Origin of the sequence: Actinomadura luteofluorescens (assembly GCF_013409365.1) — a bacterium.
Lineage (GTDB): Bacteria > Actinomycetota > Actinomycetes > Streptosporangiales > Streptosporangiaceae > Spirillospora > Spirillospora luteofluorescens.
The window spans coordinates 3513295-3743980 of sequence record NZ_JACCBA010000001.1; the positions used below are offsets into that span (position 1 = coordinate 3513295).

The 230686-nt window shown below is 72.1% G+C and carries 200 protein-coding genes, 1 tRNA gene, 1 pseudogene and 1 riboswitch (2 of these 203 running past the window's edge); of the genes and pseudogenes, 84 read left to right on the forward strand and 118 right to left on the reverse strand.

Annotated features, from left to right (window positions below; all coding sequences use genetic code 11):
• The 3 genes from BJY14_RS16220 to BJY14_RS16230 all read left to right on the forward strand — a co-directional run.
• On the forward strand, positions 1-292 hold the 3' portion of the coding sequence (locus BJY14_RS16220) for a Scr1 family TA system antitoxin-like transcriptional regulator (RefSeq protein ID WP_179844373.1). 80 nt of this gene lie to the left of the window's left edge; the window shows 292 of its 372 coding nt (coding positions 81-372); its start codon lies off the left edge, out of view; it ends in the stop codon at positions 290-292.
• Positions 283-471 (forward strand): DUF397 domain-containing protein, encoded by a 189-nt coding sequence (locus BJY14_RS16225; protein WP_179844374.1) that lies wholly within the window; start codon positions 283-285, stop codon positions 469-471. Before BJY14_RS16220 ends, BJY14_RS16225 begins: the two co-directional genes overlap by 10 nt.
• Before the next feature lie 63 nt (positions 472-534).
• Entirely contained in the window at positions 535-723 is a 189-nt protein-coding gene (locus BJY14_RS16230) for a DUF397 domain-containing protein (protein ID WP_179844375.1), read from the forward strand.
• A 153-nt stretch (positions 724-876) separates the two neighbouring features.
• Here BJY14_RS16230 and BJY14_RS16235 read toward each other — a convergent pair whose 3' ends face one another.
• From BJY14_RS16235 to glf, 11 genes are all read right to left on the reverse strand, one after another.
• Positions 877-1887, reverse strand: a complete 1011-nt coding sequence (locus tag BJY14_RS16235; RefSeq protein WP_179844376.1) for a DMT family transporter — start codon at positions 1885-1887, stop codon at positions 877-879.
• Between the two features lie 342 nt (positions 1888-2229).
• Positions 2230-2694, reverse strand: coding sequence for a DUF4304 domain-containing protein (locus BJY14_RS16240; RefSeq protein WP_179844377.1), 465 nt, complete (start codon positions 2692-2694; stop codon positions 2230-2232).
• Positions 2695-2755: 61 nt separating this feature from the next.
• On the reverse strand, positions 2756-3268 hold the full coding sequence (locus BJY14_RS16245) for a hypothetical protein (RefSeq protein ID WP_179844378.1): 513 nt from the start codon (positions 3266-3268) through the stop codon (positions 2756-2758).
• Positions 3269-3346: 78 nt separating this feature from the next.
• Positions 3347-5380, reverse strand: coding sequence for a hypothetical protein (locus BJY14_RS16250; protein ID WP_179844379.1), 2034 nt, complete (start codon positions 5378-5380; stop codon positions 3347-3349).
• A gap of 244 nt (positions 5381-5624) precedes the next feature.
• Positions 5625-6515 carry a class I SAM-dependent methyltransferase gene (locus BJY14_RS16255; RefSeq protein WP_179844380.1) on the reverse strand — a complete coding sequence of 297 codons (891 nt, stop codon included), beginning with the start codon at positions 6513-6515 and terminating at the stop codon, positions 5625-5627.
• A 49-nt stretch (positions 6516-6564) separates the two neighbouring features.
• Positions 6565-7653: a class I SAM-dependent methyltransferase gene (locus BJY14_RS16260; protein ID WP_218905418.1), complete on the reverse strand. Its 1089-nt coding sequence runs from the start codon at positions 7651-7653 to the stop codon at positions 6565-6567.
• On the reverse strand, positions 7643-10318 hold the full coding sequence (locus BJY14_RS16265; RefSeq protein WP_179844381.1) for an HAD family hydrolase: 2676 nt from the start codon (positions 10316-10318) through the stop codon (positions 7643-7645). The genes BJY14_RS16260 and BJY14_RS16265 overlap by 11 nt, the downstream gene beginning before the upstream one ends.
• 63 nt (positions 10319-10381) lie before the next feature.
• Positions 10382-11200: an ABC transporter ATP-binding protein gene (locus tag BJY14_RS16270; RefSeq protein WP_246395947.1), complete on the reverse strand. Its 819-nt coding sequence runs from the start codon at positions 11198-11200 to the stop codon at positions 10382-10384.
• Between the two features lie 3 nt (positions 11201-11203).
• A complete protein-coding gene (locus BJY14_RS16275) occupies positions 11204-12073 on the reverse strand; it encodes an ABC transporter permease (protein WP_179844382.1) in 870 nt (289 codons plus the stop codon).
• Positions 12070-14118: a glycosyltransferase gene (locus BJY14_RS16280; protein ID WP_312879257.1), complete on the reverse strand. Its 2049-nt coding sequence runs from the start codon at positions 14116-14118 to the stop codon at positions 12070-12072. The genes BJY14_RS16275 and BJY14_RS16280 overlap by 4 nt, the downstream gene beginning before the upstream one ends.
• Entirely contained in the window at positions 14115-15284 is a 1170-nt protein-coding gene (gene glf / locus BJY14_RS16285) for a UDP-galactopyranose mutase (RefSeq protein WP_179844383.1), read from the reverse strand. Before glf ends, BJY14_RS16280 begins: the two co-directional genes overlap by 4 nt.
• Positions 15285-15420: 136 nt before the next feature.
• On the opposite strand from glf, the gene BJY14_RS16290 reads away from it, so the two are divergent.
• Genes BJY14_RS16290 through BJY14_RS16305 form a run of 4 tightly spaced genes read left to right on the forward strand, consistent with a single transcriptional unit; the run spans position 15421 to position 20489 of the window.
• Positions 15421-16746, forward strand: coding sequence for a hypothetical protein (locus BJY14_RS16290; protein ID WP_179844384.1), 1326 nt, complete (start codon positions 15421-15423; stop codon positions 16744-16746).
• Between the two features lie 8 nt (positions 16747-16754).
• The gene (locus BJY14_RS16295) at positions 16755-17972 is read left to right on the forward strand and encodes a hypothetical protein (protein WP_179844385.1); all 1218 of its coding nucleotides are present in this window, start codon (positions 16755-16757) and stop codon (positions 17970-17972) included.
• Positions 17969-18967, forward strand: coding sequence for a glycosyltransferase (locus tag BJY14_RS16300; RefSeq protein WP_179844386.1), 999 nt, complete (start codon positions 17969-17971; stop codon positions 18965-18967). The genes BJY14_RS16295 and BJY14_RS16300 overlap by 4 nt, the downstream gene beginning before the upstream one ends.
• Complete coding sequence (locus BJY14_RS16305) at positions 18951-20489, forward strand: glycosyltransferase family 39 protein (protein ID WP_179844387.1); 1539 nt, start codon at positions 18951-18953, stop codon at positions 20487-20489. The genes BJY14_RS16300 and BJY14_RS16305 overlap by 17 nt, the downstream gene beginning before the upstream one ends.
• Here BJY14_RS16305 and BJY14_RS16310 read toward each other — a convergent pair.
• Positions 20471-21955 (reverse strand): family 43 glycosylhydrolase, encoded by a 1485-nt coding sequence (locus tag BJY14_RS16310; RefSeq protein WP_179844388.1) that lies wholly within the window; start codon positions 21953-21955, stop codon positions 20471-20473. The genes BJY14_RS16305 and BJY14_RS16310 overlap by 19 nt on opposite strands.
• A gap of 181 nt (positions 21956-22136) precedes the next feature.
• Here BJY14_RS16310 and BJY14_RS16315 point away from each other — a divergent pair, with 181 nt between their 5' ends.
• Together BJY14_RS16315 and BJY14_RS16320 are read left to right on the forward strand one after the other, a co-directional pair.
• The gene (locus BJY14_RS16315) at positions 22137-23630 is read left to right on the forward strand and encodes a sulfatase family protein (protein ID WP_179844389.1); all 1494 of its coding nucleotides are present in this window, start codon (positions 22137-22139) and stop codon (positions 23628-23630) included.
• 105 nt (positions 23631-23735) lie between these two features.
• A complete protein-coding gene (locus BJY14_RS16320) occupies positions 23736-27215 on the forward strand; it encodes a WD40/YVTN/BNR-like repeat-containing protein (RefSeq protein ID WP_179844390.1) in 3480 nt (1159 codons plus the stop codon).
• Between the two features lie 51 nt (positions 27216-27266).
• Here BJY14_RS16320 and BJY14_RS16325 read toward each other — a convergent pair whose 3' ends face one another.
• Entirely contained in the window at positions 27267-28235 is a 969-nt protein-coding gene (locus BJY14_RS16325; RefSeq protein ID WP_179844391.1) for a glycosyltransferase, read from the reverse strand.
• A gap of 186 nt (positions 28236-28421) precedes the next feature.
• Complete coding sequence (locus tag BJY14_RS16330) at positions 28422-29855, reverse strand: LCP family protein (protein ID WP_179844392.1); 1434 nt, start codon at positions 29853-29855, stop codon at positions 28422-28424.
• Positions 29856-29997: 142 nt separating this feature from the next.
• Here BJY14_RS16330 and BJY14_RS16335 point away from each other — a divergent pair, with 142 nt between their 5' ends.
• Positions 29998-31425 (forward strand): DUF1266 domain-containing protein, encoded by a 1428-nt coding sequence (locus BJY14_RS16335; RefSeq protein ID WP_179844393.1) that lies wholly within the window; start codon positions 29998-30000, stop codon positions 31423-31425.
• 192 nt (positions 31426-31617) lie between these two features.
• The gene (locus tag BJY14_RS16340; protein WP_179844394.1) at positions 31618-32439 is read left to right on the forward strand and encodes a hypothetical protein; all 822 of its coding nucleotides are present in this window, start codon (positions 31618-31620) and stop codon (positions 32437-32439) included.
• Between the two features lie 103 nt (positions 32440-32542).
• On the opposite strand, the gene BJY14_RS16345 is transcribed toward BJY14_RS16340, so the two are convergent.
• The 9 genes from BJY14_RS16345 to BJY14_RS16380 all read right to left on the reverse strand — a co-directional run bounded on the left by BJY14_RS16345 (position 32543) and on the right by BJY14_RS16380 (position 37319).
• Entirely contained in the window at positions 32543-32851 is a 309-nt protein-coding gene (locus BJY14_RS16345; protein WP_179844395.1) for a DUF1416 domain-containing protein, read from the reverse strand.
• Between the two features lie 28 nt (positions 32852-32879).
• Entirely contained in the window at positions 32880-33719 is an 840-nt protein-coding gene (locus BJY14_RS16350; protein ID WP_179844396.1) for a sulfurtransferase, read from the reverse strand.
• A complete protein-coding gene (locus tag BJY14_RS16355; protein WP_179844397.1) occupies positions 33716-34153 on the reverse strand; it encodes a DUF4395 domain-containing protein in 438 nt (145 codons plus the stop codon). The genes BJY14_RS16350 and BJY14_RS16355 overlap by 4 nt, the downstream gene beginning before the upstream one ends.
• A gap of 77 nt (positions 34154-34230) precedes the next feature.
• Entirely contained in the window at positions 34231-34296 is a 66-nt protein-coding gene (locus BJY14_RS47700; protein WP_353819285.1) for a putative leader peptide, read from the reverse strand.
• A gap of 129 nt (positions 34297-34425) precedes the next feature.
• Positions 34426-34713, reverse strand: coding sequence for a TlpA family protein disulfide reductase (locus BJY14_RS16360; protein ID WP_307809103.1), 288 nt, complete (start codon positions 34711-34713; stop codon positions 34426-34428).
• 236 nt (positions 34714-34949) lie between these two features.
• Positions 34950-35684 (reverse strand): zf-HC2 domain-containing protein, encoded by a 735-nt coding sequence (locus BJY14_RS45235; protein ID WP_179844399.1) that lies wholly within the window; start codon positions 35682-35684, stop codon positions 34950-34952.
• Positions 35681-36196, reverse strand: a complete 516-nt coding sequence (locus tag BJY14_RS16370) for a sigma-70 family RNA polymerase sigma factor (protein ID WP_179844400.1) — start codon at positions 36194-36196, stop codon at positions 35681-35683. Before BJY14_RS16370 ends, BJY14_RS45235 begins: the two co-directional genes overlap by 4 nt.
• A gap of 46 nt (positions 36197-36242) precedes the next feature.
• Complete coding sequence (locus tag BJY14_RS16375) at positions 36243-36953, reverse strand: LmeA family phospholipid-binding protein (RefSeq protein ID WP_179844401.1); 711 nt, start codon at positions 36951-36953, stop codon at positions 36243-36245.
• 111 nt (positions 36954-37064) lie between these two features.
• Positions 37065-37319: a MoaD/ThiS family protein gene (locus tag BJY14_RS16380; protein WP_179844402.1), complete on the reverse strand. Its 255-nt coding sequence runs from the start codon at positions 37317-37319 to the stop codon at positions 37065-37067.
• Between the two features lie 221 nt (positions 37320-37540).
• Between BJY14_RS16380 and BJY14_RS16385 the strand changes: the two genes are divergently transcribed.
• Entirely contained in the window at positions 37541-38257 is a 717-nt protein-coding gene (locus BJY14_RS16385; protein ID WP_179844403.1) for a winged helix-turn-helix transcriptional regulator, read from the forward strand.
• Here BJY14_RS16385 and BJY14_RS16390 read toward each other — a convergent pair.
• Positions 38194-39396 carry an MFS transporter gene (locus tag BJY14_RS16390; protein WP_179844404.1) on the reverse strand — a complete coding sequence of 401 codons (1203 nt, stop codon included), beginning with the start codon at positions 39394-39396 and terminating at the stop codon, positions 38194-38196. The two genes, BJY14_RS16385 and BJY14_RS16390, sit on opposite strands and share 64 nt — an antisense overlap.
• Positions 39397-39429: 33 nt before the next feature.
• Between BJY14_RS16390 and BJY14_RS16395 the strand changes: the two genes are divergently transcribed.
• On the forward strand, positions 39430-40476 hold the full coding sequence (locus BJY14_RS16395) for a LacI family DNA-binding transcriptional regulator (protein WP_179844405.1): 1047 nt from the start codon (positions 39430-39432) through the stop codon (positions 40474-40476).
• Between the two features lie 11 nt (positions 40477-40487).
• On the opposite strand, the gene BJY14_RS16400 is transcribed toward BJY14_RS16395, so the two are convergent.
• Positions 40488-41294: a hypothetical protein gene (locus tag BJY14_RS16400; RefSeq protein WP_179844406.1), complete on the reverse strand. Its 807-nt coding sequence runs from the start codon at positions 41292-41294 to the stop codon at positions 40488-40490.
• A gap of 185 nt (positions 41295-41479) precedes the next feature.
• Here BJY14_RS16400 and BJY14_RS16405 point away from each other — a divergent pair, with 185 nt between their 5' ends.
• On the forward strand, positions 41480-41962 hold the full coding sequence (locus BJY14_RS16405; RefSeq protein ID WP_179844407.1) for a winged helix DNA-binding protein: 483 nt from the start codon (positions 41480-41482) through the stop codon (positions 41960-41962).
• 375 nt (positions 41963-42337) lie between these two features.
• On the opposite strand, the gene BJY14_RS16415 is transcribed toward BJY14_RS16405, so the two are convergent.
• The 6 genes from BJY14_RS16415 to mshD form a co-directional block, all read right to left on the reverse strand.
• On the reverse strand, positions 42338-43924 hold the full coding sequence (locus tag BJY14_RS16415; protein WP_179844408.1) for a phospholipase C: 1587 nt from the start codon (positions 43922-43924) through the stop codon (positions 42338-42340).
• Between the two features lie 208 nt (positions 43925-44132).
• The gene (gene pstB, locus BJY14_RS16420; protein ID WP_179832263.1) at positions 44133-44909 is read right to left on the reverse strand and encodes a phosphate ABC transporter ATP-binding protein PstB; all 777 of its coding nucleotides are present in this window, start codon (positions 44907-44909) and stop codon (positions 44133-44135) included.
• A gap of 60 nt (positions 44910-44969) precedes the next feature.
• On the reverse strand, positions 44970-45875 hold the full coding sequence (pstA, locus tag BJY14_RS16425) for a phosphate ABC transporter permease PstA (RefSeq protein ID WP_312879258.1): 906 nt from the start codon (positions 45873-45875) through the stop codon (positions 44970-44972).
• A complete protein-coding gene (gene pstC, locus BJY14_RS16430) occupies positions 45872-46852 on the reverse strand; it encodes a phosphate ABC transporter permease subunit PstC (RefSeq protein ID WP_258940754.1) in 981 nt (326 codons plus the stop codon). Before pstC ends, pstA begins: the two co-directional genes overlap by 4 nt.
• 93 nt (positions 46853-46945) lie before the next feature.
• Positions 46946-48049, reverse strand: coding sequence for a phosphate ABC transporter substrate-binding protein PstS (gene pstS, locus BJY14_RS16435; RefSeq protein WP_179844410.1), 1104 nt, complete (start codon positions 48047-48049; stop codon positions 46946-46948).
• Positions 48050-48444: 395 nt separating this feature from the next.
• Complete coding sequence (gene mshD / locus BJY14_RS16440; RefSeq protein WP_376770005.1) at positions 48445-49323, reverse strand: mycothiol synthase; 879 nt, start codon at positions 49321-49323, stop codon at positions 48445-48447.
• Between the two features lie 323 nt (positions 49324-49646).
• Between mshD and BJY14_RS16445 the strand changes: the two genes are divergently transcribed.
• Complete coding sequence (locus tag BJY14_RS16445; protein WP_312879259.1) at positions 49647-51269, forward strand: bifunctional metallophosphatase/5'-nucleotidase; 1623 nt, start codon at positions 49647-49649, stop codon at positions 51267-51269.
• A 119-nt stretch (positions 51270-51388) separates the two neighbouring features.
• Here the strand turns inward: BJY14_RS16445 and BJY14_RS16450 are convergent, their stop codons facing one another.
• From BJY14_RS16450 to BJY14_RS47705, 6 genes are all read right to left on the reverse strand, one after another.
• Positions 51389-52549 (reverse strand): inorganic phosphate transporter, encoded by a 1161-nt coding sequence (locus BJY14_RS16450; protein WP_446678446.1) that lies wholly within the window; start codon positions 52547-52549, stop codon positions 51389-51391.
• On the reverse strand, positions 52546-53163 hold the full coding sequence (locus BJY14_RS16455; protein ID WP_179844413.1) for a DUF47 domain-containing protein: 618 nt from the start codon (positions 53161-53163) through the stop codon (positions 52546-52548). Before BJY14_RS16455 ends, BJY14_RS16450 begins: the two co-directional genes overlap by 4 nt.
• A gap of 322 nt (positions 53164-53485) precedes the next feature.
• Positions 53486-53677 (reverse strand): hypothetical protein, encoded by a 192-nt coding sequence (locus BJY14_RS16460; protein WP_218907727.1) that lies wholly within the window; start codon positions 53675-53677, stop codon positions 53486-53488.
• Positions 53678-53911: 234 nt separating this feature from the next.
• Positions 53912-58036 (reverse strand): AAA family ATPase, encoded by a 4125-nt coding sequence (locus BJY14_RS16465; RefSeq protein WP_179844414.1) that lies wholly within the window; start codon positions 58034-58036, stop codon positions 53912-53914.
• A 125-nt stretch (positions 58037-58161) separates the two neighbouring features.
• Positions 58162-58683, reverse strand: coding sequence for a gamma carbonic anhydrase family protein (locus BJY14_RS16470; protein WP_179844415.1), 522 nt, complete (start codon positions 58681-58683; stop codon positions 58162-58164).
• A gap of 362 nt (positions 58684-59045) precedes the next feature.
• Positions 59046-60125, reverse strand: coding sequence for a pentapeptide repeat-containing protein (locus tag BJY14_RS47705; RefSeq protein WP_376770045.1), 1080 nt, complete (start codon positions 60123-60125; stop codon positions 59046-59048).
• A gap of 46 nt (positions 60126-60171) precedes the next feature.
• Between BJY14_RS47705 and def the strand changes: the two genes are divergently transcribed.
• The 4 genes from def to BJY14_RS16495 all read left to right on the forward strand — a co-directional run bounded on the left by def (position 60172) and on the right by BJY14_RS16495 (position 64455).
• A complete protein-coding gene (gene def, locus BJY14_RS16480; protein ID WP_312879260.1) occupies positions 60172-60699 on the forward strand; it encodes a peptide deformylase in 528 nt (175 codons plus the stop codon).
• Between the two features lie 143 nt (positions 60700-60842).
• Entirely contained in the window at positions 60843-61571 is a 729-nt protein-coding gene (locus BJY14_RS16485) for a response regulator transcription factor (protein ID WP_258940761.1), read from the forward strand.
• Positions 61571-63097, forward strand: a complete 1527-nt coding sequence (locus BJY14_RS16490) for a sensor histidine kinase (RefSeq protein WP_179844419.1) — start codon at positions 61571-61573, stop codon at positions 63095-63097. Before BJY14_RS16485 ends, BJY14_RS16490 begins: the two co-directional genes overlap by 1 nt.
• A 488-nt stretch (positions 63098-63585) precedes the next feature.
• Complete coding sequence (locus tag BJY14_RS16495; protein WP_179844420.1) at positions 63586-64455, forward strand: S1C family serine protease; 870 nt, start codon at positions 63586-63588, stop codon at positions 64453-64455.
• A gap of 154 nt (positions 64456-64609) precedes the next feature.
• Here the strand turns inward: BJY14_RS16495 and BJY14_RS16500 are convergent, their stop codons facing one another.
• Positions 64610-65452 (reverse strand): oxygenase MpaB family protein, encoded by an 843-nt coding sequence (locus tag BJY14_RS16500; RefSeq protein ID WP_179844421.1) that lies wholly within the window; start codon positions 65450-65452, stop codon positions 64610-64612.
• 109 nt (positions 65453-65561) lie between these two features.
• Here BJY14_RS16500 and arfB point away from each other — a divergent pair, with 109 nt between their 5' ends.
• A complete protein-coding gene (arfB, locus tag BJY14_RS16505) occupies positions 65562-65987 on the forward strand; it encodes an alternative ribosome rescue aminoacyl-tRNA hydrolase ArfB (RefSeq protein ID WP_179844422.1) in 426 nt (141 codons plus the stop codon).
• A 37-nt stretch (positions 65988-66024) separates the two neighbouring features.
• Positions 66025-66513 (forward strand): isochorismatase family protein, encoded by a 489-nt coding sequence (locus BJY14_RS16510; RefSeq protein WP_179844423.1) that lies wholly within the window; start codon positions 66025-66027, stop codon positions 66511-66513.
• Between the two features lie 107 nt (positions 66514-66620).
• On the opposite strand, the gene BJY14_RS16515 is transcribed toward BJY14_RS16510, so the two are convergent.
• The 6 genes from BJY14_RS16515 to BJY14_RS16540 form a co-directional block, all read right to left on the reverse strand.
• Positions 66621-68438, reverse strand: coding sequence for a M4 family metallopeptidase (locus BJY14_RS16515; protein WP_218905421.1), 1818 nt, complete (start codon positions 68436-68438; stop codon positions 66621-66623).
• Between the two features lie 222 nt (positions 68439-68660).
• On the reverse strand, positions 68661-71462 hold the full coding sequence (locus BJY14_RS16520) for an AAA family ATPase (protein WP_179844424.1): 2802 nt from the start codon (positions 71460-71462) through the stop codon (positions 68661-68663).
• A gap of 81 nt (positions 71463-71543) precedes the next feature.
• A complete protein-coding gene (locus BJY14_RS16525) occupies positions 71544-72269 on the reverse strand; it encodes a L,D-transpeptidase family protein (protein ID WP_179844425.1) in 726 nt (241 codons plus the stop codon).
• A gap of 112 nt (positions 72270-72381) precedes the next feature.
• Positions 72382-72882: a hypothetical protein gene (locus BJY14_RS16530; RefSeq protein WP_179844426.1), complete on the reverse strand. Its 501-nt coding sequence runs from the start codon at positions 72880-72882 to the stop codon at positions 72382-72384.
• Between the two features lie 114 nt (positions 72883-72996).
• On the reverse strand, positions 72997-73809 hold the full coding sequence (locus BJY14_RS16535) for a crotonase/enoyl-CoA hydratase family protein (protein ID WP_179844427.1): 813 nt from the start codon (positions 73807-73809) through the stop codon (positions 72997-72999).
• Positions 73810-73817: 8 nt separating this feature from the next.
• Positions 73818-74591, reverse strand: coding sequence for an SDR family oxidoreductase (locus BJY14_RS16540; RefSeq protein WP_179844428.1), 774 nt, complete (start codon positions 74589-74591; stop codon positions 73818-73820).
• 161 nt (positions 74592-74752) lie between these two features.
• On the opposite strand from BJY14_RS16540, the gene BJY14_RS16545 reads away from it, so the two are divergent.
• Positions 74753-75601 carry an SDR family oxidoreductase gene (locus BJY14_RS16545; protein WP_179844429.1) on the forward strand — a complete coding sequence of 283 codons (849 nt, stop codon included), beginning with the start codon at positions 74753-74755 and terminating at the stop codon, positions 75599-75601.
• 19 nt (positions 75602-75620) lie between these two features.
• Here BJY14_RS16545 and BJY14_RS16550 read toward each other — a convergent pair whose 3' ends face one another.
• The gene (locus BJY14_RS16550) at positions 75621-77012 is read right to left on the reverse strand and encodes a glycoside hydrolase family 1 protein (protein ID WP_179844430.1); all 1392 of its coding nucleotides are present in this window, start codon (positions 77010-77012) and stop codon (positions 75621-75623) included.
• Between the two features lie 627 nt (positions 77013-77639).
• On the opposite strand from BJY14_RS16550, the gene BJY14_RS16555 reads away from it, so the two are divergent.
• A complete protein-coding gene (locus BJY14_RS16555) occupies positions 77640-78170 on the forward strand; it encodes a C40 family peptidase (protein ID WP_312879261.1) in 531 nt (176 codons plus the stop codon).
• A gap of 149 nt (positions 78171-78319) precedes the next feature.
• Here the strand turns inward: BJY14_RS16555 and BJY14_RS16560 are convergent, their stop codons facing one another.
• On the reverse strand, positions 78320-79006 hold the full coding sequence (locus tag BJY14_RS16560) for a dienelactone hydrolase family protein (protein WP_179844431.1): 687 nt from the start codon (positions 79004-79006) through the stop codon (positions 78320-78322).
• A 1-nt stretch (position 79007) separates the two neighbouring features.
• Positions 79008-79406 carry a PaaI family thioesterase gene (locus BJY14_RS16565; RefSeq protein ID WP_179844432.1) on the reverse strand — a complete coding sequence of 133 codons (399 nt, stop codon included), beginning with the start codon at positions 79404-79406 and terminating at the stop codon, positions 79008-79010.
• 24 nt (positions 79407-79430) lie between these two features.
• Between BJY14_RS16565 and BJY14_RS16570 the strand changes: the two genes are divergently transcribed.
• Positions 79431-80717: a cytochrome P450 gene (locus BJY14_RS16570; RefSeq protein WP_179844433.1), complete on the forward strand. Its 1287-nt coding sequence runs from the start codon at positions 79431-79433 to the stop codon at positions 80715-80717.
• A gap of 44 nt (positions 80718-80761) precedes the next feature.
• Positions 80762-80834, forward strand: a tRNA-Lys gene (locus BJY14_RS16575).
• Positions 80835-81436: 602 nt separating this feature from the next.
• Here BJY14_RS16575 and BJY14_RS16580 read toward each other — a convergent pair.
• Positions 81437-82201: a DUF4097 family beta strand repeat-containing protein gene (locus tag BJY14_RS16580; protein ID WP_179844434.1), complete on the reverse strand. Its 765-nt coding sequence runs from the start codon at positions 82199-82201 to the stop codon at positions 81437-81439.
• Positions 82202-82260: 59 nt separating this feature from the next.
• On the opposite strand from BJY14_RS16580, the gene BJY14_RS16585 reads away from it, so the two are divergent.
• The 3 genes from BJY14_RS16585 (at position 82261) to BJY14_RS16595 (ending at position 85960) form a co-directional block, all read left to right on the forward strand.
• Positions 82261-82887 (forward strand): TetR/AcrR family transcriptional regulator, encoded by a 627-nt coding sequence (locus BJY14_RS16585; RefSeq protein WP_179844435.1) that lies wholly within the window; start codon positions 82261-82263, stop codon positions 82885-82887.
• A 32-nt stretch (positions 82888-82919) separates the two neighbouring features.
• Positions 82920-85118, forward strand: a complete 2199-nt coding sequence (locus tag BJY14_RS16590; RefSeq protein WP_179844436.1) for an MMPL family transporter — start codon at positions 82920-82922, stop codon at positions 85116-85118.
• Between the two features lie 404 nt (positions 85119-85522).
• Positions 85523-85960 carry a nuclear transport factor 2 family protein gene (locus BJY14_RS16595; RefSeq protein ID WP_149261698.1) on the forward strand — a complete coding sequence of 146 codons (438 nt, stop codon included), beginning with the start codon at positions 85523-85525 and terminating at the stop codon, positions 85958-85960.
• Between the two features lie 35 nt (positions 85961-85995).
• Here BJY14_RS16595 and BJY14_RS16600 read toward each other — a convergent pair whose 3' ends face one another.
• Together BJY14_RS16600 and BJY14_RS16605 are read right to left on the reverse strand one after the other, a co-directional pair.
• Positions 85996-86655: a site-specific integrase gene (locus BJY14_RS16600; protein WP_179844437.1), complete on the reverse strand. Its 660-nt coding sequence runs from the start codon at positions 86653-86655 to the stop codon at positions 85996-85998.
• A 57-nt stretch (positions 86656-86712) separates the two neighbouring features.
• Positions 86713-87837 (reverse strand): glycoside hydrolase family 76 protein, encoded by a 1125-nt coding sequence (locus tag BJY14_RS16605; RefSeq protein ID WP_179844438.1) that lies wholly within the window; start codon positions 87835-87837, stop codon positions 86713-86715.
• Between the two features lie 281 nt (positions 87838-88118).
• Here BJY14_RS16605 and BJY14_RS16610 point away from each other — a divergent pair, with 281 nt between their 5' ends.
• Positions 88119-88871, forward strand: a complete 753-nt coding sequence (locus tag BJY14_RS16610; protein WP_179844439.1) for a DeoR/GlpR family DNA-binding transcription regulator — start codon at positions 88119-88121, stop codon at positions 88869-88871.
• A gap of 355 nt (positions 88872-89226) precedes the next feature.
• On the opposite strand, the gene BJY14_RS16615 is transcribed toward BJY14_RS16610, so the two are convergent.
• Positions 89227-90159 carry a LysR family transcriptional regulator gene (locus BJY14_RS16615; protein WP_218905423.1) on the reverse strand — a complete coding sequence of 311 codons (933 nt, stop codon included), beginning with the start codon at positions 90157-90159 and terminating at the stop codon, positions 89227-89229.
• 129 nt (positions 90160-90288) lie between these two features.
• Here BJY14_RS16615 and BJY14_RS16620 point away from each other — a divergent pair, with 129 nt between their 5' ends.
• Both BJY14_RS16620 and BJY14_RS16625 read left to right on the forward strand, forming a co-directional pair.
• Positions 90289-91128, forward strand: coding sequence for an NAD(P)H-binding protein (locus tag BJY14_RS16620; RefSeq protein ID WP_179844440.1), 840 nt, complete (start codon positions 90289-90291; stop codon positions 91126-91128).
• On the forward strand, positions 91125-91751 hold the full coding sequence (locus BJY14_RS16625) for an anthrone oxygenase family protein (protein WP_179844441.1): 627 nt from the start codon (positions 91125-91127) through the stop codon (positions 91749-91751). Before BJY14_RS16620 ends, BJY14_RS16625 begins: the two co-directional genes overlap by 4 nt.
• A 583-nt stretch (positions 91752-92334) precedes the next feature.
• On the opposite strand, the gene BJY14_RS47710 is transcribed toward BJY14_RS16625, so the two are convergent.
• Positions 92335-92721: a hypothetical protein gene (locus BJY14_RS47710; protein ID WP_376770006.1), complete on the reverse strand. Its 387-nt coding sequence runs from the start codon at positions 92719-92721 to the stop codon at positions 92335-92337.
• A gap of 495 nt (positions 92722-93216) precedes the next feature.
• Between BJY14_RS47710 and BJY14_RS16630 the strand changes: the two genes are divergently transcribed.
• The 5 genes from BJY14_RS16630 to BJY14_RS16650 all read left to right on the forward strand — a co-directional run bounded on the left by BJY14_RS16630 (position 93217) and on the right by BJY14_RS16650 (position 97052).
• Positions 93217-94968 (forward strand): sensor histidine kinase, encoded by a 1752-nt coding sequence (locus BJY14_RS16630; RefSeq protein WP_179844442.1) that lies wholly within the window; start codon positions 93217-93219, stop codon positions 94966-94968.
• 27 nt (positions 94969-94995) lie between these two features.
• Positions 94996-95430, forward strand: coding sequence for a roadblock/LC7 domain-containing protein (locus tag BJY14_RS16635; RefSeq protein WP_179844443.1), 435 nt, complete (start codon positions 94996-94998; stop codon positions 95428-95430).
• The gene (locus BJY14_RS16640) at positions 95427-95792 is read left to right on the forward strand and encodes a DUF742 domain-containing protein (protein ID WP_179844444.1); all 366 of its coding nucleotides are present in this window, start codon (positions 95427-95429) and stop codon (positions 95790-95792) included. The genes BJY14_RS16635 and BJY14_RS16640 overlap by 4 nt, the downstream gene beginning before the upstream one ends.
• On the forward strand, positions 95773-96354 hold the full coding sequence (locus tag BJY14_RS16645) for a GTP-binding protein (protein WP_179844445.1): 582 nt from the start codon (positions 95773-95775) through the stop codon (positions 96352-96354). Before BJY14_RS16640 ends, BJY14_RS16645 begins: the two co-directional genes overlap by 20 nt.
• Positions 96355-96467: 113 nt before the next feature.
• A complete protein-coding gene (locus BJY14_RS16650) occupies positions 96468-97052 on the forward strand; it encodes a GAF domain-containing protein (RefSeq protein ID WP_258945439.1) in 585 nt (194 codons plus the stop codon).
• Between the two features lie 112 nt (positions 97053-97164).
• Here the strand turns inward: BJY14_RS16650 and BJY14_RS16655 are convergent, their stop codons facing one another.
• Both BJY14_RS16655 and BJY14_RS47230 read right to left on the reverse strand, forming a co-directional pair.
• Positions 97165-98646, reverse strand: a complete 1482-nt coding sequence (locus BJY14_RS16655) for an acyl-CoA dehydrogenase family protein (RefSeq protein ID WP_179844447.1) — start codon at positions 98644-98646, stop codon at positions 97165-97167.
• Between the two features lie 814 nt (positions 98647-99460).
• A complete protein-coding gene (locus BJY14_RS47230) occupies positions 99461-100204 on the reverse strand; it encodes an AraC family transcriptional regulator (protein ID WP_218905425.1) in 744 nt (247 codons plus the stop codon).
• A 63-nt stretch (positions 100205-100267) separates the two neighbouring features.
• Here BJY14_RS47230 and BJY14_RS16670 point away from each other — a divergent pair, with 63 nt between their 5' ends.
• The gene (locus tag BJY14_RS16670; RefSeq protein ID WP_179844448.1) at positions 100268-100837 is read left to right on the forward strand and encodes a TIGR03086 family metal-binding protein; all 570 of its coding nucleotides are present in this window, start codon (positions 100268-100270) and stop codon (positions 100835-100837) included.
• Positions 100838-101111: 274 nt separating this feature from the next.
• Here BJY14_RS16670 and BJY14_RS16675 read toward each other — a convergent pair whose 3' ends face one another.
• Both BJY14_RS16675 and BJY14_RS16680 read right to left on the reverse strand, forming a co-directional pair.
• Positions 101112-101585, reverse strand: a complete 474-nt coding sequence (locus BJY14_RS16675; protein WP_179844449.1) for a MarR family winged helix-turn-helix transcriptional regulator — start codon at positions 101583-101585, stop codon at positions 101112-101114.
• Between the two features lie 392 nt (positions 101586-101977).
• A complete protein-coding gene (locus BJY14_RS16680) occupies positions 101978-102175 on the reverse strand; it encodes a hypothetical protein (RefSeq protein WP_179844450.1) in 198 nt (65 codons plus the stop codon).
• A gap of 483 nt (positions 102176-102658) precedes the next feature.
• Between BJY14_RS16680 and BJY14_RS16685 the strand changes: the two genes are divergently transcribed.
• The 3 genes from BJY14_RS16685 to BJY14_RS16695 all read left to right on the forward strand — a co-directional run bounded on the left by BJY14_RS16685 (position 102659) and on the right by BJY14_RS16695 (position 106586).
• Positions 102659-103453: an ABC transporter ATP-binding protein gene (locus tag BJY14_RS16685; RefSeq protein WP_312879263.1), complete on the forward strand. Its 795-nt coding sequence runs from the start codon at positions 102659-102661 to the stop codon at positions 103451-103453.
• A complete protein-coding gene (locus BJY14_RS45245; RefSeq protein ID WP_179844452.1) occupies positions 103440-105893 on the forward strand; it encodes an FtsX-like permease family protein in 2454 nt (817 codons plus the stop codon). Before BJY14_RS16685 ends, BJY14_RS45245 begins: the two co-directional genes overlap by 14 nt.
• Before the next feature lie 132 nt (positions 105894-106025).
• Positions 106026-106586, forward strand: coding sequence for a dihydrofolate reductase family protein (locus BJY14_RS16695; RefSeq protein WP_179844453.1), 561 nt, complete (start codon positions 106026-106028; stop codon positions 106584-106586).
• 47 nt (positions 106587-106633) lie between these two features.
• Here BJY14_RS16695 and BJY14_RS16700 read toward each other — a convergent pair whose 3' ends face one another.
• Entirely contained in the window at positions 106634-107635 is a 1002-nt protein-coding gene (locus tag BJY14_RS16700; RefSeq protein ID WP_179844454.1) for an RNA polymerase subunit sigma-70, read from the reverse strand.
• 454 nt (positions 107636-108089) lie between these two features.
• Between BJY14_RS16700 and BJY14_RS16705 the strand changes: the two genes are divergently transcribed.
• Positions 108090-109124 carry a sulfotransferase family protein gene (locus tag BJY14_RS16705; RefSeq protein ID WP_179844455.1) on the forward strand — a complete coding sequence of 345 codons (1035 nt, stop codon included), beginning with the start codon at positions 108090-108092 and terminating at the stop codon, positions 109122-109124.
• Positions 109125-109184: 60 nt separating this feature from the next.
• Here BJY14_RS16705 and BJY14_RS16710 read toward each other — a convergent pair whose 3' ends face one another.
• Positions 109185-110402: an NAD(P)/FAD-dependent oxidoreductase gene (locus BJY14_RS16710; protein ID WP_179844456.1), complete on the reverse strand. Its 1218-nt coding sequence runs from the start codon at positions 110400-110402 to the stop codon at positions 109185-109187.
• Positions 110403-110526: 124 nt separating this feature from the next.
• Positions 110527-110910, reverse strand: coding sequence for a DUF5997 family protein (locus BJY14_RS16715; RefSeq protein ID WP_179844457.1), 384 nt, complete (start codon positions 110908-110910; stop codon positions 110527-110529).
• A 54-nt stretch (positions 110911-110964) separates the two neighbouring features.
• On the opposite strand from BJY14_RS16715, the gene BJY14_RS16720 reads away from it, so the two are divergent.
• On the forward strand, positions 110965-111651 hold the full coding sequence (locus BJY14_RS16720) for a LysR family transcriptional regulator substrate-binding protein (RefSeq protein WP_312879266.1): 687 nt from the start codon (positions 110965-110967) through the stop codon (positions 111649-111651).
• Positions 111652-111840: 189 nt separating this feature from the next.
• Here the strand turns inward: BJY14_RS16720 and BJY14_RS16725 are convergent, their stop codons facing one another.
• Positions 111841-112041: a hypothetical protein gene (locus BJY14_RS16725; RefSeq protein ID WP_179841656.1), complete on the reverse strand. Its 201-nt coding sequence runs from the start codon at positions 112039-112041 to the stop codon at positions 111841-111843.
• Positions 112042-112157: 116 nt separating this feature from the next.
• On the opposite strand from BJY14_RS16725, the gene BJY14_RS16730 reads away from it, so the two are divergent.
• Positions 112158-112358, forward strand: a complete 201-nt coding sequence (locus BJY14_RS16730; RefSeq protein WP_179844458.1) for a hypothetical protein — start codon at positions 112158-112160, stop codon at positions 112356-112358.
• 66 nt (positions 112359-112424) lie between these two features.
• Here BJY14_RS16730 and BJY14_RS16735 read toward each other — a convergent pair whose 3' ends face one another.
• From BJY14_RS16735 to BJY14_RS16745, 3 genes are all read right to left on the reverse strand, one after another.
• Positions 112425-113030, reverse strand: coding sequence for a DedA family protein (locus BJY14_RS16735; RefSeq protein ID WP_218905427.1), 606 nt, complete (start codon positions 113028-113030; stop codon positions 112425-112427).
• A gap of 202 nt (positions 113031-113232) precedes the next feature.
• A complete protein-coding gene (locus BJY14_RS16740; RefSeq protein ID WP_246395949.1) occupies positions 113233-114381 on the reverse strand; it encodes a serine hydrolase domain-containing protein in 1149 nt (382 codons plus the stop codon).
• 132 nt (positions 114382-114513) lie between these two features.
• The gene (locus BJY14_RS16745; protein ID WP_179844460.1) at positions 114514-114813 is read right to left on the reverse strand and encodes a hypothetical protein; all 300 of its coding nucleotides are present in this window, start codon (positions 114811-114813) and stop codon (positions 114514-114516) included.
• 228 nt (positions 114814-115041) lie between these two features.
• Here BJY14_RS16745 and BJY14_RS16750 point away from each other — a divergent pair, with 228 nt between their 5' ends.
• Positions 115042-115293 carry a DUF4873 domain-containing protein gene (locus BJY14_RS16750; protein WP_179844461.1) on the forward strand — a complete coding sequence of 84 codons (252 nt, stop codon included), beginning with the start codon at positions 115042-115044 and terminating at the stop codon, positions 115291-115293.
• Positions 115294-115380: 87 nt separating this feature from the next.
• A complete protein-coding gene (locus BJY14_RS16755) occupies positions 115381-116280 on the forward strand; it encodes a hypothetical protein (protein WP_179844462.1) in 900 nt (299 codons plus the stop codon).
• Between the two features lie 27 nt (positions 116281-116307).
• Here the strand turns inward: BJY14_RS16755 and BJY14_RS16760 are convergent, their stop codons facing one another.
• The 5 genes from BJY14_RS16760 to BJY14_RS16780 form a co-directional block, all read right to left on the reverse strand.
• Positions 116308-117993 carry a SulP family inorganic anion transporter gene (locus BJY14_RS16760; RefSeq protein WP_179844463.1) on the reverse strand — a complete coding sequence of 562 codons (1686 nt, stop codon included), beginning with the start codon at positions 117991-117993 and terminating at the stop codon, positions 116308-116310.
• A gap of 11 nt (positions 117994-118004) precedes the next feature.
• On the reverse strand, positions 118005-118682 hold the full coding sequence (locus tag BJY14_RS16765; protein ID WP_179844464.1) for a GAP family protein: 678 nt from the start codon (positions 118680-118682) through the stop codon (positions 118005-118007).
• Between the two features lie 11 nt (positions 118683-118693).
• A complete protein-coding gene (locus tag BJY14_RS16770) occupies positions 118694-120127 on the reverse strand; it encodes a DUF1254 domain-containing protein (RefSeq protein ID WP_218905428.1) in 1434 nt (477 codons plus the stop codon).
• 15 nt (positions 120128-120142) lie between these two features.
• Complete coding sequence (locus BJY14_RS16775; RefSeq protein ID WP_218905429.1) at positions 120143-121588, reverse strand: DUF1254 domain-containing protein; 1446 nt, start codon at positions 121586-121588, stop codon at positions 120143-120145.
• A 309-nt stretch (positions 121589-121897) separates the two neighbouring features.
• Positions 121898-122212: a WD40 repeat domain-containing protein gene (locus tag BJY14_RS16780; RefSeq protein ID WP_179844465.1), complete on the reverse strand. Its 315-nt coding sequence runs from the start codon at positions 122210-122212 to the stop codon at positions 121898-121900.
• 341 nt (positions 122213-122553) lie between these two features.
• Here BJY14_RS16780 and BJY14_RS16785 point away from each other — a divergent pair, with 341 nt between their 5' ends.
• Entirely contained in the window at positions 122554-123159 is a 606-nt protein-coding gene (locus tag BJY14_RS16785; RefSeq protein ID WP_179844466.1) for a hypothetical protein, read from the forward strand.
• Here BJY14_RS16785 and BJY14_RS16790 read toward each other — a convergent pair.
• Positions 123099-124382 carry a serine/threonine-protein kinase gene (locus BJY14_RS16790; RefSeq protein WP_179844467.1) on the reverse strand — a complete coding sequence of 428 codons (1284 nt, stop codon included), beginning with the start codon at positions 124380-124382 and terminating at the stop codon, positions 123099-123101. The two genes, BJY14_RS16785 and BJY14_RS16790, sit on opposite strands and share 61 nt — an antisense overlap.
• Before the next feature lie 418 nt (positions 124383-124800).
• Between BJY14_RS16790 and BJY14_RS16795 the strand changes: the two genes are divergently transcribed.
• On the forward strand, positions 124801-125958 hold the full coding sequence (locus BJY14_RS16795) for a serine/threonine-protein kinase (RefSeq protein ID WP_179844468.1): 1158 nt from the start codon (positions 124801-124803) through the stop codon (positions 125956-125958).
• 75 nt (positions 125959-126033) lie between these two features.
• On the opposite strand, the gene BJY14_RS16800 is transcribed toward BJY14_RS16795, so the two are convergent.
• Positions 126034-127185: an epoxide hydrolase family protein gene (locus BJY14_RS16800; protein WP_179844469.1), complete on the reverse strand. Its 1152-nt coding sequence runs from the start codon at positions 127183-127185 to the stop codon at positions 126034-126036.
• Positions 127186-127247: 62 nt separating this feature from the next.
• Here BJY14_RS16800 and BJY14_RS16805 point away from each other — a divergent pair, with 62 nt between their 5' ends.
• A complete protein-coding gene (locus BJY14_RS16805; RefSeq protein WP_179844470.1) occupies positions 127248-128288 on the forward strand; it encodes a helix-turn-helix transcriptional regulator in 1041 nt (346 codons plus the stop codon).
• Positions 128289-128942: 654 nt separating this feature from the next.
• The gene (locus tag BJY14_RS16810; protein WP_218905430.1) at positions 128943-130079 is read left to right on the forward strand and encodes a serine hydrolase domain-containing protein; all 1137 of its coding nucleotides are present in this window, start codon (positions 128943-128945) and stop codon (positions 130077-130079) included.
• 4 nt (positions 130080-130083) lie between these two features.
• Here BJY14_RS16810 and BJY14_RS16815 read toward each other — a convergent pair whose 3' ends face one another.
• Positions 130084-130827, reverse strand: a complete 744-nt coding sequence (locus tag BJY14_RS16815) for an SDR family oxidoreductase (RefSeq protein ID WP_179844471.1) — start codon at positions 130825-130827, stop codon at positions 130084-130086.
• An 80-nt stretch (positions 130828-130907) separates the two neighbouring features.
• On the opposite strand from BJY14_RS16815, the gene BJY14_RS16820 reads away from it, so the two are divergent.
• The 3 genes from BJY14_RS16820 to BJY14_RS16830 all read left to right on the forward strand — a co-directional run bounded on the left by BJY14_RS16820 (position 130908) and on the right by BJY14_RS16830 (position 133565).
• Positions 130908-131381 (forward strand): RrF2 family transcriptional regulator, encoded by a 474-nt coding sequence (locus BJY14_RS16820; RefSeq protein WP_179844472.1) that lies wholly within the window; start codon positions 130908-130910, stop codon positions 131379-131381.
• A gap of 91 nt (positions 131382-131472) precedes the next feature.
• A complete protein-coding gene (locus BJY14_RS16825) occupies positions 131473-132756 on the forward strand; it encodes a VWA domain-containing protein (RefSeq protein ID WP_218905431.1) in 1284 nt (427 codons plus the stop codon).
• 2 nt (positions 132757-132758) lie between these two features.
• A complete protein-coding gene (locus BJY14_RS16830) occupies positions 132759-133565 on the forward strand; it encodes a peptidase (protein WP_179844473.1) in 807 nt (268 codons plus the stop codon).
• Between the two features lie 14 nt (positions 133566-133579).
• Here BJY14_RS16830 and BJY14_RS16835 read toward each other — a convergent pair whose 3' ends face one another.
• Positions 133580-134338: a DUF6928 family protein gene (locus BJY14_RS16835; protein ID WP_179844474.1), complete on the reverse strand. Its 759-nt coding sequence runs from the start codon at positions 134336-134338 to the stop codon at positions 133580-133582.
• 136 nt (positions 134339-134474) lie between these two features.
• On the opposite strand from BJY14_RS16835, the gene BJY14_RS16840 reads away from it, so the two are divergent.
• From BJY14_RS16840 to BJY14_RS16855, 4 genes are all read left to right on the forward strand, one after another.
• A complete protein-coding gene (locus BJY14_RS16840) occupies positions 134475-135422 on the forward strand; it encodes an NADP-dependent oxidoreductase (protein WP_179844475.1) in 948 nt (315 codons plus the stop codon).
• 17 nt (positions 135423-135439) lie between these two features.
• Entirely contained in the window at positions 135440-135916 is a 477-nt protein-coding gene (locus BJY14_RS16845; RefSeq protein WP_179844476.1) for an ester cyclase, read from the forward strand.
• On the forward strand, positions 135913-136605 hold the full coding sequence (locus BJY14_RS16850; RefSeq protein WP_179844477.1) for an alpha/beta fold hydrolase: 693 nt from the start codon (positions 135913-135915) through the stop codon (positions 136603-136605). The genes BJY14_RS16845 and BJY14_RS16850 overlap by 4 nt, the downstream gene beginning before the upstream one ends.
• An 88-nt stretch (positions 136606-136693) precedes the next feature.
• On the forward strand, positions 136694-137332 hold the full coding sequence (locus tag BJY14_RS16855; RefSeq protein ID WP_179844478.1) for a TetR/AcrR family transcriptional regulator: 639 nt from the start codon (positions 136694-136696) through the stop codon (positions 137330-137332).
• 76 nt (positions 137333-137408) lie between these two features.
• Here the strand turns inward: BJY14_RS16855 and BJY14_RS16860 are convergent, their stop codons facing one another.
• The 4 genes from BJY14_RS16860 to blaOXA all read right to left on the reverse strand — a co-directional run bounded on the left by BJY14_RS16860 (position 137409) and on the right by blaOXA (position 142481).
• Positions 137409-139763 (reverse strand): arylsulfatase, encoded by a 2355-nt coding sequence (locus BJY14_RS16860; RefSeq protein WP_179844479.1) that lies wholly within the window; start codon positions 139761-139763, stop codon positions 137409-137411.
• Between the two features lie 134 nt (positions 139764-139897).
• Entirely contained in the window at positions 139898-140422 is a 525-nt protein-coding gene (locus tag BJY14_RS16865) for an isoprenylcysteine carboxyl methyltransferase family protein (protein ID WP_179844480.1), read from the reverse strand.
• A gap of 4 nt (positions 140423-140426) precedes the next feature.
• A complete protein-coding gene (locus BJY14_RS16870; RefSeq protein WP_179844481.1) occupies positions 140427-141488 on the reverse strand; it encodes a type III polyketide synthase in 1062 nt (353 codons plus the stop codon).
• 102 nt (positions 141489-141590) lie between these two features.
• Positions 141591-142481, reverse strand: a complete 891-nt coding sequence (gene blaOXA, locus BJY14_RS16875) for a class D beta-lactamase (protein ID WP_179844482.1) — start codon at positions 142479-142481, stop codon at positions 141591-141593.
• 251 nt (positions 142482-142732) lie between these two features.
• Between blaOXA and BJY14_RS44450 the strand changes: the two genes are divergently transcribed.
• The 3 genes from BJY14_RS44450 (at position 142733) to BJY14_RS16890 (ending at position 147311) form a co-directional block, all read left to right on the forward strand.
• Positions 142733-144280, forward strand: a complete 1548-nt coding sequence (locus BJY14_RS44450) for a serine/threonine-protein kinase (protein ID WP_218905432.1) — start codon at positions 142733-142735, stop codon at positions 144278-144280.
• 144 nt (positions 144281-144424) lie between these two features.
• Complete coding sequence (locus BJY14_RS16885; protein WP_179844483.1) at positions 144425-144571, forward strand: hypothetical protein; 147 nt, start codon at positions 144425-144427, stop codon at positions 144569-144571.
• On the forward strand, positions 144552-147311 hold the full coding sequence (locus BJY14_RS16890; protein WP_179844484.1) for a hypothetical protein: 2760 nt from the start codon (positions 144552-144554) through the stop codon (positions 147309-147311). Before BJY14_RS16885 ends, BJY14_RS16890 begins: the two co-directional genes overlap by 20 nt.
• Before the next feature lie 159 nt (positions 147312-147470).
• Here BJY14_RS16890 and BJY14_RS16895 read toward each other — a convergent pair whose 3' ends face one another.
• The 3 genes from BJY14_RS16895 to BJY14_RS16905 form a co-directional block, all read right to left on the reverse strand.
• A complete protein-coding gene (locus tag BJY14_RS16895) occupies positions 147471-148601 on the reverse strand; it encodes a TolB-like translocation protein (RefSeq protein WP_179844485.1) in 1131 nt (376 codons plus the stop codon).
• 373 nt (positions 148602-148974) lie between these two features.
• On the reverse strand, positions 148975-151194 hold the full coding sequence (locus tag BJY14_RS16900) for a DUF4132 domain-containing protein (protein ID WP_179844486.1): 2220 nt from the start codon (positions 151192-151194) through the stop codon (positions 148975-148977).
• A 51-nt stretch (positions 151195-151245) separates the two neighbouring features.
• Positions 151246-151827, reverse strand: coding sequence for a TetR/AcrR family transcriptional regulator (locus tag BJY14_RS16905; RefSeq protein ID WP_179844487.1), 582 nt, complete (start codon positions 151825-151827; stop codon positions 151246-151248).
• 284 nt (positions 151828-152111) lie between these two features.
• On the opposite strand from BJY14_RS16905, the gene BJY14_RS16910 reads away from it, so the two are divergent.
• Positions 152112-152450, forward strand: coding sequence for a hypothetical protein (locus BJY14_RS16910; RefSeq protein ID WP_179844488.1), 339 nt, complete (start codon positions 152112-152114; stop codon positions 152448-152450).
• Here the strand turns inward: BJY14_RS16910 and BJY14_RS16915 are convergent.
• The 6 genes from BJY14_RS16915 to BJY14_RS16940 form a co-directional block, all read right to left on the reverse strand.
• Complete coding sequence (locus tag BJY14_RS16915) at positions 152437-154383, reverse strand: hypothetical protein (protein ID WP_179844489.1); 1947 nt, start codon at positions 154381-154383, stop codon at positions 152437-152439. The two genes, BJY14_RS16910 and BJY14_RS16915, sit on opposite strands and share 14 nt — an antisense overlap.
• 223 nt (positions 154384-154606) lie before the next feature.
• Positions 154607-156919 carry an AAA family ATPase gene (locus BJY14_RS16920; protein WP_179844490.1) on the reverse strand — a complete coding sequence of 771 codons (2313 nt, stop codon included), beginning with the start codon at positions 156917-156919 and terminating at the stop codon, positions 154607-154609.
• Positions 156920-156956: 37 nt separating this feature from the next.
• Positions 156957-158495 carry a hypothetical protein gene (locus BJY14_RS16925; protein WP_179844491.1) on the reverse strand — a complete coding sequence of 513 codons (1539 nt, stop codon included), beginning with the start codon at positions 158493-158495 and terminating at the stop codon, positions 156957-156959.
• Positions 158473-161940: a DEAD/DEAH box helicase gene (locus tag BJY14_RS16930; protein WP_179844492.1), complete on the reverse strand. Its 3468-nt coding sequence runs from the start codon at positions 161938-161940 to the stop codon at positions 158473-158475. Before BJY14_RS16930 ends, BJY14_RS16925 begins: the two co-directional genes overlap by 23 nt.
• Positions 161937-163286, reverse strand: coding sequence for a protein kinase domain-containing protein (locus BJY14_RS16935; RefSeq protein ID WP_179844493.1), 1350 nt, complete (start codon positions 163284-163286; stop codon positions 161937-161939). Before BJY14_RS16935 ends, BJY14_RS16930 begins: the two co-directional genes overlap by 4 nt.
• A 22-nt stretch (positions 163287-163308) precedes the next feature.
• Positions 163309-163986: a vWA domain-containing protein gene (locus BJY14_RS16940; RefSeq protein WP_179844494.1), complete on the reverse strand. Its 678-nt coding sequence runs from the start codon at positions 163984-163986 to the stop codon at positions 163309-163311.
• A gap of 288 nt (positions 163987-164274) precedes the next feature.
• Between BJY14_RS16940 and BJY14_RS16945 the strand changes: the two genes are divergently transcribed.
• The 4 genes from BJY14_RS16945 to BJY14_RS16960 all read left to right on the forward strand — a co-directional run bounded on the left by BJY14_RS16945 (position 164275) and on the right by BJY14_RS16960 (position 168779).
• Complete coding sequence (locus tag BJY14_RS16945; protein WP_179844495.1) at positions 164275-166683, forward strand: molybdopterin oxidoreductase family protein; 2409 nt, start codon at positions 164275-164277, stop codon at positions 166681-166683.
• The gene (locus tag BJY14_RS16950) at positions 166680-167165 is read left to right on the forward strand and encodes a hypothetical protein (RefSeq protein ID WP_179844496.1); all 486 of its coding nucleotides are present in this window, start codon (positions 166680-166682) and stop codon (positions 167163-167165) included. The genes BJY14_RS16945 and BJY14_RS16950 overlap by 4 nt, the downstream gene beginning before the upstream one ends.
• 89 nt (positions 167166-167254) lie before the next feature.
• A complete protein-coding gene (locus BJY14_RS16955) occupies positions 167255-168202 on the forward strand; it encodes a LysR family transcriptional regulator (protein ID WP_179844497.1) in 948 nt (315 codons plus the stop codon).
• A gap of 34 nt (positions 168203-168236) precedes the next feature.
• Positions 168237-168779, forward strand: coding sequence for a DapH/DapD/GlmU-related protein (locus BJY14_RS16960; protein ID WP_179844498.1), 543 nt, complete (start codon positions 168237-168239; stop codon positions 168777-168779).
• A 9-nt stretch (positions 168780-168788) separates the two neighbouring features.
• On the opposite strand, the gene BJY14_RS16965 is transcribed toward BJY14_RS16960, so the two are convergent.
• The 3 genes from BJY14_RS16965 to BJY14_RS16975 form a co-directional block, all read right to left on the reverse strand.
• The gene (locus tag BJY14_RS16965) at positions 168789-173687 is read right to left on the reverse strand and encodes a DNA repair ATPase (RefSeq protein ID WP_179849444.1); all 4899 of its coding nucleotides are present in this window, start codon (positions 173685-173687) and stop codon (positions 168789-168791) included.
• Between the two features lie 72 nt (positions 173688-173759).
• Entirely contained in the window at positions 173760-175790 is a 2031-nt protein-coding gene (locus BJY14_RS16970) for a flotillin family protein (protein ID WP_179844499.1), read from the reverse strand.
• Positions 175791-175830: 40 nt separating this feature from the next.
• Positions 175831-176490 carry a hypothetical protein gene (locus tag BJY14_RS16975; RefSeq protein WP_179844500.1) on the reverse strand — a complete coding sequence of 220 codons (660 nt, stop codon included), beginning with the start codon at positions 176488-176490 and terminating at the stop codon, positions 175831-175833.
• A gap of 486 nt (positions 176491-176976) precedes the next feature.
• Between BJY14_RS16975 and BJY14_RS16980 the strand changes: the two genes are divergently transcribed.
• The gene (locus BJY14_RS16980; RefSeq protein WP_179844501.1) at positions 176977-178104 is read left to right on the forward strand and encodes a sporulation protein; all 1128 of its coding nucleotides are present in this window, start codon (positions 176977-176979) and stop codon (positions 178102-178104) included.
• A 72-nt stretch (positions 178105-178176) separates the two neighbouring features.
• Entirely contained in the window at positions 178177-178632 is a 456-nt protein-coding gene (locus BJY14_RS16985) for a tellurite resistance TerB family protein (RefSeq protein WP_179844502.1), read from the forward strand.
• Between the two features lie 13 nt (positions 178633-178645).
• On the opposite strand, the gene BJY14_RS16990 is transcribed toward BJY14_RS16985, so the two are convergent.
• The 3 genes from BJY14_RS16990 to BJY14_RS17000 are packed head-to-tail and all read right to left on the reverse strand — an operon-like array spanning position 178646 to position 180821.
• On the reverse strand, positions 178646-179536 hold the full coding sequence (locus BJY14_RS16990) for a M56 family metallopeptidase (RefSeq protein ID WP_179844503.1): 891 nt from the start codon (positions 179534-179536) through the stop codon (positions 178646-178648).
• Positions 179533-179895 (reverse strand): BlaI/MecI/CopY family transcriptional regulator, encoded by a 363-nt coding sequence (locus BJY14_RS16995; protein WP_179844504.1) that lies wholly within the window; start codon positions 179893-179895, stop codon positions 179533-179535. Before BJY14_RS16995 ends, BJY14_RS16990 begins: the two co-directional genes overlap by 4 nt.
• 5 nt (positions 179896-179900) lie before the next feature.
• Positions 179901-180821: a cation diffusion facilitator family transporter gene (locus BJY14_RS17000; protein WP_179844505.1), complete on the reverse strand. Its 921-nt coding sequence runs from the start codon at positions 180819-180821 to the stop codon at positions 179901-179903.
• Between the two features lie 198 nt (positions 180822-181019).
• Between BJY14_RS17000 and BJY14_RS17005 the strand changes: the two genes are divergently transcribed.
• Positions 181020-182435 (forward strand): dihydrolipoyl dehydrogenase family protein, encoded by a 1416-nt coding sequence (locus BJY14_RS17005; RefSeq protein WP_179844506.1) that lies wholly within the window; start codon positions 181020-181022, stop codon positions 182433-182435.
• 32 nt (positions 182436-182467) lie between these two features.
• Here BJY14_RS17005 and BJY14_RS17010 read toward each other — a convergent pair whose 3' ends face one another.
• Both BJY14_RS17010 and BJY14_RS17015 read right to left on the reverse strand, forming a co-directional pair.
• A complete protein-coding gene (locus BJY14_RS17010; RefSeq protein ID WP_179844507.1) occupies positions 182468-183148 on the reverse strand; it encodes an ABC transporter ATP-binding protein in 681 nt (226 codons plus the stop codon).
• Positions 183145-184200, reverse strand: a complete 1056-nt coding sequence (locus tag BJY14_RS17015; protein WP_179849445.1) for an FtsX-like permease family protein — start codon at positions 184198-184200, stop codon at positions 183145-183147. The genes BJY14_RS17010 and BJY14_RS17015 overlap by 4 nt, the downstream gene beginning before the upstream one ends.
• Positions 184201-184373: 173 nt before the next feature.
• Here BJY14_RS17015 and BJY14_RS17020 point away from each other — a divergent pair, with 173 nt between their 5' ends.
• Together BJY14_RS17020 and BJY14_RS17025 are read left to right on the forward strand one after the other, a co-directional pair.
• On the forward strand, positions 184374-185579 hold the full coding sequence (locus BJY14_RS17020) for a sensor histidine kinase (RefSeq protein WP_179844508.1): 1206 nt from the start codon (positions 184374-184376) through the stop codon (positions 185577-185579).
• Entirely contained in the window at positions 185576-186214 is a 639-nt protein-coding gene (locus tag BJY14_RS17025) for a response regulator (RefSeq protein WP_179844509.1), read from the forward strand. The genes BJY14_RS17020 and BJY14_RS17025 overlap by 4 nt, the downstream gene beginning before the upstream one ends.
• Before the next feature lie 55 nt (positions 186215-186269).
• Here BJY14_RS17025 and BJY14_RS17030 read toward each other — a convergent pair whose 3' ends face one another.
• From BJY14_RS17030 to BJY14_RS17055, 6 genes are all read right to left on the reverse strand, one after another.
• A complete protein-coding gene (locus BJY14_RS17030; protein ID WP_179844510.1) occupies positions 186270-186896 on the reverse strand; it encodes a DUF305 domain-containing protein in 627 nt (208 codons plus the stop codon).
• Between the two features lie 76 nt (positions 186897-186972).
• Positions 186973-187458, reverse strand: coding sequence for a DUF6153 family protein (locus BJY14_RS17035; RefSeq protein WP_179844511.1), 486 nt, complete (start codon positions 187456-187458; stop codon positions 186973-186975).
• Between the two features lie 98 nt (positions 187459-187556).
• Positions 187557-188609 carry an NlpC/P60 family protein gene (locus BJY14_RS17040; protein ID WP_179844512.1) on the reverse strand — a complete coding sequence of 351 codons (1053 nt, stop codon included), beginning with the start codon at positions 188607-188609 and terminating at the stop codon, positions 187557-187559.
• 3 nt (positions 188610-188612) lie between these two features.
• Positions 188613-188758: riboswitch (cyclic di-AMP (ydaO/yuaA leader) on the reverse strand.
• Between the two features lie 105 nt (positions 188759-188863).
• Positions 188864-189808 carry a M56 family metallopeptidase gene (locus BJY14_RS45250; protein ID WP_179844513.1) on the reverse strand — a complete coding sequence of 315 codons (945 nt, stop codon included), beginning with the start codon at positions 189806-189808 and terminating at the stop codon, positions 188864-188866.
• Entirely contained in the window at positions 189805-190182 is a 378-nt protein-coding gene (locus tag BJY14_RS17050) for a BlaI/MecI/CopY family transcriptional regulator (RefSeq protein WP_179844514.1), read from the reverse strand. Before BJY14_RS17050 ends, BJY14_RS45250 begins: the two co-directional genes overlap by 4 nt.
• Positions 190183-190186: 4 nt before the next feature.
• Positions 190187-192379 carry an MMPL family transporter gene (locus BJY14_RS17055; RefSeq protein WP_179844515.1) on the reverse strand — a complete coding sequence of 731 codons (2193 nt, stop codon included), beginning with the start codon at positions 192377-192379 and terminating at the stop codon, positions 190187-190189.
• 165 nt (positions 192380-192544) lie between these two features.
• Here BJY14_RS17055 and BJY14_RS17060 point away from each other — a divergent pair, with 165 nt between their 5' ends.
• Both BJY14_RS17060 and BJY14_RS17065 read left to right on the forward strand, forming a co-directional pair.
• Positions 192545-193759: a sensor histidine kinase gene (locus tag BJY14_RS17060; protein WP_179844516.1), complete on the forward strand. Its 1215-nt coding sequence runs from the start codon at positions 192545-192547 to the stop codon at positions 193757-193759.
• Complete coding sequence (locus BJY14_RS17065; RefSeq protein WP_179844517.1) at positions 193756-194439, forward strand: response regulator transcription factor; 684 nt, start codon at positions 193756-193758, stop codon at positions 194437-194439. The genes BJY14_RS17060 and BJY14_RS17065 overlap by 4 nt, the downstream gene beginning before the upstream one ends.
• A gap of 27 nt (positions 194440-194466) precedes the next feature.
• Here the strand turns inward: BJY14_RS17065 and BJY14_RS17070 are convergent, their stop codons facing one another.
• Positions 194467-195060, reverse strand: a complete 594-nt coding sequence (locus BJY14_RS17070) for a TetR/AcrR family transcriptional regulator (protein ID WP_179844518.1) — start codon at positions 195058-195060, stop codon at positions 194467-194469.
• A gap of 104 nt (positions 195061-195164) precedes the next feature.
• Here BJY14_RS17070 and BJY14_RS17075 point away from each other — a divergent pair, with 104 nt between their 5' ends.
• Positions 195165-195461, forward strand: coding sequence for a hypothetical protein (locus BJY14_RS17075; RefSeq protein ID WP_179844519.1), 297 nt, complete (start codon positions 195165-195167; stop codon positions 195459-195461).
• Here BJY14_RS17075 and BJY14_RS17080 read toward each other — a convergent pair.
• The 4 genes from BJY14_RS17080 to sigK all read right to left on the reverse strand — a co-directional run bounded on the left by BJY14_RS17080 (position 195401) and on the right by sigK (position 197925).
• Positions 195401-195880, reverse strand: a complete 480-nt coding sequence (locus BJY14_RS17080; RefSeq protein WP_179844520.1) for a nitroreductase family deazaflavin-dependent oxidoreductase — start codon at positions 195878-195880, stop codon at positions 195401-195403. The two genes, BJY14_RS17075 and BJY14_RS17080, sit on opposite strands and share 61 nt — an antisense overlap.
• Before the next feature lie 44 nt (positions 195881-195924).
• Positions 195925-196518, reverse strand: a complete 594-nt coding sequence (locus BJY14_RS17085; RefSeq protein ID WP_179844521.1) for a TetR/AcrR family transcriptional regulator — start codon at positions 196516-196518, stop codon at positions 195925-195927.
• Between the two features lie 97 nt (positions 196519-196615).
• Complete coding sequence (locus BJY14_RS17090; protein ID WP_179844522.1) at positions 196616-197338, reverse strand: anti-sigma factor; 723 nt, start codon at positions 197336-197338, stop codon at positions 196616-196618.
• Entirely contained in the window at positions 197335-197925 is a 591-nt protein-coding gene (gene sigK, locus BJY14_RS17095; protein WP_179844523.1) for an ECF RNA polymerase sigma factor SigK, read from the reverse strand. The genes BJY14_RS17090 and sigK overlap by 4 nt, the downstream gene beginning before the upstream one ends.
• A gap of 99 nt (positions 197926-198024) precedes the next feature.
• On the opposite strand from sigK, the gene BJY14_RS17100 reads away from it, so the two are divergent.
• Both BJY14_RS17100 and BJY14_RS17105 read left to right on the forward strand, forming a co-directional pair.
• Positions 198025-199566 (forward strand): molybdopterin-dependent oxidoreductase, encoded by a 1542-nt coding sequence (locus tag BJY14_RS17100; RefSeq protein ID WP_312879267.1) that lies wholly within the window; start codon positions 198025-198027, stop codon positions 199564-199566.
• Positions 199567-199645: 79 nt separating this feature from the next.
• Positions 199646-200275 (forward strand): fasciclin domain-containing protein, encoded by a 630-nt coding sequence (locus BJY14_RS17105; RefSeq protein WP_179844525.1) that lies wholly within the window; start codon positions 199646-199648, stop codon positions 200273-200275.
• A gap of 163 nt (positions 200276-200438) precedes the next feature.
• On the opposite strand, the gene BJY14_RS17110 is transcribed toward BJY14_RS17105, so the two are convergent.
• Complete coding sequence (locus tag BJY14_RS17110) at positions 200439-200891, reverse strand: STAS domain-containing protein (protein ID WP_179844526.1); 453 nt, start codon at positions 200889-200891, stop codon at positions 200439-200441.
• A gap of 251 nt (positions 200892-201142) precedes the next feature.
• On the opposite strand from BJY14_RS17110, the gene BJY14_RS17115 reads away from it, so the two are divergent.
• The gene (locus BJY14_RS17115) at positions 201143-202849 is read left to right on the forward strand and encodes a PP2C family protein-serine/threonine phosphatase (protein WP_179844527.1); all 1707 of its coding nucleotides are present in this window, start codon (positions 201143-201145) and stop codon (positions 202847-202849) included.
• Positions 202846-203991, forward strand: coding sequence for a cobalamin B12-binding domain-containing protein (locus tag BJY14_RS17120; RefSeq protein WP_312879269.1), 1146 nt, complete (start codon positions 202846-202848; stop codon positions 203989-203991). The genes BJY14_RS17115 and BJY14_RS17120 overlap by 4 nt, the downstream gene beginning before the upstream one ends.
• A gap of 13 nt (positions 203992-204004) precedes the next feature.
• Here the strand turns inward: BJY14_RS17120 and BJY14_RS17125 are convergent.
• A pseudogene (locus tag BJY14_RS17125) lies at positions 204005-204283 on the reverse strand (zinc ribbon domain-containing protein); the annotation flags it as partial.
• Between the two features lie 98 nt (positions 204284-204381).
• On the opposite strand from BJY14_RS17125, the gene BJY14_RS17130 reads away from it, so the two are divergent.
• Positions 204382-204762: an STAS domain-containing protein gene (locus BJY14_RS17130; protein WP_179844529.1), complete on the forward strand. Its 381-nt coding sequence runs from the start codon at positions 204382-204384 to the stop codon at positions 204760-204762.
• Here BJY14_RS17130 and BJY14_RS17135 read toward each other — a convergent pair.
• On the reverse strand, positions 204744-205760 hold the full coding sequence (locus BJY14_RS17135) for an ArsR/SmtB family transcription factor (protein WP_179844530.1): 1017 nt from the start codon (positions 205758-205760) through the stop codon (positions 204744-204746). The genes BJY14_RS17130 and BJY14_RS17135 overlap by 19 nt on opposite strands.
• 59 nt (positions 205761-205819) lie before the next feature.
• Between BJY14_RS17135 and BJY14_RS17140 the strand changes: the two genes are divergently transcribed.
• The 3 genes from BJY14_RS17140 to BJY14_RS17150 all read left to right on the forward strand — a co-directional run bounded on the left by BJY14_RS17140 (position 205820) and on the right by BJY14_RS17150 (position 214141).
• Positions 205820-207049: an MFS transporter gene (locus BJY14_RS17140; RefSeq protein ID WP_179844531.1), complete on the forward strand. Its 1230-nt coding sequence runs from the start codon at positions 205820-205822 to the stop codon at positions 207047-207049.
• A 2-nt stretch (positions 207050-207051) separates the two neighbouring features.
• Positions 207052-208452, forward strand: a complete 1401-nt coding sequence (locus BJY14_RS17145; RefSeq protein WP_246396810.1) for a B12-binding domain-containing radical SAM protein — start codon at positions 207052-207054, stop codon at positions 208450-208452.
• 172 nt (positions 208453-208624) lie between these two features.
• Positions 208625-214141 carry an ATP-binding protein gene (locus BJY14_RS17150; RefSeq protein WP_179844533.1) on the forward strand — a complete coding sequence of 1839 codons (5517 nt, stop codon included), beginning with the start codon at positions 208625-208627 and terminating at the stop codon, positions 214139-214141.
• A gap of 44 nt (positions 214142-214185) precedes the next feature.
• Here BJY14_RS17150 and BJY14_RS17155 read toward each other — a convergent pair whose 3' ends face one another.
• The 6 genes from BJY14_RS17155 to BJY14_RS45255 all read right to left on the reverse strand — a co-directional run bounded on the left by BJY14_RS17155 (position 214186) and on the right by BJY14_RS45255 (position 220427).
• Positions 214186-216852, reverse strand: coding sequence for a class III lanthionine synthetase LanKC N-terminal domain-containing protein (locus BJY14_RS17155; RefSeq protein WP_179844534.1), 2667 nt, complete (start codon positions 216850-216852; stop codon positions 214186-214188).
• The gene (locus tag BJY14_RS17160) at positions 216831-217112 is read right to left on the reverse strand and encodes a hypothetical protein (protein WP_179844535.1); all 282 of its coding nucleotides are present in this window, start codon (positions 217110-217112) and stop codon (positions 216831-216833) included. The genes BJY14_RS17155 and BJY14_RS17160 overlap by 22 nt, the downstream gene beginning before the upstream one ends.
• Positions 217113-217138: 26 nt before the next feature.
• Positions 217139-217531, reverse strand: a complete 393-nt coding sequence (locus BJY14_RS17165; protein WP_179844536.1) for a hypothetical protein — start codon at positions 217529-217531, stop codon at positions 217139-217141.
• Between the two features lie 17 nt (positions 217532-217548).
• Entirely contained in the window at positions 217549-219186 is a 1638-nt protein-coding gene (locus BJY14_RS17170; RefSeq protein ID WP_179844537.1) for a B12-binding domain-containing radical SAM protein, read from the reverse strand.
• 375 nt (positions 219187-219561) lie between these two features.
• Positions 219562-219903, reverse strand: coding sequence for a HEAT repeat domain-containing protein (locus tag BJY14_RS17175; RefSeq protein WP_179844538.1), 342 nt, complete (start codon positions 219901-219903; stop codon positions 219562-219564).
• Between the two features lie 80 nt (positions 219904-219983).
• On the reverse strand, positions 219984-220427 hold the full coding sequence (locus BJY14_RS45255; RefSeq protein ID WP_179844539.1) for a MarR family winged helix-turn-helix transcriptional regulator: 444 nt from the start codon (positions 220425-220427) through the stop codon (positions 219984-219986).
• A gap of 51 nt (positions 220428-220478) precedes the next feature.
• Between BJY14_RS45255 and BJY14_RS17185 the strand changes: the two genes are divergently transcribed.
• The 4 genes from BJY14_RS17185 (at position 220479) to BJY14_RS17200 (ending at position 225619) form a co-directional block, all read left to right on the forward strand.
• Entirely contained in the window at positions 220479-221624 is a 1146-nt protein-coding gene (locus tag BJY14_RS17185; RefSeq protein WP_179844540.1) for a substrate-binding domain-containing protein, read from the forward strand.
• Positions 221625-221715: 91 nt separating this feature from the next.
• Positions 221716-223122, forward strand: a complete 1407-nt coding sequence (locus BJY14_RS17190) for an APC family permease (RefSeq protein WP_179844541.1) — start codon at positions 221716-221718, stop codon at positions 223120-223122.
• Positions 223119-224129 (forward strand): acetamidase/formamidase family protein, encoded by a 1011-nt coding sequence (locus tag BJY14_RS17195; RefSeq protein WP_312879271.1) that lies wholly within the window; start codon positions 223119-223121, stop codon positions 224127-224129. Before BJY14_RS17190 ends, BJY14_RS17195 begins: the two co-directional genes overlap by 4 nt.
• A gap of 140 nt (positions 224130-224269) precedes the next feature.
• On the forward strand, positions 224270-225619 hold the full coding sequence (locus BJY14_RS17200) for a hypothetical protein (RefSeq protein WP_179844542.1): 1350 nt from the start codon (positions 224270-224272) through the stop codon (positions 225617-225619).
• 60 nt (positions 225620-225679) lie between these two features.
• Here the strand turns inward: BJY14_RS17200 and dacB are convergent, their stop codons facing one another.
• The 5 genes from dacB to BJY14_RS17225 all read right to left on the reverse strand — a co-directional run.
• The gene (gene dacB, locus BJY14_RS17205) at positions 225680-227239 is read right to left on the reverse strand and encodes a D-alanyl-D-alanine carboxypeptidase/D-alanyl-D-alanine endopeptidase (protein WP_179844543.1); all 1560 of its coding nucleotides are present in this window, start codon (positions 227237-227239) and stop codon (positions 225680-225682) included.
• 55 nt (positions 227240-227294) lie between these two features.
• Complete coding sequence (locus BJY14_RS17210) at positions 227295-227981, reverse strand: spherulation-specific family 4 protein (RefSeq protein WP_179844544.1); 687 nt, start codon at positions 227979-227981, stop codon at positions 227295-227297.
• Between the two features lie 159 nt (positions 227982-228140).
• Positions 228141-229028 carry an NAD-dependent epimerase/dehydratase family protein gene (locus BJY14_RS17215; protein ID WP_179844545.1) on the reverse strand — a complete coding sequence of 296 codons (888 nt, stop codon included), beginning with the start codon at positions 229026-229028 and terminating at the stop codon, positions 228141-228143.
• On the reverse strand, positions 229025-229759 hold the full coding sequence (locus BJY14_RS17220) for a nucleotidyltransferase family protein (protein ID WP_179844546.1): 735 nt from the start codon (positions 229757-229759) through the stop codon (positions 229025-229027). The genes BJY14_RS17215 and BJY14_RS17220 overlap by 4 nt, the downstream gene beginning before the upstream one ends.
• Before the next feature lie 15 nt (positions 229760-229774).
• Positions 229775-230686, reverse strand: the 3' portion of a protein-coding gene (locus tag BJY14_RS17225; protein WP_179844547.1) for a GDP-mannose 4,6-dehydratase. The gene runs 84 nt beyond the window's last position; only the last 912 of its 996 coding nucleotides appear in the window; its start codon lies off the right edge, out of view — the gene reads right to left on this strand; the stop codon is at positions 229775-229777.

The following is a 230686-nucleotide window of genomic DNA, read 5'->3' on the forward strand; positions in this document are numbered from 1 at the left end:
GAAGGAGCAGCTGGAGCACCTGATAGCACTCAGTTTATTGCCCAACGTCACAGTTCAAGTAGTCTTGACAAGCGGCGAGCACAACGGAAACTCGGGTTCATTCGTGATCGCCACGATGGCTGACCGCAGCGAGGTCGCCTATGTCGAGACAGCGATACGCCCCATCACCACGGACAACCCCGAGGACCTCTCCGAACTGGCGCGGACCCTGGTCGACCTCCGCGCGCGGACGCTCACAGGTGACATGTCCTGCGAACTGATCAGGAAGGTGGTCCAAGAGAAATGGACCTGACGAACATCAAGTGGCGCAAGAGCAGCTACAGCACGTCCAACGGCGGCAACTGCGTCGAGCTGGCGGACGCGGCCGGCGCGGTGGCGGTGCGGGACAGCAAGGACCCGGACGGACCCATCCTCCTACTCACCCGCACAGTCCTACGCACCGCCGTGAACTCCACGCCCACAGCCCGCTGATCCACCCCATCTCGTCACGGCATACGCCTCACGCGACCTGATCAGAAAGGTCATTCAGGAGAGATGGACCTGACGAACGCCAACTGGCGCAAGAGCAGTTACACCGGCTTCAACGGAGGCAACTGCGTCGAGCTGGCGGACGCGGCCGGCGCGGTCGCGGTGCGGGACAGCAAGGATCCGGACGGGCCCGTCCTCCTGCTCACCCGCGCGGCCCTGCGCGCCGCCGTGATCACCAAACCCACGCCCCGCTGACCACCCCTTGGCCCTCGGCAACACCGACTCTCGGTGGCCGGCATCGGGCGCTGTGGCTGGAACGCAAAAGGGAACCCGGTGGACCGGGTCCCCTCTCCTTGCGGGTGCGCGATGGCGCCTCGACGTTCAACGTCGCGGCGCCGCCGCCTGGGATCACTCCCTGCTCAGCACCTTCCGTTGCGTCTTCTCAGTGGGATCGGCAGCCTGAGCCGCCGCCGAGTCCACCTTGACCGCGTAGGTCGACGCGATTGCGACGATCGCGAACGCCGTCCACTGGGAGGCGTCCGGGATGAGCGTCGGCACCTGGATGAACAGCGAGACCAACGGGGCCACGAGCATGGCCACGATCGGCTGCACCGCAGGGGCGGTCGCTGCCCAGGCGCCCATGTCCGAGCGGCTGATGTACTTGGACGCGCGGGTCTGCATGACGGCGGCGAGCGCCGTCGCCAGCAGCCCTGCCATCGCCATCGCCACGATCTCGGTGTAGCCCCACTTCCAGTCCCCGATCGGTGCGCCGAGGTAGCCGGAGAGCGGGATGCACACCGGGAGGACGACGATCAGGCAGATGACGTTCGCCTGAGCGACGCACTGGTCGCGCTTCTCCCCCATCAACTTCGCCTGGTTCGGCAGGTCGAACGGGTGGGTCGCCGCGGCGAACGCCGCGACGAGCCCGAGGAGATTCACGTTTCCGGGCTCCGCCAGGACATTGGTCGCCTGGAGCACCCCGAGGATGACGATGACGCGAAGCCAACGCCCCATGATCGAGGTCAGGGCGGCCCCTGCGAGAAGGCTGCCCAAGGTGGTGATGGAGGAGTAGGTGCCCGCGCCGATCGCGGCGAACGCGAGCGGTCCTCCGATCTTCATGAGCGAAGAGGTCACGGAATGCCGCAGCATTCCCTTCCTCTGGGTCGGTGTCAGCCGACGCGGGTCGAGTCCCCCGAGTCCCTCCCGCAGCATCGCGAAGACGATGAGGAAGCCCCCTCCGAAGAGGGTCATCCCCACCGTTCCCTGGATGGAGGGCAGGGGACGGGTGAACACGAAGCCCGCACCGACGATCGCGAGCGAACCCAGCATGAAGGTCCGCCCCTTAGCGGGGTCCCTGAGCTGGGACCAATATGTCAATCTCATTTGGTTTCTGCTCCCGGCTTGGCCGGGACGGTCCATGGCCGATCAGGCCATGGATCATTCCCGTGGAGATCCATGGCCTGTCTGGCCACGTTTCCCAGAACTGTCCCCGGAAGATCAAGATCGGCAACCGCCGATCCCGGGAAGCACCGCACCATCCCAGCGCCGCCCGGACGCCCCGCGCCCTCGACCACGAGGAGCGTCAGGAAGTGGACGGGGGTCGGCCTCGCGGCGGCCGGCGGGTTTCAGGGGTGGAACCCAGCGGGGCGGTCGCCGGAGCCTCTGGGGAGGGCGTGGCGGCTCGACGCCGAGTGGAACCGCAAGGGCGATCCTCTCGGCCACGCCGACATCGGCGTCACCGCCACGGTCAGGGGCGTCTCACTAACACTTTGCGAGCAATTTATCCCTGATTTCGCTATGAATGAAAACCTGATCGCTAACGCTCGCGTGCAGCAGAGACTTCAGATCCTGAATGCTCTCAATTGAATTGATCGCCTGCGCTACCGGAGATACAACCCTCTCGACGAGATCCACACGAAGGTCGCCCTCTTCACGCGCCTCCGCGACTTCCCCAGATAGGAGGTCGAGACCTTCACGAGAAATGGAGGCGAGTGCGTCCACTCTGAACCTGACAAGACACTTAGACTCAGGGAGCCATCCAGCTCTGACCTTGACCGCCGGAGCGAATCCGATATTCACATAGCAGGACCCACCCCAACTGGACTGCTGGACGCTGACGACGCAGTAGAGATCGCCGGACACCCTGTACCAGTTTGCCGACTTTTTTCGAAACCCCAGTGGCTTGAAGACCTCGCTGAGAGCCTCCAGGAGGATCGAGTCAACCATCAGCCAGACCTCTCAAACGGCAAGTTGGCCAGCCGGATCTCGCTTCGCGGCACGGCCTGCCTCAGTCGTCAGAATATGCAAGAAAGGCAACCGCAACGGAATCACCGACGCCGACCATTGCGCAGTCGTAGGTGTGGCCCGTGAGCGGATTCGCGCCGAAATCGCCGCTGAAGTCTCCGTATTCCCAGGCCCACTTGGGATATTCGACGTTGCTCCACCAGCGGGCATCGGCGCCCACAAGGTCGACCACCTTCCTGGCGATCGATTCGGCCTCCTGCTGCGACAGCGAAGCACGGGACTCGAGATAAGCGAAGTCCGTGGTCAGCAGCATCTGAAGGAAGGGCACCAGTCGCATCGGAGGCACGTCTACGAGGAACAATTCCGAACTAAGTTCGGCCACCGTGGAAGGGCGTTTCGGTTCTGCGTCCTGATAGGGACCGCGATCGAAGTCAGGAGAAAAAATGATCGGATACACCAGGTCCGCGGGATCGACCGCACCGCCACCTTTCACCTCGATGCGCAGGTAAAGGCGCACATCTGCGTCCCGCATCAGCGGTGCGAGCAGTTCCCGCATGCGCGGTTCCGGCTCCACGGTGGGTGTCACCATCCCAGTCGTCGGTTCAGCATCAGAGCAGCATGGTGATGCGCGTCGTCAGGGGGTGGACGGGGGGTTGGCCTTGTGGCGGCCGTTGGGTTTCAGGGGTGGGACCTTGCGGGTCGGGCGGGGGGCGGTGCCTCTGGGGAGGGCGTGGCGGGCCTTGGGGAGGCGCGGCGGCTCGGGAGGTTCGGGGGGCTTCGGGGGCTCGGGCTTGGCGGGTTCGGGTTGCTCTGGGGTCTGCTGCTGTTCGCGGAGGTACTCCTCGAACTCCATGGAGTGGGCGGTCGGCAGCGTGATGATGCCCGGGTTGGCGTCCACCAGGAGGGTGCGGCGGCCCGTGGCGCCCGAGTGGGTGAAGACCATGGCCGTGGGCGGGAGCTCCTGGAGTTGCAGGGGCTCGATGAGGAGTTCGCGGAAGCGCTGCTTGTCGGGACGCGGCCGGGCGACCGTGCGGCCCCAGGCCGTCGCGGAGCTGATGCCCTCCACCAGGACGGAGTCGTCGGCGGCGGGGGCGGGCAGCGGCGTCCAGACGGGGTCGGTGAGGCCGTCGCCGTGGGGGCGGGCGTAGGCGACCGTGCTGGCGTAGGTCTCGCCCGCGACGTCGAACAGGGTCTCGGCGGCCGAGTCGGTGATCTCGGCGACGAGCAGGGGCTGGCCGGCGCCGATGTGCTCGGCGGCGACGCGGGCGTCCTCCGGGTTGCCGAGGCGCATGAAGCCGACGGCGGCGTGGCCGCGGCGGCCGAGGCGCTCGCGGACGTGGCCGGGGATCGACCGGTACATCAGGACGAGGCCGGTGCCGGTGGCCTCGCAGGCGTCGATGAGGCGGTCCAGGACGTCCCCCCGCAGCTTCTCGGCGCCGCAGAGGAAGAGGGTGTGGTCCCAGCGGCCGCCGGGCGGGGACTCCCGGATCCGGTGCGTGAGGGCGGTCGTCACGTAGGTGCCGAGGATGCGGTTGGTCAGGACGCCGGCGCGCCGGTCCATCGACACCACGTGCAGTCGCGACGGCGGCAGGCGGACGGGTTCGGTGGCGAGCTTCTCCAGCTTGCGGAGCTGCGCCTCCAGGGCCCACGCGCGGCGGACGACGATGCGGTCGGTGGCGTCGCGGCCGAAGAGTGTCGCGATGCGCTCGTGCTGCTCGTCGGTGAGCAGGCCCTTGCGCAGGTCGTCGCGGGGGTCGCCGACCTGGGCGAGGACGCGCAGGGCGGCGGTGATCCTGGGGATCGTGGTGTCCGGGCCGAGGACCTCGATGAGGCGTTCCAGGATCGAGTTGTCGAACGACAGGTCGCGGGTGCCGCCCTCTTCCTCGCCCGCGCTGACGACCAGGGACAGCACGTCGGCGAGCGCCTCGGGGTTGAGACCGCGGGTGGCGTCCAGGCGCGGCAGGTCGGCGGGCAGGACCCAGACGAGGGGGTCGTCGCCGCGGTTCGACGCGAGCCGGAGGAGGTCGTGCGCGACCGCGCCTTCGGACAGGTCGATGACGGTCAGCCGCGCGCCCACCGCGAGTCTCGCCGCGCCCATCGTCGTGACGGCCGCGGACCACCCGGCGAGCGTGCCGCCCACGACGTCCACCCGGTCGACGCCGGGCGGGACGGCCACCGGGTACCACTCGCGCTGGCTCTCGTACGCCGACTGGCGGCGCTCCCACTCGGCCCGCTTCTTGGCGTAGGCCTCGTCGGCCTTGCGGCGGGACCGCTCGCGTGCGGCCCGGTCGCGCGCCTCCGCGTCCCGTTCGTGGGCGATCCGTTCGCGGACGCCTCGCTCGTCCCGCCAGAGGGCGCCGCCGGTGATGGCCAGGACGACGCCGCACGCCAGCAGAGCCACGGCGGCGAACGCCCACGGGATGACCCCGGCGGCGCCGCACACGAGGAACAGGCCGACGAACACCAGCGTGCCGCCGAACGCGATGCGCAGCGGCTTGCCGGCCATGTCCTCGCCGGGGCGCCGGGCGGGCGGCGGCAGCGGCGGCCGCGCGGGCTCCTCAGGCCGGTCGGGGGGCGGCCCCGGGTCGGGGTGCATCTGCGCGTAGCGCCAGCCCACGTAGACGCGGTCGGCCTGTGTGAGCCGCGCCATCGCGGACCCGCTCGCCATGTCCGTCACGTCGAGAGACCCCTGGGAGTCGCGGGAATGTGGGGAACGCCTGGGGGTGGCCGGTTCGGTTGCTTACGGTCGGTTTCCTACACAGCACAGGGTAAAGAGCTTCCCGCGTTCCCGCGCCACGTTCAATGGAAGACCCCCGCGGACGACCCGTCGCGCTCGTCAAATCGGTCACCAGGTCAGCCCGCGGGAAAGATCGGACACGCCGCCGCGCGCGGATGGCCGGATCCGGCCACGCTCAGCCGGCGGGCGGCGCCTTCACCGGCAGGAACGTCTCCAGCTCCATCGTGGGATGCGGGTACTTCCACTTCACCCCGTCGAACGGGACGTACATCCCCTCCGGCGTGTCGGCCAGGAAGTAGTTCCCGTTCCACTGGTTGGGCGCGGTCACCGGCGAGCCCTCGGGGTACCGGGAGCCCAGCGCCTCGTACTTCACGTCGACGCCGAACATGGCGTAGACGGCCGCGTCCACGAAGTTGAAGTAGCCGATCTCGCCGCGCAGGTGGGTGTCCTGGAGGGCGACGCCGTGGATCCGGTCGCGGGCGAAGTACAGGGAGCTCAGGTCCTTGACGACCTGGTTGAAGTCGTGCGCCCCGTCGTGGTGGATCAGCGCGCGGGTCCCCGTGTCCGCGCGCAGCACCCGCGCGACGTAGGTCGGCAGGTCGCCGTGGAACATGCGGACGCGGGTCATGGCGCGGGGGAAGACGCGGCGCACCCGCTCCCGGGCGAACTGGAGGAACACCGGGTTGACGTCGACGAGGTCGAGTTCCAGCCCCATCGGCTCGACGCACCCGGCGAGCACGGTCGCCGAACCGCCCATGAAGACGCCGACGTCCACGAGGCGGGTCACCGTGCCGTGCTCGCGTTCGACGCAGCTGAAGACGTCGTAGTAGTGCTGGGCGCTGCACTGGTCCTCGTACGCGAGGTTCACGTCCTTGGCCCGGGTCGCGATGCGGTCGAAGACCGAGTTGTGTCCCTTGAACACGGTGAGGTCGGCGTGGTGCCCGCTCAGGATGGGGATGCCGAGCCTCTCGTGGAGGTTCTCGGCGTCCTCCAGGGCGGGGTCGGGTTCGAGGAACGTCCCCCAGGTCTTCTCGTGCATCGCCACGCTCGCGACGTAGTCCGTCATCGTTGACTCCCTCTCCTGAAGTGTCGTGCGTGCGGAGATGACGCCGAGGTCATCGCGCCCGGCCGGGGGGCGTCCTGCGCAGGCGGGCGGAGAGCGCTCGCCCGAGATGCGACATCGCCTCCCCCAGTTCGGGGTCCGGCGCCGCCGGCCGGGCCGGGACCTCGCGGTGCTCCTGGGACTCCCGGCGCCGCGCCGCCAGCTCGGCGGTGGAGCGGTCGAGTTCGGATCGCAGGCGGGCGATCTCCTGCTGCTGGGCGTTGACGGTCTCGGTCAGCCGGGTGGCGTCGTCGGTGCGGGCCGCCGCCTCGTACTGGAGTTGCAGGACGCGGGTGTAGAGGGCGACGCGGTTGTTCTCCATCGCGGCGAGCAGGCGCGAGGACGTGTAGGGCGCCAAAGCCTCGAAGACGGCGTCCGTGGCGGGCGCGCCCGTCCTGGCGAGGACGCCGAAGCCGAACACCGCCGGGACGATCTGGAAGCGCCAGTCGCCGGCCTCGTCCAGCGCGTCCTCGACGGCCGTGAGGACGCCGTTGCGCGGTCCCCCTGCCCCTTCGGCGACGGTGTAGGCGCCGTCGCCGACGAACCCCGCCGGGGTGAGGTCGTCGTGCCACACCGTCGGGCCGTCGGACGTGGACGGGTGCGCGTCCTCCGGCGGGACCGGCGACGGCTGGTAGTAGAAGTCGCGGCGCCCGCACGGCCACAGCACGTCGTGCAGGACGACGACCGCGTCCGGGGCGTTCGCCATGATCCAGGCGAGTTCCTCGCGGACGACGGCGTAGTTGTGGTCGCCGTCGAGGATGTAGAGGTCCGCCACCGGCAGCTCGGGCAGGACGGCCGGGGACAGGCCCTCCACGAGGTTCAGGCGGGGGTCGCCGTCCAGGACGGCGCGCAGCTCGTCGGCGGGCGCGGGCTCGACGCAGTGGACGGTCGCGCCGAGGTCGGCGTACACCGCGCTGACCTGCCCCGACTCGACGCCGACCTCGACGACGACACCGACGTCGCGGCAGCGGAAGATCGTCTCGAACAGCTCGCGGAACACCGCCATCGAGTGCAGCAGCAGCGGCTGCTCCCGGGCGGTGCGGGCCTGCTCGTGCGGGTCGTCCGGGGACCCGGTCACGGCCGCCCCGAAGTCACGTGTCACCGAGCTTCCTCCTGGCCACTCGTCCGGCTCCGGCGGCGATCCCTCGGACGCCGGCGCTCCGGTACTCCTCGCGGACTCGATCGGTGAGCCGCGCGGCCCGGGCGGCCCGCTCGGCCCTGCGGTCGACCGGCATGCGCGGCGCCATGCCGGTCGCCGACTGGGGCAGCATCGCGAACGCGATCGTGACCTGCCCGGACGACACCGCCGGCACCCCGGCGCGGCGGGCCAGCGGGAGCCACACGGCCGCGTAGGAGGTGTCGAACTCCATCAGGTTGCCGCCGAGGTAGCGGCAGTCGGCGTAGTGCAGGCCGACGAAGTCCTCCGGCTTGTCCCAGCGCAGCACCTGCTCGCGCCGCCGCCCGCCGGCGATGACCCGGGCCTCGATCCAGTCGACCCGCACGATGGCGGGACGGCCGGGGATCGCGAGCGAGATGTCGATCGTGTCGTGGTGCTCGAACGACAGCCGGCAGAACGACAGGCCGTTGTGGTTGATCCGGACGCGGCGCCGGATGGGGTCGTGCCACCGGTCGTCGGCCGTCCGGTACCGCAGCCGGGTCTCGTGCTTCTCGCCGGAGGGGTCGAACGCCTCCGCGTCGATGGCGCCGTCGGCGACGGCCCTCGCCATGGCGCCGAGCCCGGTGTCGGACGCGGCGATCAGGGCGGGCCAGAACGAGTCGCGCATGTGCAGGTCGCCGAGGTCGCCCGGCGACAGGTACGGGACGGCCGCCTTGAGGTCGGCGGGCAGCAGGGTGGTGACGAGGGACGAGCCGAAGTTGTCCTCGTGGGTCCAGTTCCCGAAGACGGCGGCCTCGTCGGGGGTGGGCGACTCCAGCGCGGCCACCAGGATGCGCGCCAGCCGGCTCCGCGCCGCCGGCGGGCGGGCGAGGTCCGGCCAGGCGCCGTCGGAGGCGGCGGCGTACCTGTTCCACATCTGCTGGAACGCCAGGACGCCGTCCTGGACGGTCCTGCGCTCGGCGTTCTGGGACGGCGAGTCGGCGGTCGGGCCGAGGACGGGCGCGCCGTCCTCGGTGTAGCCGATGAGGGAGCCGCACAGCGCGTTGACGCACTGCTCCACGATCTCGGGGCTGCGGGTGATGGTCGCGGCGATGCTCGCGGGGTGGCCGCACTGGGTCAGGTAGCCCTCGGCGCGCAGCCCGGCCATGGCGACCCGCTCGGCCCTGCCGTCGGTGGCCAGGTAGAGCCCGGCGGGCCTGACGTCGATGCGGGCGATCTCCAGGGCGCGGGCGAGCTGGCGCTGGATCGTCCCGCCCCAGCCGAGGTCGACGAGCGTCAGATCGCCGGCGGCGATCGCCTCCTCGTCGAGCGCGCCCGCGTCCCGCAGCGACTTGATCAGGCGTTCGCGGGCGGCGGTGACGGTCACCGCGAGCCGGTTGCACAGGTGCGGCGTCTCGGTCAGCGCGCGGGCGACCCGTTCGGCGATGTCGCCGTTGTCGATGACGGTGTCCAGCTCGGTCGCGAGGCCGGGCACGTCGCCGGGTCGCAGTTCCAGGACCGACAGGGCCTGCCGGACGGTCAGTCGGTACCCGGTGCGGACGAAGGCGTGCACCGCGGCGGTGTCGTGGGGGTCGAGCCCGGCGAGCGAGGTCGTGAACCGCGACAGCCACACCGGGGCGGCGCGCACGTCCCAGCCGCGCGCCTTCGCCGCCTCGTTGATCAGCCGGGAGAGCAGCTCGCCCTCGCGCATCGGGCACCACAGCCGGCGGGTGCCGGTCTCGTGCGCCCGCCACGCCGCCCATTCGGCGAAGCCGGTCAGCACGGGGCCGAGGACGCCCGCGCCGTACCGCCACGCGACGTCCAGCGCGGACGTGGTGAACGGGACGCCGGAGTGCACCGCCTTGGCGCGCAGGCTGGTGAGGCCGAAGTCGCCGTGCCGGTCGTCGAGGTCGGGGGCGTGGTCGCCGAACGGCTCGACGGGTTCCTTCTCGCGTCCCAGCACGTCGAGGTAGGGGTCGTCGAGCCTGCGGTAGTGCACGGTGCGGATGCCGAGCTTGCCGGGCACCTCGTGGTCGGCGATCTCGTGGTCGCCGATGTGCACGATCTGCTCCGGGCCGCGGCCGAGGTCGCGCAGCACGATCTCCCAGAGGCCGGAAGCCTTGCCGGTGCCGTGCTGGTTCGAGCGGAAGACGCGCACGCCGTCCAGGGGCCCGAGTTCCGGCCGGTCCAGGAGCAGGGACAGCTGGTCCTCGGTGAAATAGGTGTCGGACACCAGGACGACCTGGAGGTCCCGTTCGCGCGCCGCCCTGACGACCGCGGCGACGTCCAGGTCCACGACGGTCAGTTCGCGCTCCAGCCGGACCTCGGCCTCGACCAGTTCCTCCAGGGTCGCGTCGCCGAAGATCCCGTCCGGCATCGCGCGCCAGATGTCGAAGAGCGACACCTCGGTGCCGAGGGCGTCGCGGCCGCGGCGGGCGGAGTCCTCGGCGGCGATCCGCATGCGGCGCAGGGTCGCGTCCGTCACCCAGGACGGGCAGAGGCCCGCCTCCCGCATCCGTGGGCCGAGCAGGCCGAACACGTCGGTGGGGCGGGGCACCCGGCGCCACAGCACCGTGTCGAAGACGTCGAGGGACAGGACGGCGCACGCCCGGTCGGCGATGACGCGATGGACGTCGTCGAGCAACGGGCTGCCGGTCTGCTGCTTGGTCAACGCCGCACCTCTCCCCTGGTCCTGCACCGGCGTGCGCGGCCCCCGGCCGCGGCTCGGGACACCCTATCCACCGAGATCTCCGATTCCCCCGGAAACTCCCGGTGCTGCGGCCGTTCCGGCCTGCGCGGCGGCGCGGCGGGCGGCGCGGTCCTCGCGAACCAGCCGGCCGGCCTCCTCCGTCGGCCCGTCGAAGATCACGCGGCCCTGCCGCATGGTGACGCCGCGGTCGCAGAGCCCGACGAGCATCCTGATGTCGTGCGCGACGACGACCATGGTCCGGCCCTCGCCGCGCAGCTCGCGGATGCGGTCCAGGCACTTGTCCCGGAACGGCGGGTCGCCGACGGCCAGCACCTCGTCGATGAGGAAGACGTCCGGCTCGGTGTGCGCCGCGATCGAGAAGGCCAGCCGCATGAACATGCCGGAGGAGTAGAACTTCACCTGGTCGTCAAGGAAGCGCCCGACGCCGGAGAAATCGGCGATCGCGTCGAACTTGCGGGCGATCTCGGCCTTGCGCATGCCGAGGATCGCGCCGTTGAGGAACACGTTCTCGCGGCCCGTCAGCTCGGGGTGCAGGCCGGCGCCGACGTCGATCAGCCCGGCGACGCGGCCCCGGACGAGGACCGACCCGGCGTCGGGGCTCATCACCCCGGAGATCAGCTTGAGCAGGGTGCTCTTGCCGGACCCGTTCAGCCCCATGAGCGCGACGGTCTCGCCCTGGCCGATGGTGAGGCTGACCTCGTCGAGCGCCCGGAACCGGTCCGACAGGCGCTGCCCGCGCAGCGCGCGGACGCTCATCTCCTTGATCGAACGCGCGTGCCGCAGCGTGAAGTTCTTCGTGACGCGGTCGATGACGATCGCCGGGGCCGGGTGCGGGGAGGTCAACGGCTACATCTCCTGCGCGAAGCGCGCCTGCATGAGGGAGAACGCCGCGTGCCCGGCGACGAACACCAGCACGCTGACGGCCAGGGAGATGCCGGCGTGGGCGTAGAGGTGGGGCGGGAACGCGAAGTCGCCGCCGGTCCCGGGGTGCCAGAAGGCCCGCTGGAACAGGGAGACGGCGCTGACGAGCGGGTTGGCGAGGTAGAGGTCCAGCACCCAGCCGGGCGCGTGCGTCTGGACGTGGGTCCACGGATAGATCATCGGCACCGACCAGGTGATGACGATCATGGAGATGTCGACGACCTGCTCCAGGTCGCGGAAGAACACGTTCACGGCCGCGCAGAACAGCCCGAGCCCGAAGCCGAGGACGATGACGATCGCGAACCCGCACGCGGCCGCGGCCAGCTCCGCGGGGGCCGGCCGCCACCCGGCGGCGACGGCCCCGCCCAGCAGGATCATCAGCCCGGGCAGGAAGTGGACGAGCGAGACCAGCACCGACGCGGTCGGGAAGAGCTCGCGCGGCAGGAACACCTTGCGGACGAGCGCGGCGTTGCCCGTCACCGAGCGGGTCGTCGAGTGCAGCGTCTCGGTGAACAGGTTGATCAGGACCATGCCCGAGAACAGGTAGACCGGGAAGTTCTCGACCCGGTCGTCCATGCCGAGGAAGACGCCGATGACGTAGAAGTAGACGGCGAAGTGCACCGCCGGCCGCACGTAGGACCAGCCGAGGCCGAGCAGCGAGCCCTTGTAGCGGGCCCTGAGCTCGCGGCGCACCAGCAGCCGCAGCAGGTACGTCTCGCGGAACGTCCGCCGCAGGCCGCCGTCCCCTCCCGGCGCCCGCAGCCCCTCGTCCACCCGGAACGGCGCGACGGTCATCCGGACCCGCCCCCGCCGGGGCCGCCCCCGTCCGGGCCGGCCGCGGCGTCGAACGTCGCCCGCCAGGCCTCGGCGGAGGCGAGGTCGGCCATCGCGGCCCGGTAGCGGCGGCTCAGCTCCGGCCACTCGCGGCCGAGCCGGGCGTGCAGCAGCGACGTGCGCCGCAGCAGCGCCCGGAAGCGCTCCGGGTCGCGCTGGTACCAGGCCACCCGGGTGCCGTCGGCGGAGGAGACGAGCGCGCTGTCGACCTGCGACAGCAGGCTCCAGTGCCGGTCGATGTGCGGGACGACGGCCTGCGGGTTGCCGCGCGAGCCGGGTTCGACCGGGCGGAGCTGCCTGACGGTGCCGAGCATCGCGCTCGCGAGCACGTTCACGGTGCCGCGCGGCGGCTTGAACCCGCGCCCGCGCTTCGGCGGCCTGGCGCGCCGGACCTGCGGGAACTCCTCGTGGCTCGCGCGGTTCTGCGCGTCGGGGAAGTCGGCGCGGAACGCGAGGATCTCCGGCAGCTTCGAGACGATCCCCGCGTGCATGTGCTCGGGCCCGCTCAGCACGTCCTCGATCGCCGACAGCATCAGCTCGGCGGTGGAGTACTGCATGGCCAGCGCGTGCTTCACCGAGATGATGAAGCTCTCCTTGAGCAGGTTGCCGCCGCGCTCGTACGGGGAGTGCATGAGGGCGGTGACCAGGCGGTTGCGCTCGTGGAAGTACGCCTGCCAGTCGATGCCGTCGTCCTTGTCCTGCCAGGGGACGTGCCACGCGGCCATGCCCGGCAGCGTCACGGTCGGGAAGCCCGCCTCGCCGGCGCGGACGCAGTACTCGGCGTCGTCCCACTTGATGAACATCGGCATGGACAGCCCGACCTTGCGAACGACGTCGGTGGGGATGAGGCACATCCACCAGCCGTTGTAGTCGACGTCCACGCGCCGGTGCAGCCACTTCGTCCTGAGCAGGCTCCCGGAGCTGGTCCGCGCGCGGGGGCTCGGGTCGGGGGCCTTGGCGAAGTCGTGCTCGCGCTTGGTGTGCGCGGCCTCCTCCCACCACCAGCGGTACCGTCCGATGGTCTCGCCGTAGGCGTGCAGTTGCGAGCGGACGAACAGGTTGAACATGTGGCCGCCCACGATCGTCGGCGTCCGGGCGAAGTCCGCGAACGCGACGGCGCGCAGGACGCCCTCGGTCTCGGTGACCACGTCGTCGTCCAGGAGCAGAACGTAGTCGCTGGTCCCGGCCTTGAGGGTCTCGTCCATCGCCCGGGAGAAGCCGCCGGACCCGCCGAGGTTGCCCTGCTCGATGACGCGCAGCTTCGGTCCGAGCAGTGCGGCGGCGCGCTCGAAGCCCTCGTCGTCGCGGACGCGCTGGTTGCCCTGGTCGACGACGTAGACGGCGTCCACCACGTCGAGCGCCTCCGGAGCGCCGCCGAGCGCGACGAGCTGGTCTACGCAGAAGCCCGGGCGGTTGTACGTGGTGATGCCCAGGCTGACCCGGCCCTGCCGGACGGGCCCGGTGGCGCTCGTGTCGGCGCACCAGTCGGCGCGCTCCAGAACGGCGTTGCTCTCCCCGGCGAGCACGTCCATCCAGTACCAGCCGCCGTCGATGAACGGGCGCAGCGTCAGCCGGAACGTCTCCTCGCGGGACGTCTCGGAGTCGACGCGGACGGAGTCGACCCGCTGGACGTGGCCCTTCGCGCTGGACCGGTAGACGATGACGGTGGCCTGGCCGCGCACCCGGACCCGCAGCACGACCTCCTCCACCGACGTCCAGCGGCGCCAGTAGCTGGCCGGGAAGGCGTTGAAGTAGGTCGCGAACGAGACCCGGCGCCCGACCGGCACGACCACGCTGCGCCGGCCGGCGCCCTCGGCCGCGTCCGCCGGGGCCGCGGCCTCGGCGGCCGTCTCGGCGGCGAGGGCCTCCGCCCCGCGGGCGATCTCCCCCTCGACGTACAGCTTGAGGACGTCCAGGTCGCGGTCGACGGGCATCACGACGCGCTGCAGGACCCGCATCCCGGGGGCGGCGCCTGTCTTCCCGGACGTCTCGGCGTTTTCGGTCACTCGTCCATACCTCCGCTAGTGAGACGCGAGCCCTCGCCGAAATGGGGACGCAGCCTGTTGTCGACCATGGTGAGCGCGCTGGCGATGGCCATGTGCATGTCGAGGTACTTGTAGGTGCCGAGCCGCCCGCCGAAGAGCACGCCGTCCTCGCGCCTGGCCAGCTCACGGTAGGCGAGCAGCCGGGCCCGGTCGGCGGCGGTGTTGACGGGATAGTACGGCTCGTCGCCGCGCGCGGCGGCCCGCGAGTACTCCCGCATGATGACCGTCCGGTCGGACGGGTAGCCCGCGCGCTCGGGGTGGAAGTGCCGGAACTCGTGGATCCGGGTGTAGGGGACGTCCTCGTCGGCGTAGTTCATGACCGGGGTGCCCTGGAAGTCGCCGGTCGGCACGACCTCGGTCTCGAAGTCCAGCGTCCGCCAGCCGAGCTCGCCCTCGGCGTAGTCGAAGTAGCGGTCCAGCGGGCCGGTGTAGACGACGGGCACGTTGCCGGCGAGGTCGTCCCGCAGGTCGAAGAAGTCGGTGTTCAGCCGGACCTCGATGTTGGGGTGGTCGGCCATCCGCTCCAGCCAGGCGGTGTAGCCGTCGACCGGGAGCCCCTCGTGCGTGTCGTCGAAGTACCGGTTGTCGAAGGTGTAGCGCACCGGCAGCCGGGTGATGATCTCCGCGGGGAGGTCGCGGGGGTCGGTCCGCCACTGCTTGGCGGTGTAGCCACGGATGAACGCCTCGTACAGCGGGCGCCCGATCAGCGAGATCGCCTGCTCCTCCAGGTTGGCCGGACGGCGGATCTCGGCGGCCTGCCCGGCGATGAGCGCGCGCGCCTCGTCGGGGGTGAAGACGCGGCCGAAGTACGCGCAGATCGTGCCGAGGTTGATCGGCATCGGGTAGACCCGGCCCTTGTAGGTGGAGTACACGCGGTGCCGGTAGCCGGTGAAGGCGGTGAACCGGTTCGCGTACTCCCACACCCGCTCGTTGGAGGTGTGGAACAGGTGCGCGCCGTAGCGGTGCACCTCGATGCCCGTCTCCGGCTCCGCCTCGCTGTAGGCGTTCCCGCCGATGTGGTCGCGGCGGTCGAGGACGAGCACGCGCAGGCCGAGCCCGGCCGCGCACCGTTCGGCGACCGTGAGGCCGAAGAACCCGGCACCGGCCACCACGAGATCAACGTTCACTGGAGGGTGTCCATCCGACTCGTGCGGGGAGCGAAGGACCTGGCCGCACGGGGGCGCCGGCCGAATCCCTTGGTACGGAATGCGGCTAAGATACCCGGCGTTCGTTCGGTACCGGCGCAGGAAGCCAAGGATCGCGGTGGCCCCACCCACTCCCGGCAGTGCGGCGCACAGCCCGCGCCCCTCCGTCTTCCTGCACGTCGGGGCCGCCAAGAGCGGCACGACGTTCCTCCAGCACGTGCTGTGGCACAACCGCGACCGGCTGCGCGCGCACGGCGTCCTCTACCCGGGCCGGGACCAGGCCGCGCACGTCCGCGCCGCGTTCGACCTGCGGCGGACGTTCTTCCGCGAGGCGTCCGATCCCGCGACGCGGGGCGCGTGGCGCGACCTCGTCGCCGAGGCCCGCGACTGGCCCGGCACCGTGATCATCTCGCAGGAGCTGTTCGCGCCCGCGCGGCCGCGGTGGATCCGCCAGGCCGTCGCCGACCTCGATTTCGCCGATGTTCACGTGGTCTTCACCGCGCGCGACCTCGGCCGGCAGATCCCGGCGCACTGGCAGGAGGACGTCAAGAACCGCTTCACGACCTCGTTCACCGAGTTCGTGACGTCGCTGCGGCGGCAGGACTGGCGCGCCTACGAGAGCGCGCGGCTGTTCTGGGGGCTTCAGGATCCCGTCGCGGTGCTCGGCCGCTGGGGCGAGAACCTGCCCCCGGAGCGGGTCCACGTCGTCACGCTTCCCAGGCCCGGCGCGCCCCGCGACCTGCTCTGGCGGCGTTTCTGCGCGGCCACCGGCCTCGCCCCGGACGACTACGACCTGTCCCGGAGTTTCGCCAACCCGTCCCTCGGGCTCGGCGAGACGCAGTTCCTGCTGCACCTCAACGAGACGCTCGGCGACCGCGTCGGCTGGCACGCCTACAACGAGGACGTCAAGCTCCACCTCGCGCAGCAGGTGCTGGCCGGGCGCCCGTACCCGGTCAGGATCGAACTGCCGCGCGAGCACGTCCCGTGGGCCACCGAACGGGCCGTCGAGACCGTCGAGGCGCTGCGCGCGGCGCGCTACGACGTGGTGGGCGACCTGTACGAGCTGATGCCGTCGGCCGCGTCCGGGCCCGCTCTCGGAACCGCGCCCGCGCCGCCGGCCGACGAGGCCCGCTGGGCGGAGATGGCGGACGCGGGCGTCGACGCGATCGCGGCGCTGCTGCTGCGCGCCCGGGAGAGCCGGGAGCGGACCGAGGCGGTGCCCGGCGCCGGTCACCCCGTCCGCGACCAGATCGACATGCTGCGCGAGGAATCGGCCGGCCTGCTCGAAACGACGGAACGGCTCGTCCAGGAGGCCGCCCCGTTCGTCGAGCGGGCCAAGCGCACGGCGCGGGAGCGCTACCCGGCGGCGCTCCGGTTGCGCGGCGCCTACCGCAGGATCCAGGGCGGGACGGAACGGCCCGACGCCGAGACGAGAACGAGGTGAGCGCCCGCATGGGGGACCCGGGTAAGTCCGTCTATCTGCACGTCGGGGCACCGACGGCCGAGGCGGCCTTCCTGCACCGAGCGCTGTGGAGCAACCGGCGGCGGCTGGGCGACGCCGGTGTCTGCTACCCGGTCACCGGACCGCAGGAGCACTTCGCGGCCGTGATGGACCTGCGCGAGATGAGCTGGGGCGGCCATCGGGACCCCGCCTGGGACGGCGCGTGGGACCGCGTCGTGCGGCGCGCCCGCGACTGGGACGGCCCCACCGTCGTCTTCTCCCAGCCTCTGCTGGGCGGAGCGACCGAACAGCAGGTCGAGCGGGCGGTCTCGGCGCTGGAGCCGGCCGAGGTGCACGTGGTCCTCGCCACCCGCGACCTGGGCTGGCAGCTGATCCTCGACTGGCAGGAGCAGATCCGCCACGCGCACACCATCACGTTCGAGCGGTTCGTCGACGATCTCGTCGCGCTCGGCATCGACGCGCCGGAACCCTACGGGCAGATGTTCTGGGGCCTGCACGACCCGGTGCGGGTGCTGCGGACCTGGGGGTCGGCGGTGCCGCGGGAGCGCGTCCACGTCCTCACGCTGCCGCCGCCCGGCGGGCGCGCCGGCGTGATGTGGGACAGGTTCCGGACGCTGGCCGGCATCGCGGACGGGGTGTGCGACCTCGGCGGCATCCCGGGGGACGAGCCGCTGTCGGCGGTCGAGGCGGAGCTGCTCCGCCGCCTGAACGAGAGGATGGGCCCGGCGCTGGGCGGCGACTACGAGCGCCTGGTCCACGACCACCTCCTCGGGCACGGGCTCGCCAGGCAAGGAGGATCGGCGCGCCTCGCCGGAGAGCCGGCCGGCACGGTCCGCACCGGGATGGGGCTGCCCGCCCGGCACGCCGACTGGGCGGCGCGCCGGACCCGCGAGCTGGCCGAGTCGCTGCGCGCCTCCGGCTACGACGTGGCCGGTGACCTGGACGAGCTGACCACGTCCCGGGCCCCGGAGGCCGCGATGCTTCCCGGCGACGTCCCGGAGGAGCTGGTCGCGACCGCGTCCGTCGGGGTGGTGGCGCACCTGCTGGAGGAGCTGTCGCTGGCGCGCGAGCGCGTCGGGCTCGCCCACCTGCACAGCGAGATGACGGGCGTGAAGGAGAACCTGGAGCGGCTCATGGAGTCCGCCGCCTCGCCGTCGCCGGCGTTGCAGCGCGCCGCGCGCCGGGCGACGGGCAGGCGCAACCCGTGAACCGGGGCCCGGAGAGCCGCGGCGGGCCGTCCGTCACCGCGGTCGTCGTCACCTACGACCGGCGCGACCTGCTCGACGAGGCCCTGACCGCGCTCGGCGCCCAGACGCGCCCCCCGGACCGGATCACCGTGGTCGACAACGCGTCCGCCGACGGCACCGCCGCGATGGTCGCCGAGCGGTTCCCGGGCGCCGACCTGCTCGCCCTGCCCCGCAACATCGGCGGGGCCGGCGGGTTCAGCGCCGGGATGGCCCGGGCGATGGGCGGCGGGGCCGATCTGCTCTGGCTGCTGGACGACGACACCGTGCCCGAGCCGGAGGCCCTCCAAGCCCTGCTGGACGCGCGGCAGAGGGCCGCGACCGAGGAGGACGGTCCACCCGTGCTCGTGGCGAGCCGCGTCGTCTGGACCGACGGCCGGGACCACCCGATGAACACCCCCCGTCCCAAGCCGCGGGCGACGGCCGCCGAGTCGCGGCTCGCGCGCGCGGCGGGCTGCGTGCCGATCCGGTCCGCCTCCTTCGTGTCGGCGCTGGTGGACGCGGAGGCGGTGCGCGAGCGCGGGCTGCCGGTCGCCGACTACTTCCTCTGGAACGACGACTTCGAGTTCACGACGCGGCTGCTGCGCGGGCGCCGCGGGCTGCTCTGCCCCGGCAGCGTCGTGGTCCACAAGACCCGGGAGTTCGGCGGGGCGGACGCGGATCCGGGCGACCGCTTCTTCTACGAGGTGCGCAACAAGATCTGGCTGTTCACGGGGAGCCGCGGGCTCGCACCGCCGGAGCGGGCGCTGTACGCGGGGTCGACGGTGCGGCGATGGGCGCGCACGTTCGCCGGGTCCTCCGACCGCGCGGTGCTGCGCCGCGCCCTGGCCCGCGGCGTCAGGGACGGCCTGCTCACCCGCCCGAGGCCGACCGCCGCGATCCTGCGGGAGACCGGCGCCCTGGGAGAGACCGACATCTCGTTACCTCACGACGGCCGCCGCCATGATCGCGACGGGTGACCGGCCGCGGGACGGCTCGGCGCGCGTCACCCGCCTGCTCGCCGGGCCGGCGGCCCCCATCGGCTGCGCCGCGCTGACGCTCGCCGTGGCGCTCGCCGGCATCGGCACCCCGTCGCTGTGGCTGGACGAGGCCGCCACGATCAGCATGACGACCCGGTCGTACGGCGACATGCTGCGCGTCTTCCCGCACCTGGACCTCGTCCACGCCCTCTACTACATGATCATGAAGCCGTGGGTGGCGGCGTTCGGGACGGACGCGCTCGCGCTGCGGCTGCCCGGCGCGCTCGCCATGGCGGCGGCCGCGGCCGGCGTCGCCGTCATCGGCCGGCGGTGCCTCGGCCCGGCGGCCGGGCTCGCGGCCGGGCTGGCGTGGGCCGCCGGGCCGCAGACCAGCCGGTGGGCGCAGGAGGCGCGCTCCTACGCCATGACCGCGGCGGTCGCCGTGCTCGCGACCTACCTGCTCGTGCGGGCTCTCGACCGGGACGAGCAGCGCCGGTGGCCGTGGTTCGCGGGCTACGCCCCCGCGGTCGCGGTTCTGGGGTGCCTGCATCTGGACGGAGCCCTGCTGCTCGCGGCGCACGGCGTGACCGTCCTGCTGACCCGTCCCAAGGCCGGGGTGTGGCTGCGCTGGCTGGCGTCCGCCTCGGTGGCCGCCGCCCCGCTCGTGGTGCTGGCGGTCGCGGCGCAGGACCAGAAGCGCCAGGTGAAATGGCTCCCCCGGCCCTCGTGGGACGTCGCGTGGGCGCAGCTCCAGTTCCTGACCGGGGACCGCGCGCTCGTCGCGCCGGTCATGGCGCTCGCTCTGCTCGGCGTGGTGACGAGCGTGCTGGGACGCGCATCGCGCCCGCACCCCACGGCCTCACTGCCCGCCGTCGCGCTTTCGTGGGCGCTCGTGCCAACGGTGCTGCTGCTCCTCGTCTCCAACGTGACGGACCCGGTCTTCTACTACCGGTACACGACCTACTGCCTGCCCGCGGTCGCGCTGCTCGCCGGCGCCGGCGTGGCCGGACTGCTCACCGTCACCCGCCGCCCCGCCGCTCGCACCGTCCTGGTGTGCGCCGCCGCAGCGGCACTCGCCGTCCCGTCCCTCCCGGCCCACGACTACATCCGCCGCCAGGACAGCCGCCCCGACGACATGCGTGCGGCCGCCGACGTCGTCCGCGCGCACGCCCGGCCCGGGGACGCCGTCGTCTACCTCGCCGGGAGCGCCCGTTGGAGCGCCGCCACCTATCCGGGCGCGTTCGGACGGCTGCGCGACGCCGGCATGCGCACGGACCCGGTGACCGCCGCCAACCTCAAGGGCCGCGACCTGCTCCCCCGCGAGCTGCCGCCGAGGCTCGCCCGGGCGGACCGGGTGTGGGTGATGGACCACCGGTCACTCGACCCGCACGGCCCGGTCATCGAACGGCGGGAGCGGGCGGTGCAGTCCGCCGGGCCCTGGCGGAAGGCCGGGACGTGGACCTACAGGGGCGGCTGGCTCGCCCTGTTCGAGCGGACGGGCCCCTACCGCAGTTCCAGGTAGTCGACCTGCCCCTGCCCGTCCAGGCGGCGCAGCCCGACCGTGTTCCAGCCCGCGGCCAGCTCCACCGTCGCCGTGACGGACGCCCAGCCGGCGCCCGCCGTGGCGCGCAGCCGGACGGACGTCGCGGCGTAGCCGTTCACCGACATCTCCAGGTCGGAGTCGCGCCCGGAGCGGTTGGCGTACCGGGTCAGGACCGAGTAGCTCCCGGCGGTGGGCGCGAACACGGGAACCTCGACGCGGCAGTCGTCGCGCGCGAAGGGGCCGACCGCCGCACCGCCGGACGCGTTGGGCCGCGCCAGCGCCGAGACGCAGCCGTTCAGCCGTCCCCGCTCCGCCTCGTACCGGACGGGGACGCCCCGGACGGCGGGCCGCGCGCCGTCCCAGCCGAGGCGGGCGACGTACATGCCGCGGGTCACCCTGGAGCCGCCGCGGTAGTCGAGGATGCCGTGGAAGACGAGGTAGTCGCCGGTGCCGTCGCCGAACACGTCCGCACTGCCCGGCCCCTCGACCTTCCCGCCGTACAGGCCGGTGGACTGGACGGGGCCGCCCTTGACGTACGGCCCTTCGAGCGACGAGGCCACCGCGTAGCGCGTCTGGTAGTTCGACTTGAAGTACCAGCCCGCCGAGTACAGCAGCACGTACTTCCCGCCGCGCCGGACCAGGTCGGGCGCCTCGACCAGGACGGGCTCGTCCGCCGACCGGCCCAGGATCTGCTTCGCCGGGCCGGCCGTGCGCAGCCCGTCCGGGCTCAGCTTGACCAGGTGAATCGCGGCCGTCTTCTGGTCGTCGGTCTTGTAGAGCAGGTAGCGGGCGCCGTCCCGCTCGATGTAGGACGCGGGGTCGATCGCGCCGCCGAGGTCCAGCGGGCAGACCAGCGGCCCGCCCTCCTGCGGGACGAACGGGCCCGCGGGCGAGGACGCGGTCGCGACCCCGACGCACTGCTCGTCGCCGTCCTTGCGCCGCGCGGAGAAGTACAGCACGTAGGTGCCCGATCCCCCGCGCGGCGCGACGACTTCGGGGGCCCAGGTCCAGCCCCCGGCGGCCCACGCCGGGAGGCGGGCAAGGCCGTCGCCGGGCGAGGTCTTCCAGGGGCCCGTCGGCGACGGGGCCGTCGCGACGGGCATCATCGCGTCCGCGTTGTTGGTGCCGTAGGCGAAGTACGTCCCCGCCACCTTGATCACGGTGGGGTCGGCGAAGGACCCGTCGATCACCGGTTCGGCGGGCGAGTAGCCGGGCGGGTCGATCGCCCCCGGGGTGCCCGCCGGGCTCGGCTGCGGCGCCCCCGCGGACGCGCCGGGGCCGGTCCGGGCGGGGCCGCCCTGCGGGCGGGCGCCCGGTTCGCCGGGCGGCGGGGCCACGGTCACGGCCAGCCAGACGACCAGCGCGACCAGGGCGCTGATCGCGGCCCCCGCGACCAGCGGCAGCAGCGGTGCGAGCGCCCGCGGGTCCCGGTTCGTCCACCTCATGGCACCCCGCATCATGCCAACAACCGAGGCGGGAGGGCCAACGGCCGCCGCATGCGCGACCGGCGTCCGGATCGTTACGCTTGCCCGGCCGTCTCATCACCGACACGCTCTTCACCGACGCGCTCATCACGGACGCGCTCTTCACGGAAGGGACACGCTCATCACGGAGGGGACCCGGGGGTTGATCCGACATCGGCGGCTGGCGGCCGTGCTGTGCCTGCTCGGCGTCCTCGGAGCGACCGGCTGCCTCTTCCAGCCGGTGGAGCGTTCCGCGCCGAAGGCGACGAAGATCCCGAAGAAGCCGAACATCGTGTTCGTCCTGACCGACGACCTGTCCTGGAACCTCGTCGCGCACATGCCGCAGGTGGTGCAGATGCAGCGGGACGGGCTCACCTTCGACGACTTCATCATGGCCGACTCGCTCTGCTGCACCTCGCGCGCCACGATCTTCACCGGCCGGTACCCGCACAACACCGGGGTCCGCACGAACTTCCCACCGGACGGCGGCTACGAGGTCTTCAAGGACAAGGGCGGCGAGCAGGCGTCGTTCGCCCCGTCCCTGCAGAAGGCCGGCTACCGGACGGCGCTGCTCGGCAAGTACATGAACGGCTACCAGCCCAACGACACCCAGGGCGACACGAAGCCGTACGTCCCGCCGGGATGGAACGAATGGCACGTCAGCGGCAACGGCTACCCCGAGTACAACTACAACCTGAACGAGAACGGCCGGCTCGTCCACTACGGCGCCCGGCCGCAGGACTACCTGACCGACGTCCTGGCGAACAAGGGCGTCGAGTTCGTCCAGCGGTCCGGGAAGACCGGGCGGCCGTTCTTCATGGAGATCGCGACGTTCGCGCCGCACGGGCCGTTCGTCCCGGCGCCGCGCCACGCCGGGCTGTTCGGCGGCCTGACGGCGCCCCGCCCGCCGTCGTTCAACGAGGCCGACATCCGCGACAAGCCGTCCTGGCTGCGGTCGCATCCGCTGCTGCGCAGGCCGGGGATCGGCCGCATCGACCAGGGCTTCCGCGACCGGGTGCGGATGGTCCAGTCGGTCGACGAGATGATCGGCCGTATCCGGTCGGCGCTGAAGGAGCGCGGCCTCGACCGCGACACCTACCTGGTGTTCGGCTCCGACAACGGCTTCCACCTGGGCGAGCACAGGCTGGCCGGCGGGAAGATGACCGCGTTCGACACCGACATCCGGGTGCCCTACATCGTCGTCGGGCCGGGGGTCCCCTCGGGGCGCAAGGTCCGCGAGATCGCGCAGAACACCGACCTGGCCCCGACGTTCCAGGAACTGGCGGGCGTGCGCCCGCCGGCGACGACCGACGGCCGGTCGCTCGTCCCCTTCCTGCGCGGCGCCTCCCCGGCGGGCTGGCGCGAGTCGGCGCTGGTCGAGCACGTCAAGCCGCCGCCGTCCCCGCTGGACCCCGACCGGCAGGACTCCGCGCCCGGATCGCCGACCACCTACAACGCGATCCGCACCGGCGACATGCTGTACGTGGAGTACACGGGCGGGGAGACCGAGTACTACGACCGGGTCCGCGATCCGCACGAGCTGAACAACATCGCCGCCGGGCTGCCGGAGCAGCGGCGGCGCCACCTGTCCGACCTCCTGTACGCGCTGACCCACTGCACGGGGTCCGGCTGCACGCCCGCAGGCCGGAGCCGGTGACGGAATTCCGTCCTTTATGCGCCGCTATCATCGCTGACGACTGTGGACGCGCCAGGGCGATGTGCAGGGTGACACGTGCAGAGTGACCGGAAGCTGGGAGAGGGCGTGACTCCAACCGGAAAGCCGGATGACGACCACGAGGGTGAGCGTCCCGAACCCGGGCAGACGCCTCCCCCGCCGCGCTGGATGGACGACCAGGGCTCGTCCGGTCCGCTGCTGCTCCCCGCGGACGATCCGGAGGACGACCCCGAGGACGACCTCGAAGAGGATCCCGAGGGCGACGACTTCCCCGAGGACTCCCCCGAGGACGACCCGGAAGGGGACATGGCGGACCGCACCGTCGTGGACCCCAACGTCAACCAGACGATGATCCTGCCGAAGAGGCAGAAGCCCGCTGCCGGCCGCTCCGCGGAGAGCGCCGCGGAGAACGGCGGCGCGGGCGCGGAGGCCGGCTCGCCGGCCCTGCCCGCTCCCGTCGCGGACGCTCCGGCCACGTCCACCGACATCCCCGCGCAGCCCTCCCCGTACGGGCGGGAGTCGGCGGACGTGACGAGGACGGAGATCCCCCTCCCGCCGCCCTCCTCCTACGAGGAGGACATGGCGGACGTGACGAGGATCGAGTCACCCACCCAGCCGCCTCCCACCTACGGGCAGGACACGGGGGACGTGACGAGGACCGAATTCCCCACCCAGCCGTCCCCTTCCTACGGGCAGGACACCGGGGAAGTGACGAAGAGCGGGTTCCCCACCCAGCCGCCCCCCTCCTACGGGCAGGACACGGGGGACGTGACGAGGATCGAATCCCCCACCCAGCCGCCCCCCTCCTTCGAGCAGGACGCGGCGGACGTGACGTGGATCGAGGCCCCCGGCCAGCAGCCTCCTCCTTACGAGCAGGACATGGCGGACGTCACCCGCATCGAGAAGCTGCCGCCCCCGCCGCCCGCACCCCCGCAGGCCCCTCACCAGCAGGCGGCCCATCAGCAGCCCGCGCCTCCGTCCCCCTCGCAGACTCCCCCGGCCCCCGAGCCGTTCCCGTGGGCGCAGGAGATCCCCGGTGCCCCCGCGCGTCCGGCCCCCGAGCCGTTCCCGTGGGCGCAGGAGATCCCGGGCGCGCAGGCTCCCCCGGCCCCGCAGGGCCCTCCGGCGGCGGAGCCGTTCCCGTGGGCGCAGCAGGTCCCCGGGACGCCGCCTCCCGGGCCGGAGGCCGTCCACCCGATCGCGCCCCCTCCGGCGATCGACGAGCCGTGGCGGACCGGAGGGCCGAGCGGTCCGAAGGGTCCCCGCAGGAGCATCAAGAAGCCGCTGCTCATCGGCGCGGGCGGGCTCGCCGCCGTGGCACTGGTCGCCGCGGGCGTGCTCGTGGTCCCCGGCCTGATCGGCAGCGACGACGATGGCGGCGGCGCGGGCGCCAAGCTCGCGGGCGCGCTGTTCCCGGTGGACGCCGCGGCCCGCACCGACGGCCGCGACCAGCAGGTCACCGGCGTCGCGGCGCGCGGCTCGACGGTGGTCGCGGTCGGCGGCGAGACCGACCCGCAGAACTCCCGCGGCCTGTTCCTCGTCTCCTCCGACGGCGGCCGCACCTTCACGTCGGTCGACCAGCAGGACACCGACGGCGGCCTCGCGCCGCCCGGCGGGGTCCCCGAGGCGGTCGGCGCGTCGCGCCGCGGCTGGGTGGCCGTCGGCAGCCGGGCCGGCGGCGGTGGCGCCGTGTGGCTGAGCAAGGACGGCAAGGAGTGGCGCCGCCAGCCCGACGCCGTCGGCGACGTCTTCGGACCGCACGACCGGGTGACCCGGATCGTCGGCACCGGCGGCGGGTTCCTCGCCGTCGGCGAGAACTCCCCGAAGGGCGACTTCAGCGACGCGCGTCCGGCGGTGTGGCTGTCGAGCGACGGGCGCCGGTGGGAGGCACGGGTCGGCGACCAGATCGGCCTCCAGGTCCAGAACGGCGGGTTCTCCCTGGTCGAGGCCGCGGCGAACGGCGATGTGATCCTGCTGGAGGGGCTCATCACGCCCGACTCCAAGAAGCCGGGCCCCTACCGGAAGGTGTGGCGCTCCGACGACGCGGGCCGGACGTGGTCGACGTCGGACGTGCCGGCGCCGAAGGGCAGCCGCGGCCTGATGATCGGCGGTGGCGGCGGGTCGGGCTTCCTGGCGATGCGCGAGATGTCGGCGTCCGGGAAGCTGTTCGGCCAGGCCTTCACGTCCAGGGACGGCAGGTCGTGGACCAGGACCGGCAAGCTCGAACCGGCCGGCTACCAGCGCACGAACGGGATCGTCTCCGACGGCCGGGGCTTCACGGCCGTCACCGTCCGGGGCACCGACGTGCTGCTCGCGCGCACCGCGGACGGCGCCGCCTGGAAGGCGGCCGGCTCAGCCGAGTCGAAGGCGGGACGGGAGGTGCTGGGCGCCGCGGCCGCGGGCGGCCAGACGGTGCTGGTCGGCCGCGAGCCCGGCGGCGGCGACCTGGACCCGATGCTCGGCGTGTGGGACGCGAACGGCGCCGCGGTCCCCGTCGATCTGGCGAAGATCCCCGGCGCGATCCGGCCCGACCACGCGGTGCGGGCGGTGGCCGCCACGAACGGCCTCACGGTCGCGGTGGGCAGTGCGAGCGGTGACGCCGCCGTCTGGTCGTCGCAGGACGGCGCGTCCTGGAAGGCCGCGCAGGGGCTCGGCGCCGCGTTCACCCGGCCCGGCCCGCAGCAGCTGGACGACGTCGCCGCCGGCGGCGCCGGATGGCTGGCGGTCGGCTACGACCAGTCCGCGCCGCGCCGCCCCCTTGTCGTCACCTCCAAGGACGGCGCGACATGGCAGGCGGCCGACGGCGCTCCCGCGTTCGCGGCGAACAGCCAGGGCGCGCCCGTCACGGCCGCCGCGGCGGCCGGCTCCGCCGGTTACGTCGTCGTCGGCACGCAGGGCTACTCGGTCGCGACCTGGTACTCACCCGACCTGAAGAACTGGGCGCGGGGCGCGGGCGCGGATCCGAAGATGATGGCGGGCACCAAGGCCGCGAGCCGCTGGATGCTGGACGTCACGTCCGGGTCGTTCGGGTACGCCGCCGTCGGCGGCAGCCGGGACGGCAAGGGCAACCACCCGTCGGTGTGGCTGTCGCCGGACGGCCAGCGGTGGACGCTCCAGGAGCTCCAGCTCCCCGGGTCCGGGGTGACCGAGGGCCACCTGACCCATGTCGCCGCCAAGGGGAACACCCTCGTGGCCACCGGAGTCGCGGCCACCCCCAAGGGCCTCGACTGGCTCGGCTACGTGTCCGCCGACGCCGGCAGGACGTGGCGTCCCCTGGCGTCGCCGAGCGGCGACACGACCGTCAGCGTCACCGCGCTGGCCGCGACCCCGAAGGGCTTCGCGGCGACCGGCACCACCGGGCGCGCGGGCGCGACCGACGTGGTGTCGTGGACGTCCGCGGACGGCTCGTCCTGGCAGGCCTCCACGCCCGGCGGCACCGGCCTCGGCGGCGTCGGCGACCAGGAGATCACCGGCCTCGCCGCCTTCGGGAACACGCTGCTCGGGGTGGGCCGCAGCGCCGACTCGGGCGGCGCCCAGCCCGTCCTGTGGAGCCGGCCCGTGCCGTGACCCGGCCCGTCCGGTGACCCGGCCCGTGCGGTGAGACCGCGCGCCGCCCCGCTACTTCTCCGGTTGCGGCGGGGCGGCGTCCAGGTCGGGGAGCCCCTGGTGACCGCCGCCCGCCGGGCGCGCGTGGCGCGGGATGTAGGGGACGGCGAGGCGGGGGCCTTCGCCGGCCCTGTCGCGCAGGCGGTTGCGGCGGGCGCCGTAGGGGGCGACGACCGCGCGGTAGAAGGGTTTGCGGATCAGGGTGGGGACGAGCCGGTAGCCGCCGCGCACCATGACGTTGCGCCAGTACTGGGGCTGGGAGATGAAGCCCTCGCGGAGCATCTCGCGCTGGAGCCGCAGTTCGGAGCGCAGCAGGTCGCGTCCGCCGCGGCGCTCGTAGGCGCCGGCGCCGACGCGGTAGTAGACGAGCGGCTCGGCCACGTTCACGATCCGCGCACCGCCCGCGATCATGCGGGCGAACAGCCAGTAGTCCTCCATCAGGGGGAGGTCGCCGTAGCCGCCGGCGGCGACGACGGCGCTGCGCCGGTAGACGACCGTGGGGTGGTTGAACGGGTCGTGCAGGCGGGAGTAGCGCGCGATGTCGGCGGGGTCGCTCGGCGGGATGCGGCGGCCGACGATGTCGGTGATGTCGGTGCCGAACTCCAGCAGGCCCGCGCCGACGAGGTCGGCGCCCGCGCGGACCAGCGGGACCTGCGTCTGGAAGCGGTGCGGCATCGAGTAGTCGTCGGCGTCCATGCGGGCGACGATGTCGTGGCGGGCGGCGTGCAGCCCGGCGTCGAGGGCGGGGCCGAGGCCGCGGTTGCGCTCCAGGTGGACGAACGCGACCTCGACCGGGCTGATCCTCACGAGCTCGCCCAGGACGGACGCGAGCGCGGGCGGGACGGGCCCGTCCTGGACGAGGACGACCTGGTCCGGGCGGAGGGTCTGGAGGTGGACGGCGCTGCGGAAGGCGTCCCGGACATGCTCCTCACGATCACCGCCGTAGACGGTCATCAGCAGGGTGAAGGGTTCGGGCTGCATGCATCCGTTCCGGGGGGAGCGTGGCGGCCGAGGAGCACCGTGCGGGGCCGGGTCGAGCGCCTGGTCGGGGGCCTGGTCGGGGGGAGGGTGGGAGGCGCCGTCCTAGGTGGGACGCTTTGAACCGTTTGATGGTTTGCGCGGGACAAGATACCGGTGAGGGACCGTCAGATCACGTGCGGTGCGGAATCAGGTCCGCGCGCAGACCGCGCGGTCGGCGCGGATCTCCCCCGCGATCTTCGGGACCATCGGGCCCAGCCCCCGCAGGGCGGCCCCGTCCCTGCCGACGATCAGGTAGACGTAGCCGGGCCTGGCGGACGCCCACGGCCGCGCCTGGTGGCCGGGCACCGCGATCGCCACGCGCGCGGCCTGCCGCTCGGCGCCCGCCCCGTAGAGGATCTGCGTGTGGGGGAAGGTCTTCTTGGCGGTGCCGACCTTGACGACCTGGAAGCCGCGCTCGGCGAGCTGGTCGGCCGTCCGCTGCGCGAGGCCGCCGGTGCCGGAGGCGTTGTAGACGCCGAGCCTGACCTGCGCGGGCGGGACGGGCTGGACCTTGTTCTGCGCGGGGACGGGCTCCGGCTGCGGGAGCTTGTTGTCCTCCCGGATGGCCCGGAACAGCGGCTCGGCGGCGGCCTGGGCGAACTGGACGCGGTTCTTGTCCTGCGGGAACGCCTCCACCGGGACGGTGACGAAGCGGACCTTCCCGGCGCTCATCCCGCCCAGGGACCCGGCGAGCTTCTGCATCACCGAGAGCGTGAGCCCGCTGTCGGCCTTGATGGACTTGGTGGCGGCCGAGAGGAAGGCGTAGGTGCGGCCGGGGTCGGAGAGCATCCCCTTGTCGGTGGCCTTCTTGACGACCGAGGCCATGAACGCCTGCTGCCGCTTGATCCGGTCGAGGTCGGAGCCGTCGCCGAGGACGTAGCGGGTGCGGACGTAGCCGAGGGCCTGGTCGCCGTGGACGGTCTGGCGGCCGGCCCGCAGGTGCAGTTCGGCCTTGGGGTCGTCGATCCGCCGGGGGACGCAGATCTCCACGCCGCCGAGCGCGTCCACGACCCGCTTGAACCCGGCGAAGTCGACCTCGACGTAGTGGTCGATGTGGATCTTGGTCAGCGACTCGATCGTCCGCCAGGTGCAGGCCGGGCCTCCGTTGGAGAACGCCGCGTTGATCATCCCGAACTGGGCCGGGACGGTCGTGCCGTTCCGGCGCTTGCACGGCGGCATCTGCACCATCGAGTCGCGCGGGAAGCTGACGCCGATGGCGCTCTGCCCGCCGGGCGAGATGTGCAGCAGGATCGTGGTGTCGGAGCGCTGCCCGGCCTCGGTGCCGTAGCGGGCGTTCTCCCCGGCGCGGCTATCGGAGCCCATCATCAGGATGTTCAGCGAGTTGTTCAGCTTGGGCGGCCGGTGCTCGCCGAGCTTGCCGTCGACGTTCTCGCGGTCGATCTGGCCGTCGAGCCGCCGCCAGAACCCGTAGGCGGTGAGGCTGCCCGCCACCAGCACGAGCGACAGGCCGATCGACACCCAGCCGAGCATGCGCCACAGGCGCCCCCGCACCGGCGGCTCCGGTGGCGTCGGGGCGCTGTCCGCGTAGTACACGGGCGGGGGCGCGACGGCTCGCTGCATCCGGAACATTTCAGCACAGATTGGACATGCGCCACGGGCGTCACGAGAAAGAGCCAGGCCCGCGGCGGCGGCCCGCGCCGCCCCCGCGAACCCGGCACAGAGTAGATGATCTACCCGTAAGGGATGCTGTACGGTCCTGCCCATGGAAGAGGCCGGTCAGCTCGACGCGCTTGAGCGGGCCGTCGAAGGGACGCTCGCCGAGGGGTCGTTCGAGTTCGACGACGAGGAGGCGGTGCTCCGCATCGAGGGGTCCCTCATCCTCACGACCGGCTGGTTCCTCGGCCTCGGCGCGGGCGGCGTGTCGCTGCTCCTGACCGGCGCCGTCCTGTCGCTGACCGGTCTGCAGGACCAGGCGCGGTGGGCGCTGGCCCCCGGCGCCGTCCTGCTCGCCCTGGTGGCCGGGTTCGTCCTGCTGCTGCGCTTCACCCCGCTGGCCGCCCTCTGGTCGGATCTCGAACTGCGGTTCGCCGAGCAGGCGGTGGTCCACCGGCGGACGCGGATCCCGTTCGGCGACCTGCGCCCCGAGCACCTGGTGTGGAAGAACGGCCGGTTCTTCCGGCGCCTCTACGTCCGGCACCCGGCGCTGCGCAAGCAGCTCGCCGGGTTCTTCGGCAGCGAGGAGCGGCAGGCCGAGGAGTTCCAGCGGCGGCTCTGGGAGCTGATCTCCACGCCCGACCTGAACGGCGTCCTCACCCACGGCAGCGACCTCACCCCCGTCCAGCGCTGGATCATCGCGGCCGGCGCCCCCTACGGCGCCGTCAACGGGTTCCGGGTGGACCGGCTCGGCGCCGCGCCCGGCGCGTCCGCCGCGGCCGCCGACCGCCGCGCCGCGCAGGACCTGCTCCAGGACCCCTGGGGCGCCTACGACCTGGAGCAGCTCCTCGGCGCCGTCAACTGGCTCGTCCAGGACGGGCACCGCGCCGACTTCACGCAGGACGCCCACCTCGCCGGCCGGTCCCCCGAGGCGCGGCGGGAGTACGAGTCGCTGCTGCGCGAGGTCGACGGCCTCATCGCCGGCGACCGGCTGGAGCCCCCGTTCGTCGAGCGGCTGATCGAGCTGGTCCGGGTCCGGTACGGGGACGAGGGCGGCTCGTACGCGCGGCTCGTCCCGCCGCTGCTGCGCGACGAGCCGGGCGCGGACGCGAGTGAGGAGGGCGCCGAGCTGGCCCTGTTCCTCCACCAGCTCTTCAACGACCGCAGCCACGCCGCGGAGGAGCTGCACCGGCTGAAGGCCCTCGCCGACCCGGCGCTGCGCGCCAACGTGGGACGGTTCCTGATCTGGGACTACGGGCGCGCGCTCATGCTCTACCGGTGGGGCCACATCGTCGGCTGGCTGACCGAGGAGTACTGCTGGGACCGGATGCTCCCGCTCGCGCTCGACATCCAGCGGCGGTACACGTCCTGGCAGGACATGGCGACCTGCTACCTGCAGGGACGGCTGCTCTGGTCGGGCGGGGGCGGCAAGGCGCAGGCCGAGTACGAGCGGCTCGTCGAGGAGCTCGCCGCCGAGCCCCGCAGCCCGTGGAACCTCGTCCCCTGGGACCTGGACCTCACGCGCGACTGGGCCTAGTCCGGGAATCGAGGCGGGCCGCAACCCGACGGCGGCGTGATCTATCTCTCACGCGCCGGAAGCCCCGCCGTGGAACGGCTGTACGGATGCGGTCATCTGTATATGGGAAATCAGCCGTGAAATCACCATTCACCACCCATAGTCTGGTCCGACCTCAGTCGGCACCCCGCACGTGAAACGCCCGGAGCGACCATGAACCCCCCACCTTGGCCCGGCCAGCAGCCCGGTCGGCCGGGATTCCCGCCGCCCGCCGCGCCGGCCGGCCCGCCCCCGATGCCCGGCGGGCCCGGATTCCCGCCCCCGTACCCGCCGCCGCGGCGCGGCGGCGGCAGCACGCTCGTGTGGCTGCTCGTCGTCGGCGCGGTGCTGGTCGTGGCCGTCGCGGGGACGTTCGCCGTCCTCGTCTTCAGCGGCGATGACGACGACCCGGTCCGGCCGGTGTCGATGCCGTCCACGACGCGCCTGCCGTCCTACGGGTCCACGACGGAGCCGACGACCGAGCCCTCCCCCTCGTACTCCAGCGGCGGCGCGGTCGACCCGTCCGGCGTCCTCAAGCGGACGATCACGACGGCGAAGGGCAACATGTTCACGCAGGCCGGGACGCGGACCGAGTCGTGCACCACTCGCGCGAACTCCGTGCTGCTGCCCGCGCTGCGCCGGCACCCGTGCGTCGGGAGCATGTACTCGGCCGTCTACGCCAGCCCGTCCAAGCAGATCATCACCTCGGTCTCGATCCTGAGGTTCGCCACCTCCACGGACGCGTCCCTCGTCAAGGGCTACACGAACCAGGAGGGCTGGCCGAAGCTGCTGACCCCGTCGGACGCCAGCGGGCTCCCGCAGCCGAAGGCCGACCCCGCGTACTGGACGCGGACCTGGGCGCAGGGGTCCACGGTCATCTACGCCCAGTCGTACTGGTCCAACGGGGGCCCGACGGGCGACCGCACGGGCAGCGTCTTCGCCACCGCCGGCGAACTCGGCGTCGAGGTCACCAACACGCTGACGTTCAGCAACTGACCGGAAGACCGGCGACCGGCCGGAAGACAACGCCGGCCGCTCCGGACACGGCGAACCCCGCCGCCCCCGAGGGGGACGGCGGGGTTCGCGGACCCGGCCCGGGTCAGATCGTGACTTCGAGACCGGCGACCTCGCCGGTCTTCGCGGTGACGCCGGTGTCGACGCTCACACCGCCGGCCGCCAGGACGCGGACCGTCCAGTCGCCGTCGGCGGCGAAGAAGCGGAACACGCCCTCCTCGCCCGTCACCACTTCGGCGGTGAACTCGCCGGACGAGTCGAGCAGGCGGGCGTAGGCGCTCGACACCGGGGCGCCGTCACGGGTGACGGTCCCCTGGATGACGGCCTCGTTGTTCAGGTCGACGGTCGCCGGAAGGTGCGCCGTCTGCTCGGGCGCTGCGCAGCCCTGGGTCATGGTTCCTCCAAGTGTGGTGCTGCGGGACTTACTTGCCTGCGCCGAGCTCGATCGGCACGCCGACGAGCGAGCCGTACTCGGTCCACGAACCGTCGTAGTTCTTCACGTTCTCCAGGCCCAGCAGCTCGCGCAGCGCGAACCACGTGTGCGAGGAGCGCTCGCCGATGCGGCAGTAGGCGATGGTGTCCTTGCCCAGGTCGACCCCGGCCTCGGTGTAGAGGGCGCGGAGCTCCTCGTCGGACTTGAACGTGCCGTCGTCGTTGGCCGCCTTCGACCACGGGATGCTGGCCGCGGTCGGCACGTGCCCGGCGCGCTGCGACTGCTCCTGCGGCAGGTGCGCCGGGGCGAGCAGCTTGCCGCTGAACTCGTCCGGCGAGCGGACGTCGATCAGGTTCTGCTTGCCGATCGCGTCCACGACCTCGTCGCGGAAGGCGCGGATCGACAGGTCCTGGTCCTTGGCCGTGTACTCGGTCGCGGGACGCGTCGGGACGTCGGTGACCAGCTCGCGGGAGTCCAGCTCCCACTTCTTGCGGCCGCCGTCGAGGAGCTTCACCCTGTCGTGGCCGTACAGCTTGAAGTACCAGTACGCGTACGCGGCGAACCAGTTGTTGTTGCCGCCGTACAGGATGACGAGGTCGTCGTTCGCGATGCCCTTGCTCGACAGCAGCTGCTCGAAGCCGGTCCTGTCGACGAAGTCGCGGCGGACCGGGTCCTGCAGCTCGGTCTTCCAGTCGATCTTCACGGCGCCACGGATGTGGCCCTTGTCGTAGGCGGACACGTCCTCGTCGACCTCGACGAGCACGAGCCCGGGGTCGTCAAGGTGGGCCTCGACCCAGTCGGTGTCCACCAGGACGTCTGAGCGGCTCATGCGGGAACCTTCCCTTCGGAGCGGACTTTCGCGGTGATGCGGCGGAAGAGCGGATACATCTCGCAGCCGAGGCAGAACCCGAACGCCGCGTTCAGGAACGCCGCCGCCAGCGCGAGGGCGGTGGCACCGATGCCGAGCCAGGTGGTCCCCGTCGCGTACCCGGCCGTGCCCAGGAGGGCGAAGGCGAACCCGACACCCTGCGCGAAGCGGGGCGCGGCCTCGTCCTCCAGTTCCCTGGGCGGAGCGAGACGGGGACGGATGAGCACTTTGAACACCAGTCCGTACGGGGCGTACCGAAGGCCGAGGGAGGTCGCGATGGCGAACACGACGGCCTGAGCGGCGAGCAGTGCCCAGCTTCCGGTCACCAGCACCACGACGAGGACGACGGTGGTGACATAGGCGCCGAAGCGCGGCCCACGCGGATCGACCTGCATCGGGGTGCTCCTGGCGGAGTGGAAGCGTGCGTACGAGCTAGAAGGAGAAATGCTCGGGGGCGGACGGGCTCGATGCCTCAGGCCATGCGACAGAGCGAGGCGGCCACGCGGCAGAAATCGACCGCGCGGCGCTTCGTGAGCATCTGCTCTGTCCAGTAACGCACGGACACGATGTTAAGCCGACAATCCACGGGCTGTCACATCCGTCTCGCCTTGCGAGACAGTGACATTCGTCTTAGCGCAGGTCATGAGGCTGCTGCTCATGTAGTGGCTCATGTGATGGCCTCCCCCAGAGCGGCGATGACATCGGGTTTGCGGGGCGCGCCGGCGGCGCGCCGGACGACGCGGCCGGCGGCGTCCAGCACGAGGACGGTCGGCGTCCGCACCACGTTCAGCCGCCGGACGAGGTCGAGATGCGCCTCCGCGTCGAGTTCGACATGGGCGACGCCCTCCACCATCTGGCTCACCTCGCCGAGGACACGGCGGGTGGCCCGGCACGGCGCGCAGAACGCGCTGGAGAACTGCAGCAGCGTGGCCTTCTCGCCGAGCTCGGCGCCCATGTCGTCCGGGCCGACGGTCTCGCCCACCTGCTCGCCCTCCTCCCGCCGGGCGCGCAGCACACCGTCGCGGCGCCGCCTCACCAGGCCGAACGCCGTGGCGGCGAGGAGGACGCCCGCTGCGGTCAGTGCTCCGATCATCCCCAGTGACAACCCCCGGGGCCTGCGCGTTCTTCCCGCGGCCCACCACTTTCCCGCCACTTTCCTCCCGCGTCCTCCCGCCTGCCCGGCGGCCCCGGTCAGGTGGGGATCGTGAGGAGGGGCCGCCCGTCCAGGCCGACGACCTCGAACGAGAACAGCTGGCCGCGCGGGAACATCGTGGACCCGCGGTACTCACCGTAACCCTCGTCGTACGGGACGTACCAGCTGCCGAGCGCGTCCCGGCGGCCGTCCCGCGCGATCACCAGCAGCCGGCAGTGCGACCCCTTCGGGACCCCGGCCAGGTGCAGCTCCACCTCGGTCCCCCACGCCTTCCGGCGGAGCACCACGTAGCCCTTGACCGCGCTCCTCGGGTCGCTCGCGGTGATCCGCTCGCCCGCGACCACCGGCGCGGCCGAGGTGGACGCCGGTGGGGACGGCGGCGGCCCGGCGCCGGGGCCGTCCGTCCGCGAGGGGAACAGCAGGCCGCCGAACAGGCCCCCGACGACCAGCAGCAGGCATGCGGCGGCGGCCGGCGGCGCCCATCCGGCGCGCCCTCCGGACAGGCGCCCCAGCGGTCCGAACCGTCCCCTCCGCCGTTCGGCGGCCCTGGCCAGCAGCTCGTCCAGCAGCTCTGGCGGCGGCCCGGCGACCCGTTCGAGCTGCGCCTCGTCGACCCGTCCGAGCAGCGCGGGCAGCCCGGCCATCCCGGCGAGCTCGTCCCGGCACGCGGGGCAGCCCTCCAGATGGGCCTCCAGCCGGCTCCGCTCACCGGGATCGAGCGCGCCGAGCACGTAGGACCCGAGCGCCGTACGCGCCTCCGTGCAGTCGGTCATGGCGCCAGCCCCCGCTCCTCCAGCGCGAGTCTGAGCGCCCGCAGCGCGTAGTAGGTGCGGGACTTCACCGTGCCGGGCGGGATGCCCAGCGTCTTCGACGCCTCCGCGACCGAGCGTCCCCGGTAGAAGGTCTCGACCAGCACGGCCCGGTGCGGCGGGCTGAGACCCGCCAGCGCCTCGGCGACCGTCCAGGACTCCAGCGCCCGGTCGATGTCGTCGGAGCCGTCGGCGGTCATCAGGACGTGCTCGTCGATGCCCGTCTCCGGCGGCCGGGCCCGCCTGGCGCGGTGCGCGTCCACGACGAGGTTCCGCGCGACCGTGAACAGCCACGGCCGTACGGGCCGCCCCGCCAGCGCCTCCGGATGCTTCCAAGCGCGCAGCAGCGTCTCCTGCACCACGTCCTCTGCCTGGGTTCGGTCTCCACCGGTCAGCCGCAGGACATAGCCGAGGAGGGCGCCCCCGTGCTCGCTGTACAGGGCGCGGAGCAGCCCCTCGTCGGCGGTCGGTCCCACACCACTGTCACGTACGCTTCCCCGGACCGGTTCACAGGTTCCGGGATTACTTCGGCGCGGTCGCCTGGAGATCGTTCAGCCGGACGTTCTCGGCGGTCGCCGCCACGCGCAGCCCGTCCGGCGTGGGCTGGATCTTGCTGATCCGCGACCCGACGGGCAGGTCGGAGACGGGCACCACCCACGTGAGCCTCTGCCTCACCAGCGCCAGCGGGATCTGCGCGGCGCCGTTGGACCCCACCGACACGGGCGTGATCGCGATGCCCTTGGCGGTCGGCTTGACCTCCACGACCGCGGTGCCGTTCAGGGAGAGGCCGAGGAGGTTGCCGGTCAGGTCCACCGACAGGTCGTCGCCCTTGGGCCCGATCCGCTTGACCTCCTTGGGCGCCTGCTTCTGGATCACGTCGTAGGGGACGACGGCCGAGGCGGTCGCGGTTCGCGCGGTCACGTTGGCGGCGCTGCCCTTGGTGACCTCCGACAGCGGCGCGTCGACGCCCCGCATGTCGACCTTGACGCCGGTGACGGTCACGCCCTGCTGCGTCCAGTCGCCGATGCCCACCTCGATGTGCTTGTACTCGCCGCCGACCGCCTGCGTCAGGAACGGGATGCCGTGGATCGTGACGTCCGGCCGCTCCTGCAGGTTGTACTGCGCGGCCACCTGCTCGCCGATCTTGTCCTCAGCGACCCGGACCCCCAGCCGGTCCGCGGCGACCAGCCCCGCGGCCACGAGGATCAGCAGGACCAGCAGTACTTTCCGCATGTCTCTCCTTAGGCTGCGGCATGCGTTCGCCACACGATAGTGAACAAACCGCCCACAAAGGGTCGCCCAGGAGAATGACCTCTCAGGCCAGAAAATCACCCGGCTGTGAGATCAGCCACCCGCGAAGGGCGGCAAGACCTCCACGACACCGCCCTCCGGCAGCGCCACGGACGCGTGCGGCCTCGTCCCGACCGGATCCCCGTCGACCAGGAACGAGCTCCGCCCGACGACCCGGGCGAACTCGTCGCCGCGCCCCTCACCGGCCGCGGCCACCGCGTCCGCCAGCGTCGCCGCGTCGTACGGCTCCTCATGCGTCCCCGCCGCGGCCTTGGCGGCCGCCCAGTACCGCATCGTTCCCTTGGCCATGGTTACAGACTCTCATCTCCCGCTGACACGGTCCGGCCAGGTCGAGACATGGCCGCCGGAGGCACCTCGGTTATGCTCAGGGGTGAGGGATCCGGGCGACGAGGCCATGGAGTTCATCCGAAAGGCCCTGCATGGCCGCCTCGTCTTCGAGTCCCGGCCGTGCGCCGGTCTTGGGGATGAGCCGCCTGGGTCCTACGTCTTTTGGAGACGGGAGGCGGCACTTGAGCAGCTTGCTCTTGCTGACCAACGCGTTGGAGCCCTCCGACGAGGTTCTGCCGGCGCTGGGACTTCTGCTGCACTCCGTGCGCGTCGCGCCCGCCGAGGGGTCCGCGCTCATCGACGCTCCACCTGCCGACGTCGTCCTGGTGGACGCCCGCCGCGACCTGGTCCAGGCCAAGGGCCTGTGCCGCCTCCTGCGCACCACCGGACTCGACTGCCCGCTGCTCGCGATCGTCACCGAGGGAGGCCTCGCCGCCCTGAGCTCCGAATGGGGCCTGGACGACGTGCTGCTCCAGACCGCCGGCCCCGCCGAGGTCGAGGCGCGCCTCCGCCTGGCCGTCGGACGGGCCGCGGCGGGCGCGGAGGCCGACGACGTCCCGGGAGAGATCCGCAGCGGCGACCTCACGATCGACGAGGCCACCTACACCGCCCGGCTCCGCGGCCGCGTCCTCGACCTGACGTTCAAGGAGTTCGAGCTGCTGAAGTACCTGGCCCAGCACCCGGGCCGCGTCTTCACCCGGGCCCAGCTCCTCCAGGAGGTCTGGGGCTACGACTACTTCGGCGGCACCCGCACCGTCGACGTCCACGTCCGCCGCCTCCGCGCCAAGCTCGGCGCCGAGTACGAGTCCCTGATCGGCACCGTCCGCAACGTCGGCTACCGCTTCGTCCCCGACCACCGCCCGGGTGACGCCGAGGAGAAGACGCCCGCCCGCGCCTGAGCGCCGCGCTCTCCTCCGGCGAACCCGCTGAGACGGAGCAGCACCGGAGCCAGGACGAACAGGACGACCGCGAGCGCGGCGACCGCGACCATGGCCCCGCGCAGCCCCACGGCGTCCGCCCAGAGCCCGACATAGACGGGCCCGGCGAGGAACCCGAGGTAGGACACGGTCGTGACGACCGACGTCGCGCGGCCCCGGTAGTCGTCCTCGACGTTCCGCGCGACCAGGCGGAGCAGTGTCGGGAACAGCACGGCGGTCCCGGCGGCGGCGACCGCGAGCCCGATCGCGGCGACCGCCAGCGTGGACGCGACCGAGATGACGAAGGCCCCGCCCGCGGCCCCAGCCGCCCCCGCGAGAAGGGCTCCGCGGACGGCCCTCACCCCACCCGTTGAGAACCGCGTGACAGCGACCGTCCCCGCGAACACGGCGGGCGCGACGGCACTGAGCCCGCCCGAGCGCAACTCGTCGTCGACGAAAACCGCGCTCCAGCTCTGATGCGCGTTCTCGCTGGCGAACGCGAGCGCCCCCAGCACCCCGACGAGCACCAAGGGGACGATCCGGCGCCGCCCCAACGGCGCCACCGCCTCACGCCGACCGACGAAGCCCCCGGGGGACGCCCACAGACACACCCCGGCGGCCAGACAACCCACACCTGCCACCACGAAGGGCACCACGAACGGCAGCGATGACGCCGCCCCACTGGCGAGGCTCGCGAGAACCACCAGACCGGAGAAGACGCCATGGGCCCGGGTGATGACGGCCTTCCCGGCGTCCCTCTCGGCCCGTCCGGCGATCGCGTTGATGCCCACGTCGGCCGCCCCGCTGGAAGCGCCCACCACGGCGAGCCCTAGGCACAGGCCGGCCAGGTTCACGGCGGCGAACGCCACGACGACTCCGGCCCCGCCCAGCGCCATGATGGCCGCGCCCGCCACTCCCGGCCCCCACCGATCCAGCGCCCGCCCCATCAGCAGCATCGCCGGGAGGGCACCCGCCCCCACGAACAGCAGCGCGAGGCCGAGCGCGCCGTCCCCGATCCCCGCCCGCTCCTGGACCCGAGGCACGCCGGCGCCCCACACCCCCCAGAACACCCCGAACGCGGCGAACCCCGCGAAAGCGCGCCATGATGCCTCGACCTTCATTTGTGTAACGATACACAAGTAGCATGCGGCCCTATGGAACCGTCCGGAGGCGCGAAGCGCGTGACCCTGGCCCAGGTGGCGGAACGGGCCGGCGTATCGGTCATGACCGCCTCCTACGCCTACAACCGTCCGAACCGCGTCTCGGACCGGGCCAGATCGAAGGTGCTCGCCGCGGCGGCCGAACTCGGCTACGCCGGCCCCGACCCGAGCGCCCGGTCCCTGCGCCGGGGCAGCACCCGCACGCTCGGCGTGGTGATGGGCGAGCATCTGAGCTACGCGTTCGAGGACCCGGCGGCGGTGTCCTTCCTGGCGGGCATCGCCGGCGTCTGCGCCGATCACGGCTACGGCATGACGATCGTCCCCGCCACGGGCGCCGCGGACGACGCCACCCGGATCATCGACGCCGCCGTCGACGGCTTCATCGTGTGGACCACGTCCGACGACGACCCCGTCCTGGCGGCCGTCCGGGCGACCAGGCGCCCCGCGGTGGTCCACGGGGGCCCGGCGGTCGACGGCATGGGCCTGGTGAGCATCGACGACCGCGCCGCGGCCGGCGCGATCGGCGCCGCCGCCTGGGCGGGCGCCGAGCGCCCCGCCATCGTCAGCTTCCCGCTTTCCCGGGACCGGAGAACCGCGATCACCAACGGCGCGGCCCTCCCCGACGTCACCTTCCCCGTGACGCGCGAACGCCTGGAGGGCTACCGCCGAGCGGCCGAGGACGCCGGCTTCGCCTGGCGCGACGTGACCATCGCGGTATGCGCCCGCAACGACGCCGCCGAGGCGGAGCGGATCGCGGCGACCCTCCTGGCCTCCGCGGAACCACCCGACGCGATCGCCGCGATGAGCGACCAGCAGGCGTCCGGAGTCGTCCGCGCGGCCCGCGCCGCCGGACGCGCCGTCCCCGACGACGTGGCGATCACCGGCTGGGACGACGCGGCGGTGGCGGCCCGGCTCGGCCTGACCACGGTCGCCCAGTCCCTGCGCGACCAGGGCGCGGCCTGCGCCCAGGTCGCCCTAGGCCGACCGGCCTCCGGGACACCGGCATGGTCCCTCATCCGCAGGACCAGCACCCGCCCCTGAGGGAAGGGCGTTCAGGCCCCGGAAGTGCTGTTGAAGCAGAAGCGAGGCGGCGCCTTCAGCGTGGGCGGCTCAGAGCCGGGAAGTTCGGCGATCTCGATGCCCTCGCGCTCCGCCATGGCCGTCACCGTGGGCAGGTGGTCGTGGAAGAACACCGGGACCCAGCGGTCGGACGGCTCGCCGTCGCCGGCGGGCAGTTCCACCAGCCCCTCCTCCCGGGTGACACCCGCCCGGGCGGCCACGTCCAGCGCTTCGCGCGGGTCGGCGTCCTGCACGTCCAGGGCCGCGAGCAGCGCTTCGACGACGGGACGCTCGACGTTCCCGGCCGTCACCGCGCGCATCAGGTCCTGGTAGGCCAGCGCCGACGGCGAGCCGTCCTCGTCGATGAACTCGTCCATGCGCTCGGCCCCGTCGGCCAGGATGATGGCGAGCCCGTCGTCCACGTGGTCGGGAAGCGGGGGGCCGCCCCACGAGCCGTCCCACCAGCGCAGGAAGGCCACGGAGTAGTCCTCGTTGACCAGCAGGTCCTGGAGCCACGCCCAGGGCAGCCACGCGGGGCCACCGGCGAGCAGGTCGACGGGCAGATCCTGGATGTGCGTGTCGGAGGCGTCGTTGTCGTACCCGTAGAGCAGCGCCCGTCCGCCTTCCACCCAGCGCAGGGCCCAGTAGCCGTTTCCGATGTCCTCGGTACGCAGAGTGCCGCCGTCCACGAGCACCTGCCCGGAACAGTCGTCGAGGTAGGGAACCATCATGGCCTTGACCACGCCCTGAGCCCAGAGTTCGTCGGGCGGCGGCACGTCGGTGGAGACTTGGTCGAACACGGCGCTCCTTCTCGTCGGACGTTTTCCGGCCGTCCGACGCTCGGGGAACCAGGCTGGTTCCCGGCGCTCCCACCGCGATCGCGGCCGTTCCCGCCCGCGGCACGGCCCTCGACGCCTTGACCTCAACTTCACTTCAGGTTTTACGGTCCCCGTACCAGTGATCAACTAATGGGGGGACACCGCACATGAAGACCGGAGAAGTCTCCGACGCCGAACTGGCCGCCCAGCCGGCCGCCTACTGGACCGGATTGGCCTACGAGGCCCTCATCGCGTTCACCCGAGCCCGGCAGGCCGAGTTCGGCTTCACGCAGCCGCAGTTCTGGCTGCTCCGCAACCTGTCGAAGAACGACCTCTCGCCCGACGGCCACGGCATGACCATCCCCGAACTGCGGGAGGCCATGAAGTCCTACCTGCGGCCGGAGGACGACCTGGAGGCCGAGTCGAAGGTCCTCCTGGAGCACGGCTGGTCGACCCGCGACGGCGACGGACGCCTGTGGATCACCGAGGCGGGAGAGAAGACCCGAACCGAGTGGAAGGAGCACGCCCCCGCGATCCGCGACCTCATCCACCGGGGCATAGACGACGCCGACTACGTCACCGCCCTGAAGGTGCTCCGGCAACTGATCCACAACACCAGCACCCCCGCGCCCGACCGCACAGGTCGGTGACGTGCGCGCCGGCCGGGCGTGGGGGCCGTCCGGCCGGCACGCATCCTTGCCAGCCCCACCACCCCAACGCCCGAGCAGCCAGCCCTGAGAGCGCGCGCCGAGATGCCGCCTCGCCGCCTCAGCCGGATGCCGCGTCCACGCCCGTCGGCGGCCCGGTCAGAACACGTGCGAGCAAGTCACGAAGGTGCCTCCGGTCGGAGCCGGCCAGCTCCTTCGTTGCACAGGCCCGCACCACCACTCCACAGGAAGCCACCGCTCTGGGCCAGGATGACCGCGGTCTTCCCCCTCTACGACACCTACCAGGCCACCTCCGAACGCGACATTCCGGTGGTGGTCCTGGACCCGTCTCGCCCTGACTGGCCGGCCAGAGGGCGTTCAGGGCCTCCCGGCGACCGCTCCGGTGTCCAGGTCGATGAGGACGCGGGGCGCCCGCGCGCCGGAGAAGTCGAACATCGAGTCCAACGCATTGGCGCGGGTGTCGAAGGAGGCGTCTCCGATACGGCCGGCGCCCCAGTTGTCCTCGATGAAGCGCAGGATCGATGCCTGCTCCAGAGGGCGATGGTCCACGTGGTTCACCCTGGCGTACGGCGAGATCACGATCAGGGGCAGCCGCTGGCTGGGCCCGCAGCGGTCCTGGTAGCCGCCGAGCGCCCTGACCTTCCGGCAAGCCGGCCCGTCCTGCGCGGGGTCGTTCGAACCGTTCGTGATGCGCGGTGGGGCGTGGTCGTACCAGCCGTCGGAGTCGTCGTAGGCGAGTATCACCGCCGTGGAAGCCCATTCGGGCGACTTCTCGATCTCGTTGACGGTGGACGCGACGAACCTCTGCTCGTCCAGGGGATCGGAGTAGCCGGCGTGGCCGTCCTGGGACGCCGGGGCCTTCAGAAAGGAGACGGACGGCATCCGGTGCGCGGCGAGCGCGGCGTGGAAATCGGCCAGGTCGTACTGATGGTTGGCCTGGTCGGTGTGGCCGATCGCAGCCACCCCTGACGGGGGCAGATGCTTCTCGTTCGCCGTCGACTTGTAGTACTGGAACGGCTCGTGGTGCGGGCTGTAGTCGACGACCCGGTTCTTGCCGATATTGGCGTGCGCGGCACCGCAGACCTTGTAGCCGTCCCTCACGCCGGTCGGACGAAACCCGCCCTGGAACCAGCCCCACGTCACGTGCTTCGCGTTCAGAAGGTCACCGATATTGCGACCGGTCATGACGGTGAGATTGCCGTCGGACGCATGGTTGTCGCCGGAGCAGTCGTCGAACGCCGGATCAGGGTCATTGATGACCGTCCCCACGCCCTCCCCGTCCGCAGAGGAGACCACGGACGGATCCGAGACCTTCTCGTGCGTCCTCGGATCGACCGCGTAACCGCCGTGCGTTTGGCCCGAGACGAGATTGAGGGCGCCCGGGGTGGACGGCCCGAACACCGAATCCCAGGAGTTGTCGCTCATCGCATAGTTCTGCGCGTAGTTCCACATGGCGGTGACCGTGTTGCCGTCGAAGTAGTCCATGACGAGGCCGGGTTCACCGAAGAGGGACCGGCCGCTGCACTCACCGCGCTCGGTGAACTCGACGAACTTGTCCATGCGGCCACCGTTGACGGCCTTCTGCTCTGCGGCGTACCCATGGTCCTGGTCACAGGTGAGTGCCTGGGAAGGACCGAGCCGCTTCGGGCCGTACCGGTTGGGGTTCCTCGTCAGCAGTTCTCCGCTCAGGCCGTTGACCTTCGGCGTCCCCGGAGCGGCATGGAACGGTGTGCCGTCGGTGTTGGCGGCCTTCGGATACGTCCCGAAGTAGTGGTCGAAGGAAACGTTCTCCCCGTAGATGACCACGACGTGCTCGATCGGACTGCGGTGCCCTGCCGTGGTGCGCGGGGAAGGAGCGACTTCCCCGCCGCCGCAACCGGCTCCAAGGGCCGCGACCATGCCGACCGCGGCCATGGACGCGCCCAGCACTGAGGGCCTGCACATCTCTCCTCCACCCGAGCGCGTAGACGACCACGACCCACCACCCGGAGCTTCCCGGTCACAGGAGCGCCGAGCTATATGAGCAATGCCCTGCCGAAGAAGCCGGCACCGCCCACGACACCGGGAAGTGTGAAGAAATGGCCTCCACCGAACGAAGAGATGCAGGTGGTCCGTCCCGGCGGGACGGTCGGCGCCCGCCGCGCCGGGCGGATCAGCCGAAGCGGCCGGTGATGTAGTCCTCGGTGGCCTTCTGCTCCGGGTTCGCGAAGATCTTGCTGGTGTCGTCGATCTCGATGAGCTTGCCGGGCTTGCCCGTGCCCGCGATGTTGAAGAACGCGGTGCGGTCGCTGACCCGGGCCGCCTGCTGCATGTTGTGCGTGACGATCACGATCGTGTACTGCGTCTTCAGCTTCTCGATCAGGTCCTCGATCGCGAGGGTGGAGATCGGGTCGAGCGCCGAGCACGGCTCGTCCATCAGCAGCACCTGCGGCTGGACGGCGATCGCCCGCGCGATGCAGAGCCGCTGCTGCTGCCCGCCCGACAGGCCGGCGCCGGGCTTGGCGAGCCGGTCCTTGACCTCGTTCCACAGGTTGGCGCCGCGCAGCGACTCCTCGACGACCTCGTCCAGCCGGCCCTTGCGGCGGACGCCGTTCAGCTTCAGCCCGGCCGCCACGTTGTCGTAGATCGACATGGTGGGGAACGGGTTCGGCCGCTGGAACACCATCCCGACCACGCGCCGCACCGCGACCGGGTCGACGGACGAGTCGTACAGGTCCTCCTCGTCCAGCATGACCTTGCCCTCGACGCGGGCGCCCGGGATGACCTCGTGCATCCGGTTCAGGGTGCGCAGGAACGTGGACTTGCCGCAGCCCGACGGCCCGATGAACGCCGTCACCGAGCGCGGCTCGACCGTCATCGAGATGTCCTCGATGGCGTGGACGCCGCCGTAGTAGGCGTGCAGCCCGGATACCTCGATCCGCTTGGCCATGGGGTCAGGGTTCCTTTCTCTGGATCAGGGGGCTCCGCATATGCGCGGCTGTCGAGGGGGTCAGCGCCCCGCGGGCGCCTTGCGCCGCGCGACGATCCGGGCGGCCAGGTTGAGCAGCATGATGATTCCGATCAGCACGAGCGCCCCCGTCCAGGCCCGGTCGATCGAGTGCTGGTTCGGGTCGGAGGCCTGCTCCCAGATGAACGTGGGCAGCGAGGCCTGCGCGCCGTGGAACGGGTCGTTGTTGATCGCCTTGGTGAAGAAGATCGTGAGCAGCAGCGGCGCGGTCTCGCCCATCACGCGGGCGACGGCGAGCATCACGCCGGTGACGATGCCGGTCATCGCGGTCGGCAGGACGACGAAGCAGACCGTCCGCCAGCGCGGCACCCCGAGCGCGTAGGACGCCTCGCGCAGGTCGTTCGGGACGAGCTTGAGCATCTCCTCGGTCGCCCGCACCACCGTCGGGATCATCAGGATCGTCAGGGCGAGGGACCCGGCGAACCCGGAGAAGTCGAAGCCGAACGTCAGCAGCCACAGCGCCAGCACGAACAGCCCCGCGACGATCGACGGGATGCCGGTCATCACGTCCACGGTGAAGCTGATCACCTTGCCGAGCCGCCCGTTGCCGGCGTACTCCACCAGGTAGACGGCGGTGAGCACGGCGATCGGCACGGCGATCAGGCTGGTGATCAGCACCTGCTCCAGCGTGCCGATGATCGCGTGGTAGGCCCCGCCGCCGGCGTCGCTGCCGCTGACGGCGTTCATCGAGAACTGGAAGAACGTCGGGTCGAGGCGCTCGGCGCCGTTCACGACCACGGTCCACAGCACCGACACCAGCGGGATGAGCGCCAGCGCGAACGCGAGATAGACCAGGCCCTGGACGGCCCGGTCCTTGATCTTCCGCCCGGCGGACAGCGGCGCCAGCCGGGCGCCGGGGTCGGGCTTGCGGGTGGAGACGGCGGTCACACGAACTCCTTCCGGCGCGCGACGACCGCGCGGGCGGCCATGTTCACGAGCAGGGTGATCACGAACAGCACCAGGCCGGAGGCGATGAGGGCCCCGCGGCCGGTGCTGGACGCCTCGGCGAAGCTGTTGGCGATGTTGGAGGCGAACGTGGCGCCGCCGTTCTCCAGCAGGTGGATGTTGATCCCGGGGACGAAGGTGAGGACCATCGCGACCGCGATCGTCTCGCCCATGGCGCGGCCCAGCCCGAGCATGGCGCCGCCGATCATGCCGGAGCGGCCGTAGGGCAGCACCGCCAGCCGGATCGTCTCCCAGCGGGTGGCGCCGAGCGCGAGCGCGGCCTCCACGTTGGCGCGCGGCACCTGCAGGAACACCTCGCGCGAGATCGACGAGATGATCGGCAGGATCATGATCGAGAGCACCACGGAGGCGGTGAAGATCGAGTTCTTGCCGGGAGAGTCCCCGCCGAACAGCGGGATCCAGCCGAGCGCCCCGTTCAGGAACTTGCTGATCCCCTCCATGTGCTGCGACAGGAAGGCCAGGCCCCAGAGCCCGTAGACGATGCTCGGCACCGCCGCGAGCAGGTCCACGACGTAGCCGAGCCCGGAGGCGAGCCGCCGCGGCGAGTAGAACGAGATGAACAGCGCGATGCCGACCGCGACCGGCGTCGCGATGAGCATCGCCAGCAGCGACGACACGACCGTCCCGAACGCGAGCTGCGCGATGCCGAACCTCGGCGGCGCCGCGTTCGGGTTCCATTCCTCGGCGGTCAGGAAGTTCGCCTTGTTGTCCTGCAGCGCCGGGACGGCCTTCCACACGAGGAAGACCGCGATCGCGGCCATGATCAGCAGCACGATGATGCCGGAGCCGCGGGCCGCCGAGACGAAGATCTTGTCTCCGGCCCGTCCGGTGCTCATCCGGCTCGCGGCGGTTCGGCGGTCGACGCCGGCGGCCGCGCCGACACCGGTCTCGCTCGTCACGGGACGTCCTCCTTCGATCATGTCGCCGGAACCCGCGTCGGCCCCCGCCGCCGAAGTGCTCGGCGGCGGGGCTGCGGTTCCCGTCTTCTGCTGTCAGGACAGGGCCTTGACGGACGCCTGGACCTTGGTCAGCACGCTCTGCGGAAGCGGCGCGTAGCCCTTGTCGGTCAGGATCTTCTGGCCGTCCGCGCTGGAGGTGTAGGTGAGGAAGGACTTGACGAACTTGCCCTGCTCGGAGGGCAGCCCCTTCTCGCACGCGATCTCGTAGGTGACCAGGACGATCGGGTAGGCGCCCGGCTCCTTGGTCGCGTAGTCGATCTTCAGCGCCACGTCGTTGCCGGTGCCGACGACCTGCGCCCCGGCGACGGCCTTGGACGCGCTGTCCGGCGACAGCTCGGCGAACTCGCCCGCGCCGTTCTTGACGTGCGCGGTCTGCAGCTTGTTGTTCTCCGCGTACGACATCTCCACGTAGGAGATCGCGCCCGCGGTGCTCTTCACCTGGCTGGTGACGCCGTCGGACTTCGGCGCGCCCTGGCCGGTGGAGTTCGGCCACTTCTTGGCCTTCTCCCACGTCCAGGTCTTCGGCGCGGTGGTGTGCAGGTAGTTCGTGAAGTTCTCCGTGGTGCCGGACTCGTCCGAGCGGTAGATCGGCTTGATCGGCTCGGACGGCAGCTTGGCGCCGTCGTTCTCCTTGGCGATCGCCGGATCGTTCCAGGTCTTGATCTTGCCGGAGAAGATGCTCGCGAGCGTCTCGGGCGAGACCTTGAGGCCGTCCACGCCCTGCACGTTGTAGACGACGGCGATCGGGCCGACGACCATCGGCAGGTTCAGCGCGTTGCTCCCCTGGCAGCGCTTCTGCGCGGCGGTGGCCTCTTCGGGCTTGAGGGACGAGTCGGAGCCGGCGAACGCCACCTGCCCGCTCGTGAACGCCTGGATGCCCGCGCCCGAGCCGCTCGGGTTGTAGTTCAGGTTGGCGCCCGCGCACTTGGACGAGTAGAGCTTCGTCCACTCCTCCATCGCGTTCTTCTGCGCGCTCGACCCGGCAGCGTTGACGCTGGCCTTCGCGCAGTCGATGTCGCCGGACGGCGCAGCGCTGGAGCTCGCCGTCGTGTTGTTGTCGCTCCCGCAGGCGGAGAGGGCCAGCGCCCCCGCTACGACAACACCGCCGAGGGCGGCGAGTCGGGAACCGTTCTTCACCGGAGGGTCTCCTTGAGTTTCGTCGGGCGGGTCCCCCGAGCCGCCCCGGCCCATGTCGACCGGACGACGGGTTCGCCGTCGAATGCGACGCTAGGCAGGCGAGGTGACCAGCCGCCCCGATCCAGGTGAACGGCAAATGAACGCAGACGAGCACAGTTGCGAAGAATGCCCCGATTTGCCGTGGCCGCCGGGTTAACATCGCAGCTCACCAGCCCAAAATCCCGGTCGAGCCGACACCAAGGAGGGTTGGCCGACCGACATCCGGGTAACCACGGGATTCCCCAGCTGACAGGCGCCTTCCGAACGGCGCGACACCCCGACGCCCGCCGCTCACACGACGGTGGGGGCTTATGCGGTGGCGGCGCCGAGGCCTGGGGCTTGTGCGGTGGTGGGGCTTATGCGGTGGTGGTGGCGTACATGACGTCGACGGCGTGGCGGGTGAAGCCCAGGGACTCGTAGAGGCGGACGGCTGCTGCGTTCGACTCGTCCACGTACAGCATGATCTGGTCCATGCCGATGTCGCGCAGGTGGTGGAGGCCCCGCAGGGTGAGCGTGCGGCCGAGTCCGAGGCCCTGCGCGGACGGGTCGACGCCCACGACGTAGACCTCGCCGACGCCGCCGGGGTGCACCTTCGTCCAGTGGAAGCCGGCGAGCCGCCCGTCCCGCTCGGCGAGGAAGAAACCGGCGGGGTCGAACCAGTCCTCGGCCTCGCGCTCGCGGACGTCGTCGATCGTCCAGGCGCCCTGCTCCGGGTGGTCGGCGAACGCGCGGGCGTTCACCTCCAGCCAGGCGGCCTCGTCACGGCCCGGCTCAAAGGCGCGGACCGTCACGCCCTCGGTGACGCGCGTCTCGGGCAGCGGATCGGCCGCAGGGCGCCGCATCTGGAACAGCGCGCGGGCACGTTCCATCCCCTCGGCGGACGCGAGCGCGGCGGCGGCCGGGAGATCACCGTGCGCCCACACCCGCAGCGGCCCGCCGGCCTCGTCCCGCAGGGCGCGCAGCAGCGCACGTCCGTGTCCCCGGCGCCGGTGCTTTGGATGGACGACCAGCTCGCCCGCCGCGGGCTCCTCCGCGGAAGCCGGATCGAAGTGGGCATAGGCGACGACGGCCCCGCCGTCGGTCACCGCGAGCCCGGACCGGCCGCCCCGCAGGGCCAGCAGAGCGTGCTCGGACAGCGGCCCCACCCCGTCGGCCTCGCTCGCGGCCGCGGCCAGATCCAGCGCCCCGGCCACCTCGGCGTCCCCCAGCGTCCCGCGCGCCCGCAGCTCACTCACGGTCCACACCCTATGCCGCCACCACCACCCACCAAGCGAACGCCCACCCGCCCCATGACTGACCACAGCCCCGCCCGCCTTGACCACATCCCCGCCCCTGACCACAGCCCCGCCCCGGATCACGGCCCGCCCAGACCACCGCGCCACCCAGACCACCGCGCCGTCTTGGCCCCGTCCCTGATCACGGTGTTGTCCTGGTCAATTCGTCATGGAAACGTCATCGGGTCGCCGGGTTCCGTATGCCGGGTGACTCTAGCTTCCTCAGAATGATTCGACGACGCACCTTTCTGGCCTGCGCCGCGGCTGGGCTGACGGTCGTGGGCGTGACCGCGCAACCCGCCGCCGCGCGCCCCGCGCCGACCGCGTCCGTGCGGCTCCTCGCGCTGAACGACTTCCACGGCAACCTCGAACCCCCGTCCGGAAGCTCGGGGACGGCCATCGACGAGAACGGCAACGCCGTCCCCGCCGGTGGAGCCGCCTACGCCGCCGCCCACCTCAAGCAGCTGCGCAACCGCGACACCCTCACCGTCGCGCAGGGCGACCTGATCGGCGCCTCGCCGCTGATCTCGGCCGCCTACCACGACGAGCCGTCCGTGCAGTTCCTCGGCGACGTCGGCGTCACGGCGTCGGCGGTCGGCAACCACGAGTTCGACGAGGGCTACCAGGAATTGCAGCGCATCCAGAACGGCGGCTGCCACCCCGTCGACGGCTGCTCCCCCGCGGGCACGTGGCCTGGCGCGAAGTACGACTACCTCGGTGCGAACGTCCTGCTGAAGAAGAACGACCGGCCCGCGATCAAGCCGTGGACGATCCGCCGCGTCAACGGCGTCCGGATCGGCTTCATCGGGCTCGTCACCAAGACCACCCCGAACATCGTCACGGCCGAGGGCATCAAGGACCTGAGGTTCCAGGACGAGGTGGAGGCCGCGAACCGGGCCGCGCGCGAGCTGAAGCGCCGGCACGTCCGCGCGATGGTCGTCCTCGTGCACGAGGGCGACCAGGTCAAGTCGGGCGAGCGGCCGGACGAGTGCGGCGTCGTGCCGGGCGCCGGGACGCGCATCGCCCAGCAGGCCGACCCCGAGATCGACATGGTGCTGTCGGGGCACACCCACCAGCAGTACGTGTGCTCGGTCAAGGACCCGGCGGGCCACGCGCGGCTGTTCTCCTCCGGCTCCTCCTTCGGCCGCGTCATCACCGAGGTGAACCTCAAGGTGGACCGGCGGACCGGCGACATCGTCCGGTCCTCGGTCAACGCCGACAACCACGTCGTGACGCGGGACGTCCCGCCGGACCCGGCGACGCAGACGTTCGTGCAGACCTGGAAGGACCGGGTCTCCGTGATCGCCGACAAGCCCATCGGCAAGATCACCGCTGATCTGACCCGCGCCCCGTCCGCCGCGGGCGAGACCGCGCTCGGCGACGTCATCGCCGACGGCCAGCTCGCCGGGACCAAGGACCTCGGCGCCCAGGTCGCGCTGATGAACCCGGGCGGCGTCCGCACCGATCTCGTCTACAAGGCGAGCGGCTCGGAGGGCGACGGGGTCGTCACCTACGGCGAGGCGTTCGCCGTGCAGCCGTTCAGCAACGTGATGGGCGTGACGTCGCTGACCGGCGCGCAGGTCGACGCGCTCCTGGAGCAGCAGTGGACGACCGCGGGCGAGAAGATCCTCCAGCCGTCGGCGAACCTGCACTTCGCCATCGACCGCGGCCGGCCGGTCGGCGACCGCGTCTCGGCGATCACCATCGACGGGGCTCCGGTCGACCCGTCCGCCGTCTACAAGGTCGCGGCGAACAACTTCCTCCTCGGCGGCGGTGACGGCTTCTCCGTCTTCACCGAGGGCAAGGACCAGGTCCTCGGCGCCATCGACCTGGACGCGTTCGTCACCTACTTCGCCGCCCAGGGGACGATCTCCCCGCCCGCGCTGAACCGCATCTCGGGTAAGTGAGCACGAACTCAGACCAGTGAGTACGGGCGTGGCCCGTGTGCCGGGACGCCTCGGGGCGTCCGGCGCACGGGCCACGCGCATGTCGGCCCGGCGTCGAGATCATGGGGTGGCCCCCGAGATCACGCGCCGAAGAAGTGGACGACGTAGTAGACGACGGCCGCGACCGCCGCGGCGGCGGGCATCGTGAGCACCCACGCGACGAGGATGTTGCCGGCGACGCCCCAGCGGACCGCGGAGAGCCGCTTGGTGGCGCCCGACCCCATGATCGCCGAGGTGATCGTGTGGGTGGTGGAGATTGGAGCGTGCCAGATGAAGGCGGTCGCGTACAGGACGACCGAGGCGGTCGCTTCGGCGGCGAACCCCTTCGGCGGATCGACCTCGATCACCTTGCGGCCCAGCGTGCGCATGATGCGCCAGCCGCCCGCGTAGGTCCCGGCCGACAGCGCGCCCGCACACGCGATGATCACCCACCAGGGCACGGACTTGCCGTCCGAGTGCCCGGTCGTGACCAGCGCGAGGACGATGATGCCCATCGTCTTCTGGGCGTCCTGCAGCCCGTGGCCGAGCGCGAGGGACGCCGCGGACATCGTCTGCGCGATGCGGAACCGGCGGCCGACCCTGCTCGGGTTGGACCGCCGGAAGATCCACAGGATCGCGACCATGACCAGGTAGGCGAGACAGAACCCGACCACCGGGGACAGCACCATCGGCACCGCGACCTTGTCGATGACGCTGGACCAGTTGACCTCCGACAGCGAGGCCAGCCCGGCGCCGACGACCCCGCCGATCAGCGCGTGCGAGGACGACGACGGCAGCCCGAAGTACCAGGTGATCAGGTTCCAGGTGATCGCGCCCAGTACCCCCGCAGCGACGACGGTGAGGCCGTGCAGGCCGGTCGGCGGCGTGATCACCTCGCTGATCGTCTTGGCGACGCCGACGCCGAGCAGGGCACCGATCATGTTCATCGCGGCCGCCATGCCGAGCGCCACCCGCGGGGTGAGCGCCCGGGTCGAGACCGCCGTGGCGATCGCGTTGGCCGCGTCGTGGAACCCGTTGGTGTAGTCGAACACCAGGGCCACCACGACGACGAGGATCAGCACCGCCATCTGCGCGCCCGAGCGGAGCCCGAGCGCGCCCGCGACCATGACCACCAGCACGCCGGCGAGCAGGAGCAGCCAGGCGCGACCGCTCACCCGGCGGGTCGCCTGCTCGCCCAGCGTCTCGGCGGTGGCCGGGGACTCCTTGGTGAGGGTGGCGCCGGGGTCCTCGGCAGCGCTCATGATTCCTTGACCGCGATGGTCTCGACCGTGTTCGCCACGTGCTCGAAGGCGTCGGCGGCGTCCTCCAGCCGGTCGATGATCTGCTTGAGCTTCAGCACGGTCAGGGTGTCGTACTCACCGCTGAACAGCTGGGCCAGCAGCTTGCGGTAGACCTGGTCGCCCTGGTTCTCCAGCCGGTTGATCTCGATCCAGTACTCGTTGAGCTCCTTCATCGACCGCAGCCGGGGCATGGCCTCGGCGGTCAGTTCGGCGGCGCGCTCCAGAACCTCGACCATGTGGACGATGCCCTTGGGGAACTCGTCGATCTTGTAGAGGACGACGAGGTCCGCGGCCTCCTCCATCTCGTCCATGACGTCGTCGATCGTGGAGGCCAGCCGGTAGATGTCCTCACGGTCGAAGGGCGTGATGAACGTTTCGTTCAACCGTCGCATGATCGCATGGGTGTTTTCGTCGCCTGCGTGTTCGCAGGCGCGCATCTTCTCCGCGATCGCCGCCCGGTCGGCGCCGTCGCTGATGAGTTCCACGAGCAGCCTGGCGCCGGTGACCAGGTTGTTCGCCGAGTCGGCGAACATGTCGTAGAAGCTGTCCTCACGCGGCGTGAGACGCAAGCGCACGTCGTTCTCCTGATGTGCCGGAACAGTCCGCTGAGGATCGTAGGCGCAACCAGCCGTAAAAAGAACCTTTGCCCCGGCTTCGGCTGCTGTCCGCCATCCTCTCACCTACAAGGTTGCCCTAGATCAGGAGGTACATACCCCGCGAGAAGCCCCCTATCTGGAGGAACGTCCGCCGTTTCGGGCCGTTCCGGGGGCCTGAGCGCACCGACAGGGGTGATCATGAGTGAGATTCGTTACAGTGCCGCGACCTGGGCGGCGAGCTACGGCGGGGCTGAAATGACGAACCGGGGACGCCCCGAAACGGCGTCCCCGGTAACGGTGCTCAATCTCGTGGCGTCAGCTCACGTCGACCTGCGTCGCCGGACCGCACTCCGAGTACCAAGTCGATCTCGGCGATGGTCAGCGGCCGCTCCGCGTCCGCCACCGCACCGAGCATCTCAGCATAGAGTTCGATCTCATCCAGCGCAACGCGGTCGTGGACGCGCAGATCAAGGTTCTGGCGCACCGCGTCCACCTCCGTTCGTTCCCCACACCCGTCGTCGAGGCTACGCGTCTCGTCGCGACGGGCACATGACCCAAGAGGGCCATTCGAGGGCCACCTCGGCCCTGCCCGTCCGGGGGAGGTCCGCATGCGCCGCCGCACGGCCGCACACACCGGTTTCGGGAGCCGCGCCCCGGACTGGCTAGCCTTCCCAGGTGGTGCCGATCTGATGCCTATGACCCATTGCCCATGGGACGAACGGGCCGGTCACCGCTCCTGCGGGAACCCGGGCCGCAACCCCGGCTGCGTCCCCTGGTGGAAGCCTCCGAGCATCTGCTCCAGCGGCGATTCGGGCAGGTCGCGGACCGTCAGCCGGGCCACGGTCGCGGCGTTGACGTCGGCCCCCGCGAGCCGGGCCGCCTGCCGCGCCACCGTCTGGTCGAACAGCGCGCGGACCGTCCGCGCGTAGGCGAACTGCGGGTCGTCCCGCAGCCGCGAGAACCGGTTGAGCAGCTCGACGCGCAGCTCCTCGTCCAGCATGTAGAGGTCGCGTTCGGCGTAGCTCTGGAAGAGCTGGACCATGTCGCGGTCGCCCATCCCGGTGAACTCCAGGGTCCGCCCGAACTCGGCGCGGAACGCGGGGTTGCCCGCGAGGAAGCCCTCCATCTCCGCCGCCGGGCTGGAGCAGACCACCATGAACCGGGCCCTGCCCTGGCCCTCCGCGCCCCGCTTCATGTGGCGCAGCAGCTCCCCCACCACGGCGGGAGACCGGTCGAGCAGGTACGCCTCCTGGATGAGCAGGACGCCGCCGAGCGCCTGCTCGATCATGCCCGCCACCCGGTTCTCGGTGTCGACCCGGTCGCGTCCCGCCAGGTGGACGGGGCGGCAGGCGACCACGTGGCCGGAGTTCAGCAGCCCGAGCGCCGCGTAGACGCCGCCGACGAGGCCGGCGACGGTCGTCTTGCCGGTGCCGGGCGGCCCCGTGAAGACCAGGTGCCGCGCGCCGTCGCCGGACACCCCGTACCGGGCCCGGTCGGCCGCGAGCCCCGCCTCGTCGACCAGCTCCGCCACGGCCGCCTTGACGTCCTCCAGGCCGGTGAGCTGGTCGAGCCGGTGCAGGTACCCGTCGATGTCGCCCGGCGGGCGCAGCGCCGGCTCGATGCCCTCGGCGACGCCCGCGAGATCGTCCGGGGTCAGCACGAGCCGGTCGTGGGACGCCCCGGCGCGCTCCATGTTCCGCTGGGCCGCCTGGTCCAGGTACGCCTCGACGAGCCGCGCGTTGACCAGGTCGCCCGGTCCGCGCAGCCGCTCCAGGTCGGCGCGGACGACCTCCAGGGCCGCCGCGCCGATCGTGACGCGCCGCTCCTCCGCCAGCAGGTGCAGCAGCGTCATCCGGTTGTCGAGGTCGCCGAAGTCGGGCAGCCGGTGGACGCGGAACGCCTGCACGAGCTTCGGATGGTCCTGCAGCAGCCGCTTGTAGGCGCGCGGCTCGCAGGTCGCGATCACCGGCGTGGTGTTCACCGGGTCGCGGCGGGCGCGGCGCACCGCGCCGACCAGCGCGACCGGATCGGACGCGCCGGCGACGGCCACGTCCAGCCGCTCGAAGAGGATCACCGGGCCCGGCTGGCCGAGCAGCCGCCCGAGCCCCTCCGGCGGGGCGTTGCGGACGTCCTCGGCGTCGTGCGCGCGGATCGACCCGTCGCCGAGCCCCGCGTTGGCCAGCGTCAGCGCGATCATCCGGGCGAGCCGCCGCTGGCCCGAGTGCGGGGCGCCGACCAGCAGCACGCCGGGGACACCGGACCTGATCGAGCTGGGCGCGCCGTCCACGCGGGTGCGCTCGACGTCGTCGCCCGACGGGGCCTTCCACTCCTCGGCCTGCGCCTTCAGGTCGCCGAGGAGCACGGCCGCGTCGTGCTCGCCGTACACGAAACCGAACCCGAACCGCTCCAGCACGCGGCGGGTGCTGCGGTCGCTCGGCGGCGGGATCTCGTGGACGGGCTGGTCGGGCGACGGCGTGTCGTCCAGGAAGTCGAAGCCGCCGACCATCGTGCCGGACATGACCTTCGTCCCCGGCCCGCCGCCGGGAGCGGGGGGCACGGGTCCGGGCGGGGCGTCTTCGAGGTCGCCCGGGCCGAGGATGCGCGTCCCCGGCGGCTGGCCCGGCTGACCCTGCTGGCTCGGCGGGCTTGGCTGACCCGGCTGGTTCTGCTGCGGAGGCCCGCCCTGGCCCTCCACGCGCGTCGCGTACGGGTTGAACGGCTGCTGCTGATGCGGGTCGGGCGCGGGCGGCGCGGGGTTCGCCGGGCCCGGCGGGACGTTCGGCTGGGGCGGCGGAGCGGAACCCGCCGGCTGGTATCCCAGCACCGTGTACGGCGGCACGAAGTTCTCGTCCTGCTCCTCCTCGGGTGGGGAGAAGCCGCCGAGCTCCTGCGGGGGCGCGGGCGTATGGCTCGCCTGGACCGGCTCGGGCGCGGCGGGCTGGACCGGGGGCGAAGGCGGTGGCGACGGCGGGCCCGGCACCGGAGGAGGCGGCGCAGGGCTCTGCATGGGTGCCGGCGGCGCCGGATTCTGCATGGGCGCTGGATTCTGCATGGGCGCAGGCGGCGCGGCACCGGCACCGGGACGCTGGAACCCCAGTTCGGTGTACGGCGGCGCCACGTTGCCGTCGTCCTTGTCGTCCTCGGCGGGCGAGTGGCCGCCCATCACCGGGTCCGGGGACGCGAACCCCGGGGCCGGCGGGGAGGCGAACGCGGCCTGCTGGCCCTGGCCGGGCACGGGCCCCTGGGCATGCCCGGCGGCCGGGCCGGGCGCGTTCTCCCAGCCGGGCTGCGCGGGAGGCTGGACGAACGGGCGGTCGGGCTCGGACGGCGCGAAGTTCGCCCCGGACGCCTCCTGCGGCGACGCGCCGGGGGCGATGCCGGGCTGGCTCGGCATGTTGAACGGGGACGGCTGCGGCGCGGCCGGGTTGGGCGGCGGCGTGGTCGTCGGCGCGGCGGCCGTGGCGCGGGCCCGGTTGCGTCCGATGATCCCGGCGACGACCGCGGTCGGGACGGGGAAGCCGCGCGGGCGGGCGGGCATGCCGCCGAGCCGGCACCACGCCAGGTCGACCTCGTACATGGCGGCCAGCAGCGACTCGGCGCCCGGACCTGATCCGGCGGCCGACCGCAGCGGTTCCGGGAGCCGCATGTCCTGCGGCCACAGCCGCCGCAGCGGATGCCCCTTCTGCTGCGACACCGCCTGCACGGTGTAGCGGATCTCCGGGTCGAGCCAGGGCACGATCGTGCCCACCATGTCCTTGCGGACGACGTCCAGATCGGAGGCGAGCAGCGCGGCGGCCACGAGCCGGGGCTCGATGTAGGCCGGTTCGGCGGGGTCGCCCGACAGGTCGGCTATCAGCTCGCTGAGCGTGTAGAAGGCGTGCCGGAAGTTGTCACCGGGCGAGCTCTCGTTCCGCAGCGCGGGCACCAGGTTGGGCGGGCACCGCGTCAGCCACTGCTGGACGATCGCCTGGTCGCCGTAGGGCAGCGCCCCGTAGTCGACGGTCGGGTTGGACAGGGTCGTGCCGAGGATGGCGAGCAGCGCGTCCGCCCTCACCTGGAACCGGACGTCGTCGCGGAGCGCGCTGGCGACGGCCCACATCGTCCGCAGGACGACCACCGCGGCGTCCACCCGGCTGGCGCGCAGCCGCTCGGCGTAGAGCGCGACCAGCGTCTCCAGGGCGGGCGGGGTGAGCCAGCGCGGACCGTCCACGTCGGGGAGGGGCCTGGCGCGGTAGGGCTTCCACAGGTCGAGCATCTGGGCGTCCAGCCGCGAGTCGAACGCGGGCGCGGCGGAGCACCACAGCATCACGCCCCAGGCGACCGCGACGGTGGACGGCGTCTCGCTCGTGAACTCCCGCCACCAGTGCGGGTAGTCGGGCGCGGCCAGCGTAGCCGCGGACTCGACGGTCGAGCGGACCCGCGAGGTCAGTTCCGTCGCGAACCCGTGCGCGACGAAGGGCAGCCCGGACGGCGGGTCGTAGGAGAAGTCGGGCCCGGCCGGGATGACGTGCGGCGGCAGCGCCGGGATCTGCCCGGCCCCCTGCTGCGCGGGCCTCGCGGCCATCCGGACGGAGGGGATGCGCGGCGGCGGGCACAGGTACCACTGCCCGTCGGACGGGTGCAGCCGGTACCAGCGGGCCCACGCGCCGAACAGCCACCACGTCCCGTCCGGCAGGACGAGCATGCGGCCGGCGATGGCGTGATGGCGCTGCTGCGGAGGCGCCGACGGCCACCACGCGGCGGCCACCATCGCCCTCGTGTCGCGCTCCGCCTCCGTGAACGGATCGTGCCCCGCCTGGGGGCTGGGCGGCGGAGCGCTGCCATAGCCCGGTCCCCACACCACGATGGTCATCGTAGTCAGCAGAATCCGGCCGAGGTTCCCCCCAGCGGCCGTTTCCTCGCGTTTTCGCAGGTCAGAGAATTATGAGAGGGAGGGAAACGGCCGGACCAGGCAAGGGCGAAGCACCGCCCGGGTGTTCAGGCCCACTCGGCGGCGCGGTGCCGTTCGGCCTTCTGCATGTAGACCTCGGGCGTGTACCGCAGGACGGCGCGGTCGTCGTCGGTCAGTTCCCGGACGATCTTGCCGGGGGTGCCCGCGACCAGCACGCCGGACGGGATCTTCTTGCCCGGCGGGACGAGCGCGCCAGCCGCGATGAGCGTTCCGGAGCCGATGCGGGCGCCGTTCAGCACGATGGCGCCGATCCCGATGAGCGAGCCGGTCTCGACGTGGGCGCCGTGCACCATCGCCTTGTGGCCGAGGCTGACCCGGTCCTCCAGGACGGCGGGCATGCCCGGGTCGGAGTGCATGCAGCTGAGGTCCTGGATGTTGCACTCCTCGCCGACGATGATCTCCTCGTCGTCGCCGCGCAGCACCGAGCCGTACCAGACGCTGGACGCGCGGCCCAGCGTCACCCGTCCGACCACGACCGCGCCGGGCGCGACCCACGCCGTGGGGTCGATCTCCGGCCTGTCCTCGCCCAACGCTCCCAGGTAGCTCATGGCGCCGATGGTAGCCGCCCCCGGGTGGAGCGATTTATCCGTAGATTGGATAGTTTGTCGCGCACGTCCGTGTGACGAAACGGCAGCGAGAAGTGCGTTCCGGTTGCGCGAATAGGGTGGACCGGACAAGAGTCGTCCTGACGTTTCCCACCGTGGGCCGCTCACCGGCGGGTGAGGATCGCAACTCAACCGACCCTGACGGGGCGCCGACCCCCGCCAACGACCCCCAAGGCATCATGAGCAACGAAGCCGAAATCCTGCCGAACCTCCTCCAAGAAGAGTCCTTCGAGATCGTCATGCGCGGCTACAACCGCCGCCAGGTCGACGACTACATCGCCCGCGCCCAGCAGAAGCACCGTGAACTAGAGGCGCGGCTCGCCCGCGCACAGGACGAGGTCGAGCGGATCCGCCGCGAGATGGCCGAGGTCCGGGAGGCCCGCAAGCCGACCGGCGACGACCTGAGCGACCGGCTCCGGCAGATCATCAACCTGGCCGAGGACGAGGCCCAGGAGAAGCTGGCCGAGGCCGAGGCCAAGGGCGAGGAGATCCGCAAGGACGCCGAGCACGAGTCGAAGCGGGTCATCGACGAGGCCCGCGCCCACGCCGACCGGAACCTCGCCCAGGCGCAGGAGAAGGCCGACCACGCTCTCGCCGCCGCCAAGAAGGAGTCCGACAGCGTCCTGTCGTCCGCCAAGCAGGAGGCCGAGCAGACGGTGACCAGCGCCCGGCTGGAGGCCGAGCGCACCCTCACCGCGTCCGAGCGCCGCGCCAGTGTGATCAACGAGGGCGCGACCCAGCGGCTCACCGCGCTCACCAAGAACCACACCCAGGCCCTCCAGCGCCTCACCGAGATCAGCGACACGCTGCACCGGCTGCTGACCGCCGAGAACGAGGCCGGCCCGCTGGAGAAGATGGTCGAGGACGCCGTCCGGCAGAGCCCCGCTCCCCGCGCCCAGGCCAAGCAGGCCCCGCAGGCGCAGCCCGCGCCCGCGACGGGGGCCAAGCCGGCCCCGGCCCCCGCCAAGCCCGCCCCGGCCAAGCCCGCCGCCCCCGCCGCTCCGGCGCAGGCGAGCCCGGCCCAGGCAGGCCCTGCCCAGGCAAGCCCGGCGCAGGCGAAGCCGGCACAGGCGAGCCCCGCACAGCCGAAGCCCGCGCAGGCGAGCCCCGCGCCGGCGGCCCCGCCGCAGGCGAGCCCCGCGCCGGCGGCCCCGCCGCAGGCGAGCCCGCCGCAGACGGCGCCGCCGGTCAAGAAGCCCGAGCCGTCCCCGGCCTCCGACGCCCCCGCGCCGCAGGTCCCGCCACAGGCCAAGCCCGCCCGCCCGGACGAGGACTCCGGCGGCCCCGCGACCACCCCCATCCCGCCGCAGCAGCGCGGCCCCATCGAGTTGTAGGCGGCACGCCGCCGCGGGCGGTGCGCCCGGCCCTGAGCAGGCCGGGCGCACCGCCCGCGGCGTTTACGGGGATCTGGCGTTATATAGGATCTTGTTCGTGAGCACACGGACCCATCCGCGCGGAACCGCCCGCCCGGTGAGGCTTCTCGGGGACCCGGTCCTGCGCACCGAGTGCGACCCGGTCCGGACGTTCGACGCGTCCCTGGAGCGCCTCGTCGACGACATGTTCGCCACCATGTACGAGGAGGACGGCGCCGGCCTCGCGGGCAACCAGATCGGCGTCGCCCTGCAGATCTTCGTCTACGACGTCGAGGACGACCGGGGCCGCCGCCACGTCGGCCACGTCGTCAACCCGACGCTCGTCGCCGCCGACGGCGAGCGGGTGGTCGAGTCGGAGGGCTGCCTGTCGGTCCCCGGCCTGCGCTTCGACACCCCCCGCCACCATCACGCCGTCGTCGAGGGCGTGGACGTGAAGGGCAGGCCCGTCCGCGTCGAGGGCACCGGCTACTTCGCCCGCTGCCTCCAGCACGAATGCGGGCACCTGGCGGGCCGGGTCTACATCGACGTGCTGTCGGGGGACGCCCGCCGCGAGGCGATGCGGGCGATCCGCGCGATCCGCGAGTAGTCGCCCGGCGAGGACGGCCCGAGCGCGGTCCGGCGGGAACCGCCTGCTCCGGCGCGGGCGCTCAACCTGTTCTCGGCCCGCATTCAGGGGACGTTCAGGTTGGGATGGCAACCTCTGCGATGATGTGGAGGGGGACTGTGCCAGTGGTCGAACGTACGGCGAACGGCGGCAGGGCGGCGGAGGCGACGCTGCTCGTCGTCGAGGACGAGCCCAACATCCTGGAGCTTCTCGCCGGAAGCCTGCGCTTCACCGGCTTCGACGTGATCACCGCCACCAACGGCGCGGACGCGGTCCGGTCGGCGCGGCGGCACCGTCCCGACCTGATCGTGCTAGACGTGATGCTGCCCGACATCGACGGGTTCGACGTCGCGCGGCGGCTGCGGTCCGGCGGCGACCACACCCCGGTGCTGTTCCTGACCGCGCGGGACGCCGTCCAGGACCGGATCAAGGGGCTGACGATCGGCGGCGACGACTACGTCACCAAGCCGTTCAGCCTGGAGGAGGTCATCGCCCGCATCCGGGCGGTGCTGCGGCGGTTCCGCGGCGGCCTGACCGAGCCGCCGCCGCGCATGGTGTTCGCCGACATCGAGCTGGACGAGGACAGCCACGAGGTGTGGCGCGGCGGCAGGCCCGTCCAGCTGTCGCCGACCGAGTTCAAGCTGCTGCGCTACTTCATGGCCAACGCGGGGCGGGTCGTGTCCAAGGCGCAGATCCTCGACCACGTGTGGAACTACGACTTCCGCGGCGACGCGGGCATCGTCGAGTCGTACGTGTCCGCGCTGCGCCGCAAGGTCGACAACACCGAGCCGCGGCTGATCCACACGCTGCGCGGCGTCGGCTACGTGCTGCGCGAGCCGTCGAGAACGGGCTGATGGCGACGCGGGCCCCGGCGGCCGCCGCGGCTCCCGCGGCGCGGGGCGCCGGCGGCGCGGCGCCCGCGGGCGGACTCGCGCGGCTGTGGGCCCGCACGTCGCTGCGCGTCAAGATGATCGCCGGGATGCTCGTCCTGGTCACGCTCGGCATGCTGGTGATGAGCGCGGCGGGCGCGTCCGTGCTGCGCCAGTACCTCGTCGGGCGGGCCGACGACCAGCTGCGCGGTTCGGTCGGGCGGGCGATCGACCAGGTCGTCCCGCAGCTGCAGAGCGGGCAGACGCGGATCACGGTGCGGATACCGAGCGAGATGTACGGGCAGGTCCGCACCACCGACGGCCGCTCCCTCGGGCAGAACCCGGCGTGGAGCGAGTCCGGCCACCCGCGGCTGCCGGCCGACCTGAACAAGCACGTCGACCGGCCGTTCACCGTGACCGGGACCGGCGGGTCGACGTGGCGGATCCTCGCCGAGCCGATCCCGGGCGGCGCGGTGATCGTGCTCGCGTTCAGCCTGGAGGAGATCGACCGGACCGTGCAGCGGCTGGTGGTGATCGACGCGATCGTCGGGCTGGCGGTGCTGGCGGTGCTGGCGGTGGTCGGCGTGGGCGTGGTGCGGGCCAGCCTGCGGCCGCTGGCGGCGGTGGAGGAGACGGCGGGCGCGATCGCGGCGGGCGACCTGTCCCGGCGCGTCCCGGAGGCTGACCCGGGGACGGAGATGGGCCGGCTCGGGCGGTCGCTGAACACGATGCTCGGGCAGATCGAGGCGGCGTTCGGGGCGCGCGCGGAGTCGGAGGCGGCCGCACGGCGCTCTGAGGAGACGGCGCTGCGCTCGGAGGAGCGGATGCGGCGGTTCGTGGCGGACGCCAGCCACGAGCTGCGCACCCCGCTGACCGCGATCCGCGGGTTCGCCGAGTTCTACCGGCAGGGCGCCGCCCGCTCCCCCGCGGAGCTGGACCGGCTGATCGGCCGGATCGAGGAGACCGCGTCCCGGATGGGCCTGCTGGTGGAGGACCTGCTGCTGCTCGCCCGGCTGGACCGCCAGCGCCCGATCGAGCGGCGCCCGGTGGACCTGCTCGCCGTCGCCGCCGACTCTGTCCAGGAGGCGAGAGTCCTGGCACCTGAGCGCACGATCGACCTCACCGTCGAGGGAGGGCTGGCGTACCAGGTGCGGGGGGACGAGCCGCGCCTGCGGCAGGTGCTCGGCAACCTGCTCGCCAACGCGATCACGCACACCCCGGAGGGCACGCCGGTCGAGGTGCGGCTGTCGCCGGGCACCCTGCGGGACGAGCCGGCCGCGGTCGTCGCGGTCGCCGACCAGGGGCCCGGGCTGGCTCCCGACCAGGTGGAGCGGGTCTTCGAGCGCTTCTACCGCTCCGACGAGGGCCGCTCCCGCGACGACGGCGGCGCCGGTCTCGGCCTCGCCATCGTCGCCGCGCTCGTCGCCGCCCACGAGGGCGTCGTCCGGGCCGACTCCACGCCCGGCGAGGGCGCGACGTTCTCGGTCGTCCTGCCCCTGGCGGAAGACTAGAGGCGGCATTCAGCGAACGTTCAGGATCGTGGGTTCCAATGGATCCACAGGGCGCGCCCCGGTCTCGACGGGGAGCGGGAGGCCGCGCCCTGGCCAGCTTCGGAACGGCCGGTCCGCGCGGCCGAAGGGACGCCCCTTCGGCCGCTTTTTTATGACATGTAGGCGTTCAGCACACTTTCAGGTTGGCTCCAGGCGGCCTGCAGACCCGGGGCGCACTCTTCATGGTGAGAGAGCGACAGGGGGATCCGATGAACGCCGACCGGCCGCAGCAGCAGCCTTGGGAGCCCAGCAGACCCGGAGAGCCGAGCCACCACGAACAGCCCGGCCGACCCGAACAGCCCGGCGGACACGCACAGCCCGGCGGACACGCACAGCCCGGCGGACGCGCACGGCCCGGGGAGCCTGACAGGCCCGGCTTCGAGCCTTACCCGCGGTGGACGGGGAACGTCCCGCCGCCCCAGCAGCCGGCGCCGCCGTCCCCGTCGGGGATGTTCGGCGGCCCGGGGCCGTCCGGCCCCGGCACGGCCGGTGCGGGCCCGTTCGGCACGACGCGGCGCAAGCTCGCCGCGGTGGGCGCCGCGATGGCACTGGCCCTGGGGGCGGGCGGCGCCGGCGCGGGCGTGGTGCTGGCGCTCACCCACGAGAGCACCGTCTACGCGAGCCCGACGGCCGTCTCGGGGGTCAGCTCCAAGAGCACGACCGCGCAGGTCGCCGCCGCCGTCCAGCCGAGCGTGGTGTCGATCCAGGCGCAGACGGCGTCCGGCACGGAGGGCGGCTCGGGCGTGGTCCTGCGCTCGGACGGGATGATCCTCACCAACGCGCACGTGGTGTCGGGCGCCCAGCAGGTCGCGGTGAGGTTCAGCGACGGCAGGACCGCGCCGGCGCAGGTCCTCGGCGCCGACAAGGCGGAGGACATCGCCGTGGTCAAGGCGCAGGGGGTGTCGGGCCTCAAGCCCGCGACGCTCGGCGCGAGCCGCAGCGTCTCGGTCGGGGACGAGGTCCTGGCCGTGGGCAGCCCGCTCGGGCTGGACGGCTCGGTGACGTCCGGCATCGTCAGCGCCCTGGGCCGCGAGATCCAGGAGGGCGGCGACCAGCAGCAGCAGCTCCCGCCGGGGCTCCAGGGGCGGCTGTCGCGGCAGCAGCAGACCGTGATCAAGAACGCGATCCAGACCGACGCCGCCATCAACCCCGGCAACTCCGGCGGCGCGCTGGTGAACGCCGCGGGCCAGGTGATCGGCGTCAACACCGCGATCGCCACGTCCGGGAGCAGCTCGGGGAACATCGGGGTCGGCTTCGCCATCCCCGTCGACTCCGCCAAGAAGGCCGCCGACGCGATCATCGCCGGCGCATCGGTCTGACCCGGGACGCCGTCCGGCCAGGGCTCTGGGGGGAGCGGGCGGCGGACGGCGATCCGGGCCGGTAGGTCCTCCCGGCCGGGCCGGGCGGGGGGACCGAGCAAGGGAGAGCGGCCGCGTGACCTGCCTGTGAGTCACGCGGCCGCTCAACCCCGTCCTACCGGCCCCGCACCCGCACCGCCGGGCGGCGCTTCAGCTTGGCCAGCATGCGCCGCGTCGTGAGCAGGTAGTACTCGCGCGGCAGCGTGCGGACCCGCAGCGGGAGGCGCGGATACACGAGCGCGATCACCCCGACCAGCAGCCGGAACCGGCGCTCCCGCCGCGCGTCCCACGTCCACCCGTACTGCTCGCGGATCGGCGCGGGCATCAGCCCCGCGGTGAGCAGCCGGATCGCCGCCAGTCCGGGCGCGTGCAGCGGCCCGCCCGGCAGCCTCGGGTCGAGCACCTGCTCGGCGATGGCCCGCGACGCGTCGGTGATCTCCAAGCTCCGCAGCATGTCCGCGTAGTACTCGCGGAACCGCGGATAGGTCTCCGGCATCCGCGCCTCCGGGCAGCCGAGGATCGTCGCGTAGACCTTCGTCTGCCGGTAGAACTCCTCCAGCTCCGCGTCGGTGAACGTCCGCCTGAAGACCAGCTGGTAGAACTGCACCGCCACCGCGAACAGCGTGGACGCGACCCACACCTGCAACTCCGGGTCGTTCGCCTCGTAGTCGGGGCCCGTGACGGCCGCGTGCCCCCTGGTGACCAGGGCGCTGAAGGTCTCGGCCTCCTCCCGCGTCCCGAACTGCACCGCGTAGAGCCACCCCATCGTGTTCCGCAGCCTGCGCAGCGGGTCGGCCGCGGTGTAGCTGTGGTCGTAGACGCCCTGCGCGACCTTGGGATGCGCGGTCTGGAGCAGCGACGCGGCCCCGCCCGCGGCGATCAGCACGCCCTCCCGCGTGATGACGCGGATGAGGTCGCCGTCCTGGAAGAGTCCTCGTTCATCGGCAAGCACGGTCATGGCGCCCAGTGTAAGTAAGTACTTTCAGTTGTCGCCAGTGGGACGCACGGGAGCGACGGGGCCGATATTGAACTGACCGGACCGATCCTTCCCTGCGACAATGGGGGGCATGCCCGCCCAGATCCACGTCCGTGGCTCGGTCTCCATCCCGGAGTCCGAGCTCGGCTGGCGCTTCTCCCGCTCGTCGGGGCCGGGCGGGCAGCACGTCAACACCAGCGCCACCGCCGCCGAACTCTCCTTCGACGTCGCGAACTCGCCGTCCCTCCCCGAGCCGCTGCGCGCCCGCGCCCTGGAGCGCCTGTCCGGCCGCCTGGTCCGCGGCGTCCTGACGATCCGCGCCGAGGAGTACCGCTCCCAGCAGCGCAACCGGGACGCCGCCCGCACCCGCCTGGCGACCCTCCTGGCCGAGGCGACGGCCCCTCCCCCGAAGAAGCGCATCCCCAAGAAGGTCCCCCGCGGCATCAACGAGCGGCGGCTGGAGAACAAGAAGCGCCGCAGCAGCGTGAAGCGCCAGCGCGGCGCCCGCTGGGACTGACCCCCGGCGTCCCGGGGACCGCCCTAAAATGATCTTCATGTCTTCCGGGCTCGTCCTCATCGACCTCATGCCGCGCATCGTGGCGCTGCCGCTCGCCCCCCACTCCGGAGAGGACGTGCTCGACCGCTGCCGCGCGCTCGCGGGCGCGTTCCGCGCGCAGGGGCGGCCGGTCGTGCTCGTGCGCGTCGAGCGTCCGAACATCGCCGAGCAGCCGGCGGGCAGCGAGCTGGCGCCCGGACTCGAGGAGCCCGGCGACGTCGTCGTCGTGAAGCGGACGATCGGCGCGTTCCACGAAACCGACCTCGACGAACGCCTGCGGGAGCGGGGAGTGCGGACGCTCGTCTTCGGCGGGCTCGTCACCAGCATGGGCGTGGAGTCGACCGCGCGGGTCGCGAGCGACCACGGCTACGACCTGGAGTTCGTCGCGGACGCGATGTCCGACCGCACCGCCGAGGAACACGACTTCGCCGTACGGCGCACCTTCCCAAGGTTCGGCACCGTCAAGAACACCACCGCCTACCTCTGACCCCCACAACCCGGCGCAAGTCATGGCGCGGCGCGAGGTAGAGCGCGGCGCAGACCACGGCGCGGCGCCGCGGTGCTTGGGGGGAGCACCGCGGCGCGCGGGGTCGGTCAGACCCGTTCCCAGAGGGCGGGGACGTTGGGCGGGGTCCAGCCGGGCTGGGCGGTGTGGGCCTGGAGGCAGCGGTAGCTCGCGCCGTCGTAGGTCACCACGTCGCCGGCGTTGTAGGCGGTGCCCGCGGCCCAGCTGCCGCTCGGGTCGCCCGGGTCACCGGGGCCGGGGTCGCCGGGGCCCGGGTCGCTGACGCGGCTGCCGACGTTGACGCCGGCCCACGCGTTCGCGGTCGCGGCGTACTCGGCGCTGGACTGCCCGTACAGCTTCGACGCGGCCGCGAGGGTGGAGCGGCGGGCGTCGGCGTAGTTGGTGGTCGGGCGCATCTCCTCGGTGAGCGCCTTGTACCAGATCGCCGCGGCCTTCTCCCGGCCGATGCCGGTGACGGGCTTGCCGTCGGAGGTCGGCGAGTTGTACGTGGTGCCGTTGATCACCTTCGTGCCGCTGCCCTCCGACAGCAGGTAGAAGAAGTGGTTCGCGATGCCCGAGGAGTAGTGGACGTCCACGTTCCCGGCGTTCGGCGACCAGCTGTCCAGCGAGGAGCCGTCCTTGCTGGGACGGTCCATGTACCGCAGCGGCGCGCCGTCGCCGCGAAGGTTGATCTTCTCGCCGATGAGGTAGTCGCCGACGTCGCTGGAGTTGTTCGCCCAGAACTCCATGGCGCTGGCCATGATGTCCGACGTCGCCTCGTTCAGGCCGCCGGACTCGCCCTGGTAGACCAGGCCGGCCGTGTTGGACGTGACGCCGTGCGTCATCTCGTGGCCCGCGACGTCCAGCTCGGTCAGGGGCTTGCTGTTGCCCTGGCCGTCGCCGTAGGTCATGCAGAAGCAGCTGTCGTCCCAGAACGCGTTGACGTAGCTGGTGCCGTAGTGGACGCGTGAGTACGCGCCGACGCCGTCGCCGCGGATCCCCGACCGGCCGAAGACGGTCTTGTAGAAGTCCCAGGTCTCCCCGGCGCCGTAGGCGGCGTCGACCGCGGCGGTCTGGCTGTTGCTCGCCGTGCCGTCGCCCCAGGTGTCGTCGGCGTCGGAGAACAGCGTGCCTCGGCCCGAGGTGGCGCGGTTCAGGTTGGTCGTGTCGTGGTTGCCGCGGCCGGTGTCGCGCAGGACGTAGCTGCCGCCGGACGAGCTGGTGCCCAACTGGACCGTGCCGGAGTACTGGCTCCTGCCGGTGCCGGTCTGCACGCCCTGCCACTCGGTGATCCTCTTGCCGGAGACGGCGTCGGTGAGGACGTGCAGCCGGTTGGGCGTGCCGTCCTTCTGCGTCCCGCCGACCACGGTCTCCCAGGCGAGGACGGGCTCGCCATCTTCGCCCACCCACACGACCTTGCGCGGGGCGACGCTGCCCTCGGCCTTCGGCGTGTTCGGCTTGGTTGGCACCAGGGTCTTCGGCGCGGTCTCCACCTGGAGCGGCTTGGTGAGCGCCTGGGAGACCCGCTCGATCGATCCGGACTTGGACCGGTGCACGATGAGGTCGCCGCCGAGGACGGGCAGTCCGTCGTAGGTGCTCTCGTAGTGCGTGTGGGTGGTGCCGTCCTGGTCCTTGACGACGGTCTTCACCTTCAGGCCGACCTTCTCGCCGAGCTTCAGCTCGGTCCTGGTCGCGTCCTGCCGCGCCTTGGCCTGGCCTACGAGCGTCCTGTACTCCTGCGCGCTCACCTTCGCCGGCATCTGGCCGGGGTGGCCCTTCGGCGCCGGCGGGGGTGCGGCCGACGCCGGGCCCATCGGCAGGCTCAGCACCGCCATGGCCGCGACGGTGACCAGGGTGGTGCTCAGGGCGACGCGCCTGTGGGCGCGTCCGGGGGTCGTGGATCTCACGGGGGTACTCCTTGTCTGCCGGCCGTCCCGGGGGACGCCCGATGGGGAGCGCTCCGGTGGCCCGGTGGGGCCGCGGAACTCCGGAGTGGGGGGTTGCCTCGGGAACGATGACACGGCATATCCGGCATGTCACCGGAAAGTTCCCCCTGCACCTCAGGTGTAGGGAGGCGGCCCGGACGGCAAGGGAAACCCCTACACGGCCAGGGGGTGGACGAGGGTTCCCTAGTGCGGCGGCGACGCCCCGGGACCGGCGGGCCCGCCGCCCAGCAGCGACCCGAGCTGCGCCCGGGAACGGATGCCGAGCTTGCGGTAGACGCGGGTGAGGGACGCCTCGACGGTCTTCACACTCAGGTACAGCCGGTTGGCCACCTGCTGGTTGGTGGCGCCCTGGCCGACGAGGACGGCGATCCGCCGCTCCCCCTCCGTCAGCGACGCCCGCGCGACGGAACCGGGCGCGGCGGGGCCGTCCCGCAGGCCCGTCTCCAGGCGCGACAGCCGGTGCCGCGCCTGCTCGATCCAGGGCCGCGCCTCGCACCGCGAGAAGATCTCCAGGGCGTCCTCGGCCGCCCGCCGGGCGGGCGCGCCGCGCCGCCGGCGCCGCTCGACGCGGGCCTGGTCGAGCAGGCAGCGCCCCGCCTCCAGCGGCTGCCCGAGCCGCGCGAACAGCGCCGCGGCCTCGCTGAGCAGCGCGACCGCCGCGTCGGGCTCGCCGCGCGCGGCGAGCACCGCGGCCTCCGCCCGGTCCAGCCGCCCGGTGACGCCCGCGCCGCGGTACCCGACGGCCGCGCGGGTCGTCCGGATCAGCTCCGCGGCCCGCCCGGTGTCGCCGAGGACGGCGAGCCCCTCCGCGAGGTCGCACTGCCAGGGCAGCACCATCGGCGACGGCAGCCAGCGGTCCTGGCCGAGCGCTTCGATGCGCCGCAGGGTGTCCACGCCCGTCCGGACGTCCCCGCTCCGCATCTGGGCCACGCCCAGCACGTGCAGCAGGCGGCTCTGGAAGATGACGTCGTTCTCCTGCTCGGACGCCCGCACTCCGCGCTCGGCGAGGGCGACCGCCCGGTCGATCCCGCCGCCCGCCAGCTCCGCCAGAGCGCCGTGGTACCAGGCCGGGCCGGGGCTGAGCGCCGCCTGCTCGGTGACCCGCATCGCGCGGTCCGCGAAGTCGAGCGCCTCCCGGCACCGGCCCGTCCGCGCCGACACCTCCGACAGGTTCCGCAGGACGTGCACGACCTCCTCGCCGGAGCCGCGCTCCACCAGCGCCAGCAGCCGCAGCAGCTCCGCGCGGGCCTCGGTGAGGCGGTCCTCGAAGATGGCGCAGTACGCCGCCAGGTACCGGGGCGTCATGTGCAGCCGCCCGTCCAGTGCGGGCTCCGGAAGCCGCCGCGCCCGTTCCAGGTCGCCCGCGTAGTCGCCGCGTCCCTCGATCAGCGCGATGTTCGCCCGGACGGCGAGCGCCCGCGCCTCCAGGTCGGTGTCGCCGGTGTCGCACGCGTGCACCAGCGCGGCGTCGACCTCCTGCTCCGCGCGTCCGGGCGCGCCGGTCACGAGGGTGCCGAGCGCCATCCGCAGCCGCACCTGCCCGAGCAGGGCCGGGTCGCCCTCCGCGTCCACCAGCGCCGCGGCGAACAGCTCGCCCATCTCGGTGAGGCCCTGCCCGGACAGGTCCAGCAGCGCGAGCCTGACCCGCACCCGCTGCGCGCGGGTGGCGTCGGCGGCCAGGACGGCGTCGGCGGCGCGGTGCGCGAGGTCGGGCAGGCCGCCGCTCGCCCCCGTCTCCGCGGCCGCCACCAGCCACTCCGTCCGCTCGGCCGCGGGCTCGGCGGGCGAGCGGTCCGCGGCCAGCAGGTACAGCTCGGCGGCCATCCGGTGCGAGCCCTGCCGGACGGCCTGCTCGGCGGCGGTGACCAGCGAGTGCGCGAGCTCGGCGTTCGGACCCGGGTCGGCGAGGGCGCGGTGCCGGGCCCGTCCCGCCGCGTCCGGCACCGCCTCGGCGAGGGCCCGGTGGACCCGCGCCAGGTGCGGGGCGTCGGCGGACTCGGCGAGGACGGTGCCGACCGCGGGCGGGGTGAACCGGATCCCGCCGCCCTCGGCGATCAGCAGCCCCAGCCCGGCGGCGTGCCCGATGTCGCGCGCGGCCTCGGCGCGGCCGGCCCGGCGCAGCAGGTCGGCCGTCGGCCGGATCGCCAGCGCCGCCGTCAGCAGCGTCTCGCGGGTCCCCTCGGGCAGCCGCGCCAGCCGCTCGGCGATCACGGCCCGCACGCGCTGCGGCAGCGGAGCGGGCCGCCAGTGCCGCGGGACGCGCCCGGTGAACGCGCCGCCGAGCGCCAGCGCGAGGTACGGGTTGCCGCCGGAGTCGGCGTGCAGGGTGTTCACCACCCGCACCGGGAGCCCGTAGCCGTCGAACATCTCGGCCAGCTCGTCCGGCTCCAGCGGCGGGACGGGGAGGTGCGCGGCGTCCGGCGCGGGCGTCCAGGTGTCGCCCGCGGCGAAGCCGTCCGGCCAGCGCCCGGCCACGACGGCGCGCACCCCGCGCGGGCCGAGCCTGCCGACCGTGTAGCGGACGGCGTGCACGGACTCGGCGTCCAGCCATTGGGCGTCGTCGACGAGCAGCAGCACCGGCCGCTCCTCGGCGCACCGGGCGAGCAGGCCCCGGAACGCCAGCCGGCACGCGACATGGTCGGACGACGCCGCCGGATGCGGCTCCGGCAGCCCGGACAGCCGCTCGCGCGGCAGCTCGGCGGTCAGCGCGCCCGGCAGCTGGTCGAGCAGTTCGGCGAGCCCCGAGCACGGCACCCACCGCTCGGTCTCGGTGCCCGCGACCCGCAGCACGAGCTCCCCGCGTCCCGCGGCCGCGGCGCCGACGGCTTCGAGCAGCGCCGTCTTCCCGATACCGCTCGGCCCGGTCAGCACCACGCTGCCGTTCCGCCCGATACGGGACTCCACGGACGCGAGCAGTGCGGATCGCCCTGCCAGCTCGGGCGGTGCTCCGGGGCGGACCACCGGCGGTGCGGCGAGGACGTCCATGACTCGCTCCCCTCAGGAGGACTCGGACGCCGCCCCCGACGATAGCCAGCGGACGATCCCGTCACAACGCCCGCGCTCCGTTCAGGCGCGGAACAGGGCCCGGCTCGTCCCCATCATGATCCGATCGTGCGGGCGCAGCGTCCGCATCACGGACTCCAGGACGGGCCGCGCCATCGACACGCACCCCGCGGTCTGCCCCGCGCCGACGTGCATGAAGATCGCCGACCCGTTCCCCTGGACGACGGGCGAGTCCGGAGGCCGGTTGTAGTTGATCACCACGGCCTGCCGGTAGGGCCCGCTCGCCATGATCCGCGAGAGGTCCTCGTCGGCGGGCAGGCACGCGCCCCGGTAGTAGCGGTTGTACCGCCGGTCGCCGATCGTCGACCCCCAGCAGTCGCCGCTCTCCCGCAGCCTGCGGTAGGGGAGGCGGGTACCGGGGTCCGCCTCGCCGAACGCCTCGGTCAGGGTGTAGGAGCCGGTCGGCGACCTGCCGTCCCCCTCCCGCTTGGCCCCCGGTTCGGCGTAGCCGTTCCGTCCCACATGCCCCGGCGCGGTCAGGAGCGCTTTCCACGTGCGCCCCGTCCGGACGCATTCGGTGACGACCACCTCGGTCGTCCCGTATTGGGCCGCCACCGCGAACACCACGTGCCGCGCCGCGCCCGCCCCGTAACGCGTCTTCCCCTGGCTGAGCGCCTGGCAGGGATCCTCCGCCTTCTCCCGCGCGAGGGCCTGCGGGGCATGAACACCCGCCGCGACCAGCATCGCGACGGTGGAGAGGACCGTGACCCGCATGAACCCCGAACGCATGACGCAGCTCCCTGTTCTCCGAACGGGCATGCCGATGATCGCGTCCCGATCTCTACCCGGCCCGGGTTCGCCTCACCCCCCGCCGCTCGGGGCGGTCGCGAACCGCCCCGGCTCAGTCGCGTGCGGCCCAGTCGCTCAGGGCGGCCTCGACCTCGGCCAGGCACTCGTCGGCGGTGCGGACCCCGTCCCTCTCCAGGTCGGTCATCAGGCCGGCCGCGTACTCGGCGAGAGTGAGGATCAGCTCGTGGAAGCCGACGCGGCCCTCGCGGACGAGGTCCCCCATCACGACGAAGAAGGGACGCGGGCCGGGGTCGAAGAGGGCCTGGACGACCTCAGGGACGTGCTCGGCGCCGGGCGGCGCGTGCCTCGGGAGGAGCTTGAGGAAGTCGTCCACGGAGCGGCCGCGCGCGGACGCCCACTCCTCGGTCACGATCCCCGCGGCGACCGCGGTGCCGACGGCGAGCCTTCCGAGCCCTTCCTCGCCCTCCGGGCCGGACCGGATGGCCGCGATGATCTGGTCGGCCGATGCAGGGCCTTCTGGCGCGGCCCCCGGGTCCTGCCGGAGGGTGGCCCGCAGGAGAGGGACGACGGCGTTCTGACTGTCGAGCTGCATGATCAACGATTCTGACAGCGCGGACCGGGTGGTCCAGCCGTCCGAGCCGCGACCGCAGAACGCCCGGAACCGAGCGGTTCCGGGCGTTCTGCGTGCCGACGTGTCGCCGGAGGGCTACTCGCCCCTCCAGTTCGGCTTGCGCTTCTCGGCGAAGGCCGCCGGGCCCTCCTGGGCGTCCTTGGACATGAAGACCGGCAGGGTGATGTCCTGCTGCTTCTTCCACGCCTCGTCGGACGTCCAGTCCGCGGACTCGACGATGACCTTCTTGGTCGCCGCCAGCGCCAGCGGGGCGTTCTCGGCGACCTTCAGCGCCAGCTCCTTGGCCGCGGCGAGCGCGCCGCCGGGCTCGGCGAGCCGGTTGACGAACCCGAGCTCGGCCATCCGCTCCGCCGGGTACTTGTCGCCGGTCAGGGCGATCTCCATGGCGATGTGGAACGGGATGCGCTGCGGCAGCCGCAGCAGCCCGCCGCCCGCGGCGACCAGCCCGCGCTTCGGCTCGGGCAGCCCGAACCGGGCGTCCCGCGCCGCCACGACCATGTCGCAGGACAGCGCCACCTCGCAGCCGCCGGCCAGGGCGTAGCCCTCGATGGCGGCGATCAGGGGCTTGGCCGACGGGCGCTCGGTGATGCCGGCGAACCCGCGTCCCTCGACGGTCGGGTTGTCGCCCGTCAGGAAGCCCTTGAGGTCCATGCCGGCGCAGAACGTCCCGCCGGCGCCGGTGAGGATGCCGATGGACAGGTCCTTGCGGGAGTCGAGCTCGTCGAGCGCCGCCGCGATCCCCTTCGCCACCTCGCCGTTGACCGCGTTGCGGGCCTCCGGGCGGTTGATGGTGATGACGAGGACTGCGCCGTCTTCTTCGGTAAGGACAGCGTCGTTGCCGGGGGGCGTGGGGGGTCGTCCCCCCTCGGGCGATACAGCGTCGGTCATTCAGGGCCTCACTTCGGCTGGAAGCGGATACCGCCGTCGAAGCGGATCGTCTCGCCGTTCATGTAGTCGTTCTCGATCAGGGACTTGACCAGGTGGGCGAACTCCGACGCCTTGCCCATCCGCTTCGGGAACGGGACGGGGGCGGCGAGCTTGGCCTTGAACGCCTCGGCGGCCTCGCCCGCGCCGTAGATCGGGGTGTCGATGATGCCGGGGCAGATGGTGTTGACCCGGACGCCGATCGCGGCGAGGTCGCGGGCGGCGGGGAGCGTCATGCCGATGATGCCGCCCTTGGACGCGGAGTACGCGATCTGCCCGGTCTGTCCCTCGATGCCGGCGATGGACGCGGTGTTGATCACCACACCGCGCAGCCCGTCCTCGTCGGCGGGCTCGGTCTTGGAGATGGCCGCGGCGCCGATCCGCATCAGGTTGAAGGTGCCGATCAGGTTGATCCGGATGACGGTCTCGTAGGAGGCCAGGTCGTGCGGGCTGCCGTCGCGGCCCACGGTCCGCGACGCCCAGCCGATGCCGGCGCTGTTGACGATGACGCGCAGCGGGGCGCCGGAGTCGACGGCGGCCTGCACCGCGGCCTGCACCTGCTCCTCGTTCGACACGTCCGTCTTGACGAAGACGCCGCCGATCTCGTCGGCGAGGGCCTTGCCCCTGTCCTCGTTCAGGTCGGCGATGACCACCTTGGCGCCTTCGGCGGCCAGCGCGCGGACGGTGGCCTCACCGAGGCCGCTCGCGCCACCGGATACGACGGCGGAAACTCCGTTCAGGTCCATAAGCGACACCTTACGTGAGGGACCGAATGTGGTTCGGGGTGATGCTATCCAGACGCCGTCGCGCGCTCTGCTCACACCCCTGCGGATTGCGGAGGCGCGATGTTACTCCGGAGTCACAATAGGGAACGTTTGCTGCTTCGTGGCAAGGGCACCCGAACCCCATGAGCGAGCGTCCCGCACAGAGCCAGTCCTACCCCGGGCGGACCGGGGACATGACGCCCGAACCGCGCGACGAGATGCGCGGCTACACCGGAAGCGGCCTGCTGGACGGGCGCCGCGCGCTGATCACCGGCGGGGACTCCGGCATCGGGCGCGCGACGGCAGTCGCGTTCGCCAAGGAGGGCGCGGACGTCGCGATCACCTACCTGGAGGAGGATGACGACGCCCGGCACACCGCGGGCCTCGTCGAGGCCGCCGGGCGGCGCTGCGTGACCTTCGGCGGCGACCTGGCCGAGGAGCGGCACGCCCGCGAGATCGTCACGCACACCGTCCGCGACCTCGGCGGCCTCGACCTGCTCGTCCTGCACCACGGCACCCAGACGCCGGTGAAGGACGTCCGCGAGATCGACGACGCCCAGCTGCGGCGGACGTTCGAGGTGAACGTGTTCTCGCTGTTCTGGACCGTCCAGGAGGCCCTCGACCACATGGGGCCCGGGTCGTCCGTCATCATCACCGGGTCCATCAACGGGCTGCGCGGCAACAAGACGCTCATCGACTACTCCGCCAGCAAGGCGGCGGCGATGACGCTGACCACCTGCCTCGCCCAGAACCTCATGGACCGCGAGATCCGCGTCAACTGCGTCGCGCCCGGCCCGGTCTGGACCCCGCTCATCCCCGCCACGTTCGACGAGGAGAAGGTCGAGGACTTCGGGAAGCAGGCGCCCATGGGACGCGCCGCCGACCCCGACGAGATCGCGCCGTCCTACGTGTTCTTCGCCTCCGACCGCCAGTCGTCCTACTACACCGGTCAGACCCTGGTGCCCGCCGGCGGTGAGATCCACCCGGGCTGACGGAGTCGCGCCCGGCTCCTCACCCGGCGCGGCGGTAGGCGGCGGGCGGGGTGGGCGTCGTCCCGAGGCAGGTGGCGACGGGGTCCTCGATCGAGCACCAGCCGGGCTTGCGCACCGGCACGTAACCGGCGGGAACGCCCCGGTTCGCGATGATCGACCGGTAGGTGGGAACGGCGTCGGTCGGACGGCGCGCCAGGGACGGGTCGGTCAGCGCGTCCACCGTGTAGAGGCCGAACCGCGGCCGGTAGCTGCCCCACTCGTAGTTGTCGGTGAGGCTCCAGTAGTTGTAGCCCATCATCTTCACGCCGTCGGCCATCGCGCGCTGGATCCAGTAGATGTGGTCGCGCAGATGGTCGGAGCGTGTGTAGCCGTCCTGTCGCGGCTTGCCGTTGTCCGTGGACATGCCGTTCTCGACGATGTAGATGGGCAGGTTCGGCAGCCGGCGCTGGTAGTTCCTGAGGACGTAGTACAGGCCCTCGGGCTCGGGGTCGATTCTCCAGAACTCGCCCATGAGCGCGTAGGCCGCGGTCACGTTCTGCAGGTTCGCACCGTAGTAGTAGTCGATGCCGATGAAGTCGAGCTTGTCGGTGACCTCGTTGAACAGGGCCGCGTCGAAGATGCCGTTGACGGGCGACCCGTAGGCGACGTTGCTGGACACAGGGGCGCCCGGGTCCACCGCGTGGATCATGTCATAGGCGGCGCGGTGCGTCCTGACCAGCGCGTCGCGCATCGTCATCATCTGCCCGAGGTCCATCGGGCGGGCCGTCAACTCCTTGTAGATGTAGGCGCTGGCCTCGTTGAACGTGATCCAGACGACGCCCTGCCGCTTGTACCTGTCCACGACGAAGCGGGCGTTGCGCAGCCAGTCGTCCTGCGTGCGGGGGTTGTCCCAGGCACCCTGGTCGGCCACCCAGCCCGGATACACCCAGTGGTCGAGCGTCAGCATCGGACGCATCCCGGTCGCCTTGATCCGGCGGACGAGGTCGTCGTAGTAGGCGATCGCCTTCGGGTCGCGGTGGCCGCGGCGCGGCTCGATGCGGGACCACTCGACGGACGTCCGGAACACGTTCGCGCCGAGCCCCCTGGCGAGCTTCAGATCGCTCGGGTAGCGGTGCCGGAAGTCAACGGAGTTCCCGTACGGGTCGGTGACGCCGGTGGCCTTGCGGTCGGCGTACCTCGTCCAGTTGCTGTCGGGGAAGGAGCCTTCGCTCTGGAAGCCGGACGTGGCGACGCCCCAGAGGAATCCGGGCGGGAACTTGGCGGTGGCGGGCCTGGCGGGGGGCGCGGCCGCGGTGGCGGGCGTCGCCGCGGTCAGGCCGAGGGCGGCCGCCAGGGCGAGGGCCGACAGGAGGTGGACGGGGCGTGCTCTGCGGGGCCTGCCGAACACGGGACTCCCTCCGGAGACGGACATGAATCTCCTTCGCACTACAGGGGTCGCGCGGGCCCCCGTCAATGGCCGGACACGGCCAGATCCGGCAACCCCCGGCCCGCCCCCGACTGTGCGGCGCATCACAGACCAATAAATTGATCATGCTTTTCCGGCGCTTGTGACTCACTTCACAAATGACGAAAGGGGTTGCTGATCAGTGCTGGCAGAGCGCTGGACCAGCGTCTCAAACGGACCGCCGGCACCGTGGAGAAATGGCGGGTGATTTGCCAGCGCCGTTCGCCGCTGGCTAGCTTCCTGCCCGGTTCATGCGGCGCCCGAGCCGCCCGGACAACAGAACACGCACACCGACGCGCGGCGGCGGCGCGCCCGGCCTCTCACCGGAGGCCAGGCACGGACCCCCAGGTCGTCCCCTCCAGGGACCCCGCCCGGAAACCGTCGTCGGACGCCGAATCCGTGCAGACGAGAGGCACGGAACCGGAAGCAGCCGCCATTTCTCTGCGTCTCCCCTCAATGACGCTGCGAAATCGGCTGCGGCATCTCGAACCCTCCGAAGAAATCCGGCGGGTGACGGCTGCCCGGTAGGCATCAACCGCGAGGTCTGGAGACATTCTGCATACCCCTCGAAACCCCCTGAAGGCCGGATTCACCGTGGGCGGGCTCGTGCTCACCACGACCACCGCGCTCGGCGCGTCCGTCCTGGCGGCAGGGCCTGTGCAGGCCGCGGCGCCGCAGCGGACGACCCTCGCCGCCGCACCGACCGCGACGGTCACCACCAAGACCCTCACCGCCAAGCAGGCCCGGATCGCGAAGCAGAGGAAGCGCGCCGACTACGCCGTGAAGTACGCGGCCAAGCAGATCGGCGACCCCTACCGCTACGGCGGGACGGGCCCCGGCTCCTGGGACTGCTCCGGGCTGGCCGGCGGATCCTGGCGAAAGGCCGGGGTGAAGCTCCCCCGGACCACCCAGCAGATCTACAAGGCGGTCCACAAGAAGGTCTCCTGGAAGGGCGCCGTCAAGGGCGACCTGCTGTTCTTCTACGGCGGCAGGACCCACATGGGCGTCTACGCCGGCCACGGCTACATGATCCACGCGCCGAGCTCCGGCAAGCGCGTCAAGAAGATCAAGCTGAACGGCTACTACAAGCGCAACTTCCACGGCGCCGTCCGCCCCGGTACCTGACCCCGGACGCACGCCAGGCCCCGCGCCGCCCGCCCGGCGCGGGGCCTGCTGTGTTGTGAAGTCCCGGCCCACTCCGCTCGCCTACGGCCTCACTCCACCGGCCAGCTCACGCGTTCGCGCGCGTGGCCGAGGCCACTTCGAGACAGGCACTAAGCCGGCAGGGTCCGCCGCAGGAACTCCTCGGTGAGCCGCCAAGCGCGCGCGGCAGGCTCCGGCTGGTAGAACATCGGCGCCTTGCGGTTGTGGAACGCATGGCCGCCGTCCTCCTGGACGTGGATTTCCATGCGTTCCCTCTGCCCGACCGCACGTTCCACTTTGGCGACGTCCTCACGGGCGATGTACGCGTCGTCGCCGCCGAAGTGGAACTGCGTGGGCGCCTCGATGGCATCGAGCTTGTCCAGCATGTCCGGCACACCGGACCCGTAGAACGAGACGAGCGAATCGACCTGAGCGTTGGCGGCCACCAGGTACGCGAGCGTCCCGCCGAAGCAGAACCCCAAGACGCCCACCCTGCCCACCTCTGGCAGCCCCTTGAGAACCCCCAGCGCCGCCACGGCGTCCCCCACGCCCTTCTCCCAGTCGAACTGGGAGGCCATCGACATCCCCTTGGGCAGAGCCTCCTCGTTGTGCGCGGTCGACCAGTTCGGCTCGATCCGCCAGAACATGTCGGGCGCCGCCACGACGAACCCCAGCGCGACCAGGTCCTCGGCGACCGCCTCCATGTAGTCGCCGACCCCGAAGATCTCCTGGAGGAGCAGGATCCCCGGACCGCGCGTCCCCCACACCGTCAGGTCGAACTCGCCGTCCGGAACGACGACCTTCTCTGTACGCGTCATGTCAGCCGATGATGGCGTAAACCGCGCTGGCATGCGCGACGGTCCTCCCGTCCGCGGTCATGTCGATCTCCGCGAACGCCATCGTCCGGCCCAGCTTCGACAGCTCCGCGTCCACGAGCACGTCCCGTCCCGTCACGGGCCGCTGGAACGTCGTGCTGAGCTGCACCGTCGTCATCGGCACGAACGACCCTTTGGCCCCCGACACCGCCAGCACCACCGCCGTGTCGGCCGCCGCCATCAGCGCCTGCCCCGACAGCGCGCCGCCCTCCCGGGCGAGCCGGTCGGACCAGGGCAGCCGCAGCACCGCCCTCCCGTCCCCGACCTCCTCGGGCACGAGACCCAGATCGAGAACCCAGGGGGCGAAGTTGTCACGGAGGATCTCTTCAGGCTTCAACGTCACCCCGTCATGATGCACGCTGAGGGCATGCACGAGGAGATCTTCCTGCCCGCCACCTACGCCGCCGGCGTCCCCTACGCGACGTTCGCCGAGCTCCGCGCCGCGTCACCGGTCGCCTGGGTCGGCGAACCGGCCGTCGGCCCCTGGCCCGCGGGCCCCGGCTTCTGGGCGGTCTTCCGGCACGCCGACGTCAAGCACGTCCTGCGCTCCCCGGACCTGTTCTCCTCGAACCTCGGCGCCACCCAGATCCGCGACCCCGACACGCCCGAGGACCTCGCCTTCGTCCGCGCGATGATGCTGAACCAGGACCCGCCGGACCACTCCCGCCTCCGCCGCATCGTCGCCGCCGCGTTCACCCCCCGCGCCGTCCGCGCCCTGGAGGACACGATCAACGAGCGGGCGCGGACCCTCGTGTCCTCCGCCCTCGGCGAGGACGCCGACTTCGTCGAGCTCGCCGCGGACCTCCCCGTCTGGACGCTGGCCCACATCATGGGCGTCCCCGAGTCCGACCGCCGCCTCCTCTACGACTGGGCGTCCCGCGTCATCGGCTACCAGGACCCCGACTACGCCGGCCTCTCCACCGCCGACGCCGCCTCGATGAGCCCCATGGCCCGCGAGGCGATGAAGCACCGCCCGTCCGAGACGCTGCGCCCCGACGGCCGCCCCGTCAACCCGCGCTCCTACCCGGCCCTCGCCGACATGTTCTCCTACGCGCACGCGCTCGCCGCCGAGAAGCGCTCCCACCCGTCCGGCGACATCATGTCCCGCATGCTCGAAGGCGGGCTCACCACCCACGAGTTCGAGAACATGTTCTTCCTCTTCGCCGTCGCCGGGAACGAGACCCTCCGCAACGGCATCCCCGGCGGCCTGCTCACCCTCCTCGACCACCCCGCCGAACTCGCCCGCCTCCGCGCGGACCCGTCCCTCCTGCCGTCCGCGGTCGAGGAGATGCTCCGCTTCTGGCCCCCCGTCATGGACTTCCGCCGCACCGCCACCGCACCGCTCGAACTCGGCGGCCAGAACATCGACGCCGGCGACAAGGTCGTCGTCTACCACGCCTCCGCCAACCGCGACGAGACCGTCTTCCCCTCCCCCGACCGCTTCGACATCGCCCGCACCCCCAACGACCACGTCAGCTTCGGCTTCGGCCCCCACTTCTGCCTGGGCGCCCACCTGGCCCGCACCCAGATGCGCGCCGTCTTCCGCGAACTCCTCCCCCACAACGTCACCCTCACCGGCACCCCCGTCCGCCTGGCCTCCAACTTCCAGAACGGCCTGAAGCACCTCCCCGTCCACCTGACCCCCACCCCCTAACCCCGTCGCGAACCCCCCGTCGATCTCGGTACCCTTGCCAAGACGGGTCGCTAGCTCAATTGGCAGAGCTCCGGACTTTTAATCCGTAGGTTGTGGGTTCGAGTCCCACGCGACCCACCCAGCTTGACCAGGGCAAACGCGAGAATGCCAGGCTTGTCCGCCGCCGCGTTTGCCCCCCCTTCGTCCCCATGTCGGCTCCAGGGCGGCTCGGCGGCCCGATCCGGGCCCACCTCCTCCCTGGTCGCGCCTCAAGGCCCGGCAGCCCTCACACACTCAAGCCGGTCATACCGCCCACAGGATCGACGGCCATGACCACCGGCGCAGTCAGCAACACAGCTTTGCAGGGGCTTCCCATAAGTGAGTCATGGAGAGCACGGCACAGTCCAGAACACGACGCGGGCGACGGCATGCCTCTCCCGCCCTCGACTCATACGCGCTAAGCCAACAACCCGACACGGCCTCCGAAGACGCTCGGCTGCCACACCAAGCAAGACTTTCCATCGGCAGCCATGGCCATGACCACGAACCAACCGAATGAAATCCGACGCCCTCACTGACAGCGTCGCAGGCCAGCAAGTCTCGGCCCCGCGCACGCGGGGATGGTTCCCGGATCGGGCTCCCCGGGTTGCCGATGCTGGTCTCGGCCCCGCGCACGCGGGGATGGTTCCCTGATGTCGCGTATTCCCCCCGTCCCCGACGCACGGTGTCCAGGACGAGGGTCAACGGCTTGCTGCCGTTTTCAGAGTGATCGCTCCGCTGTCGGTGCGGGCGGTGATCGAGCGTGGGGCGACGGCGTCGTTGGGAAGGTCGGTGTGGACGTCGCCGCCGTCTGTGGAGGTCGTGACCTTGTAGGAGGTGCGCGGGACCGTGATGTCCACCTCGCCGTTCTCGGTCTTCACCGCCACCTGCCGTGGCGCGGCGGCGAAGGAAAGGGCGACGTTTCCGTTCTGTGAGGAGGCGGAGACGTGCTCTGATCGGGTGGCGGAGGAGCGCAGTTCGCCGCTTTCGGTGCGCAGGACGAGCGGGCCGGTGGCGGCGGTGACCGCGATCGCGCCGTTGGTGGTGCGGATGCCGAGCGCGGTGCTGAGGCCGGTGGCCGAGATCGTTCCGTTGTCGCCCTCGATGTTCAGAGCGAGGCTGCGGGGGACGAGGACCTGGTAGCGCACCGCGCAGCCGCCGATCAGGGCACCGCAGTCGGTGGCCAGGGTGAGCCGGTCGCCGGTGAGCTTCCAGGTCGCGGACGGGTCGCCGCCGATGAGCGCCCATCGGTCGAACCGGCGGGTGATCTGGACCTTGTCCACGTCGGCGGGCCGGATGTCCAGGTCGCCCGAGTCCTTGACGATCGTGAGGCGGTCGCCGACCGGGCCGAAGGAGCGCCTTTCCGGTCGGGCGCCGTCGGCCGAGGCGCCGCAGCCGGTGAGGGCCGCGAGCAGGAGCAGCGCTCCCGCGGCCGGTGGGAGGACGCGACGGAATGAGGTGGTCAACGGATCTCCACAGTCGATACCGAAAGTATTGAATACCTAAAGTATGCTACGGTCCGGCCATGACCGACAACCGAGGGCCCGCGAGGCGGGTCCCACGCGAGGAGGTCCGGCGGCGGCTGCTGGCCGAGGCGGTGCGAGTGTTCACCGAACGCGGCTACGACGACGCCCGGATCGAGGACATCGCCCACGCCGCCGGCTTCACCAAGGGCGCCGTCTACTCCAACTTCGGCGGAAAGCAGGAACTGTTCGGCGCCGTCCTCAGCCAGGGCGCCGAGGACGAGCGGGCCACGGTGACCGCCGAGATCGACGGCGGCGGCGAGACGGGCGCGTTGATCGAGCGGGTCGCCGCACTGATCACCGCCCGAATCGTCACCGACACCGGGCACGGCCAGCTCGGTCTGGAGTTCGCCGCCCGCGCCGCCCGCGACGAGAAGACCCGGGCCGTGCTGGCCCCGATGCGCCGCGCGCAGCGCGACACCGCCGCCCGGGCCGTCGCCGAGGTGTCCGATCGCACCGGCACCGGCCCGGCCGTCCCGCCGGAGCTGGCCGGGCTGATCCTGCACTGCCTCACCAACGGTCTGGTCAACGAGCACCTCGCCGACCCCGAGGCCGTCACCGCCGATGTCATCGAGCAGGCGTTCAGCGCCGTGCTGACCGCGCTGCTGCTCCCGACCAGCCGCACCTGACGCACTGGTACACATCTCTGAGAGGACCTTCGTTGGCGACCCTGCTCTATCGGCTCGGGCGGACCGCGTTCCGCCACCGCCTGCGGTTTCTGGCAGGCTGGCTGGTCCTGCTGGTGCTGGCCGGGGGCGGTTTCGCCGCATTCGGCTCGCATCTGGACAGCGAGGCCACCATCCCCGGCTCGCAATCCCAGCAGGGCATCGACCTGCTGGAACGTTCCCTCCCCGAGGCGACCGGCGTCACCGCGCAGCTGGTGTTCGCCGCCCCGCCAGGCACCACCGTCGACGACCCGGCCCACCGGGCCCGCATCGGCGACGCGGTCCGGCAGGCGGGCACGGCGCCGCAGGTCGCCGAGGCCACCGACCCGTTCGAGACCGGGACCATCTCGGCCGACCGCCGCACCGCGCTCGCCCAGGTGCTGTACCCGATCAAGCGGGACGTCCTGGACGACGCAAGCGTCACCGCGCTGGAGGACATCGCCGCCGCGGCCCGCGCGAACGGTATGCGCGCCGAGGTCGGCGGGTCGGTCTACAGCACCGCCGGCATGCACGCGGGCATCGGCGAGGTCATCGGCGTCGCCGTCGCCGTGATCGTGCTGGTGGTCACCTTCGGGTCGCTGCTGGCCGCCGGACTGACCCTGGTCACCGCGATCACCGGGCTGGTGATCGGGCTGCTGGGACTGCTGCTGGCCTCCAACCTCGCCACCATCTCCGACACCGCCCCAAGCCTGGCGCTGATGGTCGGCCTGGCCGTCGGCATCGACTACGCGCTGTTCATCGGCTCCCGGCACCGCGCCCAACTCGCCGACGGGATGGCCGCCGAAGAATCGGCGGCGCGTTCCGTGGCGACCGCGGGCGGCGCCGTCGTCTTCGCCGGCCTGACGGTGATCATCGCGCTGGCCGGTCTGAGCGTGGTCGGCATCCCGTTCCTGACCGTCATGGGCCTGGCCGCCGCGCTGACCGTACTGATGGCGGTGGCAGCCGCCATCACCCTGCTGCCCGCCCTGCTCGGCCTGGCCGGCGACCGCCTGCGCCCCCGGCCGGGCTCCCGCGCCGCCCGGTCCGAACGCGCCGGGGCGGGCGGGCTGCGCTGGGCCCGCCTGGTCACCCGCCGTCCACTGCTCACCATCCCGACCGTGCTGCTGGCCCTGGGGGCGATGGCGCTCCCGGCGCTCAAGCTGGAGCTGGCGATGCCCGACAACGGCACCGCCGACCCCGCCTCCACCCAGCGCAAGGCCTACGACCTGATCTCCACCGCCTTCGGCCCCGGCAACAACGGCCGGCTGCTGGTGCTGGTCCACACCCGCCGCGGCGGCGACCCGGTACGGGCCGCCGCCCAGATCGCCGAAGGGCTCGACCTGCCCGGCGTGATCTCGGTCAGCGACGCCGAGCCCGGCACCGATGGGCGCACTGCGGTCCTCAACCTCGTTCCCTCCCAAGGCCCGCGCACCCAGGCCACCCAGCGGCTCGTCCGCGACATCCGCGCCCGCACCCCCGCACTCGGCACCGCCGCAGGCGCACAGGTCCTGGTCACCGGCTCCACCCCCGCCGCCATCGACGTCTCCGACCGACTGCGCGGCTCACTGGCGCCCTTCACCGCCGTCGTGGTCGGGCTCTCGCTGCTGCTGTTGCTACTGGTCTTCCGCTCGCTCCTCGTCCCGGTCAAGGCTGCGGCCGGGTTCCTGCTGTCGGCTGGTGCCGCGTTCGGGTCGGTCGTCGCGGTCTTCCAATGGGGCTGGCTCGCCGATCTGTTCGGCGTCGCCACCACCGGACCGGTCTTCAGCTTCATGCCGATCGTGGTGATCGCCGTGCTGTTCGGCCTGGCGATGGACTACCAGGTCTTCCTCGTCTCGCGAATTCGCGAGGAGTACGTCCACACCGGCCGTCCGCGCGAAGCCGTGCCGGCCGGATCCAAGCACGCCACCCGGGTCATCACCGCCGCCGCACTCATCATGTTCGCCGTCTTCGCCGGGTTCGTCACCACCGACGACCTCACCCTCAAACCCATCGCCCTCGGCCTGGCCGCCGGCATCCTGACCGACGCCTTCCTGGTACGGATGACCCTCGTCCCCGCCATCCTCGCCCTCACCGGCCACGCCGCCTGGTGGCTGCCCAGATGGCTGAACCGCCTCCTGCCCGACGTCGACATCGAAGGCACCGGCCTTCAACGGCCTCCTACCCCGCACACTCAAGACCCCGAACTCGCCACAGAACCGGCAGCTCCCTCCAACTGACACCTGTTCGGTTCACTCCCGTCCGCACCTTGCCGTCTCTGGACCGAGTTCCAGGTCAGGTCCGGCGCCAGGTGGGTGTGGCCTCGCGGGTGAGGGCAGCGGTCACGCCCCGCTCGCTGTGTCGCGCGACCTGCCGCCCGACAACATGCCCAGGCGGTTCCGAACTGAGGCGGGCCTTGGCCTGAAATCACTCGTGCGTGGCAGCCCGCTCATCCGCACCGGCGCGGAACTCGCCGACGACGGCGGACGAAGCCGCACGCTGGCAAGGAATGGGGCTACGAACACCCCTGAACGCCTTACGGTTCGCCTCCGAGGGCCGCCGCAGCATTGCTGGCTCTGTGGGGCGGGGTGGGCGGCGCGGGGGCACAGTGCTGCAAATATGAGAACACGTTACAGTTTCTGCCATGGGCACAGTCACTTGGGACGCGCCGGACGGAGACCACCCCGCGCGCCGGGCGGTACGCGCGGCGATGGCCGCGGCCGCGGGCGGGCGCAAGCAGGAGTGGCTCGCGCTGTTCGGCCCGGACGCCGTCATCGAGGATCCCGTCGGCCCCTCGATGCTCGATCCCGAGGGCAAGGGGCACCGGGGGCCGGACGGGATCGAGCGGTTCTGGGACGAGAACATCGCCCGGGTGCGCAAGTTCCACTTCCGGGTGAGCGACTCGTTCGCCAACGGCCCCGCCTGCGCCAACGTCGTCACCATCACCGCGACGCTGGACGGCGGGACCACCACGACGATCGACTGCCTGACCGTCTACACCGTCGATGACGACGGCCTGATCACTTCGTTCCGCGCCCATTGGGAACCGGACCGCGTAATGGCCACCCTGACCTCCCCGTAAGACGGGTAGACAGTCGTCCTGGCGGACGTTGAGGATCACGCCAGAGGCCTGTCTGAGGCCGACCTGGCCCACATCTCCTGCACCGCCTTCAACTCCACCCCCGCCGCCAGCGTTGCCGCGCCGTGCCGCAGGTCGCGCAGCCGCACCGGCGGCAGCCGGTGCTCGGCCTGCTGCCGGTCCCGGTGGGCACCTAGCGTGGCGATCATGGCCCGGGCCAGCGCGATGACGCGGACGCTGAGCGCGGTCTTGGACGGACGCGCCGTCAGACGGCCGTTCCGCCGCTGTAGTTGCTCGCAGATGGTCGCGGTGCCGTGCTCCACGTCCACACCCACCCAGCGCAGCCTGGCCGTCTCACCGCGCCGCAAACCGCGCAGCGCGTTCAGGCGGTAGACGGCGTACAGGCGGTGGTCGCGGGTGGCGTGCAGGAACGCGGCGGTCTGCTCGGCCGTCCACACCGCCACCGATGGACGCTCTCCGGTCCGTTCCCAGGGCTCGACTCGGGCGGCGGTCCACACCACCGCCCGCGGCCGCCGCGCCGCCGGGTTCTCGCTGATGAGGCCCTCCCGCAGCGCGGTGTTCAGTGCGCTGCGTAGTGTCGAGCGGATCCGGTTCAGCGTCGCCTTCCGGATCCGCCGCCCCTCGGCTTGATGGTCGTGCACGATCGCGGCGAACATCTCCCGCCGGCCGGTGTTCACGTGGCGTGGCGGATGTGGCGGCGGCGTCGTGGGCGGGCGAGTCCGTTCGCTCAGTGGTCAGAGGACGGCGGTGAGCAGGCTTACGGCGGACTCCTGGCGGGCGATGTCGGCCTGGTCGAACGGGCCCGTCCAGCGCAGGCCGTACTGGTCGGCATTGTTCCGGCCGTAGGTGAAAGCGGAGCGGGCCTGGGTCGTCAGGTAGTTCCGGTACGGGTGGCCGGGGAGCGCGCGGTCGAGTTCGGCGAGGTTCCGCGCGAAGATGCCCTTGAACGCCGCCTGGTCGGAGTTGCACGTGGCGGCGGCCTCGCAGGGTTCGGTGAGGATTCCGCGCGGTGACAGGCCCGGGTCGGTGGTCACGGCGTCGGCGATCCGCCGGGCGGTGGCGAGCAGGGACGGGTCGCCGGTGGCGCGGTGCAGCTCCGTCAGGCCGCCCAGGACCACGCCCTGGTTGTACGTCCAGGTGGTGCCGCCGTTGTTGCCGCAGTTTCCGCTCTGCGTCGCCAGGCCGTCGTTGACCAGGTGGGATCCGTTGATCATCCCGCTGCGGGCGAACCAGCGCCAGGTCTGGCGCGCGCGGGCGAGGTACTCGGTGTCGCCCGGGATCCGGTTGTGCAGGGAGGCGGCCAGTTTGAGGTACAGCTCGTTGCTGATGGCGTTCTTGTAGGTCTTCCCGGGCAGGTCCCACCAGATGCCGCCGCCGCAGGTGTCGTCCCAGTACTGGCGCATGTACGCCTCGTCGGTCTCGGCGATCTTCAGGTACCTGGTGTCGCGGGTGAGGTCGTACATGCGGACCATCGCCAGCGCCCACCAGCCGGTGTCGTCGGTGGAGTCCGCGCGGAACTCGCCGTCGCCCTGCGGCCACCAGGGCAGCGGCTTGCGCTGAAGCTCGATGGTGTTCTTCACCTGGGGCATGTACCGGGTCGAGCGGGTCCGCGCCATGTAGTCGAGGAGCGCTTGGAGCGCGTTGCCCGACTGCCACCAGGGGCTCTCGGGCTGCCAGCGTCCGCTCGCCTGGTCGTAGAACCCCATCATCGCGTCGACGGCCGATGTGGCACGGGCCCGCGCGGTCCTGTCCTCGCCCGCGTCCGCGCTCGCGGCGGACGTGCCCACGGCGAGCGCCAGCACGGCGCCCGTCACGAGGGAGACCAGACCCTTCCCCGTACGTCGCTTCAGTCCGGTCATCGCGCACCCTCCATGGCAACGAGGCGTCCCGCCCATGGCCTCCGCCCGGGCGGGCAGTGCGCTGAATTGTGCCCCGGGCGGGACGAGGCACGCAAGAGTCGTCAGGATCGTTCACATGTGTGAGCGTTTTTGCTTGAAATTGTCGGAGGCGTCGGTCGGTTCGCCGCGACGGCGGGCAGGTGGGGAGCGCGTGTCGGGTCGTGCGCCCACGAGAGCCGGCGCGCAGGAGCGTGACGGAGAATGTCTGGTGGTGATCGGTCTTGCGCGAGTACGGTCGACGCATGCTCCGGGACCGACGCCATGAGCTGATCCTCCGCGTCCTGCGCTCCGAAGGGCCGGTGACGGCGGAGACGCTGGCCGAGCGCCTGGCGGCGAGCCTCGCCACCATACGCCGCGATCTGCAAAAGCTCGACGAGGAGGGCCTGCTCAAACGGGTGCACGGCGGTGCGATGCCGGTCGAGGGCCATGACGACCCCTTCACGGACGTCGCCGAGGTCCGGCCCGCCGAGAAGAACGCCGTCGCGCTGCGCTGCGCCGAGCTGATCCAGGATGGCGAGACCGTGCTGCTCGACATCGGCACGACCGCGCACATGGTGGCGCGGCACCTGCGGGGCCGGGCGCTGACGGTCGTCACCAGCAGCCTCCCGGTGGTCGAGACGCTGGCCGACGACCAGCACGTCCAACTCGTCGTTCTCGGCGGCATGCTGCGCCGTGACTACCGGTCACTGGTGGGCTACCTGACGGAGGACAACCTGCGGCAGATCCACGCGGACCGGCTCGTCCTCGGCACCAGCGGGATACGGCCGACCGGAACCGTCATGGACACGACGGTGGTCGAGGTGCCGGTCAAACGAGCCATGATCGCGGCCAGCGGGCAGGTGGTCCTCGTCGCCGACGCCGGCAAGTTCCCGGGCACCGGCATGGCGAAGGTCTGCGATGCCACCGACCTGGACGTGGTCATCACGAACGCTCCGGTCGATCCGGACACGGGGGCGGCCCTCGCGGATGCCGGAGTGCAGGTGCTGGAGGTGTGAGGTGCCCGGCGTCCGCTGAACCGCTGCGTCGGCTCGCCGTCGGCTCGGCGGTTCCGAACCGGAGCGGCACGCGGCGGCACCGTGCGGTACCAATATCGAACTCGACGGGGACGGATCGACACAGGCCCACACTGAGCAGGCCGCGCTGATACGACAGTTTTTGAACTATCAATCCGTAGGTTGTGGGTTCGAGTCCCACGCGACCCACCCAGCCCGACCAGGGCAGACACGAGAGCGCCCGGCCTGTCCGCCACCCGGTTCGCCCTACTTAGTCCCTATCTCGACTCAAAAGATCAACAGGCGTCGAGCGGCGCAGGAGCCGATCGGGCTTGAGGTCGGTGAGGCAACGGCCGCTTCAGGATGTGGCAGAGCCCGCGACCGGGCCTAGAAGCGGGTTGGGGTTGGCGGCGACGAAGTCGCAGGCGGCTTGGCAGAAGGCGCGGATGCGGTTGGTCTCCGCGGACGTGCGCCAGGTCAGCCGCCATTCGAATGGAAGGCCGTCGCGTATGGGTACGTAGGCGACGTCCGGGCGCCCGTCGTACAGGCTCGCGTGCGTGGGGACCGGAAAGATACCGCGGCCTGCGCCGACCAGGGCGAGCAGTTCCTGGACGGTCCCGAACTCCGTGCCCCGCTCGATGGGCTTGCCCGTGGGGGTGGTGGTCGGGGTGGTGAGGGCGTCCAGTTCGGCGGGGACGCCGCGCGGGCGCAGGACCTTGTCGCGAGAGAGGTCCTCGATGGAGACCGAGGAACGGCGGGCAAAGGGATGCCTGGCCGAGACGGCCAGCATCGGCGGCTCGTGGAAGAGAATCGGGCCTTCGCGAAGGTCGGGCCCCGGGGCCCGGGCCGCTGTGAGCATGAGGTCGACGGCGTCGCCGAGCAGCGGAGCGAAGCCGTCGGTGTACCGGGTCTCCTCGATCCGCACCTGGCAGGCCGGGTGCCGGGCGTGGAAGGACTCCACGACGTGGAGGACGAACTGGGCGGTGGCGGTGCCGATGAAGCCGACGCGCAGGAGCCCGTCGATGCCCCGGCCGGCGGCGACCGCTCGTTCGATGCCGTCGAGGATCTGCTGATAGGCGGGCCGCAGGTCGTCGTAGAGCCGCCGGCCGATCGGGGTCAGCGCCACCCGGCGGCTGGTCCGGTCGAACAGCGCGGCACCGACCGCCCGCTCCAGCTTCTTGATCGTCTTACTGACCATCGCGACCGAGACCCGCAGCCGCTCGGCGCTACGGCCGAAGTGCAGCTCCTCGCCGACCGTCAGGAAGATTTCGATCTCGCGCTGCTCCACCATGCCCCCAGCCGTCAACCCCCAGGTTAACGATCCTTGCACGATCGGCTGTTGTTGACGATCCCTGCGCACCCGATGGTTGTGGTGTGGCCAGAACGGCGCGGCCACCGTTTCGGAAGCTGAGGAGCCCCTATGACTTCCCGTGATCTGACCCTTGTCCTGGGCGGGACCGGCAAGACCGGACGACGCGTCGTCCAGCGGCTGACCGGACGCGACCTCCGGGTCCGGATCGGCTCGCGATCCGGCGGGGTGCCCTTCGACTGGGCGGACCGTGCGACGTGGGCGCCCGCGCTCGACGGTGTGCACGCGGTATACGTCGCCTACTATCCGGACCTGGCCGCCCCCGGTGCGCCAGAGGCGATCGGCGCGTTCGCCGAACTCGCGGTGGAGTCGGGCGCGCGGCGTCTGGTGCTGCTGTCGGGGCGCGGCGAGGACGAGGCGCTCGCTTGCGAACGGACGCTTGCCGCTTCGGGCGCCGACTGGACGGTGTTGCGCGCCAGCTGGTTCGCCCAGAACTTCAGCGAGAGCTACCTCCTCGACCCGGTGGTGAGCGGCGAGGTGGTGCTGCCGGCGGGTGAGGTGCGCGAACCGTTCGTCGACGCCGACGACATCGCCGACGTCGCCGCGTCGGTCCTCACCGAGGACGGGCACAGCGGCCGTACATACGAACTGACCGGACCGCGGCTGCTCACCTTCGCAGAAGCCGTCGCCGCCATCGGCCAAGCGGCCGGCCGCGACATCGCCTACGTGCCCGTCCCCGTCGACACCTACTCTCGCGCGCTGGCGGCCGAAGGTGTCCCGGACGAGGTCACCGGCCTGCTGACCTACCTGTTCACCACTGTCCTGGACGGCCGCAACGCTCACCTGGGCGACGGCGTCCAGCAGGTCTTGGGCCGCCCGGCCCGCGACTTCTCCGACTACGCCGACGACACCGCCGCCACCGGCATCTGGACCTCGAAGGACGCGATATGAAGATCCTGCAGACCGCGACCATGCTGGCCGCCCTCATCTCCACCGGGCTCATGGCCGGGCTGTTCACCGGCTTCGCCTACGCCGTCATGCCCGGCCTGAACCGATCCTCCGACCGAACGCTCATCGAGGCCATGCAGGGCATCAACAAGGCGATCCTCAACCCCGCTTTCATGCTGCCCTTCATGGGATCCATCCCCCTGATCGCGCTGGCGGTGTTCCTGGCCTGGCGCGGCCACGGCCGGCCGGCCATGCCCTGGCTCATCGCCGCGCTCGCGCTCTATCTGATCGCCTTCATGGTCACCACCGGAGTCAACGTCCCCCTCAACGACCAGCTCGCCAAGGCCGGTGACCCCCAGCACATCGACCACCTGGCCACCGTGCGCGACCAATTCGAGAACAAGTGGGTCATCGGGAACACCGTCCGAGCGCTCCTGCACACCGCCGCGTTCGCCTGCCTGGCCTGGGCCCTGGTCGTGTTCGGCGCACACCGCCTCAACGAGGGCAGCGGCACGACCGGGTCAGCGGTGCCTTCGACGCACAACAACGGCGCGGCAACCATCCCTGCCGCCCCCCACCACCCGCGCCCCGTCCACCATGGTGCGCACCACACCCTCCATCGCTGATTCCGCTCACCCGCACCTGCACCGCCTCGCCGCTCACTCCGCCGGCACGGGCCCGCCGGGCCCGTGCCGGCGGGCCCGTGCCGCAACCGCGGGCTCGTCCGGGGCGTCGCCGCCGGCCGCGAGCAGAGGAAGGGCAGTCGCCCCCGCGCCCGCGGGGGAGGTTCGATGGTCGGCCCAGCCAGTGACTCCGTCGGCTCGCGGGCACGCCCCGGGCTGTCAACGGCCACCTCTGCGAGCGCCACGGGGCCATATCTACCGCCCCTGGGGGCCTGTCCCCTCTCGCGACCTGCCCACGCACGGCGGTAGTGGCAGGGCACGGCCCCCGCTACTGGCGACGTGAAGAGGAGTCATTTTGGAGAGGGAGACGATCCGCTGGCGCAGTTAAGACGGGCACTGACAGCCTAAAGCTGAGCCATTTCTCCCACTACTGATTACGCGGAAATGATGCCCAGTTTCCTCTTCAAGACCCGAGTCGATGCCGCACTTCGCCGCCACCACTAGGCGATTGCCGACCTAAGAGGCGCCATCGAACAACCGCCGGAAGTGCAGGGGGCCGCAGGGCGATGGCGCCTGGGACAGAGCGTCACCTTTCTTGGCGACGCCTGGCGGTGTACTTGAAGAAGACCGTTCCTGCCGAGAAGATGACGGCGACCGCTCCGATCAGGATGAGGATCTGGACGAACGCCGACGCTGCATGGCATGGGGGTTCCTTTCTCCGCGGAGCGGCTGGGGGTCGGCCGTCGGGCGCCGCCCCGAAGGGAGACCTTCCCGCTGGGCCGTGACGGACGCCTGATCTCGGGACGAGGGCGGCGGCCCGGACGGGTTCGGTCGCCACGATGACGGCATCGGCCCCGAACGTCTCTTCGTCGGCGGTCCGCAACCCCTCAGCGGTGACAGCTCGCACGGCGGTCGCCAGTGACAGGGCTCCGTCCGGCAGCCGGGCCGCAAGGTGCTCCGGTATCCGCCCCATGCCGAGCGGCGCTGTTCACGCGTGACCGAGCAGTCAGCCGGTGATCTCCAGATCGGCCAGGTCAGAGCGAGGTCGGCCGATTGGACGCACAGCACCGCGCAGTCGATCAACTCGTGAAGGGAGGCCGTTGTCGCCCTGGAGCGGACGCGCGGTTCTTGGGGAGACTTGTGGGGCTCGACATCTAGGCGTTGGCGTTCCTGCACCGGATCCCGCCGGTCTCCCTCCACGCCCAGCGCCCGCCCGGTCACGCCGCCGTCTCTACGGTCGCCACGCCGGCGCGGACCATGGTGCGCTCGCTCTGCCAACAGGTCGACATCCGTCACAAAAGTGGACTTATGGGGACAAATACCCCTAATCAGGGGCACTGATCCTGGCAATCTCGGCAATCCGCGCTTCCACCTTGGGGGGTTGTGACAGCCTAGCTACGGGTTGTGCCCACACGAGAGTCCGCATTAACCAATGTCGCGAACTGCTGTCGACGCACCGAGGATGCCGATGCCTGATTTCTTCCAATCCACCACCGGTGCCGAGCAACAGAATGTCCGGCGAGCCCGCAGGTCAGTAGCCCATGGTACGCATCGACAGAACAAAATACGAGCGCTTCACCTGTCCATTTCCGTGCTCCCCGCGGTGATTGTGGGTTTTCTCGGGTTGGCCGCCGTGGCGGTCGTGTACGACGGCACCGACGTGACCCAGGGTGCGCGGCTGGTGCTGATCATGGCGACCGCCGGGGCGGTGATCACCCTCGGAGCCGCCTTCGTGGCGGCGGACTCGGCGACCCGCCAGATGCAGCGGCGGCTCTCCGAGTCGGCCCTCCAGGGTCAGGAGAACATGCAGCGGCGGCTCGGCGAGCTCGGATTCCTGATCCTTGAGGGGCGGCGGGACCTGCAGCGGCTGGCCGAGGGGCTCCGCGCCGGCGGGACGGCCGCCCCGATCAGCGAGGACTTCCCGCCCCCCGTCAACGCCGACTCCTATCTGCAGCTCGTGCACGAGCTGCGGAAGGCGCAGAGCGCGGCCTGGAACGCCGTGGTCGGCGCCGCAAGCCGCGATGCGGCCGGTGAAAGCAGTCACCGGGTCGCGGTCTTCGTCAACCTGGCCCGGCGGATGCAGTCGCTGTCGCATCGGGCCATCCAGGGTCTCGACGAGCTGGAGAACCAGGTCGAGGATCCAGACCTTCTCAAGGGGTTGTTCAGGGTCGACCACCTCAGCACCCGCATGCGTCGCCAGGCTGAGAGCCTCGCCGTGATCGGCGGAGCTGCTTCGCGCCGCCGGTGGACCAAGCCTGTGACGGTGTACGAGGTGCTGCGCTCGGCCATCGCCGAGGTGGAGCACTACAACCGAGTCAAGGTGGTGCCTCCGGTCGAGGGGAGCCTGGACGGTGGCGCGGTCGCGGACGTCGTCCATCTGCTGGCCGAGCTCATCGAGAACGCCACCAAGTTCTCGCCGCCGCAAACGCAGGTGCTCATTCGCTTCGAGAGAGTTGCCGCGGGCATGGCCGTCGAGGTCGAGGACCGCGGGCTGGGCATCCCGCGAGAAGACCAGCGGCGGTTGAACGAGCTGCTCGCCGATCCCGATCGGGCCGACACTGAGGAACTGCTGAAGGACGGGCGGATCGGACTGCTGGTGGTATCCGCGCTCGCTCGCCGCCACAAGGTCCGCGTCCAGCTCCAGGGCAATGTCTACGGCGGCACCCAGGCCATCGTCGTCGTTCCGCAGGAACTGGACGGCCGCGAAGCGGAGGAGGCGGAGGAGGCGGAGGAGGCGGAGGCGAGGCCCCCGGCGGAACCGGTGGCCGCCGGGGCACGACCCGACGCGAGCCTCTCGTCCCCACTGCCGGCGCGCGTTTCCGGCTCCAGGCAGGGCGTCGAGACCCGTCAGAGTCTGCCGCTGGACGAACGTGATCCGCTCGGCGCCTCCCTGTCGGTGCCCTCGGCGGCTGAGGATTCCCGGCACCGGCTCCCTCCCCTGCCCGCGTCCGGCGCCCCGGCGGCCATGACGGGCCCCGGAACCGCGCCGGACTCCGGAACGGGGCCGGGCTTTCCGGGCGGCGCCGGCGAGCGGCCGCCATTGCCGCAACGCCAGGCCCAGACCAGCCTGGTGCCCGAACTGCTCAATGCGCCCGCTCCCCAGCGGGATGATCAAGAAGTCGAATACAATCCCGGTTTCATGGCCGCTTTCAAGAAGGGTCTGCACAGCGGCGCCCAGGAATACAACGACTCCGCCGATGACCCCGACAATGCGAACTGACGATAAGTACACGACAAGGAGTTTCCGTTGAGTGTTGCCTCCCCGAACCAGGGTCGAGATCTTGCTTGGCTGTTGCGGGGGCTCGGCGAACAGGTTCCGGTCATTCGCGGCAGCGTGCTGCTGTCGTCCGACGGAATGATGAAAGCCGCCGACGGCTTTGACCGCGCCAGCGCAGAACATCTCGCCGCGCTCGCCTCGGGGCTTTTCTCCATAGCGCGTAGTGCCGGAACGAAGTTCGACGACAGCAATGAGGTGCGGCAGGTCGTCACGGAACTGAAGTCCAGCCAGTTGTACATCTCCTGGGCCGGCTACAACTCCGTGCTCGCGGTGCTCGCCCGGGCGGAGGCCGACCCGGCCGTCGTGGGTTTTGAGATGGCCCGGCTGATCAAGGCCGTCCGCCCCTTCCTGGACACCGCGGCACGGTCGACGGCCGCGACGAGCGACAGAAGCCGCGCGTTTTGACGACCGGCGACGATGAGCTCTGGCTCGACGAAGCCGCCGGGCTGCTGGTACGCCCGTACGCGGTGACGGCCGGCCGCACCCACCCGACCGTCGACCTGGACATGCTGTCCCTGGTGGTGGCGGCCGACGGGCATCCCCCGGTCATGGATCCAGAGCATGCCAAAGCGCTTGAGCTGTGCCGCAAGCCGACCCCGGTCGCCGAGGTCGCGGCGCATCTGCGGCTTCCCGTGGTGGTCACCAAAGTCCTCATCTCCGATCTGGTGGACAGCCAGGTGATGACCGCACACGCGCCGCGGACCGCGGCCGATCCCACCGACCGAGCCCTTTTGGAGAAACTGCTCGATGGCCTACAACGAGTCTGAGGCGCTCCCTACTCAGGTCAAGATCCTCATAGCGGGCGGTTTCGGTGTGGGGAAGACGACGTTCGTCGGCGCGGTGAGCGAGATCGAGCCGCTGAGCACCGAGGAGCTCATCACCTCGGCCAGCGTCGGCATCGACGATCTCGGCGGGGTCGAGCACAAGACCACCACCACCGTGGCGCTCGATTTCGGCAGGATCACGATCGAACAGCACGGGATCGTCCTCTATCTGTTCGGGACACCGGGGCAGCGACGGTTCTGGTTCATGTGGGACGAGCTGAGCGCCGGAGCGTTGGGCGCCATCGTGCTCGCCGACACCCGCCGCCTGGAGGACTGCTTCGAGGCGGTCGACTTCTTCGAGAGCCGGGGGACCCGGTTCCTCGTCGCGGTCAACGAGTTCGACAGCGCGTTCCGCTACGGATCCGAAGAACTGCGGGCCGCTCTCAAACTCGACCCGCGCGTACCGATCGTGCTGTGCGACGCACGGGACCACACCTCCGCCATTTCCGCGCTGCGGGCCCTGATCCGGCATCTCCTCACAGGCGCCCCCGCAGTCCCTGCCTGACAGAACTCCAACACATGGAGAACGCTCAATTCGGTCCCGCCGCTTCGTTCTCGGCCCGAAATCCGCTAAATCAGCGTGCCCATCTTCGCAGTCGGTCATAAATGGAGGCCTCCGTGACATATTCATCCAATGACCAGGCCGGGGCGTTCTCGGCCCGTCCCTTGATGCCGCCCGATCGTGAAGCGGCCCAGCGCGTGAAGCGCCTCCGGGAACTCGGCCTGGGACAGGCACGGGAGGGCGAATTCGATGAGTTCGCCCGCAGAGTCGCGATGGAAGCGCAGGAGCTCGTCGGGCTTCCCGGCACACCGGTGGCCTTCGTGAACCTCGTCGGCGACGATCAGTTCATCTGCGGTGTCTACACGCCACCGGCCGCCGCCGAACTCGTGGGTGGTGTCCTCGGGGCGCGAGTGCCCCTCGACGCCGGCTACTGCCCGCATGTCGTCGTCCGGCGCAAGGCCCTGATCCTGGACGATGTCCTTGACTACCCGCGTTTCGCGGGCAATCCGATCGTCGACAAGCTCATGGTGCGCAGCTACGCCGGAGCTCCGCTGACCGACCGCACGGGCACGGTTCTCGGCACGATCTGCGTCGTGGACAGCGAACCGCGCCCGTGGGGCAGGGCCGGACTGGATCTCCTGAAGCGCCGGGCGGTCGACCTCGCGGACCTGATACACCGCCGCGAGGGCCTGCCGAGCTAGCCGCCTGGCGGGTCCGGTGAGAGGTCCGGAGAACGGGCCGGGGGCGATCCCGGCGCCGCTCTCCGGGCCTACTCGGCGATGAGACCGTCAAGGCTCAAGCCGCCGCCGCGGGTCACGAAACCCGACTCTTCGGCCCGTAGGCGTCGAGTATTCCGGTGGCCAGCAGCCGGAATTCCGCGGCGACACCGACGATGTCATTCCTGAGGAACTCGATGGCGGGCCGGACCCGTGCCGGATCTGCGGCGGTCTCCTCAGCCCACTTCAGGACATGGGCGACCGCGATCAGGTAGGCGATCGCGCGGCCGGCGAGGACCTGCTGAGCCTGGCCCAAGCGCTGATCGAGGAACCCCAGGTCCTCCTGGAGCGCTGCGACGGCGGGCGCCGTGAGCGGCCAGTCGGCCAGGAACCCGCTGAGAGGCCGACCGGACCGCCGGGTCAGGCAGTGCGCGGTCAGCTGCTGGCTGAGCATGTCGTTGTTGCCGTCGAAGATACTGAAGACCCGTGTGTCCAGGAACGCCTGACCGGCGATGTTGGTGGGCGATCCGCAGCGGTATCCCTCAGCGCCGGTCAGCTGCTGATAATGCTGGGCCGCGCTGATCATCCGCTCGGTCGCGACGGTTTTGAGAGCCTGCACGGCCGGAAACGCCGGAGCCAGGTCGCTCTTGAAGTCCACCGTCGTCTGCAAGTAGTGGCTGAGAGCCTCGCAGATGGTGGAGGAGGTGTCGATGGCCGCGAGCCTGTACTTCACGAACCCGATCCTGGACTGCGACTTCCGCCCGATCTGGCGGCCCTCCGCGTACGCGTGCGCCTCCCGGCTGATGCGGCGCAGGAAACCGGCCCCCGCCGCCGCCAGCAGCGCTCGCGACGCCAGGAAAACGTCCACCGAGTTCAGGCCCGTCTCCTCGGCATCGATCCGCCGGTGCCGAGGGACGGTCACATCGATATCGTTGACCCCGTAGTCCAGCAACTTCAGGCCGAGCGCCTCGTACATTTCGACGGTGCGGAACCCTTCGCTCCGCCTGACGATGAAGTAGCCGTACTCGTTACGGTGCGCGTTCTTCGCGAGGACCAGCCACCAGTCTGCGGAGGAGCTGAGCGCCTGCCAGTGCTTGCGGCCGCGGATCCGGTAGCCTCCCTCGCACTCCTCGAATGTGGTCGTCATGACGGAGAGGGCGGAGCCGGCGCCCGGCTCGGTGGCGGCGAGCCCGGCCATCAGGGGATCGCCGCCGGCGAACAGCGGCAGCATCTCCTGCTTGGCTTCTTCACCGGCCCACTTCACCACCGGTAGAAGCGCAAGTGCCGTGTTGACTATCACGTAGACGCCGAGTGCCACGTTCCATTCAGAGGCCGTCTCGACGATCCGGCACATCTCGACGCTGCTGTCTCGCCCCCCGTACTGCTTGGGCAGAGTCGGAAGCCGGACCCCGGCCCTTACAAGGAGCGCCCAACTGTCGGGCGGAAGGATCTGCTGCGGGAAGGTCGCCGAGTCGAACTTGGACGCGACCGCGTCGAAGCCGGCGATGAACTCGTCCGTCGACAGAGCCAGCAGATGATTCGTCGGCAGTACATCATTCGTCATGGTGTCCGCTCTCACGGGTCGTCCTGCCAGGGGCAAGGGGGGAAGCTGCCAGGATCCGGCGGTCAAGTGCGCGCCGATGTTCTTTTCATCCGCTGCGACAGGCCATGGACCACCTTCCGAATCACCGGGATCTTGGGCATATGTCATGGTCATTCGGCCGATCAGAGAGTGCAAGGAACATCATGCTTACCGCAGTGGGCGTGTTAATCATTCACCCCTGTGTGACCTGCACAGACTCGCGGATCAGCAGAGCTCGCCCTCCTCGGACCATGACCTGACCACAGCGCAATCACGAGACGTGGTTCCAGGCCGGATGCGGAGATACACCCGGACTTGAGTACCACGGCGCCATACCGCGGACGGATTCCACACTCGAACCGACCGCGGTGTTGATCAAGGTTACACGGAGCCCTTTTCGGCGCGATATGGTCCTGCGGAGTTTCAGGGGTGGACTGGCTTTGTCGAGTCCTTTATGGGGCTTCACGCAGGTGAACCAGGGGGCGTCAACGCCCCGACGAGAACTCCTGCGCGGTCGGCCCGGCCGGGACCGGCAAATCCCACAGCCTCCGGTCGCCTTCGGCGTCGCCGCGGTGCACGCCGGGTTCAGGGTCCGCTACCACACCGCCGCCGACCTGCTCGAAACCCTCTACCCCAGGCTCGGGAAGCGGGGCGGGCGGCTCGGTCAGGCGTAGCAGGGCCTCGGTGATGCTGTCGGATGCGTCGCCAGCGGCCGGCTCATTCCCGTCGCTGTAGCGGACGACGGGGGCGAACCCGTCCGGGATCCCAGGGGTGATGACGTTAGGATCCGGTCCGCACAGGCCCCGGAATCCTAATACCGCCTCGCGTACCAGGTCGGTTGCTCGCCGAACATGCCCTTGAAGTCGCGGATGAAGTGGCCCTGGTCGACGTAGCCGAGGTCGGCGGCCAGCGCGGCCCAGTCGATCGCCCCGCCGGCGGCCATGCGTGCGGTCACCTCATGCAGGCGATAGCGGCGGATCACCCATTTGGGCCCGATGCCGACGTACTCCGCGAAGAGCCGTTGCAACCCCCGCATGCTCAGCCCGAGCTCACCGGCGAGGTGCTCGACCCTGGTCACGGCCTTGTCCCTGGCGATCAGCTCGACCGCGGCCACCGCGTGGCGCACCCGGGGGTCGTCGTCCGGCAGGTGTTCCAGCAGGAACGCCTCCACGGTCGGCACGTCGAGCGTCGTGGGCAGGTCCGGGCCGAACACCTCGGCCGCCGGGACGACGCGGTCGGTGATCGTCGAGACGGAGGCTCCGAGGAACGGGCGGAAGCAGCCCGGCCGGAACGCGACGCCGAGGACCTGGTCGCGGCCCTCGAGGACCTTGATCTGGTAGCCGCTGCACACGCCGTTGACGTCCGCGCGGCCGCCGCCGAACGACAGGTGCACGTTCGGATACGGCACGATCTTCTGCCGGTAGGGCTCGGCGTAGTCCCAGCGAGCCTCCCAGTACCGCTCCACCCATGGCGCGAGCGCCGGCGACGGGTCGTGGAACGTGTGGCGCTGGTACCTGGTCCACGCACCGCGCAGCTCACGAACGTCCCGCTCCACACGGCAGAGTGTATGTCGCCTTTGTCCAATACCCCTCGGCCCGGGTCCCCTAGCGTCGCCGCCATGTCACATCTGTCCGACGCCGCTGATGCCATGGCCGCAGTCGTCCGCACCATCACCGACGACCAGCTCGCCGACAAGACTCCGTGCACGGAGTACGACGTGCGGGCACTGGTCAACCACCTCCTGTTCTGGGGGCCGTCGCTCGCCGGCGGCGGCCGCAAGGAGTCCGTTCCGCAGCCGGCGGCCGCCGAGTCCGACGTGGACCTGGCGGCCGGCGACTGGCGCGGCCGCCTGCTCGACCTGCTGGACGACATCACCTCGTCGTGGGCGCCGCCGAGCGCCTGGGAGGGCGAGACGAGCATGGGCACGCCGCACACGCTGCCCGCGCCCGTCCTGGGCGACATGATCGTCGGCGAGCTGGCCATGCACGCCTGGGACCTGGCGGTCGCGACGGGGCAGCGGCTGGAACTGCCCGCCGACCTGCTGGCGCACCTGCACGACACGGTGTTCGCCAACGTGGAGCAGGGCCGGGAGATGGGCATGTACGGACCGCAGGTCGCGGTGCCGGCCGACGCACCCGCCTTGGACCGCATCCTCGGCCTGACCGGCCGTGATCCCGCCTGGACGTAGCCCCCGACCGGTGATGTCGATCCCACCTGCTGCGAACTGTCGAAGCGTGGAGCGGTGGCACCGCGTCCATGCCACCGCTGTTCCTCCTCGACCGTCGGCCCATGCACCGTCGACAACGCCGCGCATGCCGAAAGCTCCGTCCACGCAGCCAGGTGGATCCGCTGGAGACGAAGCCAAAAGGTCGTCGACGGTCCGTGTCGGCTCACCGCGAAGGGCCGAGGGGCGCTATCGCGGTCTGTCAGAGACCTGGGCTGGAGACCCGCAGGCTCCCGGTCTACGCCTCTGCAGCTAGGCCGGGGGGGCCGCCGCCGGTGTTGTGGATCAGCTGCTTGAGCACCTTCAGGGTGGTGGCGTAGTCGGCGTCATCGATGTCCTGGTGGATGCGGACCCCGATCGCCGGCGCGTGCTCCTTGACGTCGGCACGGGCCCTGTCCCCCGGCTCGGTGATCCACAGCCGTCCGTCGGCGTCGCGCGTGATCCAGCCGCGCTCCAGCAGGACCTCCGCCTCTGCCTTCAGGTCGTCTTCCGGTCTGATGTAGGAGCTCATGGCCTGCTGGAGTTCGGGGATGGTCATGCCGTGGCCGTCGGGTGAGATGTCGTTCTTCGACAGGTTGCGCAGCAGCCAGAACTGGGGCTGGGTGAAGCCGATCTCGGCCAGTTGGGCCCGGATGAACGAGATGAGGGACTCGTAGGCCAGCCCGGTCCAGTAGGCGGCGGGCTGCGCGGCGGAGATGTGCTGGGTGGTCATGTTCGGGTCCCCCTGAATGTCGGCTGATGTGAGCACCGTAAAACCTCAAGCAAACTTGAGGGCAAGACCGGCCTCGTCCAACACCCGCCGCCCAGGGAGCGCGAGCAAAAGGCAGTCGGCTCCGCGCGCGCGGGGGAAGCTCCCGGCGGCGGTTAATGCCGTACTTGCTTCTCCAGGAGTTCGCTCTCGTGGAGTTGGACGCAGAGGATCCGGGGCAGCTTCCCCCGCGCGGTGCGCGGGTCGAGCCCGTCCCGGCGGGTGGGGACGGTCGGGAGCCATCCGAGAACGGGCTTCGCGCAAACCGGGGGACATCAGGGTGTCCGCGCATCCGGGGGGAAGCTCAAGCTGCCGTCAGAGGGCCTCACGATGACGCGGTCGTAGAGCCCGGCTTGTCATTTGCTCGGCTGGGGGACCTTGCAGTTGGCGGTGGGGTTGAGACCGATGTAGTTGAGCGGACCGGAGGCCAAGGTGATTCCGATCGTGGCGATTCTGGCGCAGCTGCCGTCGAACTGGGTGTAGTAGTGGCGCTGTCCCGCTGCGAGCGCTCCTATGACCAGCCAGGCGACGAGCATCCACCGTCCGGACCTCATCGCTACCTCCGGTGACCGCTTCGCCGACCCTGAGGTACGACAGTAACGACAAGATCTTCCATAGTTAAGCAAGTCGGGCCTGGTGTGTCATGTCACCAGCGCCTCGCGCGGCCGGCCGGCCGAGTATCTGTCAGTCCATCGGTGGCGATCAAGGGCGTTCGAGTTCGACGGATGGCGCCGCGTGCCCGGCCACAGCTGCACCCACGTTGGCTGCGGCGGCGTCGTCACGGGGGTCGTGGACGGGCACCACGCGTCTGCGGGACAACCCTGAGAAGGACGGCCGAGAAGATCGGGGATCGCTCGGGGTGCTCCCTAATGGCGAGGCGTGCCACCGACCTCAAGAGTTGAGACACGCGGTTCGCGAGCTCGCCGGCATGTCGAGTTCGAGGAGCGACACCCACGACGCGGCAGAAATGAGATGCAGTGCGCCTTGTAGGAAGACGCCGGAATCGCGGCGGCCCGGCCCCGGTGGACGCCCTCCCGGTGGTGGTGCGGCTGGACAACGTGGTTCGCCGCTACGGGGCCGGTCAGGCCGAGGTGGCTGCCCTGGACGGCGTATCGCTCGACTTCGGGCGTGGAACGTTCACCGCGATCATGGGGCCGTCGGGCTCCGGCAAGTCGACGTTGCTGCACTGCGCCGCCGGGTTGGACCGTGTGGACGAAGGCCAGGTGTTGTTGGCCGGCCAGGATCCGTCGCGGCTGCCGCGGCGGACCTTGACCGAGCTGCGGCGTGACCACACCGGGTTCGTCTTCCAGGCGTTCAACCTGATCCCGACGCTGACGGCGAAGCAGAACGTGGAGCTGCCGGTGCGGCTGGCGGGCCGCGTACCCGACCCGGACCAGGTGGCACGGTCACTGGACCGTGTGGGACTCGCCGACCGCGCCCACCACCTGCCGACACAGCTTTCAGGCGGCCAGCAGCAGCGGGTGGCGGTCGCGCGTGCGCTGGTCGCCCGGCCTCGGGTGCTGTTCGCGGACGAGCCCACCGGCGCTCTGGACATCCGTTCGTCGCGGGAGGTCCTCCGCCTGCTGCGTGACACCGTGGCGCAGAGCGGAACGGCCGTGATCATGGTGACGCACGACCCCGTGGCCGCGGCGCACGCCCAGCGGGTGGCGTTCCTCGCCGACGGACGTCTCGTCGGCGAGCTGGCCGGTGCGAGCGCGGAGAAGATCGCCGCGCGCATGACGCTGCTGGAGTCCGGTCGATGGGCTGATGGTCAGGGTGGGCACGAGCCGGCCCGTTCCGACGCGATGGGAGCCATCGGTGCGCGGGATTGACCGGCTGACCTGGGAGCTGGGACTGGCCAGCGTGCGGCAGCGCTGGTCGAGCTTCGTGGGGGCGTTCGTGGCCCTGGCGGTCGGGACGCTGATCACGGCCGCCAGCATCCATGTCCTGGTGGCGACCACGAGTACACCCTCGCCAGGGCCACAGCGTTTCGCGGCGGCTGAGAGCGTCGTCGTCCCGGTCGACGGTTTCGGGACGCCGTTGCCGGCACCGGCAGGCCTTCCCCGCGAGACCGTGAATCGGGCACAGCGCGCAGGCCCGTCCGTGGTGGATCGCAGCTTCGCGGTTCGAAGCCCGACCGGGTCCGGGACCGAGGCCGTGGGCCACGGATGGTCCTCGTCGTCCCTTGCCTCCTACAAGCTGCTCTCCGGGCATCGGCCGGTCGATGACCACCAGATCGTCGTGGCGGCCGACGACACCGGCTCCGCTCACCTGGGCGAACGGGTCAGGGTGGCGACACCGCTGGGAACGGCGTGGTACACCGTCGTCGGCGCGGCCGGGAGCAAGTCGTTCGAGGACGCGGTCTTCTTCACTGACGCGGAGGCCGCTCGACTGTCCCCGGCTGTGAACGCGGTGGCCGTCCAGGCGCCGGCCTCCGCGGTTCGCGCTCGTGTGTCCGGCGAAACTGCCGGAGTACTCGACGGCGACCTGCGGCGGGTGGCGGATCCGGCCGCCGTCGGCGGTCTCGGCAGAGCCCGGTCCGTAGTGCAGATGACCACCGGGCTGTCGGTCCTGGTGGTGGTGTTCGTCCTGATCGCGACGTTCGCCTTCGTCGTCGAGCAGCGGTCGCGCGAACTGGCCCTGCTGAGTCTGGTGGGCGCCTCGCCCGCGCGGATCCGAAGGATGGTCCGTGCGGAGACCGTGGTGGTCGGCGCCGCCGCGGCACTGCTGGGATGCCTGCTCGGGATCCCCGCCAGCCTGCTGCTGCGGTCCTGGATGGTGGCGAACCACCTGGCTCCGGAGTGGTTCCACGTCGGTTTCCACCCCGTGGCGTTGGTGATCGCGTTCCTGGTCGGCATCGGAGCGGCGGTGCTCGGCTCCGCCGCCGCCTCATGGCGCGCGTCTCGCGCCCAGCCGCTCGACGCCCTGCGGGAGACGATGGCCTCGCCCCGCGTGATGTCTCCGGTGCGGTGGATACTCGGCGGCCTGATCCTGGTCGTCGCCATCACGGTCGCGCTCGTGTTCGCCGTGATCAGCCCCTCGAGCGCCGCGAATCCGGGAACCTACTTCGAGGTGCCCGTCCTTTGCGCGGCGGGTCTCGCGATTCTTTCGCCGGTGCTGGTCCGCCCAGTGGCACGGGTCGTGACCTGGCCGCTGATGCGCTTCGGCGCGCTCGCGCTGGTGCTGCGGCAGAGCACCCTCAACGGCGGACGCAGGGTGGCTGCCATCGTGACGCCGGTCGTCCTCGCCGTCGGCATGTTCGGCGGGATGATCGGCATGCAGAATTCCGGCCGGGACGCGGCCGCCCGCGAGCGCACCGCCTCGATCCAGGCCGACTTCGTCGCCACTCCGGACTTCGGCGGAACCTTCGATCTCCCAGCCGTCTCCGCCCTGCGCCACGCCGGCGGCATCCGGAGCGTCGAAGTGATCGACGAGGTCGTCACCCTGGCCACGAAGGACGGCACGGTCCTCGACGCGGTCGACGCGCGAGGCGTCGACCTCGGCGCTCTCGGCGACGTGGTGACGCCACGTGTGCGGCAAGGCTCGCTCGACGCGCTACCCGCCGGTGCCATCGTGGTCAGCCGCGACCTCGCCGCCTCCGCCGACCTGCGGATCGGCCAGCCGCTCGTGGCGCGGGCCGGCAACGGTCGTCCCGTTCCCGTGCACGTCGCCGCCGTTGTCGACTCAGTGCTCGGGGGCGGCGCGGCCTACGTGCCCAGCGAGCTCCCAGGGAGCATGCCGTCCGGCACAGCGTTCCTCCGGACCGTCCCCGGCAGGAGCGCGACACCACAGCTGAGAGAACTGCGCGAGGCCGGCGTGCGGATCGAGCCCGTCTCGACGTACGTGGCCCAAGCGAGCCAGGCCGAGAAGGAGGACTCGCATCTCGCGAACGTCGTCATCCTGGGCATCGTGATGGCTTACGCCCTCCTGGCCCTCGTCAACACCCTCGTGACGAGCGTCTCCGCGCGACGGCGAGAGATGGGCGCCCTCAGCCTCACCGGCGCCACCCACCGGCAGATCGTCGGCATCGTCGTCAGCGAGGCGGTGCTGGCCGTGGCGGTCGGCACCCTGGTCTCCATCCTCTCCGCGGGGGCGGTGCTCGGACTGCAGCACGTCACGCTGAGCCGCGTCATCGACCATCCACCTCTGGCATTGCCCTGGGCCGATTTCTTGCAGATCGTCACGCTGTGCACCGCGACAGCCGCACTCGCTGCCATCGTCGCCGGCCGGCGCACCCTCGCACGCTTCGAGGCCGTACCCACGAGCGAGTGAACGCGCCAGTGGCCAGGAAGGGCGGACCGTGCGGAACGCGAGGACTGTCTGCGGACGCAGATCGCGCACCGATTAGCTTTGCGCGCCGCGCCCGTCTTTAGGTGTGAGATCGACTCACGGAAGGCTGGCACGATGCGGAAACTGACCTACGGCATGAACCTGAGCCTGGACGGCTACGTCGCCGCGCCCGGTGACGATATCGGTTGGGGCGTGCCGAGTGACGAGTGGTTCCAGTGGTGGTCCGACCGGGTGGGGGCGACGGATCTGGCGCTGTACGGGCGCAGGTTGTGGGAGACGATGAGTTCTCACTGGCCGACCGCCGACCAGCAGCCCGGCGCCACCCCGGCGCAGATCGAGTTCGCGCGCCGCTGGCGGGACATGCCGAAGGTGGTGTTCTCCTCCACGATCGACAAGGTCGACTGGAACGCCCGCCTGGTCACCGGCGACGCGGTCACCGAGATCACCCGGCTCAGGAACGAGGACGGTGGCCTCATGGACATCAGCGGCGCCACACTCGCCGCGACGGCGATGCGGGCCGGGCTGATCGACGAGTACGTGCTGGTCACCCACCCGGTCCTGCTGGGTGGCGGCAAACCGTTCTTCACCGCGCTGGACACCTGGGTGAACCTGAACCTGGTCGAGACCCGGACGTTCCCCGACGGCGTACTCCTGACCAGGTACGAGACGAGGTGATGAGCACTGGCCAAATGCTCGGCTCCTAGGGCGGACGACTTGCCTGGTCACAGCGTCGCGGGCAGGCTCAGCCACGGTTTGTCGGTGGCGTCGAACCCGGTGAGCTCGGCGATCTTCCCGTCGACGATGTGCAGGACCGCGATGTTGAACAGACGGTATTCCGTGTCGTCGGGGGCGCGGAGGTACAGCACGGCGGCAGGCATGCGGTTGACCGTCGTGGCGACGCAGCGCCAGTCGTCGCGGCCGCGCTGGAAGAGCCCGCCGGAGACCCAGCCGTCCACCGCGTCCTCGGCCGTGACGATCAAGGTGTCCGGCAGCATCGCGAAGCGCAGGTCGTCGCGCAGCAGGGCCATCAGCCCGTCGAGGTCGTTGCGCTCATGGGCGTCGATGTACGACTTCACCACGCCGCGCTCGTCATTCGACAGCTCGTGCGTCGCGGGGCTCCGCCAGTCGAGGCGGCGGTCGGACAGCTGCTCGCGCATCGTCACGCGCGCCCGCTGCAGTGCGCTGGTCACCGATGCGACGGTCAGTTCGAGGGCGTCCGCGGCCTTCGACGCCGGCCAGCCGAGGACGTCGCGCAGGATGAACACCGCCCGCTGCCGCGGCGGCAGGTGCTGGACGGCGACGATGAACGCCAGCTCGATCGTCTCCCGCGCCACCACCGCTTCCTGCGGGTCCTCCGGAAGCATCCGATCCGGGTAGGGCTGCAGGTAGCGCACCTCCGAGCCCGCGTCCGGCAGCTCGGCAGGCACGGGTGTGCGGTCGTTGCGCTTCTCCAGGAAGTCGAGGCAGGCGTTCGTCGCGATCCGGTACAGCCAGGTCCGCAGCGCAGCGTGACCCTTGAAGGTCTCCCGCTTGTTCCACGCCCGCAGGAACGTTTCCTGCGTCATGTCCTGGGCGTCCTCGTAGTTCGCGAGCATCCGGTAGCAGTGCACCTGCAGCTCACGCCGGTAGCGCTCCGTGATGTGCGCGAACCGTGCCGTGTCATGTGAGCGGGCCGCCGCGATGAACGCGGCCCTGTCGGCGCCTGGCAGGCTGGCGTCGGTCATGGTCGTCAATCCTTCCGCGGGTGGCGAGGGGCTACCAGAACTGACGACGTGGCGAAGGATTACTGATCGGTGAAGTCGCCGGCACCGGGCCGCTCGTCATGCCGGACGGGCGGGGACGATCCAGGGGACGTGTTCGGGTCGAGCACACCCTCGTTGTCGAGGTGAGGTCCCCACAGTACGGGCGAAAAAGCAGGGCGGACATGGCTGGTCTGGCTGATCGCCCAGTACAGCGGCGGATCGGCGTTCGCCTCGATCCGGCCAACCTTCGCCTTCTGCCGTCGTCACGGCGTACCGGGTGGAAGATCCGAAGTCCGCAGGGAAGCGGCGGCGACGGGCTCACGTTGGGCAGGAGGTTGGCCGGGCCGCTCGAAGTGGGCGGCGGTAGCGGGCAGAATGCTCTGCACGGTCATCTCGTTCCGGCCGGCTGGTACTCATCTTTCCCGTGAGCGTGAACATGGACGCTGAGAAGCAAGGGACCCCCGTTCAGCCTGGCCGGCTCGCGAACCTCCGGTCCAGGTTCCGCGACGGGCAGGACCGCGCGCCGACCTCGGTCTTCGTCGTCGGCACGCTGTTCTCGGGCTCGACCCTGCTCGGGCGCGACATGACCACACGGATTCGGGACGCCCACTACGTCGGCGAGCTGAACAACTTCACGCAGATGCCCGAGTACAGCCACAAGAACGCCGGTCGGAACTGCGGGCCCTGCTCGCTGCTCGGCAAGGAGTGCCGGCACTTCACGGACGCGCTCCGGGAGCGGGTGTCGTACGGCGACATCCCCGGCATGCACCGGCGCTTCGCCCAGTCGCTGGGCGTTTCGGTGATCGTCGACGGAAGCAAGTACGTCGCGTGGCTCCGGCAGGCCATCGAACAGCAGCTCGCCGACCCGGCGAACCGGGCACTCGTGAAAGTGATCGTCACGGCGCGGAACCCGATCGCCTTCGCGATCAGCCACCGGAACCGGACGGGGGAGCCGCTGTGGCGGGGCGCGGGCATCTGGCGGGACACGTACGTGGACGCCCTCCGCACCGCCAACACGTACGGTCTGCCGCACATGGTCGTCCGCTACGAGGACCACATGGCGCGCCCGGAACGGTCACTGGAGCGGCTGGCCGGCTTCCTGCACCTCCCGCTGGACTCCGAGCCCGACAACACGAGGATCCACGACACCGGCGGCAATTGGAGCTCCTTCGTCCCGTACGTGGGAAGAGAGCAGCTCGAGACGCACATCCGGCGGCTCGACGGTCCCGGGCGTGCGGAGGCGGAGGACTTCGTGCGGCATGCCCGGGCGTATTGGAACGACGCGAAGCCCCGGGAGGACGCCCGCTGGCGAGGCGGCCTGGAGGCCGGTGAGGTCAACGCGGTCCTCAGCACGCCGGGGGTGACCGACCTGGCGGGCGTCCTCGGCTACAACGTCGCGGAGATCGTCCACGCGGCCGTCCGGGGCACGCCGCCGAAGCCCCGCAAACCCATGCCCGCCGCCGAGCAGTGACGCACGCTGCTCGGCCGGCTTCCCCGCCTGGCCTGAGTTCGACGGCGAGGGCCACGCGGCTCAGTCGGGCAGGTCGGCCAGGGCGGCTTCGGCGGCGCGGCGGCCGGAGACCAGGGCGCCTTGGATGGATCCGGTGTCGCGGTGGTCTCCGCATACGTAGCGGCCCCTGCGTATCCGCACCGGGCGCCGCAGCCGCAGTGGCGGAAGCATCGCCGGAAGAGCGCCTTTGATCGGATAAGTGGCGATCAGCTCCCACGCGGCGGTGTCACCGTAGATCTCGTCCAGCCGCCCGCGCACGCGCGACTCGTCGGTATCGATCCCGAGCACGGAGGTCGAGATGAGCGCGCGGCCGTCGGCGGAGTACTCGGGCGCCGCGTCGGTGAGCACGAGGGTGTCGGTGATGATCCCCTCGGCGTCCAGGATCTGCACGGGCTCCTCCAGCGGGGACTTCGGCGCCGAGTGGTAGAAGGTGGTGACGTCCCGCATGACGGGCGCCTCGACCTCGGGGACGAGGGCGGCTGCCTGGGCGGGGTCGGTCGCCACGATGACGGCATCGGCCTCGACCGTCTTCCCATCGGAGGTCTGCACCCCCTCGCCGGTGACCGCTCGCACGGCGGTCTCCAGCGACAGCGCTCCGTCCGGCAGCCGCGCCGCGAGTTGCTCCGCCATCCGTCCCATCCCGAGAGCGGGAACGCCGATCGTGCCGCGTGCGAACGACCGCCAGATCAGGTGGAAGAAGCGGCTCGACGTCTCCAGTTCCCGTTCCAGCAGCACTCCGGCCAGGAACGGGCGCAGCAGCTTTTCGATCATCTGGTCGGAAATGCCCCAGTGGCGAAGCTCCGCGGCCGTGCCGCGGTCGGTCTGGTGCAGGATCCGCGAGGTGGGGAACGTCAGGTCGCGAGCGGTCATCGCGGCCACCGCGGCCTTGTCGCGGACGGAGCCGATATCGGCAAGGGCGCCGCTCAGCGCATGCCGGGGGTGCCTCCACGGGAGCATCACGCGCTCACGCCGTCCCTCATGGAAGACGAGCAGACCGGAGGCGAACGGCCTCAGGTCCAGGGCCTGGATGTCCAGGACACGCCTGGCCTCGGGATAGGCCGTATTGAAGACCTGGAACCCCCGGTCAAGACGGAATCCGTCGACGATATCGGTCCGCGTCCTGCCCCCGACCCAGTCGGACGCCTCCAGCACCTGCACCGGCACCCCGGCCTCATGCAGCCTCACCGCACACGCCAGCCCGGCCAGGCCGGCACCGACGACCACCACGGCACCAGTCACCAGACCCCCACCTTCCGTAACGGCCCCCCGGATGGGCGGTTTGACCTCACGGTCCTCCTGCCCATCCTGTGGCCCCTTACCCGGTCACCCCCCGTCGTGCCGTGCGGGCCGTAGTGGTTCTGGGTCAGGCCTTGGTGCGCTGCTGCTTGAGGCGGAGTTCCTCTTCGCGGACCTTGGCTCGGGTGGCTTGCTCGCGTTCCAGCCACTCGGGGTTTTCGGCCTTCAGATCCTCGATCTCGGCGGTGGTGAGGGGGCCCGTGATGCCGCCGCGGGCCAGGCCTGAGGCGGAGACACGGAGTTTGGTGGCGACGACCTGGCGGGGGTGGGGGCCCTCGCGGCGAAGGTCGGTGAGCCATGCGGGCGGGTTGGCCTGGAGCGCGTTCAGTTCGTCCCGGGAGACAGGGCCTTCCTGGAACTCGGCGGGCGCTGCCGACAGCAGGATCCCCAGCTTCTTGGCCGCGGTCGCGGACTTCATGGTCTGCGGGGTCTTCGCCTTGGACGTGCTCATGACTCAAGGGTAGCCAGCGGAAGGGGGCTGCCCGGACGTGACTAGGCTGAGGGAGTGACCGAAGGTGAGTTCCGGCTGGCCTACGTGCCGGGGGTGACGCCCGCGAAGTGGGCTGGGGTGTGGGCCGAGCGGGTGCGAGACGTGCCGCTTCGGCTGGTGCAGGTCCCCGCCGCCGATATCGTCCCCCTGCTGCGCAAGGGTGATGTGGACGCGGCGTTCGTGCGCCTGCCCGTCGACCGCGAGGCCCTCCACGTGATCCCGCTGTACCTGGAGACGACCGTCGTGGTGGTGCCCAAGGACCACGCGGTGGCCGCGGCGGAGGAGGTGGAGCTTGCCGATCTCGCCGACGAGGACGTGTTCGAGCCGCTCGACGAGGTCCTGACCTGGGACGAGCGCCCCGGGCAGCCGGCCTTCACCCGTCCCGAGCACACCGCTGAGGCGATCGAGTTGGTGGCGTCGGGGACCGGCACCCTGCTGCTCCCGCAGTCTTTGGCCCGCCTCCACCACCGCAGAGACCTCACCTACCGCACGGTGACCGACGCTCCTCAATCCCAGATCGGCCTGGCCTGGCTCGAGGTCGAGACGACCGACCTCATGGAGGAACTGATCGGCATCGTCCGCGGCCGCACCCCCAACAGCTCCCGCGGCCGCAACGCCCAACAGCGGCCCGCCACCAAGAAGCCGCCGCGCCAGCGCTCCACCCCCAAGCAGCACCGCCGCCAAAAGCGCCGCCGGACGTGAAGAGACGCCCCAATCTGCGGGGCGCGATTCCGCGGCGCTACCGGGTCACTGCCAGGTGAACACGACCCGCGTGCCCTCGGGGGTGGTCACCTCGACGTCGCGAGTACGCCACGGCGTATCCCTCGGCCCGGCCACGCTGCCCGGCACGAGATCCGAACACGCCTCGACGAGGGGATCTACCGTCGCCCCTCACGCGGCGTGAGGGTCAAGCCCGAAGCTGATCCCCGCGGCGAGGCCGAGCCGCCACAGCCCCGACGGCACGTTCACCAGAGCGATGACGTGCGCGGCCCACACGGCCCACCGGGGCACCCCTGGAACGGTCCTCCACGGCGACGTCCGGTTCCCGGACCGCGAGACGTCTCCTACCGGGCGAGGCAACAGCGTGGTCATCACAACCTCCTGGAGTAAGGGCCGATCACGGCCCGTCTGGCCTGGTGATCTCCGTCCTGGCACAAACGTGCCGTTCCGCACCTGGTGGCCGGCTCCCCCGCCAGCGTGGATCGCCTGTGCCCTGTTCCCTCCCGCGGGGGAAGTCGGCGCCGCAGCCGACTTTGCGCTGGCCACAGCCTGCCGACCAGGCGAGGACTGCCCCCGACTACTTCAGCGACTCCCACTACTTCGCCACCGACATCGCTGGGGTCGTCCTCACCCGGATCGAACGACCGGCCGTGGTCATCGCGCTCTCTGGCGGCCTGGCCAAGGGCTGAGGACGCTTCGCCGCGTCGGAGACGCGCGAGGTTTCACCGGAATGGCCGGCGCGAAGCATGGCGTTCTCAACGGTCGTCCGCACCGCTGTCGCCATCGCGTTTGCGATGCCTGCGTTCACGGAGCCGCCAGATGACGACGGCGAGGACGACCACAACGACGATCACGATCGCGGTGACCCGCCCGGCGACATGCTCGACCCGGGCGTATGCATGCCCGGCGAAGTATCCGAGCAGCGTGAAGGCCACGCCCCAGACCAGACCCCCGGCGGCGTTGTAGGCCAGGAACACCCGGCCCGGCATCCGCGAGACTCCGGCCAGCGCGGGCATGATCGCGCGGAAGAACGCGACGAAGCGTCCGACGAAGACGGCGGCACCGCCCCGGCGCCGGATCAGGTCGCGGGCACCGTCCACACGGTCGCGGTGGCGGCGGAGGGGACGGCTGTCCAGGATCGGCTGCCCGACATGGCGTCCGATCTGGTAGCCGACGAAGTCCCCCGCGATCGCCGCCAGGACCACGATCACGGCGAGCCACACGACGGAGACCTTCTGCTGGGCGGCCAGCGCCCCGCCGAGCACGACGGCGGTCTCACCGGGCAGAACGAAACCGAAGAACAGCGCGTCCTCGCAGAACACGAGCCCCGCGACGACCCCGTAGATGACCGGTCCGGACAACCCGGCCACCCATGACGTAACCGAGGCGAACAAGACTTCAGCGCCCCCATCCGGATCCCTGAACGCCGACGGCGCTCCGAGCCCACCCGCCGGCACCTCGCCTGCCGGACCTTTCCCCTACCCGGCGTCAATACCCCGACCGGCCGGGCCGTGCCCCCATCGGCCGGTCAGGAGTGGTGGCGCCGGGTCGACGCGGCGGCCGTCAGCAGAACACCTTGCCCGCGAAGGCATACAGCTTGTCGGCCGAGGGCGGGGAGGAGCCGAGGTTGACGGACAGGTTCATCTGCCGCCCGTCGTCGGAGCGGAGCGCGTAGGTGGTGTAGCCGATGAGCTGACCGCTGTGCCCGATCATGCGCTTGCCGCAGGGCAGCCTGTACTCCTGCAGCCCGAGCCCGTAGGCGAAACCGGCGCCGGTGGGGTGCACGGCGCGCATCGCGGCGAGCGTCGCCGGCGACAGCAGGCGCCCGCCGAGCAGCCCGTCGAGGAACCGGCCGAGGTCGCGGGTGGTGGAGATCATCTCGCCCGCCGCCCAGTCCAGGGAAGGGTTCATGCGGGTGGCGTCCACGGTCCGCCCGTCCGGCAGCAGCGCGTAGCCGTGCGCGTGCGGGCGCGGGAGCCCGGGCCGGTCGCCGGGAACGATCGTCTGGGTCAGCCGGAGCGGACGCAGCACGCGCCGTTCCACCTCGTCGCCGTAGGGCCGACCGGTCAGCCGCTCGATCAGCTTCCCCACGACCACGTAGTTGGTGTTGGAGTACCTCCAGGTGACGTCCGGGGGGTTCTGGGCGGGGGTGCGGAACGCCTGCGCGAGGAGCCGGTCGGGCTTGTAGGCGCGGAACCGCTGCGCCCCGCGCCAGCGGTTGGTGGACCATCCCGGGTCGCTCATGTAGTCGCGAAGCAGGCTGGTGTGCTGGAGGACCTGCCGCACCGTGATGCGCTCCCCGTCCGGGACGACGCCGGGCAGGTGCTCGGCCACGGGGTCGTCGAGCCGCAGCCGTCGCTCGTCGACGAGTTGCAGCAGGACGGTCGCCGCGAACGTCTTGGTGACGCTGCCGATCCGGAAGTACCCGGCCGGGTCGGCGGGCCGTCCCGTCCGGACGTCGGACAGGCCCGCCGCGCCGGACCACTCGCCACCGCCCGCGGTTCGCACGCGGAGCAGGACGGCCGTGGCCGCCTTGGTCTTCACCAGGTCGTCCAGCATCCCCTGGAAGCCGTCCTGGGACGAGGGGGCACGGTTCGACCGTGGCTGAGCCGTATGCGCGCCGGGCACGGCGAGGACGGCCATGGCCGTCGCGAGGGTCGCCGCCGTCGCGCTGGACACCGCGAACGCCGTCCATCGAGAGATTCTGATCATGGGGGGACGCTACGGAGCCGGGCCTCTTGCCGCCCATGGGGACGGCCACCCGGCTCCCCTGCGGAAAACCGCACTCGCAAGGCGTCGTCGGGGACGCGGAACTTGCGTTACGGGCTGGCCGGCGTGGGCGTGTCAGCCGCCCAGCTTCACGACCAGCGAGCGAAGGTGCTGTGTCGCGGCGTTCTCCTGGCCGCGCTTCACCCACGCCTGGATGTGGTCGCTGACCAGTTCGGCAAGGCTCTCGCGCTCGTCATCGCTGAACTCGACCGTGGTCGTGGTGCTGGTCCGGCAGTCGTAAGCCGTGAAGAGGATGTCTCCGACCGCCTGTTCGGCCGCCGGGGGCTTCCGGTTGCGCTGAGCATGCCATCCGGCGCTGCTGTTGACGACGCCCCAGCCGTGCAGGGCTTCGTAGTTGGTGAGTTCGAGCCTCATGGGCCGGGTACCTCTCGCGAAGAGGGTGTGGCCACACCCTAGGCAGCACCTTACGCGGGTATCTCCCCCAGGCAGGCTGACCAGGCGACACGCGTGGGCGATATTCGGCACGGGCCGGGGGCCGCAGCCGCGTGTCTCCGGTTCTCCCGATCGGGAACGTCCGACCTTCGCACTATGGTGCGTTCTCATGAACACACTTCAGACCCGCTTCGATGAGAAGGCCCGGGCGTGAGCCGCTACAGGGGGCCCGCCACCCTGATCAGCGGTGAGGGAGCGGAGGTCGAGGTCTACGTCGATCTGCGCGCCAAGCAGCGGGAGTGGTCCGGGACCGCGACCATCGCCGACTTCGATGCCGACGGACCCGCCGACCAGACGCTGAGGCTTCCCGACGGCCGCGAGGCACAGGTCACGCTCGGCGGTTCGGAGGCCTGGTCCGACGTCGTCACGCTGGTCGGAAGCGGTTCGCCGCCTTTCGCCTGAGACCGGCGCCCCGGCCAGGCCCGCCCGCAGGGGCCTGCCGCGTGCGAAGAGGCCGCCTCGTTTTCGATCGTTGCCTAGATTGTGCAGATGCGTGTCCTCCTCGCCGAGCGAGTGGCTCCGTCCGCGCCTTTGACGGACGACGAAGTCGGGCTGTCGTACACGGTCGGCGCGGAGGGCGTGATCGGTGTTCTGGCGACCAGCGAACCCGGTCTGGCGCGAGGCTTCGTCCGTGGGCCGGGCCACAATTCGTTGCCGTTCTACCGGCCGCCGCCGTCCTGTCCGGCGGTGCTTTACAGCTACGTGGCGCATGAATGGCATCGGCTGGAACTGTCCTGCCTTCCCGTTTCTTACCCGCTGATCGCTCTGCTGGCGCGCGGTGAACTGCTGGTCGCCTGTCCCTGCCTCCCCTGGATCGACGGCCGCTGGGAGTCCCGTAACGCCCACGTCTTCGGCCCGGACGGAACGCATCGGCGCACTTTCGCGCTGGGCGATGACATCGAGCGGATCGTCTCGGACGATTCCGGCACCATCTGGACCACGCACGGCGAGCAAGGCTGGCCCGACTCGCTGAGCCTGGTACGTCGGGACCCGCACGGCACCTGGCTGTGGGACTCGGGGATCGCATGCCTCGACGACGCCGTCAACAGCCACGCGGGAGTCACCTGGGCGTACCGGAGCGGCTCACTGGTCCGGATACAGGCCGACCGTACGGCCGAGTACGCGTGCCCGGTGGACGACGTTCGCGCACTCGCCTTCACCGGCGACCACCTGTTGCTCGCCGGGCCCGACGACAGGCTTTCGTGGTGCGCGTTGATCGACGGTGCGATCCGGTGGCTGGACGCCGCGGAAATCGTCGGACCGGCAGGCCCTTTGCGGGATTGGCAGGTTCTCGACACCCACGGCCCTCACCTGTACCTGTACGACCATGGCGATGGATATCACCGCCTGGACATCACGGAAGAAGCACTCGGTCGCCCCACGCGTTGAATCGCGCAAGGAACAGCTGCGGTTGCGTCATGTTCCGGTTCTCGCCGCGTCCACGGCCGCCCGCACGGTGGGATAGACGTGCCTCAACTCCGCCCTGGCTTCGGCGGTGCGCAACACGTCCCGAACCTGGCCCACGTCGCCTGCCAGCAGGAACCTGACTCCGCGGGCCTCCAGTTCCTCGGCCACCTCGTCGAGCATGCGCACCGCGCTGACGTCGACGAAGGGGACCGTCTCGGCGTCGATCACGACCGCCGTCGTCCCTTCCCGTCCGGCGGCACTCCGCACCGTGGACCGGATCCGCTCGGCGTTGGCGAAGTAGATGCCCCCCTCGACGCGCAGCACGACCACTCCCGGGATCCCGCGGCCGTCCGCGTGCCTGTCGAGCGCGGCGAAGTGCCCGTTCCCTGGCAGCTGCCCCAGTTCGCTGATGATCGGGCGCGAGGAGCGGTAGAGGAGCAGGAGCAGCGAGGCACCGATGCCGATGAAGAGGCCGGGCAGCGTGTCGAAGACCAGCACCCCGAGCATCGCGGCGACCGCGGCGGCGAAGTCGGGCCGCGCGGCGACGCCGTAGGCCTGGCCGAGCCTGCGGGTGAAGACGCGGTAGAGGGCGGCGAGCGAGGGGATGTCGACGAGTTCGACCACCGCCGCGACCACCACTCCCGCGAGCACCGCCTCGGGGAGCCTCTCGAAGAGGCCGGTGAGGAAGAGCAGCGTGATCACGGTGAGGAGGGCGACGAAGACCCCGGAGAGCTGGGTGCGCGCGCCCGCCGTCCAGTTGACGGCGGTCTTCGAGAGGCTGCCGTTGACGACCATGCCGCTGGACAGGCCCGCGCCCAGGCCGGCGGCCCCGAGCCCGATCAGCTCGCGGTCGGCGTCGACCTCGTAGTGGTCGCGGACGGCGTAGCTCTTCGCCGCCCCGAGCCCCTCGGCGAAGGCGACGAGCAGCACGCCGACGCTTCCGGCGGCGAGGGCGCCGAGGTCGTCCACCGAGACGTCGGGGAAGCCGAACGAGGGCGGCCCGGTCTCGATGGCGCCGACGACGGCGACGCCGCGGTCCTCCAGATCGAAGGCCGCCGACGCCGCGATCCCGAGCGCCACCGCGATCAGCGAGCCGGGCACGGACGGGGCGGCCCGCTTGAGGACGAGGATCAGCAGGAGGCTGCCGACGCCGACCAGGGCGGTGAGGCCGCTGATTCCGCCGAGATCGCCGATCAGGGCCCAGATCCTCTCGAAGAAGTCCCCCGACGCGCCCTCGACGCCGAACAGCTTCGGCAGTTGGCCCGCGATGATCGTCAGAGCCAGGCCGACGATGAAGCCCTTCAGGACCGGCTCGGAGATGAAACCGGCGAGGAAGCCGAGGCGCAGCAGTCCGGCGAGGAGCGCCGCGACGCCCACCGTGACGGCCAGCGCCGCCGTCATCGCGGTGCGCAGGTCCGCACCCGAACCGCCCGCGGCCTCACCGACGATCGCCGCCGAGAGCGCCGCCGTCGCCGCCATCGGCCCGACCACCAGGTGCCTGGAGCTGCCGAAGGCGGCGTACAGGATCAGGGCCGCGGGCGCGGCGTAGAGACCGACCACGGGCGAGACGCCGGCGATCGTCGCGTAGGCGAGCGCCTCGGGCACGAGAACCGCCCACACCGTCACCCCCGCCAGGGCGTCCCGCCTCAGCCATCGCCGCCGGTACCCCCGCAGCGAAGGGAACAGCCCGAGCATGCCCGGCCCCGTCAGGAGGACAGGTCGCTGATGGCGTTGCCCACCAGCTTCGCGGCGAGGATCAGGCAGACCACGGTCATGATCGCCGAGTTGTTCCGCTCCATCCAGACCTTGAGGCCGTCGAGGATGTGCGCGGAGCGCTCCTTCAGGGCGAAGTAGAGGACGACCGGCGCCCCGGTCCCGAGCGCCCCGATCACGACGAAGACCGCGAGCGCCGCGGCCTGCGCTCCGGCCGGGACGTCCGTGCGCGCGATCGCCGCCGCCGCGGCGATCACGAGCAGCAGGTTCTTCGGGTTGAGCGCGGACAGCGCGATCCCCAGCGCACCCGCCTTGGCGGGGGTGAACGAGTCGACCGTGCGCATCCACGTCGGCAACGAGACCTCCTCGTCGCCGCGCGGACGGCCGCGCCACTCCTTCACCGCCACCCACAGCAGCAGCACGCCGAGCGCCAGGTCGAGCGCGCTCACCCAGTCGGCAGGCTGCCCCTGGTCGCTCGGCCCCGCGCCGCCCGAGACCAGCAGCACGATCGCGCCGACCAGGGACAGGCCCAGGATCCAGCCCAGGAGCAGCGCCGGCCCGTTGGTACGCGCCCTGGGCGTCGCGAGCATCAGCACCGCACCGATGATCGGGAACGGGCTCAGCGCCACTCCGACGCCGTACGACAGAATCTGCCCGATCGCTTCGCCCACGGCCCCCTACCTCACGCCGGTTCGACCTCGCCCGGCCGCCAGCTCCGGTCGAACCAGCTTTCGAGCGGACCGTAGAGGCGCAGGACGACGAACCATCCCTTGCCGGGGACCGTCTGGATCCAGTTCGCCTCCCTGCCGGGCGGCGCGGCCGGGCCGAAGTGGACGACCGTCTCGCCGCCGTCCTCGGCCCGCACGGCGCCGGAGAGGCTGTTCACGCTCGGGTAGGGGTCGCCGGTGCGCAGCAGCGACCGGGTCTGGGGGTCGTAGACGTCGACGGCCCAGAAGTTCTTCGCCGGGACGTCCTTGGGAAGGGTGAGCGTGTAGTTCCTCCCGCCGTCGAGCCAGGCGCCGGTGGAGTCCTCCGCCGTGTAGGCGTACTGCGATCCGGCCCCGACCGTCGCCGCCGCCATCGCCGGCGTGATCACGAGCGCCCCGTGGTGGAACACGGCGCGAGCGTCCAGCAGGCGCGCACCCTGCGGCGAGAGGAACTCGTGGCTTCCCGAGGGGAACATGTTCTTCCAGGAGCCGCCCGGATAGTAGTAGAAGCTCGGGTCGCGGGGTTTGAAGGTCAGCGTCCGCACGAGGCCCGACCCGATTTGCGCGGCGGTGCCGAGGATCGAGCGCATGCGGTCGTCCGGTCGAAAGGGCGTGCCGGGCACGATGCCGATCGAGGCGAGCTGCCCCGCGCGCTCGGGGTCGAGCGCCTCGGGCGGTTCCTCCTGGACGATCTCGTCGACCTCCTCGAAGAACGAGAGGTCGTTGGCGGGGACCGTGTTGAAGGCGGAGTCGGCGAAGTTCACGAAGCGCTGCCCGGGCGGGTCGGCCGCGTCCGAGAGCGGGTAGATCCGCGTCCTGAGCAGGCTCTCGACGCCTCCCAGCACGCGGAGGGCCGCCCAGCAGGAGAAGGTCGGCGACCGCGAGACGAAGTAGCCGTCCGGGACGTCGCCGTCGTAGCCGGGAGGCAGGAAGAGGTATCTGCCTCCCTTGCCCCCGTCGGGTCCGGCGATCCCCATGTCGGCGACGTAGCGCTGCCAGAGGTCGTCGACGACGCTCAGCGAGCCCTCCGGCACCTCGATCACCGTCGGGCCGTCCTGGTCGAGCGCCAGGAAGGCCAGCCCGTACGCGGTCTCGGTGTTCGCCGTGAGCATCAACGGCGCGGAGCCGCAGCGCGGAGCCGTGTAGCCGATCGTGCGGGAGTCGATGCCGAGGCTCCGCAGCCCGCGCCGCATCGCCACCATCGCTGCGCCGGGCAGGCAGGTGAGGAAGACCTCGATCCCCCGCAGCAGGTCGAGCGCGTCATAGCCGCGGGTGACCGTGTCGGGCAGCGGCAGGCCGTCGAAGAAGTCCATCTCGCCGAACACGGTCTCCAGCCGGTCCGGGACGCTGATCGACGCGAGGGTCTCAGCCGATATGCCCGGGCTGGGCGCGTCGCTCACGTGAGGCACCGCGTTCCTCCTGGGTCAGCCCACAGCCTCGATCTCGCCCGGCCGCCAGGTCTTGTCGAAGAACGGTTGCAGAGGGCTGTAGAACCGCAGGACCACGAACCATCCCTTGCCCGGCGCGGTCTGGATCCAGTTGCCCTCCGGTACGCCGCCGGGCCGGTCGGGCCCGAAGTGCACCGTGGTCGTGCCGTCCGCGTCGGCGGTCGCCGCCGGGGTCGGATAGTCCTGGCTGCCGGCCCGGGGGAAGCGTTGCGGCGTGGAGAGCATCGAGCGGGTCTGGTTGTCGTAGACGGTGCACGACCAGAAACGGGCGGCGGGAATGTCCGGCGGAAGCACCAGACGGTAGTGCCTGCCCCCGTCAAGGGCCCGGTCCTCCTGGTCCGCGCACGCGAACAGGTACTGCGAGCCGATGCCGGGCAGGGGCGCGGTGAACGCCGGGCTGATGCCCACGCCCAGGTACCACCACCAGTTCCGCAGGTTGAGCTTGCGGGCGCCGTCGCTCGCACGGAGCTCGACGCCCCGGTCGGTGATGTCCGGGGGCGGGGTCATGAAGTCGTAGCCGGCCGGGAGCAGGCCGTTGATCCACTGGGAGGACGCACCGTAGAAGTGCGCCCCCTCGTCCGGACGCAGGCGGCACGCGAGGGTGCGGGCCGTCGCGTTCCCCACCGCGGCCGCCTCGACGAGGATCTTCCGCATCCGCGGATCCGGCTGGAAGGGCCGTCCCTTGGCGATCCCGATCGCGGCCAGCGCACCGGCGATCTCGGGGTCGAGCGCCTCGACCGGCTGATCGTGCACGAGCTCGCTCGCGAGGTCGAAGTACGTCGCGTCCGCGGGCGGGACGGTGTTCACGGCGAACCCGGTGCCCTCGACGAAGCGCGGCGGGTCGGGCCTGCGGAGCGCGGCGGTCCACGTCTGCGCGGTCCACGGCGCCGGCGGGGCCGTGCCCCCCGTGACGATCTCCCCGATGCTGGTTCCGAAGAACCCGGGGGCGTAGCGGTGGATGCGCAGCCCCTCCTTGATGCGCCCGACCGCCGGCCCCGGGTCGTCGCCCTCCAGGAAGGCCCGCCCGCCCAGGAGGAGCCGCGTGGTGCGGGTCGGCTGCGTGAAGTAACCGCCCTCCGGAAGTGGACCCTCATAACCGGGCGGGACGAAGAGGTATTTGCCGCCGGCTCCGCGATCCGGCCCTGCCATACCGGGATCCGCGACCCAGCGGAACCACATGTCGTTGACGAAACAGAGGGACAGGGGCGGCATTTCCACGACCAGCGGCCCCTCGGTCAGGTCGAGGAACGTCACGAAGTAGACGGTGTCCGCGTTCCCGGTCAGCACGAGCGTCTCGGGATCCATGAACTCCGAGAAGAGCAGGACGTCGTGGTCCCTGATCCCCGCATCGAGGAAGCCCTTGCGCGCCGCCCACACATTGACCCCGGAGTACGCGTCGAGGAACGCGCGAACGGCGTGCACATAGTCCAGATGGTCGTAGACGCGGTCGGCGGTCTCGCCGGTGGGGCCTGCCCAGCGGAAACTCCAGAGTGCCCAGATGCGTCTCCACCTGCTCGGGCGTCGAGAGCGACGTGATGACCTGAGGTGGGATCCGTCCGGCTTGCTGCAAGGCGTCGCTCCGTTCTCGGGAGAGGTCTCCTCTCGCCCATGAGCCGTACCTGCCGCGGACCACCACTAAACGCATTGTTCTAAGTCATTGGATTCCTATTACTCGGCGGGCTGTGGAGATTACCGAGCTCGAAGTTGTTCTATTCCGTCCGCCCTCCGGGGTCAGCAGGTCTTCCGGTACGGGACGTCAGGAATGTTGGCCTTCCACTCCTTTTTCGTGAGTCCGCCGGTCGTTTCGCAGAGTTCGGCCCGCAGCCGCTCGGGCCCCACCGCATGGGTGCGGAAGCCGCCGAGGGAGTCCACGCTGACCAGCGACCGGCCGTCCGGTGTGAACGCCATCGCCGGCACCGTGCGGCGGTGGCCGGTGAGCGGGATTCCCAGCGGGGTGCGGGTGCGCAGGTCCCACAGCTTGATCTCGCCGTCGGAGCCGGATTCGCCGTAGGCGACGGCCAGCACCCGGTCCCTCGCGTCGTGCACGGGCAGGGAGTAGCGGCCGGTCGGGGTGAGGTCCCCGGTGCGCAGGACGTATCCCGTGCGGGCGAGCGTGACCGGATCGTAGAAGGAGACGCTGCCCCGGAGCTCGGAGGGCCGTCGAAGATCATCGACCCGTCCGCGCTGTACCGGCCCGCCTCCAGGACCGTCGAGCCGCGCCGCAGCACCTTCCCGGACGGGAACTCCACGAGAGTGTGGCCCGAGAGCACCGCCCGGCCGTCCGGACGGAACGCCACCGCCCCCCACGGCTCCCCGCGCACCTCCCGGATCCGCCGCATCGGGGAGAGGGCCCAGAAGGACAGGGACCTGCCCGCGTCGTCGGGACGGTGCTGGACGAGCGACCGCTCGTCCGGGGCGAAGTCCACGTTCTCGACGACCGGGTCCGAGTAGTCGGTGACGGCACCGGGGAGGGAGCCGATCCGGGTGCGCCTCGACAGGTCCCAGACGTCGATCTTCCCGTCATCCATGCCGGTCCTGACCGCCAGCAGGCGTCCGTAGCCGTCCAGGTCGGACCACATCGCGTCGAAGTCGGGCAGCCGGACGGACAGCCGCTCCACCTGGTGCCGGGCCGCGGCCAGCGCCGACCACGACTCGGGGGTGTCGGCGAGCGACCCGGCCGCGACGGCGAGCCTGCGCGCCAGGTCCGGACGACTGCGGCGCAGCGACTGCGCCAACCCCGCGACCTGGGCGGACGCGGCGCGGTCACGCTGCCCGACGACGGTCCGCCGCTGGTCGATCGCGACGACGGCCGCGCCGATCGCGATGACCAGCAGGACCGACAGGCCGACGCTGATCAGCGCGCGCAGCCGCCCCCGGCGCAGCGACAGGTCGGCGGCCGCGTCCAGGAAGCCGCGCTCGACCAGGTTGAGGGTCAGGTGGCGGCGGCCGGTCGCGGCCCACGACTGGGCGCGTTCCAGGGCCGTCCCTGGTAGAGGTCGCTGCGCTTGCGGCCGTGGCCGTGCCAGAGCCGGGAGGCGTCCACGAGGTCCTGGTGGACGCCCAGTCCCGCGCGCTCGGCGTCGGCCCACTCGCGCAGCCTCGGCCACGCGCGGATGAGCGCGGCGCTGGACAGCGTGACGGTCCCGTCCGTCCAGACCAGGACGCCCGCACCGGTGAAGTCGCGCAGGACGCGGTCGACGACCCGGTCGTCGACCTGGCCGTCGGAGAACTCGTCCCGGCGCGCCGAACGCAGCGTGTCCTCGGCGCGCTCGCCAGGCGCGACCAGCCGCAGCAGCAGTTGCGGCACGGCCTCCTGCTCGCGGACGCCCAGGCCGGTGAACACGACCTCCGCGAGTTCGGCGCGGGAGGGCTCGGGCGGCGCGGGCCGGTCGTCGGGGACGGCCCTGCGGGTGGCCTCCTCCAGGTCGATCGCTCCGACCAGGCCGAGAAGCAGGTCCTCGGCGTCGGGACGGTCGGCGGGATCCTTCGCCAGCGACGCCGCCACCAGCGAGCGCAGCGGCTCCTCCAGCACGGAGGTGTCGGGGTGGTGGGTCTCCACCTGACGCGCGATCACGGGCGGGGTGTCGCCGGTGAAGGCGTGCCGTCCGGTCGCGGCGAACAGGACGACCGCGGCCCAGCCCCACACGTCCACCTTGGCGTCGCCGTGCTCGCCCCGGTACCGCTCCGGCGGCATGTACCGAAGGGTGCCCTTGAGCAGGCCGGTCGTGGTGGGCTGCTCCTCGATCCGGGCGATCCCGAAGTCGATGAGGCGCGGCCCGTCCGGGGCCAGCAGGATGTTCTCGGGCTTGAGGTCGCGGTGCACGACCCGCGCGCGATGCACCCCCACCAGCGCGGTGGCCAGCCCGATCGCCAGGCGGCGCAGCTCGTCCGGCCCGTACCGCCCGGCGCGCTCGACGGCCTGCCGGAGGTTCGGCCCGGCGACGTGCTCGCTGACGACGAACGGGATCGGCCCGTCGAGGTCGGCGTGCAGGACCTTGGCGGTGCAGTAGGCGGCGACCTTCCGCCACGCCCATGTCTCCTTGCGGAGCATCTCGCGGTCGCGGTCGTGGACCCCGTACAGGGCCTTGACGGCGACCCGTTCACCGCCGGGCCCGTACCCCTCGTAGACGACACCCTGGCCGCCCGCGCCGAGCCGTCCGTCAAGGTAGAAGGAGCCGAGCTGGCGGGGGTCGCCGGGTTGGAGCGGCTCGGCCATGGCTCTCCTCGCGCTGCCGGTGGAACTCAGATGATCCTCTCAGTCAGACACCAGTGTCTGTCTGTTTGTTCGCCCTAAATGGCACCGGGCGGTGGCCGCGTGGCATGTCCGGAGCGGACACCACAGCGTGCAGCAGGCGAGCCGGAGAGACCAGAGGATCGTGACCGACCGACATGCGCAGGTGATAGGCGGAGGCAGAGGTAAGAGGGACCAGCAGCCGCCTGAGTTCTGATGCGTTGGTCATGAGACGCCGATCATAGAAGTCCTCGTTCGACGTCTGAGGTTCACTGCGGGGGCTGTGATCGGCTCCAGCCTCGGGCGGGGCCTGGTGTGATGTTCCGTTTGGGTTTGGCGCTGTTCATGGGGGGTTGCGTGTCGGGCCGGGTGTGGGCTGGCGGGGACGAGGGATCGGGGACGGGTGCTGGTAGCGGGGCGGTATCTACTGGAGGAGCCGATCGGCAAGGGAGGGATGGGCGAGGTCTGGCGCGCCACCGACCAGAGCCTGGAGCGGACTGTCGCGGTCAAGCTGCTGCTGACGACTGCGCCGGACCCGCAGGCACGCGAGCGGTTCCTGATGGAGGCGCAGACCGCGGCCCGTCTCAGTGACCCGCATGTGGTGGCGGTGTACGACTTCGGGACCCACGAGGGCCGGCTCTTCCTGGTGATGGAGTACGTCGACGGGCACAGCCTCGCCCGCGAGGGGGCCGTGCGCGGTTCCATGACGCCGGCGCGGGTCGCCGGCATCGCCGCGCAGGCGGCGGCCGGGCTGTCCGCCGCGCACCGGCAGGGCGTCGTGCACCGCGACATCAAACCGGGGAACCTGCTGCTCGCCGCCGACGGCACCGTGAAGATCGCCGACTTCGGCATCGCACGGTTCACCGGCGAGGCGTCGGCGGCGCTCACCATGACCGGCCAGGTGATCGGCACCAGTACCTACCTGGCGCCCGAACGGGGCCTGGGCCGTCCCGCCGGCGCGCCCTCCGACGTGTACTCCCTGGGCTGCGTCCTGTACGAGTTGCTGACCGGGCGGCCGCCGTTCCACGGCGACAGCGCCGCCGCCGTCGTGTTCCAGCACGTGGACGCCGCTCCCGTGCCGCCCCGGCACGCGTGCCCGGGGTTGCCAGGCGCGTTCGAGGACTATCTGATGCGGCTCCTGAGCAAGCGGCCCGAGCAGCGCCCCACGGCCCCCGAGGTGGCCGCCTGGTTCGCGGAACGTCCCTGGCACGCCGACCCGCCCACACCGGAGACCGCCGTCACCTCCACGGCCCGGCTGCCCGTCGTCGATCTGCCGTCGCCCCCACCGAGAATCCGTTCGTGGAGGCACTACGGCATCGTCGCGGGCGCCGCGGCTGCCGCGGTCGTGATCGCAGGTGGGATCGGATTGGCGGTCGCCTCAGATGGGGACCGACCTACGCCGTCCCCGACCGTGTCCACCTCGGCGCCATCGGCAGGTAGCGCATCTCCGAGGCCGTCCCCGGAGCACAAGTCCGCCGTCGAGCGCCACGGCCCGCCCCCGAAAAAACCACTGAAACCCGCCAAGAGGGCACCCAAACGCAAGAAGGGCAAGCACAAGTGAACAGCGGACCGGGGGGAGCGTCCTACGGCACAGTGGCGGGAGCGGGGTCTGCCCGCTCCCGCCACTGTCGGGGGTTCACCCCTTGCGGAGTGCCGCGAAGAAGGTGCGTAGGTCGGCGGTCACCGCGTCCGGGGCCTCAAGGGAGGCGTAGTGGCCGCCGGTGGGGAACTCGCTCCAGTGCACGATGTTGGTGTTGTCGCGCTCGGCGAGGGAGCGGATGGTCTGGAAGTCGTCGGCGAAGACCGCGACGCCGGTCGGCGCGGTGTTGATGGCCGGTTCGGCGCCGGAGTGCGCCTCGGCGTAGTGGTAGCGGCCCGCGGTGGCCTGGGTGTTGGTGAGCCAGTACAGCGTGACCTGGGTGAGGATCTGGTCGCGGGTCACCAGGCTCGTGCCGTTGCCGAAGGAGTTGAACAGCTCGCTCCAGGCGAGCTGGCCGACCGGCGAGTCCGCGATGCCGACCGCGACGGTCTGCGGCCGGGAGGCGTTGATCGCGTTGTAGCCGCCGACCGACTGGAACCACTGCATGTGCTCCAGCGCCGCGTACTCCTTGGGCCCGAAGCCGGCGAACTCGGCCGGGTCGCCCGAGGGGAAGGAGAACAGCTGCAGCACGTGCATGCCGAGGTATCCGGGCGGCTTGAGCAGCCCGAGCTCCCGGGAGATCATGGTGCCGGCGTCGCTGCCGTGCGAGCCGTAGGTCTCGTAGCCGAGCTTGCGCATGAGGGCGTCGAAGGTGCGGGCGACCCGCGCCATCGTCCAGTCCCCGTCGGCCAGCGGGGTGCTGAAGCCGAAGCCGGGGATCGAGGGGACGACGACGGAGAACGCGTCCTCGGCCTGCCCGCCGTGCGCGACGGGGTCGGTGAGCGGGCCGATCATGTCGAGGAAGTCCACGAACGAGCCGGGGTAGGTGTGGATGAGCAGCAGCGGGGTGGCGTCCGGCTCCGCGGAGGGCACGTGGATGAAGTGGACCTCCTGGCCGTCGATGTCGGTGAGGTAGTGCGGGAACTCGTTCATCCGCGCCTCCTGCCGCCGCCAGTCGAAGTCGTTGCGCCAGTAGTCGACGGTCTCGCGCAGGTAGCCGTTCGGCGTGCCGAGGTCCCAGTTGTCGACCGCGGCGGGCCGGGGCAGCCGGGTGTTGGCCAGTCGCTGGGCGAGGTCGTCGAGTTCGGTCTGCGCGATCTCTACGCGGAAGGGACGGATTTCGGAGGAAGCGGTGTTCGTCGTCGTCATGTCTTCACAGTAGAACCCATATAGGAAGACCTGATTCCTAATGATGCGGCATCATGCTGAACATGCTGGAAACTTCGGCGAGGCTGCTCGCCCTGCTCTCGCTCCTGCAGTCACGACCGTCCTGGGCGGGCTCTGAACTGGCCGAACGCCTCGGCGTGAGCGGTCGCACGATCCGCAACGACATCGCGCGGCTGCGCGAGCTCGGGTATCCCGTGGACGCCACGCGCGGCACGACCGGTTCCTACTCGCTCGGCGCCGGCACGAAGCTGCCTCCGCTGCTGCTGGACGACGAGGAGGCCGTCGCCATCGCGATCGGGTTGCGCGCCGCGACCGGCATCAGCGGCATCGGCGACAGCAGTGCCCAGGCCCTGGCCAAACTGGAGCAGGTGCTGCCGCACCGGCTGCGCCGCCAGGTGGCGGCGATCCACCAGTCCACGTCGCAGGGGCCGCACAACACCGGTTCCAACGTCGAGGACCCGGAGGTCGACGCGGCGGTCCTGGCCCAGATCGCGACGGCCGTCCGCGACCACGAATGGTTCCGCTTCGACTACACCACCGGGGCCGACGACCGGCCGGGCGAGCTGCCCTCGGGCACGGCGGCGACGTCCGGGCAAAAGCTCGTGGAGCCCTACCGGCTGGTCAACTGGACGCGCCGCTGGTACCTGGTCGGACGCGATCCGCAGACCGGCGCCTGGGCGACGTTCCGGGTCGACTGGATCGCCCCGCGCACGCCCACCCATCGCGTGTTCACCCCGACCCCGCTGCCGGGGCTCGACTACACGAGCTTCGTCCTGCGCGACGTCGCCTCGACGGGCTGGAAGGTGCACGCCCGGATCACCGTGTTCGCCTCCGCGCAGGAGGTGCTGTCGCGTATCAACGCCACCGTCGGCGTGGTCGAGTCGGTCAGCGACGAGCAGTGCGTGCTCGTGACGGGGGCCGACAGCCTGGAGACCATCGCGGTGTACATCGGCATGCTCGGACTCGACTTCGAGGTCACGGGACCGCCCGGTCTCATCGACCATCTCGCCGTCCTGGGCGAACGCTACCTGCGCTCCATCGGCAAGGCCGGCGGCGGTGATGCGGACTCGGCTCGGCGTCCGTGAACGCTCCGCATCGAGGCGCCTCCTACGGCGCGGCGTCTCGACGTCCCGCAAGGGTCATTTTCCCACGGTGGCCTGGACGGTCTCGACCTCTTCGCCGACCTTCATGGGGAGCGTCGCACCGCCGGCGAGCGCCAGGCTCAGCACCGCCGCGGCCAAGCCGAGCGCGGGACGCCACCGCGGCCTCCGGGCTGCCCTCGGCGCCGTCGCGGCGACGTAGTCGCCGACCGCGATGCGCTTCCGGACGGCGACCCAGGACGCCGCCTCTTCGTCGTCCAGCCCACATGCCAGGACGAAGGCGACCAGGAGTTCCTCGCGAGGCAGGCTCTTGCGGCCGAGCGCCGTGGACGCGGTCGAGTAGGGCAGGACGCGACCTGCTTCGGCGGCCCCGGCGCTCCAGTTGCCGGTAGCTGAGACCCGACCAGGCCTTGAGCCGGCGCAGCGCGGCGATGAACTCGCCCTCGTCGGTGGCCACGTCCGGTGACGGTGGCGATGCGGTCACGTTCTCACCCCGATGCTCGTCGATCGCTCCACTATGCCCCAGCCTGAACAGGCCGTACAGCGTCCCGCACAAGCTCGAACAGCATGACCTCTTGATCGTCGCGGCCTGCCTCGGCCAGCCTCTGGCGCATCCCACACGACTGTTCTGGAGGTCGCATGCGACGGATCAATCCGCTCCCCTTCGCCATGGCGCTCACGGCCGCGCTGGCCGCCGCGGGCTGCGGCGGCGACGCCGTGGGCGTGCCGAGGGCCGCCCGAAGCGCGCCCGAGCCCGTCGACCGATCGATCGCGAGTTACCTCGACCGCACGCTGCCCAAGGGCCCGGGCGGGACGGTGGTCGCCGCCCGCGGCACCGAGCTCGTGCACTGCAAGGGTTTCGGCCTGGCGGACCGGACGGCCGGGACCCCGGCCACCTGCGACACCGTCCACGACGTCATGTCGATCACCAAGCAGTTCACCGCGGCCGCCATCATGAAGCTGGAGATGATGGGCAGGCTCAGGACGACCGACCGGATCGGCACGATCCTCGGCCCGGTGCCCGCGGACAAGCGCGGCATCACCCTGCATCACCTGCTGACGCACACGGCCGGGCTGGCCGAGGGGCTCGGTGACGACTACGAGCCCGTCTCCCGCGACGAGATGCTGGCCAAGGCGCTGAAGTCCAAGCTGGTCTCCCGCCCTGGCGAGGAGTTCCACTACTCGAACACGGGATTCAGCGTGCTCGCCGCCATCGTCGAAAAGGTGTCGGGAACCAGCTACGAGCGGTTCCTGGCAAAGTACTTGTTCGCACCGGCGGGAATGACCCGTACGGGCTACGTGCTGCCGAAGTTCTCCCGGTCAGAGGTGAGCGTCGAGTACGACGAGGACGGCGCGAGCCAGGGCCGGCCGTTCGACCATCCCTGGGCCGCCGACGGACCGTACTGGTACCTGCGCGGCAACGGCGGCATGCTGTCCACCGGACGTGACATGTTCAAATGGCATCGCGCGCTGCTCGGCGACACGATCCTCAGCGCCGCCGCCAAGGCCAAGATGTTCGAGCCCCACGCCCGGATCCCCAAGACCGAGGCCGCCTACGGCTACGGCTGGGGCGTCCTGCACACCAAGGACGGCCGGGTCGCGTGGCACAACGGCGGCAACGACTGGTCCTTCGCCAGTTACAGCCGGATCCTGCACGACGGAACCATGGTCTATTGGGTCACCAACCAGGCCTCCCAAGCAGGCCAATGGAACCTCGAGGAGCGCGAACTGGAAATGAACCAGGCCCTGGCCGACCGCGCCCGCGACGCCGACTAGCCTCTCAGCGCTGTTCGGTGAGCCACTGGTCGAAGGTGGTCGGCATGATGCGGGCGTCCGGGCTGGGCAGGAGGGCGTTGCCGGCCGTTTCAAGGCTGAACATCGTCGACCACGTCGGCACGAGCTTCACCGTGCGGCCGCGCGCCTCGTTGGTGCGGCGGGCCATGTCGACCAGGTCCTGGGGCTCGGGCCCGGCGACATCGCTGTAACGCCCCTGCGGCCGGCCCGTCGCGATCTCGGCGAGGACGTCGGCGACGTCCGCGGGCGCGACCGGCTGGACCAGCAGCGGCGCGATCGTGGCGACCCCGTCCTGCTCGGTCCAGCTCGTCACCATCGCGGCGAAGTCGTGGAACTGCGTGGCCGGGACGATCGTCCACGGCACCGGGCCGGCGGCCGCCAGGCGCTCCTGCTCGCGCTTGCCGGCGTAGTGCGCGTTGCCTTCGATGCGGTGGACCCCCGCGATCGACAGCAGCACATGGTGGCCGACTCCGGCGCGCTCCTCGGCGGCGAGCAGGTTCCGCGTGACGGCACCGAAGTAGGCCACCGTCTCGGCCGGGTCGGCCGCGGTGCTGTTGGTGACGTCGACGACCGCCTCGACGCCGGCCAGCGCGTCGTCAAGGCCCCCGCCTGTCGTCAGGTCCACGCCGAGCGATCGGCTGATGCGCACCGCTTCGTGGCCGTCCCGCTGGAGAGCGGCGACGGTGAGGGTTCCGATGTTCCCGGTCGCGCCGGCGACGGCGATCCGCATGATGGCGGCCTCCCTTGTCTGGTGATCGGGAGCCTATCATGGACTAAATAGATCCATGATGTCTGCGATAGGCTCGTGTCGTGAAGCTGCCTGGGAGCACCGAATGGGTCCTGCACTGCGCGACCACGCTGGCTCAGCTGGATCCGGGAGTCAGCGCGTCGACGGCGCAGCTGGCGCAGTACTACGACCTGCCGGCGCCCTATCTCGCCAAGCAGCTGAAGGCCCTCGTCAAGGCCGGACTGCTCACCGCGGCCGCGGGCCCGCGCGGGGGGTTCCGGCTCGCACGGCCCGGCTCCGAGATCACGCTCCTGCAGATCGTCGAGGCCGTCGACGGCACGTCCTCCCCGTACGAGTGCCGCGAGATCCGCCGGCAGGGCCGGGGGGCGCTGCCGGCCGCCGAGTGCCGGGAGCCCTGCGTCCTCGCCGCGAAGATGGCCGACGCGCACCAGGCCTGGCGGGACAGCCTCTCCGGCGTCACCCTGGCCGACGTCCTCGACACCCTCCCGCCGTCGGCGCCTGCCCGCACCCGATCACGCCTGGCGGAGCCGTCCTAGCCTGCGCCCCTTCCGCACGGGGGACGGAGGACCCGGAGTGGTCTGGTCGATCTTGGTCTCGGGGGGCCTCGGGCGTCATTAGGATCCCCTGGTGCTCTCCAAACGATCTTTCGCGGGCGGCGGTCTGCTCGCCCTGCTCGCCCCCTCGGCACTGCTCGGCGCGCCCCCCGCCGCCGCCGACGACGGCGGTCCCGCGGAGCCGCCCAAGGTCGAACTGGTGCTCGACGTCAGCGGCTCCATGCGGGCCCGCGACATCGACGGGCGCAGCCGGATGGAGGTCGCCCAGCACTCCTTCGGCGCGGTGGTCGACTCCCTGCCCGCCGAGACGCAACTGGGCATCCGCGTGCTCGGGGCGCGGTACCGGTTCCCCGGCAGCAGCAAGGCCGTCGGATGCACCGACACCCAGCAGATCTCCCCGGTCGGCCCGGTGGACAAGGCGCGGGCGAAGGCGGCGATCGCGACGCTGCGCCCCACCGGCTGGACGCCGATCGGGCTCGCGCTCCGCGCGGCGACCCGGGACCTGGGCGCCGGGGAGACGACACGGCGGATCATCCTCATCACCGACGGCGAGGACACCTGCTCGCCCCCCGACCCCTGCGAGGTGGCCCGCCAGCTCGCGTCCCAGGGCACGCACCTGGTCGTGGACACCCTCGGGCTGACCCTCAACGACAAGGTCCGGCAGCAGCTCACCTGCATCGCCGCCGCGACCGGCGGGACCTACACCGCCGTCCAGCACGAGGAGGAGCTGACCGGGCGCCTCAACCAGCTCGTCCAGCGCGCCGGCAGCACCTACAAGAGGACTCCCGAGAAGGTCGCCGGGACCGCGGGGTGCGCCGGCGCGCCCACGCTCGCACCCGGCGTGTACACCGACCGGGAACGGTTCAGCGAGCACCGCTGGTACCGGGTGTCGGTGGCCCCGGGCCAGGAGCTGCGCGCCTCCGTCAGCGTGTCGCTCGACCGGACCCTGAACCCCGACCACGGGGTGCTGCTGCGCGCGGTGTCGGGGGCCGGGCAGGAACTCGTCCGCGGCACGGACGCGGGCAGCGGACGCACCGACGTGCGGTCCACCGGCCTGCGCTGGTCGGACCAGCGGACCGAGGCCTCCGCCTCGCCCTCGCCGGACGGCGGTTCCGGCGGAACGCCGGTCTGCCTGGTGGTGAGCAACTCCTTCTCCGCCCCGGCGTCGGTGCGGACGGCGCCCGGCATGCCGCTGGAGCTGACCGTCGACCTCGTGCCGTCCTCGGACGCGCCGGGCGAGCCGGACCTCGGCCGCGGCTGGCTGCTGCTGCTCGTGCTCGCCGGGACGGGCCTGGTCGCAGGCCTGGTCACCGGGTGGCTCGCCCGGTGGCGGGTGGCCGTCTGGAAGGAGAACTGACCATGCGCACCCCCCTCCTCCTCGCCTCCGCGGCCGCGGCCTGCGCCGTCCTGCCCGCGACCGCCCCGCCGGCCGCCGCGGACACCTCGCCGAGCCCGCGGCCGACGGTCGGCACCGCGGGGACGTCCTTCCTGACCGCGACCACCGTGGAACCGGGGCAGCCGGTCCGCGTGCCCGCCTCGACCGGCGACTACCTGTACTGGTCGTTCGCCGCCGCGGCCGGGCAGACCGGGCGGATCGCGGTGACGGTGACGCTGCCCCCCGCGGCGAGCCGCCACGGCGCCGCGACGTACACCATCGACGTCTTCGACGGGCTGCGGCGCCGCCAGGCGTGCACGGCCGGTCCGCAGAACGCGACGGCGGCGGCCGGGGCCGCGAGCGTCAGGCTCCGCTGCACACTGCGGCAGGTCCGGGCGTGGGCCGAGCCGTGGGCCGACGACCCGCTGCCCGGCACCTACTACCTGCGCCTCGCGGCGAGCGGCCTCCCCGAGCAGGACCTCGGCCTGCCGATCCGGGCCGACGTGCGGATCAGCGCCAAGGACGGGGACGCCCGGCCGGCGGGCGCGGAGCTGAAGGCGCCGCTGTCCCCGGCCGTGGACCCCGGAGCCACGCTCGCCCCGGGGACCGCGCCCTCGGCGAGCCCCGTGAACTCGGCGCCGAAACCGGCGGAGCGGGTCAGGGGCTGGTTCTCCTGGCCGTCGAGCCGGTGGTGGTGGACGATCGGCGGAGGCGTCCTCGCCGCCGTCACGGCCGTGGCGGGCTACAGCCTGACCCGGCATCCGCGCCGCTGGTTCTCCGCACCGCGCTGAACCGCTCCGGGCGGTCAGAGGCCGTCGATGCCGATCTCTTGCATCTTCCCGTCGGGGCCCAGACGGAAGCGCCGGGGCGGGCCCATCCTCGCGATCGCCTCGGCGTAGGCGGCTTCACGTTCGGCCTGCTCGCGTCCCGTTGGATCGGTCACCTTGAACCCGTACATGGGGATCTCTTCAGCGTTGAGATCGGTGTCCTCCGGGAGGCCTTCGAGGACGAAACCGAACAGGAAGCGCAACGCGTCCTCGCCCATCTCCAGCGGATGGAACGGGAGCGCATACGGCTCCTCGTCGTCCCAGGCCGGATCCGGCTCCACGGCGCGTTCGCCGGCCCAGTACGGGCGCTCGAACTCCAGCGGATCGCCGATGTTCTCCATGATGCCGCTGTCCGGGGAGAGGCTCAGCGAGCGCACCAGCGTCCCGTCCTCCCAGATCGCGAACGCGAGCCAGTCGACGACCGAGTGCATCCAGTGCAGGACGATCCGGCGCCCCTCCCCGAGCCGCCGCAGATGCTCGGGTAGTTCCGACGGACGGTCGAGCACGGGCCTGTGGTCGATGAGCAGATCCGTCCCGGGCAGCGCGAGGGCGTAGGTCACGTCGTCGGGCGGGTAGGTGTCATCGAGCGTGCCGTCAGCGATCCGCTCGATCGCGTAGCCCGGATGAATCCGCCGGACGAGGTTCTCGGCCTCAGCACGGCCTGAGGGCGGTGCCCCGGCCAGCGCCGACCGCACATGGCCGTCCGTGAATGCCAGCAGCGCCGTCTTGGCTCCCATGCCGCTCCCCAGGTTCGCGTGTCCATCGCCCTCGATGAGCGAGAACTCTAGGGATCGGGGCTGACACTCCTTCGGAATTTACATACATGGCGTATGTATGTACTCTCCTGTGTGATCTTTCCAGGGAGGGACGCTCATGCGGGCGGTACGGCAGACGGCATGGGGAGGCACCGAGACCATGGTGCTGGTCGAGGTGGCGAGACCGGCACCGGTCTTCGGAGAGGTGCTCGTGAGGGTGGTGGCGGCCGGGGTCAATCCGGTGGACGTCTACACGCGCCGCGGCCAGGCGTACAACCGGGTGCTCGACCTGCCGTTCATCAACGGCTGGGACGTCGCCGGCGAGGTGGTGGAGACCGGCTACGGCACGCCCCGGTTCCGGCCGGGCGACCGGGTGTTCGGCATGCCGTGGTTCCCCCGGGCGGCGGGCGCCTACGCCGAGTACGTCACCGCCCCCGCCCGCCATTTCGCCCGGATGCCGGACGGCCTGGACTTCACCGAGGCGGCGGCGCTGCCGCTGGCCGGGCTGACGGCGTGGCAGATGCTCGTCGAGGTCGCCGCCGTCGCGCCCGGACAGCGGGTCCTGGTCGCGGGCGCGGCCGGCGGCGTGGGGCACCTCGCGGTCCAGATCGCCAAGGCCCGCGGGGCGCACGTGACCGGCACCGCGAGCGCCGCCAAGCACGCCTTCGTCCGCGGGCTGGGCGCGGACGAGGTGGTCGACTACACCACGGCCGAGGTGTCCGCCGCGGTGCGGGACGTGGACGTCGTCATCCAGATGTTCGGCGGCCGGGCCGGGCTCGACGCGCTGGAATGCCTGCGGCCCGGCGGCGTCCTGGTCAGCGGCCAGGCGGCCTGGACCCCCGGGCTGCACGAGCGCGCGGGCGAGCTCGGCGTGCGCGCCGTGGACTACCTCGTCGACCCCGACGGCGCGGGGCTCGGCGCGCTGGCCGGGCTCGTCACCGCCGGACGGCTCAAGGTGCACGTCGACGCCGTGTTCCCGCTGGCGCAGGCGGCCGCGGCGCACGACCGCATCGACGGCGGCCGCACCACCGGCAAGATCGTGCTCGCCGTCGGCGAGCCCGCGTGAGACGAGGAGGCACGGGGATGCCCGAGGAGCACGTCACGCCGACCGCGGTCGTACGGGCGTACGCGCGGGCCAAGAGCCGCGCCGACGTCCCGGCGGCGATGCGGTTCTGTCACCCGGACGTCGTCTTCGAGACGATCGCCTTCGGGGCGGTCGCGACCGGCTGGGACGAGGTCGCCCGGCAGAACACCGCGTTCCTGCGCACCTTCCCCGACTACGGCGTGAAGTTGGAGTACCTGGTCGAGGCCGGTGAGCTGGCCGTCGGCGCCGGGACGGTCCGGGCCACCATGGTGGAGAGCCTGGTGGGGATCGAACCCACGGGCAGGTCCTTCGCGCTGCCGTTCGCCTGCCACTGGACCGTGCGGGACGAGCTGATCGCGCATGAGCGGTTCTTCTTCGACTTCCATCAGATGTGCGAGCAGCTCGGACTGTCCACAGAGGCCGCGGCGGCGAAGTTCACCGCCTGGCGCGAGCGTGCGGAAGAGGCGACGCGATGACGACGTACGTGCTGGTTCATGGTGCTTGGCACGGCGGCTGGTGCTGGCGTCACGTGGCCGCGCGGTTGCAGGCCGCCGGTCACGAGGTCCACACCCCGACGCTGACCGGCCTCGGTGAGCGCGCGCACCTGGCGGGGCCCGAGATCGGCCTGCGGACGCACATCGACGACCTTTCGGGCCTGCTGACCTACGAGGGCCTCCGGGACGTCGTGCTCGTCGGGCACAGCTACGCCGGTCTCGTCGTGCGCGAGGCCGCCGACCGCATGCCGGAACGCGTCGCCCGCATCACCATGGTCGACGCCTGGGCGGGCCGCGACGGGGAGTCGCTGGACGACGTGGCCCCCGGTTTCTTCCGCGACTGGATCGAATCGGTCACCGTCGACGGCCTCGTCCCGCCCGCGCCCGCGGCCACCGTCGGCGTGACGGAACCGGACCAGGTCGCATGGCTGGAATCCAAATTGACGCCCCATCCGCGGCGGACGTTCTCCCAGCCGACCCGATTGTCCGGGGCCGTCGACGCGATCCCGTGCCGCGCGGTGCTCTGCACGCCCGGCGGGCCCATGCCGTTCGTCCGGCTCGCCGATGAGCACGGCTGGGCGGCCACGGTCCTGGACGTCGGCCACGACGCCATGGTCACCGCACCGGGCGAACTGGCGGACGTCCTCCTCCAGGACGCGTGCGGCTCGTGACCCGGCCGGTCGAGCATGCCCGGCCACGCCGACGTCCTCGGATTCGTCGCCGTTCTTCTATTCTCGTCCGGGTCGGGAGGAGACGCGGATGGCAGCGAACACGAGTGCGCGCCGGAGCCAGCAGGAACGCACCAGGGCGACGACGGGCGCCCTGGTCGCGGCGGCTCGTGAGCTCTTCGTCGATGACGGGTTCTCCGCCACCACCCTGGACGCGATCTGCGCCAGGGCCAGGGTGACGCGCGGCGCCTTCTACCACCACTTCAGCAACAAGGAGCACATCTTCCGCGAGGTCTACGCCGCCGAGCAGGAGAGGCTCGCCGCCGTCGTCCGGCAGGCGTTCCGGGCCGAGCGGGATCCGTGGGACGGCGTGTTCGCGGGCTGCCGCGCCCTGCTGGAGGCGTCGCTGGAGCCCGACGTCCGCCGGATCACCCTGCTGGAGGCGCCGGGGGCGCTCGGCTGGTCCGCCATGCGCGACGTCCAGGCGGGTTGCAAGGACCAGATGCGGCGCGGGCTGGCCATCGCGGTCGAGGCCGGGTGCATCTCCGAACGGCCGCTGGATCCCGCCACCTCGCTGCTGTACGGCGGGATCTGCGAAACAGCCCTGGACATCGCGCGCACCACTGACCAGCGTGCCGCGTTGGACGGCTCACTGGCGGAGCTCCGGTTGGTGCTCGCCGGCGTCTCCGGCCGTGCGACCGCCGGCTGCGCCCACACGGACCGTCCCTGATCCCCTCCGGGCCTCTGACCCGGCGTCACGAGCGGCGACTGCCCCGAGTCCGCGCGGTACGCGTTCGCCGAGGCGGTCAGTCGACCATGAGCCAGCCGCGCACCTCGGCCTCGTGGTCGATGAAGCGGTCGCCGGAGACGTCGATGACGACCTTGTCGATGGCGCCTCCGGTGAACCGGAACGGCGGCCGGTAGTCGGGGGTGACGGGCGAGCCGTCGGCACGGCCCACGCAGATCCCGTCCCCGACGGGGCAGAAGTAGCTGGGCTGGGTGATGATGCGGGCGTCGGCCACCTGGCGCTCGTTCACGTACAGGGTGAGGAGGCCCGACATCCCGGGCATCTCGGGGTCGGTGCCACGTTCCTCGGCCTTGAACTCGGCCGTGAACGTGTGCCTGCCCCGCTCAAGGGACAGGTCGGCGGTGACGACCTGCAGGCGGCTGCCCACCCAGTTGTAGGCGTACGTCAGGCGGCCGTCCTTGATGTACAGGCTGTGCCCGCCGGAGACACCGCCATGGGCGAACAGGACGCCCTCGACGTCGTCCGAGTGGAGTTCGACCCCGGCGACGATGGTGTACGACCGGCCGTTCGTCATGACGCCTGACTGCTCGGGCACCGGCGCGCAGTCGGGGTAGTAGACGTAGCGGTCGCGGCGCGGTGTGCCCTGCGGCCGTTCGGCGAGGGTCTGCTCCAACGCGGTGCGGTCGTCGAGCGGAAGCCCGTTGTAGAGGCCGGCGTGGTAGTGCCACAGGCCCTTGAGCCGCTCCAGCCGCTCGGGCTCCCGGGCGGCCAGGTTCGTGCTCTGGGCGCGGTCGCGGGTGAGGTCGTAGATCTCCCACTCGTCTTCCTCGAACCTGCCCCAGCCGCTCAGGGGCGGGTGGACGGTGCAGGCCAGCCACCCGTCATGGTAGATCGCGCGCTGCCCCAGCATCGCGTAGAACTGCGTGAGCTTCCCCGGCGCCGAGGGGTCGGTGACGGAGGCCGCGAAGCTCCGCCCCTCGATCGGGCTCTGCGGGCGTCCCCTCAGAACCTCCGGGGGCTCGACGCCCAGCAGGTCGTAGAGCGTCGGCGTGACGTCGACCGCGTGGACGTACTGGTGGCGCACCTGGCCGCGGGCCTTGATCTTGGCGGGCCAGGCGACCAGGCACATGTCCGCGACGCCGCCCTCGTACCCGGCCCAGCGCTTCCAGTACGGGAACGGGGTGTCGAACGCCCACGCCCACCCGGTGTTGTAGTGGTTGTAGGAGGTGGGGCCGCCGAGTTCGTCGATGTGCTCCAGGGACAGCTCGGCGGGGGTGGGCAGGCCGTTGAAGAACCGCCACTCGTTGAACGTCCCGTCCGGGCCGCCCTCGCCGCTGCCGCCGTTGTCGGAGACCGCCACGATGATCGTGTTGTCGAGCTCGCCGGAGGACTCCAGGAAGTCGATCACCCGGCCGAGCTGGTCGTCGGAGTAGGACACGTAGCCGGCGAAGACCTCCGCCATCCGGGCGAACAGCCGCCGCTCCCCCTCGCTCAGGGAGTCCCACGGACGGACCGTGTCGAGCTCCGGCCACGGCTGCCCCGCCGGGCCCGTCGCGTCCGGCTCGCCGTGCGGGTTGATCGGGGAGAGCTCGGTGTCCTCGGGCAACAGGCCGATCTCCTTCTGACGGCGCAGGATCTCGGGCCGGATCGCCTCGTAACCCTCGTCGAAGACCCCCTTGTACCTGTCGGCCCACTCCGTGAAGACGTGGTGCGGCGCATGGGCCGCGTCCAGCGCCAGGTACATGAAGAACGGCTTGTCCGGCTGGACGGCCTTGGCGTCACGGATGAACTGAATGGCCTTGTCGGACAGGTCCTTGGCTATGTGGTAGCCCTCCTCGGGCGTCCCCGGCGTGGCGACCTGGTGGTTGTCGTGGACCAGGGTCGGATACCAGGAGCTCGATTCGCCGTTGAGGAAGCCGTAGAACCGCTCGAACCCGCACCCGAGCGGCCAGCGCCCCTTGTAGGCGGCCATGCTGGTCTCCCACCCGGGCGCCAGATGCCATTTGCCGACGCAGTAGGTGTTGTAGCCGCGCTCGGCCAGGACTTCGGAGATGAACCCGTTCCCCTCGGGGATGCGGGTGGAGATCCCGGGGAAACCGGCGCCGAACTCGGCGACCGTGGCCATTCCGTTCGACGTCGCGTTCCGGCCGTTCAGCAGCGAGGCCCTGCTCGGCGAGCACAGCGCGGTGGTGTGGAAATTCGAGTAGCGCAGGCCCAGGTTCGCGATCCGGGTCATCGTCGGCGTCTTCACCGGGCCGCCGTAGCAGTCCATCGTCCCGTACCCGACGTCGTCCCACACGATCACCAGCACGTTCGGGGACCCCTTGGGCGCCCACGGGGACAGGAACGGCTCCCAGTCCGGCTCCGAATCACGGATGTCCAGAGCGATCCTGCCCTTGAAGCCCTTCGCCATGACGCCTCTCCCCCGCGTGCGCTTCCTCCGCTCACCGGTGCGCTGCCGCCGGATACGTTCCCTCCGTGGGCGGCGGCGGTACCGGCACCGCGTCAAGGCCTCGCGATGAAATGGTCACCTCGGGGCGGCGCGCCTCATGCGGGAGTGGTGCCGGCGGCGTGGTTCAGAGCGGTGTTCTCGGTCCTGATGCGGATTCTCAGGAGGCCCAGGTTCACGACGGTGAACAGCAGGGCGGTGATCCAGCAGGTGTGCACCAGCGGCAGGGCGATGCCCTCGACGACGACCGCGACGTAGTTGGGGTGGCGCAGCCGGCGGTAGGGGCCCCGGTCAACCAGCGGCAGGTGCGGGACGATGATGACGCGGGTGTTCCACCGTCTGCCGAGGGTGGCGATGCACCACCAGCGCAGCCCCTGGGCCAGGACGGCGAGGGCCAGCATCGACCAGCCCAGGATCGGGACGAACGGGCGGTCGAGCAGCCGCGCTTCGAGCAGCGCGCCGCCGAGGAGGCCGACCTGGGCGGCGACGATCCCCAGGTAGTGCCCGCGGCCGTACTCCACACCGCCCCTGCTCCTCGCCCAGGCCTGGTTCCGGCGCGCCACGATCAGCTCGGCGATCCGCTCGGCCCCGACGAGCGCGATGAGCAGCGTGAACCCGATCACGGGTTCACCAGCGCAGCAGGAGCAGTTCGGCGGAGAACCCGGGGCCGAGCGCCATCAGCAGCCCGGGTTCGCCGTCCGGCGGACGGCGCCGTTCGATCGTCTCCTGCAGCACGTTGAGCACCGAGACCGAGGACAGGTTGCCGACCCTCTGCAGGGATTCCCAGGTCAGGTCGAGTTCGCCGTTCCCGAGGGCGAAGGCCTCGGCGATCGTCTCGATCACCTTCGGCCCCCCGGGGTGGCAGACCCACGAGGTCACCTCGCCGGGAGACAGACCGTGCTCACCGAGGAAGGCGGTGACGTCGCCGGCCAGCGTCGCCTCGACGTGGTCGACCAGGTCGGCGGCCAGGACGATCCGGAAGCCGTGCTCACCGACGTCCCATCCCATGAGCCGCTGGGTGCCGGGATAGAGCTTGCTGCGGGTCGCGACGACCTGCGGCCCCCAGCGGACCGGCAGCCCCGGACCGGTCTCGCGGTCGCCCCCGACCGCCACGGCGGCCGCGGCGCCGTCCCCGAACAGGCCGCTGGCCACCAGGTTGGCCAGCGAGCCGTCGTCGCGCTGCGCCGTCAGCGAGCACAACTCGACGCAGACCAGCACCGCCACCTGGTCGGGCCACGCGCGCAGGTAGTCGTACAGCCGCGACAGTCCCACGGCACCGGCCGCGCATCCCAGCCCGAAGATCGGTACCCGCTTGACGTCGTCCCGCAGGCCCAGGCGCTGGGCCAGGGACGCGTCCAGCGAGGGGGTGGCGACCCCGGTCGAGGAGCAGAAGACCAGCTGGTCGACCTGCGACGCGTCGACCCCGGACGCCTCCAGCGCGCCCCGGGCGGCCCGCTCCCCGAGGGCCAGCGCGGTTTCGGCGTAGACGCCGTTCGCCGTGGTGAAACCGTCGAGGTTCGCGTACTTCTCGATCGGCAGGGCCAGGTACCGGCCCATCACCCGGGTGGCGGAGTGGAAACGCTCCACCACCCGCCGATCGGCCGCGGTCGCCTCGACGACCGCCTCGGTGATCTCACGCTGGTCGTAGTGATGTTCCGGCAGGACGGTCTGAACAGCCCCTACACGCACAGCTCCCCCTAAGGCCACCCTCCCGCCCCTTACCCATCGGTGCGGCTTGTACCAGCCGGACGGGTTCGATGGGGCGATCAGGTGGCCCGTGAAAGGGGATGCTCACGCAGCGGGCAGCACGTTCAGCCGCTGCAGCAACTCGCGCGAGACCGTGGCGCGCTTGGCGGCGTCGCCGTCCTTCACGACGTCGAGGTTCAGCGCGAAGGTGTAGACGCGTCCGTCGCGCTCGACCCACCCGGCCCACCAGCCGGTGCCGGGGCCGGGGGCGTTCTGCCAGCCCGACTTCGCGTACAGCTTGTACCCGTCCTTCTCCTCCTGCTTGATCAGGTCGCGGACGGTGCGCTGGTGCTCGCGCGAGGCGGGCAGGCGTTGCGCCGCCAGCCGCTCCATGAACCGGGTCTGCTCCACCGCCGAGATCTCCAGCGGGCCGTCCAGCCAGAACCGGTCCACCTTCGGCCCGGTCTGGCGGTTGCCGTAGCCGAACCGGTGGAGCCACTGCCGTTCGCGCTTCAGGCCGATACGGCGGGCGATCACCTGGAACGCCGCGGCGTTGGAGATGCGGATGGCCTCCCGCATCGTCATGTCCTGCTCCCATTCGGGGAACGGCTGCGGCGTCCCGTCCCAGGGGATCACCTCGTCGGGGCTCTTGACCACCCCGGTCTCCAGGGCGACCAGCGCATGCGGGACCTTGAAGGAGGAGGCGGGCACCAGCCGGGTCTCGGCGCGCCGCCGGTCCACCACGGTCGTGTTCCGGGTCTTCACGTCCAGCAGCGCGAACGAGCCGTGCACGCCCGCCGCGTCGAAGACGGCCAGCAGATCGTCGCGTACGGTGACGCCGGGCCGGATCTGATCGGTGGCGGCGACGACGGCGGCGCCGCGCGGGGGCGAGTCCTGGGCGCCCGCGCCGCACGCGGCGGTGCCGAAGAGGGTGAGCGCGGCGAGGGCGGTGGCACCCAGCCGGACGCGCGTAGTTCCGGAAGAAGGCTTGATCATGAGGTCACTCGATCATCGCGCGACCCCTCCTGTCCAATATGGATATCAATCACCGATCAGGATCGAATTACATATCATTGCCGGTCAGCGTCGTGATCTCACGATTTCGGGAGGGTCTCGTCGGCAAGGTTCGAACATCCAATGAGAGGGACCGGCTCGCCGGTCGGCCTCGTGCGGTCACGCAGACACAGTTGTCTGCCAGTTGGTCGGAACACCTTCTTCCGGCCGTTTCACACCGATAGGTTCTGCTCATGGGCTGGGACGGTGACGGGGTGCTGGCGGGCCGGTACCGGAACCTCGGCCGGATCGGCCAGGGCGGCATGGGCTCGGTGTGGCGCGCCCATGACATCGACCTCGACCGCGAGGTCGCCGTCAAGGAGCTCCGGGTGCCCGAACAGGCCACCGACCAGGAGCGGCGCGTCTGGTACGCCCGGATGGAACGCGAGGCCCGCGCCGCCGCGCGCCTGAGGCACACCGGCATCGTCACCGTCTACGACCGGGTGACGAGCGACGACGGCCGTCCCTGGATCGTCATGGAGCTGGTCCGCGGGCGCTCCCTCGAACAGCTGCTGGCCGAGCGGCCGGCGCTTCCCCCGGACCAGGTCGCCGCGATCGGGCTCGCGATGCTGGACGCCCTTTCGGCCGCCCACGCGCAGGGCGTCGTCCACCGCGACGTCAAGCCCGCCAACGTGCTCCTCGAAGGCGACCGGGTCCTGCTCACCGACTTCGGCATCGCCGCGCTGGAGGGCGACGTCACCATCACCCGGTCGGGGATGGTGCTGGGCACGCCCGCCTACATGTCCCCCGAACAGGTGGAGGGCAAGGCCGTCACCCCGGCCTCTGACCTGTGGTCCCTGGCCGCCACCCTGTATGCGGCGGTCGAGGGGCGCCGTCCCTTCGACGGGCCCAGCCATGGAGCCGTCTTCGTCGCGATCGCCACCCGGCAGCCGCCACCGCCGCGGTGCGGTGGGCCGCTGGCGCGGGTCCTGAACGGACTGCTCCGCAAGGAACCGGACGACCGCCTCTCACCCGCCCAGGTCCGCGACCTGCTCAACGCCGCCCTGAACCCCACCGCTGACGCCGCCGCCACCGCGGCCGACGCCGGACCGCCCATCCCCCACCGCCCGCACCGCACCGCACTCCTCCACCCGCCTTCCAGAGAAATCCCGCTCCCCCGCCACCGAACGGTCCTCGTCAGAGCCGCCCTTCTGTTCACCGCGCTCGCCGTTCTGGTCTTCCTCGCCGCGCCATGGAGCGATTCCAGTGGGGATTTCCCTCTGGACACGGACGTGGGTAAGCGGATCATCCTGCTGCTACCAGTGGTCGCCGCGTTCGTCCTCATGTGCGGGCTCTGGTTCCTGCCGCACAGGCCGACGCTCGTCCTCGTCCTCGTGTTCGCGATCCTCGGCGGACTCCATCTGGAACCCCTCATCGTGCACGTGTACCGAACGTCCGGCACCGTCTCGGTCATCGAGCCCAACATCGGTTTTGAGATCTCCTGGACGCTGAGCACGCTCGCGTTCATGTTCGCCTTCACCGCGGCGAACCCATCGCTCGCCGGACGGGTGACGGCCCCGCCCGCCCGCTTCGCCCTGCTCACGGTGGCCGTGCTCGTCGAAGGCCTGGTGGCCCTGCTCTGGGTCATGCCCATCTACTGGGCGGCGGGAAAAGGCCTGGACCTGGACCTGGACCGCCACGCCGCCCTCATCGCCCTTCTCATGCTCCTGGGCCTGGTCTGGTTCGGCGTCCAGCCGTTCATCTGGTCGGGCAAGATCAGATCCGAGTTCTCCCGCCACTGACCGGACATGTCGTGCGCGGCGCCCGCGACCGAGGTCGCGGTCCGTTCCCGTGTTGCGGAACCGATCATGGAGGCGGGCCGTCGCAGGGTTTCGCGGTCGTTCAGGAAAGCAGGGACGAAGGACGAGATGACTCAGTTTCCGCAAGTGCCGGCACCGGCGGACCTCGCCGCCGCCGGGCCCAAGGGCGCCAAGAAGATGCTGACCAAGGCCGCGGACCCGCTGCCCGCCGCCGAACTGGCGCCGTTCTTCGAGCAGGCCCTGCCGGGAACTGGTGCGGGCGGGCGAGAGTGAGCTCGCGTTCTGGGCGTTCGGGCAGGCGCGCAAGGTCGAGAAGGACCATCCCGCGCTGCTCGACCTCGACCGGGTCCAGGACGTCTTCCTCGAACTCGTGCCCGCGGGCGGCGTCGGACCGGCCGCGCTGCGCGACTACGCCAAGACGCTCGCCGCGGAGTTCCCGGCGGAGGAGGCGCACGCCCGCTTCCGCGCGGTGATCTGCGCGGGGTTCGACGCCGGGCTCATCCCGTACGCCCGGATCTTCCCCGACCTGCGCACGCTGGCCCGCGCGGCGAAGATCAAGAAGCGGGACGAGGAGGAGTTCCTGGCGGAGCGGCTGCTGCGCGCCGGGCTCATGCCCGTCGCGTCCCACCAGATCTGGGCGGCCGCCCGCGAACCGCTCGCCGCGGTGGCCCGACGCGACGACGCCCTGATGGAGCGGCTGATCGCCGCCGAACCCGACTCCGCCCACCACGACGAGGAGAGCGGCGAGGAGGTCGCCGAGGAGATCCGGCAGATGTGGCTGGAGTGCCTGGCCGCGAGCGGCGCGGGGGCGCACCTGTCGGCGCACTGGTTCGGCCACGACGGACGGGGGTGCGCGGCCGCCGTCCTGCTGGAGCTAGCCGACCAGGCGGGGGAGCGCCTCTTCCCGGACGCCGAGGTGGTGTACGGCGACGAGACCGACCCGGCGCTTCCGCCTCGCGACTACCGGAACATCCTTCCCCAGAACGAGATGGGCACCGACGCGCCCCGCTGGTGGGGTTCGAACTTCGACGCGGGGCAGCAGGCCGCGGACGTGGCGTCCGGGCCGGAAGGACGCGACCGCTTCGCCGCCCTGCTCGACGCGTTCGTCCGCGACATGGGGTACTACGGCAACGTCGACTACCCGGCCACGGTGAGAGCGCTCTGGGACCTGCCGGAGACCCGGGAGGTGCTCAGCGAAGCCGTCGAGGGCTGGAAGGCCGACGCGGGCCGCCCGGACCTGCCCTTCCTCCACACCGCGCTGCAACGGCTGGTGCGGCTCACCGGCCGCAGCGGAGGTCTCCTCGACCTGGAGCCCGGCGTCGCCGAGGGGCTCGACCCCGCCGACCCCGTGGACGCCCTGCTGGCGGCTCTGCGCGGCGGCATTCCCGCCGAACTGGGCGTGCCCGGTGACGGGACGCCGTCGAAGTCACCGAAAGCGGGCCGGACGATCATCCAGCACCTCGGGTACCTCACCGTCACCGAACGGTCCTGGCACGCCTACGCGTCCGTCAGCGGCGACGACTCCCTGGGGGTGAGGCTTCCCCAACTGCCCGACGGGATGCTGCCCTGGTACGACGGCGAGACCGCCGTCCTGTCACGGGTGAAGGACGGCGTCTGGCAGTCCTTCCGGGTCGAGGGGCAGACGGGCCAGACCGTCGCGCTGACCCTGGACCCCGACACCGCCACCGCACGCCCCCAGGCGCCGGGGACCGCCGAGGTGACGTTCCCGGGCGCCGCCGGGCCGAGCGAGGTCCGGTCGGGCCGCGGCGCGATCACGGTCACCGCCCCCGACGGGACCCGGACGGCCCGGCTGCCCTTCTCACCCGTCATGAGCACCAAGGGCGGGCTCGTGCCGCCGCCCGGCTGGTGGCCGCGGCGGGACCCGGCGGACCCGGCCGGGTCGGCGGCGCTGCGGCGGCTCGGCCGCGAGGGGGCGGCGCGCCTGCTGGAGGCGGCGCTGGCCGGACCGCGCGCGGCCGCCGGCGCGCTGGAGGCCGTGCTGCCCGAGGTGACCGCGCCGCCCCTGCGCGACGGCGTCCTCGCGGCGGCCCGCACCGCGGCCGAGTGCCTCCTTCTGGCGATCGAGGTGCGGAACCGGATCGGCCGTCCCCAGCCTCCGGCGCTGCCCGCGCTGGTCTCACCGGCCACCGGGCTCCCCTTCGAGCGCACCGCGGCGCAGACGAGATGGCTCGTGCGCCAGCGCCTCATCGCCCGCGCGCTGGAGTCGGCGACGAACGACGAGCCCGAGGCCGGCGAGCCCTACCTCGTCCGGACGGTCTCCCTGCCGCCCCGGGCCTACGTGGGCGTCGAGCCGGACACCCTGGCGGGCTACGCGCTCCCGGCCGTCCTGCCGTGGACTCCTGACTCGCAGCGCGAACGCATCCTCGACGTCCTGCGCCTCTGGGCCAACGCTCCGATCGGCGACGGCACGGGCTCCTGCCGGATGCTGCGCCTCACTCCGGCGGGCGCCGAGGGGCAGACCCGCGCCGAACACCAGATGGTCGACAGGCGGCTGGAGAAGGAGGCGCCCGGGGAGCTCTGGCGCACCCCCGGCGGCGCCCTGCTGATCCTGGACTACCAGCGGCGCGACCGGACCGCGACGGCCGTGGAGTACGCGCCCGGAGGCGAGTTCGACCAGGACGGGCCGCCCGGCTGGCAGGCGGCCCGGGCCCCGGTTCCCTGCTGGGGCGACGCCGACCGCGTCGTCCGGCTCATCCGGTTGCTGGCCGATCGCGGCCCCGCGCCCATCGATGCCGCCGCCACCGTCCGCGATCTGGCGGAACGTGCGGGATTCGGGTTGGCGGACGCCGTCGCGGTCTGCCGGTTCCCCGCCGACATCCTGGACGAAGACGTCTCCGCGACCGGCGCCACGGTCCCCTACCCCATGCGGGACGCGGTAAGGGAACGCCTACTGCCCGACAACCCGGCCGACCTCTGGACCACGGGCCTCGACGTGGACGCGGCAGCCGACTGGTGGCGCACCCACGGCGAGACCAAGCCCGCAAAGCCGTGACCTAGGGCCTTTCTCGAAGTGGCCTCGGCCACGCACGCGAAAGCGTGACCTGCCCGGTGCCGCGAAGCCAGAGGCGAGCGAAGTGGGCCGGGACTGAAACAGGCCGGCGGCCCGCACGCGATGTGCGTGCGGGCCGCTTCTGTCAGTCGTTCCGACCCGTCACGCCCGGGTGCTGACGAAGGCGTCACCAGAGCCGTTGGTGTCGTTGGCCACGAGGTTGGACGCGGCCGACCCGAACAGGACGGTGCGCCCGTCGCCGCTGATCCCCATGGCCTCGCTGCGGCCGTCGCCCTGCTCGCCCGTGGCGCTCACGGACACCCGCGTCGTCGCCTGGGTCAGCAGGTCCGTGACGAGGACATCGATCTTTTCGTTCGTGTCCTCATCCGGGGTCAGGTTCGTGGCGCGCGACTCGTACGTGACGAAGCGTCCGTTCGCGCTCATCGAGGGCCACGCGCTGTCACCGTTGCCCGGAGCGCCTCCAGTGCCGACGCTGACCTGCCGGGTCGTGCCGCTCCGCAGGTCCCGGCGGTACACGTGGGAGGTCCCGTCGTCGGATGCGCCGCCGAAGGCGACGTAGCGGCCGTCCGCGCTGATCGAGGGTGAACCACTGCCCAGCGTGAACTGCTCGCCCGGCACGGTGAGGCTCGCCCGCGTGGTCGTCAGGGCCGTCCGGTCCCGGACGAACACGTCATACGTGTCGTTGGTGTCGTCCGGGACGGCGTTCGAGGCCTTCGACGTGAACGCGACGTAGCGGCCGTCCGCGCTGATCGACGGCTCGCTGCTGGACTCCCAGAGCGGTTCGCCGGCGGTGCTCAGGCTGACCGCTTCGGTGGTTCCCGCCGCCACATCCCGGAGGTAGACGTTGTGGTAGCCGTTGTCGACCCCGGGCACGAGGTTCACCGAACTGGAACTGAAGGCGACATAGCGGCCGTCGGCGCTCACCGACGGCGAGTACGCCGCGGAATTTCCCTGGTCCTCGTCGCTGTCGACGTGCAGGTTGGTCACGGCACCGGTCCACCGGTCCTTCAGGAAGACGTCGTACGTCCCGTTGGCGTCGCCGGCCACCAGATTGGAGGCCTGCGAGGTGAACGCGACGTAGCGGCCGTCCGCGCTGATCGAGGGGTCGGAGCTTTTCCCGTTCCCCTCCGCGCCCGTGCCGGAGACGCTCAGCCTCTCGGTCCTGCGCGTCCAGCGGTCGCGCATGAAGACGTCCGGTACGCCGTTGGTGTCGCCGGGCACGAGGTCGGTGGCCGCGGAAGTGAACACGATGTAGCGGCCATTGCCGCTCACAGCGCCACCCCACCTGGACCAGTCCGAGTCCAGCCCGCTGTCGGCGTTCCCCTCCGCGCCGGCGCTGCTGACACTGACCCGGCTGAGCGAGAGGACGGGGTCCGCTGCCACTCCCGACTCAGCGCCGGCGGCCTGAGCCAGCGCGATCTGCATCGTTACAGCAATGGCCGCCATGGGTAGAACAATGTGTGCGCCGAGCCCGCGTCGCGGCATGCATCCATCTCCTCACAGTGGGTGTGATCATGCATTGACAACTGCTTGACGCATGTGCGGGGCGAACGGATTACAGCACCGCTGGAAAAGCCATTCGCCGGGCTCGATAAGTGCGCGAGACCCGTTTCGCGGAGGGGCTTCGATTTGTCAGGGCGCCGGTTCACTCGGTGAGGCGGTGCAGGTCGGCGATGACCTCGGAGGCGGCGACGGGGTCGAGTTCGCCGAAGGCGAGCGGACTGCCGGAGTGGCGGCCCGTCATGAGCATGACGCGGCCGATGTGCTGCTCGGCATGCTCCTCGGGGTCGAAGACGCGGATGCCGGGCTCGAAGGTGACCATCACGTGCCGGTCGTCCGGGGTCATGCGCATGATCTGCCGGCGGAAACCGCCGGTCTCCTTCTCGCCGATCTCCCAGCCGCGCGACGTCATGCCGAGGATCCTGCCGAAGTGGACGGTGCCGCCCTCGAAGCGCCGCAGGCGGTCGCCGCCCCGTTCGTCCTCCCGGAGGGTGTGGACGGGACGCCCGAGCTGCGGGAACGGCTGCAGGATCTCGTAGTCGGCGAGGATCGCGGCCCAGGCTCGGACGGCGGCCTCGCCGAGGACGAGCGGGTGCGGCAGCGCGACCTGGACGTCGCCGGGAAGCGTGAAGGCGTCCTCGTGGACGTCGGCGAGGGTCCCGTCCTCGGCCACCCGGAACGTGTCCGCGCCGGCCGACCACACCAGGCGGCGGGCGAGGTGGCGCATCAGCGGATGCTCGACGAACAGGGAGGCGAACTCTCCGGCCGTCCAGGTGCGCCCGGCCGCCATCGCCGCCTCCAGGCGCCTGATCTGGTCCGCGGCGACCGTGCGGACCTCCTTCTTGAGGCCGGTGAAGCGTGCGTGGGCCGCGGGGGCGAGGGCGGCGTCGTCCTTGACGCCCGGTTTCGGCAGCGTCTTGCGGGGCTTGCCGCTCTCGTCGGCGACGAAGGGTCTGAGCTCCTCGTCGAAGCCCACCACGAAGCGGCGCGGCCCGTAGTCGAGCGTCAGGGAGCCGTCGGCGTCCAGGCCCAGATCGGGGACGAGCCGGTCGGCGAGCTGCTCCTGGGTGAGCCCGCGCCGTTCGGCGGCGTACTTCAGCAGCTCCCGCGCGGACCGCCCGATCCACTTCTGGTCCTCGGCCTTGTTCGCGAGCCGGTCGAGATGGCGGAGCGCCGGGTCGGTGCCGAGCCGGTGGAACAGGTTCAGCGCGGACTGCCCGCCCGCCTCCCACACGTAGGCCCTGGACCACCGTGCGACGATCGGCGCGAGCCGGTCGGCGGTCCCCTCGTCGCCGAACTCGGCCAGGGCGTACTGCACACCGGGCGACGCCCACAGCCTGGGATGGCGGTCGGCCTCGTAGAGGGCCCAGGCGAACTCGGCGAGCGACTCCGGGTCGAGAGGGGCGACGACCAAGGGCACGCCGGGGTACGGCTTGTGCTTCTCCGAGATGGACAGCATCGTCAGCAGATGCCGGGTCGCGGCCAAGGGGAGCGCCTGCCGGCGCTGGCGGAGCAGGAGCCGCGGCAGCTTCTCGGGGTCCCAGCCCTCCGGGAGGTCGGGCAGCGGATCGGGGTACACGTCGAGCGGGTCGGTGCGCAGCCGCGAGACCGCCTGCACCGCCTCGTCCCCGTAGTACCTGGCGGCCTCCACGAGGACGTCGTGGCCGTGCCGTTCCGCGACCCAGCGCAGCGCCGCCTCGGCGCGATCCCGCTTGGGGCCCGGCTTGCGCAGCGCGTCCGGGATCGTCAGCCGGACGGCCTCCACCCCGTGCACCTCGTACCAGGCCTCCTGCGCATGGTTGCGCCCGTCGCCACCGAAGTCCTTGATCATGCCTTGGGCGACGGCGTGGTCCAGGAAGGGTTCGAGAGCGTAGACGCTCCATTTCTTCTTTTTCAGCTGGTGCATCACCAGCGGGTAAGCGGCCATCTCATAGCGCGCCACCGCACCCCTGTCGGCACTGACGTTCGAGAAGTCGGGGAAGGCGTCCCAGTAGCGTTCGTCCGCGAGCAGTTTCTCGCCGAGTTCGCGGGGCGCCTGCATGACGAGCCCTATGTAGAGGCGCTCGAACCGCGACTTGGACTGCCACTCGCGCGGCTTCCACAGTTGAAGAGCGTCGCCGCTGGCGAAGAACGCGGCGAGTTCGTCCCAGTCGGTGTCCTCTGGCATGCGCGCCTGCCCGTACTTGTACGGGGCCTCCAGCCACTCCTCCCGCCGGCCGGGCGCCCAGCGGACGAGGGTCGGCTCTTTCGGCGGCTTCAGCTTGAGGACGACCGGTTCCCTCGTCCCGCCGGCCCAGGGCGGCTGGACGAGCAGGGCGGGCAGAGCGGCGGCGGGGGCGTCCTCAACGTGTGGATCTCGGCTCATCCTCGTGATTATTCCGGCCGGCGGGCGTCCCGGATCACCGCTTCCGGGGGCTCAGAGGGCGCTGCGCTCCAGCATGTCGTGCATGTAGGCGCGGAAGCGGCGAAGGGTCGGCGGGTGGTCCGCGAAGCGCCGCTCGCCGTCCGTGTCGACGATGCCCACGTGGATGAACCCGTTCACGATCCAGATGATGTTCCAGAGGCCGAGTTCGAGGTCGTAGTCGGCGCGCACCGCGCCCCTGAACATCTCGACCACGGCGGCGATCAACGGGCGGTACAGGCTCTCGACGTCCTGCACGTCGGCCGCGTCCCGGAGCCAGCGGTGCACCCACAGGGCCCGCATCTCCGGATGGGCCACCGAGTAGTCCAGGTACCGGTCGACCAGCGTGTGCAGGCCGGGCAGGTCGGGCGGGACGCGTTCCATCACGGCCCTCATGTGGGCGGCCTCGGCGTTGTAGTACCGGTTCATCACCTCCAGGTAGATCTGCCGCTTGTCCCCCACGAGGCGGCTGATCTCCGGCGGGCTCATCCCGGCGACCTCCCCGATCATCTGCAACGTGGTCCCGTCGTATCCGAGTTGCACGAAGAGCCTGCCCGCCGCCTCGACGACCAGCTCGCGTTCCTCCTGGGCAGCCACAGTCCCTCCCTTCGACGCCCCCCACATTCCGGTCGCACCTGCACAGATACCCACCGTCCGACCAGTGACGCCGTCCGTCCGGTGACGCCGTCCGTCCGGTGACGCCGGGACGCGCCGAGAGACTCGACAGAGATCATTTACGGCACGGGACGCTCGCCTCATCACACTCCGTGATGGTTCTGTCACCTTGGCGCGAACGCAGGCGTGCCAGCAGGGCGATCGTCACTCAGCGGCCTGGTCCGTACCGTTGGGCTCCCCCCCCGTCACTTCCCCCCGGAGGACTCATGAGGATGCCCTTACGCGCCGCGCTGACCGTCGCGGGCGCCGTTCTGGTGTCGGCCGCTCCCGCTCTCACTTTCGCGTCGGCGTCGACCGTCGGTGCGCGGGCCACCGGGACCTTCTTCTACCACTCCCCCGACTCGGGGGACGTGGAGATCGAGGACCCCGACAACGGCGAGTGCCGGCTGCTCTTGCAGGGCGCCACCAGCGCCGCCAACCGCACCGACGCCCGCGCCACCCTCTTCCTTGACCGGCTCTGCGAAGAACCGGCCGGCATCACCCTCAGTCCCGGCGAGGCCAGGACCTTCACGAGTCCTCTCCCGCACAGCGTCATGTTCGGGTGACCTGGTCCGCGTGGCCGTCACCGGTGCAGCGCCGGCATCGCGGGTTCTTCAGTGCCCTCGCTTCGCTGCATTCGCCGCAGTGCGGGCAGTAGGCCACCGCGCCTCTGACCCAGCACTGAGCGCTGAGGGCCTCGCTGCCGAACCTGTGGTCCATGGTGTCCCCGTCGGTTTCGACGGGGACACCCTCGTCTCGGCCGTTACCGTTCAGCACCGGATAGCCGCGATCGCACGAACCGCACCGCCTCAGTTCCCAGCTTGCTCTGCAGACGTCGCATGAGCCGCGGAACGTGGCTTTGTCCCGCACCTGAAAGGTTCGGGAGGGATCGCTTGAGGCGTTCCGGCAGAGGGGGCATCGGGCGAGTTCCGCCAGGCTCTCCGCAGCGGCCTTCACCTCGGCCTGCAACCGGTCGACCAGCTCGGCGTTGTCACCGCGCTGCATGAACTGGGCGGAGCGATGGCCGAGGGTCCCGATCCGGCGTCGCACCGCGGCGAGTTCATGGGATGCGGGCGGCCTCACGACGGAGAGGCCGTTCGCGCTCGTGACGATCCAGTCCGTCCCCTCCGCGATGGCGTTCGCATAGCGGGCCGGGCAGTCGACGCGTGCCGGGTATCGCGCGAACAGGTGCTGGGCGAGGGCCCAGCGGAGGCTGCGCGCCAGCCGCGTCACGCTGTCGATCTCCAACGGTGACACGGGAAGGAGCGACAGTGCCCGGGCGCCGCCGGACGGAGCGGGCGCCTCGCAGCCCTGGAACGTCCTGAGCCGAACGTGGAGTGGCAGCTTCTCGCGCGTCTCGCGCTGCCCGGGGTAGACGATCAGCGTGCGCGGCTCCGTCGTGGCCGCGGAGGCGATCGCCTCGATCTCCTGGGACACCCTGCCCGGCTGCTCCGAAGCGACGAGCGCGTGCGCGACCGGAACGACGCGCAACACGGGTTCGTCTCCGCAGCAGAGCACGAATGTTCCTGCCTGCTCCCATTGAAGGCCCACGGCCTCCGGGTACCGGCCGCCACATGAAACCTCTCCGCCGGGCCCGAACGAGCCTTCCGGAACCAGGTCCAACTGCGCCAGCGCATGCGTGAGGAGGAGGCCGGTGTACAGCGTGAACGATTCGCACCACTCCTGGATCCGGTCGTTGGTCGTCCCGGGCGGACCGTTCCCGCTCTTCGCGGCGACCCACGCCCGCCAGAGTTCGGCGGCTCGCCTGTATCTGTCGTCGTTCGTGAAGACGTTGGTGGTGCGCAGGACGGTGCCGACATCGGCGTGACGGTGGACTCCCGGCAGGATCGTCGGCCCGCGAAGTTCGACCAGCGCGTTGCGGAGCCTCTCCAAGCCCTCCCTCAACTGTTTGGCCCTCGTACGCCGGGTGCTGCTCTCGACGAGGCCTTCGATGAGGAGGAACATGTACCGGCTCACCCGCCATGGGCGTCCACTCGCGTCCTCCGCGTAGGTGCTCACGTCGTCGAGCATGGCCTCGATCCGCTCGACCTCGGCCAACCGTCCCTGCACGTGGTCCCAGAGATGGCCGACGAGCCTGGCGAGCACCCGGTTCTCGTAGAAGTCCAGATCGGTCTCGCGCGCAGGGTCGAGGAGGCGTCCCGGGCGAATGCCGTCGGGACGCAGCGCCGCCCAGTCCTCGCTGCGGGCGGTGAGCCGGGTGATGGCGGCGGGAGTGACGCGCCGTACCTGCGACGCCGGCACCAGCCGGTTCACCGCCCGCAGTCGGGCCACGGGCAGATGGCAAGCCGCGCGCAGATGCGGGAGGCAGCGCTCGATCACCTCGTCGATTTCGCGGGGGCGCAGGCGCTCGTCCATGTCGGCCCCGCCCATCAGCGGAGTCTCCGACAGCCACTCCTCCGCGGTGACGTCCCCCGCGACCAGCGAATCGAGCCTTCTGCCGATGGCCGTGACGATGTACGTCGTGATGTCGTCGGGCATGGCGTGATGCCCGAAGTCGCCCTCGTCACGGTGATGCCGGGTCTCGTCCCACAGCGTCCACGTCCCGTCCGCGGCGAGGTACCGGCCGGGGCGCACGGCCGTCGCGTTCAGGAAGAGGGGGCGGCCGCCGGGCGCGAAGAACAGCCTGCCGAGGGTCATGCGCCCACCTGGCGGCCGCTCCACCTCGCGCCCCAGCAGCCGGTCCCAGATCCGCACCGGCATGTCAGACGCCCCTCCGCAGATGGATCTCCTCGTCGAGCCGTTCGAGCGACCTGTGCGGGACGGTGCCGAACGGCGCCCAGAGCCCGGGCAGATCGTCGCGGAGTCCCTGGATCAGATCGAACGGGATCTCGAACCGGCCGCGCAGCTTGCGCAGGACGCGGGTCGCGAACGCGTGGTCGGCCGCCTGCCCCTGGCCGCCGCCCGCCGCGCACACGACCGGGACGAACGCCTCCAGGTACTTCATGGTCCGGGACCCGGACGAGATCCGGAAGTCCCGGAAGAGGCGGTCCCGCAGCTCGCCGTCCAGGAAGGCGAACACGCTCTGCGCGGCCTGCGCATGCGTCCGGCGGGCGCGCTCGAAAGCCGCTTCGAGGGCGCCGAGCGACGGCGGAGCCGGCAGCGGCGGGACGGGGTCCGGTTCGAACATCTGGGGGCGGGCGGGGAGTTCCAGCACGTGCGAACGGTCGTAGGTCTTGTCGGCGAAGGCCACCGTCGTCTCGTCGTGGTTGGCCGTGCCGATGAACCACACGTTCGGCGGGATGACGAGCTTGCGGCCGTCCACGAGCCCTCGGGGGGCCGGCTGGACCTCGGTCGTCATGAGCTCCAGGCTGGGCGGGGCGCCGTCCGGCTTCCTCGTCTGTCCTATCTGGTACAGGACCTCGCTGAAGTACTGCTCCGGGTGCGACAGGTTCATCTCGTCCAGTACGACGAAGAACGGACGGTCGGCGTAGGCGGGGCATCCGGCCCGGTAGAGCGCCTGGGTGAAGGGCGACTCGTAGAACCTGCGCTCGAAGGCGTTGAAGTACCCAACGAGATCCTGCGGGGTGCGCCAGTCGGCGCTCACCGGGACGAGAGCGGTCTCGGCCTGGAGGGCCTTGGCGAAGACGATCGGCAGCTGCGTCTTGCCGATGCCGCTGATCCCCTGGAGGAGATGCAGCCGCGACGCGGCCAGCCCTCCGAGGAAGAGGATCAGGTCCTCCTCGGCGTAGAACATGCGGTACTGCTGGGCGACATAGTTCCGGAGCCAGTAGACGAAACTGTCCAGCTGCGGGACCTGGCCCAGAAGGTCGTCGCGCCTCTCGTCGTGCTGCGCGTCCATCGCGCGGCACTCGGGGAAGGGCGACTCGCCCTCCTTCCGCGCCGTCAGGCTCTGGATGTCCTGGTGCAGTTCCTGGACGCGGACGCGGTAGGCGCCGACCGAGGCCTCCATGGCCTCCTTGGTGACCTTGAGCCGCTCGAGCTCCAGGGCGGTGATCTGATGGCCGGTGAGCTGCCGCTGCAACCGCTCGTTGTCCGCGACGAGCACCGCGCGCTCCTCCCGCCAGCCGCGCTCCGCCTCCTGGAGCCTGGCGAGCCGTTCCGTCACGTCCTCGGGCACCTGGCGCTGGAGGCGGAGGGCGGAGTTCTCGGTCCGCAGCTCCTGCAGCTCCTTCAGCACATCGCCGGGCGGCCGATGACCGAAGGCCCGGTCGATGCGGTTCCGCTCGTCGCGCTCCTTCTCCATGTCGGCGGTGTGATCCTGGAGCGCCCTGCAGCGCTGTTCCAGCTCCCTGGACCGCAGCTCGGCCCGTTCCACGGCCGCGGCGACGGCGTGCTCCACGCGTTCGATCAGCAGCGCGCGCGCATCGGCCAGGTCCTCGTCCCGGGCGTTCAGCTCGACCTCGAACTCCCGCAGGCGCGCCCGCTCCTCGGTGAGCTTCTCCGTCCGCCCGGCCAGTTCCCGGCGCTGCACTTCGAGATCGGCGCCGAGCGCGGCGCGGGTGCGGGCGTGCTCCTCCGCCAGCTCGCGCTGCCGGGTCTCGACTTCTCGCCGGGTGCTCTCCAGCGCCTTCCGGGCTTCGGCGAGCGCGGTCTCCTTCGCTCGTTCCCTGGCGGCGACGAGTTCGCGCTCCTCTTCGACCAGCCGCTTCTCCCGCTCGTCGAGTTCGCCGGTCCTCTTCTGGACGAGGTCCAGTTGCGCGGCCAGTTCCTGAGCGTCCTTCTCGATGGCGGCGAGACGCTCGGCCGCCTCCTCGGTTCCTCGCTCCAGGGCCTGCCGCGTCTCGTCCACACGCTCGGCGGCCTGCTTGAACAGGGCCACGGCCTCGGCGGCCTTCTGCCATTCGGTGGCGACCGCCCCGTCGTCCACTCCGCCGGCCGGGGGCTCCGCGGGCGCGGGCAGAGAGTCCTCACCTCCGACGGCGGCCATCGCCTCGGGACGTCGCGCTTCGGCCTCCTCCTCGGCCGCCTTCCGATTCACCGGCTTGGCGGCGGCCGGCCTGGTCCGGCGCTGGGGCGTCTGCCGACGCGCCTGGGCGGGGCGCTTCTTGGCCATCGTGAACTACTCGTCCTTCCTTGGAGCGGAATGGATGTCAGTGCAGGGGGATGAGTTCCGGCACGGCGAGGGCGGCCAGCTCGCGGCACCATTTCGCGTCCTGCGCGGCGGAAGGGTCCCTTCCTCCGTGCGAGACGCGGTTGCGCATGGTGCCGAGCGCGGCGAGCGCACTGAGCAGGTCGGGACGCCGCGCCGCCAGCCGGTGCAGGGGATGCTCCGCGTTCCGGTGCGCCGCCACGAGGGCCAGGGCGCCGGCCTTCCTCAAGGGCAGGTCCTTCCCCGTACTCGATCCCCTGGCGGCCTCACGAAGATCCTGGTCGAAGAGCCGGGGGACCGTCTGGAAACCGACGCGGTGGGCGGCTTCCTCGATGGCGGACCGTCGCAGCGTCTCGGTCGGCGAGATCGCCCGGACGGAGTCCACCGACACGGGATAGCCGCGCGCCAGGCGGCGGAAGAGCTCCTCGTACAGGCGGTGCGTCGCGTGCACGACGCGCTCCAGCGCACCCGCCTGGTCGCCCAGCATTACGGCGAGGTCCACCTCGGTCATCAGGTCGAAGGCGTCCTCGTCACTCCGGACGGACGCGCCGAACTCGGCGACGAGCACGGATTCGACGTGGGCGCGCGCCGTCGCGTCCGCCTGCCGGTAGGTGCGCTCGGCGCGTTCCGCCTTCGTCCGGGTCACGCCGCGAATCCGCTCCGCGAGCGGCCCGCCGTCGTGCAGGCACCGATCCAGCAGCTCGCCGAACATGGCACTGCTCCCGACGCCGAAGGGGTCGTGCGCGACCAGCTCCCCGGATCCGTCGGCCGTGGCGAATCCAACGACCAGGACGGGCTCGGGGGCGTCGATGAAGGCGATCCGGTCCAGATCCGGCGGCCGGTCCCCGCCCGGCCCCGGGCGGGCGCCCGCCGTCTCGCCCGGCCGCGCCACCGGCGCCAGGCCCTGGCCGCGCTCGAACTCGCGCACCCGCCGGGCCTCCCGCGCGTCCCGGTCCAGCCGGGCGACCTCGATGACCTGTTCCGGACGGGGCCGGCCGGGGGCGGCCTCCGTCCCCGCGTCGGCCATGTCGACGATCGCGGCCTCGACGTGGTCCGGGTGGCCCGTGGTGCCGAGCTGGAGCCCGGCCCTGCCCGGGGCCCGCCACGTGACATGCGCGTCGGCGAGCCGCTCGGCGGTGCGGGGCCACAGGTCGCCGCCGGCCTCGGGCGACTGGAAGACGTACCTCACCGACCAGGACGTCTCCTCGGCGACGCCGCCCGTGCGGAGCGCCCGCCTCCCCTGCTCGGTCAGCTCCCCCTGCCGGTCGAGCAGCCCGTGGTGGACGGCCTGGTCGACGATGTGCGCGCACAGCCGCACGTGCAGGTTGATCCGGGCCGCGATCAGGTCCGGCTCCCGGACGCCCGCGTGGCAGAGCCCCAGCACGACGCGTTCGAAGAGATCGAGCCCCCGGCGGGGCAGGACCGGGGCGGTCACGCGGTGCGCCCACGCCGGGAAGGCCACGCAGATCCGCTCGTCGCGCCGCGGCGGCGCCGGGCACAGCTGGACGATCCTCGCGCTACGGGGAAAGGACGGTGCCATGCTCACCTCCCGAACGGCACAGCCGGAGGAACTCGGTCAGCGGCCCGACCTGCGCGGGAGCCGCGGGCCCTTCGAACATCGCGGCATCGCCCACGGTCACCAGCAGGCGCTTCTGCCGGCTCATCGCCACGCACAGCCGGTTGCGCAGGGTGAGGTGGCCGTAGCGGCGCCGCACCCAGCGGTCATGGGCGGCGCCCGCAGGTGGCGGACCGGCCGGAGGCGATGATCTCGTCGTGGACAGGAACACCACATCGAACTCCTTGCCCTGGAAGGCGTCGACGCTCCCGACGTGCAGGCGGTCCAGACGGCGGCCCCCGGCGTCGTACTGGAGCCCCCTGACCAGCTCGTATCCCTGGTCGGTGCGGCGGGCGAGGTCGCGCGCCACCAGTTCCCGCCAGATCTCGTCCACCTGGTCGGAGTAGAACGAGATGACGCCGAAGGTGAGGTCCGGCGCCGACGGCAGGAGCCGCTCCAGCTGGTCGGCGATGACGCGCGCCTCGGCCCGCCGCCGCTTGCTGCGCTTGCCGGACTCGGCGCCCCGGCCGTTCGGGACGTCGATCCACGCCGCGTGCACGCCCTCGTAGCCGGGCAGAGCGTGCGCGAACTCCTCGTCCGGACGCGGCGATTCGAGGATCCCGTCGTAGAAGCAGCGGCTCACGAACGCCCCGAGCGTCCGGTGCATCCGGAACTGGGCGTTGAGGGTGACGACCCGATCCACCGAGGCGCCAGGAGCTCTGAGGTTCTCGAACAGGCGCTGGAACAGGCTCTCGCGCAGCCTTCCCCGCACGCCCGCGTCGAGCCGCTCCACCTGCCGCTCGACCTCCGGCTCCAGCATGTGCGGCAGCTGGTTGTGGTCGCCGACCAGGATGATGCGCCGGCCCGCGTGGATCAGCGGGATCATCAGATCGAGCGGGTTGGCGCGGGCCGCCTCATCGATGATCACGGTGTCGAAGACGACGTCCTCGATCCGCGTCTCCTCCTTGGCCACCGCGACGGTCGGCGACGCGGCCTGCTGGCAGGTGGCCGCGTAGGAGGCGGTGTAGGCCCGCAGGGTCCACTCGACGGCGACCGGGTCGCCGCGCAGCCCTTCGAGGTAGTCCAGCATGGCGAGCTGGGGGCCGCTCTCGCCGGAGTCGCGCACCCGCTCTTCGAGCTCTTCGGCGATCTCGGCGAGCAGGTCCTCCACGTCGGGGTCGGCGGCGACGGGCGCCTGCGGCCCGGTCGCCGGCCGGAGCGCCTCCAGCAACCGGTCGCGTGCCGCCGCCAGTTCGGTCAGGAACGGGACGGGCTCGTCGACGTCCCAGGAGGCGGCCCTGGCCAGCAGGTCCAGATCGGCCGCGTGACCGGCGTCCTGCCCGTTCAGCGCGCGGACCCGGCGCAGCGCCTTCGCCGCCGCCGCGGGCCCGTCGTCCGCGAACGACTCCGCGAGGGTCCGCACGCCGCGCAGCGCCCGGACCGCCAGCTCGCGGTCGTCGTCGAGGTCGAACGGGACGGGCCGCGACGCCGTCTCCAGCCGGCGGCGCGTGCCGTGCAGCCGGTCGGTGAGCCCGGTCGGGAGCAGTTCGCCCGCCAGTTCCTCGATCTCTTTCAGCAGGCGCGCGGTCTCCTCCGGCGGGGTCGGTGTGAGCAGGTAGCCGGCCGCCCTGGCGGTCACCGTCCGCAGCAGGCCGAGCGCCCGCCCGAAGGAGTCGGTGTCGATCTCCTCGGTGAGCCAGTCGACCGTCTCCTGCAGCCACCGGTCCGTCTGGACGGTCGTGCCGCGGCCGGCTCGGTCCACCTTGTTGGCCGGGAGGCCGAACACCCTCGAACGCTCGACCAGTTCGTCCACGGCGGCGTGCTGGAAGCTGGTGAGCAGGATGCTGCCGCGCAGCCGCGCGTAGCCGCGGCCCTCCTCGGCGAGGCGGGTCTGCAGGGCGGTGATCACCTGGGTCTTGCCCGTGCCGGGCGGGCCCTGGATCACCGCGATGTCGGGCGTGTTCAGGGCCACCTCCAGCGCCCGCTCCTGCATCGGGGTGGGCTCGCCGCCCCGGAAGCAGTCGCGGACCGCGGCGGAGACCGCCCTGGTCGTCCTTCTGGGAGGATCCGCACTGACCGTCTTGCCCTCGAACAGCGCCAGCAGGTTCGGGATCCTGGTCCCGTCCGCGAGGATCCGGTCGAAGGCGGCCTTGCGCCGCTGCATCTGGCGCCGGTCGCCGCGGAACGAGCGGTAGAGGAAGCCCTGGGGCGGAGGTGCGACCGTGAAGTCCCGTCCCACTCCGGAGACCCGCCGGCGTCCCAGTTCCACGAGCCTCAGGTCGATCGTGCCCGCCGCGACGTCCGCCGCGACGACGGTGCCGCTGACCACGCCCTTGCCGAGCCGGTCGCCGATCAGCGCCCACTCCGAGGCGTCCTCCTCGTCCGCCGCGGCGAGGGCTTCGGGCAGGGTCTGGGCGGCCTCCAGTTCCAGGGTCTCCCGCGCGTCGAGGCCCCGCCGGGCCCGCTCCGTCAGCGTCAGCTCCTGGTCGTCGAGGTGGGACGACGCGTCGACGCGGAACCGGTAGACGCCGTCGCCGAGCGGTTCGCGCTCGGTGTAGCGCCCGAAACCGACATCGCGCACCTGCCGCCGCACGAACCGGGTTTCGAGCCGGTTGTACTCGTGCCACATGGCCAGGAAGCCCTGGCCGGTGGCCAGCCGGTTGAGCTGGTGCTTCATCTCGGCGTGCGCCTCGCTGGCCCGCGAGACGTCGGTGAACTCCAGGCGGCACTCGGTCAGCCGCAGCGGCCCCTGCCCCTCCGCGTCGCCGGTGCGGCGCAGGCGGTGCAGCACCAGCCGTCCGTCCTCCGTCCGGACGTCCCCGGTCACGCCCCGCCCGTGGATCCGGTAGCCGGTCGGCGCGCTCGGGTCGCTCAGGCCGATGGACACGACCAGACGGCGGGGCGCCTCCGGCCCCGCGTCCGCCCTCGGGGGCAGCAGCAGGCGCTCGGTGAGCCACCGGACGATCTCGTCCGGCCTGTCCCTGAGCCTCCTGTCCCATCTCCCGACCGTGTCCATGACCCGGTCGCCCACGCCGACGGACTGCGGCTCCAGCGGATCCGCCTGCTCGTAGGTGTGGACGTCCAGGCCGATCCGGAGGCGACGCCGCCGCCCCTCGTTCTCCACCTTGCGCGTCGACAGGACCGCGATACGGGCGCGGTTCGCCATCGCCCGCGCCAGGCGTTCGCGATCCTGCTCCCCGTCCGGTCTCACTCCGCCCCGGACGGTCCCGCCGACGCCGGCGACCACCTGGCCCGTCGGCATCTTGGCCAGGATCACCTCGTGCCAGCCGTCGTCGAGATTCTCTAGGGCGTCGGGGGCGCCGTCCCAGAGCAGCCAGACGAAGTCCGAACGTCCCGGCAGGGGTTCGGTGACGGTGCCGGACGATCCGCGGGGCGCCGGTGCGCGGTTGCCGCGACCCGGGGCGCTCATGTCCGGTCCGTTCCGAGCAGGCGGAACCGCAGCACCCGGTGGAGCTGGGACCGGTGGCCGAAGTGAACGCTCCACTCCGGGACGTCCTCGTACACCGGAACGGTCAGCTCGCCGTCCGGCTCGACGACGCGCGGGGAACCACCGGTGCGCCGGCTGAGCCACAGCGGTTCACGACCTCTGTTCCGCACGGCCAGCCCGCTTCCCGGTTCCCACCACAGCCAGGCGATCGGACGGTCCTGGTCGGCGTCGGGCGCCAACTGCGCGGTGCGCGCGGTCACGCACAGCCATTCGCGCGGCGGGATCGCAAGGCCGTCGCGGGTCCCCGCATAGGTCTCCTCTCCGGGGACGGCGAGATGCATCAAGCCCATCAACTGCCGTGGCGTTCTGGCGCCGCACCACGGGCAGGCGGCGGATCCGACGATGAACGTCTGCGTGCATTGCGCGCACGTGAGCGTGAGGTCCGCGGCGGTCTGGAGCTTGGTGCGCCATTCGGCCACCGTCGCCCGTTCGACCGGATGCGATCGCCCGGTGCCGAAGGTCCGCTCCGCCAGCGTCCTGAGGCCCGGCGTGAGGACGGCCCGCCTGGGCAGCCCGTAGCTCGACCGGTTGCGGTCGTCGCCGGGATCGTCGATCCAGGGCAGTTCGCCCGCGAACGCCCGCTCCTCTTCCTCCGGCTCGCCTTCCTGGACGTCGTCGCCGAGGAAGGGATGCACCAGCGCGAGCGTCTCGAAGGCCATGACCGCGAACGCGTAGGCGTCGCTGAGACTGGATATGCCCATGCGGCCCGCGACCACCTCGGGCGCGCCGTATCCGGGTGTCGTGAACGACTCGTCGGGGACGACCGACTCGACCTCCAGGTTGTCGGCGTCGACCAGCCACACCTGGGAGTGCTCGGCGGACGCCGACGCCATCATGTTCCCGGGCGAGGGGTCGCCGTAGACGATGCCCCGGGCGTGCAGCGCCGCCAGGACGTCCGCGGCCCTCGCCAGCAGCCGGAGCCGGCGGCGCAGCCCGCCCGTCTCCCCGTACCAGTCCACGAGATCCGTGCGCGGGGGCGGGTTGGCGAGGACGCGCAGAGCGGTCATGTCGCCGAGCAGCTCCATCGTGTAGCCCACGTCCGGTTCCGCGAGCATGGCCAGCGGACGGGAGATGGCGAGCCCGTCGAGGTCGAGCCGTCTCACCGTCCGGAGCCGCTGCCGCAGCCGCTCGGCGGCCCGCCGCGTCCGGGCCCGGAGGACCTTGACGGCCACGCGGTCGCCCGCCGCCCAGACCTCGCCCTGCCCGCCCGTCCCCAGCAGGCGCGTCAGCTGGAGCGGCCGTCCGTGCTCGTCCTTCACCACACGCATGTCGCCGACGTCTCCGTCCGTCTCAGCCCAGCAGGTCCTCGAGCTCGTCGAATGACATGTGGGACGTATCGTTCGGCCGGGCGCTGCGGGCCCTCGCGGTGACGCTCATGGTGACCCAGGAGAAGTACCGGGACAGCAGGTGGGCCTCGTCGGCGCGCACGGGCTGGATCACGGGATCGTCGATGAAGGCCCGCAGGACGTCGAAGGCCTCGTCGTCCATGTCCTGACCGACGCCGACCGCCAGCCGCACGGCCTTACCTCCGCGCGGCGAGGCCAGCAGCCGCTCGAGCGAGCCCCGCCAGTCGTCGTTCGGCAGCCCGTCGGAGACCAGCACCAGGGTCGGCGTGAAGGCCCGCCGGGAGATGACGTCCTCGTCGGCCAGCAACTCGTTCACCAGGTCGAGCGCCTCGCCCAGTGGCGTGCGCCCCCGGGGCAGCATGTCCTCCCAGACGACCTCGGCGGCCGGCGCCGGCGGCTGGTGCAGCGCGGCGCCCCCGCCGCCGAAGGTCACCACGCCGACCGTGATCTCACCGCGGACGGTGTCCTCGTCGGCGAACGACCTGATCATCGCGGCGATGCTGCGGTTCAGCACGTCGATCTTCCCCGCCTCCGCCATGCTCCCGCTGACGTCGGCGAGGACGAGCACGGGCAGGGGACGGGGCGGCGGCGCGGACGGCCGTGCCGCGGAGGGGTCGGGCATGGCGGTTCCCTTCTGCTTTCCGAAACGAAACATTCCAGAATGAGAGGCACCACCCCTTCCGTCAAGGCTTTTCCGAAAGATAGGCAAACTGCGGTCATAATCGGACCGACCGGAATTCCCACTAGCACCAAATAGGCGATAAACGGGCAATCCGGCATTACACCCCTTGACCGGCCACGGAGCGGCGGCTCCCCGGCCGCTCGGCACCCTGGCGTGGCGGGAGGGCCGGATGTTTCGCGGTGGCGGGCAGTGGGATGAGTCCTAACTCCAGAGGTCTTGGAGGCACGGATGGCGCGGATCGATCGGATCGCCGAGCCCTGGGGGACGAGGACGCCCTACGGTCCGGGCGAGGACTGGCCCGTCCGAGTCGACACCTTCCTCGAGGAGGGGATCACACCCCGGGACGTGGACCGATGGGTGCCGACCGCGTCGATCCTGCACTCCAACGGGGACGGGATGGACATCGCGGTCAAGGACGGCCGGATGGTCGGGGTCCGCGGGGCGGCCGGAGACCGGATCAACCGGGGACGCCTCGACCCCAAGGATCTGTACGCCTGGCAGGCGGGCGCGTCGCCGGACCGGTTGACCCGTCCGCTGGTCCGCCGGAACGGCACGCTGGTGGAGACCGATTGGGACACCGCGATGGACGCGGTCGTCCGCCGGAGCCGTGAACTGCTGGACGAGCAGGGCAGCGGCGCGTTCGGCTTCTACACCAGCGGCCAGCTCTTCCTGGAGGAGTACTACACGCTGACGACGATCGCGCGCGCCGGGATCGGCACCAGCCATCTGGACGGCAACACCCGCCTGTGCACCGCGACGGCCGCGGCGGCGTTGAAGGAGTCGTTCGGGTGCGACGGGCAGCCCGGCACGTACGCGGACATCGACCACGCCGACGTCATCGCGCTGTTCGGGCACAACGTGGCCGCGACGCAGACCGTGCTGTGGATGCGGATGCTCGACCGGCTGGCCGGCCCGGACCCGCCGCGGGTGATCTGCGTGGACCCCCGGTCGACGCCCGTGGCGCGCATGGCGGCCGTGCACCTGGCGCCGCGTCCGGGGACCAACGTGGCGCTGATGAACGGCCTGCTGCACGAGATCATCTCGGCGGGGAGGATCGATCGCGACTACGTCGACGCCCACGCCGTCGGCTACGAGGAACTGGAGCGGCGCGTCCGGGAGTACCCGCCCGGCCGCGTCGCGGAGATCTGCGACGTGCCCGAGGAGCTGATCCGCCGGGCCGCGGGGCTGCTCGGCGGCGCCGAACGGCTGGTGTCGACCGTCCTGCAGGGGTTCTACCAGTCGCACCAGGCCACCGCCGCCGCCGTGCAGGTCAACAACCTGCACCTGATCCGGGGGATGCTCGGCAGCCCCGGCTGCGGGGTGCTGCAGATGAACGGGCAGCCCACCGCCCAGAACACCCGCGAATGCGGCGCCGACGGGGACCTGCCGGGCTTCCGGAACTGGGCCAACGACGACCACGTCGCCGACCTGGCCCGGATCTGGAACGTCGAGCCCGAGCGCATCCCCCACCACGCGCCCCCGACCCATGCCATGCAGATCTTCCGGTTCGCCGAGCAGGGGTCGGTCCGCCTCCTGTGGATCAGCGGGACGAACCCGGCCGTCTCGATGCCGGACCTGGCGAGGATCCGGTCCGTCCTCGCGCAGGAGCGGCTGTTCCTGGTGGTGCAGGACATCTTCCCGACCGAGACCACCGAGCTGGCCGACGTGGTCCTGCCTGCGGCGGCCTGGGGCGAGAAGACCGGCACCTTCACCAACACCGACCGGACCGTCCACCTCTCGGAGAAGGCCGTCGAGCCGCCCGGCGAGGCGCGCCCGGACCTGGAGATCTTCCTGGACTACGCCGGGCGGATGGGCTTCACCGGCAGGGACGGCACTCCCCTCGTCGGCTGGACCGGCCCGGAGTCGGCGTTCCGCGCCTGGCAGGAGTGCAGCCGCGGGCGCCCGTGCGACTACACCGGCCTCAGCTACGAGAGGCTCCGCGCCGCGGGCGGCGTCCAATGGCCCTGCGACCGCGACCATCCCGACGGCACCGAACGCCTGTACTCCGGCGGCCGCTTCTGGGCCGCCCCCGAGTACTGCGAGAGCTTCGGCCGCGACCTGGTCACCGGCGCCCCCGTCGAGGAGGTGGAGTACCGGTCCCTCAACCCGTCCGGCAAGGCCGTCATCAGGTCGGCCGGCTACCTGCCGCCGCACGAGGCGCCGGACGAGCTCCGCCCGTTCCACCTGATCACCGGCCGCACCGTCCACCACTTCCACACCCGGACGAAGACCGCCCGCGCGCCGCAGCTGCGGGACGCCGCTCCGGAGGTGTGGGTGGAGATGAGCGCCGCCGACGCCGAGGCCCACGACATGCGGGAGGGCGACCTCGCCGAGGTCTCCAGCCCGCGCGGCGTCGTGCACGCCACGGTGCGCGTCACCGGCATACGCTCCGGTGTCCTGTTCCTGCCGTTCCACTACGGCTACTGGGACCTGCCCGAGGGAGCCGCCAGGACGCGCGCGGCCAACGAACTGACGATCACCGACTGGGACCCCGCCTCCAAGCAGCCGCTGTTCAAGACCGGCGTCGCCACGCTCCGGCTGCTGGAGCGCGGCGGCGGACCCTCCTCCGCCGACCGGGCCGGCGAAGCCGGACCGGCTCGGAGCCGAACGGCGATGGCCCATGAGGAGCCGCGATGAACGGAATCGGCCTCGCCCTGCGGGGGCTGCACCACGGCGAACGCGCTCTCGCCCAGGATCTGCTGCGCGTCTCCGAACGCCACACCGGCGACCACGAGATCCACCACGTGGCCCGGGACCTGTCCGCCTGGTCCCAGCGGCATGTGCGCGAGCTCGCCGAGATCGGCGGCCGGTACGGTGCCCGCCTGGGCACCGCGCACCCCTTGGAGACCGGGCTGGGCGCGAAGCTCCGGGGGAAGGGCGGCGAACTGGTCGGGCACCGCGGCCCGCCCGGCATGCCGCTCCTGCACGACCTGCGGCACGTCCACGTCCAGGCCGCCGGAGTCTCCCTCGACTGGGAGATGATCGCGCAGGCCGCCAGAGGGAACCGCGACACCGCGCTGCTGCGCCTGGTCGAACGCTGCCACCCCGACACCCTCCGGCAGATGCGCTGGGCCAACGCCCACCTCAAGCAGCTCAGCGCCCAGGTGCTGCACGGCTGAGCCCCCGGCCGCCGGCCCGCCGGAGCGCGACCGGACAACCGGTCGGAGGCCAGCTACAACCATCGGTTGTGCGGGCCTAGGGTGGGCGCGTGGACACCGAGGGGCTGCGCTCGTTCGTCCGGGCGGCCGAGCTCGGGCAGTTGCAGCATGCGGCCGATGAGCTGGGCGTGACGCAGCAGGCGGTCTCCAAGCGGATCGCCGCCCTGGAGCGCCGGCTGGAGGTACGCCTGTTCACGCGGACCGCCCGAGGCGTCGAGCTGACGCTCGACGGTCAGGCGTTCCTCCCTCACGCCCGGAGCATCGTCGCGGGCGTCGACCGCGCCGTCGCCGCGGTCAGGCCGGGGTCGCGGGCCCTCAGGATCGACGTCCTCGGCCTGCGGAGCGCGCAGGCCGTCGTCCTGCACGACTACTGGCGGTCGCGTCCCGGAACCGACCTCGACGTGGTGACCCTGAGGGTCGACGACCCGCGCACGGCGGTCGCCGCCGTCGAGGCCGGCGAGATCGACGCGTCGTTCCGCACCGTCACCGACCCGGCGGCGCTGCCGGCCGGCATGCGGATGATCCGCGCGTTCGACTCCCCGCTCGAACTGCTCGTCGGCCCGCGGCACCCGCTCGCCGCGGCGCGACGGCTGACGCCGCGGCAGCTGCGCAGGCACCGGATCTGGGTGCCGGGCATCGCGGCGCGGAGCGAGTGGGCGGAGTTCTACGACCAGCTCGCCACCGGATTCGACCTGCGCATCGACGCGGCGGGCCCGCACTTCGGGGACGAGGTGCTCCTGGACACCCTCGCGGATTCCGCGGACGTGGCCACCCTCGTCGGGGCACGCGACCGCTACGTCTGGCCGGCGGACCACGATCTGCGCCGGATCCCCGTCGTTGACCCGACCTTCGCGTATCCGCTCTCGCTCATCCTCCCCGGCACGAATCCGCACCCGGAACTCCGCGGATTCATCAGCTACCTCGAAGGCCTGCCGAAGCTCTCCGGGACGGTCTGGCTCCCGTCGTGGGCGTCGCCGCACGGCGGCACCGACCGGTGAACCTCGTCAGCCGGCACACCGAAAGGACCGCGGCATGCCCGGCGACCGTCTCATGCGCATCCACAGCACCGAGTTCCAGGCCATGGCGGAGAGGGTCCTGCGGGCCACCGAGCTCACCTCCCGCCTGAACGTCCTGCCCTTCGAGGACGAGGCGGGCAAGGCCGATCTGTTCGGGCGGATCCTCGGCAGGCCGCTGCCGGCGAGAGTCACGATCTACCCGCCCTTCTACACCGACCACGGCCTCCGACTGGACCTCGCCGAGCGCGTGTTCATCAACCAGAACTGCACGTTCCTGGACTACGCCGGCATCCGGCTCGGGGAGCGCGTGATGATCGGGCCGAAGGCCACGTTCATCACCGTCGGCCACCCGGTCGATCCCGGGGAGCGGCGGGAGTGGCTGACCGGCGGGCCCATCGACGTGGCGGAGAACGTGTGGATCGGCGCCGGTGCCACGATCCTGCCCGGCGTCAGCATCGGCCGTGACTCCGTGGTCGCCGCCGGCGCCGTCGTGGCCGACGACGTTCCGCCGTCGAGCCTCGTGACCGGCGGCAAGGCGGACCTGAACCGGCAGTGGTGACGACCGCCCTCACGGGCGGAGCGGACGCGGACCGTCGCGGAGGGCCGCCTCGATCGCGGACAGCTTGTCGGCCAGGTGGAGCAGGGCGCCGACGGAAGGGTCCCCGGTGTTCCCCGCGAGTGTCCGGGAGCGCCGGTAGGCGGCCTTGACCTCCGTCCAGCGCTCGGCCCCGGACGGTGTGAGGGTGCCCTGGAGCTCGGCGAGCTTGAGGAGGTTGGCCTCCGCGTCCGAGGTGAGGGTCTGGGACTCGGCCCGGTAGTGGTCGTCGATGACCGCTTGCAGCTCCGTGTCGTCCATGACCGGGAGGATGCGTCCGGCCAGCTTGTTCATGTCGCGGTAGGAGCCCTGGAGGCGGAACGGCGGCTCGGTGCGGGACGAGTCGTCCTGGGCGGCGGAGGCCATGTAGGCGCGGTTGACCGTCAGGACCACCTGCTGCGCGCGGCGGAGCTTGGCGAGCACGGACAGGATGTCGTCCAGCTCGGCCGGGGAGTAGGCGTGGGACAGGCGGTCGGGGTGGACGGCCGGGTCCCCGTCCGCCAGGCGGACGAGCAGCTCGACGTCGCCGCGGTCCCTGGCGCTGAGGGGCGCGAGCACGGGGTTCGAGGTCAGGGCGTTCTCGATGTAGCTCATCGCGAACAGTTCGTCCTTGCCGGACAGGACGTCGCCGAGGTTCCACACGTCGGCGCGGTTGGCGAGCATGTCGGGGACGCGGAAGCGCCGGCCCGACTCGGTGTAGGGGTTCCCGGCCATGCAGACGGCGAAGCGCTTGCCGCGCAGGTCGTAGGTGCGTGCGGCTCCGTCGATGCGGCGCTGGGCGTCGCAGAGCGGGATGAACTTCTGCAGGAACTCCGGAGAGGTGTGCTGGATGTCGTCGAGGTAGAGCAGGACGTTGGTGCCCATGTCGAGCGCGAAGTTGATCTTTTCGACCTCGCGGGCGGCGGTGGCGTCGGGCGCCCTGGCGGGGTCGAGCGAGGTCACGCCGTGCCCGAGGGCCGGCCCGTCCACCTTCACCAGGGCCAGTCCGAGGCGCTCGGCGACGTACTCCATCAGGGTCGTCTTGCCGTAGCCGGGCGGCGAGACGAGCAGGAGCAGCCCCATCCGGTCGGCGCGCTCGCCGTCGCCCGCGGCGCCCAGCTGCTTGGCGAGGTTGTCGCCGATGAGGGGAAGGTAGACCTCGTCGATGAGGCGGTTGCGGACGAACGCGCTCATGGTGCGGGGCCGGAGGCCGGCCGTCCCGAGGCGCCTCTCCTCCGCGGCCACCAGCGCGTTCCGCTGTTTCTGGTAGGAGCGGAAGGCGGGGACGCGCTCGGTGCGGAAGCGGTGCGTGCGGGCGAGGAGTTCGTCCAGGCGCAGGCCGAGACGGCGGTCGTCGATCCGCGGGTGGCGGCCGAGCAGGTCGCCGACGGTGGCCGTCAGCGCGGCCGGCGAGTCGTACCGGGCCGACGGGCACAGCAGCAGGGAAACGGCCTCGGGCAGGTCGGCCGGGTCGCCGTCCGCCCCTGTCGCGAGGTAGGCGGAGAGCCACGCCTCGGCGAGCTGCCGGCGCGCGGCGAGGCTTCCCGCGCCGCGCAGGTCCTCGTCCAGGGAGACGTCGCCGAGCGCCTGCGCGAAGTCCTTGAGCAGGGTGCGGGCGCCCTGGCTCGTCACGAAGCCGTCCGGGGCCGCGGCGAGTTCCTCGATCAGGTACTCGGCGGTGAGCGGGTCGGGTGCGGGCACGGCGTTGAGCTCGGCGAACGCGGCGACCGCCGAACGGAGTTCCTCGGTGAGGGCGGGGAGGGCGCCCGGCCGTCCGAACGCCTCGCGGGCTCGGACGAGCGAGCGGGCGCGGACCGTCCAGGTCGCGCGCTCGGCCTCGTCGGGGCCGTAAGTCCAGAAGAGCTGCGCGGCGGCGCGCGCCGCACCCGGGTAGCGCAGGAGGCCCGCCTCGGTGCGCAGGCGCAGGAGCGCCTCCAGGATGCGGGCGGCGTCGTGGTCGTGGACGCCCCGCTCGTAGCCCTCGTCGTAGCGGTCGGCGGCCGCGTCCCGGACGAGGGCGAGCAGGCGGCCGCCGGCCTCGGCCCGGCGCAGGTCATCGGGGTCGGCACCGGCGAGGACCGACGCCGCCAGGTACTCGGCGCGATAGGTTTCCGCCGTTTCCGAGACGAGGCTCTGGCTCCAGAAGCGGCGGGTCTCCGCGAAGTCCGCGTCGTGGACGGGCGCGCGGTAGTCCGTCCCGGTGATCGCGAACGCGACGGTGTCGCGGTGCGGGACGAGGGTCAGCTCGATCGGACGGGTGTCGACCGCGAACCGGTGGCGCCCGAGCCGGATCGTCGCGCCGTCGTCGCCGTACAGGTCGAGGCGGTCGCGGAGGGCGCGCCCGGCCTCCTGGCGGGCGGCGTCGAGGCGGCCCTCCAGTTCCTCGGCCCGGACGGCGTCGTCGAGGGCGCGCAGCTCGCCGGCGATCGCGCGGAGCCGGAGCACCGTCGCGTCGGTCGTGAAGTAGGCGGTGACCTCGTCCGGGGACGCGAGCGTGGCGGCGCGGCGGCGGACACCGGCCAGGATCCGCTCGGCCGACTCGGTGAGCCGGTCGCTCCGGCGGGCGCGCTCGTCCAGGAGCGTCTGCTTGCGGGAGGAGAACGCCTCGTACAGCTCGGTCCGCCTGGCCTCCAGCTCGGTGAGGAAGTCGTCCAGCTCGGCGAAGCGCGTCTGGAGCGTTTCCAGGCGGAGCAGCAGGCCGCCGAGCCGCGCGTCGCAGTCCTCGGGCGTCGCCGCGGCGGCCAGGGCTCCGGCGACGGACCGGTCCAGAAGCGCGAGCTCGGCGGCGAACGCGGCGTTTCCCTCGCGGGCGAGCAGGTCGCGGCGGCGGCCGTCGAGGACGGCGCGGGCGCGGTTGAGGCCGCCGAGCACCTCGCCGACGCGCTCCAGGATCGCGGTCCGCGCGGTGGCGTCCGCGATGTCGAGGTCGCCGACGACCTCGGTGACGACGTCCAGCCCCTCGTTCTGCGCGTCGAGGAGCCCGGCCAGAGGCGCGGCGTCCGCGGCGGTCTCGATGGCGCGGGCCGCGTCGGTGATGCGCTCGACCTCGGCGTGGTAGCCGGTGAACGCGTCCTCGCCCCGCAGGTGCTCGACGGCCTGCCGCGCGGCCTCGTCCAGCTCCGCCCGGACCTCCTGGGAGAGCTCGTCGATCCGGGCGCCGTCGGCGTGGCGGAGGTCGCGCAGCGTCTCCAGGTGCCCCTGGGCGCGGCGGAACTCCGCCAGCCGGGAGATCCAGCCGTCCGCGCTCCGCGGCGCCTCGGTCCTGGCGCGGCGGACCAGGGCCGCCTGCCGCCCGGCCGCCTCCGCGACGGCCGTCGCCGCCTGCTCGGTGAGCGCGCGGACCTTCTCGTACTCGTCCAGGACCCGGGCGGCCGTGGAGCGGACGTCGGCGAGCGGCGCGGCGAGGTCGCCGAGCCGCTCGTCGCCGAGCCAGGGGTACAGGTCCGAAGCGCGCGTGCACGAGGCGATCAGCGCCTCGAACGCCCTGGTCGACGGGGACGTCTCCGCCGCCGTCCGGCTGATCGACAGGCATTCGGAGACGCCGCGCACGAGGTCGGCGTTGCCGACCCGCTCCAGCGGGCCCGTGCCGACGGGCTGGGCGGCGGCGTACGCGTCGGAGGTGAACGGGGTCGCCCAGATCTGCACCGGGTGGACGCGGGATGGCTCGTCGGAGAGCGCCCGCATCACCACGAGCGTCCCGTCGTCGAACAGCGAGTACCCGTGGCAGGTGATCGGCGCCGCGACCCGCTTGCGGATCACGTTGTAGGGCAGCAGCGACGACCGGCCGTCCTCCCGCGAGTGGAAGACGTAAAGGACGTCCTCCCCGTTGGGAGAGCGGACGACCCGCTCGTACTCCAGGCCCGTGACGTCGGTGTCGAACGTCTTCGCGGCGCCCGTGTCCAGGTGGTAGCCCCCGGGGAAGACGATCCCGTGGTCGTCGGGCAGCCGGCGGCACGCCTGCGCGATCCCGTCGACCCGCACCACCCGCTCGGTGCGGACGTTGAACACCAGGTGCCGCCACGCGGACTCGTTGTACGGCCTGATCCGCAGCAGGATCAGCGCCCCGACCCGGGCGTGCAGGACGTCGGCGTCCGCGAGCGACTGCAGCGGCTCGTCCACCGGCTCGGAGTAGATCCCCTCGCCGGTCGCGGTGTCGTCCTCGGTCTTGACGGTGAGGGTCCCGCCGGCCGTCGCGACGAAGACCTCCCCCTCGATCGAGATGTGCGGGTGCCGGCCGGCGACGTGGTCGTCCCTGGTGGCCTCGATCCAGTCGACGTCGTGCGCGGGAGGGAACGCGTGGTCGCGCTCGCCCTGGTTGTCCTCGTAGGCGACTCCGCCGTCCGGCGCGGTCCGCCACCGCAGCACGCGCAGGTCCGACAGGCGCGGGCCGGTCTGGAAGACGGCGAGCAGCCGGCCGTCCACCAGCCGCAGCTGGAGCAGCCGTGCCTGCCGGTAGTACCGGTACATGTCGGCGAAGTCGCGCACGAAGCGCGGGTCGTCCAGCAGGCCCGGAACCGCGTCCGGGCCCGCCCGGACGAAGGCGATGCCGTCCTCGCCGCGGGTGAACCGGTGCAGCGAGAAGACGTCGCCGACCGACGTCTCCGGCCGCAGGCCGGGGACGACGTTGTGGCCGAAGAGCATCACCTCTCCGAGCGCGACGATGTCGCGGGGCACGCACCTGTCCGCCGTGCGGATCCGCTCGGTGCCCGCCTGCCGCAGGTCCGAGCCCCCGAAGACCTCCAGCCTGCGGGCGTTGAGCGCCTCCGCGCGGCGGGCCAGCTCGCCGGCGTGCCCGGCCAGCCGCGCCCGCAGCACCTCGTAAGTGCCGTGGTCCGGCTCCGCGTGCCGTGGTCCGGTCCCGGTCCCGGTCCCGGTCCCGCCGGGCTCTGTCATGTCCACGCCCACCTGTCTCCCGTCCGTCCACCGCGGCGCACGCGGCCCGTCACGTCCCTTGGCCAGGCCTCGTCAGCCGGATGCGAGACCGGCGGTGAGCCCGGTGCCGTTGACCTTCGACAGCGGGGCGTCGGCGACGCCCAGGCGGCGCGCGGCGTCCAGGACGTCCTGGAGGCCGGCGGTGTCCGGGCCGCCCGACTTGATCAGGCGCAGCAGGAGCGCCGAAAGGGTCAGGTCCCGCACCCCGCCTGTGTCGACCGCGCCGAGCAGGCGCGACAGGTCGCCGGTGAAGCTCGCCGACCCGTCCAGCCACGGGCCCGCCACCGCCCGCGCGACCTCGGAGTTCTGCACGAAGCCGTCCACGCTCTTGCCGAGGGCGATCGACCCGACCAGGCGGTCGAAGAAGACGGACTCGCCGCCGACGATGCTGATGTCGGCGTGCTCCAGCCCGGTGGCGAGGACGGTGGCCTGCGCCTCCGCGACCTTCTGCTGGACCTCGATGCCGGCCAGCCGGACGTCCTTCTCCGCCTCCAGGCGCAGCCGGTACTCCTCGTGCTCGCGGGACGCCTCGTCCAGCGCCGCCATCGCGCCGGCCTTCTCGGTCAGCCCCTCCGCCTCGGCCTTCAGGTTCTCGCGGATCCGGGCGGCCTCGACCAGCGCCTTCTCCCTCGCGACCGCGGCCTCCGCGCGCCCGACCTTCTCGACCGCGTCGGCGTCGCGCTCGCGCACCTGGACCTCGGCGAGTCCGGTCGCCGCGGCCTCCGCGCGGATCCCCTCGGCCAGCCTCGTCTTCGCCTGCGCGTCCAGCTCGGCGGTCTCCTGCCGGGCCCGCGCCAGCGTCAGCTCCTCGCGGGCGCGGTGCACGGCGGCCGCCTCCGCCGCCTCGGCGGCCTTGATGTCCTTGACCAGGTTCTCCTGCGCCTCCGCCTCCGCGTGGATGATCAGCGCCTGGCGGTCGCGCTCGGCCTCCTCGACCGCGCGCAGCCGCTTGATGGCCTCCTCCTGCTCGGCCACCGTCCGCTCCACCGCGATCCGCTCGCGGACGACGTCCGCGATCTCGCGCTTCTCCGCCTCGACCTCCTTGTCCGCCGCGATGCGGGTCAGCTCCGTCTCGCGCTCGCGGGCGATGACCTCCAGCAGGCGGTCCTTCTCGATCCGCTCGCTCTCGATCGCGAGGACCCGCTCCCGGTTCTTCGCCGCGACCGACACCTCCCGGTCCTTGTTCTCGTGCTGGACGCCGAGCTGCTCGTCGGTGCGGATGTGCGCGGCCTGCGCCCGCAGCCGCTCCTCGGCCTTGACCCGCTCGATCTCGGCGGTCTCGCGGGCCCGGACGGTCTCGACCTCGCGCTCCTGGCGCAGCTCGGCGTCCGCCTGCCGGCGCTCCAGCTCCAGGATCGCCTCGCGCGCCTCCACGTTCTGGCGGGTGATCTCCTTCTCCTCGTTGCGGGCGTGCTCGTTGGTGCGGACGTGCTCGATCGCCGTCAGCTCGGTGATCTTCCGGATGCCCTGCGCGTCCAGGATGTTGGAACTGTCGAGCGAGAGCAGGGGCGTCTGCTCCAGGTGGTCGATGGCGGCGTCCTCGAGGCTGTAGCCGTTCAGGTCCGTGCCGATGACGCGGATGATGTGGTCGCGGAACTCGTCGCGGCGGGTGTAGAGGTCGGCGAACTCCAGGTGCTTGCCGACGGTCTTCAGCGCCTCGGAGAACTTGGCGGCGAACAGCTCCTGCAGCGTCTCCCGGCTGCTGGCGCGCTCGGTGCCGATCGCCTGCGCGACCTTGATCACGTCCTCGACGGTCTTGTTGACGCGGACGAAGAACGTGATGCGGATGTCGGCGCGGATGTTGTCCTTGCAGATCAGCCCGTCCCGGCCGGTCCGTTCGATCTCGATTGTCTTGACCGAGATGTCCATGAGCTCGGCGCGGTGCAGGACGGGCAGGACGATCGCCCCGGTGAAGGTGACGTCGACCTTCTTGAGCTTGGAGACGATGAGCGCGCGGCCCTGGTCGACCTTGCGGAACAACCGGGTCACCATCAGCACGAGGCCGAGGGTGACGAGCAGCGCGAGAGCGAGGAGCACACCGGCTCCTATCGTGATGGTGTCCATCGGGATCCCTGTCTGCGGGAGGGGAGGGTGGCGCGGGGTCTTAACGGAGGCCGGGGGCCGTGTCGTGCGGCATGACCCAGAAGAACCGGCCGTCCGGATCGAGATCGAAGATCAGTGCCGTGCTGCCCGCGGTGAGGCCGGCGCCGGCCGCGGCGCCCGCCACCGGCACGTCCATGGCGGGCTGCCGCACCTGGACGATGGCGGACGACCCGTCCGGGGCGGTCACCTCCGCCTGGCCGAAGTCCGGGCCGACCCGCCCGGTGCGGATGACGCACGGCAGGCCGACGAAGTCGCGCAGCGACGTCTCGGCCCGGTCCTGGAAGACGTGCCGCAACGGCAGGACGACCGCCCGCGTCCCGGCCCAGGCGGCGGCCAGCGCGACGGGGAGGAGGAGCGCCCGGGCGGCGGCGCCGTCCAGCAGCGCCGATCCGGCGAGGCTGACGAACCAGGCGAGGCCGACGAGCACCGACAGCGCAACCGTGGCCGGGACGCCGCCCAGCCCGAGCGGTGCGAGCCGCTCCGCGGCGAACCCGTCCTCGGCGCCGGCGCCGGCCCCCGTGTCGGCATCGGCGCCGGCGCCGAGAAGGTCGACTCCCAGCCCGCCGAGCAGGACGAGCGTCCAGTACCCGGCGACGACCAGGAGAGAGAAACTGAAAAGCGCGGTCGGAAAACCGAGCGCGACATCGGTGAATTCGCCCATGTGAATGCACGCTTCCGCGTCGAGACGTCAGGAACCCGGCGGGGCGGCGAATACGGCCGGCCCGGCCGTGAAAAAAGGCTTCGTCAGGTGAAGAAGTGGTCCCGGTCAGCTATCCGGGAAGGCGTGCGCCCAGAACACCCGGCCGCGGGCGGGGCGGCGGTGGGGGCGAGAGGCGCGCGGGCGCGGCGCTTCCTGCGCTTCCTGCGCACACAAATAGTGCCGGGGAGTCATAGACCCTCCTGATCGGAGACGTATCCTGTCTCGCCGACCAGACTTCCCGGCACACCGAAAGACACTTTAACTCATTCGCCGCGCTAAGGGAAGCCATTTATCCGCAACCCCGGGGAGCAGGGGCGGGCGCGGGGAGCGGGGTGGAGTTTCCGCGTTCCACGGTACACCGGGTGGAGCGCCGCGCCATCTGCTACAAGTGTAGTAACTAGCGGCCGGCCGTACGGCCGCGGGGATGACGACGGGAGAAAGGGCCTCATGGTCTTCAAGCAGCTGCTCGGCGCCTTCGGTGTGGGCGGGCCGTCGGTCGAGACCGTTCTCGCCGCCTCCCACACCCGCCCGGGGGATCTCCTGACCGGCGAGGTGCGGGTGCAGGGCGGTGACCGGGACGTCCACGTCCACCAGGTGGTGCTGAGCCTGGTCACCAGGGCCGAGTACGAGCACGGCGACCACGAGGGAGCCGGGAGCCGGGAGTTCCACCGGGGCGCGATCACGGGGGGTCTCCATCTGGGGGCCGGGCAGTTCCAGGCGATCCCCTTCCAGATGCCGCTGCCCTGGGAACTGCCGGTGACCGAGGTCTACGGGCAGCACCTGCACGGCATGGCCATGGGCGTCCGCACCGAACTCGAAGTCGCCGGCGCGGTGGACTCCGGCGACCTGGACCCGGTCTCGGTGAGCCCGCTCCCGTCCCAGCAGCGCGTCCTGGACGCCTTCGGGACGCTGGGCTTCATGTTCAAGAGCGCCGACGTCGAGGAGGGGCACATCGCGGGCGTCCACCAGGAGCTGCCGTTCTACCAGGAAATCGAGTTCTTCGCGCCGCCGCGGTACGAGGGGCAGATGGCCGAGGTCGAGCTCACCTTCGTGTCCGACCCGCACGGGCTCGTGGTGATCCTGGAGGCCGATCGGCGCGGGAACGTCTTCTCCGAGGGCGACGACGTCTTCGGCCGCTTCCACGTCTCCCACGACCAGGCCCTGCACATGGACTGGGAGAACCAGGTGGAGGGCTGGCTGCGGGCCGTCGCCGGACACCTCCACGGCGGGTTCGCCCACGGGAGCCACGGGTCCCACGGATTCCAGGAGCCGTACGGCCACCACGGCGACCACTCCGGAGGACGCGGCGGGCCGGGCTGGGGCGGCGTCGCGGCTGGGGCGGCGGGCGGTCTGGCGGCCGGGTTCGTGGCGGGCGCCGTCGTCGGCGAGATGCTCGGCGACGAGGAGGAGGAGGAGGAGGAGGAGAAGGACGAGCCGTCGGTGGGCGACGCCTTCGCCGAGGTGAGCGGGCAGGCCGCCCAGGACGCCTACCAGGCGGCCGCCTACGAGCAGGCGTACGAAGACGCGTACGAAGACGCGTACGAGGACGCCGTGGAGAGCTTCGAGGAGGAGTGAGAGGGCCCCGGCTACTACATTTGTAGCAGTAAGGCTATGGTCGGAGAGACGACCGACGAGCGGAGGAAGACGATGCCTTTCTGGGACAAGCTGCGTGCCTCCACCCAGAGCATGCAGACGCAGCTGCTCAGCAAGAAGAACGAACTGACGAGCGGAGCGTTCCGCGACGCGAGCATGGCCATGTGCGCGCTGGTCGCGGCCGCCGACGGCAGCGTGGACCCGTCCGAACGGCAGCGGACCGCGTCCCTGATCGCCTCCAACGAGGTGCTGCAGAACTTTCCGGCCGACGACCTGCAGCGGCGGTTCAACGACTACGTGTCCAAGCTCACCGCCGACTTCGACTTCGGGAAGGTCGCGGTCCTCCAGGACATCGGCAAGGCGAAGAAGAAGCCCGCCGAGGCCCGCGCCGTCATCCAGATCGGCATCGTGATCGGCGGCGCCGACGGGCACTTCGACCAGAGCGAGAAGGCCGTCGTCCGCGAGGCGTGCTTCGCCGTCGGCCTCGACCCCGCCGAGTTCGAGCTCTGACGGACGGCGCCCGTCACCGGAACGCGAGCAGCGACACCAGGAACGACACGAGGACATGGTCCAGCTGGAGGGTCGCGGCGGTCAGCGAGCCGGTGACGACGCCGTTGCCCATGAACAGCAGCGGGCCGGTGACCGCGTTCTTGGCCGGGGGCGTGCCCAGCAGCGCCTCGACGCGCTCGACGATCCCGGACTCGGCGAACGCGCTCACGGGCCCCGGGCCGCGCGGGTGCGCGAGGGCGACCTTGGCGATCGTCCGGGCCACGGCGGCGCGGTCGCCGGTCGCCTCCGCGGCGTCCTCGTCCGCCCAGCGCTCCGTCGCCAGCCGCAGCCGGGCGGCCAGGGGCCGCAGCGGCGGCAGGACGGCCGAGGCGAGGACTCCGGCGGCGAGGTAGCGGTGGTGCCGGTGCCTGAGGTGGGACGTCTCGTGCTGGAAGACGACGTGGAGCTCCTCGGACGTCAGGTCGCGCAGCAGGCCCCGGGAGACCAGGACCCCGCCATGCCGGCCGGGGACCGCCACGGCGATCGGCACGTCGGTGTCGAGCGGTTCGCGGGCGTCCGCCCGCGCGGTGCGGAGGGCGGCCGCCCAGCGTGCGGCGGCCCTGCCCGCGGCCGCGAGCCCGGCGGCCGACAGCACGGCCGCCGGGACGCCCACCGCGTCCGGGACCGGACGGTCGTCCCCGAACAGCGCCCATTCGGGGACGTGCGCCGCGGCGGACGGCGCCAGCGTCGCCGCGTAGTTGACGGCCACGAAGAAGCCGGTGCCGAGCGCGGCCACGGCGGTCATCGCCCCGGTCGTCGCCAGCAGCCGCGCCGACCAGGACGGGTGGAGCCGTGACGGCGCCTTCGCCAGCGCGGCGCTCAGCGTCAGCATGATGGCGAGGGGCAGGAAGGTGAACCAGTTCACCCGCCGTCCTCCGGAAGGTCGAGGAACTCGCGCAGCTTCCGCGCCTCCTCGGCGGTGAGGGACCGCGCGAACCGGTTCAGCACGTTCCCCGGGTCGCTGGCGTGCCGCAGGTGGTCGCGCATGCGCCCCGCCACCAGCTCGGACTCGTCGACGGCGAGCCGGTACCGGTAGTGCCGTCCCGCCCGGGTGCGCGAGACCAGCCTCTTGTCGTGCAGCCGGTGCAGGATCGTGTTCACCGTCGTGTAGGCGGGATCACCGTCCAGCCGCTCCACCAGCTCGGCGGTGCTGGCCGTCCCGCCCAGCCCGGCCAGCGCGGCGAGCACCTCCGCCTCCAACTGCCCGAGCGGCCTTCGCGACACCGTCCTCAGCCCCCCTTGCGCAGCACGTCCGGCTCAAGGTAGACCAGCCGGGCGATCGGGACCGCCGCGCGGATGCGGGCCTCGGCGTCGTTGATCGCGTCGGCGACCTCCCGCGCGTCGTCGCTCAGGTCCACGGCGATCTTCGCGGCGACCAGCAGCTCGTCCGGCCCGAGGTGCATGGTGCGCATGTGGATCACCGCCGGGACGTCCCGGCCCTCCACGATCGCCTGCCTGATCAGCCGCAGGTGCTCCGGGGTCGCGGACTCCCCGACGAGCAGGCTCTTCACCTCGGTGGCCAGCACGATCGCGATGGCCGCCAGCAGCACGCCGATCGCGGCGGTGCCGATCCCGTCCCAGACGCCGTCGCCGGTGATCAGGGTCAGGCCGACGCCCGCGAGCGCGAACACCAGCCCGATCAGCGCCCCGGTGTCCTCCAGCAGGATCACCGGCAGCTCGGGCGACTTGGACCGGCGGACGAACTGCACCCAGCTCGACCGTCCGCGGCTGCGGTTCGACTCCCGGACGGCGGTGCGCAGCGCCGCTCCCTCCAGGACGATCGCCACCAGCAGGACGGCGATGGGCACCCACTGCCACTCCTCGATCGGGTGCGGATCGCTGATCTTGTGCCAGGCCTCGTACAGCGCGAACAGCCCGCCGAGGCTGAACAGGACGATCGCCACCAGGAACGCGTAGATGTAGCGCTCCCGCCCGTACCCGAAAGGATGCTCCTCGGTCGCGTCGCGCTCCGCGCGCTTCCCGCCGACCAGCAGCAGCGCCTGGTTGCTGGAGTCGGCCACCGAGTGGATCGCCTCCGCCAGCATCGACGACGAACCCGTCAGCGCGAACGCCACGAACTTGGTGACCGCGATCCCCAGGTTCGCGCCCAGCGCGGTGATGACGGCCTTGGTACTGCCTTCGGCGCTCACGGACTCCCCTGTCGTCCCCGCCCTCCGCAACCTCGGGCGACTCGAAACTACTTTTGTAGCAGAAACGGTGGGGACCGGGCGGACCGGCCCTCGGCGGTCCGCGATCACCGGGGGCCGGGGGGCCTGCCTGCCGAACGCCGCGGAATCCGGCAGGATCCATGGGGACGAGACTGCGGCCGACCGGAAGGGCTGGGGGACATGGACGAGTTCGATGTCGTGGTGGTGGGGGCCGGGCCGACGGGTGAGAACCTGGCCGAGCGGGCGCACGCCGGCGGGCTCAGCGTGGCGGTCGTGGAGAGCGAGCTGGTGGGCGGGGAGTGCTCGTACTGGGCCTGCATGCCCAGCAAGGCGCTGCTGCGCCCGGCCGCCGCGCTGGCCGACGCGCGGCGGCTGGCCGGCGCCCGCGAGGCGGTGACCGGTCCGCTGGACGCCGAGGCCGTCCTCAGGCGCCGGGACGAGTTCACCTCGCACTGGAAGGACGACGGCCAGGTCGCGTGGCTGGACGGGGCCGGGCTCGTCCTGGTGCGCGGCCACGGGCGGCTGGACGGCCCCAAGCGCGTCGCGGTGCGGACCCCCGACGGCGGGCGGCGGGTGCTGACCGCCCGCCACGCCGTCGCGGTCTGCACCGGCACCCGCGCGGCCCTGCCCGGCCTGCCGGGCCTGGACGAGGTGCGCCCCTGGACCAGCCGCGAGGCGACGTCCTCCGAGCGGGTTCCGCCGCGGCTCGCCGTCGTCGGCGGCGGCGTGGTGGCGTGCGAGATGGCCACGGCCTGGCGGGCGCTCGGCAGCGAGGTGGTGCAGCTGGTGCGCGGATCGCGCCTGCTGCCGCGGATGGAGCCGTTCGCCGGCGAGTCCGTGGCCGAGAGCCTGCGCGCGTCCGGGATCGATCTGCGCTTCGGCACCTCGGTCACCGGGGCCCGCCGCGACGGGCAGGTGACGCTCACCCTGGACGACGGCGGCACGGTCACCTGCGACGAGGTCCTGTTCGCCACCGGCCGCAGGCCCGCCACCGACGACCTCGGGCTGGACACGGTCGGGCTGGCCCCGGGCCGGTCGATCGAGGTCGACTCCACCGGGCTGGCGGCCGGCGTGCCCGGCGAGTGGCTCTACGCCGCCGGGGACGTCAACGGCCGCGCCCTGCTGACCCACCAGGGCAAGTACCAGGGAAGGATCTTCGGCACGGTGATCGCCGACCGCGCCGCCGGGCGCCCCCTCGACACCGCCGCCTGGGGACGCAGCGTCGCGACCGCCGACGAGCGCGCGGTGCCGCAGGTCGTCTTCACCGACCCCGAGGTCGCCGCCGTCGGCCCCACCCTGGAGGAGGCGACCCGCGAGGGACGCCGGGTGCGGGCGGTCGACTACGAGATCGGCGACGTCTCCGGGGCCTCCCTGTACGCCGACGGCTACCAGGGCCGCGCCCGCGCGGTGGTCGACCTGGACCGCGAGACGCTCCTCGGCGTCACCTTCGTCGGCCCCGGCGTGGCCGAACTCCTCCACTCGGCCACGATCGCCGTCACCGCCGAGGTCCCCATCTCCCGCCTCTGGCACGCCGTCCCCTCCTACCCGACGATCAGCGAGATCTGGCTCCGCCTCCTGGAGACCTACCGCGGCTGAGCACTCGGGACGAGCCGGGATTCGGCTCGGCGCTACGCCTCAGAGGGCGCGGACAGGCGGCCGTCGGTCATGGAGTACACGCGGTCGGCGGCGGTGAGCCTGGCCAGATCGTGGGTGACCATGACCGTGGCCAGCCGGCGGTCGCGGGTGAGCCGTTCGAGCAGCTTGACGACCTGCTCGCCGCGGACGTGGTCCAGGGCGCTGGTGGGCTCGTCCACGAGCAGCACCTCCGGGCCGTTCATCAGGGCGCGGGCGATGTTGACGCGCTGGCGCTCGCCGCCCGACATCTGGTGCGGCCGCTTGTGCTCCAGGCCCGCGAGGTCCACGGCGGCCAGCAGCTCGCGGGCCCGGCCGGCGGCGCGCCGCGGCGACCGGCCGGCCAGGTGCGCCATCACCGTCAGCTGGTCGAGGGCCGTCAGCGAGGCCGGCAGGTTGGGCTGCTGGAAGACGATGCCGATGTGGTCGCGGCGCAGCCGGGTCCGTTCGGCGGGACGCAGCCCGGTGGTCTCCCGGCCCGCCACCGAGACCGTCCCGGACGCGGGGGTGATGAGCGTCGCGGCGACGGCCAGCAAGCTCGACTTGCCCGACCCGGACGGGCCGACGACGGCGGCGAACTCGCCGGGCCCGACCTCCAGGCCCACATGGTCGAGCGCGGTCAGGGCGCGGTCCCCGTCGGGGTAGGTCAGGACGACGTCGGTGAGGGCCAGGCTCATCGTGCGGCTCCCAGCGCGGTCAGCGGATCGACAGAGGTGATCTTGCGGATGGCCAGCGCGGCGCCGGCCGCCCCGAGCACGATCATCACCGCGACGGGGAGCACGGTGGTGGCGGCCGAGACCACGAACGGGACCCCGTCCCCGATCGCCAGCCCCGCGAGCCCGCCGGCCGCGCCGCCGAGCCCGGCCCCGGCCAGCAGCACCAGGACGGCCTGGGCGAGCGCGTCGCGCAGCAGGTAGCCGGTGCTCGCGCCGAGCGCCTTCAGCACGGCCACGTCGCCGCGGCGCTGGATCGTCCAGACCGTGAAGAACGCGCCGATGACCAGCGCCGAGATGGCGAACAGGAACCCCCGCATGAGTTGCAGCGACCCGTTCTCGGAGGAGAACGACGGGATCGCGGACTTGGCGTCCCCCTGGGCGAGGGTGGTGGTGCCGAGCCGCCGGTCGGCCGCGCCGAGATCGGCATGCCCGGTCTCGCGCAGCAGCAGGACGGTCGCGGCCCGGTCGCCGCCGCCCGGTTCGAGGGCGCGCCAGTCGTCGATGTCGAGCCAGGCGACCGGCGCGTGACTGTAGGACGACGCGCCGCCCCTGCCGGCCACGGTGAGCCCGTGCCCGAGGACGTCGACCCTGTCGCCGGCCGCCAGCCCGGTGCTGTCGGCCAGTTCCGCCGACAGCACGATCTGCCCGGGCGCGGGCGGGTGCGCCCGGTTCCCCGGGGCGACGCCGAAGAGGGCGGCCGGTGCGCCGCGGTCCCCGGACGGGCAGAAGGACATCCGGCCCATCGAGACGCCGAGCGGCTCGGCCTTCACGCCCGCGACGTCCTGCCAGCCCGACGCCGCCGCCCGGTCGATCCGGCTCCCCGCGAAGGAGGTCTCCCCGCCGAACACGATGTGGTCGGCGGGGAGGTCCTCGATGGCCGAGGCGCTGTCGCGCGCGAGGCCGGCCGTCAGCCCGGACAGCATCGTCACCAGCAGCGTGATGAGCAGCACGACCGACCCCATCAGCGCGAACCGCCCCTTGGCGAACCGCAGGTCTCGCAGTGCCACGAACACCGTGCGCCCCCGTTCCACGTCATCATCCCGAAACCGACGGTTCCCAGCGTGCGCGGCGGACCGCGCCCGGCACATCGTGCGCCGGGACGGGCGGATCGCCTTCTTCCGGACGCCGGGACATCAACCTTTCGATCGATGCGGCTCGCGGATCCGTCGCCTACTGTGAGTGAGAAATGCCGAACGATCTGTTCTCGCCCGCGATGCGGTTGCTCGGCTGGGCCGTGCACGGCACCTTCCTGGTGCTGCTCGCGATCGCCCTGGTGCGCACGCTGCACGACGGGCGGGCGGGGATCGCCGCGGGCGGCCTGGCGCTCGGAGCCCTCTACGTCGGCGGGGTGGTCTGGGCCGGGCACGACCGGCGCGCCCGTCCGGTTCCCGCGCGGCTGTGGCTCGCGCTGCTCACCGCCTCCTGGGCGGGGCTGGCCGCGTCCTCTCCCGACTTCGTCTGGCTGGCCTTCCCGCTGTTCTTCCTCTACCTGCACCTGCTGCCGCTGCCCGCCGCGCTGCCCGGTGTGGTGCTGCTGACGGGCGCGGCGATCGGGGCCGTGGCCTGGCACGGCGGCGGGGTCACGCTGGCGGAGGTGCTGGGCCCGAGCATCGGCGCCTCGGTCGCCACCCTCATGGCCCTCGCCTACCGGGCGCTCTACCGGGAGAGCGAGCAGCGCCGCCGGCTCATCGAGGACCTGGTCCGGACCCGCGAGAGGCTCCTCAGGGCGGAGGCGGACGCGGCACGGCTCACCGAGCGCGAGCGGCTGGCCCGCGAGATCCACGACACGCTCGCCCAGGGGATGTCCAGCATCATCCTGCTGCTGCGCGCCGCCCGCCGCGACCTCGACAGCGACCGCGACGCCGCGGTGGGACGGCTGGCGGAGGCCGAGCAGGCCGCCGCGGAGAACCTTGAAGAGGCCCGCAACTTCGTGCGCGAGCTGGCCCCTCCCGCCCTGCAGCGGTCCTCCCTGCCCGACGCGCTGCGCCGGATCACCGAGTCGGCGGACGCCCGTTCCACCGCCCGCATCCGCTTCCAGGTGTCCGGGCCTCCCGCCGAACTCCCGGTCGACTACGAGGTGGCGCTGCTGCGCATCGCCCAGGGGGCCCTGGGGAACGCCGCCGGGCATTCGGGCGCCGAGAACGTCGGGGTCACCCTGACCTATCTTGACGACATGGTGGTGCTGGACGTCTTCGACGACGGGCGCGGCTTCGACCCCGCGGCGAGCGGCGGGCGGCGGCCGGAGGGAGGGGCGGGCACCGGCTACGGGCTGCGGGCGATGCGCGACCGCGCCCGCGCGCTGGGCGGCGCGCTCACCGTCGAGTCGGCCCCGCGGGAGGGGACGGCCGTGGTGGCGACGCTGCCGCTGCCCGGCGCCGAGGAGCGGCGATGAGCGGGCCGATCCGCATCCTGCTGGTGGACGACCATCCCGTGGTGCGCTCCGGGATCCGCGCCATGCTCGCCGACCAGCCCGGCTTCGCGCTGGTCGGCGAGGCGGCGACGGGACGGGAGGGGGTCGAGGAGGCGCGCCGCCTGTCCCCCGACGTCGTGCTGATGGACCTGCAGCTCGGCGCCGGGATGCACGGCAGCGAGGCCACCCGCCAGATCACCGCCGCCGGGGCGGGCGCGCCGCGCGTCCTCGTGCTGACCACGTTCGACACCGACTCCGACATCCTCGCCGCCATCGAGGCCGGCGCCACCGGCTACCTGCTCAAGGACGCGCCCCCGGACAGGCTGTTCACCGCGATCCGGTCGGCCGCCGCCGGAGACAGCGCGCTCGCGCCGAGCGTCGCCTCGCGCCTGCTCGGCCGGATGCGCTCGCCCACCGCGACGCTGACCGCCCGCGAGCTGGAGGTGCTGAGGCTGGTCGCCGAGGGGCTCTCGAACCGGGGGATCAGCAGGCGGCTGTTCCTGAGCGAGACCACGATCAAGACCCATCTGGTGCACATCTACGCCAAGCTCGGCGTCGACTCCCGCACGGCCGCCGTAGCCGCCGCCACCCGGCGCGGCCTGATCCGCCCACCCTGACCCGGTGCCGACCAGGCGGGCGGGGCCGGAGCCCCGCCCGCCTGGGGCCGGACTGCTACTGCTTCAGCAGGGTCCGCATCTTGGCGATCTCGGCGGTCTGGGAAGAGATGATCTTTCCGGCCAGCTGCCTGGCCGGCGGGAACCGCCCGGCGGACTCCTCGGTCCTGGCCATCGCCACGGCGCCCTCGTGATGCTCGATCATCATCTCCAGGAACGCCTTGTCGAACGCCCTGCCCTTGGCGGCCTCCAGCTCCTTCATGTCCTTCTCGCTCATCATGCCGTCCATGCCGTCCATGCCGCCGTGGTGCATGCCGCCCATCCCGGACGTGCCGGGCGAGGGGACCGGGGAGCCCCAGCTCCTCAGCCACGCGCTGAGCTGCTGGATCTCCGGCTCCTGCGCCTTCTTGATGTCGGCGGCCAGGGCCTTCACCTGCGCCGACGAGGCGCGGGTGGCGGCGAGGCCGGCCATCTCGACCGCCTGCCGGTGATGCGGGATCATCATCTGCGCGAACATGACGTCCTGGCCGTTGTGCGGTCCGGCCTGCGCGCCGCCCGGCGACGCCGAGTGGCCGGGCATGGAGTGCGAGGGCGCCGGGTGCCCCGTCGAACCCTCGTCGTTCCCGCACGCCGCCAGCGCGATCGCCAGGGCGGGGACGGTGAGGAGCGCGAACGCTCGCTTCATGGTGGTAGGCCTTCCGTGCCGAGTGCTGTGATCAGGGGTCGGCGGCGGCGTCCGATCCCGGGCGCCGCTGGACCTCCTACAGCCTCAGCACGCTCAACCCGTGCAGGGACGGTCTCGGCGGCGGGCGTCCGACCAGCAGGATCCGCACCCGCGCCGGCCTCGACACGGCCCTTGGCGGCGACCTTCGCAGGCGCAGGGCCAGGAGGGCCAGGGCGAGCGCGAACAGGGTCAGCATGGCCAGGCAGACCTGGCCGCCGGGATGGTCAGGGTGGCGGTCGGAGTGATGGTCGCCGGACCGGTCGCCCTGGGGCGGGCGGTGCCCCGTCACCGCTTCGGTGACGGGGACCGCGTGCCCGGCGGCCATGGACGTCAGCGGGACGCCGTTCATCCCGGCCGGGCTCGATGTGGCCTGGAAGCCGTGCATCGCCAGCAGGCCGAGAAGCACGAGCAGGCCGGACGCCAGAGAGAGGACGTCCCGGCGCACAGATCGCCTCAGCCGTCCCACCCGCCGTTCCGCGTTCGCGCCGCCCCGCCCGGGGAGGCCGCCGACGTGCATGCTCATCCCGGGAACCAGGGTAGCGAAGCGTGACCGGCGGTCACCGGCGGGTCACCGGAACACGCGACCCCGGAACACGCGACCCCGGAACACGCGACACCGGGTCAGGCGACACGGACTCCACCGGCGAACGGGCGGCCGGCGATCGGGGCGATCTTGACGACGTCGCCGGTCTGCGGCGCGTGGACCATGTTGCCGTTGCCGATGTACATGCCCATGTGGTGCAGGTCGCTGTGGAAGAACACCAGGTCGCCGGGCTTGAGCTGGCTCATGCTCACGTGGGTGCCGGCGTTGTACTGGCTTCCGGTGTAGTGGCCGAGGGTGATGCCGACCTGCGCGTAGGCGTACAGGGTCAGGCCGGAGCAGTCGAAGCCCTTGATGTTGGCGCCCTGCGCGGTGCCGTAGCTCGGGCCGGACGCGTTGCCGCCGCCCCAGGAGTAGGGCACGCCCTGCTGGGCCAGGGCGGCCCGGACGGCCGTCATCGCCTTGGCCGAGGCCCCGCCGGAGTTGATGTTGGGGATGGAGCCGGGCCGCGAGCCGGCGGTGTTGAAGGTGCCGAGCTGCTTCTCGACCTTCTTGAGCTTGACCTGGAGTTCCCGGCGCTTCTTCTTCGCCTCGCCGGTGAGCGCGCGCACCTGGGCGGCGCGCTGCTCGGCGGCCTTGCGGGACCGGTCGGCGCCCTGCATCACCTGGAGCATCTGCGTGATGCGGGTGTCGTTCTGCTTGGCGAAGTAGTTGAGGGTGGCCGACTGGTCCAGGACGGCCTGCGGGTCGGAGGCCGAGGCGAAGCCGATGGCCGGGTCCGCGGGGCCGTTCTTGTAGCTGTCCGCGGCGATCTTCGCCATGCGCTCGCGCGCCTCGTCCAGGGCCTTCTGCTGCCGCAGGGCGCTGCTCCTGGCCGTCTTCGCGGCGTGCTCGGCCTGCTTGAGGCGCTCGCGCAGCCCGTTGTACTGCTCGCTGAGCTTCTCGGCCTCGTCGGCGAGCTTCTCCTGCTGCGCGGTCAGTTGCTTGCGCGTCGGCTTGGGCTCGGCGTGGGCGGGCGCGGGGGCGAGAAGCCCGGCGGACAGCGCGAAGGCGGCCGTCCACGCCGTGACGTTCCGGCCGGTGCGGATCCTGCGGCGGGCTGTCGTTCGGGGGCCGGCAGCTCGTCGCTGCATGCGGTGTCCTCTCCTGTAACGCCTACCGGGTCAGCTGACGGGTTCGGGCCGGAGTCGCCCTTCCGTCCGCGCGGGACGGATTCACCCCTGAAGATCGGGTCCCCGGTTCCCCGGACGGAGCCGTCCGCGGGATTCGGCGCGGTCGCCGGCCGTCCCCGGCGGGGACGTCGGACCGTGACCTCCTACGGAGCGTAGGAGGTTTACGGTCGGTTCGCCACCGAAGCGGAGCATTTCCCCAAAAGCCACATACCGTCTCAGCAGGTGGCGGCCAGCTCGGCGATCGCCGCGGCCCCGGCCAGAAGCGGCGCGACGACCGCCGCCACCACGAAGAGGCCGGCCGCGAGCCGGACGGCACGGCGCGGCCTCGGCGGAGCGGCGCCCTCCAGCCGCAGCACCCGCTCCCTCAGCGCACCGGCGGCGGGCGCGCCCGCCGCCCCGAGCGCCCCCGCGCCGGTCGGCGCCGCCGAGAGCCGGCACAGGGCGCCGACCAGCGGTTTCCTGCCGTGGACGCGGACCGCGGCGTCGTCCGCGGCCATCTCCAGCAGCAGCGGCAGCCGCGCCTTCGCGCGCCGGACGGTCGGCAGCCACGGCAGCATGGCGTGGACCAGGTCCAGGGCCAGCAGGAGCACATGGTGGCGCTGGCGCAGGTGCGCCCGCTCGTGCGCCAGGACGGCGCCGAGCTCCTCGGCGCTGAGCGCCCGCTGCGCCCCGGTGCTGACCACGATCGCGCGGTGCCGGGACGGCAGCGAGTACGCCACCGGCACGGGATGGTCGAGGACGAGGACGTCCGGATGGCGCCGGTCCTCGCCGGCGACCAGCCGCAGCATCTCCCGGTGCCGGCGGCGGTGGCGCACGGCCCGGCCGAGCCTCGGCAGGCCGCGGGCGAGGACGGCGGCGCACGCGGCGGCGAGGAGGGCGGTCGCGACCGCCGCGGCGACGGTGGCGAGACGGCCGTGATGGGGCAGGCAGTCGCGCAGCCGCGACAGGAACCCGTGGCCCGGGCCCGGCGGCGCGAGCAGCGCCGCCGCCGCGCTCCCCGCCGCCGCGATGGTCGTCCCGGCGAGGGCGGCCGCCCAGCAGGCGATCGCCGTCCCCGGGCCGACGGCCGAGCGCCGGAGCAGATCCAGGGCGGGACCCGCCGCGCATCCCAGCAGGACCACCGAACCGGCCAGGCAGGCCACCAGGAGGATCACGGTCACGCGTCCTCGCCGGCGGTACGCCGTCGCAGGGCGTCCAGGAGGTGCCGGGCGTCCTCCGGCGGGACGCTCTCGGCGAACCTCGCGAGGATGGCGCCGTGGTCCGCGGCCTCGCTCAGGGCGTCCATCATCAGCTCGACCGCGTACTCCTCCTGCGGCCGCGTCGGGCTGTAGCGGAAGGCCGTGCCGTCCTGCGTGCGGCGGACGAGCCCCTTCTGCGCCAGGCGTTCCGCCACGGTCTGCACGGTGTTGTAGGCCAGCGCCTTGTCCGCGTTCTCGTTCAACTCGGCCAGCAGTTCACGGATCCGCAGCGGGTGGGGCGCCGCCCAGAGCACGTCCATGATGGAGCGTTCGAGCGCCCCTCCGAGTGCGGACACGCGGTCACCTCCGTCCCGCCCCCATTGTGCCGGACGTCTCCTGAGCACCCGCCTCCAACAAGGGGGTCTCTCCAGCGTGGACGGGCCTGCGGCGCCCGGGCATCCACCAGTTGGCCCCGCCGCACAGCTCCATCACCGCGGGGACGAGGATCATCCGGACGATGGTGGCGTCCACGAGCACGGCGACGGCCATGCCGAGGCCGATCTGCTTGACCGACACGTCGGGGCCGAGCAGCGACGTCCCGAAGACGGCGATCATGATGGCGGCCGCGGCCGTGATGACCTTGGCGGTGCGCGCCAGCCCGCGGGTGACGGCCGTCCGGGTGTCGCCGGTGCGCTCGTACTCCTCCCGGACCCGCGAGATCAGGAAGACCTCGTAGTCCATGGACAGGCCGAACAGGAGCGGGAACATCATCATCGGCACCCAGGTCGTGATCGGCATGGCGGTCGGGAACCCGAAGGCCTCGCCCAGCCACCCCCACTGGACGACCGCGACCAGCACGCCGTAGGCGGCGCCGATCGACAGCAGGTTCATCACCGCGGCCTGCACCGCGATCGTGACCGACCGGACCAGCGCGACCAGCAGCACGAGGGACAGGGCGACGACGACCCCGATCATCAGGGGCAGGCGGGAGCCGACCTCCTCGGCGATGTCGATCGCGCCGGCGTTCGGGCCGCCCACCTGGATCCCGCCGCCGCCCGGCGCCCCGGGCAGGACGTCGTCGCGCAGCCGGTGCACCAGGTCGGCGGTGGCCTCGTCCTGGGCGCCGGTCGCGGGGAAGGCCATGAACGTGGCCGCCCGGCCGTCGGCGCTGATCCGGGGCGGCGTGACGGAGGCGATGCCCTCGGTCCGGCGGACCGCCTCGACGACGGGACGCAGATCGGCGTCCGCGGACCCGATCCGCGCGGCGAAGATCAGGGGCGCGCCGTAGCCGGGCCCGAAGCCCTCGGAGAGGATCGCGTAGGAGGTGTGGCTGCTCCGGTCGTGCGGCTGGACGCTGGCGTCGGGCAGGCTCAGCCGCATCGACAGGACGGGGGCGGCGAGCACCAGCAGGCCCGTCCCGGCCAGGACCGCGGCGGCCAGCGGCCTGCGCTGCACCACGCCGGCCCAGCGCTCGGCGGGGGGACGGTGCTCGCGGGTGCGCGGGCGGGACGCGCGGCGCGGCAGCCGCAGCGAGTCGATCCGGCGGCCGGTGAAGCCGAGGAGCGCCGGCAGCAGGGTCACCGCGGCCGTCATCGTGACCAGCACCGTCACCGACGCGGCGATGGCCACACCGGTCATCAGCCGCTGCCCCATGACCACCAGGCCGAGCAGCGCGATCACCACGGTGGTGCCGGCGAACAGCACGGCGTGCCCGGCGGTGGAGATGGCCTTGGCCGTGGCGCCCTCGGGGTCGTCTCCGTCCTGGAGGGCCTCCCTGTAGCGGGTCACGATGAACAGTGCGTAGTCGATGCCGATGCCGAGCCCGACCAGCGCGGCGACGAGCACCGTGAAGTCCGGCGCCGGGACGAGGTGCCCCACCAGCCTGATCAGGGCGATGCCGCCGAGGATCGCCGTCAGCGCCGTCGCGATCGGCAGGCCCATCGCGACCAGCGATCCGAAGGAGATGAACAGGATCACCGCCGCGGTCAGCAGGCCCACGCCCTCGGCCGGGCCCTGCTGGGGCGTCTCGGCCTTCTCCGCCCGCTCGCCGCCCAGGCCCAGCGTCACGCCGTCGCCGGAGGCGTCCTTGACCGCGTCCACCAGGGGTCTGACGTCGGACTTCTTGGCCTCCGCGTCGGTCAGCGGGATGGTCGTCCTGGCGATGCGGCGATCGCGCGTCACCAGGTTCCCGTCCTGGTAGGGCGAGGTCACCGGCCCGGTGACCGGTGAGGCGTCCAGCTCGGCGACGACCTTCTCGATCCGCCGCCGCGCGGCGGGGTCGTCGATCCCCTTCGCCGCCTTGATCGCGAGGGTCAGGGTGTCGCCCCGGCGCTCGGGGAAGTGCTTCTGGATCAGCTCCTGTGCCTTGGCGGAACCGGAGTCCCCGCCGGAGAAGTCGTTGTCGGTTGGGGCGCCGTAGCCGAAGCCGGCGAACGCCACGGCGATCACGCCGACGAGCCAGGCCAGGAGGACGAGGCGGCGGCGCCGGTGGCAGAAGCGGGCCAGCGCCGCGAGTGCGCCGTCCGGTCCAGGGTGTGCGGATTGCTCGCTCATGGCGGCGATCGTCGCGCCGGCGGGGCGCCCGCCGCGTCTGACGGGGGACGGCCGCGCCTACGCGTTCGGGCGTACGCGGCACCGTGGCCCGCTCCACCTGGCGGAGGAGCAGGTCACGCGCCTGAGCGCAGGAGCGTCCCCGCACCACGACAGTAGGATTCCGGCATGGAACGCCGTACAGGGACGTTCTCCCTGCGAGCGGTGACGCATGACGTCCTGCTCGCGCTCTTCGTCACCGTGATGCAGGTCCAGGGGACGGTCGCCCGTGTCGCCGCAGAAGGGGCGACGCGGCCGCTCGCCGACCTGGGAGAACTCGGCTACGCGCTGCTGGTGGTGAGCGGCCTCGCCCTGCTCGCCCGCCGCCGGTGGCCGGTGGCGGTGTTCGCCGTCGCCGCGCTCGCCAGCCTGGCGTACTACGGTGCCGGCTTCCCTGACGGCCCCGGCTGGCTCGCGCTCTTCGTCTCCCTCTACACCCTCGCGGCCTACGGCGACGGGCGCCGGTCGCTGGTGATCGCCGGTTCGGGGATCACCGTGCTGGCCGCCGTATGGCTGTACACGGCCGCCGACATCGAACCGCGCGCCGCCATCGGCTGGGTGTTCTTCCGCATCGGCGCGTCGGTCATGAGCGCGGCCCTCGGCGAGTCCGTCCGGTCCCGCCGGGTCATCGCGGCCGAGGCCGAGAAGCGCGCGGAACTGGCCGAGCGGACCCGCGAGGAGGAGGCGCGGGCGCGCGTGGACGCCGAACGCCTCCGGATCGCCCGCGAGGTCCACGACACCGTCGCCCACGCGGTGGCGATCATCAACGTGCAGTCCGGGGTCACCGCGCACGTGCTCGACAAGCGCCCGGAGCAGGCGCGCGAAGCGCTGCGGACCATCGAGGAGACCAGTTCCCGGGCGCTGCGGGAGATGCGGGCCGTCCTCGGCGTCCTGCGCGACGACGGCGACGGCCGCGCACCGCACCCCGGCCTGGACCAGATCGACGAGCTCACCGCGAAGGCGCGCGAAGCGGGGCTGGACGTCACCCTGGAGGCGTCCCCGCCCGCGGCGCCGCTGCCGAGCGCGGTGGGCAGCGCGGCGTACCGGATCCTCCAGGAGTCGGTCACCAACGTGATCCGCCACGTCGGCCCCACCCGGGTGACGGTCGCGCTCAACCCCGGGACCGACGTCCTGGAGATCCGCGTGACCGACGAGGGCCGCCGCACCGGGGACGGCGCCGCGAGCGCCCCGGGCGGCCCCGGCCACGGGATCCTGGGCATGCGCGAGCGCTGCCGGCTGCTCGGCGGCGAACTCGACGCCGGCCCCACTCCGGGCGGCGGGTTCGAGGTGGCGGCCCGGCTCCCCCTCGCGCCGGCCGGCCCGCGGCGGGAGGCGGCACCGTGAGCGCGCCGTCCACGGCACCGATCAGGGTGCTGCTCGCCGACGACGAGGGGCTCGTGCGGTCCGGGTTCAAGCTGCTCATCGACGTCGAGGACGACATCGCCGTGGTCGCGGAGGCGACCGACGGCGCGCAGGCCGTCGACCTGGCCCGCGCCGCCCGTCCCGACGTCGTCCTCATGGACATCCGCATGCCGAGGCTGGACGGCATCCAGGCCACGGCGCGGATCACCGCGACGCGCGGGCTGGAGGACGTCCGGATCCTCATCCTCACCACCTACGACACCGACGCCTACGTCTTCGAGGCGCTGCAGGCCGGGGCGAGCGGCTTCCTGCTCAAGGACGCCGGGCCGGCGGAGCTCCTGCACGCCATCCGGGTGGTCGCCGCCGGAGAGGCGCTGCTCGCGCCGCGCATCACCAGGCGCCTCATCGGCAAGTTCACCGCGTGGCACACGGCGTCGACGAACGCGCGGGACCGGCTCGCGCCGCTCACCGGCCGCGAGCGGGAGGTGCTGGCCCTGATCGGGCGGGGGCTGAGCAACCAGGAGATCGGGGCCGAACTGTTCATCAGCCCGGCGACCGCGCGCACCCATGTCAGCCGCACGATGGCGAAGCTCGGGGCGCGCGACCGCGCGCAACTGGTCGTCGTCGCCTACCAGACGGGCCTGGTCGTCCCCGACGCGTGACCCCGGGCGTCCTGACGCCGGCGCCGGTCAGTGCGGGGGGTCGCCGAGCCGGCGGACGATGCGGACGAGTGCGGCGCGCTGGCCGTCCGGGTCGTCGTCGAGGTCGGGCATCAGCATCCGCCGGAGCTGCGGGGTGGCGAACCACCAGCCGGCGAGGACGATGACGGAGTACAGCAGTTCCCGGGCCGCCAGCCGGGTGTCCAGGTCCCCCGACTGCTGCGCCCTGGCCAGCGCGGCGATCTTCTCGGCGTAGTGCGCGGTCCGCTCGGCCTCGGCCGCCACCGGGCCCTCGCCGGCGCTGTGGAGGCCCTCCCAGTGCAGCAGCCGGACGAAGTGCGGGTGCGCGCGGTGGTAGTCGAAGACCTGGCCCGCGTACTCGCCGAGGTCGCGGGCCGCCTTCTCGTCCAGCGGCACGGCCTCGGCCAGGCGTTCCAGCTCCGTGGTGAGGACGATCGCGAACATCTGCCGCTTGTTGCCGAAGTAGGAGTAGATCCGCTCCTTGTTCACCCCGGCCGTGGCGGCGATCCGGTCCATGCGGGCGGCCTCGGGGCCGTGGGCGGCGAACTCGCCGACCGCGGCGTCCAGGATGAGCCGCCTGGTCTTCGCGGTGTCCCATGCCATGGCCCGAGCATACCGAAGATTCCAACTAATGAGTTGGAATCTGCCGCCGGTCGTGGCAAACTCCAACTCACGAGTTGGAGTTATCGAAACCGCAAGGAGACGCCATGCCCCCGGTCCGCCCCACGCCCCCCGCCGCCGCGGCGCCGTCGATCCACCTGCGCGCCGCGTTCACCTGGCTGGCCGTGTACCTCATGATCATGGCCACGCAGCTGCTGCTGGGCCCCCTGCTGGGCTCGCTCTCCCTGCCGCTCCGAACGCTCGTGGTGACCGGCGTGGTCGTGCCCACCGTCGTGTACGCGCTCGTCCCCGCGATCCTGCGGACCTACGGCGCGCTGCGCCGTCAGGGCACGCGGCGGGGGACGAAGCGCACGAACGGGATGTGGTGGCCGACCTGGCGGTAGTCCTCGGCACTGCCGTCGACGGCGAAGCCCATGAGCTTGCACAGCTGCCGCGCGGCGGCCGGGTGGCGAGGGGCGTACCGGGCCATGATCTCGCCGCCCTCCTCCGTCGGGATCGGGGAGGCGGTCGCCTGGACGCGCCTCCCGCCGATCTGGAGCGTGACGTCCGGGCTCGCCATGACGTTGCGGTACCAGTCCGCACGGGGGCCGAAGCCGGAGGCGGCGACGTAGCCCCGTTCGTCCTTCTGGACGACCTCGATGACGACCTGGCGCGGCAGGCCCGAGACGCGGCCGGTGTGCGTGAGCAGCATGACGCGGCGCCCCATCAGCGGCCCGAGCCCCACGCGGTACAGCCGGATGGGCAGCCGCCACAGCACGCGGCGCAGTCCGGTCGGCGGCGCGGGCCTGTCGATGATCTCCATGACTCTCTCCTTGCCGAGGTCGGGACGGCGGGTCCCGAGGATCCTTAGCTCCGCTGTTCCAGCAGGTCGTCCACCGCGGACAGGACGTCGCCGACCGGGAGGGCGTCGTCGATCATGTAGTGCAACATCACCCCGTCGATCGCCGCGGTGATCAGGGTGGCCGCGCCCGTGAGGCGGCGCGGGGGCCAGTCCGGATGCAGCGCACGGAGGCGGTCCGCGATCTGCGCGCGGGCCTCCCGCAGCTCGTCGCGCAGCACCGCGCCCAGCGCCGGGTCGCGCATCGCGCCCACGATCAGCTCCGCGGCCAGCCGGGAGCCGAGCTCGTCGGCCGGAGCCTGGGCCAGCTGGCGCCGCATCGCCTCCAGCGCCGCGCGCTCGTCCGGCGCTCCCAGGAGCTCGGCGACCATCGGCCCGACGATCAGGTCCGTGGCCTGCCGGAAGATCGCCGCGTGCAGCCCGGCCAGCCCGCCGAAGTGGTAGTGGATCAGGCCCGGGTTGGTGCCGGCGCGCTCGGCCACCGCGCGGGTGGAGACGCCCGGCCAGCCCTCCCGGCCCAGCAGCGCGATCCCGGCGTCCACCAGCTGCCGGCGGCGGCGGTCGCCGCGCGGTGAATTTGGTCGATCGGCCAAGTTGGTCACATGACCAAGTTAGCACCGGTGGAGCGGCGCCGGAACGGACATGGGAGACCCGCCGCCGGAAGGTCGTCTCATCCGGCGGCGGGCCGGTCTCGCGCCCTCAGCCGACGCCGAGGGTCAGGATCGGGGCGCCGCTCGGCCGGGACGAACCGCCCGCGGGCTCGACGGTCACGCCGATGCGCCGGGCGTCGCCGAGGCCCGAGGCGATCAGAGGCCGGTCCTTGCCCGACGGGTTCATCGTCCCGGCCGAGCGCGGAGCGGCCGGGCCGAGCCACCAGAGCTGGTACGTCCTCGCCGACGGCAGGCGCGGCATCCGGGACGTCGTGACGACGGCCCTGCCGAGCGAGCGCGACGAGACGACCGTGACGGTGGCGGCGTCCGGCGTCCGGACGGTGGAGGTGTGCGCGTCCGGCGCGCTCATCACCGCGGCGACCTGCCGGTTCAGGGACTGCTCGTGCTCGGCGGACCGCTGGAGGTGCCAGGCCGCGCCGAGGCCCGCCATCGCCAGCACCAGGCAGGCCGCGGCGGCCAGCCAGGTCAGCCCGCGCGTGCGGGGGGACGGCGGGCGGCGGGCGAGCGGCGGCGACTGCCGGGTCCGGGCGATCTCCGCCATGACCCGTCCGCGCAGCTCGTCCGGCGGGCGCCGCGCCGCGGCCAGCGCCAGCCGCGTCGCGGTCTCGCGGAACCCCGCGGCCTCGTCGGCGCAGGCCGGGCAGCCCCGCAGGTGGCGCTCGAAACGGCGCCGCTCGGTCTCGGTGAGCGCGTCCAGCGCGTAGGCGCCGGCGAGCCGGTGCGTGTCGTGTTCATGCAGGTCGTGGGTCATGGCTGCACTCCCAGGCAGTCACGCAGCCGGATGAGTCCGTCGCGCATCCGGGTCTTGACGGCGGCGAGGCCGACGCCGAGCAGTTCGGAGACCTCGCGGTAGGTGTAGCCGCCGTAGTAGGCGAGCCTGATCGACTCGCGCTGGGTCTCGGTCAGGCCCCGCATGCAGCGGCGCACCTGCTGGTACTCCAGCCGGACGCCGACCTCCTCGGCGACCTCGTCGTACTCCGGCCCCGGCGCGGCGGCGCGCTCCTCGCGGTCGCGGTCGGCCTGGCTGGAGCGGACCCGGTCGACGGCGCGGCGGTGCGCCACGGTCAGCGCCCACGACGTCGCGCTGCCGCGTTCCGGACGGTAGTGCGACGCCTTGCGCCACAGCTCGACCAGCACGTCCTGCGCGATCTCCTCCGCCTGCGCGGGATCGCGGACGATCCGCAGCGCCAGCCCGTAGACGGGCCCGGACAGGCGTTCGTACACGTCCCCGAACGCCTCCTGGTCGCCGCGGGCGACGCGGCCGAGCAGCTCGGCCAGGTCCGGCGGCTCGACGCCGACCGCCCCCACCGGGCGCGGTCCGATGCCCGCTTCGTTCATCTCCACACTGATGATTCGGTGCGGACGGCCGGACGGATGGGTTCGGATCCCGATGAAATTTCGACCCATCCATCTGCCGTCCGGCCCCGAACACCGGTTGTGACAGACGAACGAGCGACCGAGCCACCGCGTCCGGTCACCGCCGCCCTGAGCGGGGCGGCGGCCGGCGCGGCCGCGCTGGGGGTCGCGGAACTGGCCGCCGGTGCGCTCGGACGGGCGTCGTCCTCGCCGCTGCTCGCGGTCGGCGCGGGCTTCATCGACCTCACCCCGGGGTGGCTCAAGGACTTCGCGATCCGCCGTTTCGGCAGCGACGACAAGACGGTGCTGCTCATCGGCCTCGGCGCCGGGATCACCCTAGCGGCCCTGGTCATCGGGCTGTTGAGCCGGCGTCGGCTTTCGTGGGGCCTGGCCGGGCTCGGTGCTTTCGGAGCGGTCGGGGTCGTCGCGGCACTGACCCGGCCGATCGCCGGGCCCGCCGACGCGGCGCCGTCCGTCGTCGGCGCGCTGGCGGGCATGGCCGCGCTGACCGCGCTGGTACGCGCCGCCCGCCCCAAGGACACCGGCCCCGGAACGGAGGTGGATCGGCGGCGCGTGCTGCTGACCGGGGCCGGAGTGATCGGCGTTGCCGCGGCCGGCGGTGTATCCGGGCGGGCACTGCTGCGCCGCGGCGACGTCACCTCCGTCCGGGCGGACCTGCGGCTGCCTCGCCCGGCGAGTCCGGCGCGCCCGGTGCCCCAGGGAGCGCAGGTGCGGGCGGCGGGGATGACGCCGTTCCACACGTCCGCCCGGGACTTCTACCGCGTCGACACCGCGCTCACCCTGCCCCAGGTCGACCCGCGCGACTGGACGCTGCGCATCCACGGCATGGTCGGCCGTCCCGTCGAGCTGTCGTTCGACGACCTGCTGCGCGAGGCGCTGGTCGAACGCGACATCACCCTGTCGTGCGTGTCCAACCAGGTCGGCGGCGACCTCGCCGGCAACGCCCGCTGGCTGGGAGCGCCGCTCGCGCCCCTGCTGCGCAGGGCGGGGATCCACTCAGGCGCCGACCAGATCCTGTCTCGCTCGGCCGACGGCATGACGCTGTCCACCCCGATCGAGGCGATCCTCGACGGGCGGGACGCCATCCTCGCCGTCGGCATGAACGGGGAGCCGCTTCCGATCGCCCACGGCTTCCCCGCGCGCATGGTCGTCCCCGGCCTCTACGGTTACGTCTCGGCCACCAAGTGGGTCGTCGACCTCAAGGTCACGCGCTTCGCGACCGACCGCGCGTACTGGACCGAGCGCGGCTACGCCGAGAAAGCCCCGATCAAGACGTTCTCCCGCATCGACGTGCCGAAGCCGCTCGCCGGCGTGAAGGCGGGGCGCGTCGCCGTCGCGGGCACCGCGTGGGCCCAGCACCGCGGCGTCGACGCCGTCGAGTGGCAGGTCGACGACGGACCCTGGCGGGAGGCGCGGCTCGCGCCCGTCCCCGGCCTCGACACGTGGCGGCAGTGGGTCGCCGAGTGGGACGCCGCCCCCGGCTCCCACACGCTCCGCTGCCGCGCGACCGACGGGACCGGGCACACGCAGCCCGGGCACCGCGCCCCGCCGCTTCCGGACGGCGCCACGGGATGGCATTCGGTGGTGGTCACCGTGACCTGAACCGCCCCCGCACGCGACCAGTCCCGCTCGACGGACGACCGCATCCGGTCCACCGTAGTTTCCGACAAAGGAGTTCACCATGTACCGCAACCGCATCGTCGCCGGCGTCCTCGCGGCGACCGCCCTCGCCACCGGCACGGCCGCCTGCTCCGGCGACGACAAGGGCGACGCCGCCGCGGCCCCGGCCGGGTCGTCCGCGCCGGCGGCCCCGACGAGCGAGGCGCCGACCGGGGGCCAGCCGTTCGGGCCCGCCTGCTCGGCCGTCCCGGCGTCCGGCAAGGGCAGCTTCCAGGGCATGTCCGCCGACCCCGTCGCGACCGCCGCGTCCAACAACCCGGTGCTGTCCACGCTGGTCAGCGCCGTGAAGGAGGCCGGTCTGGTCGACACGCTCAACTCGTCGAAGAACCTCACCGTGTTCGCGCCCACCAACGACGCGTTCAAGAAGATCCCGAAGGAGACGCTCGACAAGGTCATGTCGGACAAGAAGACGCTGACGAGCATCCTCACCTACCACGTGGTCGGCCAGCAGGTCTCGCCGAGCGGGCTGGGGACGGGCGACTTCAAGACCCTGAACGGCGCCATGCTCAAGACCAGCGGCTCGGGCGACTCGTACACGGTCGGGAAGGACGCGAACGTCGTGTGCGGCAACGTCCAGACCGCCAACGCGACCGTCTACATCATCGACAGCGTCCTGATGCCGCCCAAGTGACGCCCGTCTCGCGGCCGGGGCCCCGGGGCCCCGGCCGCGCCGGGCGCGCGACCCGGTAGCAATATGGCCTGATCGAGATATGAGAGCGGCCACCGGGACAGGTGGTACCGGGCGGTATTCGCCTAAGGCGCCGAACCCGTCCCGCTCGCCCGGACGGCTCCTTTCAGGAGGCGTCCTGGCGCGCGTTGGGAACCAATGGCGAGGGCTGCGCGCCGGCCCGGCCGGCGACCTTCGCGAAAGCGTGCCGCAGCGTCGGGCTGATCAGGATGTGCGCGTCGAGGCCCGTGCGCTGCAGGATCCGGTGGCACACCGGGCTCGGGCGGCTGAGGACCAGCCGGCCCTGCCGGGCCGTGACGGCCTTCCACAGGCCCACCAGCGCCCCCAGCCCGGAGGAATCGCAGAACCTCACATCCTGGAGGTCCAGGATGATCCGCCATTCGGCCGTCGCGTGAGAAAGAACATGTTCCCGGAAGGCGTCGGCCGTGAGGTAATCGATTTCACCTTCCACATGCACGAGAATGCAGTCGTCGCGGTTCTCGACGCGTATTCGGAGCCTGTCCTGCGGGTCGTGCCACAGTCGAAGCGACGTATGATTCCCGTCCTGTACCGCGTCCATCACCAGACTCAACCTCCCGTTGAGGCGAGGCTACCCCGGAACGCGGCGGACATTCCTGAGGCGCCGATCTTGAAGCGCCGCCCCCCGGCTGACCTGGTCGTACTCCGGCCGACCGGGGCCCGCCGACGAGGTCGAACGAATCTTTGCCTTTCGGCAACTGTCTTGTTCCGGTTAGGGTGGTGACGAGGACAAGATCCTTGTTTGGCGGCTCAGCTCAGGAAGGAAGTGGTCCCGCCGCAGGCTGCGACGTGATGGAACTGACTCAAGGCATAGACGGCACTCGGCGCCTGCTCGACCCGGCGCTGGGGCCCGGTCCGTATCCCGCGCTGGCCGTGAATCCCGGCGGTACCGTCACGCGGCTCAACGACGCGGCGCGCCTGCTCCTCGGCATGATCCCGGGCACCGCCCTGGACGACGCGGCGCCCGGCTGGCTGGCCGACGCGCACCACGCGCTGACCGGCGCCCCCCTCGCCACCGTGACCGACGCCGACCTGTCCCATCCCGGTACGTCGCGGCCGGTCGCGCACGGCGCCATCGGCGAGCGCGCCTTCGAGGCCCACGGCGTCCCCGACGAGGGCCCCGACGGTCCTGGAACCCCGCCGGGGACGGTCTGGTGGCTGTTCGACGTCACCGAGCACCGGCGGCTGGAACGGGAACTCGCCGACGAGCGGGAACGCACGGCCTTCCTGGCGGAAGCGTCCAGCCAGCTGCTGTCGTCGCTGAACCTGGAACGTTGCATGGAGGTCACCGTCCAGCTCGCGGCGCGCTACCTCGCCGACGCCGCGCTGGTGATCGCACCCGGTTCCGGACGCGCCTTCCCCATCTCCTACTGCGGCCCGGACGGCCGGGTCGACCATCAGGAACTCGTCGTGGACCCCGCCGAGGTCCCCGGGCTCGCGGAGGCCATGCAGGGGTTCCCGCCGGTGCCCTCCCGCTGGCTCGACCCGACGGCCGCACCCCCCTGGATCCTCCGCGCGGACCTGGGCGACCTCGCCGCCATGGTGGTGACCGCGCTTCCCGGGCACGGCGTGCCCGCGGGTGCGCTGGTGCTGCTCCGGCGCGGCGGGCAGCGCGCCTTCTCCGAGGGCGAGGAGATGATCGCCCGCCTGTTCGCGGCGCGGGCCGGCGCGGCGATGTCGGCCGCCCGCGTGTACGCCGAGCAGGCGTCCATCACCGAGACGCTGATGCGCGAGCTGCTGCCGCCGCGCACCCGGGAGCTGGGCGAGGTGGAGCTGGCGGCCCGCTACCGGCCGTCCGGCGCCGGAGAGCGGGTCGGCGGCGACTTCTACGATCTGCACCCGGCGGCCGCGGGCTCCGGCCCGGAGCAGGAGTCGCTGGTCGTGCTCGGCGACGTGTGCGGCAAGGGCCTGGAGGCCGCCGTGCTCACCGGCAAGATCCGCAACACGCTGCAGGCCCTGCTCCCCCTGGCCGACGACCACAAGCGCGTGCTGGAGCTGCTGAACGGGACGCTGCTGAGCAGCGAGTCCACCCGCTTCGTGACCCTAGTGCTGGCCTCGGTCCGGCGGGAGGGCAACCAGGTGCGGCTGCGCCTGACGAGCGCGGGCCACACCCGCCCGCTGATCGTGCGGGCCGGCGGCGAGGTCGAGACCCCCGACACGGGTGGGTCCCTGATCGGGGTCCTGGACAAGATCAGTTCCAGGACCGCGACCGTGCTGCTGGAGCCGGGCGACACGTGCCTGCTCTACACCGACGGCATCACCGAGGCCGTCGGCGGCCCGCTCGGCGACGAGATGTTCGGCGACGACCGGCTGAGCGTCGAGCTCGCCCACTGCGGGGGCATGCCCCCGGAGGCCCTCGTCGAGCGGGTGCACATGCTCGCCTCCGAATGGGTGGGCACCGGCAAGCACGACGACATGGCCGTGGTGGCCATCACCGCTCCCCGGCGCTTCCACCTGAGCGCCGTAGGGGGGCAGGGACCGGGGAGGTTCACCGCGTGACCGGACCCGCACGTCACTACGGGCCTCCCCCCGGGCTCGACGCGGCGACGGACGGACTCTGGGACGCCGTCATCGCGGGCGACGAGTACGCCGCCGCCGACGCCGTCACGACCGCGCTCGACCGGGGGGCGGACGCCGAGACCGTCCTGCTGGAGATCATCGCGCCGCTGCAGGCCCGGGTGGGCCGCGAATGGGCGGCGAACCGGCTCACGGTCGCGCAGGAGCACACCGCGACCGCGATCAACGAGCGGACGATCGCGGCGCTGGCGCACCATCCGGCCGTCCGCAAGACCCTCGCGCGCCACGCCGAGCGGCCGCGCGGCCGGGTGGCGGTCGCGTGCATCGACGGGGAGTGGCACGCGCTGCCCGCGCGGATCCTGGCCGAGGTGCTGCGGCTGCGCGGCTGGCAGGTCGACTACCTCGGCGCCCAGGTGCCGACCCCGCACCTGATCGCCCACGTGCACCGGACGAACCCCGCCGTGGTGGCGCTGTCGTCCTCGATCGCCACCCGGCTGCCCTCCGCGCACGCCGCCATCACCGCCTGCCAGGCGACCGGTACCCCCGTCCTGGTGGGCGGCGCCGCGTACGGAACGGACGGCCGGTACGCCGCCCTGCTCGGCGCCGACGGCTGGGCCCCCGACGCCCGCTCCGCCGCCGACCGGCTGGCGGAGGGGCCGCTGCGCAAGCCGCCGCCCGTCCACCAGGTCGTCGACGACCTGCCGCACCTGGCCGACCAGGAGTACACGCAGATCAGCCGGACCGCGCGCGGGCTCGTGCGGCACGTGATGAAGGAGCTGCCCGCCCGTTTCCCGGCGATGGCGGACTACACCGACCAGCAGCTCCGCCACACCGCCGAGGACATCGCCCACATCGTCGACTTCCTCGGCACCGCCCTCTACGTGGACGACCCCGACCTGTTCACCGGGTTCATCACCTGGACGGCGGGCATCCTCGGCGCGCGCGGCGTGCCCGCCCGGAGCCTCCTGCCCGGGCTGGACCTGCTCGCCGAGCAGCTCGTCGACTATCCCCGGGCCGCGGACCTGCTGTCCCGCGCCTGTGACACTCTCCGGCAGCCACTGCCGGACGCCGCCGACACCGCCCCGAGCCCGGTGAGCGATCCCGCCGAAGGAAGGACTGCTTGACTTCCTCCTCCGCCTACAGGCGAGAGGTTCCAGCGGTCGCCCGCTGGGTTTCCTGCTTCGCCGACGACCGCCTCGTCCGGGAGGTATCCCGTTGAGGTCTCACACCGTCTCCACAGGCGGTCACCGCCAGCCCGGCGGCCAGGATGTTGCGCGCGGCGTTCACGTCACGGTCATGGACGGCGCCGCACCCGCACGTCCACTCGCGGACGTCCAACGGCAACCCCTCGCGGACGGTTCCGCAGGTTCCGCACAGCTTGGTGGAGGGGAACCACCGGCCGACCACGACCAGGTCGCCACACGCCGAAACGCCCCGGCTTTCCCGTCCTGCTCCACTAGAGCACGTTTCCTCCCCGGCCTGAGGACCGGGGCACCCATGGAGGAATTCTTCTGATGACCGCCTTTGTTCCCGATACTCCGCTGCGCGTGGTCGCGACCCTGGCCGGGACGCGTGCGCTGCGGATCGAGATTGAGGGTGATCTGGACTTCTACACCGCCGACACGCTGGTGGCCACCGTCCGGACGCAGATGGAGGACAACCCCGACGTCCGCGAGCTGGAGCTCGCCTGCGGCGGGATGGGCATGTGCGACTCGGCCGGGCTGGCCGCGCTGCTGATGGTGCACCGCCGGACGTCCGCGGCCGGGGTCCGGCTCGCGCTGACCGGCCGGAGAGCGCAGCTCGACCGGCTCCTGGACATCACCGGAACCCTGCACCACCTCACCGGCGAGTCGTCCGAGACCGCCAAGGGCGAGGATCAGGGAGTGCCCCAGTAGCGACCGCGGGGAGCGTCCGGGCGGCGGGTGCCCTCCACGAGCGCTTCTCCGGTGGCCGTCCGGTAGTAGAGGACGGAGCGTCCGGCGCGGCGGCGGTCGATCAGGCGGGCGTCGTGGAGAACCCTGAGGTGGCGGCCGACCGAGCCGAGCCCCTGGCCGGTCAGCGCCACGAGCTGCGTGGTGCTCAGCGGCGTCGCGAGCAGGATGAGAACGCGGGCGCGCCCCGGGCCGAGGAGGCGTTCGAGTGCTTCCGGGACCGTGGCCTCGCCCGCGCCCGCCAGCGGGGCCGAGCAGGGGTAGACGATCGCGTACCGGTCGGGGTCCGGTTCCTTCCAGGCCACCCAGCCCGTCCGGGGCGTGACCGGGACGAACAGCAGCCGGGCGCCGGAGATGTCGCGCGACGGGAAGTCGGAGGCGTCGATCTGGAGGCGGCCGTCGCCGAGCCAGCGCATACCGGGGCGCATGTCGTCCAGGGCCGCGGCCCATCCGCCCTGGCCCAGCTGCCCGGCGCGCGCGACGGCGTCGGCCTCGATGACGCGGCGGCGGCGCTCCCAGTCCGGCTCGACGGTGTGCGTCCACACCCACTCCAACAGGCCGGCGATCCGCTCGGGCGCGTCGGGGCGGCGCAGCTCGGCGGGCAGCGGGCCGCCGTACGAGACCTCCAGGTCGGCGTACGCGCGCTCGGGCGGGGTCCGGCGGACGACTTCCAGCTCCTCCTGGAACGGCGGCGAGCCCGCGCCCGGGTGCGGGGGCGTCAGGAAGTCGGCGTTCCAGCGGGTCCTGGCGCCGAGGGCGGCGTCCAGCAGATCGGCGGTGACCGGGTCGCGCCGCAGCATCAAGTGGTAGGCGGGCAGGTGGGCGTCGAGCCAGGCCCGCTCCCCCGGATGCGCGGCGGCGCCCTTCTCCAGGAGCTTCACGCAGGCGGTGGTCTCCGCCAGGGCGGAGACCACGAAGCGGCCGCTCGCGAGCGTGTCCGCGTTGACCGTCCACAGGCTCACGTTTCGCCTCCTCGCGAAACTCTACCGGTCGCCCGGCGGCGGCCCCGAGCCTGTCGACCATGCGCACGTATCGGGATCTCTTCCGCGCCCCGGAGTACACGCCGCTCTTCGCGTCGTTCACCGTCCAGGAGTCCGCGCAGACGGTGAGCGGGCTGGCGCTCGGCACGCTGGTGTACGACGCGACCCGCTCGCCGCTGCTGGCGGCGCTGAGCATGTTCGGCGGCTCGTTCGCCCAGATGGCGGGCGCGCTGACGCTGCTGTCGGCCGCGGACCGCCTGCCGCCGAGGACCGCGCTCGCCTGCATGGCCCTGCTGTTCGGCGCGGGAACCGCCGTCCTGTCGGTTCCCGGCCTTCCGCCGGCGGCGCTCCTCGCCGTCGTCGCGGGCCTCGGACTGGTCGCCTCGCTGAGAAGCGGCGTCTGCTACGGCCTCCTGAGCGAGATCCTGCCGGACGAGGGGTTCCTCCTCGGGCGCTCCGTCCTGAACATGGCGGCGGGGCTGACGCAGATCTGCGGCTTCGCCGTCGGCGGCGTCCTCGTGGTCGCGCTCTCGCCGCGGGGCGCCCTGCTCACCGGAGCCGCGCTCTACCTGCTCACCGCCCTGGTGGCCGTCACCGGCCTGAGCCGCCGCCCGCCCCGGGCCGCCGGGCGCCCGAGCCCCGGCGAGACCTGGCGGACCACCGTGCGGCTGCTCTCCTCGGTGCCGCGCCGGTACGCCTACCTCGCGATGTGGGTGCCGAACGGCCTGATCGTCGGCTGCGAGGCCCTCTTCGTCTCCTACTCGCCGCGGCACGCGGGACCGCTGCTCGCCGCCGCGGGCATCGGCATGCTGATCGGCGACACCGCCACGGGCCGGTTCGTCCCCCGCCGCCTGCGCGGGCGCCTGAGCGTGCCCCTGCTGCTCCTGCTGGCGGGCCCCTACCTGCTGTTCGCCGCCGGCCCGCCGCTCCCGCTCGGCGCGGCCGCCGTGCTGCTGGCCTCCATCGGCTACGGGTCGACGCTGCTGATTCAGGAGCGCCTCATGGCGCTGACGCCCGTCCCCATGCACGGGCACGCCCTGGGGCTGCACTCGTCCGGGATGCTGACCATGCAGGGCGTCGGCGCGGCGCTGGCGGGCGGTGTCGCCCAGGTGACCTCGCCCGCCGCCGCCATGGCGATCATGGCGGTCGCCTCGGTGGCCGTCACCCTCGTCCTGGCTCCGGGGCTCCGCCCGCACGGGATCTCCACACGATCCGCACACGACGGACGCCACCGGCGCGACGGGACGGCGTCCAATGAGACATGCGCGTGAAGATGATCCTCCCGGCCCTGACCGAGGCGACCTCGCCGTTCTTCCGTCCGATCAAGTACTCGCTGTTCCCGCCGCTCGGGCTCGCCACGCTCGCGGGGTACCTCGACCCGGACGACGAGGTGACGGTGACCGACGAGCACGTGCAGAAGGTCGACACCTCCGACGACCCCGACCTCGTGGTGATCCAGGTCTACATCACCTCGGCCCGGCGGGCCTACGAGCTGGCGGACCTCTACCGCGCCCGGGGCGTCCACGTCTGCCTGGGCGGGCTGCACGTCACCTCGCTCCCGGACGAGGCGGCCCGGCACGCCGACACGATCTTCTGCGGGCCCGGCGAGGACACCTGGCCCCGCTTCCTCGCCGACCTGCGCGCCGGGCGCCCGGCGGCCCGCTACGACTCCTCCGAGCGGACGCTCGCCGCGCTGCCGCCCATCCGCCGCGACCTCATCGCCCGCGAGCGCTACCTCGTGCCGAACTCGATCGTGGTCTCGCGCGGCTGCCCGCATGTGTGCGACTTCTGCTACAAGGAGGCGTTCTTCGAGGGCGGCAAGTCGTTCTACACCCAGACGGTCGACGCGGCGCTCGCCGAGATCGACCGGCTGCCGGGGCGGCACCTGTACTTCCTGGACGACCACCTGTTCGGCAACGCCCGGTTCGCGTCGGCGCTGTTCGACGGGATGCGCGGGATGGGACGGCTCTGGCAGGCGGCCGGGACGGTGAAGGCGGTGCTGAACCCCGGGCTCCTGGAGAAGGCCGTCGAGTCCGGGCTGCGGAGCCTGTTCGTCGGCTTCGAGACGGTCAACGCCGGGAACCTCACCGAGCAGCGCAAGTGGCAGAACATCGACCGCGACTACGGCGCGGTGGTGCGCCGGCTGCGCGACAACGGCGTGATGGTCAACGGCAGCTTCGTGTTCGGGATGGACGAGGACGACCCGTCGGTGTTCGACCGCACCGTCGAGTGGGCGGTCGGCCAGGGCATCGAGACGGCCACCTTCCACATCCTGACCCCCTATCCGGGCACGCGCCTCTACAGCCGCATGGAGCGGGCCGACCGGCTCCTGCACTCCGACTGGGACCGGTACGACACCCGCACGGTCGTCTTCAAGCCCGCCAAGATGACCGCCCAGCAGCTCGAGGACGGCTACTGGCGCGCCTACCGCGACTTCTACCGCTGGGGTTCGATCCTGCGCGGCGCCGCGACCAAGCCGACGCTGCGCGGCAAGAGCCGGCACGTCGCCTACGCCGGGGGGTGGAAGAAGTTCGAGCCCGCCTGGGACCTGGTCATCCGCGCGCGGAGGGCGGGCCGTGCGCTGCCGCTGCTGGAGGCGATCCTGTCAGGCTTCGGCAGCCGTCCGGCCAGGAACGAACCCCGTCGGGAACCGGAGCCGGTTTCCGTATCCTGATCCCCTCGCTCGTGCGGTGCGGGAGACCGGTTTTGCAGGTTTCCTACAACTACAGCGGCGCAGCGTGCGTTGTCGGCGGCATGGCGCCGCCGCTCTCTGGGCGGAAAGGTGAATGTGTCCGGGTGGCGCCGTGGCCCGGCGCCGCACATCGTCTAGAGGAGGGCTCGGTCGGGTGTTCAGTCGTGTCGCCATCGTGAACCGGGGTGAGGCCGCGATGCGGCTCATCCACGCCGTACGGGACATCGCCGCGGAGAGCGGGACGCGGATCGAGACCGTCGCCCTGTACACCGATGTCGACCGGACGGCCACCTTCGTCCGCGAGGCCGACCTCGCCTACGACCTCGGGCCCGCGTCCGCCCGGCCGTACCTGGACCTGGGGGTCCTGGAGCGCGCGCTGGTGGAGTCCGGCGCCGACGCCGCGTGGGTCGGGTGGGGCTTCGTCGCGGAGGACCCGGCGTTCGCGGAGCTGTGCGACCGGATCGGGGTGACCTTCGTCGGGCCGAGCGCGCAGGCCATGCGCCGGCTCGGCGACAAGATCGGCGCGAAGCTGATCGCCGAGGAGGTCGGCGTGCCGGTCGCGCCGTGGAGCCGCGGCGCGGTCGAGACCCTGGACGAGGCGATCGCGGCGGCGGCGCGGATCGGCTACCCGCTGATGCTCAAGGCGACCGCGGGCGGCGGCGGGCGCGGCATCCGCGTGATCACCAGCGAGGCCGAGCTGGCCGACGCCTACGAGCGCACCAGCCAGGAGGCGGCGCGGGCGTTCGGCAGCGGCGTGGTGTTCCTGGAGCGCCTGGTCACCGGCGCCCGGCACGTCGAGGTCCAGGTGATCGCCGACGGGGAGAGCGCGTGGGCGCTCGGGGTGCGCGACTGCTCGGTGCAGCGCCGCAACCAGAAGGTCATCGAGGAGTCGGCGTCGCCGGTGCTCGGCGCCGAGCAGACCGCCGAGCTGAAGGCGTCGGCCGAGCGGCTCGCCGTCGCGGTCGGGTACCGCGGCGCGGCGACCGTGGAGTTCCTCTACCACCCCGGCGACCGCATGTTCGCGTTCCTGGAGGTCAACACCCGCCTCCAGGTCGAGCACCCGATCACCGAGTCCACCACCGGGTTCGACCTGGTCAAGGCGCAGCTGCACGTCGCCTCCGGCGGGCGGCTCGACGGCGCGCCGCCGGCGGAGCGCGGGCACGCGATCGAGGCGCGGCTGAACGCCGAGGACCCCGACCGCGACTTCGCCCCCTCGCCGGGCCGCATCGCCCGGCTGGACCTGCCCGCCGGGCCGGGCATCCGGGTGGACACCGGGGTCAGCGAGGGCGACACGATCCCCGCCGACTTCGACTCGATGATCGCCAAGATCATCGCCTACGGCCGCGACCGCGACGAGGCGCTCGGCCGGCTGCGCCGCGCGATGACCCAGACCACGGTGATCATCGAGGGCGGCGCGACGAACAAGAGCTTCGTGCTCGACCTGCTCGACCGGCCCGAGGTGATCGACGCGAGCGCCGACACCGGCTGGATCGACCGCGTCCGCGCCGAGGGCGGGCTCGTCACCCACCGGCACTCCGCCGTCGCGCTCGCGGCCGCCGCCATCGAGGCCTATGAGGAGGCGGAGGGCGCCGAGCGGCGGCGGCTGCTGTCGACGGCGTCCGGCGGGCGCCCCCAGGCGCGGCACGAGAGCGGCCGGCCGCTGGACCTCAAGCTGCGCGGCGCCGGCTACCGGGTGCGGGTGGCCCGGGTCGGCGCGGACCGGTTCCGCGTCGCCGTCGAGGCGGGCGGCGAGGTCCGCGCCGCCGACGTCGAGCTCGAACGCTTCGACCGGCACCTCGGCCAGATCACCGTGAACGGCTCCCGCTACCGGCTGCTCACCGGCACCCACGGGCCGGTCCACTTCGTCGAGGTGGACGGGGTGGCGCACCGGGTCAGCCGCGACGAGGGCGGCGTCGTCCGCTCGCCCGCGCCCGCGCTGGTCGTCGCCACTCCCCTGGAGGTCGGCGCCGAGGTCGAGGCGGGCGCGCCGGTGCTGGTCCTGGAGAGCATGAAGATGGAGACGGTGCTGCGGGCGCCGTTCAGGGCGCGGCTGAAGGAGTGCGTCGTCTCCGTCGGCAGCCAGGTGGAGACGGGTGCGCCGCTGCTGCGGCTGGAGCCGCTCGCCGACGAGGCCGAGGTCGCGGACGTCGCCGCGGCCGGGGCCGTCGAGCTGGACCTGCCCGCCGCGCCCGGGGCCGTCCCGGCGCGCGAGCGCGCGGCGCGCGGCCAGGAGGACCTGCGCAGCCTGCTGCTCGGCTTCGACGTCGACCCGCACGACGAGCGCCGCGCCCTGGACGACTACCTCGCCGCGCGCCGGACCGCCGCCGCCGACGGGCACCGGCCGGTGGCCGAGGAGCTCGGGCTGATCGACGTGTTCGCCGACCTCGCCGAGCTGAGCCGCAACCGGCCGGCGGGCGGCGACGGCACCGACGGCGGCCACGTGCACAGCGCCCGCGAGTACTTCCACACCTACCTGCAGAGCCTCGACGTCGAGCGGGCCGGGCTGCCCCAGGCGTTCCAGGCCAAGCTCGCCAAGGCGCTCGGCCACTACGGCGTCACCGACCTGGAGCGCTCCCCCGAGCTCGAGGCGGCGGTGTTCCGGATCTTCCTGGCCCAGCAGCGGGCGTCCGCCGACGCCTCGGTCGTCGCGACGCTGCTGCGCGAGTGGCTGGGCGAGCCGCCGCCGGACGAGGCGCTGCGCGAGTCCGCCGGCCTCGCGCTGGAGCGGCTCATCTCCGCCACGCAGATCCGGTTCCCCGTGGTCTACGACCTCGCGTGCGGCGTGGTGTTCGCCTGGTTCGCGCAGCCGCTGCTGCGCCGCAACCGCGCCGCCGTCTACGCCCGCGTCCGCCGCAACCTGCGGCACCTGGACGCGCATCCGGACGCGCCGGAGCGCGACGAGCTCATCGCCGAGATGGTGCGCAGCACCGAGCCGCTGGTGCGGCTGCTCGGCCAGCGGCTCGTCCGCGGCAACCGCGGCAACGACGTGCTGCTGGAGGTGCTCACCCGCCGGTACTACGGCAACAAGGACCTCACCGGCGTCCGCACCCGGGAGGCCGGGGGCCGCACGTTCACGGTCGCCGACCACGCGGGCTCGCGCCTGGTCTCCTGCGCGGTGAGCTTCGACGGGCTCGGCGCCGCGCTGCGCGGGCTCGCCGAGCTGGCGGACGGCGACGAGGCCGTCGACGCCGACGTCTACCTCTCCTGGGAGCGGCAGCCCGAGGACTTCGACGCGATGGCCGCCGCGCTGCAGGAGGTCGTCAACGCGCACCCGCTGCCGCCGCAGGTCCGCAGGCTCACCGCCACCGTCGCGGGCAGCAGCGGCGCGGTGATGCACCACCACTTCACGTTCCGCCCGGCCGAGGGCGGCGGGACGGATGAGCGGAGCGATCCGGGGGGTGTGGGGGGTCGTCCCCCCACAGGGGGCATGACCGAGGAGCGGCTGATCCGCGGCCTGCACCCGTTCATCGCGCAGCGGATGCAGATGGAGCGGCTGCACAAGTTCGACCTCACCCGGCTGCCGTCCTCGGACGAGGAGGTCTACCTCTTCCAGTGCGTGGCGCGCGACAACCCGTCCGACGACCGGCTCGTCGCGTTCGCGCAGGTGCGCGACCTCACCGCGCTGCGCGACGGCGACGGGAGGCTGCGCTCGCTGCCGACGGCCGAGTACACCCTCGCCACCTGCCTGGACTCGATCCGCCGGGCGCAGGCGCGGCGGCCGTCCACCAAGCGCTTCCCCACCAACCGCATCGTGATCTACGTCTGGCCGACGAGCGACCTCACCCGCGCGGAGCTGCAGCGGCTCGCGGGCCGCATGCTGCCGACGGCGGCGGGCGCCGGGCTGGAGGAGGTCCTGCTGATCGCGCGGCAGCGCGACCCGCGGACGGGCCGGCCCGTCAAGATCGCCGTGCGGATCTCCTTCGACGCCACGGGCGGCACCCGGCTGACCGTCGGCGAGCCGTCGGACGCGCCGGTCGAGCCGCTCGACGGCTACCGGCAGAAGGTGCTGCGGGCGAGCAGCCGCAACACCGTGTACCCCTACGAGCTGACCGGCCTGCTCGGCGACTTCGTCGAGCACGACCTCGACGACGCGAACGTCCTGGTCCCGGTGGACCGGCCGAAGGGGCGCAACACCGCGGCGATCGTCGCGGGCGTCGTCACCAAGCCGACCCGGCGGCACCCGCAGGGCGTCACCCGGGTCGTGCTGCTCGGCGACCCGACCAAGTCGCTCGGCGCGCTGTCGGAGGCCGAGTGCCGCCGCGTGATCGCCGCGCTGGACCTGGCCGAGCGGATGCGGGTGCCGCTGGAGTGGTACGCGCTGTCCTCGGGCGCCCGGATCTCCATGGAGTCGGGCACGGAGAACATGGACTGGGTGGCCGCGGCGCTCAAGCGGATCGTCGAGTTCACCCAGGACGGCGGCGAGATCAACGTCGTGGTCGCGGGCATCAACGTCGGCGCCCAGCCGTACTGGAACGCCGAGGCGACGATGCTCATGCACACCAAGGGCGTCCTGATCATGACGCCGGACTCGGCGATGGTGCTCACCGGCAAGCAGGCGCTCGACTTCTCCGGCGGCGTCTCGGCCGAGGACAACTTCGGCATCGGCGGCTACGACCGGGTGATGGGCCCGAACGGGCAGGCGCAGTACTGGGCGCCGAACCTCATCGCCGCGCGGGACGTCCTGATGTCGCACTACGACCACACCTACGTCGCGCCCGGGGAGCCGGGGCCGCGCCGCGCGGGCACGACCGACCCGTTCGACCGCGACGTCTCCGCCTTCCCGCACGTCCTGGAGGGCAGTGAGTTCACCACGGTCGGCGAGATCTTCTCGGCCTCGGCGAACCCGGACCGCAAGAAGCCGTTCGACATCCGGACCGTGATGCGGGCGCTGTCCGACCAGGACCACCCGGTGCTGGAGCGCTGGGCGGGCATGGCCGACGCCGAGACCGCGGTGGTGCAGGACGTCCACCTCGGCGGCATGCCGGTGTGCCTGCTCGGCATCGAGTCGCAGTCGGTGCCGCGGCGCGGCTTCCCGCCCACCGACGGCCCGGACGCCTACACCGCCGGGACGCTGTTCCCGAAGTCGTCGAAGAAGGCGGCGCGGGCGATCAACGCGGCCAGCGGCAACCGGCCGCTGGTGGTGCTGGCGAACCTGTCGGGGTTCGACGGCTCGCCGGAGTCGATGCGGCAGCTCCAGCTGGAGTACGGCGCCGAGATCGGCCGCGCGATCGTCAACTTCCGCGGCCCGATCGTGTTCTGCGTGATCTCCCGGTACCACGGCGGCGCGTTCGTGGTGTTCTCCAAGGCGCTGAACCCGAACATGACGGTGCTCGCGCTGGAGGGCTCGTTCGCGTCGGTGCTCGGCGGAGCCCCGGCCGCCGCGGCGGTGTTCGCCGCCGACGTCAACGCCCGGACCGCCGCCGACCCGCGGGTGCGGGACCTGGAGGGCCGCGTCGCGGCGTCCTCGGGGCCCGGCCGCGCGGCGCTGACGGCGGAGCTGGACGAGCTGCGCGCGTCGGTCCGCACGGAGAAGCTCGGCGAGGTGGCGGCGGAGTTCGACCGCGTGCACGACATCCGGCGCGCGGTCGAGGTCGGCTCCGTCGACGCCGTCGTCCGCGCCGCCGAGATGCGCCCGCGGATCATCGAGGCCATCGAGGCCCGGCTGAAGTGACCTCGGGGGCGCAGGGGGCCGGGACTGGCCGGCCCCCTGCGCCGTCAGGGGTGCGGGGGGCCGGCCGCCGGGGCCTCGCGCCGGAAGCCGTCGAGCGTCAGCTGCCCGGCGGCGGTGTCCGCGGAGGCGTAGCGCAGGGCCGTGACCAGGACGCCGCCGTAGCCGACCATGTAGTCGGGGGTGACGCAGCCGGCGGTGTCGCTCCGCCAGCGGACGCGGCCGTCCCCGGCGCGGGTCTCGAACGCGTCCAGGAGCCGCATCGCCGCCGTCGCCTGGCGGTGGTACTCGCGGTCGCGCGTGTGCTGGTACATGTCGAGCAGGTAGTCGACGCTTCCGGCCAGCCCGTGGCAGTAGGACGGCCCGAGCCAGCGGGCGCCGCGCGCCACCATCGACGCGGCGGCCCGCGGCCACCAGAGGTCGTCCATGCGGCAGGCGCGGTTCATGTTGAGGAGGAACCGGCCCACGCCGGCGGCTCCGTGGCACCAGACGCCCGCCGACCCCTCGGCGGCGCTCGGCCATTCGCGGCCGTCGCCGTCCGGCAGGGCCGGACGTGCCCGTCCCGTCAGCCAGCGCGCCGCCGCGGACGCCGTCCGGGCGAACCTCTCGTCGCCCGTGGCGAGGAACAGGTCGAGGAGGCTGTCGGCGATCCCGGCGGCGCCGTGCGCGTATCCGCAGTGGGCCTTCCCGCCGAGTTCTCCGAAGCCTTCCGGTATGCGCCAGCACGCCGTCCCGGGCGCGGGCGACTCCGCGGCCGACACCAGGGCGCGCCCCGCCGCCTCCGCGTGGGCCAGGTGCCGCCGGTCCCCGGTCTCCTGGTGGACGAGGAGGTGGAAGCGGAGCATGCCCGCACGCCCGTTCATCAGGTCGGGCGATCCGGTGGGCATCCCGGCGACCGCGTCGCTGATCCGGGCCGCGTCCTCGACCAGTTTGGCGTCGTCCAGCACCTGGCCCGCCCGGAGCAGCGCGGCGCCCACACCGGCTTCTCCGACGTACAGGCCGGGCACGACGGCGCCCGGGAAGGGCGCGGAGGAGCGAAGCCACTCGACGGCTCCCGACAGGACGTCGCGATGCCGCTGCGCGCCGAACCGGGCGACCGCCTCCGCGAGGGCGAGGACGCATCCCGCCGCGCCGATGTGGAGGAAGCGGTGCGGCAGCCCCAGCGCAGAGGGGTGTGTGCTGGTCCAGGCGAGGCCCGCGCCTGCGGGATGCGCGTCCTCGCACATCGCGTCCGCCAGGGCGTGCGCGGTTTCGAGTGCGTCGCGGCGAGGTTCCGGGGTGAACGGCTCGATGCGGGTCGGCGCGCAGCGCAGCAGGCGTCCGACCTCCGCCAGGGACGGACGTGAGCCGGGGTCCGCGCGCAGGCAGCGAAGGATCAGCGACTCCAGTGCCTCGGACACCCGTGGATTGAGCAGCCGGACGGGCCGCTTCGGAAGGTCGTACGGCTCGGGGGCGTGGCTCGGATTGGCGCCGGTGGCCGCGTAGTACAGGAACGCGCCCAGCGAGTAGACGTCGTCCGACGGCTCCGGAGGCCCGCCCTCGGCCGCACGGTACGGGCACAGGTAGCCGCGCGTCCCGGCGGGTGGCGGCTCCGGGTCGCGCATGTCGTGGGCCAGTTCGAAGTCGATGAGGCGGAGGCGCCCGCTCCCGTCGGTCATCACGTTCGACGGCTTCAGGTCGCGGTAGACGATCCCCTCCTGGTGGAGGTGCTCCAGGAGGGCCAGCAGCCGCCGCCCGACGGACCGGATCTCCTTGTCGCCGTACAGCAGGCCCAGCCGCATCCGCCGGGCGAGCAGATCCTCCATGTTGCGACCGCCCGCGTCCTCCATCACGAGGGCGCCGCCGGGACCGTCGACCAGCACCTCGTACAGCTCCGGGCAGACCCCCGTCCCCCGCAGCCTGCGGAGCATCGCCGCCTCGTGCGCCAGCCGTTCCGCCGCGCCCTCGCTCCGGCGGTCCACGCACTTGACGACGCACTGCCGCAGCCGCTCCAGGTCGACCGCCGCGTGCACCGAGGCCCGCGGCGTCCAGTGCAGCCGCGCGACCACGTGGTAGCGGCGGGCGAGCGCGCGTTCCAGCGCGGTGTCGCCCCGCTCGGCGGCGCCGGACGCCTCGAACGGATCGAGCGTCACCGGGGCGTGCCTGCGCCTGTCGTCGACCACCAGCCGGCCCCGGCCGTCGTACAGCCCCGGCACCACGTGGCCCGGTTCGAGTTGCAGGGGGATGAGCTTGAACGCCCCGTACCGGTAGTGGACGGCGCTGTCGCGGCGCAGCGGATAGTCGGCGGGGATGCGCGGACCGGCCCGGCCGGGCGTCGCGCGGTCGAGTTCCCGGGCGAGCCGCACCGCCTCGGCCGTGTCGTCGGGATACACCGTCAGCCACTTGCCGACCTGGGTGAGGCCCAGCTCGCCGCGGTTCATCCGGTCCAGCTCGGCGGCGGTCCCGACCAGCTTGAAGTCGGCCCTGCCCGCCGCCAGGACCGGGAGCACCGCGCGCAGCGCCTCCTCCGCGCCGCCCGCGTGCGCCGACACGTGGATCTTCCACCCCTGGACGGGGCGGTCCGCCGGCCCGCGCCGGGTCGCGCGGACCCACACCCCGTTCTCCTCGACGTCCCAGACCGCGCCGGGCAGGCCCGCCCGCAGCAGCCCGGGGACGCCGGCCCCGGCGCGCTCCCCCTCCACCCTGGACCGGATCACGTGGTGAACGGCACGCATCCGCAGATGGTGACGATGCACGAGATCCCGTCGCAGGTGAAGGCGCAGTCCGACTCGGGCGCCCGCCCCGACCAGCCGAACGGCCCCTCGCCGAGCCGCAGCTCCCGCGTCAGGTCCTCGATGATCGGTTCCACGACGCCCGCGTCCCCGAGCAGCCGGCCCGGGTCCCGGCGCAGCGCGTCGGCGTACTCCGGCTCGCTCACGGCGCGGGCCAGCACCCGCCGCACCTGCTCGCGCGTCTCGTCCAGGTTCTCGCTCATGGCGCGCCTCCTCCCCGTTCCCGCCGTCAGGCCGCGCCGGGCCCGCGGCGCTCGATCATCTTCCGCATGCTCCGCGCCTCGATCTCCTGCTGGACGTTCTCGACCTCGGCGGCGACGGACAACGAGACCACCACCGAGACCGCGACGTCCACGCCGACGTGGACGTAGGTCTCGGCGACCTGCCCGACCCCCTCGCGGGCCCCCGGGACCTCGCGCGGGACGAGCTCGGACAGGCGCCGCCCCGCGATCTCGGCCCGCTCGGCGTCGGAGACCCGCACGCCGAGGCCGGCGAGCGTGCCCGCCGGGTCGTGTTCGAGGCGGTCCCGCATCTCGGGCCGGGTGATCAGGTCGTCGAGGGCGCGCGCGAAGGTCTCGGCGTCGATGCCGATGCCCTCGCCGATCGGGAATGGGGTCGTCATGGTCGTCTCCGCTCTCGCTAGCGCATGAGTGAGTCCGGCCCCCAGTCGGAGCCGGCGGGCACGGGATCGTCGTCCGTGCCGATGAAGTGGCGTTGCGGGATCCCGACGTGCACGGGCCCGGTGCGCTCCGCGTCCGGGGCAGGGGCCGGGGCCGTGGCCTCGGGCGGCAGGTCGGACGCGCGCAGCGGCTTGGGCGCCCGGGCGACCTCGCGCAGGCCGCGCAGGCCGGTGCCCGGCCGCCGCAGGACCGTCCGCGGGTAGAAGTCGTGGATCGCCTGGGGGAACGCGAACTCGATCATGCGGCGGCCGGGGGTGCGGATCAGCGCCACGGCCTTGAGCTGCTCGACCAGGTCGCCGATCTCCCAGATCTCCTCGGGGGTGAGCCGGACGCCGGACCGGAACAGGTAGAGGTCGCGGAAGAAGCCGAACTCGTCGTACATGGTCTCGTTCACCACGCCCCGGGCGCGGTCGGCCTGCCACAGCCTCGATCCGGGGATCTGGCAGTACCACTGGAGCAGGATCCGGACGCCGTACAGGGCGTGCAGGCGGACGGCGAACCGGATGGTCTTCTCGACCTCGGCCTTGGTCTCCCAGGGCAGGCCGAGGATGAAGGAGAAGTCGGCCCGGTCGCTGATGCCGAACTCCTGGAGCCGGCGCGCGGCCCGTTCGAGGATGTCGCAGGTCGTGCCCTTGCCGACGAGCTTCAGCCCCTCGTCGTACCCGCATTCGGCGCCGATCAGGAACTGGCAGGTGAACGGCGCGATGGCGGGCACGTACGGCTCGTACAGCAGGTCGGTCGCGCGCGAGTCGTACACCAGCAGGGGGCTCAGCCCGCGGCGGGCGATGGCCTCGGCGATGGCGGTCGCCCGGCGGGGGTTCATCGAGAACTCGTCGTCGATGATGTGGACGGTCCGGTAGAGCGTGCGGTCGAGGTGCGGCAGCACCGCCTCCAGGCGGTCGACGAACGCCTCGGGCCGCAGGCCGCGCCAGGTGCGCCGGTAGGAGGTGCTGCAGAAGGAGCAGTCGAAGGCGCAGCCCCGCGACGACTCGATCGCCAGCCCCTTGTAGACGCCGGCCGGGACCTCCGCGTAGTCGGGGACGGGGAACTCCGCCAGCCGCTCCGCCTCCATCTTGGGCGCCAGGGCGTTCCGCCTGATCGTTCCGTCGGCCTCCCGCCGGCTGAGATTCGGGACGCCGTCGAGACCGGTCCCCTCGGAAATGGCGGCGCACAGCGCGGGCAGACCCGTTTCCGCCTCGCCGCGGATCACGTAGTCCACCGGGAAGGCGCCGAGAATGTACTCGTCGAACATGGTCGGATGGATCCCGCCGAGGACGATCGGCACGTCCGGCCGGTCCCGCCGGATTTCCTGGATCACCACGCGCGCGGTCGGCCACGACATCGACGTGGCGCCGATTCCGACGAGATCGCAGTTCTCGAGATCGGCCGCCCAGGCCGTGAGCCGGTGGTCCGCCGCGGCGATCAGGTCGGCCAGCACCACCTCGTGGCCCGCCGCGCGCAGCACCGAGGCCAGCAGGTAGATCCCGTAGGGCGGGCACTCCCGCACGGCGTCCATCGCGATGGACCGCAGTTCCCCGGTCCGCCGGCCGCCGCCGCGGTAATCCATGATCGGTGGTTCGACGAGCAGAACCTTCACGGCCTTCTCCCGTCCGGGAAAGGACGGACGGGGGAATGCGGGCAGCGCGATCAATGGCGCGCCGCCGCCGCTCCCCCGTACCCCTTTCCTCGCATCCCCGTTAACGCATCGATGGTCGGCCTGCCCGAAATTCCAGGTCAAGAGATGGTAAAGTGATCAATGCCCGAAAACGTCGTTTGCGCCGCCGCCGAAAGAGGCCCGCGACCGCGCCGGAGATCGTTTCATCGGCGCACCCGCGGGCTCGGAACGTCCTCCTGCGAACCGGGCCGCGAACGACACGAGATTGTTCACCGGGTCGGAAACGGCGAGCAGGGCGTCCGCGAAAGAGGCCTCACGGCGAAGTCCGAAACCCGGCGGCTCGCGCCCGTCCCGGCGCTAGGAGATCCAGCCGTTGGCCTGCGCCTGTTCGAGGACGTCCTCGGCCGCGCGGGTGTCGAGCATCTCCAGGCCGCGGACCGCCCAGAACCGCAGCGGCTCGTCGGGGCTCTCCAGCTGGTCGCGGAACACCTCCAGGGCCTCCGGCGACCGGGCCTCGGCGATCAGTTCGAGCAGCCAGCAGCGCAGGCCGGGGTCGTCGCGCTCCGCCGCGAACTCGGCGATCAGCTCGCCGACGTAGGCGTCGGCGTGCTCGCGCAGGAAGTCGAAGGCGTCCTCCCGGACCCGCGGCTCCCTCGTCCGCATGAGCTGCATGGCCTGATCGAAACGCCGCCGCGACATGCGCCGACCCTACGGCTGAACCCCGACAAAGCGCATACGGCCAACGGATCGCGCCGGCGGATCGGCCTCCGCCCGCAGGGTCAGCGGATGCCCTTCCAGAGGTCGGACAGGAGGGCGGACAGGTTCTCGATCGTGTCGCCGTGCCGTTCGGCGAGGGCCTGCTCGTGCCCGCGGGCCAGCGCCTCCAGCCGCTCCAGCTTGGCGCGGCCCAGGTCGGAGACGTGCACCGACACCCGGCGGCGGTCGCGGCTGGAGTGGGACCGGTAGAGGTAGGCGGAGTCGGCCAGGGCGTCCACGAGCCGGGTCAGGGTGGGATGCGGGATCTCGACGATGAGCGCCAGCTCGCCCATCGAGACGTCGTCGGCCTCGGCGAGGGCGCGCAGCACCCGCCACTGCTCGACCGTCGCGCCCTCCTCCTCCAGGCGGGCGCCGAGATCGCGGGCCAGGGCCCGCTGCGTGCGGGTGAGCAGGTCGACGAGTTCGGTCCGCGCCGCGCGCGCCGCCGCTCCGTGCCGCTCGACCACCCGGTGCCTCCCTCGCCAGCCGCCCGTGGGGAGAGCATACTTGGCCTGGTCATGAGGGGTTCGGCGGTCATGCGCGCGGTGGTGCGGGACAGCACGGGGTTGCTGGTCACCGGGCCGGACCCGGCGGTGCTGCGGCTCGGGCTGCTGCTGCCGCTGTCGGGGCCGCTCGGCCTCACCGGCCCGTCGGGGATGAGCGCCGCGTGCCTGGCCGCGACCGAGGTCAACGCCTCCGGCGGCGCGGCCGGACGGGCCGTCGAGCTGGTGCCGGTGGACGCCGGGCGGGCGCCGGGCACGGTGGCGGGCGAGGCCCGGTTCCTCGCCGACGCCGGGCTCGTCCAGGCGTTCGTCGGGTTCCACACGAGCGACGTGCACCGGGGCCTGGAGGCGGCGCTCGCCGGGCGGGCGCCGTACGTGTTCACGCCGCCGCACGAGGGCGGGCCACGGCGGCAGGGCGTGGTGCTGCTCGGCGACTCGCCGGAGCGGCAGCTCGGCTCCGCGCTGCGCTGGCTGAGCGCGCGGCTGAGGCTGCGGCGGTGGGCGCTGGTCGGCAGCGACTACATCTGGCCGCGGGCGGTGCACCGGGCGGCGGAGCGGCTGGTCCGGTCGGCGGGCGGCGAGGTGGTGCTGGACCGGCTCGTCCCCTTCCCGTGGGCGGCCGGGGACGACCCGGAGGCGCGCTTCGAGGAGGTCGTGCACGCGCTGGCGCGGACGGGCGCGGAGGCGATCCTGCTCAGCCTGGTCGGCCGGGACCTCGCCGTGTTCAACCGGGTGTTCGCCGGCTCGCGGCTGTCCGCCGGGGTGGTCCGGCTGTCCGGGGCGCTGGAAGAGAACGTCCTGCTCGCCGCCGGCGGGGACGACACCGGGGAGCTGTACTCGGCGATGCGGTCGTTCGCGGGGCAGGGGGACGACCGGCAGCTCGCGCTGGCCGAGCGGTACCGGACGGTGTTCGGCGAGGCCGCGCCCGTCCTCGACGCCTACGCGGAGGGCTGCTACGACGGCGTCCACCTGCTGGCGGCGCTGGCCGCCGCGGGCATGCTGACCGCGCGGCACGGGCGGGCCGCGTCGGCGCGGCTGCTGGCGGGCGCCGACCCCGTCGCGCGGCGCGCCTGGTCGGCCGCGCCGCTCGGCCCGCCGCGCCCGGAGGGGTACCTGGCCAGGGCGGACGGCCTGGACCTCACCGTCGTCACCCGCCTCTGAGATCTGTGCGGATCAAATCTTTTCATTTGAAAAGATTGCCTCTAGGGTTCGCTGAGCGGGAACGACCCGCGTCCTCGGCTGAGGAGGAAGCATGGCCGTCGACCCAACGCCGCCGGAGGGCATCGAGCGCTACGGGTACACCCAGGAGCTGCGGCGCTCCCTCACGTTCCGGGACCTGGTGGTCTACGGGCTCATCTTCATGGTGCCGATCGCGCCGTTCGGCATCTTCGGCAGCGTCTTCCAGGGCTCGGGCGGCATGGTCGCGCTCGCCTACGCCGTCGGGATGCTGGCCATGCTGTTCACCGCCGGCTCGTACGCGCAGATGTCGCGCGCGTTCCCGATGGCCGGATCGGTCTACACCTACGCCGGGCGGGGCATCGCGGCGCCGGTCGGGTTCCTGTCCGGCTGGATGATCCTGCTCGACTACGTGCTGGTCCCGGCCCTGCTGTACCTGATCGCCAGCGTGGCGATGAACTCGCTGGTGCCGGACGTCCCGGTGTGGCTCTGGCTGATCGCGTTCGTCGTGCTCAACACGGTCGTCAACTTCTTCGGCATCGAGATGACCGCCCGGATCAACCGGATCATGCTGGTCGCCGAGCTGGTCATCCTGGCGATCTTCCTGGCGGTGGGGCTGGTGGCGCTCGCCCAGGGCAAGGGCCACGGCGGGGGGAGCCTCAGCCCGATCTACAACGGCGGGACGTTCTCGTGGGGGCTGGTGTTCGGCGCGGTGTCGATCGCGGTCCTCAGCTTCCTCGGCTTCGACGGCATCTCCACGCTGGCGGAGGAGAACCGCGAGTCGGCCCGCGCCATCGGACGGTCCATGGTGGCCGCGCTGCTGCTGGTCGGCGTGCTCTTCATCGTCCAGACGTGGGTGGCCTCGCTGCTGGTCGCCGACCCCGACAAGCTGATCAAGGACGGCGACGCGGACGGCACCGCGTTCTACGACGCCGCGCGGGTCGCGGGCGGCGCGTGGCTGGCCAAGCTGACCGCGCTGGCCACCGCGATCGCGTGGGGCTTCGCCAACTCCCTGGTCGCGCAGGCCGCGACGTCCCGGCTGCTGTACGCCATGGCGCGGGACCGGCAGCTGCCGAGGTTCCTCGCCAGGGTGCACCCCCGGCGGCAGGTCCCGGTCAACGCGACGTTGCTGGTCGCGGCCGTGTCGCTGGGCCTCGGCCTCTACATGGAGCAGCGCGAGGACGGCATCACCCTGCTCAGCTCGCTCGTCAACTTCGGCGCCATGACGGCCTTCCTGGTGCTGCACGTCTCGGTCGTCGTCCACTACGTCGTCCGGTCCGGCAGCCGGGACTGGTGGCGCCACCTGATCGCACCGGCGATCGGCTTCGGCATCCTCGGCTACGTGGTGGTCAACGCGAAGGTCGCCGCGCAGGAGCTGGGCTTCCTGTGGCTCGGCCTCGGGGTCGTGCTGCTCGTCGGGCTGCTGGTCACCCACCGCCGTCCGGCCCTGGCCGGCATCGCAGAGGAGGAGGACGAGAAGTGACGTTCGACGTGGTCCCGATGAGGGACACCGAGCCCGGCTTCGCGTTCGGCGGACGGGAGGCGGCGCTCACCGTCGCGCCCGGCACCGTCGTGGAGCTGACGACCGAGGACTGCTTCGGCGGCGCGGTCCGGGGGGTGGACGACCTGCCGAGCCGGGTGTGCGCCTTCCCCTACCTCAACCCCGTCACCGGCCCCATCGCCGTGGCGGGCGCCGAGCCGGGCGACGCGGTCGCGGTGCATTTCGCCGACATCCGCCCCGCCCGCGACTGGGCGGTCTCGTCCACGTTCCCGCACTTCGGGGCGCTGACGGCGACGCACGCCACGGCGATGCTGCACCCGGCCCTGCCGGAGCGGGTGTGGATGTACGACGTGGACACCGCCCGCGGGATCTGCCGCTTCCGGGCCCGCGAGAGCGACCTGGAGATCGAGCTGCCGCTCGACCCCATGCACGGCACCGTCGGCGTGGCGCCCGCCGCCAACGAGGTGATCATGAGCATCACGCCGGGCGCGCACGGCGGCAACATGGACACCCCGGAGATGCGCGCGGGCACCACCGCGTACTTCCCGGTCAACGTGCCGGGCGGCCTGATCTCGATCGGCGACGGCCACTGCCGGCAGGGCGAGGGCGAGGTCTGCGGCACCGCCGTGGAGGCGGCGATGGACACCGTCGTGGTCGTGGACCTGGTCAAGGGGGCCGCACCGGCCTGGCCGCGCCTGGAGGACGACCTCCACCTGATGTCGACCGGCTCGGCCCGCCCGCTGGAGGACGCGTTCCGGATCAGCCAGCACGACCTCGTCACCTGGACGTCCGCGCTGCTCGGCCTGGACGAGCTGGACGCCTACCAGCTGGTCAGCCAGGCCGCGCTCGCCCCGGCGGGCAACGTCGTCGACACCAACTACACGATGCTCGCGAAGATGCCCAAGACCGCTCTGCCCGGCGTCTCCGCATACGACGGCGTCCACGCGCGCCTGCGCGACACGGCCGAACGGTACCTCTCCCAGCGCTGACGACGTCGGGGCTCAGCCTCCCACCCCCCTCACCCTCCGTGTTCGTATAATTCCGATGCGTTGCGACGTTCGGGGGCGGAGCGCGGCCGCGCTCCGCGGGAGGGGTGTGCGTCTTGAGGACGAGCTGGAGAGTGGCGGGCGTGGCCGTCGGGACGGCCGCCGCCGCGGTCGTGTCCGCGGGGTGGTCGGTCGGGGCCGCGGGAGGCGGCCGGTGGAAGCTGGTCGCGCAGGAGGAGTTCGACCGGCCGCTGCGCGTCGACGGGGCGCCGTGGCGGCTGGACCCGCAGGGGCCGCGCAGCCCGTGGGCGGTCGACGCGTTCGACGACGACGGAGCGGTCTGGAAGAAGATCAGCGGGCCACTGTTCGAGCGGCAGATGAAGACCCTCGACGTGTTCCGCAAGCGCGTCGCCTTCGGGCGGCACGGGTGGCTGACGGCGGAGGTCGCCGCCGTCGACAAGGACCGCGACGGGCGTCCCGACTCCCGGCCGGGGCTGTCGGCCGTGACGCTGCCGGGCGGGCACCGCGTCGCGCGGATCTCCGAGCCGAGCTGGGACGCGGGCGTCCTGATCCGGCCGACCAGGGCGCTGCCCCGGTACTACCGGGTGGAGATGACGCTGCGCGGCCTCCAGTTCGGCGGCAAGCGGGGCGGCACGTTCGACTACGGCGGCAGGCACAACGGCTACACCAGGGAGCCGTGCAAGACCCGCTACCCGTGGACGTTCCAGGGCGCGCTGCCGGGCAGGTCCCGCTGCCAGTACCCGGACGTGACGCGGGAGAACGGGTTCTACTACCTGACGATCCTCGACCACGCGAACCCGGCGCCGCACGGCAACCCCGGCATCCACTTCCGGCGCAAGGTCATCATGGACGGCTACTACAGCGACGACGCCCGCTGGAAGGACGCCGCGACCTGCAACCCGAAGACCCGCAGGATGTACCGGACGTTCGACGGCACCTTCAACGGGATCAACGCCCTGTTCCCGCGCGGCGACCTGTTCCGCGAGACCGCCAACAACAACATCAGCAACGAGTACTACGCCAAGACCGCGTGCGGGGAGGCGTCCATGGACCGGCGGTACGGGCCGGGCGGCCGGTTCGAGGGGCACCTGACCAGCGCCGAGCTGAGGCCGGAGCTGATGCCGAAGGCCTCCTACCGGTTCGCCATCGAGCGCGACCGCACCGGGTACACGCTGGAGATGAGCGGCCCGTTCCTGCACACCGGGCAGACCACGCTGCGCGTCCACCACGACTTCGTGGAGAACGGGCGCCCGATCTGGCACTACAACCAGACGCCGGGCGAGTACGACGGCCGCTTCGACCGCAGCCTCGTCCACAAGGGGCCCGCCGGGACGTACACGACCGAGCACATCTGGCCCAAGGGCTCGGCCTACCCCGACTCCTTCATCATCGGCGACCCGCACCTGAACTACTACGAGGGCGAGGCGTACGTCGACGACGTCCGCCTCTACGTCCCGCGGAACCAGGGGTGACCCGCGCCGGCGGGGCGCGTCCGGCCGCGCGCCCCGCCGGTGGTCGGCCGGGTCAGGCGATCAGCAGCGGCCGATCCAGGAGCACTCCAGCTGCGGGGCGTTCCCGGAGGCGCGGAACGTCCGGACCGCGGCGGGGTCTCCCCCGGCCAGCCGGATCGCGATCCTGTCCTCGATGTCCTTGGGCGCCGCGCCCTGGTAGCCGTTCAGCACGACCGAGAAGACGAGCCGCCGCCCGGACGCGTCGGTGACGTAGCCGGACAGAGCGGAGGCGCCGGTCAGCGTCCCGGTCTTGGCGTGCACGTTGCCCGCGGCCGGGGTGTTCTGCATCCGCGACCGCAGGGTGCCGCCGTCAAGGCGGTCCGGGTCGCCGGCGACCGGCAGCGCGCGGTACCAGGTGCCGAACCAGGGCGCGCCCTGCGCCTTCCTCAGAATGGTGCTGACGTCCTGCGCGGTCGTGCGGTTCTCGCGCGACAGGCCGGATCCGTCGGCCATCTTCAGCCGTGCGATGGGAACGCCCTGCCCGCGCGCGTACTTCTCGACGACGGGCAGCCCCGCCGTCCAGCTCCCCTTGCCCGCCTTCTCCCGGCCGATCGCCTTGACCAGGGTCTCGGCGACCATGTTGTTGCTGAGCTTGAGGAACGGCACCATCAGCCGCGACAGCGGCATCGAGGAGCGGGCGGCGAGCACGGCCGAGCGCTTCGGCGTCCTGCCGCGCTCGGTGGCCCCCTTCACCTGGACGCCGTGCTTCCGGAGCGCGCTCCGGAAGACGTCGGCCGCGTACAGGCTGGGGTTCTCGACCGTGCGCAGGGTCGTGTAGGCGGCCGCGCCCGCCGGGTAGGAGCCGCTGACCACGATGGTGCCGGCGCCCTCGGCCCGGTTCACCGCCAGCGTGGACGGCGTCCCCGGAGCGCCCGTGACCGCCCTGTTGTCGATCTTGACGGTACGGGTCGCCGGGGCGAGCCCGACCGCGACCGGCGCGCCCTCGGCGGCGCCCGGCCGCACCGACACCTCCACCGAGCCGGCGTCGAAGTCGTCGTTCGGCGCGACGGTCAGCGCGGACGTCTGCGCGGCGTAGTAGTACTGGAGGTCGGTGGGGTCCCAGTGGGAGGGCGTGCGGACGGCGTCGAACCAGGTGTCGTCGGCGACGAGGCCGCCCTCGACGCGCCGGACGCCCCGCGCCGCGACCTGGGCGGCGAGCCGGTCGTAGTCGGCGGCCCGCGTCGTCGGGTCGCCGGTGCCCTTGAGGTAGAGGTCGCCCTTGACGGTCGTCCCGGACACCGCCCGGGCGTACACGCCGGTGCGGAACCGGTACCCGGGGCCCAGCAGCGACAGAGCCGCGCCCGACGTGTAGAGCTTCATGTTCGAGGCGGGCATCACCGGCGCCGTCGCGCCGCGCGAGTAGCGGACGGCGCCCGTCCGGGCGTCGCGCACCACCGCGCCTACGGTGGCGCCCTTGAGCCGGCCGTCGGCGAGGATGGCGTCGAGGTCCTTGCCCAGATCTCCCTTTGCGGCCGTGCCCGCCCTGGCGGTGGCGAGAGCGGCGGGGTGCATGGCGGGAGCGGCGAGCAGGGACGTCCCGGCGACCAGGACGGACGTGATTCGCACCAGTGGTCCACGCATGGGGTGTGAGCGTAGGGCACCGGCCGGACCATCGCAGAGAATCGACACGGCCACATCAGCCCCCCGCGTAGACCAGGGAAAGCTCCCTGGAGAAGTACTCCGGCAGGCCGTCCCACGGGTTCGCTCCCGTCCGGTCGGTGATGTACACGACGCCCGCGTTGCAGCGCCGGGCACGTGCGAGCGCGCGCGGGAGAACCGGCCGCGGCGCCGCGTAGACCAGGTGGCAGAACCGGCCGGCCGGCAGCCGCGTCGCCCACGCGGGCGCGCGGACGTGCCGGTACGCCGACCAGGGGCCCTCGAAGGTGACGAGCAGGTCGGCGAGCCGCGCGTACGCCTCGTCGGGGTACACGCCGTGGTTGAGGACGACATGCCGGGCGCCCCGGGCCCGGACCCCCGCGACGATGCGCCGGTACCGCAGCACGTGCTCGGGCATCGCCGGCACCTGGTCGAGGAACACCGCCCGGACGCCGTACCAGAGGCGGTAGCGGCGCACCTCCTCCTCGATCTCCGCGGGCGGGCGGTGCCCGTACGCGGTGTCCACGTACCCGGCGAGCCGCACCCCGGCGGCGGACGTCCGGTGCGCGACGTCAGCGAACCCGCTGTCCCGGACGGTGCCCGCGCCGCTGTCGACGTTCAGCACGACGGCGCCGAGACGAGGGTCGGCGAGATCCGTCCAGTAGCCGGCACCGGGATGGAAGTACGCCGGCACGGCCACCGACGAAGCGAGGCCCACTCCACCCATGCTCTGCTCCCTCGTGAGGGGCCGACCCCCCACACCCCCCGGTTCGCTGCCGCTCATCTCTGCTCCCTTGTGGGGGCGACCCCCCACACCCCCGGTTCGCTGCCGCTCATCTCTGCTCCCTTGTGGGGGCGACCCCCCACACCCCCGGTTCGCTGCCGCTCATTTTTGTTCCGCCCACAGGTCCCGGAGCGACGTCGTCAGGTCGGTGACGGGAGCCCAGCCGAGCGCCCGGCCGGCGGCACGGATGTCGGCGCGCTGCCACGCCACGCCCGCCGACCGGTCCGAACCCGCGGCGGCCTCCAGCACCCGGCTCCGCGCCCCGGCGACGCGCAGCAGCTGCGCCGCGAGGTCCCGCAGCGGCGTGGCCCGCCCGCTGCCGACGTTCAGCACGGCGGGCAGCCCTGCGGGGGCGAGGACGGCGGCGACCACCGCGTCGGCGACGTCGCGCACGTCCACGAGGTCGCGGCTCGCGTCGAGCGGCCCCACCCGCACGTCCTCGCCGGTGCCCGCCGCGCGGCGCAGCTCGGTGGCGAGCCGGCCGGCCAGCGTGGTGCCGGGGGCGCCGGGCCCGACGGGGTTGAACACCCGCAGGACGACGGCGTCGAGCCCGGTCGCGGCGCGGACGAGTTCCGTCCCGGCCAGCTTCGTGACCCCGTACGGGCCGAGGGGGCGCGGCGGCGCGAGCTCCGAGACGGGCGTGCCCTGCTCGACGTGCCCGTACTCGGCGGCCGAGCCGAGATGCACGAGCCGGACGCCCTCCGGCGCCGCCGCCACCCCCGCGAGGAGGTTCGCGACGGCGACGACGTTGCTCCGGACGAGGTCCGCCGGGGAGCCGTGCGTGGCACCGGCGCAGTTGACGACCGCGTCCGGTGCGGCGCGCCGGACGGCCGCCGCCACGTCGCCGGGGCCGGCGGTCAGGTCCAGCGGCAGGCCGCCGAGCCCTGGGGACCGTCCGGCCGCGACGACGTCGAGTCCGGCGGCGGCCGCCCGCGCCCGGACGTGCCGGCCGACGAACCCCGTCGCGCCGACCAGCAGGATCCGGCTCATGACGGCCGGGAGGCCGGGACGCGGCCCTCCAGCAGTTGCGGGCGCAGCGCGGGGAACTCGGCGTTGGCCCGGTCGTAGTCGGCGGGCCGGCCGATGTCGAGCCAGTATCCGTCGAACCGGTACTCGCGCGGATGGCGCCCGGCCGCCAGCAGGTCGAGGACGAGCTCGTCGAACCCGAGCGGGAACCCCGGTTCGTACCCGGCGAGCGCGGCGGCCGACACCCCGTACACGCCCATGCTGACCTGGTAGTCGAGCGTGGGCTTCTCGGCGAACTCGACGACCCGCCCGTCGACGGTGGTGAGGACGCCGAAGTCGATGTCGACCTTGCGCGCGTAGGTGGCGACGGTCAGCAGGGGCCGGGTCGCCCGGTGCTCGTCCAGCAGCCCGGCGAAGTCGAGGTCGGTGAGGACGTCGCCGTTGGTCACCAGGAACTCGTCGGGGAGCCGGTCCCGCATGGTCAGCAGCGGTCCGATGGTGCCGAGCGGCGCCTCCTCGGAGGCGTAGTCGACGCGCAGCCCCCAGCGGCTCCCGTCACCGACGTAGGAGCGGATCAGGTGCCCGAGATGCCCGATGGCCAGCGTCACGGTGGTGAACCCCTGCCGGGACAGCTGGTGCAGCAGGATCTCCAGGATGGAGTACTCGTCGCCTATGGGGACGAGCGGCTTCGGAAGGGTCGTCGTGTACGGGCGCAGCCGCACTCCCTTGCCGCCCGCGAGGATGACGGCGTGCATGATGACGGTGCCTCACTAGATGGTGTAGGTGGACGTTCGGTAGCGCGCCAGGTTGGCGGGGTCGAGGAACCATTCGACGGTCTGTTTGAGGCCCTCTTCGAGGGTGTGCCGGTGCCGCCAGCCGGTGACGCGGCGCAGCCGGCCGCTGTCGCAGACGAGCCGCATCACCTCCGACGCGGCCGGGCGCTCGCGGTCGGCGGCGCACCGGAACTCGGGGTCGGCGCCCATCAGGCCGGCGATGGTGCGGGCGAGCCGGCCCATGGAGATCTCCACGCCGGTGCCGGAGTTGAACGTGCCGCCGACGACGTCCCCGGCGGGCGCCGTGCCGAGCGCGACGAACGCCTCGGCGGTGTCGCGGACGAAGGTGAAGTCGCGGGTCGGTTCGAGCGCCCCGACCTCGACGGCCCCGGTCCCGGCGGCGATCTGGGCGACGACGGTGGGGATGAACGCGCGGGCGGACTGCCGGGGCCCGAAGGTGTTGAACGGGCGCAGCGTCACGGCGGGCAGGCCGAACGAGGCGTGGTAGCTCTCCACCAGCTTGTCCGCCGCGATCTTCGTGGCCGCGTACGGGGACTGCGCCTGGAGGGGGTGCGCCTCGTCGATGGGCACGCGCCGCGCCGTTCCGTACGTCTCGCTGGTGGAGGTGTGGACGAGCCGCGGCGTCTCCTCGTCCCGCACGGCCTCCAGGACGTTCAGGGTCCCGGTGACGTTGGTGTCGACGTAGGAGCGGGGCGCCCGGTAGGAGTACGGGATCGCGATCAGCGCGGCCAGGTGGTAGACGGCCTCCGCGCCCCGGACGAGGCCGCGCACCGACGCCGGGTCCCGGACGTCGCCCGGCACCACGTCCACCTGCTCCAGCACGCCGGGCGCGACGTCGTCGAGCCAGCCCCAGGACGCGAACGAGTTGTACTGCACCATGGCCCGGAC

What these genes read in the sequence shown, in the direction of transcription:
- BJY14_RS16225 (WP_179844374.1), top strand. Translation starts at nt 283, where the DNA reads ATGGACCTGACGAACATCAAGTGGCGCAAGAGCAGCTACAGCACGTCC.
- BJY14_RS16230 (WP_179844375.1), top strand. Translation starts at nt 535, where the DNA reads ATGGACCTGACGAACGCCAACTGGCGCAAGAGCAGTTACACCGGCTTC.
- BJY14_RS16235 (WP_179844376.1), bottom strand. Translation starts at nt 1,887, where the DNA reads ATGGACCGTCCCGGCCAAGCCGGGAGCAGAAACCAAATGAGATTGACA.
- BJY14_RS16240 (WP_179844377.1), bottom strand. Translation starts at nt 2,694, where the DNA reads ATGGTTGACTCGATCCTCCTGGAGGCTCTCAGCGAGGTCTTCAAGCCA.
- BJY14_RS16245 (WP_179844378.1), bottom strand. Translation starts at nt 3,268, where the DNA reads ATGCGGGAACTGCTCGCACCGCTGATGCGGGACGCAGATGTGCGCCTT.
- BJY14_RS16250 (WP_179844379.1), bottom strand. Translation starts at nt 5,380, where the DNA reads ATGGCGAGCGGGTCCGCGATGGCGCGGCTCACACAGGCCGACCGCGTC.
- BJY14_RS16255 (WP_179844380.1), bottom strand. Translation starts at nt 6,515, where the DNA reads ATGACGGACTACGTCGCGAGCGTGGCGATGCACGAGAAGACCTGGGGG.
- BJY14_RS16275 (WP_179844382.1), bottom strand. Translation starts at nt 12,073, where the DNA reads ATGACCGTCGCGCCGTTCCGGGTGGACGAGGGGCTGCGGGCGCCGGGA.
- BJY14_RS16295 (WP_179844385.1), top strand. Translation starts at nt 16,755, where the DNA reads ATGGGGGACCCGGGTAAGTCCGTCTATCTGCACGTCGGGGCACCGACG.
- BJY14_RS16305 (WP_179844387.1), top strand. Translation starts at nt 18,951, where the DNA reads ATGATCGCGACGGGTGACCGGCCGCGGGACGGCTCGGCGCGCGTCACC.
- BJY14_RS16310 (WP_179844388.1), bottom strand. Translation starts at nt 21,955, where the DNA reads ATGAGGTGGACGAACCGGGACCCGCGGGCGCTCGCACCGCTGCTGCCG.
- BJY14_RS16325 (WP_179844391.1), bottom strand. Translation starts at nt 28,235, where the DNA reads ATGCAGCCCGAACCCTTCACCCTGCTGATGACCGTCTACGGCGGTGAT.
- BJY14_RS16330 (WP_179844392.1), bottom strand. Translation starts at nt 29,855, where the DNA reads ATGCAGCGAGCCGTCGCGCCCCCGCCCGTGTACTACGCGGACAGCGCC.
- BJY14_RS16335 (WP_179844393.1), top strand. Translation starts at nt 29,998, where the DNA reads ATGGAAGAGGCCGGTCAGCTCGACGCGCTTGAGCGGGCCGTCGAAGGG.
- BJY14_RS16340 (WP_179844394.1), top strand. Translation starts at nt 31,618, where the DNA reads ATGAACCCCCCACCTTGGCCCGGCCAGCAGCCCGGTCGGCCGGGATTC.
- BJY14_RS16345 (WP_179844395.1), bottom strand. Translation starts at nt 32,851, where the DNA reads ATGACCCAGGGCTGCGCAGCGCCCGAGCAGACGGCGCACCTTCCGGCG.
- BJY14_RS16350 (WP_179844396.1), bottom strand. Translation starts at nt 33,719, where the DNA reads ATGAGCCGCTCAGACGTCCTGGTGGACACCGACTGGGTCGAGGCCCAC.
- BJY14_RS16355 (WP_179844397.1), bottom strand. Translation starts at nt 34,153, where the DNA reads ATGCAGGTCGATCCGCGTGGGCCGCGCTTCGGCGCCTATGTCACCACC.
- BJY14_RS16360 (WP_307809103.1), bottom strand. Translation starts at nt 34,713, where the DNA reads ATGGGCGCCGAGCTCGGCGAGAAGGCCACGCTGCTGCAGTTCTCCAGC.
- BJY14_RS45235 (WP_179844399.1), bottom strand. Translation starts at nt 35,684, where the DNA reads ATGACCGACTGCACGGAGGCGCGTACGGCGCTCGGGTCCTACGTGCTC.
- BJY14_RS16375 (WP_179844401.1), bottom strand. Translation starts at nt 36,953, where the DNA reads ATGCGGAAAGTACTGCTGGTCCTGCTGATCCTCGTGGCCGCGGGGCTG.
- BJY14_RS16380 (WP_179844402.1), bottom strand. Translation starts at nt 37,319, where the DNA reads ATGGCCAAGGGAACGATGCGGTACTGGGCGGCCGCCAAGGCCGCGGCG.
- BJY14_RS16390 (WP_179844404.1), bottom strand. Translation starts at nt 39,396, where the DNA reads ATGAAGGTCGAGGCATCATGGCGCGCTTTCGCGGGGTTCGCCGCGTTC.
- BJY14_RS16395 (WP_179844405.1), top strand. Translation starts at nt 39,430, where the DNA reads ATGGAACCGTCCGGAGGCGCGAAGCGCGTGACCCTGGCCCAGGTGGCG.
- BJY14_RS16405 (WP_179844407.1), top strand. Translation starts at nt 41,480, where the DNA reads ATGAAGACCGGAGAAGTCTCCGACGCCGAACTGGCCGCCCAGCCGGCC.
- BJY14_RS16415 (WP_179844408.1), bottom strand. Translation starts at nt 43,924, where the DNA reads ATGTGCAGGCCCTCAGTGCTGGGCGCGTCCATGGCCGCGGTCGGCATG.
- pstB (WP_179832263.1), bottom strand. Translation starts at nt 44,909, where the DNA reads ATGGCCAAGCGGATCGAGGTATCCGGGCTGCACGCCTACTACGGCGGC.
- BJY14_RS16450 (WP_446678446.1), bottom strand. Translation starts at nt 52,549, where the DNA reads ATGAGCGCTGCCGAGGACCCCGGCGCCACCCTCACCAAGGAGTCCCCG.
- BJY14_RS16465 (WP_179844414.1), bottom strand. Translation starts at nt 58,036, where the DNA reads ATGACCATCGTGGTGTGGGGACCGGGCTATGGCAGCGCTCCGCCGCCC.
- BJY14_RS16470 (WP_179844415.1), bottom strand. Translation starts at nt 58,683, where the DNA reads ATGAGCTACCTGGGAGCGTTGGGCGAGGACAGGCCGGAGATCGACCCC.
- BJY14_RS16490 (WP_179844419.1), top strand. Translation starts at nt 61,571, where the DNA reads ATGGCGACGCGGGCCCCGGCGGCCGCCGCGGCTCCCGCGGCGCGGGGC.
- BJY14_RS16495 (WP_179844420.1), top strand. Translation starts at nt 63,586, where the DNA reads ATGTTCGGCGGCCCGGGGCCGTCCGGCCCCGGCACGGCCGGTGCGGGC.
- BJY14_RS16500 (WP_179844421.1), bottom strand. Translation starts at nt 65,452, where the DNA reads ATGACCGTGCTTGCCGATGAACGAGGACTCTTCCAGGACGGCGACCTC.
- arfB (WP_179844422.1), top strand. Translation starts at nt 65,562, where the DNA reads ATGCCCGCCCAGATCCACGTCCGTGGCTCGGTCTCCATCCCGGAGTCC.
- BJY14_RS16510 (WP_179844423.1), top strand. Translation starts at nt 66,025, where the DNA reads ATGTCTTCCGGGCTCGTCCTCATCGACCTCATGCCGCGCATCGTGGCG.
- BJY14_RS16520 (WP_179844424.1), bottom strand. Translation starts at nt 71,462, where the DNA reads ATGGACGTCCTCGCCGCACCGCCGGTGGTCCGCCCCGGAGCACCGCCC.
- BJY14_RS16525 (WP_179844425.1), bottom strand. Translation starts at nt 72,269, where the DNA reads ATGCGTTCGGGGTTCATGCGGGTCACGGTCCTCTCCACCGTCGCGATG.
- BJY14_RS16530 (WP_179844426.1), bottom strand. Translation starts at nt 72,882, where the DNA reads ATGCAGCTCGACAGTCAGAACGCCGTCGTCCCTCTCCTGCGGGCCACC.
- BJY14_RS16535 (WP_179844427.1), bottom strand. Translation starts at nt 73,809, where the DNA reads ATGACCGACGCTGTATCGCCCGAGGGGGGACGACCCCCCACGCCCCCC.
- BJY14_RS16540 (WP_179844428.1), bottom strand. Translation starts at nt 74,591, where the DNA reads ATGGACCTGAACGGAGTTTCCGCCGTCGTATCCGGTGGCGCGAGCGGC.
- BJY14_RS16545 (WP_179844429.1), top strand. Translation starts at nt 74,753, where the DNA reads ATGAGCGAGCGTCCCGCACAGAGCCAGTCCTACCCCGGGCGGACCGGG.
- BJY14_RS16550 (WP_179844430.1), bottom strand. Translation starts at nt 77,012, where the DNA reads ATGTCCGTCTCCGGAGGGAGTCCCGTGTTCGGCAGGCCCCGCAGAGCA.
- BJY14_RS16560 (WP_179844431.1), bottom strand. Translation starts at nt 79,006, where the DNA reads ATGACGCGTACAGAGAAGGTCGTCGTTCCGGACGGCGAGTTCGACCTG.
- BJY14_RS16570 (WP_179844433.1), top strand. Translation starts at nt 79,431, where the DNA reads ATGCACGAGGAGATCTTCCTGCCCGCCACCTACGCCGCCGGCGTCCCC.
- BJY14_RS16585 (WP_179844435.1), top strand. Translation starts at nt 82,261, where the DNA reads ATGACCGACAACCGAGGGCCCGCGAGGCGGGTCCCACGCGAGGAGGTC.
- BJY14_RS16595 (WP_149261698.1), top strand. Translation starts at nt 85,523, where the DNA reads ATGGGCACAGTCACTTGGGACGCGCCGGACGGAGACCACCCCGCGCGC.
- BJY14_RS16605 (WP_179844438.1), bottom strand. Translation starts at nt 87,837, where the DNA reads ATGACCGGACTGAAGCGACGTACGGGGAAGGGTCTGGTCTCCCTCGTG.
- BJY14_RS16610 (WP_179844439.1), top strand. Translation starts at nt 88,119, where the DNA reads ATGCTCCGGGACCGACGCCATGAGCTGATCCTCCGCGTCCTGCGCTCC.
- BJY14_RS16615 (WP_218905423.1), bottom strand. Translation starts at nt 90,159, where the DNA reads ATGGTGGAGCAGCGCGAGATCGAAATCTTCCTGACGGTCGGCGAGGAG.
- BJY14_RS16620 (WP_179844440.1), top strand. Translation starts at nt 90,289, where the DNA reads ATGACTTCCCGTGATCTGACCCTTGTCCTGGGCGGGACCGGCAAGACC.
- BJY14_RS16625 (WP_179844441.1), top strand. Translation starts at nt 91,125, where the DNA reads ATGAAGATCCTGCAGACCGCGACCATGCTGGCCGCCCTCATCTCCACC.
- BJY14_RS47710 (WP_376770006.1), bottom strand. Translation starts at nt 92,721, where the DNA reads ATGGGGCGGATACCGGAGCACCTTGCGGCCCGGCTGCCGGACGGAGCC.
- BJY14_RS16630 (WP_179844442.1), top strand. Translation starts at nt 93,217, where the DNA reads ATGCCTGATTTCTTCCAATCCACCACCGGTGCCGAGCAACAGAATGTC.
- BJY14_RS16645 (WP_179844445.1), top strand. Translation starts at nt 95,773, where the DNA reads ATGGCCTACAACGAGTCTGAGGCGCTCCCTACTCAGGTCAAGATCCTC.
- BJY14_RS16670 (WP_179844448.1), top strand. Translation starts at nt 100,268, where the DNA reads ATGTCACATCTGTCCGACGCCGCTGATGCCATGGCCGCAGTCGTCCGC.
- BJY14_RS16675 (WP_179844449.1), bottom strand. Translation starts at nt 101,585, where the DNA reads ATGACCACCCAGCACATCTCCGCCGCGCAGCCCGCCGCCTACTGGACC.
- BJY14_RS16680 (WP_179844450.1), bottom strand. Translation starts at nt 102,175, where the DNA reads ATGAGGTCCGGACGGTGGATGCTCGTCGCCTGGCTGGTCATAGGAGCG.
- BJY14_RS16695 (WP_179844453.1), top strand. Translation starts at nt 106,026, where the DNA reads ATGCGGAAACTGACCTACGGCATGAACCTGAGCCTGGACGGCTACGTC.
- BJY14_RS16700 (WP_179844454.1), bottom strand. Translation starts at nt 107,635, where the DNA reads ATGACCGACGCCAGCCTGCCAGGCGCCGACAGGGCCGCGTTCATCGCG.
- BJY14_RS16705 (WP_179844455.1), top strand. Translation starts at nt 108,090, where the DNA reads ATGGACGCTGAGAAGCAAGGGACCCCCGTTCAGCCTGGCCGGCTCGCG.
- BJY14_RS16715 (WP_179844457.1), bottom strand. Translation starts at nt 110,910, where the DNA reads ATGAGCACGTCCAAGGCGAAGACCCCGCAGACCATGAAGTCCGCGACC.
- BJY14_RS16725 (WP_179841656.1), bottom strand. Translation starts at nt 112,041, where the DNA reads ATGACCACGCTGTTGCCTCGCCCGGTAGGAGACGTCTCGCGGTCCGGG.
- BJY14_RS16740 (WP_246395949.1), bottom strand. Translation starts at nt 114,381, where the DNA reads ATGATCAGAATCTCTCGATGGACGGCGTTCGCGGTGTCCAGCGCGACG.
- BJY14_RS16745 (WP_179844460.1), bottom strand. Translation starts at nt 114,813, where the DNA reads ATGAGGCTCGAACTCACCAACTACGAAGCCCTGCACGGCTGGGGCGTC.
- BJY14_RS16755 (WP_179844462.1), top strand. Translation starts at nt 115,381, where the DNA reads ATGCGTGTCCTCCTCGCCGAGCGAGTGGCTCCGTCCGCGCCTTTGACG.
- BJY14_RS16760 (WP_179844463.1), bottom strand. Translation starts at nt 117,993, where the DNA reads ATGCTCGGGCTGTTCCCTTCGCTGCGGGGGTACCGGCGGCGATGGCTG.
- BJY14_RS16790 (WP_179844467.1), bottom strand. Translation starts at nt 124,382, where the DNA reads ATGGCCGAGCCGCTCCAACCCGGCGACCCCCGCCAGCTCGGCTCCTTC.
- BJY14_RS16800 (WP_179844469.1), bottom strand. Translation starts at nt 127,185, where the DNA reads ATGACGACGACGAACACCGCTTCCTCCGAAATCCGTCCCTTCCGCGTA.
- BJY14_RS16805 (WP_179844470.1), top strand. Translation starts at nt 127,248, where the DNA reads ATGCTGGAAACTTCGGCGAGGCTGCTCGCCCTGCTCTCGCTCCTGCAG.
- BJY14_RS16810 (WP_218905430.1), top strand. Translation starts at nt 128,943, where the DNA reads ATGCGACGGATCAATCCGCTCCCCTTCGCCATGGCGCTCACGGCCGCG.
- BJY14_RS16815 (WP_179844471.1), bottom strand. Translation starts at nt 130,827, where the DNA reads ATGCGGATCGCCGTCGCCGGCGCGACCGGGAACATCGGAACCCTCACC.
- BJY14_RS16830 (WP_179844473.1), top strand. Translation starts at nt 132,759, where the DNA reads ATGCGCACCCCCCTCCTCCTCGCCTCCGCGGCCGCGGCCTGCGCCGTC.
- BJY14_RS16835 (WP_179844474.1), bottom strand. Translation starts at nt 134,338, where the DNA reads ATGGGAGCCAAGACGGCGCTGCTGGCATTCACGGACGGCCATGTGCGG.
- BJY14_RS16840 (WP_179844475.1), top strand. Translation starts at nt 134,475, where the DNA reads ATGCGGGCGGTACGGCAGACGGCATGGGGAGGCACCGAGACCATGGTG.
- BJY14_RS16845 (WP_179844476.1), top strand. Translation starts at nt 135,440, where the DNA reads ATGCCCGAGGAGCACGTCACGCCGACCGCGGTCGTACGGGCGTACGCG.
- BJY14_RS16850 (WP_179844477.1), top strand. Translation starts at nt 135,913, where the DNA reads ATGACGACGTACGTGCTGGTTCATGGTGCTTGGCACGGCGGCTGGTGC.
- BJY14_RS16855 (WP_179844478.1), top strand. Translation starts at nt 136,694, where the DNA reads ATGGCAGCGAACACGAGTGCGCGCCGGAGCCAGCAGGAACGCACCAGG.
- BJY14_RS16860 (WP_179844479.1), bottom strand. Translation starts at nt 139,763, where the DNA reads ATGGCGAAGGGCTTCAAGGGCAGGATCGCTCTGGACATCCGTGATTCG.
- blaOXA (WP_179844482.1), bottom strand. Translation starts at nt 142,481, where the DNA reads ATGATCAAGCCTTCTTCCGGAACTACGCGCGTCCGGCTGGGTGCCACC.
- BJY14_RS44450 (WP_218905432.1), top strand. Translation starts at nt 142,733, where the DNA reads ATGGGCTGGGACGGTGACGGGGTGCTGGCGGGCCGGTACCGGAACCTC.
- BJY14_RS16900 (WP_179844486.1), bottom strand. Translation starts at nt 151,194, where the DNA reads ATGAGCCGAGATCCACACGTTGAGGACGCCCCCGCCGCCGCTCTGCCC.
- BJY14_RS16910 (WP_179844488.1), top strand. Translation starts at nt 152,112, where the DNA reads ATGAGGATGCCCTTACGCGCCGCGCTGACCGTCGCGGGCGCCGTTCTG.
- BJY14_RS16915 (WP_179844489.1), bottom strand. Translation starts at nt 154,383, where the DNA reads ATGCCCGACGACATCACGACGTACATCGTCACGGCCATCGGCAGAAGG.
- BJY14_RS16920 (WP_179844490.1), bottom strand. Translation starts at nt 156,919, where the DNA reads ATGGCCAAGAAGCGCCCCGCCCAGGCGCGTCGGCAGACGCCCCAGCGC.
- BJY14_RS16925 (WP_179844491.1), bottom strand. Translation starts at nt 158,495, where the DNA reads ATGGCACCGTCCTTTCCCCGTAGCGCGAGGATCGTCCAGCTGTGCCCG.
- BJY14_RS16930 (WP_179844492.1), bottom strand. Translation starts at nt 161,940, where the DNA reads ATGAGCGCCCCGGGTCGCGGCAACCGCGCACCGGCGCCCCGCGGATCG.
- BJY14_RS16935 (WP_179844493.1), bottom strand. Translation starts at nt 163,286, where the DNA reads ATGCGTGTGGTGAAGGACGAGCACGGACGGCCGCTCCAGCTGACGCGC.
- BJY14_RS16940 (WP_179844494.1), bottom strand. Translation starts at nt 163,986, where the DNA reads ATGCCCGACCCCTCCGCGGCACGGCCGTCCGCGCCGCCGCCCCGTCCC.
- BJY14_RS16945 (WP_179844495.1), top strand. Translation starts at nt 164,275, where the DNA reads ATGGCGCGGATCGATCGGATCGCCGAGCCCTGGGGGACGAGGACGCCC.
- BJY14_RS16950 (WP_179844496.1), top strand. Translation starts at nt 166,680, where the DNA reads ATGAACGGAATCGGCCTCGCCCTGCGGGGGCTGCACCACGGCGAACGC.
- BJY14_RS16960 (WP_179844498.1), top strand. Translation starts at nt 168,237, where the DNA reads ATGCCCGGCGACCGTCTCATGCGCATCCACAGCACCGAGTTCCAGGCC.
- BJY14_RS16965 (WP_179849444.1), bottom strand. Translation starts at nt 173,687, where the DNA reads ATGACAGAGCCCGGCGGGACCGGGACCGGGACCGGGACCGGACCACGG.
- BJY14_RS16970 (WP_179844499.1), bottom strand. Translation starts at nt 175,790, where the DNA reads ATGGACACCATCACGATAGGAGCCGGTGTGCTCCTCGCTCTCGCGCTG.
- BJY14_RS16975 (WP_179844500.1), bottom strand. Translation starts at nt 176,490, where the DNA reads ATGGGCGAATTCACCGATGTCGCGCTCGGTTTTCCGACCGCGCTTTTC.
- BJY14_RS16980 (WP_179844501.1), top strand. Translation starts at nt 176,977, where the DNA reads ATGGTCTTCAAGCAGCTGCTCGGCGCCTTCGGTGTGGGCGGGCCGTCG.
- BJY14_RS16985 (WP_179844502.1), top strand. Translation starts at nt 178,177, where the DNA reads ATGCCTTTCTGGGACAAGCTGCGTGCCTCCACCCAGAGCATGCAGACG.
- BJY14_RS17005 (WP_179844506.1), top strand. Translation starts at nt 181,020, where the DNA reads ATGGACGAGTTCGATGTCGTGGTGGTGGGGGCCGGGCCGACGGGTGAG.
- BJY14_RS17010 (WP_179844507.1), bottom strand. Translation starts at nt 183,148, where the DNA reads ATGAGCCTGGCCCTCACCGACGTCGTCCTGACCTACCCCGACGGGGAC.
- BJY14_RS17020 (WP_179844508.1), top strand. Translation starts at nt 184,374, where the DNA reads ATGCCGAACGATCTGTTCTCGCCCGCGATGCGGTTGCTCGGCTGGGCC.
- BJY14_RS17025 (WP_179844509.1), top strand. Translation starts at nt 185,576, where the DNA reads ATGAGCGGGCCGATCCGCATCCTGCTGGTGGACGACCATCCCGTGGTG.
- BJY14_RS17030 (WP_179844510.1), bottom strand. Translation starts at nt 186,896, where the DNA reads ATGAAGCGAGCGTTCGCGCTCCTCACCGTCCCCGCCCTGGCGATCGCG.
- BJY14_RS17035 (WP_179844511.1), bottom strand. Translation starts at nt 187,458, where the DNA reads ATGAGCATGCACGTCGGCGGCCTCCCCGGGCGGGGCGGCGCGAACGCG.
- BJY14_RS17040 (WP_179844512.1), bottom strand. Translation starts at nt 188,609, where the DNA reads ATGCAGCGACGAGCTGCCGGCCCCCGAACGACAGCCCGCCGCAGGATC.
- BJY14_RS17055 (WP_179844515.1), bottom strand. Translation starts at nt 192,379, where the DNA reads ATGAGCGAGCAATCCGCACACCCTGGACCGGACGGCGCACTCGCGGCG.
- BJY14_RS17060 (WP_179844516.1), top strand. Translation starts at nt 192,545, where the DNA reads ATGGAACGCCGTACAGGGACGTTCTCCCTGCGAGCGGTGACGCATGAC.
- BJY14_RS17070 (WP_179844518.1), bottom strand. Translation starts at nt 195,060, where the DNA reads ATGGCATGGGACACCGCGAAGACCAGGCGGCTCATCCTGGACGCCGCG.
- BJY14_RS17075 (WP_179844519.1), top strand. Translation starts at nt 195,165, where the DNA reads ATGCCCCCGGTCCGCCCCACGCCCCCCGCCGCCGCGGCGCCGTCGATC.
- BJY14_RS17080 (WP_179844520.1), bottom strand. Translation starts at nt 195,880, where the DNA reads ATGGAGATCATCGACAGGCCCGCGCCGCCGACCGGACTGCGCCGCGTG.
- BJY14_RS17090 (WP_179844522.1), bottom strand. Translation starts at nt 197,338, where the DNA reads ATGACCCACGACCTGCATGAACACGACACGCACCGGCTCGCCGGCGCC.
- sigK (WP_179844523.1), bottom strand. Translation starts at nt 197,925, where the DNA reads ATGAACGAAGCGGGCATCGGACCGCGCCCGGTGGGGGCGGTCGGCGTC.
- BJY14_RS17105 (WP_179844525.1), top strand. Translation starts at nt 199,646, where the DNA reads ATGTACCGCAACCGCATCGTCGCCGGCGTCCTCGCGGCGACCGCCCTC.
- BJY14_RS17110 (WP_179844526.1), bottom strand. Translation starts at nt 200,891, where the DNA reads ATGGACGCGGTACAGGACGGGAATCATACGTCGCTTCGACTGTGGCAC.
- BJY14_RS17115 (WP_179844527.1), top strand. Translation starts at nt 201,143, where the DNA reads ATGGAACTGACTCAAGGCATAGACGGCACTCGGCGCCTGCTCGACCCG.
- BJY14_RS17130 (WP_179844529.1), top strand. Translation starts at nt 204,382, where the DNA reads ATGACCGCCTTTGTTCCCGATACTCCGCTGCGCGTGGTCGCGACCCTG.
- BJY14_RS17140 (WP_179844531.1), top strand. Translation starts at nt 205,820, where the DNA reads ATGCGCACGTATCGGGATCTCTTCCGCGCCCCGGAGTACACGCCGCTC.
- BJY14_RS17145 (WP_246396810.1), top strand. Translation starts at nt 207,052, where the DNA reads ATGATCCTCCCGGCCCTGACCGAGGCGACCTCGCCGTTCTTCCGTCCG.
- BJY14_RS17155 (WP_179844534.1), bottom strand. Translation starts at nt 216,852, where the DNA reads ATGCGTGCCGTTCACCACGTGATCCGGTCCAGGGTGGAGGGGGAGCGC.
- BJY14_RS17160 (WP_179844535.1), bottom strand. Translation starts at nt 217,112, where the DNA reads ATGAGCGAGAACCTGGACGAGACGCGCGAGCAGGTGCGGCGGGTGCTG.
- BJY14_RS17165 (WP_179844536.1), bottom strand. Translation starts at nt 217,531, where the DNA reads ATGACGACCCCATTCCCGATCGGCGAGGGCATCGGCATCGACGCCGAG.
- BJY14_RS17175 (WP_179844538.1), bottom strand. Translation starts at nt 219,903, where the DNA reads ATGTCGCGGCGGCGTTTCGATCAGGCCATGCAGCTCATGCGGACGAGG.
- BJY14_RS17185 (WP_179844540.1), top strand. Translation starts at nt 220,479, where the DNA reads ATGAGGGGTTCGGCGGTCATGCGCGCGGTGGTGCGGGACAGCACGGGG.
- BJY14_RS17190 (WP_179844541.1), top strand. Translation starts at nt 221,716, where the DNA reads ATGGCCGTCGACCCAACGCCGCCGGAGGGCATCGAGCGCTACGGGTAC.
- dacB (WP_179844543.1), bottom strand. Translation starts at nt 227,239, where the DNA reads ATGCGTGGACCACTGGTGCGAATCACGTCCGTCCTGGTCGCCGGGACG.
- BJY14_RS17210 (WP_179844544.1), bottom strand. Translation starts at nt 227,981, where the DNA reads ATGGGTGGAGTGGGCCTCGCTTCGTCGGTGGCCGTGCCGGCGTACTTC.
- BJY14_RS17215 (WP_179844545.1), bottom strand. Translation starts at nt 229,028, where the DNA reads ATGAGCCGGATCCTGCTGGTCGGCGCGACGGGGTTCGTCGGCCGGCAC.
- BJY14_RS17220 (WP_179844546.1), bottom strand. Translation starts at nt 229,759, where the DNA reads ATGCACGCCGTCATCCTCGCGGGCGGCAAGGGAGTGCGGCTGCGCCCG.